The organism is Nocardia sp. NPDC051030, assembly GCF_040683015.1.
Lineage (GTDB): Bacteria > Actinomycetota > Actinomycetes > Mycobacteriales > Mycobacteriaceae > Nocardia.
In genome coordinates this window covers 524,963-755,648 of sequence record NZ_JBFBCD010000001.1, presented here as the reverse complement: position 1 = coordinate 755,648, position 230,686 = coordinate 524,963, and the positions used below count along the sequence as shown (strand labels likewise).

Here is a 230,686-nt window from a genome sequence, read left to right as displayed (position 1 = left end):
TGCACGGCGATCTGGGGGTGGGGCTCGAGGTCGATGATCCAGTACTGGGCGATGCCTGCTGCGGCGTAGTCGTGCAGTTTGTCGACCCGGTCGACGGGTTCGCTGCCGCTGCGGCGGGAAACGACCTCTGCGACCAGCAGGACGTCGTGGCCGTAGAAGGTGCGCATGTTCGCTTCGTGCGCGACTCGGGCGGCGTCTCGATCGATCACGGCGACATCCGGTTTACGGACCCCGGCGGGCGTCGAGATATCCATCGGGGCCTGGATATGGACTTCGGCCTCGGCTGCTCGTGCGGCGGTGCGCAATCGATCTCGCAGGATGTCGGCTGCCATGTCGTGCCTAGGACTCGGCGACAAAGGGATCAGCCACCCGTCGGCAAGCTCGTAGCCCTTGCCCTCGTCCGGTAGCGCGTCCAGGTCGTAGACCGTATATGGCCCGAAAGTGTGGTCGTGAGCGACACTCACGGCGTCCTTCCTTCCTGGCTGACTCGCAGTCATTCCTAAAGTATGCGGGTCAAGCGGTACTTCCCCGACACGGTGTGGTGCGTGGGTACCGGATATTCGGAGCCGCAAGGTGGCCGTATGGCCGCGCGGGCTCGGATCAGTCGACCCAATCCTGCAGGGGAGCCGTGTCGAGGGTTATGTCGAGGGGCTTCGGTAGAGGGACCGGACGTCCGAAGGCGTACCGGGACTCCAGCTGATAGCGATGACTGTCCGGTTCGCTGTACACGATCACTTCGGCGGTAGTTCGATCGATCAGCAGATAGAGGGGAATGCCGGACTGCGCGTACGCGCGTGGTTTGTCCACCCGGTCGCGTTGGTTGGTGTCGGAATCGCGTGAGGTCACCTCGACTGCCATCACCACTGCCTCGGGCGACGCCCATTCTCCGCATCCTACGAATGCCTCCAGCGGGGCTACGACACCATCTGGGCGAGCTCGGCTATCGCGATAGGCGGCCAGCCTCAACCCTTGGCCGAGATGAAGGAACAGGCCCGGGCTGGACGGTACGAGCAGTAACAAGAGCCAGATGAGGATTCGCCCGTGGGTTCCGTCGGGCAAAGCCTTGCGGCTCATTCGACCGGCGATGTACTCGAGCTGCACCCCCTCGGTCTCGCGCTCGACTATGTGCGCGATGGTTTCGAACTCGGTGGTTGTGAGGCCGGGATCCTGGTCGTCGGGTGTCATGGCCTGGCTCCTGCCTCGGTGTGGTGCGCGGCTGGCAGTTATTCGGCGTCCTACGGTGTGCGTATGGCCTCTTTGTCTGATCCGCGCGTGCGCGAGTTTCTGTCCGAAGGCACTCGTACCGGGAAGGTTGCGTTCGTGGCGGCTGATGGGCGGCCGGTCGTGACGCCGGTGTGGTTCATCGTCGAGGGGGATGAGCTGGTGTTCAACACGGGGAAGGGGACGGCCAAGGGGAAGGCGATCGCTCGGGATCCGCGGTTGAGTTTGGTGGTGGATTTGGAGGAGATGCCGTACGCGTCGGTGCAGGTGCAGGGGGTGGCCGAGGTTTCGGAGGATCTTGGGGAGTTGATGCGGACCGCTACCGAGATCGGTGGGCGGTATATGGGGGCTGATCGGGCCGAGGAGTTCGGGAAGCGGAATGGGGTGCCGGGGGAGCTGGTGGTGCGGTTGCGGCCTACGAAGGTGATTTCCTCGTTTGATGCCACCGCCTGAGGGGTGGGGCGGGGCTGCCTAGACTCGCGGCATGACAGTGCACTTCATCGGGGCTGGGCCGGGCGCGGCGGATTTGCTGACCGTGCGGGCCGTGGGGCTCCTGCGGAAGTCCCCTGTCTGTTTGTTCGCGGGGACGTATTTGGATCCCGAGGTGCTGGGGCACTGTGCGCCGGATGCCGAGCTGGTTGATACCCAGGGCCTCGACCTGGACGGGATCATCGAGCACTGTGCTCGGGCGCATGCGGAGGGGAAGGATGTCGCTCGGCTGTGTTCGGGGGATCCCTCCTTATATTCGGCGCTCACCGAGCAGAAGCGGCGGTTGGATGCGCTGGGGATTCCCTGGGACGTGACGCCGGGGGTTCCGGCCTATGCGGCGGCGGCGGCGCTGCTGGGGGCCGAGCTCACCGTGCCGGAGCGGGTGCAGTCGGTTGTGTTGACGCGCACGCAAGCTCGGTCGACCGTGATGCCGGAGTCTGAAGCGCTGGGGAATTTCGCGCGAACTCGGGCCACCCTCATATTGCATCTGGCTATCACCCGGATCAGGGGACTGGCCGAGGAGCTCGTCGCCGACTACGGGGCGGGGTGTCCGGTGGCGGTGGTCTATCGGGCCAGTCAGCCCGAACAGCTTGTGCTGCGGGGGACTCTCGCCGATATCGCCGATCGGGTGGAGTCGGCGAACTTGCGTCAAGCGGCCGTGATTCTGGTGGGGGAGGCCCTCGCGGACTCGGTCGACTGCGCGCAGTCGCACCTATACGATCCGGCTCGGGATAGGTCGCATCTCACTCCCTGAAACCTTTGTGGGGCGGGGTGAAAGCCGCGAAAAGCCATGATAGCTAAAGGCTATGGTGCTTATTGTTTCTGGGTTGCTGGCTGGCGGTAGATTGGACCGAGTGTTCAGCAGCAGGGATCGCAAGATGGCCAGGGTTCGGCCGGTGGGTGTGAGCGCGCCCATGTAACACGGTCGGCAGGCTGGATAGATAGCCAAGAGAACTTCTTTGTCTTATTTACCTGAAGTGAGCCCCGAACATCGGACGCCACGCTAGTCGAGTGTGGCGTCTTGTTCGGGTTTCGGTGGGGAGCGCTGCGGTGTTCCGGAAGCGAGGTTAGGGTTGGACCGGGTGGATTTCGGCAGCAACGGGGCAGCTGGCAGCGAAATCGCACCGGTTTCGGGCGAGCTGTTCCCGCTGTCTCCGGCGCAGCTCGGTATCTGGTACTCCCAGCACCTCGATCCGCAGGTGCCGATCAACATTGCCCAGTACGTCGAATTGCGCGGCGAACTGGACCTGGTGTTGCTCGAGCGCGCGATGGTCGATGGTTCGCTGGAGTTCGGATCGGGCTTCCTGCGCATCGTCGAACGCGACGGTGAACCCATGCAGATGGTGGATCCGACACTGGACCGCACCATCTATCACGCCGACGTCAGCGATGCCGAGGATCCGGTCGCGGCCGCCCGGGAGTGGATGCGCGCCGATTACAGCGCCCCGCTGAACCTGGTCGAGGACCGCCTGATCAAGACCTGCATGGTCAAGCTGGGCGAGGGCCACTACTACTGGTACGCCCGCATCCACCACATCGTGCTGGACGGCTTCGGCGCGATGACCTACATGGGTCGCGTCGCCGAGCTGTACACCGCCTACGTCAAGGGCGTCGAGCCCGCTCCGGCCAAGGTCACCGATCTGCCCACCCTGGTCGAGCAGGAATTCGCCTACCGCGAGACCAGCCGCTTCAAGTCCGACAAGGACTACTGGGCCGAGCGTGTGGCCGGTCTCGAGGACGGCACCAGCCTGGTCGGTCGCTCCGCCCCGCCCGCGGCCATCAACTCGATCGCCGCCGGCGCGCTCACCGCGGACCAGAACACCCTGCTGGATCAGGCCGTGGCACGGCACGATTCGTCGCCCGCCGCACTCCTGATCGCTGGTTTCGCGGCCTACCTGGCCCAGTGGACCGGCAATGAGGACGTCATCCTCTCCCTGCCGGTGACCGCCCGCACCACCGCGGTCATGCGCCGCTCCGGCGGCGCGACATCGAATATCGTCCCGCTGCGCCTGCACGTCGGCCACGACACCACGACGGCCGACCTGCTCAAGCAGGTGACGGCGGCGGTGGCCGGCGCACTCCGGCATCAGCGCTACCGCGCCGAGGACATTCGCCGCGACTCCAGTGGCGAGTTCACCGGCGGCGATATCGGATCGCAGTTCTTCGGCCCGTGGGTCAACATCATGCTGTTCCACAATGAGGTCGTCCTCGGCGATGTCACCGGTGAATTCAGCGTGCTGTCAACGGGTTCCATCGAGGATCTGGGCGTCAACTTCTACCAGTCGGTGAAGGGCACCCGGAACCACATCGACTTCGAGACAAACCCGAACCTCTACTCCGACGACGAGACCCAGCGTCATCACGCGCGGTTCCTGGAGTTCTTCGACCGCTTCCTGGCGGCGGGGGAGACCCAGGTCGCGTGGGGCCTGCCGATCACCACCGAGGCCGAGCGCATCCGCACGCTGCTGGAGTGGAACGAGTCGGGGCACGAGGTCCCGGTCACCACCCTGCCCGCATTGCTCGACGCGCAGATCCCGTTGACCCCCAATAACATCGCGCTCGAGTTCGAGGGCGAAACGCTCACCTACGCCGAGTTCGGCGAGCGGGTCAACCGCCTCGCGCACTTCCTGATCGCCGACGGCGTCGGCCCGGAATCCCTTGTCGCCCTGGGTATGCGGCGCTCCCTGGAGCTGGTCATCGGCATGCACGCCGTGCTGCGGGCCGGTGGCGCGTACGTGCCCATCGACCCGGATCACCCGGCCGATCGCACCGCCTACATCCTGGACTCTGCGGCACCGGTCTGTGTACTGACCACCGCGCGCGATCAGCTGGAACTCCCGGACTCCGTGCGCCGCTTGGAGATCGACAGCCTGGACGTCTCGGGCTTCTCCGCCGAGCCGGTCACCGATGCCGATCGCGTGGCCCCGCTGCGCCCGGACAATACCGCCTACGTCATCTACACCTCGGGTTCCACCGGCCGCCCCAAGGGCGTCGCGGTCACCCACCACGCCATCGTCAACCAAGAGCTGTGGATGCTGGACGAGTACCAGCTCACCGCCGACGATGTGTACCTGCAGAAGACCGCCACCACCTTCGACGTGTCGCTGTGGGGTTACTTCCTGCCGCTCATGGTGGGTGCGAAGCTGCTGGTCGCCACCCCGGACGGCCATCGCGACCCGCTGTATGTCGCGGACATGATCCAGCGCCACGGCGTCACGGTCACCGACTTCGTGCCGTCCATGCTGACGGTCTTCGTCGCGCATGCCACCGCCGCCCAATGCGCCACGCTGAAGCACGTTTTCGTGATCGGCGAGGCGCTGCCGCCGGAGACGGGTGCGGGCTTCCGCGCGATCTCCACGGCCGGTTTGCAGAACCTGTACGGCCCGACCGAGGCCGCGGTCTCGGTCACCTACTGGGAGAACACCGCCGCCGACACCACCACGGTGCCGATCGGTATGCCCGAGTGGAATGTCGAAGTCTACGTTCTGGATTCGCGCCTGCGGCCCGCCGCCATCGGCGCTTCGGGCGAGCTCTACCTGGCCGGACGTCAGCTGGCGCGCGGCTACAAGGGACGCCCGGATCTGACCTCGGATCGCTTCGTCGCGAATCCGCTCTCCACCACCGGCGAGCGCATGTACCGCACCGGTGACCTGGTGCGCTGGAACGATTCCGGCGCGCTGGAGTACATCGGCCGCACCGACTTCCAGGTGAAGTTCCGCGGTCAGCGCATCGAGCTCGGCGAGATCGAGACCGACCTGCTCGCGCATCCGGCCGTCAGCCAGGCCGCCGTGCTGGTCATGGACACCGCCACCGGCCAGCAGCTGGTCGCCTATGTGGTGCCCGCCCCGGGCCAGAGCATCGATCCGGCCGAGCTGACCCGCTTCGTGGCCGAGAAGCTGCCGACCTACATGGTCCCGGCCTCGATCATGGTGCTGGATGCCTTCCCGCTCAACACTTCCGGCAAGCTGGACCGCAAGGGCCTGCCGGATCCGGTGTTCAGCGCGGATGCCGCCGGTTACCGCGCCCCGCGCACCGCCGCCGAGGAAATCGTGGCGGGCGTGTTCGCCGATGTGCTCGGCCATGAGCGAGTCGGCATCGACGACAACTTCTTCGACCTGGGCGGTAACTCGCTGGTCGCCACCCAGGTGGTGGCCCGCATCTCGGCGGCCTTCAGCACCCGCATCGGTGTGCGCGCGCTGTTCGAGACGCCGACCGTCGCCGGTCTGGCCGCGCGCGTGGAAGCCGCGGGCCCGTCCGATGTTTCGCGTCCGCCGCTGGTGGCGCAGCCGCGCCCGGACCGGGTGCCGCTCTCGCTCGCGCAGCAGCGCATGTGGTTCCTCAACCAGTTCGATCCGACCGTCCCGACCTACAACCTGCCGTTCGTGGTGCGGTTGCGCGGGCAGGTCGATATCGAGGCCCTGCAGCTGGCGCTCACCGATGTGGTGGCGCGGCAGGAATCGCTGCGCACCATTTTCCCGGAGTCCGGTGACGGTGGCTTCCAGCGTGTGGTGCCGATCAACGAGGTCGATCTGGGCATCACCACGCAGGAGATCGGTGAAGCCGAATTGCAGTCGGCGCTGGCGCAATTCGCCTCCACCGGCTTCGACGTCTCCACCGAACTGCCGATTCGCGTGCGGCTGTTCCGGGTGGTCGAGTCCGGCCGCCATGCCGCGCACTCCGACGATGTCGATCTCGCGGTCGCGTTCGTGGTGCATCACATTGCGGCGGACGGCTTCTCGTTCGGACCGCTATCTCGCGATATGACCGCCGCCTACCTGGCTCGCGTCGCCGGACAGGAGCCCGCGTGGGCTCCGTTGCCGGTGCAGTACCAGGACTTCGGTATCTGGCAGCGCGAAATGCTGGGCTCCGAAGCCGATACGGATTCCCTGGCCGCACGCGAGATCGCCTACTGGCGTGGCGCTCTGGCCGGACTGCCGGATCAGCTGGACCTGCCCGCGGATCGCCCGCGCCCGCCGGTGCAGAGCTTCCACGGCAGCCGCGTCACCTTCGAGATCCCGACCGAACTGCACACGCAGCTGTCCGGTCTGGCTCGCGCCCAGGGTGTTTCGCTGTTCATGGTCATGCACAGCGCTCTCGCGGTGCTGCTGTCGCGCCTGTCGGGCACCACCGATATCTCCATCGGTACCCCGGTGGCCGGTCGCGGTGAGCAGGCCCTGGACGACCTGATCGGCATGTTCGTCAATACCCTGGTGCTGCGCTCGGAAGTGAATGGGGCCGAGAGCTTCACCGACTTCCTCGCCCGCACCCGGGACGCCGACCTCGCGGCCTTCGCGAATACCGATGTGCCGTTCGAGCGGCTCGTCGAGGTCATCAACCCGACCCGTTCGCAGGCGCGGCACCCGCTGTTCCAGGTCATGCTCTCCTTCCAGGAGATGTCGCACGGCTCCATGGAACTGCCGGGCCTGACCGTCTCCGCGGACGAGCTCGAGGTCGATATCGCCAAGTTCGACCTGCAGTGGACGCTGACCGAACAGCGCGGCATGCAGGGCGAACCGGCCGGACTGTCCGTGGTGCTGTCCTACGCCACCGACCTGTTCGACGATCGCACCGTCGCCGAATTCGGCCACCGCTACCTGCGCGTCCTCGAAACCGCCGTCGCCGCACCGGACACCGTGGTGCGCGATATCGACATCCTCGATGCCGGTGAACGCGACACCGTCCTGCACGAGTGGAACCGCACCGGGCACCCGCTGCCCGCCGTGGTCACCGTGCTGGATCTGTTCGAGGAGCAGGTCCGGATCCGGCCGAACGCCACCGCCCTGATCTTCGATCCGGGCGAGCGCAGCAGCGGAATGTTCGGCCCCGCCGCCGAACTCACCTACGCCGAGTTCTCCAGCCGGGTGAATCGCCTGGCCCGCAAGCTGATCGCCGAGGGTGTCGGCCCGGAATCGCTGGTAGCGGTCGGTATTCGCCGCTCCATCGACATGATGGTCGCCATCTACGCCACCCTGGCGGCGGGCGGCGGCTACGTGCCGGTCGACCCGGATCACCCGGCCGAGCGCACCGATTACGTCCTGGGCAGCTCGAAGCCGGTGGTGCTGCTCACCACCCGTGACGACGATGTGGACAGCCAGGACTGCCCCGTCCTGCACCTGGACACCCTCGATCTGGCCGAGTTCGACGACGCCCCGATCGCCCCGGCCGAACGCCTGGGTGAGCTGCGTCCGGAGAACGCCGCCTACGTGCTCTACACCTCCGGCTCGACCGGCCGCCCCAAGGGCGTGGCCGTGCGGCATTCGGCGGTGCTCAATCAGATCGCCTGGATCACCGGCGAATACGCCATCGACGACACCGATGTGATCCTGCAGAAGACGCCGGTCACCTTCGACGTGTCGGTGTGGGAGCTCTTCGGTTCCCTCGCGGTCGGCGCGCAGTTGGTCATCGCCGCCCCGGACGGGCATCGGGATCCGATGTACCTGTCCGAGGTCATCGGCAATCACCGGGTCACCATGACCTCGTTCGTGCCGTCCATGCTGTCGGTGTTCGCTTCGAGCGCGTCCTCGTCGGAATGCGTGTCGCTGCGTACGGTTCTCGTCGCCGGTGAGGCGCTGCCGCCCGCGACCGTGACGGCCTTCCGCAAGTTCTCCACCGCGGCGGTGCACAACCTGTACGGCCCCACCGAGTTCACCGTGCACGCCACCTACGCGCCCATCGACGCGCCCGTCGTCACCTCGGTGCCGATCGGCCGCCCCGTGTGGAACGCACAGGCCTATCTGCTCGACGGTGGCTTGCGCCCCGTCGCCGCCGGAGTCCCGGGTGAGCTCTACCTGGGTGGCGAGCAGATCGCGCGCGGCTACTACGGCCGCCCCGATCTGAGTGCGGAACGCTTCGTCGCGAACCCGTTCGGCGAGCCCGGCTCGCGACTCTATCGCACCGGTGACCTGGTGCGCTGGAGCCAGACTCAGCCCGGCGTCATCGAATACATCGGCCGCACCGACTTCCAGGTGAAGTTCCGCGGCCAGCGCATCGAGCTCGGCGAGATCGAGACCGCGCTGCTCGATCACCCGGCGGTCAATCAGGCCGTGGTGCTGGTCATCGACACCGTCGCGGGCGATCAGCTGGTCGCCTACATAGTGACCGGCGGCCCCGTCGACCTCGACAGCGTCAAGACCATGCTGCACCGCACGCTGCCCGCGTACATGGTGCCCGGGTCGCTCATGGTGCTGGATGCCTTCCCGCTCAATGCCTCCGGCAAGCTGGATCGCAAGGCGCTGCCCTCGCCGCGCTTCGAGGTGCGCGAATTCCGTGCTCCGACAACGCCGATCGAGGAGATCGTTGCCCAGATCTTCGGCGAGGTGCTCGGCATCGCCCGGGTCGGCGTCGACGACGACTTCTTCGAACTCGGCGGCAACTCGCTGATCGCCACCCAGGTCGCCACCCGACTGGGTACCGCGCTCGATACCCGTGTGCCCGTGCGCATGCTGTTCGAGGCCGCCACCGTGGAGGCCCTGGCCGCCCGCGTGGAATCGCATGCCGGTGACGGTGCGCGCAAGGCGCTCGTCGCCCGCGAACGGCCCACCGAGATCCCGCTTTCGCTTGCGCAGCAGCGCATGTGGTTCCTCAACCGCTTCGACACCGCGTCGGCGGTCAATAACATCCCGGTCGCCATCCGGCTCTCCGGCGAACTCGATGTGGCCGCGCTGCAGGTCGCCGTCATCGACGTCATCGACCGGCACGAATCGCTGCGCACCGTCTTCCCGGAGACCGTGCACGGCCCGGTCCAGCAGGTCCTGGACGCCGCGCAGATCGTGCCCGACCTGACGCCGGTCCCGGTCACCCCGGACAACCTGCTCGATCACCTGATCGAGCTGGCCTCCATGGCCTTCGACGTCACCGACGAAGTGCCCTTGCACGCAGCGCTTTTCGAGATCAGCGAAGCCGAATACGTGCTCGGCATGGTGGTACACCACATCTCCGCCGACGGCTGGTCCATGGGCCCGCTCGCCCGCGACGTCATGGTGGCCTACGCCGCCCGCACCTCGTGGGAAGCGCCCGCCTGGGCCGAATTGCCGGTGCAGTACGCGGATTACGCGCTGTGGCAGCGCGAGGTGCTCGGCGCCGAGGACGATCCGGCCTCGCTCATCGCCAAGCAGATCAAGTACTGGGCCGACAATCTCGCCGACCTGCCGGACGAACTGGTCCTGCCCGCGGACCGGCAGCGGCCCGCCGTCGCCAGCTACCGCGGCGGCACCTACCCGTTCGCCATTTCCGCCGAAACCCAGCAGCACCTGGTCGAATTGGGCCGCAGGCACAATGCCTCGCTGTTCATGGTGCTGCACAGCGCGCTCGCCGTGCTGCTGGCGCGACTGTCCGGCACCGAGGACATCGCCATCGGAACCCCGGTGCACGGCCGCGGTGAGGCCGCCCTGGACGACCTCATCGGCATGTTCGTCAATACCCTGGTGCTGCGCACCGCGGTCGACGCCGACAAGTCCTTCGCCGACCTGCTCGCCCAGTCCCGCGAGAGCGACCTGCACGCCTTCGCGCACGCCGACGTGCCGTTCGAGCGCCTGGTCGAGGTGCTCAACCCGGCCCGCTCGCAGTCCCGGCACCCGCTGTTCCAGGTCATGCTGACCTTCCAGAACACCCGGCAGGCCAGCCTGGAACTGCCCGGGCTCTCGGTCAATGGCATCGACTACGACGCCGGACTGGCCAAGTTCGACCTGCAGCTCACCTTGCAGGAGACCCAGGACGAGCATGGCGAGCATGCGGGCATGTCCGCCGAGTTCTCCTACGCGCTGGACCTTTTCGACGAATCGACGGTCGCGGCCTTCGCGCAGCGCCTGGACCTCATCCTGGCGGCCGTGGTGGCCGATCCGGAGCGGCCCATCGGCGATATCGATCTGCTGGTCGACGGCGAACGCGAACAGGTGATCGACGGGTGGAACTCCACCCAGTTCGACCTGGCTCAGGTGCTGCCCGCACTGCCGGAAGGCGAAGCAGCGACACTGGTTTCGCTCTTCGAGGCCCAGGCTCTGGCCAGCCCCGATGCGCCCGCCGTGGAATTCGACGGGACACCCGAGCGAAGCGAGGCAAGGGCAGAGCTGTCCTACGCCGAGTTCTCCTCGCGTGTGCACCGCTTGGCCCGCAAGCTCATCTCGCAGGGCGTCGGCGCGGAAACCCGTGTGGCCCTGGCCATCCGCCGCTCCCTGGACCTGGTCGTCGCCATGTACGCGGTGCTCGAGGCCGGTGGCGCGTACGTGCCGCTGGACCCCGACCAGCCCGCCGACCGCATCGACTACGTGCTGGATACCGCCCGCCCGGTGGCCATCCTGACCACCGGCCGCGACGACTTCGTCATCGGCCGGAATGTGCCGATGCTCGAGGTCGACGACATTCGCCTCGACGAACTGTCGGACGCCCCGATCACCGATGCCGAACGCGGACAGGCGATCCGGCCCGAGCACACCGCCTACGTCATCTTCACCTCCGGTTCGACCGGCCGCCCCAAGGGCGTCGCCGTCGAGCACGGCGCGATCGTGAACCGCCTGCTGTGGATGCAGCACGAGTACCCGATCGGCCCGGACGACGCGGTACTCCAGAAGACGCCCGCCACCTTCGACGTGTCGGTGTGGGAGTTCTTCTGGCCCTTGCAGACCGGTGCGCGCCTGGTCGTCGCCAAGCCGGACGGCCACCGCGATCCGGTGTACCTGGCGCAGATCATCGCCGATGCGGGCATCACCACGGCGCACTTCGTGCCGTCCATGCTCTCGGTCTTCGTCAGTGGATTGGGCAATGGTCAAGCTGGGGACGGCATACTGCCCGAGGAAGGCGATGGCACCGCGTCCAGCCTGCGGCAGGTCTTCGCCTCCGGTGAGGCGCTGCCCGCGCCGACCGCGCAGAAGCTGCGTGAGCTGACCGGCGCTCGCCTGCACAACCTGTACGGCCCGACCGAGGCCGCCGTCGATGTGACCTATCACGAGGTCGTCGACGCCGACACCGTGTTCGTGCCGATCGGGCGGCCGGTCTGGAACACCCAGACCTATGTCCTCGACGCCCGCCTGAACCCGGTCGCGCCGGGTATCGCGGGTGAGCTCTACCTCGCGGGCGATCAGCTGGCCCGCGGCTACCTCGGCCGCCCGGACCTGTCCTCGGATCGCTTCGTCGCCAACCCGTTCGAGGTCGGTGCGCGCATGTACCGCACCGGTGACCTCGTCACCTGGACCGCCGATGAAGCGCGGGGAGGCGGAGCGGAACTGAACTACTTGGGCCGCACCGACTTCCAGGTGAAGCTGCGTGGTCTGCGCATCGAGCTCGGCGAGATCGAGGCCGCGCTGCTGGCCGAGCCGGGCATCGCCCAGTCGGTCGTGGTGGTGCGCGCGGACGCGCACGCGGGCGATCAGCTGGTCGGCTATGTGGTCCGCGAGCCCGAAGCCGTCATCGACGTCGAGTCGGTCAAGGCCGCGCTCGGCCGCTCGCTGCCGGGCTACATGGTTCCGGCCGCCATCGTCGTGCTCGACGGCTTCCCCGTGAACGCCTCCGGCAAGTTGGACCGCAAGGCCCTCCCCGCTCCGGTGTTCGAGGCCAAGCGTTTCCGCGCCCCGTCGACCCCGATCGAAGAGATCACCGCGCAGATCTTCGCCGACCTGCTCGGCGTGCCGCGCGTGGGCGTGGACGATGACTTCTTCGAGCTCGGCGGCAACTCCCTCGTCGCCACCCAACTCGTGGCCCGCCTCTCGGTCGCGCTCAATGCCGAGATCGGCGTGCGCGTGCTGTTCGAGGCTCCGACCGTCGGCGCGCTTGCCGCGCGCGTGGAGTCGCATGCGGGAACCGGTGTGCGCCAGGCGCTCACCGTGCGCACCCGTCCCGAGTTCCCGCCGCTGTCGCTCGCGCAGCAGCGCATGTGGTTCCTCAACCGCTTCGACACCGAATCGGCCGCCAATAACATCCCGGCCGCCGTAAGGCTCACCGGTGCACTGGATCTCGCCTCCCTGCGCGGTGCCGTCGCCGATGTGGTGGCGCGCCACGAATCGCTGCGCACGATCTACCCGTCGCACGAGGGCGTCGCCTATCAGAAGGTGCTGCCCACCGGCCGCGCCGTGCCGCAGCTCGACGTCCTGGACGTGACCGAGGCGGAGCTCTATGCCGCGGTCTACGACTTCGCCGGGCGCGGATTCGACGTCACCGAGGAACCGCCGGTGCGCCTGCGGGTCTTCCGCCAGGCCGCCGACGATCACGTACTCGTCTTGGTCACGCATCACATTGCGGGCGACGGCTTCTCGATGAACCCCCTCGTCCGCGACCTCATGACCGCCTATGTGGCGCGCAGCAATGGTGAGGCCCCGGGCTGGCCGGAACTACCCGTGCAGTACGCGGATTACGCACTGTGGCAGCGCGAAACCCTCGGCTCCGAGGAAGACGCGCGCTCGCTCATCACCGAGCAGCTCGAGCACTGGCGTACCGCGCTCACCGGGCTGCCGGATGAGCTGCGCCTGTCGAACCGGCCGCGTCCCGCCGTCGCCTCCTATGAGGCGGGTACCCATCGCTTCCAGGTGTCGGCTGAGCTGATCACCGGACTGAACCGGGTCGCGCGGCAGCACGGCACCACCCTGTTCATGGTCGTGCACAGCGCCTTCGCGGCACTGCTGGCGCGACTGAGCGGCACCGACGATATCGCCGTCGGCATCCCGGTCGCGGGCCGTGGCGAGCAGGCCCTGGATGACCTGGTCGGCATGTTCGTCAACACCCTGGTGCTGCGTTCACCGGTCGACACCGGCGAAAGCTTCGCCGATCTGCTGAAGAAGGTCCGCGAGCGCGACTTGCAGGCCTTCGCGCACGCCGACGTCCCGTTCGAGCGCCTGGTGGAGGTGCTCAACCCGGCGCGCTCGCAGGCGCGGCATCCGCTGTTCCAGGTCATGCTGTCGTTCCAGAATCTGGGCCGCACCGCACTGGAACTGCCCGGCCTGTCCGTCTCGCAGCTCGACGTCGACCAGCAGACGGCCAAGTTCGACCTGCAGCTGACGCTGAGCGAAGTCGCTGACACCGCCGCGGTCGCCGAATTCGAGTCCGCGGCAATGGATGCCGAGCTTGTCTTCGCCACCGACCTGTTCGACCCGGCGTTCGCCGAGGTATTCGCGCAGCGATTCGTCCGCATGCTGACCGCCGTGGTCGCCGATCCGTCGGTGACCGTCGGCGATATCGAGCTGCTCGCCGAGTACGAGCGCGCCCGAGTCCTGCGCGGCTGGAACGAAACCGGCTTCGAGCTGGACGCGGCCCTGCCGGTGGTTTCGGAAGGCGCTGCCGCGACCCTGGTTTCGCTCTTCGACGCACAAGTGGCGCTGACTCCCGACGCGATTGCCGTGGCCTTCGAGGGCACGACTCTGTCCTACGCCGAGTTCGCGGGACGCGTGCGCCAGCTCTCCCGCTGGCTCATTGCCGAGGGCGTCGGACCGGAATCGTTTGTGGCGCTGGGTATGCGCCGCTCCATCGACCTGGTTGTGGGCATGTACGCCGTGACCGTTGCCGGTGGCGCGTACGTGCCGCTGGATCCGGATCACCCGGCCGAGCGCATCGAATACATTATCGACACCGCGCAGCCGGTGAAGGTGCTGACCTCCGGTGACAACTTGGAAGGCGTTGCCGCCCAGCAGGTCCGCATTGATCAGCTCGATCTGTCGGCGTTCGCGGATACCGCGATCACCGATGCCGACCGCCGCGCCCCGCTGCGTCCGGAGAACACCGCGTACGTGATCTTCACGTCCGGCTCCACCGGCCGCCCCAAGGGTGTCGCCGTCTCGCACGCCGCGATCGTCAACCGCCTCGTCTGGATGCACGCCCAGTACGGCCTCGCCGCCGACGATGTGGTGTTGCAGAAGACGCCCGCCACCTTCGACGTGTCGGTGTGGGAGTTCTTCTGGCCCTTGCAGGTCGGCGCGACCCTGGTCGTCGCCAAGCCGGACGGTCACCGCGACCCGGCCTACCTGCTGCGCACCATTGCCGCCGAGCAGGTCACCACGGTGCACTTCGTGCCGTCCATGCTGGCGGTCTTCGTGGCCGAGCTGGCGGGGCAGCCGGATACGGCCGCCGCGTCGTCGCTGCGCAATGTCTTCGCCTCCGGTGAGGGCCTGCCCGCGCCGACCGCACAGCAGCTGCGCCAGCTGACCGGTGCGCGCCTGCACAATCTGTACGGCCCGACCGAGGCCGCGGTCGACGTGACCTATCACGAGGTCACCGACGCCGACCTCACCTCGGTGCCGATCGGCGCCCCGGTCTTCAATACCCAGGTCTTCGTGCTGGATTCGCGGCTGCGGCCGGTTCCGGTGGGTGTCGCGGGTGAGCTCTATCTGGCGGGCGATCAGCTCGCCACCGGCTATGTGGCGCGCCAGGATCTCACCTCGGATCGCTTCGTGGCCAACCCGTTCGCGGTCGGCACCCGCATGTACCGCACCGGCGACCTCGTCGTCTGGACCGGCGACGGCGAGCTGGAATACCTGGGCCGCACCGACTTCCAGGTGAAGCTGCGCGGTCTGCGCATCGAGCTCGGCGAGATCGAATCGGCGCTCACCGCGCTGAACGAGGTAGCCCAGGCCGTGGTCGTGGTCCGCCGTGACGAGCGCACCGGTGATCAACTGGTCGCCTACCTGGTCGCCGCGGATGGCCACCTCGACATCGAATCCGTGAAAGACACGGTGGCGCAGCAGCTTCCGGCCTACATGGTTCCGGCCGCCTTCATGGTTCTGGATGCCTTCCCGCTCAATGCCTCCGGCAAGCTGGATCGCAAGGCGCTGCCCGCCCCGGCCTTCGCGGCCAAGGTGTACCGCGCCCCGGCCAGCCCGGTGCAGCAGACCGTCGCGGGCGTCTTCGCCGATGTCATCGGCGTCGAACGGGTCGGCCTGGACGATGACTTCTTCGAGCTCGGCGGCAACTCGCTGATCGCCACCCAGGTGATCGCGCGACTGTCTGCGGCACTCGATGCCGATGTGCCGCTGCGCTCGCTGTTCGAGGCGACCACGGTGGTTGCCCTTGCGGCGCAACTGGAATCGCGTGTCGGCACCGGCGGTCGCACCCCGCTGGTCGCGCAGGAGCGTGGCGAGCTCACCCCGCTCTCGCCCGCGCAGCAGCGCATGTGGTTCCTCAACCGCTTCGACAACCGCACCGCCGTCAATAACATCCCGGTGGCGCTGAAGCTCACCGGCGAGGTCGATACCGAGGCCTTCACCGCCGCGCTGCACGATGTGCTGGCCCGGCACGAGGCCCTGCGCACCATCTACCCCGAGGTCGAGGGCGACGGCTACCAGCGGGTTCTGCCGCTGTCCGATATCGAGTTCGAGCTGCGGGCCGAAATGGTCACCGCCGACGAGCTGCCCGCGCGCATCACCCAGCTCGCGACCGTCTTCTTCGACGTCACCCGTGAGCTGCCGTTCCGCGCCAGCGTGCTCAGCCTCAGCGAGACCGAGCATGTGGTCGTGCTGGTGCTGCATCACATCAGCGCCGACGGTTTCTCGCTGCGCCCGCTGCTGCGTGATGTGGTGGCCGCCTACCTGGACCGCAGCCGCGGCGAGGCCCCGAGCTGGGCTCCGCTGCCGGTGCAGTACGGCGACTACGCGCTGTGGCAGCGCGAGGTGCTCGGCTCCGAGTCCGATCCGGAATCCACGGCCGCACAGCAGATCTCGTACTGGACCGAGCAGCTGCGCGATCTGCCCGAGCAGATCGAGCTGCCGACCGACCGGCCGCGACCGGAGATCGCCACCAATGCCGGTGGCACGTACGACTTCTCGATCGACGCCGACCTGCACCGGGAACTGTCCACGCTCGCCCGCGAGCACGACGTCACCCTGTTCATGGTGCTGCACGCCGCCCTGGCCACCTGGGCCTCGCGCCTGTCCCGCGCCACCGATATCGCGGTCGGCACCCCGATCGCGGGCCGTGGTGAACGCGCACTCGATGACCTGATCGGCATGTTCGTCAACACCCTGGTGCTGCGCACCGAGGTCGCCCCGCATGCCGCCTTCCGCGATCTGCTCGCGCAGGTCCGCCGCACCGACCTGGCCGCCTTCGCCCACGCCGACGTGCCGTTCGAGCGTCTCGTGGACGTGCTCAGCCCGGTCCGCTCGCAGGCGCACCACCCGCTATTCCAGGTGGCGCTGACCTTCGAGGCCGCCGGAGCCAAGGACGCGGGCGCGGTCTCGCTGCCGGGCCTGGATGTCGAGGCCGTCGAATTCGATGCGGGCACAGCCAAGTTCGACATTCAGCTGACCGTGGGCGAGCGCGCCGACGGCTCGCTGAGCCTGTCCTGGAACTACGCCACCGATCTCTTCGATTCGGAGACCGTGGCCGCCTTCGCCGAGCGCCTGGTCCGCATTCTGTGGACCGTCGCCGACGATCCGGCCGTCCTGGTCGGCGATATCGACCTGCTGGGCGAGAGCGAGCGGCACTACGTCGCCGAACGCTGGGTGACCTCGGGCGACGACATCGTGGCGCTGGCCAATGCGGCACGGGCCACCGGCGCTGCCATGCAGATGGCCGCCGCGGCCGGTGTCGGCGGTGCCGCCGCCGGTGAAATCGCCGGTGCCGCCGCCAAGTCCGCCGCTGCCTTCGCCGCCGCCGCCCTCACCAGGGCACCGCTCGGTGCCATGGACGATCTGGCCGCCATGCTGGCCGACCCGTTCGTCGACGCGACCGTCACCCTCTCGGATCTGTTCGATACCGCCGTGGCCGCGCATCCCGAGCGCGTTGCCGTGCGCTTCGGCTTCGAAGAGCTCACCTACGCCGAACTCGACCGTCGCGCGAATGTGCTGGCGCGCACGCTGATCGCCGATGGCGCGGGTCCGGAGTCCCTGGTCGCGGTGCTGCTGCCGCGCTCGGCGGATCTGGTCGTCGCACTGCTCGCGGTCATCAAGACCGGTGCGGGCTATGTGCCGATCGACCCGACCTACCCGGCCGATCGCATCGCGTACGTGCTCGAGGATTCCAAGCCGACCAGCGCGATCCTCGACTCCACCGTGCAGGTGGCGCTGCCCGCCGATCTGCGGACCGTGCTCATGGACGGGTACGCACTCGAGGCCGGAAATATCGAGGACGCGGCCGACGCGCCCGTCACCGATGCGGACCGCCGGGCCGCGCTGCGCCCCGACCACGTCGCCTACGTCATCTACACGTCGGGATCCACCGGCCGCCCCAAGGGCGTGGCCGTGGCGCACCGAAACGTGGTGCGGCTCATGGCGAATACCGATCGCGAATTCGGCTTCAGCCCGAGCGACGTGTGGACGCTGTTCCACTCCTACGCCTTCGACTTCTCGGTGTGGGAGCTGTGGGGACCGCTGCTCTACGGCGGCAAGCTCGTGGTCGTCGACTACTACGTGTCGCGCTCGCCGGAGCAGTTCCTGGAACTGCTGCGCCGCGAACGGGTCACGGTGCTCAACCAGACCCCGTCGGCGTTCTACCAGCTGGCCGAGGCCGAGCGAATCGCCGTCACGGCGGGTGACGATCAGCCGCTGTCACTGCGCTACGTGATCTTCGGCGGTGAGGCCCTCGAGCTGCGCCGCCTGTCGGATTGGGTTGCGCGACACGGCGATTACCGGCCGCAGCTGGTCAATATGTACGGCATCACCGAGACCACGGTGCACGTATCGCACCGGGCCCTCGATCAGCGCACCATTGCCGCCGCCACCGGTTCCGTGGTCGGCCGCGCCATCGCCGGACTCGGCGTGTACGTGCTCGATGAGCGCCTGCACCCGGTGCCGGTCGGCGTCGCCGGTGAAATGTATGTCGCCGGACCGCAATTGGCGCGCGGCTACCTCGGCCGCCCCGACCTCACCGCGGCTCGCTTCGTCGCCAGCCCGTTCGGAGAGCCGGGCACCCGCCTGTACCGCTCGGGTGACGTGGCGCGCTGGAACCGCTTCGGCGAACTCGAATACCTCGGCCGCGCCGATGATCAGGTGAAGGTCCGCGGTTTCCGTATCGAGCTCGGCGAGATCGAGGCCGCCGTGCTGGCGCAGGCGGGCGTGGCTCAGGCCGCGGTCATCGTGCGTGAGGATCAGCCTGGCGATCAGCGGATCGTCGCGTACGTGGTGCCGGAGGACGGCATCGCGCCCGCCCTCGATGCCATTCGCGATGGTGCGGGCGAGCGTCTGCCTTCCTACATGGTCCCGGCCGCCATCGTGGTGCTGGATCGAATCCCCTTGACCGTCAACGGCAAGCTGGACCGTCGTGCGCTGCCCGCCCCGGCGGTGCAGGCTCGGGCCTTCCGCGCGTCGGAGACGCCGACCCAGGAGACCGTCGCCGCCGTCTTCGCGGAGGTTCTGGACCTGCCGCGCGTCGGCCTGGATGACGACTTCTTCGATCTGGGCGGCAACTCGCTCATCGCCACCCGGGTGGTCTCGCGCATCGGCGCGGCCCTGGACACCACGGTCGCGGTGCGCACGCTGTTCGAGGCCACCACGGTCGAGGCCCTCGCGGCCCGCATCGAATCGCATGCCGACGGTGCTTCGCGCGCCAAGCTGGTCGCTCGCCCGCGGCCCGCGGGCGAACTGGTGCCGCTATCGTTCGCGCAGCAGCGCATGTGGTTCCTGAACCAGTACGACACCTCGTCGGCCGCGTACAACCTGCCGCTCGCGATTCGCCTCACCGGCGAACTCGATACCGCCGCACTGGAACTCGCGGTCGCCGATGTCGTGCGTCGCCACGAGTCGCTGCGCACCCGCTACCCCGAGCACGGCGGTACGCCGATGCAGGTGGTCGTTCCGGCCGAGCAGATCGCGCTCGACCTGCGCCCGGTGACCACCACGGCCGCGGACTTGACCGCTGCGGTCACTGCCTTCGCCACCCTCGGCTTCAATGTCGCGGACCAGGTTCCGTTGCGCGCCCGCCTGTTCCGGGTCGGCACAGCGGAAGAGGCCACCGAGCACGTGCTCGTGGTGGTCGTCCACCACATTGCCGGTGACGGCTTCTCCATGGCTCCGCTGACCCGCGATGTCATGGTCGCCTACACGGCCCGCACCCAGGGCGCGGTCCCCGGCTGGGCTCCGCTCGCCATCCAGTACGCGGACTTCGCCATCTGGCAGCGTGAAGTCCTGGGTTCGGAAGAGGATTCGTCCTCGCTCATGGCCCGCCAGGTCGGTTACTGGCAGCGCGCCCTCGAGGGCACGCCGGATGAGCTGGCGCTCCCGACCGACCGCCCGCGCCCGGCCGTGGCCTCGCATCGCGGTGCCACCCTGCATCGGACGCTCTCGCCGGAACTCATCGGCGCGCTGGAAGACGTTGCGCGCCGCCGGGGTTCGTCGCTGTTCATGGTCATGCACAGCGCGCTCGCCGTGCTGCTGGCCCGGCTTTCCGGTGGCGATGACATCGCCGTCGGCACCCCGGTCGCCGGACGCGGTGAGGCCGCGCTGGACGACCTGGTCGGCATGTTCGTCAATACCCTGGTACTGCGGACAGGCATCGATCCGGCCGAGTCCTTCTCGGATCTCCTGGATCGTGCCCGGCATACCGACCTCGACGCCTTCGGCAATGCCGACGTGCCGTTCGAGCGACTCGTGGAACTGCTCGCGCCCGAGCGCTCGCAGGCCCGCAACCCGCTGTTCCAGGTCATGCTCGCCTTCCAGAACCTGGACCGCGCCACCCTCGAACTGCCGGGGCTGACCGTCTCCGCGCTCGACCTCGAAGAGAGCATCTCCCGCTTCGACCTGCAGTTCACGCTGTCGGAGCAGACTGTGTCCGATCAGAGCGCGGGCATGGCGTTGGCGCTCACCTACGCCACCGACCTGTTCGACGAGTCCACCGCCGACAGCTTCGCGCAGCGCTGGCTGCGGGTGCTGGAGGCCGTGGCCGCGAATGCGGACATCGCCGTCGGTGCGATCGACGTGCTGGATCAGGCCGAACGCGCCGATCTGGTCGGTCGTTTCGGTGCCCCCGCCATCGCGGCGCGGACGCTCCCGGAGCTGATCGCCGACGCCGTGGAACTGAACCCGAACGCGACCGCGGTCGTCTTCCAGGGCACAAGTCTCACTTACGGCGAGCTGGATGAGCGCTCGAACCGCTTGGCGCGCTTGCTGATCGAGCGCGGCATCGGCACCGAGAACCTCGTCGCCATTGCCGTGCCGCGTTCCTCGGACTCGTACTTCGCCGAGTGGGCGGTCTCCAAGACCGGTGCCGCCTTCGTGCCGGTCGACCCGAACTACCCGGCCGACCGCATTGCCCACATGGTCACCGACTCCGGTTCGCCGGTCGGCCTGACCGTGGCCTCGGTCCGCGCCGACCTGCCGGAATCGGTGGAGTGGCTGGTCCTGGACGAACTCGACCTGGAGACCTTCGAGACCACCGCGATCGCCGATGCCGACCGGGTCCGCCCGCTGCGTCCGGAGCACCCGGCGTACGTCATCTACACGTCCGGTTCCACCGGCCTGCCCAAGGGCGTCGTGGTCACCCACGCCGGTCTGGCCAACTTCAGTGTTGAGCAGGCCGTCCGCTACCACCTCGACTCCGGTTCGCGCGCACTGCATTTCGCGTCCCCGTCGTTCGACGCGTCCATGCTGGAGTTCCTGCTCGCCATCGGCGCGGGCGGCACCCTGGTCGTGGTCCCGCCGGGCACCTACGGCGGCGAGGAGCTCTCCGAGCTGATCAAGCGCGAGCGGGCCACGCACGCGTTCATCACCCCGGCCGCGCTGTCCACTTTCGGACCGGCGGGGCTGGACAGCCTGCGCGTCCTGGTCGCCGGTGGTGAAGCGGTTCCGGCCGATCTGGTCGAGAAGTGGGCGGTTCCCTTGGCGGACGGCACGATTCGTGCCTTCCACAATGGCTACGGCCCGACCGAGACCACCATCATGACGAACATCAGCGATCCGCTGGTGCCGGGCGATCTGGTCACCATCGGTGGCCCGATCCGGGGCATGCAGTCGCTGATTCTGGACAACCGCCTGCGGCCGGTTCCGGTCGGTGTCGCGGGTGAGCTGTACCTGTCGGGCATTCAGCTGGCGCGCGGCTACCACGCACGTGCGGGCCTGACCGCCGATCGGTTCGTGGCCAACCCGTCCGTTGCGGGTGCGCGCATGTATCGCACCGGTGACGTGGTGCGCTGGACCCCGAACGGTGAGGTCGAGTACGTCGGCCGCTCCGACTTCCAGGTCAAGGTCCGCGGTTTCCGCATCGAACTGGGCGAGATCGACGCCGCACTGGCCTCGCACGAGACGGTCGACTTCGCGGTCACCGTGGGCCACAAGAATGCGGCGGGCGCTGTCTCGCTGGTGTCGTATGTGGTTGCCACGCAGGGCTATTCGATCGATATCGCGGCCGTCACCGCACATGTGGAGCAGCGTCTCCCGGCGTATATGGTGCCGTCCTCGGTCATGATCATCGACCGGGTGCCGCTGACCCCGGTCGGCAAGTTGGACCGTAAGGCACTGCCCGAGCCGGTATTCGCCACCGAGGTCACCTTCCGGGCCCCGCGCAATGCCGTCGAGCACACCGTGGCCGAGGTCTTCGCCGAGGTGCTCGGCCTGGAGCGGGTCGGCATCGACGACTCCTTCTTCGCGCTGGGCGGCGACTCCATCGTCTCCATCCAGCTGGTGTCGCGGGCCAAGGCGCGCGGCATCGTCTTCAGCCCGCGCGATGTGTTCGAACAGCGCACCGTGTCCGGTCTGGCCGCCGTCGCGACGGAAACCCTGGAGGGCCAGGGCGATTCGACACCGCAGCTGAGCGAACTCCCCGGTGGCGGTGTGGGTGTCCTGCCGCTGACGCCGGTGGTCCGGTTCATGGTGGAGCGTCCGGGCGGCTTCGGCCGCTTCAACCAGACCCTCGCCCTGGAACTCCCGATCGGCATCGACCGTGCGGGCATCGCGGCCACCGTCGGCGCGGTCATCGACCGCCACGACATGCTGCGGGCTCGCCTGCGCCGGATGCCGGGTGCGGACTGGATCGTCGAGACCGCCGCGGTCGGTGCGATCGACGTGGACGCCCTCATCGACCGCACCGAGTTCGACCCGAACGTCAGCGATGACGAGCTGGTCGAAATCGCCTCCGCCGCACTCGATGCCACCCTCGACAAGCTGGATCCGGCTGCGGGCGTGGTCATTCGGTTCGTCTGGCTGGAGCCCGCCGATCAGAACCGTGCCGGTCGTCTGATCGTCGCCGCGCACCACCTCGTGGTCGACGGCGTCACCTGGCGCATTCTGGTGCCGGACTTCGTCACCGCCTGGGGTCAGCTGTCCGCCGGACAGACCCCCGAGCTGGTCGCCCCCGCCACCAGCATGCGCACCTGGGCGCACGCCCTCGAGCGCGAGGCGGCCACCCCGGAGCGGGTCGCCGAACTCGATTGGTGGCGTGGCGTTGTCAACGGTCCGGATCCGCTGCTCACCGAGCGGCCCATGGACCCGGCCGTCGATATCACCGCGGTCATCGAGAAGCATCACGTCGAGCTGTCCGCCGAGGCCACCAAGGCGCTGCTCACCACCGTGCCCGCGCTCTTCCACGGCGGCGTCAATGACGGTCTGCTGACCGCGCTGGCCCTCGCGGTCGCCAAGTGGCGCGCCGGTAAGGGCATCGGCGAGAAGTCGACTCTCCTGCGCCTGGAAGGCCACGGCCGCGAGGAAGAGGTCGTGCCCGGCGCCGACCTGTCCCGCACGGTCGGTTGGTTCACCGCCATCTTCCCGGTCCGCTTCGACCTCTCCGAGATCGATGTGGACGGCGCGCTGCTGGGCGGCCCCGCCATGGGCCGCGCCCTCAAGGCCGTCAAGGAGCAGCTGCTCTCGGTGCCGGACAAGGGCATCGGCTACGGGCTGCTGCGCTACCTGAACCAGGCCACCGCCGATCAACTGCCCAAGCAGCTGCCCGGCCAGGTCAGCTTCAACTACCTGGGCCGCGTCAATGAGGGCGATGTGCCCGACGCGCTGCGCGGGTTCGGCTGGATTCCGGCACCGGAGCTCGGCAACCTGGGCGGCGCGTACGACGCCGATATGCCCGCCATGGCACCGATCGATATCAATGCCATTGTGGTCGGCGACAAGCTGACCGCGAATATCGGCTACCCGAGCACGCTGCTCGGCGCGGACGAGATCGCCGAATTCGGCAAGCTGTGGATCTCGGCGCTGGAAGCCGTTGCGCGCCATGCGGAATCCGCCGATGCGGGCGGGCACACCCCGTCCGACTTCGGCCTGGTGAAGATCAACCAGCGCGATATCGATGGCTGGGAGAAGCGCTTCGGCGCACTCGATCAGGTGTGGCCGCTGTCCGCGCTCCAGGCCGGTCTGCTCTTCCACGCGCAGTTGGCCGCCACCTCGGTGGACGTGTACACCGCGCAGGCGGTGCTCACCCTCACCGGGCGCGTGGATGCCGATCGCCTGCGTTCGGCCGCCCAGGCGCTGCTGGATCGTCACGAGATCCTGCGCACCGCTTACGTTTCCGATGCTTCCGGCACTCCCGTACAGGTGGTGCTGGACGGTGTGCGGGTGGCGTTCACCGAACACGACCGCACCGCTACCGGCGACCCAAGCGATGTCATCGACGCGGATCGCTTGCAGCGCTTCGACCTCACCGAACCGCCGCTCATCCGCTTCACCCTGGTGCAGACCGCCGCAGACGCCTGGCAGCTGGCCGTGGCCAACCACCACATCCTGCTCGACGGCTGGTCCATGCCGCTGCTCATGCAGGACCTGCTGGTCCTGTACGCCACGCATTCCGACACCGCCGTGCTGCCGCCCGTGCGGTCCTACCGCTACTTCCTGGAATGGGTTGCGCAGCAGGATCGTTCGGCGTCCATCGCGGCCTGGCAGCGGGCGCTGCACGGCGTCTCCGAGCCGACCCTGCTGACGCGTCCGGACCCGAGCCACGAGATCACCGCACTGTCCGGCGAGTACTTCTTCGACCTGGACGAGACGGCGACCTCGCGCCTCACCGCGCTGGCCGCGGACATCGGCGTCACCCCGAACACGGTGCTGCAGACCGCGTGGGGCATCCTGCTCGGCCGCCTCACCGGCCGCGACGACGTACTCTTCGGCACCACCGTGTCCGGCCGCCCCGCGCAGCTGGCGGGCGTGGAATCCATGGTGGGCCTGTTCATCAATACCGTGCCGGTGCGGGTCTCCTTCGACCCGGCCGAATCGGCGCGCACGCTGCTCACCCGTACCCAGGGCGAGCAGGCCGATCTGCTCGATCACCACTATGTGGGCCTGGCCGACATCCAGTCGGCGGCCAAGGTCGGCGGGCTCTTCGACACCCTCGTGGTGTTCGAGTCCTATCCGGTTGACGCCGAAGGGATTCGGGCGCAGGCCGCCGATATCGACGGTATGGCCGTCATCGGTCTGGACGCCGCGGACGCCACGCACTACCCGCTGACCCTCATCGCTCAGCTGGACACTCGCCTGCGGATTCGCGCCGGATACCTGCGCGACCTGTTCGACGAGGACACCGTCCACCGCATCGCGGACCGCCTGCTGCGCGTCCTCACCGCCATCACCACCGAACCCGGTGCGGCCGTGGGCGATATCGAGCTGGTGGATGCCGCCGAGCGGCAACTCGTGGTCGAGACGTGGAACGACACCGCGTACGACGTGGACACCGCGGTGGCCGTACGTACGGACAACCTGACGTCCGGCGACGCGGCATCGACGCTGGTCGCCATGTTCGAGGCGCAGGCCGCCCGGACTCCCGACGCGATTGCCGTGAGCTTCGAGGGCACAAGCCTGTCCTACGCCGACTTCGCCGACCGGGTGCATCGCCTGTCGCGCTGGCTCATCGAGCGTGGCGTAGGCGCGGAATCGTTTGTGGCGCTGGGCATGCGCCGCTCCATCGACCTGGTTGTCGGCATGTACGCCGTGACCGTGGCCGGTGGCGCGTACGTGCCGCTGGACCCGGATCACCCGGCCGACCGCACCGAATACATCCTGGCCACCGCCGATCCGGTCACCGTGCTGACCTCCGGCGAGGACCTCCCGATCAATACCGCGCAGGTGCGGATCGATCTGCTCGACCTGGCCAGCTACTCCGGTGCGCCGCTCACCGATGCGGATCGCCGTATGCCGCTGCGTGAGTCGAACAATGCGTACGTCATCTTCACCTCCGGTTCGACCGGCCGCCCCAAGGGTGTGGCCGTGCCGCACTCGGCCATTGTCAACCGCCTGGTGTGGATGCAGTCCGAATACGGCCTGACCCCCGAAGACGTTGTGCTCCAGAAGACTCCGGCCACCTTCGACGTGTCCGTCTGGGAGTTCTTCTGGCCGCTCCAGATCGGTGCGCGCCTGCACGTGGCCAAGCCCGACGGCCACCGCGACCCGGTCTACCTCGCGGAACTCATTGCCCGCGAAGGCGTCACGGTCACTCACTTCGTGCCGTCGATGTTGTCGGTCTTCGTGGCCGAACCCGCCGCGGTGCAGTGCACCAGCCTGCGCATGGTCTTTGCTTCCGGTGAGGCGCTCTCGCCCAAGCCCGCGCATCGCCTGCGCGAGCTGACCGGCGGCGAGCTGCACAACCTGTACGGCCCGACCGAGGCCGCGGTCGACGTCACCTACCACCGGGTGGGCGTCGCCGACACCGAGGGCGTGCCGATCGGCCGTCCGGTGTTCAACACCCAGGTGTACGTGCTGGATTCGCGACTGCGTCCGGTTCCGGTGGGTGTCGCGGGTGAGCTCTACCTGGCGGGCGATCAGCTCGCCACCGGGTATGTGGCGCGCCCCGACCTCACCTCGGATCGCTTCGTGGCCAACCCGTTCGGCCAGTCCGAGCGCATGTACCGCACCGGCGACCTCGTCGTCTGGACCGCGGACGAAGCGCGGGGAGGCGGAGCGGAACTCGAGTACATCGGCCGTACCGACTTCCAGGTGAAGTTGCGCGGTCTGCGCATCGAGCTCGGCGAGATCGAAACCGCGCTGACCACAGTCGGTTCCATCGCGCAGTCGGTGGTCGTGGTGCGCGGTGATCAGCACACCGGCGATCAGCTCGTCGCCTATGTCGTCGCCGCTCCGGGCCGGACCGTGGATATCGACGGCGTGCGCGCCGAGCTGCACGACAGCCTGCCCGCGTACATGGTGCCGTCGATCGTCATCGTGCTCGACGAGTTCCCGCTCAATGCCTCCGGCAAGCTGGACCGCCGCGCCCTGCCCGCGCCGGTGTTCGAGGCCGCGGTCTTCCGCGCCCCGGTCACCCCGGTCGAGCAGATCGTGGCCGGTGTCTACGCGGAGATCCTGGGCCTGGCCCGGGTCGGCCTGGACGACGACTTCTTCGCGCTGGGCGGTAACTCGCTCATCGCCACCCAGGTGGCGGCGCGCCTGTCGGCCGCGCTGGACACCCACCTGGGCGTCCGGGAGATCTTCGAATCCTCCAGCGTCGCCGCCCTTGCGGCCCGCGCCGAGGTTCATTCCGGCGCGGGCGCTCGCCAGGCGCTGACCGCGCAGGAGCGTCCGGAGCAGCTGCCGCTGTCCCTGGCGCAGCAGCGCATGTGGTTCCTCAACCGGTTCGATCCCGAATCGGCCGTGGACAATATTCCGGCGGCCGTGCGGCTGTCCGGTCTGGTCGACCGTCAGGCCCTCCAGATCGCCGTCGCCGATGTGCTGGCGCGTCACGAGTCGCTGCGCACCCGCTACCCCGAGGTCGACGGCACCGCGTATCAGGAGATCGTCCCCACCGGCCAGGTCATCCCCGACCTGACCCCGATCGACGTCACCGAAGCCGAACTGCCGCAGGCGCTCTCGGCGCTCGTGCTGACCGGCTTCGACGTCACCGCCGAGGTGCCGTTCCGGGCCCGCCTGTTCGAGATCAGCCCCACCGAGCATGTGCTCGCGCTGGTGGTGCACCACATCTCCGCCGACGGTTTCTCCATGGGCCCGCTCACCCGGGATGTCATGACCGCCTACGGCGCTCGCGTCGAGGGTGGCGAACCGGCCTGGCAGGCACTGCAAGTGCAGTACGCCGACTACGCCCTGTGGCAGCGCGAGGTGCTCGGCGACGAGTCCGACGCGGAATCGGTGATCTCGCAGCAGATCTCGTACTGGAAGCAAGCCCTGGCCGGAGTGCCGGACCAGCTGGACCTGCCGTCCGACCGCCCGCGCCCCGCCGTGGCCTCCGGTCGCGGTGCGACGCATACCTTCGTCATCGAGGCCGAAACCCACGCCAAGCTGGCCGAATTGGCCCGCACCCGGGGTGCCACGCTGTTCATGGTGGCGCACGCCGCGCTCGCGACCCTGCTGTCGCGGATGTCCGGCGAGGCCGATATCGCCATCGGCACGCCGGTCGCCGGTCGTGGTGAACGCGCGCTCGACGACCTGATCGGCATGTTCGTCAACACCCTGGTGTTGCGCACCCCGATCGACGCGGGCAAGGGCTTCACCGAGCTGCTGGAATCGGTGCGCGCCACCGATATTGCCGCCTTCGGCCACGCCGATCTGCCGTTCGAGCGCCTGGTCGAGATCATCAACCCGGTGCGTTCGCAGGCCCGGAACCCGCTGTTCCAGGTCATGCTGTCGTTCCAGAACATGGGACCGGCCGAACTGGAACTGCCGGGCCTCACGGTCAGCGGCGTGGACCTGCCGATCGAGACCGCCAAGGTCGATCTGCAGCTGGTCCTCACCGAGCAGACCGGGGCACATCACGTGTCCGGCAATGGCTTCGGAGGCGCGCCGTCCGGCATGACCGCCGAAATCATCTACGCCACCGACCTGTTCGACGCCGCCACCATGGAGCGGTTCGGCGCGCGGTTCAACCAGCTGCTCGAAGCGATTGCCGCGCAGCCGGAGCGGGCCGTGGGCGATATCGAGCTGCTCGATCGCTCGGAGCGCGACCTCGTGCTCTCGCGGTGGAACGACACCACCATCGATCTCGATGCCGCGGACACGCTGGTCTCGATGTTCAAGGCTCAGGCCCTGATCAAGCCGGGTGCGACCGCACTGACGGGCGAGACCGGGAACCTGACCTACGCCGAGCTCGCGAGCCGGGTGAATCGCCTGGCCCGCAAGCTCATCGAATCCGGCGTCGGCCCGGACACCACGGTGGCGCTCGGCATTCGCCGGTCCATCGACCTGGTTGTGGCCATGTACGCGGTGCTCGAGGCCGGTGGCGCATACGTGCCCCTGGACCTCGACCAGCCCGCGGACCGCATCGACTACGTGCTCGAAATCGCCCGTCCGGCAGTCGTTCTGACTGTCGGCCGCGATGGCTTCGCGACCGCTGCGGCACCGGTGCTGACCATCGACGCGCTCGACCTGAGCGCCTACGACGACGCCTCGGTCATCGACACCGAGCGCAGGCAGCCGCTGCGCCCGTCGAACATCGCCTACGTCATCTTCACCTCGGGCTCGACCGGCCGTCCCAAGGGTGTCGCGGTCTCGCACGCGTCCGCCGTGAACCAGATCCGCTGGATCACCACGGAATACACCCTCACCGCCGATGACGTGGTGTTGTTCAAGACTCCGGCCACCTTCGACGTGTCGGTGTGGGAACTGTTCGGCCCCTTGGCAGTCGGTGCCCGCATGGTCGTCGCCACCGCCGATGGTCACCGCGATCCGCAGTACCTGGCCGAGGTGATCGCCGCCGAGCGGGTCACCATCACCTCGTTCGTGCCGTCGATGCTGAGCGTGTTCGCGGGCAGCGTGGCACCGGAGGCGCTCACCTCGGTGCGGGCGCTGCTCATCGCCGGTGAGGCCTTCACCTCCAATGAGGTCGATGCCTTCCGCCGGGTCAGCCCGGCCGAACTGCACAACCTGTACGGCCCCACCGAATTCACGGTGCACGCCACCTACGCACCGGTCGCCGACCGGGTGTCGGGTGCGGTGCCGATCGGTGCGCCGGTCGCCAATGCCCGGGCCTACGTGCTCGACGCGCGCCTGCACCCCGTCCCGGCGGGTGTCGCCGGTGAGCTGTACCTGACCGGCACGCAGCTGGCTCGCGGCTACCTCGGCCGTGCGGACCTGACGGCGGATCGCTTCGTCGCCAGCCCATTCGGCCAGGGCGAGCGCATGTACCGCACCGGTGACCTGGTGCGCTGGAACGATGAGGGGCAGCTGGTCTACCTCGGCCGCACCGACTTCCAGGTGAAGCTGCGCGGTCTGCGCATCGAGCTCGGCGAGATCGAGGCCGCGCTCACCGCTCACGCGTCGGTCGCCCAGGCGGTCGTGGTCGTGCGTGGCGACAACCTGGTCGGCTATGTGATCCCGGCGGCGGGCACGGTCGATGTGGACGCCCTGCGCGCCCACCTGTCCGCGCAGCTGCCGTCCTACATGGTCCCGGCCGCGTTCGTATCGCTGGAAGCCTTCCCGCTCAGTGCCAATGGCAAGCTCGACCGCCGCGCACTGCCGGATCCGGAATTCGCCGCCCGCGAGTTCCGGGCCGCGGCCACCGCGGCCGAGGAGATCGTCGCGAATGTCTTCGCCGAGGTCCTCGGCCTGTCCGAGCCCGTCGGCGCGGACGACGACTTCTTCGAGCTCGGCGGCAACTCGCTGATCGCCACCCAGGTGGTCGCACGACTGGGCGCGGCCCTGGACACCCGAGTCCCCGTCCGTACCCTGTTCGAGGCGCAGACCGTGGCCGCCCTGGCCGCGCGCCTCGCCGCCCAGACGGGCACCGGCAGCCGCCGCGCCCTGGTGGCCCAGACCCGACCGGCGGAGATCCCGCTGTCCCTGGCCCAGCAGCGCATGTGGTTCCTGAACCGCTTCGACACCGCCTCCGCGGTCAACAACATCCCGATGGCGGTGCGACTCACCGGCGAACTGGATATCGACGCCCTGCTGAACGCGGTCGGCGATGTGATCGACCGGCACGAGGTGCTGCGCACTATCTACCCCGAGAACGCGGAAGGCCGTGGCGTGCAGGTGATCCTGCCCGCCGACCAGGTCATCACCGCCCTGGGCCTGGAGTCGATCGCCGTCACCGAGGCCGAGCTGCGCGAGCGGGTCGCCGGACTGGTGCTCACCGGCTTCGACGTGACCGCGGCGGTTCCGGTGCGCGCCGGGATCTTCCAGGTCAGCGATGCCGAACAGCCCACGCACGTACTGGTATTCGTGGTCCACCACATCTCCGGCGACGGCTGGTCGGTCGGCCCGCTGGCCCGCGACGTCATGCTCGCCTACGCCTCCCGCTCGAATGGCGTTGCGCCGCAGTGGGCTCCGCTGCCGGTGCAGTACGCCGACTTCGCGCTGTGGCAGCGCGAGACCCTCGGCTCCGAGGACGACGCCGACTCGCTGATCTCGCAGCAGGTCGCCTACTGGTCGGACTCCCTCGCGGGTCTGCCGGACCAGATCGACCTGCCGTCGGATCGCCCGCGCCCCGCCGTGGCCTCCAACCGCGGTGGCGTGCACGAGTTCTCGATCGACGCCGACCTGCTCACTGGCATGAACGCGCTCGCCCGTGAGAACGGTGCGAGCCTGTTCATGGTCGTGCACGCGGCCTTCGCGGCACTGCTCGCCCGACTGTCCGGCGGCGAGGACATCGCCATCGGTACCGCGGCGGCCGGTCGTGGTGAAGAGGTCCTGGACGACGCCATCGGCATGTTCGTCAACACCCTGGTGCTGCGCACTGCGGTCGACTCGGCCGCCGAGTTCACCGAACTCCTCGCCCGTACCAAGGACACCGACCTGGCCGCCTTCGGCCATGCCGACCTGCCCTTCGAGCGCCTGGTGGAGATCCTCAACCCGGCTCGCTCGCAGGCGCGGCATCCGCTGTTCCAGGTCATGCTGTCGTTCCAGAACACCGGCGAGACCAGCTTCGAGCTGCCGGGTCTGCAGGTCGCGGGCGTGCCCCTGGACGTGGTCACCGCCAAGTTCGACCTGCACCTGAACCTCACCGAGCGGGCCGACGGCTCTGGCATGGCGGCTGAGTTCGCCTACGCCACGGATATGTTCGATGCGCGCACCGTCGCCGCCTTCTCCGATCGCCTGGTCCGACTGCTGTCCGCGGTCGTCGCCGCGCCGAACGTGGTCGTCGGCGATATCGAGCTGCTCGACGACCTCGAGCGCAAGCGGGTCGTGCGGTCCTGGAACGCCACCGAATACGACGTGAAGCGCGTCGTGCTGGGCGGCAAGAAGATCGATACCGAGGTCACCCTCGCGTCGATGTTCCAGACCCAGGCCGCGCAGACGCCGCGCGAGATCGCGGTGACCTTCGAGGGGATAAGTCTCTCTTACGCCGAGTTCGCCACCCGGGTGAACCAGCTGGCTCGCCACCTCATCGCAGAGGGCGTCGGACCGGATTCCTATGTGGCCCTCGGCATGCGCCGCTCCATCGACCTGGTGGTCGGCATGTACGCCGTCATCGCGGCCGGTGGCGCGTACGTACCGCTGGATCCGGATCACCCGGAAGAGCGCAACGCCTACGTTCTCGAGACCGCGCAGCCGGTGGCCGTACTCACCACGGCCCGTGACGGTTTCGCCGCAGGCACCCTGCTGATCGACGAGCTGGACCTGTCGGCCTACTCCGACGCCCCGATCACCGACGCTGACCGCACCGCCCCGCTGCGTGGCGACCACGCCGCCTACGTGATCTTCACGTCCGGCTCCACCGGCCGCCCCAAGGGCGTGGCCGTCACCCACACGGCCATCGTCAACCGTCTCGTCTGGATGCAGACCGAGTACGGCCTCTACACCGACGATGTCGTGCTCCAGAAGACCCCGGCCACCTTCGACGTCTCCGTCTGGGAGTTCTTCTGGCCCTTGCAGATCGGTGCGCGCCTGGTCGTGGCCAAGCCGGAAGGCCACCGCGATCCGGCGTACTTGGCGGACATCATCGCCGCCGAGGGCGTCACCACCGCGCACTTCGTGCCGTCCATGCTGTCGGTCTTCGTGGCCGCACTGGAATCCGGTGCGAGCGCGGGTGATTCGACGCTGCGGCAGGTGTTCGCCTCCGGTGAGGCGCTGCCCGCCGTCACGGCGCAGAAGCTCCTGGAGCTGACCGACGCCCGACTGCACAACCTGTACGGGCCGACCGAGGCCGCCGTCGACGTCACCTATCACGAGGTCGACCACTTCGACACGCTGTCGGTGCCGATCGGCGCTCCGGTCTTCAATACCCGCGTCTACGTGCTGGATTCGCGCCTGCACCCGGTGCCGGTCGGTGTCCCGGGCGAGCTGTACCTGTCCGGTATCCAGCTGGCCCGCGGCTATGTCGCGCGCCCCGAACTGACGGCGGACCGCTTCGTCGCCGACGTTTTCCACGCCGGTGAGCGCATGTATCGCACCGGCGACCTGGTGAAGTGGACCGAAGCGGGCGAGCTGGAATACCTCGGCCGCACCGACTTCCAGGTCAAGCTGCGCGGTCTGCGCATCGAACTCGGTGAGATCGAGAACGCCCTCACCGCCATCGAATCCATCGCCCAGTCGGTGGTCGTGGTCCGCTCCGATGAGCGCCTCGGCGATCAGCTGGTCGGCTACGTCATCCCCGAGTCCGGCCGCACCCTCGATATCGAGGCCGTGCGCGCCGAGCTGGCCGAGGCGCTGCCGTCCTACATGGTTCCGGCCGCCTTCGTGGCGCTCGAAGCCTTCCCGCTCAATGCCTCCGGCAAGCTGGATCGCAAGGCGCTGCCCGCACCGGTGTTCGAGGCCAAGGTCTTCCGGGCTCCGTCCACCCCGATCGAAGAGATCGTCGCCAATACCTACTCCGACGTCCTCGGTGTCGGCCGGGTCGGCCTCGATGACGACTTCTTCGAACTCGGCGGCAACTCGCTGATCGCCACCCAGGTCACCGCCCGCCTCGGCGCGGCCCTGGACACCCAGCTCGCCGTGCGCGACCTGTTCGAAGCCTCCACCGTCGCGGCCATGGCCGCCCGGGTGGAACGCAATGCCGGATCCGGCCGGGCTCGCCCGCGCCTGGTCGCGGGGGAGCGGCCGGACACGCTGCCGCTGTCCCCGGCGCAGCAGCGGTACTGGTTCCTCAACCAGTTCGACACCACCACTTCGGCGGTCGACAACATCCCGCTCGCGGTGCGGCTCACCGGCGCGCTCGACCTGAACGCTCTCGAGCAGGCCATCGGTGATGTGATCAGCCGCCACGAGGTGCTGCGCACGGTCTACCCGGGCTCGCCGCAGGGCCCGCGTCAGGTGATCCTGCCCGCCGGACAGTCCGACCTCATGCTGGTGCCCGATGCGGTCGCCGAGGATGGTCTGCTCGGCAAGGTCATCGAATTCGCCGCCACCACCTTCGACGTCACCCTCGAGGTGCCGCTCGCGGTGAAGCTGTTCCGCATCACGGACAGCGAGACCGAACAGCACGTGCTGGCCTTCACCGTCCACCACGTGTCCGCCGACGGCTCCTCCATGGGCCCGATGGCGCGCGACGTCATGGTCGCCTACGCGGCCCGTGCCAATGGTGAAGTGCCGCAGTGGGCTCCGCTGTCGGTGCAGTACGCCGACTACGCGCTGTGGCAGCGCGAGGTGCTCGGCGACGAGTCCGACGCGGAATCGCTTGCCGCACAGCAGGTCGCCTACTGGTCCAAGGCCCTCACCGGCCTGCCGGACCAGCTGGAACTGCCCACCGACCGGCCGCGCCCGCCCGCGCAGTCGTTCCACGGCAAGGCGCTGCGCTTCGACATCGACGCCGAGCGGCACGCCCGCCTGCACGAACTGGCGCGCGCCAATAACGCCTCGCTGTTCATGGTCGTGCACAGTGCCCTCGCGGTGCTGCTGGCCCGACTGTCCGGCACCGACGACATCGCCGTCGGCACCCCGATCGCGGGCCGTGGTGAACGCGAACTCGACGACCTGATCGGCATGTTCGTCAACACCCTGGTGTTCCGCACCTCGGTGGACGCGGGCGCGACCTTCGCCGACCTGCTCGCCGAGGTCCGCGAACGCGACCTGGAAGCCTTCGCCAATGCAGAGGTGCCGTTCGAGCGCCTCGTCGAGGTGCTCAACCCGGTCCGCTCCACCGCCCGCAACCCGCTGTTCCAGGTCGGCCTGTCCTTCCAGAACCTGGCCGAGACCGCCTTCGAACTGCCCGGCCTGCACGTCAGCTCGGTCCAGTTCGAATCGCAGCTGGCCAAGACCGACCTGCACGTCACGCTGTACGACCGGTACAACGAGGACGGCAGCCCGGCCGAGATCCTCACCGAATTCGGTTACGCCACCGATCTGTTCGACCCGGACACGATTCGCGCCTTCGCGGACCGGTTCGTCCGGGTGCTGGACGCGATCCTGGCCGACGCCACCATCACGGTCGGCGAGATCGACCTGCTGGACGAGGCCGAGAACGACCGAATCCTGAACCGGTGGAACAACACCGCGCAGGCCGTCGACACCGAGGCCACCCTGGTCTCGCTGCTTGACAATGCGGTCGCCGACGACCCGAAGGCCGTCGCCCTGGTGGCCGACGGCGTGGACGGCGTCGAGAACATCACCTATCGCGAACTCGATGCCCGCGTCAACCGCCTCGCCCGTGAGCTCATCGCCCGCGGCATCGGTGCGGAAGACCATGTCGCACTGGCCATCCCGCGCTCCGTGGACCTGATCGTCGCCATGTACGCCGTGGCCAAGTCGGGTGCGGCCTACGTCCCGGTCGACCCGGATCAGCCCGCCGAGCGCGTCGGCTACATCCTGGAGACGTCCGCCCCGGCGGCCGTACTCACCACCGCCGCAACCGGTTTCAGCACCGAGGTGGCCGAGGTGCTCCGCATCGACGAGCTCGACCTGTCCGGCCACTCGGACAAGCCGATCACCGCCACCGAGCGGGTGCGCGAACTGACCGCCGCGAACACCGCGTACGTCATCTTCACCTCCGGCTCCACCGGCCGCCCGAAGGGTGTGGCCCTGCCGCACGCCGCGGTGGTCAACCAGTTGCTCTGGAAGGTCACCGAATTCGGTCTCGACCCGGCCGATGCCGTGCTGCTCAAGACCGCCGCCACCTTCGACCTCTCGGTGTGGGAGTTCTGGTCCGGCGTGGCCTGCGGTGGCCGCCTGGTCATTGCCGCACCCGACGGGCACAAGGATCCGGCGTACCTGAACGAGCTCATGGCGCGGGAATGGGTGACCACCCTGCACGTGGTGCCGTCGATGCTCGACGCCCTGCTCACCGACGGGCTGCCGGATTCGCTGTGGCGCATCCTCGCCATCGGTGAGGCGCTGCCCGGCCCGCTGGCGCAGCGCGTGCTGCGGGAGCGTCCGCGCACCGAGCTGTTCAACCTGTACGGCCCGACCGAGGCCGCCGTCTCGATCACCAGCCATCGGGTGACCACCGCCGACGAGATCTCGGTGTCCATCGGCTCGCCCGAATGGAACAGCCAGGTCTACGTTCTCGACCAGCGCCTGCGGCCGGTCCCGGTCGGCGTCTCCGGCGAGCTGTACCTCGCGGGTGCCCAGCTGGCGCGCGGATACTTCGGCCGGACGGACCTCACCTCGGATCGCTTTGTCGCGAATCCGTTCGGCGACAATGGCTCCCGCATGTACCGCACGGGCGACCTGGTGGCCTGGAACGCCAAGGGCGAACTGGATTACCGCGGGCGCACCGACTTCCAGGTCAAGATCCGCGGCTTCCGCATCGAGCTCGGCGATATCGAATCCGCCCTGCTGCGCCAGGAATCCGTGACCTCGGCCGCGGTCATCGCGCACACCGATCCGGCGCTCGGCGATCGCCTGGTCGCCTACATTGTCGGCACCGCCGAATTCGACAAGCAGGCACTGCAATCGGCCCTCGCGGCCGAACTGCCGTCCTACATGATCCCGTCGCTGTTCGTGCCGCTCGAGGCGCTGCCGCTGAACGCCAATGGCAAGCTCGACCGCAAGGCGCTGCCGGAACCCACCTTCGAGAAGGCGGTCTTCCGCGCACCCGTCACCCCGATCGAGCAGATCGTCGCCGGTGTGTTCGCCGACGTGCTGCACGTCGAGCACGGCCGCCTCGGCCTGGACGACGACTTCTTCGCCTGGGGCGGCAACTCGCTGCTCGCCACCCAGGTGGCGGCTCGCCTCGGCGAGGCGCTCAATACCCGGGTGCCGGTGCGTCTCATGTTCGAGGCCACCACGGTGTCCGCGCTCGCCTCGCGCGTGGAACAGGATGCCGGTGCGGGTGGCCGCAAGGCGCTCACCGCCGCACCGCGACCGGAGAACGTCCCGCTGTCGCTCGCGCAGCAGCGCATGTGGTTCCTGAACCGCTTCGACACCGAGTCCGCCGCCTACAACGTGCCGGTCGCGGTGCGCCTGTCCGGCGCGCTCGACCTGGACGCCTTGCAGGCTGCCATCGCGGATGTCGTTGCCCGCCACGAGATCCTGCGGACCGTCTACCCGCAGACCGAGGACGGCCCGGTGCAGGTCATCCTGCCGCCGGGACAGGCCGTGCCGGTGCTCGAAGTGCGGACCGTCACCGCCGACGAGGCCCCGGCCGCCGTGCTGGCGCTGACCAACACGGTCTTCGACGTCACCGCCGAGGTGCCGCTGAAGGTCGCGGTCTACCGCATCGAGGGCTCGGAAACCCCCGAATACGTTCTCGCCCTGGTGGTTCATCACATCTCGGCGGACGGTTCCTCGGTGGCCCCGCTGACCCGCGACATCATGACCGCGTACGCCAACCGGGCCATGGGTCAGGAACCGGGTTGGACCCCGCTCTCGGTCCAGTACGCCGACTACTCCATCTGGCAGCGCGAACTGCTTGGCAGCGAAGACGATTCGGAATCGCTCGCCTCGAAGCAGGTCGCCTACTGGAAGCAGGCCCTGGCCGATCTCCCCGATCAGCTGGACCTGCCGTCGGACCGTCCGCGTCCGGCCGTGCAGACCTTCGCCGGTGGCAAGGTCGAGGTGCTCATCGATGCCGAAACCCACCGTGCGCTCATCGATTTGGCGCGCGCCGAGGGTGCGACGCTGTTCATGATGGTGCACACCGCGCTGGCCGTACTGCTCGCGCGACTGTCCGGCACCGACGACATCGCCATCGGCACCCCGATGGCGGGCCGTGGCGAAGCCGCCCTGGACGACCTGATCGGCATGTTCGTCAACACCCTGGTGTTCCGCACCCGGGTCGACGCCGACACCCCCTTCACCCAACTGCTGTCCACGCAGCGTGAGACCGACATCCAGGCCTTCGCCAATGCCGACGTGCCGTTCGAGCGCCTCGTCGAGGTGCTCAACCCGGTTCGTTCGACCGCGCGGCACCCGCTGTTCCAGGTCGGCCTGTCCTTCCAGAACCTGGCCCAGACCAGCCTGGAACTGCCCGGCCTGACCGTGTCCGGCCTGGACTTCGACACCGCGCTGTCGCAGTTCGACCTGCACCTCATCGCGACCGACCGCTACGGCGACGGCGGCGAACCGGCCGGTATCACCGGCTTCTTCACCTACGCCACCGACCTGTTCGATCACGCGACCGTGCAGGGCTTCGCCGACCGCTTCGTGCGTCTGCTCGGCGAGATCATCGCTGCACCGGCCACGGCCGCAGGCGATTTCGAGCTGCTGGCTCCGGCCGAGCGGACCGAACTGCTGGTCGCCCGCAATGCGACCGAGCACGCGACCGACCGTGCCGCGACCCTGGTGTCGCTGCTCGATGCCACCGTGGCGGCCAAGCCGACCGCCGTGGCTCTCATCGGCCCGGACGGCGAGGTCCTCACCTACGCCGAGCTCGGTGCCCGGGTGAACCGCCTTGCCCGCCACCTGATCTCGATGGGTGTCGGCGCGGAGGCCCGCGTCGCGCTGGCGCTGCGCCGCTCGGTGGATCTGGTCGTCGCCATGTACGCCGTCTCCGTCGCCGGTGGCGCGTACGTGCCGGTCGATCCGGATCAGCCTGCCGACCGCACGGGATACATCCTCGAGACAGCCGCACCCGTCTGCGTTCTCACCAACGCCGATGCGGAGTTCAGCACCGATGTCGCGCCGCTGGTGCGGATGGACGAGCTGGACCTGGCCGCGATCGACACCGCACCGGTCACGGATGCGGAACGTGTTGCCCCGCTGCGTGCTTCGAATACCGCGTACGTGATCTTCACGTCCGGCTCGACCGGCCGCCCCAAGGGTGTCGCGCTCCCGCACGCCGCCATTGCCAACCAGTTGCAGTGGAAGCTGGCCGAATTCGGCCTGGGTGCCGATGACGCGGTGCTGCTCAAGACCGCCGCCACCTTCGACCTCTCGGTCTGGGAATTCTGGTCGGCAGCCGTCTCGGGCGGCCGTCTGGTGATCGCCTCGGCGGATGGCCATCGCGATCCGTCGTATCTGAACCAGCTGATGGCGCGTGAGCGGGTCACCACGCTGCATGTGGTGCCGTCCATGCTGGACGCACTGCTGGCCGATACCGTCGGCAACACCGAGGATTCGGGTCTGGGCGGGCTGCGGCGCGTGCTGGCCATCGGTGAAGCCCTGCCGGGCTCGCTCGCGCAGCGGCTCCGGACGACCTTCCCTGAGGTCGACCTGTACAACCTGTACGGCCCGACCGAGGCCGCCGTCTCGATCACCAACCACGCGGTGACCGACGCCGACCAGATCTCGGTGTCCATCGGTGCGCCCGAATGGAATTCGCGGGTGTACGTCCTCGACGCCCGCCTGCATCCGGTGCCGGTCGGTGTCTCGGGTGAGCTGTACCTGTCCGGTGCGCAGCTGGCGCGCGGTTACTTCGGCCGTGCGGATCTGAGCGCGGATCGCTTCGTGGCCAACCCCTTCGAGCCGGGCGAGCGCATGTACCGCACCGGTGACCTGGTGGCCTGGAATGCCAATGGCGAGCTGGAGTACCGGGGCCGCACCGACTTCCAGGTGAAGATCCGCGGCTTCCGTATCGAGCTCGGCGAGATCGAGGCCGCGCTGCTGGCGCTGCCGGAGATCGCGCAGACCGCCGTACTGGCCAGCTCGGATGCCCGCACCGGTGATCGCCTGGTCGCCTACCTCGTGCCCACCAGTGTGGGTGTCGATGTGGCGCAGGTGAAGTCGGCGCTGGCCGAAGCGCTGCCGTCGTACATGGTCCCGGCCGCGTTCGTCGTGCTGGACGCCCTGCCGCTGAACGTCAACGGCAAGCTGGACCGCAAGGCCCTGCCGGAGCCCGAGTTCGAGACCACCGCCTTCCGTGCGCCGTCGACTCCCATCGAGGAGATCGTGGCGGGCGTGTTCACCGACGTGCTCGGTGCCGAACGCGTGGGCGCGGACGACGACTTCTTCGCCCTCGGCGGCAACTCGCTGCTGGCCACCCAGGTGGCCGCCCGCATCGGTGCCGCGCTCGATGCCCGGGTTCCGGTGCGTGCCCTGTTCGAGGCGTCCACGGTCGCCGGACTCGCCGCCAAGGTGGAACAGCATGCGGGACAGGGTGATCGCAAGGCCCTCACTGCCCAGCCGCGTCCCGCCCAGGTCCCGCTGTCGCTCGCACAGCAGCGCATGTGGTTCCTCAACCAGTTCGACACCGCCTCGGCGGCCTACAACATCCCCGTCGCGGTCCGCCTGACCGGCGACCTGGATGTGGCCGCACTGCGGCAGGCCGTCGCCGATGTGATCGGCCGCCACGAGACCCTGCGGACCATCTACCCGCAGGTCGACGGCGCGGCCACACAGCAGATCGTCCCGGCCGCCCAGGCTGTGCCGGAGCTGTCGCCGATCACCGTGTCGGCAGAGGAGATTCGGGATCGGATCGCCGCCGTCATCTCGACCGGCTTCGACGTGACCACCGAGGTGCCGCTGCGCGCCGAGCTGTTCCGCGTCGACACCGGCGAGGCCCCCGAGCAGATCGGCGAGCACGAGGCAGTAGCCCTCGATATCGCCGCCGCGCTCGAGGCCGCCACGCTCCGCGCGGTCGGCGAGCACAACCTGGCCCAGGTCACCGGACGCCGGGCCCCCGCGCCCGCCCCGGTCGAGCATGTCCTCGTGTTCGTCGCTCACCACATCAGCGCCGACGGTTGGTCCATGGGCCCGCTCACCCGCGATGTGATGATCGCTTACGCCGCACGCACTTCCGGCGTCGAACCGGGCTGGGCCCCGCTGCCCGTGCAGTACGCGGACTTCTCGATCTGGCAGCGCGAGGTGCTCGGCGACGAGCGCGATCCGGAAAGCCTCATCTCGGCCCAGGCGGGTTACTGGCGCACCGCGCTGGCGGATCTGCCCGACGAGCTGAACCTGCCCGCCGACCGGCCGCGTCCCAATACGCAGTCCTTCCGCGGCGGCAAGGTGCTCTTCCCGATCGGCGCGGAACTGCATCGCGCACTCCAGAAGATCGGCCGCGAGCAGAACGCGACCATGTTCATGGTCGTGCACGCCGCGCTCGCGGTCTTCCTGGCGCGGCAGTCGGGCACCGAGGACATTGCCATCGGTACCCCGATCGCGGGTCGTGGTGAAGCCGAACTCGACGATGTGATCGGCATGTTCGTCAACACGCTGGTGCTGCGCACCCGGGTCGACGGACAGCTGAGCTTCGCCGAACTGCTGCGCACGGCCAAGGACACCGACCTGCAGGCCTTCGCGCACGCGGACCTGCCGTTCGAGCGTCTGGTCGAGGCCCTCAACCCCGAGCGCTCCACCGCACGGCATCCGCTGTTCCAGGTGGCGCTCTCGTTCGAGAACCTGCCCGACAGCAGCTTCGAACTGCCCGGACTCCGGGTCGCCGCGGTCGAATTCGACGCCGAGACGGCGAAATTCGACCTGTCACTGACCATTCGCGAAGCCGGTGCGGGCATGTACGCCGAATTCGCCTTCGCCCGTGACCTGTTCGACGACGGCACCGTCGAGGTGTTCGCGCAGCGCTTCACCAAGCTGCTCGAGCAGATCGCCGCACAGCCGCAGCAGCCGGTCGGCGATCTCGACCTCCTCGCCGCCGACGAGCGCACCGATCTGCTCACCCGCACGGGTGGCGCGGTGGTGCCCACGCAGACCCTGCCGGAGATCATGGCCGCCGCGGCCGCCGCGAACCCGGCCGGGGAAGCGGTCGTCTTCAACGGCCAGGCCCTCACCTACGCCGAACTCGATGCGGCCTCCTCGCGCCTGGCGCGAGTGCTCATCGAACGCGGTGCCGGACCCGATGTGCGAGTGGCCGTTGCCATTCCGCGCTCCTTCGAATCCGTGCTCGCGGTGTGGGCGGTCGCCAAGTCCGGTGCCGCCTTCGTCCCGGTCGACCCGGCCTACCCGGCCGATCGCATCGCGCACATGGTCCGAGACTCCGGAGCCACCCTGGGCCTGACCGTGACGGCCGAGGCCGCGGCGCTGCCGCCGGTCGCCAGCCTGGCCGGGTGGATCTCCCTGGACGATCCGGTCGTCATTGCCGAGATCGAATCGCATTCGCCCGCAACGATCTCCGATGCGGAACGCTGGGGAGCCATTCGCCCGGCGCATGCGGCGTACGTGATCTACACGTCCGGTTCGACCGGCCTGCCCAAGGGCGTCGTCGTCACCCACGCGGGTCTGGCGAACTTCACTCAGGAGCAGGTCGAGCGGTACCGCCTCGACATCACCTCGCGCGCACTGGCATTCGCGTCGCCGTCGTTCGACGCCTCGGTGCTCGAACTGCTGCTCGCACTCGGTGCGGCCGGAGCCCTCGTGGTCGTGCCCCCGGGCACCTACGGCGGCGAGGAACTCGGCGAGCTGATCGCCCGCGAACGCGTCACCCACGGCCTCATCACGCCGTCGGTGCTGGCCTCGCTGGATCCGAAGCACCTGGCGGCGATGGAAGTCATCATCGCCGGTGGTGAAGCGGTGTCCGCGGATCTGGTCGCCAAGTGGTCGGTCAACCCGGCCGGACCGCGCCGCTTCCACAATGCCTACGGCCCGACCGAAGCCACCATCGCGACGAATATCTCCGACGCGCTCGCGCCCGGCGATACCGTCGTCATCGGCGGATCGGTCCGCGGTATGCGGGCCATGGTTCTGGACGCGCGCCTGCATCCCGTTCCCGAGGGCGTCACCGGTGAGCTGTACGTCGCCGGTGTGCAGTTGGCGCGCGGCTACCACGCCCGCCCGGGTCTGACCTCGGAACGCTTCGTCGCCGATCCGTACGGTGAGCCGGGAGACCGCCTCTACCGCACCGGTGACGTCGTGCGCTGGCGTCGCGACGCGGCGGGCAACTCCGTCGTGGAGTACGTGGGACGCAATGACTTCCAGGTCAAGATCCGTGGCTTCCGTATCGAACTCGGCGAGATCGACGCCGCGCTCACCGCGCACGACGATGTCGACTTCGCGGTCACTCTCGGCCATAAGACCGAAGCCGGGGCCACCATCCTGGCGTCGTACGTGCTGCCGGTCGCCGGTCGCACCATCGACACGGTCGCGCTCACCGAGCATGCCGCGGCACGCCTGCCGGAGTACATGGTGCCGACCGCGATCACGGTCCTGGATGAGATCCCGCTGACCCCGGCGGGCAAGCTCGACCGTCGCGCCCTGCCGGAGCCGGTCCTCGCACCCCGCGAATTCCGTGCCCCCGTCAGCGATATCGAGGCCGAGATCGCCGCGGTCTTCGCCGAGGTGCTCGGCGTCGAGCAGGTCGGTGCGGACGATTCGTTCTTCGCGCTCGGCGGCGACTCGATCCTGTCCATTCAGCTGGTGTCGCGGGCCAAGGCGCGCGGCATCCTGTTCAGCCCGCGCGATGTGTTCGAGCACCGCAGCGTGTCCGGACTGGCCGAGGTCGCCGTATTCGGCGGCGACGAAGAGCAGCAGCGCCTGGCAGAACTGCCCGGCGGCGGAGTCGGCGATATCCCGCTGACCCCGATCATGACGGCAATCCTGGCCAGTGGCTCGACCTACCAGCGGTTCTCGCAGTCCATGGCACTGCGGATGCCCGATGGCATCGACCGCAGCGTTCTGGTCGACACCTTGTCGGCGGTCTTCGACCACCACGACGTGCTCCGGTCCCGCCTGCGCGGAAACGCAACGGACGGTTGGTCCTTCGAGGCCCTCGAGCGCGGCGCGGTCGATATCGACTCGCTCGTTCACCGCGTCGAGCTCCCCGCCGACATCTCCGATGAGGACCTGTCCCGCGCGGCCAGTGCCGAACTCGATGCGGCCCTCGGCCGACTCGATCCGGCCAATGCCGCCATGATGCAGTTCGTCTGGTTCGCCTTCACCCCCGTCGAGGGCGGCACCCGCCGCGATGTGCTCCTGATCGCCGCCCACCACTTCGTGGTCGACGGCGTCTCCTGGCGCATCCTGATTCCGGACTTCGCGGTCGCCTGGTCCCAGCTGGCCTTCGGTCAGCCGGTGGCCCTGCCCGCGAACGGCACCTCCATGCGACGCTGGGCGCACGCCCTGGTCGATGCGGCGGCCTCCCCGGAACGCACTGCGGAGCTGGCCTTCTGGCAGCAGGTCGTGGACACCCCCGATCCGCTGCTCGGCTCGCGCGCCTTCGATCCGGCGATCGACACCTTCGCCACCGTCGAGCGCGTCGAGGTCACCCTGCCCGCCGAGATCACCGACGCGGTGCTCACCGCCATCCCGCGCCGCTACCGCGGTGGCGTGAATGACGGTCTGCTGTCGGCCCTGGCCATGGCGGTCGTGCGCTGGCGCGGCGGCGATGCGGCGCTGATCAAGCTCGAGGGCCACGGCCGTGAAGAGGAAGTCGTTGCGGGCGCGGACCTTTCGCGCACCATCGGCTGGTTCACCAGCGCCTACCCGGTGCGCATGGACCTGGCCGGGATCGACTTCGACAATGCCTTCGAGGGCGGAAAAGCCCTGGGCGACATCGTCAAGTCGGTCAAGGAGCAGCTGCTGTCGGTGCCCGACAAGGGTCTCGGCTTCGGTCTGCTGCGCTACCTCAACCCGGAGACGGGCGCGCAGCTGCGCGATGTCGGCCAGATCAGCTTCAACTACCTGGGCCGCGTGTCCACGGGTGAAGTGCCTGAACAGCTTTCCGAGCTGGGCTGGGCTCCGGTCGCAGACCTGGGCATGCTGGACGCGGACATGGATCTCGACATGCCCGCCAATGCCACCCTCGATATCAATGCCATCGTCACCGACGGCGAGGACGGCCCGCAGCTGGGCGCGGCCTTCGCCTTCCCGACGGGCCTGCTCAGCCGGGAACGGGTGCAGGAGTTCGCCGATCTGTTCGTGGCGGCGCTGACCGCGCTGGCCACGCACGCCAAGCATCCCGACGCGGGTGGCTACACGCCGTCGGATATGCCGCTGGTCAAGGTGACGCAGTCCGATATCGAGGTGTGGGAGAAGGGTTACCCGGCGCTCACCGAGGTGTGGCCGCTCTCGCCGCTGCAGTCCGGTCTGCTGTTCCAGGCGCTGCTCTCGCAGAGCCAGGGCGCGGTCGACGTCTACACCATGCAGGCCGTGCTCGACCTGACCGGCACGGTGGATGCCGAGCGGCTGCACGCGGCCGCCAAGGCCATCGTGGACCGGTACCCGAACCTGCGGACGGCGTTCGTCACCGACAATGACGGCCAGCCGGTGCAGATCGTGCTGGAGCAGGCCGATCCGGTCTGGCGTCAGGTGGATCTCACCGATCTGCCCGAGGCGCAGCGGGTTTCGCGCATGCGCGAAATGATCGAGGACGATCGCACCACGCACTTCGACATGGCGGCCGCGCCGCTCATGCGATTCACCCTGTACCGCACCACGGAAGACCAGTGGCACCTGGTCATCACCACCCACCACATCCTGGTGGACGGCTGGTCCATGCCACTGCTCATGCGCGACCTGCTGGTGCTGTACGCGGTGCGCGGTGACCTGTCCGCATTGCCGCGCGTCACCTCGTACCGGAACTACCTCGGCTGGCTTTCCGGCCGGGACCGGGAAGAGTCGCTGCAGGCCTGGACCAAGGCGCTGTCCGGCGTCTCCGAGCCGACCCAGCTCGCCCCGGCTCCCCGCAAGGAGGAGAAGTTCGAGATCGGTCGCGTCGTGACCGAGATCGACGCCGACCGCACCCGACGCCTCACCGCGCACGCCGGCAAGCTCGGCGTCACGGTGAACACCATGGTGCAGACCGCGTGGGCCATCCTGATCGGACGGCTCACCGGCCGCAGCGATGTGGTGTTCGGCGCAACGGTTTCCGGCCGCCCCGCCGACCTGCCGGGCGTGGAATCCATGGTGGGTCTGTTCATCAATACGGTGCCCGTGCGCATCCGCGTCGATGACCGCCTCACCGTGGACGGACTGCTCGAACGCGTCCAGCGCGATCAGGCCGACCTGCTCGAGCACCACCACATCGGCTTCTCCGACATCCAGCGGGTGGCCGGTGCGGGCGCGCAGTTCGACACGCTCATGGTGTTCGAGTCCTACCCGATCGACTCCGACGCCATCGCCTCCGCCAGCAGCATCGACGGCATGGCGGTCAGCGGTGTCGGCGTCAACGACAACACCCACTACCCGATGACATTGGTGGTCATGGCCGCCGAGACCATCGAGATCAGCATGCGGTACCTGGACAGCCGATTCACCGTCGACGAGGTGGAAACCCTTGCCGCACGGTTGAACCGGGTGATCGACGCACTCCTCGGCGAGACCGAGGGCCTCGTCGGCGATATCGATATCCTCGATGAGACCGAACGCGCCCGCATCCTCGCCGAAAGCGCGGTCACCGCCACCGATTCCGCCGTGGAACCGGCCCGCGTCGGCTCCCGCACGGTGGCCAATGTGCTCGCCGAGGTAGTGGAAGAGGACCCGCAGGCCCCGGCGCTGCTGTCCGACGGCCAGGAAATCGCGTACCACGTCCTGGACCGCCGCAGCTCGCAGCTGGCGCGCCTGCTCATCGATCGCGGCGCGGGCCCCGGCGACATTGTCGCCGTAGCCCTCCCGCGCTCGGTCGACTCGGTCGTCGCCGTCTGGGCCATCCAGAAGGCCGGTGCCGCGGTCCTGTTCGCGGAAGGCCTCTCCTTCGGTGAGATCCTCGCCGCCGGAGCGGGTTTCGGCATCGCACAGGAACCGGCCGCCAGCTCCGTCCGCTGGCTGGTTCCCGCCGACCCGAAGGTCCAAGCCGATCTCGCCGCCCGCCCGGCGCACCCGGTCACCTACACGGACCGCGTGCGCCCCCTGACCGAGGCCGACCCGGCCTTCGTCTACCGCGACGCCACCGGCACCTGGGCCACCCTCACCCAGGCCGAGGCTCTCGACCGCGCCGCCACCCTGCGCACCGAGAACGAGATCGACTACGAGTCGACCACCTACACCACGGCCACGGCAGGCCTCCCGGCCATCGGCGAGTTCCTCACCTCCGCCACCGCCGGCGCGCTCTCGGTCCTCCCGACCGAGGACGTCGCCGCCGACCTGGACGAAGGCGAAGTGACCCACTGGTTCGCCAGCCCGACGGACGCGACCGACGAGGCGGGCGAGGAAACCCGCGTCATCCCCGCCGACTGACCCCGACCCGCCGCGGTATCGAACCGCGGCGGGTCCCGGCACGTATCGTGAGGCAAAAGCATCGGTCGTGCTGAGGAGGGGTTGTGGCGAACGACGGGCTGTTGGCACTCGAGCTGCAAGGGCTGTTCAAGGAGTTCGGCGGACGCTGGGTTGTCGAAGGCGTCGGCCTCGCCGTGCCACCCGGGTCGTTCTTCGGATTGGTGGGGCCGAACGGTGCGGGCAAGACCACCACACTGTCGATGGCGGTCGGACTGCTGCGACCCGATCAGGGCATGGCCAGGATCTTCGGCATCGATGTGTGGGCCGATCCGGTGCGAGCCAAAACCGTTGTCGGAGTGCTGCCAGACGGACTCGCTCTGCCCGAACGCCTCACCGGCCGTGAACTTCTGAACTTCACCGGCCTATTGCGCGGCATGGACAAGGCCACAGTGGTTGAGCGAGCCGATGAGCTGCTCACCGTGCTCGAGCTGACCGAAGCGGAAAACACTGTGGTGGTGGACTATTCGGCCGGTATGCGAAAGAAGATCGGCCTGGCCACCGCACTGCTGCACGCACCCAAGCTGCTGGTTCTGGACGAGCCATTCGAAGCCGTGGATCCGGTGTCCGCCTCCACGATTCGCACGATCCTGCAGCGGTTCGTGGCCGCCGGGGGATCGGTCGTGCTGTCCAGCCATGTGATGACTCTCGTCGAAAACCTCTGTGACCGAGTCGCGGTGATCAGCCACGGCCGGGTCGTGGCGGGCGGCACCCTCGCCGAGGTCCGCGGGGAAGGCACCCTCGAAGAGGCGTTCGTGCGCCTGGTGGGCGGCCGGATCGGCGGCGAGGAGGGGCTGTCGTGGTTGGCGTCCTGATACGAATGCGCTGGCGGATCACCGCCAGAACCATGCGCGAGGGACGCGCGGCACTCAACTTCTGGATCGGCTGCGTGATCGGCGGGATCGCCGCCCTCATCACGGCATTCATCATCGCCGCCGGGCACGACAGCGTGCACGGGGGAGTGACCATCGCCGCGGCGCTGTACGCGGCTTGGACGCTGGGCTGGCTCTGCGGGCCGGTGCTCACGGGAAGCAGCGACGAAACCCTTCAGCCCGAACAGTTCCGGCTGCTGCCACTGACCGATCGGCAGCTGGCCACCGGTCTGGCGGCGGTGGCCTTCGTCGGGCCCGCCGCGGTGATCAACCTGATCGCCTTCGGCGGGCTCGTGCTGCTGGCCGGGTCCATCGGCCTGGGGGCGATGCTGGTTGCCGCCATAGGCGCTGTCCTGCAATTGGTCTTCGTGGTCCTGCTGTCCCGGGTTGTGGTGGCCTGGCTCGGCGCGGCCATGCGATCGCGGCGCGGCAAGGATCTGGGCGTGCTGTTCGCCGGAATCCTCGGCCTGGCGTACTACCCGATCAACCTGCTCGTCACCCATCTCGGCCCGGGGCTGGAGGATGCGCCGAGCGGGCTCGCGAACAGCCTGCGCATCGCGCCCTCGGGCTGGGCCCCGGCTGCCGTGGAAGCCGCCGACCGTGGCGATGTCGTCTGGACCGTCCTGCCGCTACTCGGCCTCGCGGCGCTCTCGGCAGTGCTGTGGCAGGCCTGGGCAGTGCTCCTGCACCGTCGCCTCACCACCCCGCCCGCACCCCAGGACCAGGTACTCGACAGCAGTGCCGGTCTCCTGGACCGGTTCATCCCCGCCACTCCGGTCGGTGCGGTCATGACCAAGGAACTGCGCACCTGGTGGCGCGACAGCCGCCGCCGCGCCGCACTGCTGCCGCTGCTGCTCATCGGTTTCGTGCTGCCGATCTTCCTGAGCATTCAGAACGGCGGCACCGGAACCATCCCGTTCTCAGGCGGTTTCGTGGTGTGGCTGGGCGCCATGGCCGCCAGCAACCTCTACGGATTCGACGGCACCGCCGTCTGGCAAACGATTGTCACGCCCGGCGCGGAAAGCGCGGATCTGCGCGGCCGGGTGTTCGCCTGGCTGCTGCTGGTGAGCCCGGTCGCCCTGATCGCCTCGCTGATCCTGCCCGGCGCGCTCGGACATGCGGACATGTATCCGTGGGTGCTGTCCGTCCTTCCGGTGCTGCTCGGCGTGGGTATCGCGGGCGTGTCCTTCCTGTCCACCTACGCGCCGTATCCCCTTCCGCCGCAACGCGGTAACCCGTTCGCCGGATCCGGTAACCCGGGCTGTTCGAAACTGCTCATGCAGCTGACGGTCGGCATCGGGCAACTGGTGGTTTCGGTGCCGGTGCTGGTGATCCTGATAGTCGGTGCGGCGCTGGACAATCCATTCGTGCAATGGGCCGCACTACCGGTCGGTCTGCTTATGGGGGTGTTTGCTGCAGTGGTCGGAATCCGCCTCGGAGTCAAGCGCCTGACCACCCACGGACCAGAGCTTCTTGCCGCCGTAAAACCGCGCTGAACTGCGACTCGAGCCTTCATCAAAGAAGATTCACGGCTACTCGCACAAGGGGTACGTGCACCCCTGAATTCGGGTAGCCCACTACTGCCGAAATCCACGGCCGGACTGCGCATTCTGGAGTCGTGGATCAAATCTTGTATTGGAATGCGGTGGCGCTGGAGTCAGACCGCATAGCGCACACCGAAATCAAACCCACCGCGGGCTTCGGGCGTGGGGCACGCGGTCCCGTCGGCAGTTCACGCGCATTGGCCATCGTGCACTTGGCCATGCACGACGCGATTTTCAGCATTCTCGGCGCACCGCACGGCACCTGGCTGACCGCGCCCCCGCTGGCCCCCAATGGCGCATCACCCGACGCGGCCATTGCCGTCGCCGCCCACACCACCCTGTCCGCGCTGTATCCGGCGCAGACCGCACGGCTCGACCGGGCGCTGCGGGAATCCGGATTGCACGGCCCCGGCACCGGCCGCGGCAGTACGCAGGGGCAGGCCATCGCCCGCATCATCCTCAAGGCCCGGCGTGGCGATCCGAGCCTGGACGACGTCGACTATGAGCCCGATATCGCCCCGCCCAATCACCGGCCCGACCCGGTCAACCCGAAACAGGGTTACTACGCACCGCATTACGGCGCGCGATCGCACTGCTTCGCGGTGACCAGTCGCTACACCCTGGACGCGCCACCCAAGGGCAATGACCCGCGCTACCTGGCCGCACTGCGAGACGTCCGAGCCAAAGGCATCACCCCGGAGTCTTTTGCCGCGCTGCCGACCGGATTCACCGCCCGCACCGCCGACGAAACCCTGACCGGACTGTTCTGGGCGTACGACGGTGCGAAGCAGATCGGCACGCCGCCGCGCCTGTACAACCACATCACCCGGGAGATCGCCGCCGATCGCGGACTCGACGTGGAGGAGAACGCGCGACTGTTCGCACTGGTCAACGCCGCCATGGCCGACGCCGGAATCCTGTGCTGGGACGACAAATACCGGCACAACCTCTGGCGACCGGTTCTCGGCATCCGCGAGTACGACCCATCCATGGGCCCGGAAGCCATCCCCGGCCACAGCCTCGACCCCGACTGCGATCCCGGCTGGCAGCCACTCGGGGCCCCGCGCAGCAATGAGATCGCGGTCAATGCCACCCCGCCCTTCCCGTCCTACCCCTCCGGCCACGCCACCTTCGGCGCGGCCGCCTTCCAGACCATCCGCCGCTACTTCGCCGTATCCGCCGATGGCCCCGATGATCTCGCGGACGGACTGGGCTTCCGGTCCGACGAACTCGACGGCGAAACCACCGACAATCACGGCGCGGTCCGCACCCGCCACCTCCGCGCATTCCCCGGCGGACTGTGGCAGATGATGGAGGAGAACGGCCGCAGCCGCGTATTACTCGGCGTGCACTGGTCTTTCGACGCCTTCGCCACCGATGCCGGTGGTGCCATGGATCTTTCACAGAACATCGGTGGCGTCCGCCTCGGCCGAGATGTGGCGAACAATCTGTGGACCAACGGATTACGGCAGGCGCAAGCCGCCGGACCCCGATTGCTCTAGCCGAGCGCCCGAGCGAGCACAGTGAGATCCACCGTTCCGGCCATGACGCGATGCCCCGCATCATTGAGATGCAGCCCATCGCCACTGTCGAATTCGGGGCGAATGAAGTCCCGGGCCTGCGGATCCTCCACCGCCGCAGCCACATCGAACACGGCGTCGAAGATATCGCTGCCCCGCAGCCAGTCATTCACGACCAGGCGAATCGGATTGCCTTCGGCCAGACTCAGACCCGGGTAGATAGTGCCCGCGAACGGCCCGATGGTGTTGGCGTAGATCGGCAGACCCGCCTCATGCGCCAGCCGGGCCAGCTCCTTGTATCCGGCGATGAGCTGCTCAGGTGTGGCCGCACCGGTCAGGATCAGATCATTGATCCCGAAGTTGGCCCACACGGCTTTCACCCCCGGCACCGACAGCACATCCCGCTCGAACCGGGCCAGCCCGTGCTCGCCGATCTGATCGGTGAGCAGCCGGGTCCCGCCGATGCCCTGGTTCACGGCCCAGCCGCGAATACCGGCTTCGGCAAGCCGCTCGTTCAGCACATCCACCGACCGGGCATTGCCGCCAAGCGTGGACCCGACCCCCTCGAACCAGGAGTCGCCGAACGCCACCAGCACCGGAGTTTCGGAGTCGACAAGGACGTCGACCCCGGTGAGGAGAAACCGCGAAGTGGTCTCCTCGGCATCGGACAGGGCAGCGTCGCCCGTCCGATCGCCGGACGCGATCCAGCCGGACTCCACCGGAATCTGCGCGAACGCCGGAAATCCCGTCGCCTCCGGCAAATACACGCTCACCAGCACATCGGACCCTGCCGCCACCGCCAACTCGACCGGATCACTGACCAGATCGGCCCCCGCCGCAACCCGCACCCGCTCCGCGCCATCGAACCGCAGCACGGTATCGGTCTCGGCCAGAATCTCACTGCCGTTCTTGCGCCCCGCGATCCGCGCCGCCCCGATCACCAGCTCATCCTTCGAGTACCGATTGGTCAACCGCACCCGAACGTGCGACCCGCCACCGGCCAAGTGCAGCACCTGCCGCAGGGTCTCGTCCCCGAACGCGCGCGGCTCAGCCAGCCGAATCTCCTCGCCCGGATTCACCAGCGCGCCACGAAAACCGGCAACCCAGTGCTGCGTCTGCAGTGTCGTTGACATCGCGAACCCCATTTACTTGCCGTGCGGAATATTGCTCGAGCAAAAACCTACTCCAAATGTTCCGCGTGTCAACTATCCCCACTGCAAGCGTCTGGTTTACGCTGGTCACCGTGGATCCCAAGCATCTCTTCGACGACCCCCGCCTGACCGCCATCGGCCTCCTGTACGAGGCCCACGACGGCCTCGTCGCCCGCCTCGAGCCGACCTGGAAACGCAACGGCCTCTCCGGATTGGACCTCAACGCGCTGCTGAGGCTGAGCCGTTCCCCAGGCCGCAAACTCCGCATGACCGACCTGGCAGTCCAAACCAAACTCTCCACCAGCGGCGTCACCCGCCTGGTAGATCGCCTGGAGCGCAACGGCTTCGTCCGCCGAGAACCGGACCCCACCGACCGCCGCAGCTCGTACGCAGTACTCACCGCGGCTGGCGCCACCCGAGTAGCGCGTGTCCTCCCCGCCTACATCGAAGGCGTAGACCGTTGGTTCACCGGCCTTTTCACCCCCGACCAGCTCGACGACCTCATCGAGGGCCTCCGCACAGTCCGCGACGCCACCAACCCCGAAGCGACCCGGATCACCGACTGATTCGAGCTGATCGTGTCAGCAGTCGTCGATACGCTCCGATCATGGCGCACACCACCCACATAAACCCCGATTCCCTCCCCACCAACCCCGCTTTCACCTGGGCCGTCCGAGTCTCCGCCGCCGCCGACACCATCTACGTCGGCGGTCAAAACGGCATAGACAGCACCGGCCAACTCGTAGGCCCCGACCTGAAATCACAAGCGGTGCAAGCCCTCCGCAACCTGGAAACCTGCCTAACCGCGGCAGGCGCGAGCATCGAGCATGTCGTCAAATGGACGATCCTCGTCGAAGACGGCCAGCCCCTCCAGGACGGCGTAGCCGCCTTCCAAGAAGTCTGGGGATCCCGCCCCAACCCGCCCGCGATCACCGTCGCCCGAGTAGCCGGAGTCGGAATCCCCGGCGCAGTATGCGAAATCGAAGCCATAGCCGCCGTCCCCCCGCATTCGGCGCGGTAGGACTTGCACGGCTCGGCCTTCGGCCATCGCTTTCATTAACCGCACCGGTCAAAACCAGCGTCTCGGGTCGCTCGTGTCCCAAGCGCACGGCAGTACGGATATAGCGTGGTCGCCTCGCCTGCCGTACCCGACGTTGGCTCCCCAGCCCGGAGCCGCCCTCTCTCGTCCCAGCCTGGCTGGAAGGTTGTGGTCCCGTTCCGGGACCAAGAACCAAAGACAAAACACGAAAAGACAAGAGATTCAAGACAAAAGACAAGGACGCCTGGACAAGAAGGGACAAAACAAGAGATACAAGACAAGAACAAACCCCAACGAGCAGCCGTGAAGCCTCCGATGGCCCCGCCGCTGCGCGTCTTAGGGGTAGAACACGTTCAGGAGGGACATGAGGCTGGGGTAAACGGACAAAACCCCGGCTCATGTCCCCTCTCGATGAACGGGCCACCCGCCACGCCGTAACACACCGACACCCGCCCCGGCCCGCCCCGGTCCGTGCGGGTTCATGCCCGGTTTGCTGGATTCCCTTGCCGGGCAAGCCCTCGAGGGGTTTCCCCACCGACCGCCCCAGCGTGTCGCTACCGGGGAGGCACCTCCGATCGCGCATCCCGGGGATGGAACACGTTCAGTGGGACATGAGGCTGGTCGATCCGGACAAAACCCCGGCTCATGTCCCACTCGATGAACCGGCGACCCCGACACCGGCGTGGCGCGGCCCGACACGCCGGGCGGAGGGGTGAGGGAGCTGTGGTGGTGGGGACACGCCGGAAATCCCGCCACCACAGCTCCCTCACCGCCCGCCAGCCGCAACTCGACGCCCGCCACCCGCAGCTCGACGCACCCGCCGGCCCCGTTCGAGACCGAGTCGGTGGAAGCGCAGCGCAGCGACGCCCGGGATGCGAAGTACAGCGCAGCGACGCCTGGATGCGAAGCGCAGCGAGGCCTGGGATGCGAAGTACAGCGCAGCGACGCCTGGATGCGAAGCGCAGCGAGGCCTGGGATGCGAGGCGCAGCGCAGCGACGCCTGGATGCGAAGTGTAGGGAGGTCCGGGACGCGCAGCGCAGCAAGTCAGGGGGAGACCTCCACGGCGCGGGGCGTCTCGAGTTCTTTGAGGTTTGGCCCTTCTTGTCCGGGCGTCTTTGTCTTTTGGTCTTTCAGGTCTTGTTCTTTGGGGTTGGTCCCGGAACGGGACCACAACCTTCCAGCCAGGCTGGGACGAGAGGTGACGGCTCCGGGCTGGGGAGCCAACGTCGGGTACGTCCGGCGACGCAACCACGCTATATCCGTACTGCCGTGCGCTTCGGACACGAGCGGCCGAGACGCTGGTTTTGACCGGTGCGGTTAGTAATAGCGATGGCCGAAGGCCGAGCCGTCCGAGGGTAAGTCGCACTGGATGTTCCGGGCGAACTAGGACTCGGCCTGACCTAGATGAATCCTAGAGTGGTTCGTATGAGCACAGAGATCACTCCCTTCCGGATCGACATTTCGCAGGAGCAGCTCGATGATCTGCGGGCACGGCTGGACAATGCGCGGTTGCCTGCCCCGCTGCCCGGGGACGACTGGGATACCGGTGTGCCGGTGCATTGGCTGCGGGAGATGGTCGACTACTGGCGTGCCGGATACGACTGGCGGGCGGCCGAGGCAGAGTTGAATCGGGTGCCGCAGTTCATGACTGAGATCGATGGGCAGCGGATTCATTTTCTGCATGTGCGGTCGGATGAGCCCGGGGCCACGCCGTTGTTGCTTACGCATGGGTGGCCGGGGTCGATTGTGGAGTTCTTGGATGTGATCGGGCCTTTGACCGATCCTGTTGCGTACGGCGGGGATTCGCGGGATGCATTTCATGTGGTGATTCCGGCGCTGCCGGGATACGGATTCTCCGGGCCCGTCGCCGATTCCGGGTGGGGGACCAAGCGGGTTGCGCGGGCTTGGGTTGAGCTGATGGACCGGCTCGGGTATGAGCGGTATGGGGTGCAGGGTGGGGATATGGGGGCGGGGATCAGCCCTGATGTGGCGCGGCTGGTGCCGGATCGGGTGATCGGTGTGCATGTGAATGGTGGGACGGGAGCTGTTCCGCAGCTGCCGCTTTCGGAGGAGGCGATGGCCTCGCTGACCGATCTCGAGCGGGATCGGGTGCGAAGGATCGAAGCCTTCATGCGGGAGGAGTTCGGGTATATCTCGATCCAGTCCACGCGCCCGCAGACTCTCGCCTACGGACTCGTGGATTCACCGGTCGGGCAATTGGCTTGGATCATGGACAAGTTCCGGGAGTGGACGCACCCGCGAAATGTGTTGCCGGACAAGATCCTCGACCGGGAGCGACTGTTGACCAATGTGATGCTGTACTGGCTGACCGGCACGGCGGGATCGTCCGGGTATGCCGGATACGCGCAGGAGCAGGTGTGGGGTGAGATCCCCGTCAACTCCGGGGTGCCCACCGGCGTCATAGTTTTCGCGCACGATGTCGCGATTCGGCGCTATGTCGAGCAGTCGAACACTGTCACACACTGGGTGGATGTGGATCGCGGCGGCCACTTCGCGGCGCTCGAAGAACCCGAATTGCTGGTCGCTGATATTCGCGAGTTCTTCGGCAGCCTGCGCTGACCGCATCAGCCGATAGCGCCCGCTGCTAGTGCCGCGCGCCAGCCACCGTATTCGCTGATGTCCTTGCCGGTTTCGGCTGCCGCACCCGCGCAGCCGAAACCGGTTCGCCAGGTGCCATCTTCGAGTTCGACGGAACCGAGCTGCATCGGAGCCGGGAGCGCGGCGAGGAAGCGGCCGAGCGCGGCGGGGGAGAGCAGCCAGCGTTCGGCGGCTACGGATACACCTGACTCGCCTTCCGGCAGGCGGGTCACGGCCGGTTTGGGCGGGATGGTGTCCAGGGCGGCCAGGCGGTAGCGCGGCGACGTGCGGACCGGCCCCGCCCAGCGGGCACCGAGGTCGATCAACTGGTGTTCGAGAGGCTGCCCGCGCAGATGCGCGCCGAAGACCACCAGCTCGTGGAACGGTGCGATGGTCAACGGCCAAGCGGACTCCGGGGGTGTCGGAGCTTCCGGGTCCGCGTTGATCAGGGCGGCGACATCGAAAGCGACCGCGTCCTCGAAGGCTCGGGCAATGACGGTCACGCCGAACTGCGCGTCACCCGCCATACCCGCCGGGACCGCGACCGCACACAGGTCGAAAAGATTGCAGAAGTTGGTGTAGGTGCCCAGACGCGAGTTCTCGCCGATCGGGTCTGCCGTTACCTCGGCGATGGTCGGATGGCCCGGGACCGTAGGGGTCAACAGGACGTCCGCGCCCGCAAGGGACGCCATGGCCGTCTCACGGAGTTTCTCCAATGAGGCCAGGTCCGTGACCAATTGGTGAGCAGGAAGGTCACGCGCGGCCTGAATGATCGAACCGACCGTGGGATCGACGGATTCGATATGCGAATCGACGAATTCACCTACAGCCGAGTATCTCTCAGCAACCAGAGCCCCGCCGTACAGCAGCTTCGCGGCAGCCAGGAAGGGTTCCGGATCGACCTCGATGATCTGCGCACCACGCTCGCGGAGCGCGCCAACCGTCCATTCGAAAGCATTGCGCCACACCGGATCCAGATCCGGAAGTTCACTGAAGACGGCTACGACCGGCTTCGGCGGCGCGGCCAGCCGTACATCGGGGGGCCACGGCCGCCCGCCCGCACCCGCCGCCATCACGCCCATCGCCCGACCTGCCAGCTCGAGGTCGGCGGCGAAGATCGTCACGCAGTCGTAGGAGCGGCAGGCGGGCACCACACCGGCCGTCGACACCACGCCCACAGTGGGTTTGATGCCGACAATGCCGTGCAGCGCGGCCGGTACTCGGCCGGAACCCGCCGTATCGGTACCGATGGCAATATCGGCTTCACCCCGAGCGACGGCCACGGCGGAGCCGGAACTCGAACCGCCCGACACATATCCGGGCCGCAGCGCATTCTCGACCGCACCGTACGGCGACCGGGTACCGACCAGGCCCGTGGCGAATTGATCGAGGTTCGTCTTGCCGACGACGGTCGCACCCGCGGACCGCAGCGCAGCCACCACGGCGGCATCCTGTTCGGGGATATAGGCGTAGGCGGGGCAAGCCGCGGTGGTGGGCAAGCCCGCGACATCCACATTGTCCTTGACCGCCAGGCGCACGCCCGCCAATGGCCGGGTGGCAATAGCTGTTTCGGCAGCCACCTCGGAATCGGGGCGGCGGTGGATCCACACGGTCATGCTCGGTCCTCCTCGATGGATTGCGCCGCGAGCTCACCCGCATCGCGCCACGAATTGCGTTCCGCGGTAAAGGCTTCGGCCTGCCGGGCGCGGAATTCAGCAATGGACGAATCGTTGTCGGTCAGGAATCGGCGGTAATCCGCCAGCCGAAATTCCCCGTCCTCGGCTTGCAGCGAGCCGCGACCGGCCGCCGTATCGGCGCGCAAATCCAGCAGTTCCTCGCCACTCACCGGATACCAGCTGATCCGATCGAAATAGCGCAGCAGCCAAGGATCTTCGCCGATACCGCTCGACCGGTGATTCCACACCTGAGTGGTGCGACCCACGAACTGATACCCGCCGGGACCCTCCATGCCGTAGATGCACAGGTACGCGCCGCCGATGCCGACAGCGTTCTCCGGAGTCCAGGTGCGGGCCGGATTGTATTTGGTGGTGACCAGGCGATGCCGAGGGTCGGTGGGAGTGGCGACGGGCGCGCCCAGATAGACATCGCCGAGTCCGAGCACCAGGTACTCGGCGGCAAAGACCGTATCGAAAACCTCGTCCACCGAGCCCATTCCGTTCATGCGCCGGATGAATTCGATATTCCACGGACACCACGGCGCATCGGCGCGCACACCGTGCATGTAGCGGGTGATGGCCTCGCGGGTCGATGGGTCGTCCCAGGACAGCGGAAGCCGCACGCTGCGGCTCGGCACCACCAGCTCATCGGCCGACGGCAGCTCGGCCTCCACCTCGCCCAGCAGGTCGAGCAGCGCGCGCGTCGACAGCCGGTCCGGATCATTGCGCACCTGAAGCGACCGCACGCCCGGCGTGAGCTCGGTGATCCCCGGCACCGAACGCTCCAGCAGCGCCTGATGCAGGGCATGCACGCGAGCGCGCAGCTCCAGATCCAATGTCATATCGCCGTATTCGACGAGCATGCCGTCATTGCCCGCGCGCCGGTAGGTGACGAACGTGTCGTCGCCGTCGCGGCGGGCCAGCACCCCGTCATCGCCATCGCCGCCATCGGACAGCACGATCGGCCACGCCGCACGCCGTCCGACACCCACTTCGCGCAATGACGCCGCCCGATCCGCGCGCACCGGCACAAAACGAACCGCATCGCCGGGTGTGAGTTGCCCTAGCTTCCAGCGATCCGCCGCCACGACGGTCACCGGGCACACGAATCCGCCGAGGCTCGGCCCATCCGGCCCGAGCAGGATCGGCGTATCTCCGGTGAAGTCCAGTGCGCCAACGGAATACGCGGTGTCATGAATGTTCGACGGATGCAGCCCCGCCTCGCCCCCATCGGTCCGAGCCCATTGCGGTTTCGGCCCCACCAACCGCACGCCGGTCCGATCGGAGTTGAAGTGCACCTCGTAATCGGTCCCGATAATGGTGTCGAAATCACTGCGCGTGAAGAACTCCGGCGCACCGTGCGGCCCCTCGGTGACAGCCAGCTCCCACCGCCGTGTCAGCACCGGCTGGTCATCGCCCGGCACGCCCGCCGTCACCCGCCCCGGTGCACCCAGCACGAAGGCATCATCGACCGCGAGCGCCCGCCCCGTCCCGCCCCCGAACTTCCCGAGCGTGAAAGTCGAACGGCTGCCAAGGTATTCGGGCACCTCGATCCCGCCCGCGACCAGGACGTAGCACCGCATCCCCGGCCCACGCACCATGCCGACATCCAGCACCCCGCCCGCCGGAACCAGCACACTCCGCCACTCCCGCACCGGCCGCCCATTCACGGTGACGGGCACCGGAGCACCGGTGACACAAACCCACGTCTCGTCCTCGAACTCGAGCGCAGGCCCGCCGAGCGTGCACTCGAGCCCGGCCGCACCCTCCGGATTCCCCAGCGCCCGATTCCCCAGCCGAAACGACAGATCATCCATCGGCCCCGACGGCGGCACACCCACATGCCAATACCCCACTCGCGCAGGCCAATCCTGCACGGTCGTCTGCATCCCCGGCCGCAGCACCCGCACCGACGCCACCGCCCCGGGCTCCTCGCCGATCGAGGCGGCACAGGTTTGTGTGGACCTGACGCCCACGTCCGGCGTGCCGACTTGCCGGATGGTCGTCCGATCCGGGGTGCCCGCGCGGGCGGGCTCGGGTAGGACCGTGGTCATCGGGTCACCACCATGCGGACCGGGGTGGGGTTGAAGCCATTGCAGGGGTTGTTGATCTGCGGGCAGTTGGAGACCAGGACGAGGGTGTCGATCTCGGCGACCAGGGTGATCTTCTTGCCGGGAGCGGAGAGGCCGTCGACTATGCCGAGGGTGCCGTCGGGTTCGACCGGGACGTTCATGAACCAGTTGATATTGGAGACCAGATCGCGTTTGCCCAGGCCCCATTTCAGGCCCTCGGCGAGGAAGTTCTCCACGCAGGCGTGCTGGTGGCGGGTGTGGTGGCCGTAGCGGAGGGTATTGGATTCCTGGGAGCAGGCACCGGCGACGGTGTCGTGATTGCCGACCTCATCCGCGAGGACGGTCATGAGGGGTGTGCCCGCATCGGTGCGCAGGACGCTGCCGGTGGTGAGGAAGATATTGCGCTGGGCGGTGATGGTGGCCTGGGCGCTGTAGCGGTCGCTGTGGTCGGCGGCCGAGTAGAGCAGGCAGTCGACGGCCTGATTGCCGTGCAGGTCGATGATTTCCAGGCGTTCACCGGCTCGCACCACGGCGGACCAGGGGGCCTGCGCGGGAACCGTCTCGTCCAGGACGACGGTGCGGGCTGTGGTGATCATGCGAATGCCTCCAGAGTGCGGGCGTTCCAATCGCTTTCGGTGTTCTCCACCGCGCGCAGGTATTCCGGATCGGTGTTGTGCCGCCGGATGAGTTCCTCGGGAGCCGACCAGGCCACCAGGTCGAGATCCGTGGTGGGCGCGAGGTCGAGCGGATGCTCGGCATTGGCGAGCAGGAGCGTCACCGGCAGATGGATGAGCAGGTCAACGGCGGTGCCCGGTCCGGCGCTGCCCGTGGGGGTGAGCGCACCATCGTGTTCGACCCGCACACCCCGGAAGAAGGAAATGCTCGGGCCGAGATCGCGCGGCTCGAGGCCGTGCTTCACGCCCGCCAGATGCAGCCGGTCGCGAGCGGCGGGCGATGGGCCGCACAAGGTGTCGTGGTGTCCGGAGGAATCGGCGATGACAGTGGCCAGCACTCGGCCCTGATCCGACAGCAGCGGGTGTCCCGCACCGATATACGCCTGCCACGGAACCTTCACCGTATCGGCCACATTCAGCCGCTCCCACGGGGATTCGGCCCGCAGTAGGAACAGGTGCGCGCAGGCCGCGCCCGCCGGATCCGACAGCCGGACCCGAGTCCCGCGACCGAGCACGACATTGGCGTACCCACCCGAGGGAATCCGTTGAGTGAAGGTGATTTTCGCGGAATCCACATCCGCCGGAAGCGTGGGCCCGCTGGTGGCCGCCGCCGCGGCTTGCGAACGGGCGTGTGCCCGTGCGCTCGTGGTGTCTGCGGTATTCGTCATCGGTACTCCTTTGCGTGGTTCCTGTCGTGCCCGGTCACGGATGCTGCGGCGGCTCAGGCGGGTTGGACGACGGGCTCGGTGGCTATGACGCGGCTCGGCGTGACAATGCGATGCACCACCACGCCGACCACCACGGTCAGCAGCACGAACAGCGGAGCGCCCCAGAGCATCCACCAGCCGCCACCGGCGGGCGTGTAGACCTCGGCGCGCGGCCAGGCCAGGTTGATCGCCATGGCGATGCCCCACCCCACGGCCAGGGCATTGATCGGAATTCCGAAGCGGCCCAGGCCGAAGAGCGGTGCGCCCGATTCGGTGATCGCGTCATCGGCAGGCCACCCCTTGATCCTCCGCACCAGCAGCGGCACGGTGACCAGCAGGTATGCCAGATACAGCGTGACAATGCAGACGCTCGCGAGGGTCGCGAAAATGGCGGCATTGCCCAGATTCAGCACCAGCAGTCCGATACCGAACACCCCGATCACCACGGACGGCCACACCGGCGTACCGAAGCGCGGATGCACGGCGGCCAGTCGCGCCGCGAACGGCAGCCGCCCATCCCGGGCCATCGAGAACATGAGCCGAGAGCCCGCCGTCTGAATAGCCAAGGTGCACACCGTGATCGCGCACGCCACGCAGGCCAGAACCACCTTGCCGGGCGTGGTGTCGAGCTTCGCCTCGATCACATACGCCAGCCCACCGGTCCCGAGCGAACCGTCCGACAGACTCGGCGCCGCCATCAGCGCACCGATCAGGATCAGCCCGCCACCCAACGCCGACACCGACAGCGCCGTCAGAATCGTGCGCGGTGCGACGTGCCGCGGATTGTGTGTCTCCTCGGAAAGCTCACCGGCGGAATCGAATCCGACCATCACATAGGCGGCCATCAGCCCGGAGACCAGGAATGCAGCCCAATACGGTCCCGGCGCAGCCTGATCGGTCTCCATGACCACACCCGGCCCACGGTCGGTATGCGTGAAGAACACCGCGATCACCGCGATCACACCGATGATCTCGATGGTGACGCCCAGCGAGTTGATCCGCGACATCCATTGAATGCCTGCCACATTGATGATCGTGGTGACCACCAGCAGCACGCTGCCCAGGATCACCGCGTTCACCGCACCGTCGTGCGAGGTCAGTGAACTGTCGATGCCGACGAACTGGAAGCCGTCCCAGATCGAGGGCAGCACCACCTGCAAGGCGATGGCTGCCGCCGCGGCGGTGACAATCTGGGCAATGATCATCATCCAGCCCGCGAACCAGCCGACCAGCTCCCCGGCCAGATGTCGCGACCACTGGTAGATACAGCCCGAAATCGGGTAGCGCGCAGCCAATTCCGCGAAATTCAGCGCCACCAGGAACTGTCCGGCGAACACGATCGGCCAGGTCCAGAAGAAGGCGGCGCCGCCGAAGGAATAACCGAGGCCGAAGAATTGGAAAATCGTGGTGAGGATGGAGACGAAGGAGAATCCGGCCGCGAAGGAGGCATAACGGCCGAGCTTGCGACGCAGGACGGGTTGATAACCGAAACGGGCCAGATCGGCACTGTCGGCGCTGGTATCGGAGTTGCTCGGCGGGTGGTCCGGGACTATCGGGTCGGTAGAGGCAACCATGGCGGCGAGTCTTTCGGCGAGCGGGTGAATATCTATCGAGTGATAGCTTTCCGGCCGCGATCGCTCGCCCGATGACATGAATGTATCGGTCCGATTGCCTGCCGTAACATCTATGTTCCCTACGTAGCTATCGAGTGACAGAATACGCACTTCATGGCCGTGACCTGCCGAAAGTTCGCATGATCGGTCGACCGCCGCGCCCCGGTGGCAGGAAAATTCCGGTAGTACACAATGGGCAAGTGACCCAAGTCGGACCTGGACGTCCACGCCTCGAACCCCGCCGCCGGGCCGGGCAAACGCCGCGCGCCGAGATCCTCGACGCCGCCGCGGAGCTGTTCACCGCCAATGGGTACGGCAGCACCTCGACCCGCGGCATCGCCGACGCGGTCGGCATCCGCCAGGCCTCGCTGTATCACCACTTCGCCGCCAAGGACGACATCCTCGACGCGCTGCTCGCCGAAACCATCACCGCACCACTGGAATTGGCCGAACGGCTGGCCACGTCCACGGAACCGGCCGCCGTGCGTCTCTACGCGCTGGCCTGGTTCGACGTGAGCCAATTGTGTGCTGCCCGATGGAATCTGGGCGCGCTGTATCTACTGCCGGAGCTGCGCAGCGAACGCTTCGCCGCCTTCCGGGAACGCCGCGACGAGCTACGCCGCCACTACGAAACCCTCTCGGCGGCCGTCATAGCCGATGCCGGGGACGGTGCGGTACCGGGCGCGGAACTACTGCCATTCCGCCTTGTCGAATCCGTCATCAGCGTCCGCTCGGATGAGGGAGCCGCACCGGAGTACGCGGAAAAGCTGATCCCCGACGCCATCCTGCGACTGCTCGGCTGGCAAGGGGAGTTGGCGCGGACCCGCACCGCCGCAATCGAACTGGCGGGCCCGCACGCTCTCTGACTCAGGACTTGCCCTTCGAGGTGCCCCACTTGAGCTGCCAGTTATAGGACTGATCCACCGCCATCTTGCCCCAGAAGCGGTGCCCGTCCGGCGGGCGCACGAAGACCCCCTCGCGGCGAACCACCAACTCGCCATTGATGTTCTCGATCAGGGCCAGCACCATTTCGCGGGAGTCGTCGACGCAGCCGCTGACTTCCATCTCGATGGGCGGCGAGTTTCGCGGGTAAAGCGTTGCGGTGGCGTGTACGCCGCGGAAGTCCTCCGCGCCCTCGTACAGCGAGGCGAATACCAGGATGCGGCGGAACTGCGCGACATTGTCGAGATTGATGGACAGGTTCTCACCGGAGACGCTCGCACCACTGCGGTCGTCCTGATCGAGCTCGATGAACGGGGCCTTGTGCAGATTGCCCATGGTGTCGAGCGGGCTGATGCAGCCCTTCGAACCGTCGGTCAATTCCCAGAAGCAGCAGAGGTCGAGGTCGAGGCCGCCGTTGCCGCCGCGCTTACGGCCGAACAGGCCGCCCGACGCGCCGGGGACCGACCAGTTCAGATTGACCCGCATGATGCCGCCGGTCGCGCCCTGCTTGGTCAGGGAGACCGCGGGGGCCTCCTTGGTGAGGGAGATCTTGCCCAGGTTCACGCGCGGCTCGGCTCCGGGCGCGGGCGGCTGCTGGAATTGCTGCGGCGGAACCTGATTCGGAGTCTGCTGGAACGGGGGAGGGGTCGGCGCGTACTGACCGGGAGGCGGCGGGAAGCCGCCCGGTGCGGGCGCATGCTGCTGACCGGCGGGCGGTGGGTACTGACCCGGCTGCGGCTGCCCATACTGCGGCTGGCCGTACGGCTGCGGCGGTTGCTGACCATACGGCTGCGGCGGCTGCTGGTTGTAGCCCTGCGGCGGTGCGTAATTCGGCTGCGGCGCGCCCTGCGGCTGCTGCGGCGGCGGCGGGAAGTTCGGGGGCGGAGTCTGCGGTGCCCCGTAGTTCGGCGGCGGAGTCTGTGGCGCTCCATAATTCGGCTGCGGAGGCACCGGCGGTGGCGGCGGCGGCGCATTGAAGGCGGGCTGCGGCGCGGACTGCGGTGCGGACTGGGCCGCGGGCGCATCGTCGACGCTGATCCCGAAATCCGTTGCCAGCCCGGCCAGTCCGGCCGCATAGCCCTGGCCGACCGCGCGGAACTTCCAGGCCCCCTGGCGGCGGTACAGCTCGCCGAGCACGTAGGCGGTCTCCGAGGAGGCGTCGGCCGGATCGAAGCGCGCGATCTCCGCGCCGCTGCTCGCATCCACCAAACGCACATGCAGGCCCCGGAATTGGGCGAAGGTGCCACCGTCCGAGGAGGCCGCGATGACCACGGTCTCGATCTGCGGTTCCACCTGCGCGAGATTCACCGACAGCACATCGGTGACCTGCTGGCCCTGCTGCTTACCCTCGTGGCGGACCGCGCCCGAGGCGTGCACCTTCTGGTTGTAGAAGACGAAATCGCTGTCCGACCGCACCTTGCCCGAGGCCAGCAGCAGGGCCGACGCATCGGCATCCGGAACGCCGGGACCTGATTGCCACCCCAGTTCGATACGTACCGCAGACGCCGCCACCGGAACGTTGGAACCCTTCATCATCGACACCCGTCAAACGGTATCCGATTCGGACATCCCATGTCCCGAGTCGGGGTCTTCGGGCAGCGCCAGGGTCCGAGTGGGACGGTCCCGCGACGGCAAGTCCCCAAGACAAAAGCTAATGACCAGCAATGATCGACGTGGCTAGACTCGATCGGGTTCCGCGTGGCTCGAGCATGTGTCAGCAAATGTGAAGCACCATGGTTCGCACTGGCTGTCCTCGACTGGTTTGGAGCGATTGATGGCGGAAGTGGAGCTGGAAGGCCCGATCCAGGGGCGCACGCGCTGGATCGCCCTCGGTGTGCTGGCACTCGGCCTGTCCATGGTGGTGCTGGACGGCACCATCGTCGCCGTCTCGCTGCCCGTGATCATTGCCGACCTGCAGCTCAACTTCACTCAGGCGCAATGGATCACCAGCATCTACTCGGTCGTGCTGGCCGCCCTGCTCATCACCGCGGGCAGGCTCGGCGACCGGCTGGGCCGCCGCTTGCTCTTCGCCCTCGGCGTCCTCATCTTCCTGGCGGGCAGTCTGCTCGCCGCCGCCGCGACCGGCGCCTGGCCGCTGATCCTGGGCCGCATCGTGCAGGGCATCGGCGGCGCGGCCGTGCTGCCGGGCACGTTGTCCACGGTCAATGCCCTGTTCCGGGGCCGGGACCGGGTGATCGCCTTCGCGGTCTGGGGATCGGTCATCTCGGGTGTCGCCGCCATCGGGCCGCTGGTGGGCGGCTGGCTGACCACCAATTACACCTGGCCGTGGATCTTCCTGGTCAATATCCCGCTCGGCGTGGTGGTGCTCATCGGGCTGCTGCTGTTCGTCCCCGAGACCAAGATGGGCAGCCACGCCCCCGGCCTCGACGTGGACGGGTTCCTTCTCAGCGCGGCCGGATTCGCGCTGCTCGTCTTCGCACTCATCGAAGGCCAAACCTACGGCTGGTGGAAACCGCTGCGGGACTTCCCGATCGCCGGATTCACCTGGTCGCGCGACGCACCCATCTCGCCCATCCCGATCCTTCTCCTACTCGGTGCGCTCGTGCTGTACGCCTTCCTGCGCTGGGAGACCCACCGCAATCTCATTCAGCGTTCGGCGTTGATGAACCCGAAGCTGTTCGCCATCCCCGGCTTCCGATGGGGCAATATCACCGCCTTCTCGGTGGCCCTGGGCGAATTCGGGCTGCTGTTCGTGCTGCCGCTGTTCATGGTGAACGTGCTCGGCCTGTCGACCCTGCGCGCGGGCGTGGTGCTGGCCGCCATGGCCGTGGGCGCGTTCCTGGCCGCGGGCATTGCCGAAGGGCTGGTGCGCACATGGGGCGCGGTGCGGGTGGTGCAGCTCGGCCTGGCCTTCGAAGCCGTCGGCGTGGGCATCGCGGCGCTGGTGGTGACCCCGCACATCTCCGAATGGTGGCTGGCGGTCGTGCTGGTCTGCTACGGCATCGGATTGGGCATGGCCTCGGCGCAGCTGACCGGGACCGTGCTGGCCGATGTGCCGCCCGAGCAGTCGGGCCAGGCCTCCGCCACCCAGAGCACGGTCCGGCAGGTCGGTTCCGCCTTCGGCACCGCCCTGGTCGGTGCGCTGCTGTCGGTATCCCTCGGCCACGACCTGCCTCGGCGACTCGACGCGGTCCACAATCTGGGCGATCAGAACGCCGACACCCTCGCCACCGCCACCCGGGAATCCGCGGGTGGCACCATCCCCGTGGTCCGGGGCCACGACGGTGCCGCAGCCGTATTGGACGCCCTGTGCCGCGGCTTCACCGATGCCACCCGCACCACGTTGCTGGCCGCCGCGCTCTTCCTCCTGCTCGGTCTGGCCGCCGCCACTCGCATTCCGGTGAGCGCCGGTGTCCCCGCCGACGCCGGCCCGGCCGCTCCCCCGGACGAGTCGGAGGCTCAGAGCAGCTGACCGTCGCTGCACAGGCCCGATGACCGGGTAGAGGTCTGCGGTTGCGTGACACCGGGATCGAAGGTCCAGGCATTGACGGATCCCGCCGACTTCCAGAACACGCCGCCGGATCCGGTCGCACTGCTGCCATTCAGGGATAGGCGGGGTGGTTACAACGTCAGGATCAGTCGATCAAGCCGAGGCTTCGCACGTGCTGGAAGACCATCAGGGAACCGGGCGCGACGTGTGGCATGGCCGCGTATTCGGCGAGGGTGAACCAGCGGAGTTCGGCGATCTCGCTGGAGGCCTGGGGCTCGTCGGTGAGTTCACCGAGGAAGCAGGTCATGTGCAGGCGGGTGCCGGGGGCGTGGCCGTAGGCCTCGGCCTCGAAGACGCCGAGCTCGGTGACATCGGTGGTGCCGACGCCGAGCTCCTCGCGAATCTCCCTGTGCAGCGCGGATTCCGGGGTCTCGCCCGGATCGATCTTGCCGCCCGCCATATAGAACACGTCTTTACCGGTCGATCGGGTCTGGAGTAGACGCCGATCCCGGATATGTGCCAATGCCGCGGTCCGAATCACGCGAACCACCCTAGCTACTATCGCGTGGGCGGCGCGATCCGCCAGTGCTCCTGCAGGCCCGCCGCGATCTCCGGCAGGATCGTCACGGGAATGCGCTTGTCCCGCAGGATATTCCGGATCTCATTGACCTGCTCCCGTTTACGATGGTCGTAGGCATTGGTGATCGGCCGCACCACCGGCGGAATCGACAGCAACACCAGCTCCCCGTGCTGCTCCTCCCCGCCATTGAGATCCAGGGCCAGCGACCACCGCGCCTTGTCGTCGAGCGCGAACCGCCCCGCCACCACCCGATCCCACGCCACGGTCGAGGCCGCCCACGGCGTCCGCCGCACGATCGACTCCTCCGACAGGATCAGTCCATCGCGCCCGAACAGCAGGAACAACAACGCCACCCCGGCCGCGATCCCCAGCAGCAGCCCGGTGAATACGCGATTGAGCCCGAATGCCCCCACGATGGCACCGCACACCAGCGCGACCGCCAGGAATCCGCTCAGCCCATACAAGGCCGCACGCCGACCCGGCACCACGCCCGCCCGCACCACCGTCATACCGCCTCCTGCCACCGACTGCCGAAAACCGTACCCGCCGGTGCGCTACGCCTCCACCACTTCCGCACAGCAGTCGGGCCCCGTGCGATTCGCACGGGGCCCGGAAGCTGCGAAGAGGGCCTACGCCTCCAGCGCGACGGCCGCCTCGGCCGTGTACACCAGGAAGGTCAGGCTCTCCTGGAAGTACAGCTGCACCGATTCGGCGTCATGCGACAGGTAGCCGATGGACAGGTCCTGCCCGATCCGCAAATCGAAGTCGCCGCCGCGGGTGGACAGCACGAACGCGCCGTCGATGGCCGGAGCCCAGATGATCTCGCCGTCGATGAGCCGCTCGATATGGGTGCGGATCGGGTGGCCGTGATCGGAGGTCTCGCTGACCGCCGTGTACAGATCCGCAGACAGCAGCACCGAGTACGGGCCGTCCACACCGGCCAGGCGCAGCTTGCTCAGCGCCTGCGCGACGGCCTCCGGGGCCAGGCGCGGGTCGCCGGGCAGCTTGACCGGCTCGCAGACGGTGGTGGAGCGAATGCCCAGAATCCCGGCGGCCGGATAGCCCTCGAAGATGGCGCGGTCCTCGGCGAAGGCGATCTTCTTGGCCGCCTCCTTCACCGGATCCAGATCGGTGTCGCGCGCGCCGCGCTCGACATTGTCGAGTTCGGACCGGGACAGGCTGAACGGCACCCGCAGTTCGACCAGCGGCACCACGACACGCTGGCGGGCCTCCACGCCGTCGCCGGGCGAGGTGATGGAGACATTACGGCCCAGGCCGACCGCGTTGTAGTCGGCGCCGTGCGGTCCGGACAGGTCGACCACGCGGCGACCCGCGATGTGCCGCTTGAAGGTTCGGGTCGCCTCTTCCTCGATCGCCGACCAGGCGGACGAGGTGATCGGCGCTAGTTCGCGGTGGAGGTTGTTCATGCCTTAGCTCCTTTTCAGCGTGCCGATACTCAGGGAACCACTCGTGGAATGAGCGCCGTCGGACACAACGCCATTGCTGCTCGGAGATTCCCGTGCTTCCACAGCGGCCGGGGCGGGTGCGTCCGGCAGCGCGTCGAAGAACCCCGCGGGCGGGGTGAAGAACAAAGTGCCCGTGACGGCGGTGGAGAAATCCAGGATGCGGTCGTAGGCGGCCTCGTCGGTGCCGAGGAACATGCGCTCCAGCATCTTCTCGCTGGTCGCGGGGCTCGCCGAGTAGGCGACGTAGTAGGTGCCGAACTCGCCGTCCCGCACGCTGCCGAACGGCATATTGGCGCGCACGATGGTGCCGAGCTCGTCCTGATCATTCACGGCTACATGGGAATTCGCGGGCTTCTCGGCATCGGAGAGCTCGAAGTCCTCGAGCTTGGTGCGGCCGATCACCCGCTCCTGCTCCTCGACCGAGAGTGCCCGCCAGTCGCCCAGGGTGTGCAGGTACTTCTGCACGATCACGTAACTGCCGTCGGTGAATTCGGGATCCTCCTCGCCGATCAGCGCGGCGCTGAGGGCCTGTGTGCCCTCGGGATTCTCGGTGCCGTCCACGAATCCGAGCAGATCGCGCTGTTCGAAGTAGCGGAAGCCGACGGTCTGATCCACGATGGTCGCCGCCCCGGCGAGCCGGTCGCCGATGGTCATGGCCAATTCGAAGCACGCGTCCTGGGTTTCGCCCTTGATGTGGAAGAGCAGGTCGCCCGGAGTTGCCGGGGCCTGGTGTTTTTCGCCCTGGTAGCCCGGAAATTCGTGCAGCTCAGCGGGTTTCGGCCCGGCGAACAGGCGATCGAATGCGGCGCTTCCGATGCTGGTCACGCAGGTGAGTCCGGCGCCCGGCACCCGGAATCCGATGGATCTACGCAGGCCGGGCAGGTCTGCGAGCAGGTCGCGCACCACCGGCTCGCCGCCCTCGTCGATGGTGACGACGAGGAAAATAGCGGCCGGTGTGAGCGGGTCGAGTATCGGCTGCGGCTCACCCATGCGCTCCAGCCTAGAGGCTGCCGGGGACGGACCGGTCGACCGGTTGTCCGGTTTGCCGCTACTTCGCCACAGTCAGCAGGAAGGCGACATCGTCGATCGCCTTCACGCTGTGCCGGGCATCCGGGATGACCAGCAGATCGCCGGCCGAACCCTTCCACTCATTGGTGCCACTGATCAAAGCCAGCACGCCGCTGAGCACGACCAGCGTCGCCTCGCCCGGATTCTCGTGCTCGGCCAGCGACTGACCGGCCGTCAGCGCGATCACGGTCTGGCGCAGGCTGTGCGCGTGGCCCCCGTAGATGGTCTGCGAGCTGCGTCCGCTCGAGGCGGCGGCGGCCAGCTTGAGCTGCTGGCGCGCCACCGCGGTCAGCGATTTCTTGTCCATGGACTGCCTTTCGCCGGGGTATCCGTGAGTATGCCGGACGCCTTCCGGCCGATCGGGCGTTTCGATGGTTCGTGTACAGGAATTGCCTGACGCGGGATGTCCGCGTTATGAGCTCTACCGCGTATAACGGACGTGCCTGAACTTGAGGCCCTTCGAAGACTCCTGCCAGGGGGCCTGATCGGCGTGCCACTCCGGGCCGATGGGCGGGGCGTAGCAGTCGCCGACAATGTCCGCCGCGACCTCGGTCACCATCAGCTCGGTGGCGAAAGGCAGTGCGGCGCGATAGATTTCGCCGCCACCCGCGATCCACACCATGCCCTCACCGCTCAACGCCAGGGCCTCCTCCAGCGAGCCCGCCCGCTCGGCCCCCTCGGCCGACCAGTCGGCTTGCCGGGTCACGACGATATTGCGACGCCCGGCGAGGGGCCGGAACTTCGGCGGCAGCGAATCCCAGGTGCGCCGCCCCATCACCACGGGATGCCCCCAGGTGACGTCCTTGAAATGCGCCATATCCTCCGGCACCCGCCAGGGAATGGTGTTGTCCAGCCCGATGATTCCGTCCGGTGTTTGCGCCCAGATCAGGCCGATCGAGCGACTCACGCTGTGCCCGCCGGGTGTGAGCGGGGGCCCTGCGTGGTTACGCTCCGCTGCCGCCTCCGGGCCCTGACCGCTCACACCGCCACCGGGGCCTTGATCGCCGGATGATGCTGGTAACCCTCGATTTCCACATCCTCGAAGGCGTAGTCGAACAGCGTCGGCGCGGGCCGAAGATTCAGCTTCGGGAACGGGTACGGCTCCCGGCTCAGCTGCTCGCGCACCTGCTCCAGGTGATTGTCGTAGATGTGCACATCGCCGCCGGTCCAAATGAATTCACCGGGTTCCAGTTCGGTCTGCTGCGCCACCATATGGGTCAGCAGCGCATAACTCGCGATATTGAACGGCACGCCCAGGAACAGGTCCGCGCTGCGCTGATACAGCTGGCAGGACAGCTTGCCGTCGGCCACATAGAACTGGAAGAAGGCGTGGCAGGGCGCGAGCGCCATCTTGTCCAGCTCCGACACATTCCACGCCGAGACGATGATGCGGCGCGAATCCGGATCGGTGCGCAGCGTCTGCAGCACCTGCGAGATCTGATCGATGTGCATGCCGTCCGGCGTCGGCCAGGACCGCCACTGCACGCCGTAGACCGGGCCCAGATCGCCATTCGCGTCGGCCCATTCGTCCCAGATGCTGACCCCGTGCTCCTGCAACCAGTGCACGTTCGAATCGCCGCGCAGGAACCACAGCAACTCGTAGACGATCGACTTCAGATGCACCTTCTTGGTGGTGATCAGCGGGAAGCCCTGCGAAAGGTCATAGCGCAGTTGATGTCCGAAGAGACTGCGGGTCCCCGTGCCGGTCCGGTCCCCCTTGGGGGTGCCGGAATCCAGAACCAGCCGCAGCAGGTCCTCGTACTGGGTGTTTCGGGGGGCCGTGTCCACGCCTGGCAAGCTTACGCACCGTGCGGAAGCTCTTCGTGATCGGAATAGGTGCTGGTGACCCGGACCAGGTGACAGTGCAGGCCATCAAGGCGATGCGCCAGGTGAATGTGTTCTTCTTCATCGGTAAAGGGGCCGAGAAACAAGAACTCGTGGATGTGCGGGCGCGGATCATCGCCGAGCATGTGCACCACCCCTACCAGCTGGTGGAGATCGCCGACCCGCCCCGCGACCGGACCGTGCCGGGCACCGGCGCGGACACCGCGTACCGGGGTGTCGTGCAGGACTGGCATGAGCAGCGCGCCGAGATCCTGGAACGGGCCTTCGCGGAAACCGACGGCGTCGGCGCGATTCTGGTGTGGGGTGATCCGTCGCTGTACGACAGCACGCTGCGGATCGTGGAACGGGTGCTGGAACGCGAACGGATGTTCTTCGACTACGAGGTGATTCCGGGGATCACCAGCGTGCAGGCCCTGGCGGCCTCGCATCGGATGGTGCTGCATGAGATCGGCGAGCCGGTGCACGTCACGACGGGACGGCGGCTCCGCGAGGAAGGCCTGGCGTCCGGCCAGGCCACGGTCGTCATGCTCGACGGCGACTGCTCATTCACCCAAGTGCCGGGCGACGACATCTACATCTGGTGGGGTGCGTACCTGGGCATGCCCGACGAAACCATCGTCGAGGGCCCGCTACGCGTGGTCGAGCAGCGGATCGCCCGCCGCCGCGCCTCCCTGCGAGAGTCCAAGGGCTGGATCATGGACGTCTACCTCCTGCGCCGGGGCCACTGACCACCTCTTGACTTGCTACTGGCGGACCGTCAATAGTCGGTCAACGGTGTAAGTGGAGGTATCGCATGACCGACCCAACTCTCGGGAACTCGCAGGGGCTTCGCCCCCGAACCCCCAACGACGCCCCAATCCGGCGCGCCGAGCAGCTGGCCGCCGAGTACGGCGCGCCCGATGCGAACGCGGCCGGGCTGCTGTGCGATCGGCATCCGGCCGATGCGGTTGCCTTCACGTTCGTGCAGCCGGATCTATCCGGTATCGACGTCACCTTCGGGGAAATCAGGGAGCGCTCCGAGCGGGTCGCGGCGGCGTTGGTGGAAATCGGTGTGCGGGAAGGCGATCGGGTCGCCACGCTGATGGGGAAGTCTCAGGAGCTGGTGGTGGCGCTGCTGGCCATCTGGCGAATCGGGGCGGTGCATGTGCCGCTGTTCACCGCGTTCGCGCCGGGGGCGATCGCCATGCGGGTCAATGGGAACGGGACCAAGCTCGTCATCACCGATGCCGCGCAGCGGGCGAAACTCGCGCCGAGTGACGAGCTTCCGGCGGCACGGGAATGGCGGGTCGTCACCACGGGCGAGGCGACCGGCGACGATATCGCGTTCGCTGATCTGCTCGAAAACACCGGTGCCGCACCGGAGTCGGTGGCCGTCGGCGGGGACGGTGTGCTGGTCGAGCTGTTCACCTCCGGCACCACCGGGACGCCCAAGGCCGTGCCCATGCGGTTGAGCGGCATGGCGGGCGTGGTCATGTACTTCGAGTACGGGATCGACTGCGCCACGGGCGATGTCTTCTGGAATATCGCCGATCCGGGCTGGGCGTATGGCCTGTACATCGCCATCCTCGCGCCCATGGCGTCCGGGCATCGCAGCATTCTGCTGTGTGCGCCCTTCGATCCGGCGCTCACCTGGCAGGTGCTTCGCGAGTACGGCGTCACCAATTTCGCGGCCGCGCCGACGGTCTACCGCGCACTGCGGCACAGCCCGATGCCGGACGGGCTGGTACTGCGGCATCTGTCCTCGGCCGGTGAACCGCTCACACCCGATGTCATCACCTGGTCGAAACAGGCACTGGGCGTGGAGATTCGCGATCACTACGGCCAGACCGAAACCGGGATGACCGTCGTCAATGCCTGGCATCCGGATCTCATAGCCGATATCAAATCCGGCTCGATGGGACAGCCCATGCCCGGCTACACCGTCGAGGTCCTGCGCCTGGATTCCGATGAACCGGCCGCGGTCGGCGAGTCCGGCCGTGTCGCCATTGCCACGGACAGCACGCTGCTCACCTTCCGCGGCTACCGAAATGCGCCCGAGCGCAGTGCGGCCCGCTTCACCGCCGACGGTCGCTGGTATGTCACCGGCGATGTGGCCGCCCGCGATGCCGATGGCTATCTGACGTTCGCCTCCCGTGATGACGATGTGATTCTCATGGCCGGGTACCGGATCGGTCCGTTCGAGGTGGAAAGCGTTCTCACCAGCCATGATTCGGTATCGGAGGTGGCGGTGATCGGGGTGCCGGACGAGTTGCGCGGTGAGGTGCTGATCGCCGTCGCGGTGGCGAGTCCCGGCATCGAGCCCGATGCGGCGCTGGTCGGTGAGCTCCAGCAATTGGTGAAGCGGAAGCTGGCGGCGCATGTGTATCCGCGTCGTATCCACTTCGTTCCGGAGCTCCCGAAAACGCCCAGCGGCAAGGTGCAGCGCTTCCTGCTGCGTCAGCAATTCATCAGCTGAGCACGGCGTCGAACATGCCGGGCTGGTAGGACCCGGCCGGCATCTTCACGATCACGTTCATCCGATTGGCCGCATTGATCAGGGCAACCACCGCGATCAATGCGGCGATCTGATCGTCGTCGTAGTGCTTGCGCACCTGCTCCCAGGTCTCGTCGCTGACGCCGTGGTGATGATCGGCTAGGCGGGTGCCCTCCTCGGCGAACGCGAGCGCCGCCCGCTCGGCCTCGGTGAAGACGGTCGCCTCCCGCCAGGCGGCGACGAGGTTGAGCCGCACCGAGGTTTCCCCGACCGCCTCGAGATCCTTGGTGTGCATATCGGTGCAGAATCCGCAGCCATTGATCTGGCTGGCCCGCAACTGCACCAATTCCTGCGTCGTCTTCGACAGCGTCGACTGGTTCAGCGCCATGGCGATGCCCGCGAACCGCTTGGCGAACTTGCCGCCGAAGTCATTGGCCATCATGTCGAAACGAGGTCCCATTGTTCTTTCCTCTCTCGTGGTGTTTCTCGAACGACCATGAGATGCCGCTGATCTCGCCCCTGTGACAGCCCGGAAATGTGAGGTGGACCACCGACGTCGGGTGTCACAAAGCGGCGGCGGGCGGCGTCTCGTGCCAAAGTCGAGTGTGAACAGACAGGAGCCCTGGATGAGCGAGCAGCTGGACCCGGCCACCGAGGTCTTCGTGACCCACCGCAATCTGCTGTTCACCGTCGCCTACGAGATGCTCGGCTCGGCCGCCGATGCGGAGGACGTGCTCCAGGAAACCTGGATGAAGTGGATGACCGTCGACCTCGACACGGTGCGGGAGCAGCGTGCCTACCTGGTCCGGATCACCACCCGCCAGGCGCTGAGCCGGTTGCGCACGCTCGGTCGCCGCAAGGAGTCCTATGTGGGCGAATGGCTGCCCGAGCCGCTGCTCACCGCGCCCGATGTGGCCGAGGATATTGAACTGGCGGACAGCGTTTCGATGGCCATGATGCTGGTGCTGGAAACCCTCACCCCCACCGAGCGTGCGGTCTTCGTGCTGCGCGAGGTATTCGACCTGGGCTACAACGAGATTGCCGAGGCCGTCGACAAGACCCCCGCCGCGGTCCGCCAGATCGCCCACCGGGCAAAGGAACACGTCGCCGCCCGCCGCCCGCGCGGCGTGGCCACCCCCACCGACACCCGTGAGGCGCTGGAGGCATTTCAGCGCGCGATCAATACGGGCGATATCCAGGGCCTGCTCGATATCCTCGCCCCGGATGTCGTCCTCGTGGGCGATGGCGGCGGAGTCGTGCAGGCGGTGTTGAATCCAGTCGTGGGAGCCGACAAGGTGGCTCGACTATTGGCGGTCGGCGGGTCCAGGTTCACCACGCGGGGCATGTCGCTCGAGACGGTCCAGATGAATGGCAGCCCGGCGCTGCTCGCCCGGCTCGACGGCGTGATCGACGGTGTCGTAGCGGTGCGGATCGATGATGGCCTGGTCACCGGCCTCTACATCGTGCGCAATCCCGAGAAGCTATCGCATGTGGAACGGGAGACCGCCCTGCATCGCTGAGCGGTCACCCTCGTCCACGTCCTACTTGCGGGTCTGGCGCAAGGAGATTCGGTTGCCGTCCGGATCCGAGGCCTCGATCCGGATACCGAACGGATAGTCCTCCGGCTCGGGCTGATCGAAGGTCACCCCGCGCTCGCGAAACACCTCGAAGTCCTTTCGCAGATCATCGGACTCGAGAATGAGCGGACCGGGCGCGGCCTCCGGCTGGGCCGGGTGCCCCACGGCGGCCGCATGCCGCCACAGGATGATCTCGACGGGACTGCCCGGGGTCTTCACGGTGAGGAAGCGTCCCTCCGGACCCGTCGGATAATCGACGTGCTTCTCCAGGCCGAGCGTCTCGGTGTAGAACTTCAGCGCCCGGTCCTGGTCGGCGACATAGATGGTCACGTACATGATGTTTGTCAGCATGCCCGTATGAGCCACGCGGGCTCGTGGATGTGACAGCGGGTTCGTGCCGACACGGTATTCGCGCTGGCCAGGCGATTGTCGGAGGTTATGGGTAGGCTGCGGAGGTGCCCGAGTTACCGGAGATCGTGGCGCTCGAGCAGTTTCTTGCCGAGCATGCGGTAGGCGCGGTTGTGGGGCGGGTCGATGTGGCGGCGCTCAGTGTGCTGAAGTCCTTCGATCCGCCGGTGACCGCGCTGTCCGGGCGTGATGTCACCGGGGTGGGGCATTGGGGCAAGCATCTCGGGCTGAATTGCGATGGGGTGTGGCTGGTTACGCATCTGTCGAGGGCCGGATGGCTGCGGTGGATCGATGAACCCGCGGTGGCGCCGCCCAAGCCGGGCAAGGGCCCGCTCGCGATCCGGGTGCACCTGTTCACGCCGGAAGGACTGACTCCGGCCTTCGATCTCACCGAGGCGGGGACCAAGAAGCGGCTGGCGGTGTGGGTGGTGCACGATCCCTTGACGATTCCGGGGATCGCGCGGCTCGGGCCGGACGCATTGGCGGTCAGCGAGACCGAATTCGGGGAGTTGCTGCACGGCACCTCACAGCGAGTGAAGAACGCGCTGACCGATCAGACCGTGATCGCGGGGATCGGGAATGCGTACTCGGACGAGATCCTGCATACGGCCAAGCTTTCGCCGTTCGCCACGTCCTCGGGGCTGGATTCGGAGCAGTTGGCACGGCTGTTCTCGGCCATGCGGGCCACGCTGTCCGATGCGGTGGAACGATCGGTCGGACAAGATGCCGCGCGATTGAAGGGCGAGAAGCGTTCCGGGATGCGGGTGCATGCCCGCACCGGGCTTCCGTGCCCGGTCTGTGGCGACACGGTCCGCGAAGTCTCGTACGCGGACAAGTCATTCCAGTACTGCGCCACCTGCCAGACCGGCGGCAAGATCCTCGCCGACCGCCGCATGTCCCGTCTGCTCAAATAGCGTCAGACCAGGGCGGGAAGGTGGATGCCCTGCCAGGCAAGGCGTTTGGGCTTGTCCGGGTCGTGCAGGACGCGGGGCGGGGAGTCGATGATCATGGTGGCGCGCTGGTCCTCGGTGTAGGCGGGCCAGGACGGGAGGGGCTCGCCGGTGCGGGCGAAGGACAGCCAATTGTCCTGGAATTGCCTTGTTACGGAACGGAAGCCGCGTGATCCACCGGCCGCGGTAAGTGCGCGGCCGATGGGGGTCGCTGTTACACCGAAGACTGGGATCAGGTCCAGGGCGTGGGTAGCGCCGAATCCGGCCAATTGGACCGCGCGGGGAGCGAAGTCGAAGCGGTACGCATAGGTGGGGGCGTAGCGGCTGTGGGCCTCCATGACCGCCACCGAGGGCCGCCAGAAGGTGAAGTCGCCGCCCATGCGGACCGCCACCCTGGGATCGGGGAAGCCGGGATAGGCGGCGGTGACGCGGGATTCGGCATCATCGCCGGACTGGCGCAGGATCCAGCGCATGCGGTCGGGGGTGGTGGGGAGGGTGTCGTCGAAGCGGATGAAGAGGGTGGCCTCGTCCTGATTGGTGCCGATGATGAGCGGCACGCGGTGCGCGGTGCCCTCGCGGAAGGCCTCGATCGGGGAGCGCGGGAGGAAGTCGCCATCCACCTCGGGGGCGATCGGGAACAGGCCCGGCTGATCGCGCAGCACCTCGGACACGGCGCGGTCGGCGGCGCGTCGAATGTCATTGGGGCGGGCCGTGATCAAGGGGTCAGCTGCGTCATCGGCGGTGACGCCGAGCTTGTCGAGGCAGCGGCGGGCGAAGACCTTGGCGTCGGCCTGGGTCGGGCCCCAATCGGCGGGCGGGCTCTGCGAGATGCCGCGGTGGAAGAGTCCGGCCGAGGCCGGGGTGGCGAACAGGGCGAGCACGGCGTGCGCACCGGCCGACTCCCCGAAGATGGTGACATTGCCCGGGTCGCCGCCGAATTCGGCGATATTGCGCTGCACCCATTCCAGGGCCGCCACCTGATCACGCAAGCCGAGGTTCGAATCGAATTGCTGGGTGGGCGTGGAGAATTCGCCGAAGTTCACATATCCGAACGCGCCCAGCCGGTAATTGATCGACACCACGATGACATCGCCCAGCACCGCCAGCCGCGCACCGGAATACAGGCCCAGCGCGGAGGTGCCGATGACATAGCCGCCACCGTGAATGAACACCATGACCGGGCGCGGTGTGGCCGACGGGGCGTTCGGCTTGGTGATATTCAGTGTCAGGCAGTCCTCGCCCGTGGGCTGCTGGCGGCGCGGGCCGATCCGGGCCCCGCTGCGGTGCTGCATTGCGGCGAAACCGAATTCGGTGGCGTCGCGTACCCCGCGCCACGGCTGGACGGGTTGCGGGGCGCGGAATCTGAGCTTGCCCACCGGAGACGCCGCGTAGGGAATGGAACGCCAGCGGGATACGCGGCGGCCCATGGAACCGCGGACGATGCCGTCGGCGGTCGTGATGTCTATCGTTGCCACCATTCAAAAAGGGTAGCCGCGACCGCCGCCCCACCGGGAGGGTCGAAATTTCCCGGGACGGGGCGGCGAGCCGCTGGATGTACGCCGTGGCGGGCCGCTGCGTGTGCGCAGCGACGAGCCGCCGTTACTGCAGGTAGCCCTCGACCTGCCGGGCGGAATTGGGCTGCGCCTCGTCGGGGTTGCGGCCCTGGTCGAGGCGGGCGCGACGCTGCCGCAGCAGGTCCCAGGCCTGATCCAGCTGGACCTCGAGTTCGGCGAGCTGACGGCGCTCTTCCCCGGGGTCGATACCGCCATTGGTGGCCTTGGACCGGAGTTCATGCTCGCGATCGACCAGATCCTTGATGCGCGCGTGGATGTCCTGTTCGCTCATGCGGACAGCTTACGACCGGTCCGTCGAGTGCCCACCGAATCGAACAACGACCGGCAGGTCATTCGGCCGCGGACAGGCATTCGGCGGCGATTCGGACCGCGGTCGGGAGTCGGTGACTGGGCAGGGCGGCGTAACCGAGGGCGATGCCGAAGGTGTGGCGCTCGCCCAGATAGTGGCGCGACAGGCCGTCCAGGTAGACGCCACCGGCCCGGGCGGCCGCGACGGCCCGATCCTCGGCGGCTGCCGACGAGACGGGGACCACCACGTGCGAGCCCGCATCGTCGCCGATGACCTGGAGGCCGCGCTTGCGGAGTTCGGCCACGACCAGGGCGCGGCGCGGGGGCATATCGCGGCGCAGGCGGCGCAGGTGGCGGGCGAGGTCGCCGTGGCGGGCGAGCTCGGCGGTGACCTGCTGACCGGCGGGGGCGGGGCTGGTGCCGGTGAGATCGCGATACCTCAGCACCGCGTCGGCGATCGCGGGCGCGGCGACCAGCCAGCCGACGCCGAGGGTGGGGGAGAGGATCTTGCTGGTGGTGCCGAGATGCACGACCAGGTCGGGGTCGAGGGTGGCCAGCAGCGGCAAAGGTGCGGTGTCGTAACGCAATTCGCCGTCGTAGTCATCCTCGATGACGAGAGAGCCCGTGCGCCGGGCGAATTCGATGAGTTCGATGCGGCGGGCGGCGGGCATGCGCGCGCCGAGCGGGAATTGATGTGCGGGCGTGCAATACACGGCCTTGGCATTCGCGGGGAGCAGGTCCACGCGCAGACCGTCGGCATCCACGGGAATCGGGACGAGATGCACCCGGGCGGCCCGGAAGGCCCCGGCCGCGCGCTGATAGCCGGGGTCCTCGATGGCCACCACATCACCGGGTTGCAGCAGCGCACCGGCGAGTTCGCCGACGGCGGAACTGGTTCCGGCGGTGGCCAGCACCGTGGTGCCGCTGCCCGGACCCAGCCCCCGATGTCGCAGCAGGTGTTCGGCGACGGCCTCCCGGAAATCCGGGTCACCGGCTCGGTCCTTGCGCACCAAGGGCATTCGATCGGAGGCGGCCCGCCAGGCGCGTCGCCAGGCCGCGCCATCCAGATTCTCGATCGAGGGTGCGCCCGCGCCCAGATCGAGCAGGTTCGACAGGGGGTCCGTGCGCTGTGCCCCGCTCGCCCGTGCGGTGACCGGCGGCGGCGCGGCGGTCAGATACGTGCCGGACCCGTGCCGCCCGGTGAGCCAGCCCTCGGCATGCAATTGGTCGTAGGCGGCGGTGACCACCGTGCGGCTCACCCCGAGCCGGGTGGCCAGCTCACGCGAGGACGGCAGTCGATCGCCACCGCGCAGCGCGCCCGCGGCGGCCGCACCCCGTAAACCATCCGCGACCTGCACCGCAAGCGGCGTCGAGGCCTCCCGATCAATGGCCAATGGCAGATCGTCGACCATGACCGCAGCGCCTTCTCTCACGAGAGTGGCCTTTCCATCGCTGGAATAATGAGCCACTACAGCATGCCACTCCGCTCAGCGGAGCTGTGCGAGCTCGGCTTCGGCAGGCGGATTCTCGAGGACGGTATCGGGGCGCCCGCGCAGGAACTTGTCGAACATGGCCGCCACATAGGTGTGCACCAGGCTCGCGCCGCGATCGGCCGAGATGGGTCCGAGGTATCGCGAGGCGGCCGCCCGCGCCACGCTCGGAACCAGCAGCGGCATATCGGTGAAATCGTAATGAGCCGAATCCCGCAGGGTAACTTGGCGTTTCCAGCCCGTGGAGCGCTGCCAGAACGCCTCGAGCGACGGGTTGGCATCCCCGACCTCCTCGATCTGCTTGCTGGTCATCACCAGCACCGGCCGGTCCTCGCCCTCGGTGACCGTGCGCCCGAAGGCCTCATCCACCCCGAGCTGACCATCGAGATCCACTGCGGCAGAAATCCGATGGTCCTCGTGCATGGATTCGACCGCGACATAGCCGCCGGAAGAATGCCCCACCGTGCCGATGCGGTTCAGGTCGAGTGCGCCGCCCAGCCCGACGGGCAGGGCGCGATGTTCGGCGTCAGGGTTCTCGCCCGACGCCAGTCGGGTGAGCGAGTCGAGCACGAAACCGCTGTCGAGCAGCCGTGTGTCGATGTACTTCGTGCGGAGCTCCGTGGTGAATCCGTCCGGCTGGGGAGCGGGCTGAACGATGCGTCCGCCAGGGAATTCCACTCCCGGCGAGGTCTCATAGGTGGGGTCCATGGTGACCACCACGAAGCCGCGGCTTGCGAGATCCTCGGCCAGTCCGGTCCCGAACAATCGGCTGACCCCCGCACCCGGCGAGTACAGAACCACCGGATAGCTCGCGCCCGCAAGCGCGGGAGCATCGGTATAGGAGTTGGTGAATACGCCCGGCAACTGGACGCCGATGCTCTTGTCCAGGTCGGTCATCAACTGAGTGGACAGATACCGGGCGCGGGGGTGTCGATCGACCTCGGACGCCGGATAGAAGACCGACACCATCAACTCACGGGCGCGATCCGTCTGAAAAGGATCGGTCCGGCCCTGATCCACAAGGTGGAGAGTCGTTGTGCCGACCGGGGATTGGCCGACCGGCCGCGGCAGCACCGTAACGCCGATCGGCGCGGCGTCGGATATACCGGCACCGGCGACGAACATGGCGGCCGTGATCATCGTTGTCGCGGCCATTCTGGCGATCAATGGTCCCCCCACTGTCATGTCGAAATGATATGAAATTACAACGTTTTGGATTGCAGCGCCGACGCTACCGCATACAGTGCGAAAGCGATACCGGCGCTTTGGATTCCGCCGACCAGCATGTGGCGTACGCAGTCGTAGAGGCTGATATCCGACACCGGGTCGGTGCGTGCGACGAGTGCACCGGCGGTCGCCGCGAGAAGTAGCGCGGTCAACACCCAATTACGCTGCGGTGCGGGGGAAACCGGCGCTGTCCGGCGATACCAGCGAGCCGCGTACCAGCCGAGGATGAGCATTCCGGCGGCCGACGAGAGATAGCCGATCACGTTGTACACCCGATGCGGGCCGATTACGGCCAGCCGCAATACTTCCCAATGCCGCACCGCGAAACCGTCTGTGTGGGTGAAGGAATCCCAGAACAGATGCGTCAGCACGCCGACCAGAATCGCCACCGAGGCCCGCCAAATCCCCGGCCAACTCGCCACCGAGGTCCGGCCGATCAATGCCATCGCCGGTCGCCGAGCCACCCGGTCGACTGCCAGCAGCATCGCACCGAGCAGCAGGTCGACCGGCAGCCCGGACAGCGAATGCGTCAGCTCCCCGTCCGGTCCGATCGGAAGGTAATACCCCACATCCGGTGCGATACTGCCCGCGACCAGGCCTGGAAACCACAGCCACCGCCGCAGCGGCAGCGTCACGGCCGGATGGGCGAGCGTGAACGGCACAGCGATATCCCCCAAGTGGTCTACGAATCTTCCGTAGAATTGGCTATTCAGGAAAGCCATTTCTCCGGCAATGCTGGTCCTATGACCGAGCCAGCCCCGACCCGGACCCCATTGTCGCCCACGCCGCACAGCACTCCCACCCGGCTGAAGGACCGCGCATCCACCGACCGCGCCGAACTGGATGCCATTCTCGACGCGGGGATGCTCTGCCACCTCGGGGTGCTGCTCGGCGGCAAACCGGTCGTCATTCCCACCACCTTCGGCCGGGACGGCGACACCCTGTACCTGCACGGTTCCACCGGCGCGGGCAATCTGCGCGCCGCCATGACCGGCGACGTCTCGGTAGCCGTCACGCACCTGGACGGACTCATCTACGCCCGCTCCGCCATGCACTTCTCCATGAACTACCGCTCGGCCGTAATCCACGCCCGCCCAGTGGAACTCACCGATCCGCAAGAGCGCCTGCACGCACTCCGCGTAATCGTCGAACACGTGGCCCCCGGCTCGTGGGATGCCGTGCGTTCCCCGAGCAAGAAGGAACTGGCCGCCACCGTGGTCCTAGCCCTGGACCTCACCGAATCGTCGGTGAAGATCCGCACCGGCGGCCCCCGCGACGACGAGGCGGACATCGCCACGGGCGGTGTCTGGGCAGGCGTCCTCCCCATCCGCCAAATCTTCGAAGACCCGATCTCCTCCGACGATCTCGACCCAGGAATCGAAGTCCCGGAGCACGTTTCGTCCCGCAGTACGGTGCCGCTCGTGGTGCGATAGCTGTCTCAGGATTTGCCTCCTCGCTCACCAACTGGTGGCGGGGAGGCGCAATTCGTCGAGGGTCTGTCGGGCGAGGGCGGTGAGTGCGCTTGCGCTGGGGATGGCTTCGGGGTCGAGGGAGACCAGGGAAAGCGTGTACGCGTCTGCTATTCGGGTGAAGTAGCCGGATAGGCGGGTGCGGGGGATGGCGTCGGGGCGCAGGCCGGGGTGGATGGCTCGGGCTATGACGCCGGTGCAGGGGTGGGGGCCGAGGGAGAGCAGGGAGTCGGGGAGGGTTCCTATGTTGGAGCAGAGGATGTCTCGTTCGCCCGCGCCCTTGGCGAGGGTGTAGGCCCAGCGGTCGGGGATGACCTGGAGGAGTTCCTCGGGGATGCCGCCGGGGCTGGTCATGCGGTGTTCGTAGGCGGTGCGGGCCTTGCGACGGAGGGTGGACGGGGTGTCGTCGCGGGTGATGGCGATTTCCGTCATGGCCATGTCATTGTCGACGCGGGGTTCGTCGCGGGTGTCGACCGGGAGGCTGGCGGCAATGGTGTCCGCGGGGAATCCGGTGTGCCAGAGCATTTTTGCCATGATGTGGACGAAGAGGCTGTTCGCGGTGCCGTCGTGTGCGACGGCGACTCGATTCCATTCGCGTGCGGGGATCTGCAAGGCCGCGCTCTGGGCGATTTTCCCGGTGGTCGGCTGGGTCGTCCGCTTTCCCGGTGGTGTCGGCCGAGCGGGCGGGCCGTGGCGCAGGGCGCGGGCGGTGCCGCCGAGGACGGTCGCCCACATGTGTTTTGCGTCGGCCCAATCCGAGTGGCCCACGATCGGGGCCGCCAAGGGGGTTCCCTCCAGGGCGTGATCGACGGCGAGGGCGACCGCGCGACCATCGGCCAGGGCGTGCGAGCAGGTGAGCGCGAGTGCGTAACCGCCGTCATCCAGTGCGGCGGCGGACATGCGCCAGCCCGGCTCGAATTCGGGGTCGAGGCCGAAGCCCTGTTCGTCGGCCCAATCCAGCACTGCCGCAGCGGGGATGGGTTGCTCGGCGAGAGCGAGCGGGTGCGCCCGCGTATTGGTGACCCAGCGCGGCCGGGCCCCGGGTACGCGCGCCCGCACCACGCGCCGACCCAGCGGACCGGTCCGGAGCGCCTCGTGTATCCGGTGCAGCAGTTCATGTTCGACCGGTTCGGCGGTGCGCCAAAGTCCCTGCAAGGCGATCGGGGTACCCATGCCCCGATGTGCCCGCAGGAAGATCTCGTCCACCACGCTGAGTCGATTCATCGAACGACAAGCGTACCGATCGGTCCGGTGAACCGCTGCCGTCCCGGTGGAGACGTCGGCTCGCGGGTGTTCTCAGGCCCGCGCGCCGTGACGTCCCTCGCCGGAAGCGAAGCGCTGTGCGCCGTCCAAGGCACCGTCCGCGAGCGCCTTCACGCCATGCTGGAGTTCATTGCCGATGGCCACGGCCTCGTCCATGCCGTCCTGTTCGAGCGCGGACATGCGGTCCGAACGCAGGCAGGTCTGCGGGAGGGCGGCGAGTTCGAGGGCGAGTTCCTCGGCGGCGCGGCGGGATTCGCCGGTCGGGACCACGCGGGTGGCCAGGCCGATCTGCAATGCCTCGGCGGCTCCCACGGCGCGACCGGTGAGGATCAGGTCCATGGCGCGGCCGGAGCCGATGATCCGGGGCAGGCGGACTGTGCCGCCGTCGATGAGCGGTACTCCCCAGCGGCGACAGAAGACGCCGAAGGTGCTGTCCTGCTCCGCGATTCGCAGATCGCACCAGAGCGCGAGTTCCAGGCCGCCCGCGACCGCATAGCCGGAGACGGCGGCGATGACGGGCTTGGACAGGCGCATGCGGGTGGGGCCCATGGGGCCGTCGCCCTCCTCGGTGACCTGGTTGGAGCGTTCGGTGCCAAGGGATTTCAGGTCGGCGCCGGCACAGAAGGTGCCGCCTTCGCCCCACAGCACGGCGACCGAGGCGGTGGGGTCGGCGTCGAATTCGCGGAAGGCGTCGGCGAGGGCGGTGGCGGTGGGTCCGTCGACCGCATTGCGGGCTTCGGGGCGGTGCAGGATCACGGTGTAGACGGGGCCATTGCGTTCTACTCGTACGCTCACGGGCTCGACCATACGCCGTAAATCCGACGTCGTGGAGGCCTTGCGCCAAGAAATGAATCAATGGTTCACTTCTTGCGTGGCCTACCGCAGAACCCCCGCTGTACAGGCCCGCCTCGACGCCCAGGCGGGGTCGATCGTGCGGGCCGCCATGACCGTGCTCTCCCGGGACGGGTTCTCCGGACTGTCCGTGGCCGCCGTCGCCGCCGAGGCCGGAGTCGCCACCGGAACGGTCTACAAAAGCTTCAGCGGCAAGGCCGAACTGGTGACCGCAGTCTTCCGCGAGGTCGTCACCCGCGAGGTCGCGGCCGTGGCCGAGGCGGGCAGTGCGACCGTGATGGCCGACGCACCCGATTCACCCTCGGCCCGCGAGCGCGTGACGGCGGCCGTCGAAACCTTCGCGGGCCGCGCGCTCAAGAATCCCAAGCTGGCCTATGTCCTGCTGGCCGAACCGGTGGACACAGCCGTCGACGCCGAACGCCTGCGCTTCCGTCGCGCCTTCGCCGAGACCTTCGAATCCGCGATCGCCGACGGCGTCGCCACCGGTCAGCTGCCGCCGCAGGATCCGCGCACCTCCGCCACCGCCCTGGTCGGCGCGATCGGCGAGGTCCTCGTCGGCCCGCTCGCCGAGCAGCTGGAGAGCGAATCGGTGGTGCCCGAACTCGTCGCCTTCGCACTCCGTGCGCTCGGCGTGCCTTCCGAATAGGAGTTTCCGCAAATGCCCACCCATGAAGTGTTCAATCAGGTGCCGAACCTCGTGCCGTTCGACAACTCCCGCAATCCCGCGCTCCTGGAGGGACTGCACCGGGAGGGCGCGGGCTGGGCCGAGGCCGAAGTGCGCGAACTCGGCGCTCTCGCAGGCGGTTCCGAGGCGCAGGAGTGGGGCCGGGTGGCCAATGAGAACCCGCCCGTCCTGCACACCCACGACCGCTACGGCAATCGCATCGACGAGGTGGAGTTCCACCCGTATTGGCACAACCTGATGGAAGTCGCCGTGGCGCACGGCCTGCACGGTTCACCGTGGCAGGACGACCGCCCGGGCGCGCACACCGCCCGCGCGGCCAAGTTCTACACCTGGGGCATCTCCGACGCCGGGCACATGTGCCCCATCTCCATGACCTACGCCGTGGTGCCCGCACTACGCCACAACCCGGAATTGGCAGCACAATTCGAGCCGCTGCTGGCCTCGCGCGTCTACGACTACGGCCTGCGGGAACCGTCGAGCAAGGCCGGTCTCATCGCGGGCATGTCCATGACCGAGAAGCAGGGTGGTTCGGACGTCCGCGCCAATACCACCACCGCCACACCGCAATCCGATGGCACCTACCGGATCGTCGGCCACAAGTGGTTCACCTCCGCGCCCATGTCGGACATGTTCCTGACCCTCGCCCAGGCTCCGGGCGGCCTGTCCTGCTTCATGCTGCCGCGCGTATTGCCCGACGGCACCCGCAATACCCTTCGCCTGCAACGGCTCAAGGACAAGCTGGGCAATAAGTCCAATGCCTCCTCGGAGATCGAATACGAGAATTCGGTCGGCTGGTTGGTCGGCGCGGAGGGCGCGGGCGTGAAGACCATTATCGAAATGGTCAATATGACCCGACTGGACTGCGTGATCGGCTCGGCCACCGGCATGCGGGCGGGTGTCGTGCACGCGGTACACCACGCCCGGAGTCGGAAAGCCTTCGGGGCCAACCTGATCGATCAACCCGCCATGCGCAATGTGCTGGCGGATCTGGTCGTGGAATCCGAGGCCGCCACCACCATCATGCTGCGGCTGGCCGGAGCCACCGACCGCGCCGCCACCGATCCGGCGGAGGCGGCGCTGCGCCGAATCGCCTTGGCTGTCACCAAGTATTGGGTGTGCAAGCGTGCGCCCTCGCACGCCGCGGAGGCTCTGGAATGCCTGGGCGGCAATGGTTATGTCGAGGAATCCGGCATGCCGCGCCTGTACCGCGAGGCCCCGCTCATGTCCATCTGGGAGGGCTCCGGCAATGTGGCGGCCCTGGATGCCTTGCGCGCCATGGCCCGTCAGCCGGAGAGCGTGGAGGCGTTCTTCAATGAGGTGAACCTCGCGCGCGGCGGCAACCCGCACCTGGATGCGGCCATCGACCGCATCGGCAAGGAACTCACCGACCTGAATGACATCGAATACCGCGCCCGCCGCGTGGTCGAGCTCATGGCCCTGGTCCTGCAGGGCACGCAACTGGTACGTCACGGCAATCCGGCTGTCGCGGAGGCGTTCTGCGCCACCCGCTTCGGTGGCGACTGGGGTATCGCTTTCGGCACCCTGCCCACCGGCATCGACACCGAGGCGATTCTGCGGCGCGCCTACGTGGACTGAGTCGGGGGAGATCGGCGGCGGGATTGTGCAGTCTGCCCACTCGCCGCCCGATCCTTCGTCAATGTAGCTGTGGCACGCCTTTCTGGAACGTGTTCTACTCCTTGGGAATTCGAACAGAGCCAACAGGGGGTCAGGTTGAGTGCCACGAAGGGTCCGCTGGACGGAGTCCGGATCGTCGAATTGGCGAGCATCGGACCGGGACCACATGCGGGAATGATGCTTGCCGATCTGGGCGCGGACGTGGTGTGCGTGCGGCGGCCCGGTAGCGGTCCGGCGTGGGCACAGTTCCGCGGCCGCACCCTCGTCGACGCCGATTTCAAGAATCCGGATGACGTCGAGGCCGTCCTCGAGCTGATCGAGAAGGCCGATGTCCTCATCGAAGGCTTCCGGCCCGGCGTGGCCGAACGGCTCGGCCTCGGCCCCGAGCAAGCGCGGCAACGCAATCCGCGGCTCATCTACGGCCGCATGACGGGCTGGGGTCAGGACGGCCCGCGCGCGCAGCAGGCCGGGCACGACATCAACTACATCGGCCTCACCGGCGCGCTGAACGCCATCGGCCGCAAGGGCGAGCGCCCGCTCCCGCCGATCAACCTGCTCGGCGACTACGGCGGCGGCTCGGTCTTCCTAGTGGTCGGCATTCTCTCCGCGCTGTACGAGCGGGAACGCTCCGGCGAGGGCCAGATCATCGATGCGGCCATGGTCGACGGCGCGCTCACCCTCGCCCATTCGATCTGGATCATGCACAAGAGCGGCATCTGGTCGGACGAGCGCGGCACCAACCTGCTCGACACCGGCCGGGCCTTCTACGACACCTACCAAACCTCCGACGGCAAGTTCATGGCCGTCGGCGCGATCGAACCGCAGTTCTACGCCGAACTCCTGCGCGTCCTCGAGATCGACCCGGAATCCGTTCCCGCCCAGATGGACCCGGCGGGCCAGGACATCCTCCGCAAACTCTTCACCGACCGCTTCATCGCGAAAACACAGGCCGAATGGCGTGCACTCTTCGACGGCGTCGACGCCTGCGTAACCCCCGTGCTCAGCTTCGCGGAGGCGGAGCAGGACGAACACCTCAATGCCCGAGCGACTCTCGTCGACGTAGACGGCATCCGCCAACCCGGCCCCTCCCCACGCTTCTCCCGCACCGCACCACCCACCCCGACGTCGCCTCCGACCGTGGTCACCCCCATCGCCGAGGTCTGGAAATAGCCCCCGACAAGATCAGGGAGCTCTGGTGGTGGGATTTCGATCGATTTCCCGCCACCAGAGCTCCTTGATCTTGATGCGACCTCGCTAGGCGGTGCCAGGGCTTGACCACCGTTCGCCACGATCTTGCCGACCACCTCATCGGCCAGATCCTGCTGGCCGGGATGGTTGATGACCACCCGCACGCCCTGTGCGGCAAGGGTTTCCGCTATCGAGCGGCCGATGCCGGTGGCCGCGCCGGTCACCAGCGCGGTCTTGGCGGAATTGCTCGGCATCAGTCGAACCAGTACTCGAGCCAGACCTGTGCGCCCTCACCGAGATTGGCGCGGAAGCCGCCGGTGCCGCGCAGGCCGGTGAGGTCGCCGGTGCCGGAGCCCGGGACCACGAACCAGTCACCGCTGACAATATCGTCGGCGACAGTGCCATTGTCCTGCAATAGGAATGAGCCGGACTTGCCGTCCACCGATCCTGTCACGCGTTCGATGCCGACGAAGCTGGCACTGCCGTCGGCATTGGCGGACTGGAGGAATTCGACTATGCCGTCGCCCTCGATGCCGCCGCTGAAGCTCTCCTCCACATGGATTCGGCTCAGCACCGGGCCCGCAGCGGGCTCCTCGTAGACGGCCGGTTCGTACTTGTGCACCGTGATGGCGGCATCTACCCGGGTCTTCGCGGTCATGGATTCTTCTCTTTCTCTAGCGTCGGCTTCCGGTCGATCACCGGTAGCCGTACTTCTCCCAATTGACGAGCGCCCGCCAAGGTGTGGCCCACGCGACCTGGCTCAGATCCGTTATATCGATATCGTCCTCCGCCAGCAGGGTTTTGGGAGCCTTCACGCCCGGTTTTCCGGTGAAGACGACCTGCGAGGTCCGCTCGACCAGCTCGTGTGAGGCCAATCCCGTTGTCTCGCCATTACGACCACTGCCTGACCGCAAGATCTTTTGTTTATTCGCTGCCGATCGAGCGCCGATCGGGGCTGGCTAGCGTGAGGGGATGGCTACCATGCCGAACCTGAAATCTCATGCGCTCCTGCGCGTTCCGGCATTGCTGTTCGCGGTGCTGACCATTGCCTACGTGATTGCCAACAAGTCCGCGCCGCGACCGGGGGACAGCGGGCGCGAGGTGCTCGCCAATACGCTCGAGCACGATACGACGATCAAAGTCGGGGCGTTTCTGCTGTTCGATTCCGCTGTGGTGCTGGCGATTCTGGCCGCGGTGGCCTATCACTGGCTGCGGGAGAATGCCTCCACCGCTCCCCGTGGGGCAGTGGTGCTGACGGGTGGCACTCTGGCTGCGGGTGCTTTGCTGCTCAGCGCCGTATTCTGCTGGGCCGGTGGGCGATTGACACCGGCGGCCTCGCCCGACCTGGCGCGTGCCCTCGCCGATGCGGCATTCCTGACCGGTGGTCCGGCGTACGCGGTCATGTTCGCGGTATTCGTGGCGGGTCTGGTTGTCTCCGCGCGGGATCTGTTGCCCGCCGCGCTGAACTGGACCGGCGGGATTATCACGGTGCTGGGCGCGATTTCGACGCTCACGCTGGTGGCGGACGGCTTCGCGTATCTGCTGCCGGTGGTGCGATTCGGCGGCCTACTGTGGTTGCTGGTCACTGTTTTCGCCGTTCGTGTTGATTCGAGTGCGCGAATCGGCAACTAGAAACGACATTTCGGGCATTACGTCATGAGCCCTCAGAAATAGGGGCACGAATCGTCCGATATGAGGCGTGTTCCCTATAGCGAATCATCGGACGACTTCCCTAGTCTCGTGATCATGAACGCACGAACTCTCCTCGGTGCGGCCGTCGCGGCGGTCGCGGTCATGTTCGCGGGGAATGGTGTTGCCGCGGCCGATAGTTGGGTCGATCCCGCCGATTACATGGTGGGGGACACCGTGTACTTCGCGGGATCCATGGGCGGCTGCACGATTCGCCCCAACGGTGACGTCGGCTGCGACCTCAATGGAACCGGCAGCTTCTACGGCATTCCGGCCCCCGACCTCGTCATAGACGTGGCATTCCTGCCCGCCCACCCCACCTTCGGCCTGTTCGGCCGCTACGCCCGCCCTGGCGCGCGAAGCCTCCCCTGGGACAACGAGCCCCCCTATGATCGCGAGATCACCAGCTTGATCAGCTACGCCGGTGCGACCTGCGTCAACATCACCGGCCGCTACGCCTCGATAGCCTGTGATTCCAAGGGCCACTACTTCAAGTACGGCGTAGGCGGCACCCAAGTCCGCTAGCCCACCCCGAGACGCGACCCTGGCCCTACCCGATGAGGGCCAGGGTCGCCTCATGCTGCGGATCACCCAAAAGCTTGGTAACAGCACCGGATTCGACAATCCTTCCCGACTCCAGCACATGCATCTCCGTGCAATAGCGTGTCACCAACGGCATATCGTGGCTGACCACCAGCAACCCCAGCCCCTGCTCCCGCCGCAGCCGATCCAGCAACCCCATGATCGCTTCTGCCGTCGCCCCATCCAACGCTGAAGTGATCTCATCACACACCAACAGCGCCGGATCCGTCGCCAGCGCCCGAGCAAGCGCCACCCGCTGCCGCTGCCCACCCGACAACTCATGCGGATACCGCCGCGCCAACTCAGGACTCAACTCGACGCGACCAAGCAACCCCGCCATATCCCCGGCCCGACGCAGCGCCTGCGCGACCGTCCGGCGCGGGTTCAACGACCCCGAACTGTCCTGCGGCACAAATCCCACCCGGCCTTCGATGTGCACCTTCCCGGCCGCAATCTCCTGCAACCCGACGACCGCCCGCGCCAGCGTCGACTTTCCAGCCCCGGACGGCCCCGCCACCGCGACTGCCTCCCCGGGCCCCACGACACAATCGATCCCCTCGAGCACGGCCCGCCGCCCCCGCACAACCCGCAGCCCCGCCACAGACAGCACGGTTTCGGCTGACTTGCCCCGCACCGCCGGGCCATCGCCCCCAATCGTCAAACCGGTCGTCGCGCCCAATGCCGTCGGATTCCTCACGGCCGCTAGTGAGTTGGCCGTGCCGCCCGGCGATTCCGACCTCTTCGCAGGCTGCGTACCGTCGGCCGGTGTTGCTGCGGAGGCGGTGAGCACATGTCGCGCCGGTCGTTTTCTGGGGTGCGGTGGCCGGGTGTCAGTGGAGAGATGGTCCGGACGGAGGGCAACGGTGTCGTCGGCCAGGTCGGTGAGGATGTCGTGGTGGTGACCGGAGACGACGAGGGTGGTGCCGTGAGTGGTGATGTGGATGCGGAGGACTTCGGCTATGGAGTTTTGGAGGCGGGAATGGAGGCCTGCGAAAGGCTCGTCGAGGAGGAGGACGGGGGTGCGACGGGCTAGGGCGCGGGCCAAGGCCAGGCGGCGTTGTTCGCCGCCGGAGAGTTCGTGGGTGCGGCGGCGGAGGTAGGTGGTGGGGAGTTCTACTGCGGCCAAGGCCTGCTCGGCGTGTTCAAGGGTGGCGTATTCAGTGAGAAGGGCGCGGACGCGCATGGTGGGGTTGAGGGCGGCGGCCGGATCCTGCCCGGTGTAGGTGATGTGGCGGCGGCGGAAGGTTCGCAGTGCCAGGGGATTCAGGGTCAGGGGGTGGTGGTTGCCTACACGGGCCGTGCCGGTGGTGAGCGCGGTGGCGGGGATGCGGCCGAGCAGGGCGTGTAGGAGGGTGGATTTGCCGGAGCCGGAGGGGCCGGTCAGGGCGGTGATGGTGCCGGGGCGGGCGTGTAGTGAGATCGGTGGCAGGAGTGGGGTTCCGGCAGGGGTGGTCACCGCCAGGTCGGTCAGCTCGATCACGCGTGGGCCTTTCGGACGGTGCGGCCGAAGGCGGCGGCGGTGAGATTCACGCCGACCGCCACCACCGCTATGGCGAGGCTCGGGGCGAGCACCGCCCATGGGTTGAGCAGCATGCCGGAGGTGTTCTCGCGCACCATGATCGCCCAATTGGCCGCGCCGAGGCTGCCGGGCAACTGGAGGAAGGCGGCTGCGGAGGCGATATACATGCCCTCCACGAAACGTAGACCCAGTTGAGCGCAACATAGTTCGCGCATATTCGGCAGCATCTCGCGAAACACGATGTGGGCGGTGGATTCCCCACACACCCGTGCCGACTCCACATATCCGGTCGCCGCCACACACGTGGCCGCCGCCGCGAACACTCGTGCGCAGTAGGGGATTCCGAACAGCACCGCCACCGTGATCACGCCCAGCACCCCGGATTCCGGCCAGGACAGCATGACCAGCAGCACGCCCAGTACCGGCGGCAGCAGCACCGCCAGATCCGCGCCCCGCTCCACCAGGGCTCCCGCCCGCGGGCGCAGGGCCGCGACCGAGCCGAGCACGCTCGATGACCCGGTCACGATCACCGCAATCACCCCGGCGAGCAGGATCAGGCCCCATCCGCCGTGCAACAGCTGGGTGAGGACATCCCGCCCCAGCCGATCGGTGCCCAGCCACGCCGCGCCGCTGGGCCCGGTGAAGGGTTTGCCCATCGACTCGTCCACCGACCGCCGCGCCAGCCACGGGCCCAGCAGTGCCGGTGTCACCACCAGGGCGGCGGGCAAGGCGCGCAACCATATTCGTGTCATGACGGGGCCTAGGTCCTCACGGCGGGCGAGGCGCGCATCCACCTGTGTGTCATGACAGGTCTCCGGCGTTCTCGGCGAGGGCTCCGGTTCGCCATGCGAAGCGGCGCGTGCGGACGCGTTCGGTGCGGCCGCGCACCGACCATGCGCGGATGGTGTCGGAGAGCAGTAGGACGAACATGATCATGGTCGCGGTGATCGCCGTGACGGCGGCGGCCACGGTGGTGTCGCGCTGCGAGACCGAGCCTGCCAGGAGTGCGCCCAATCCTGGGTAGTTGAACAGGGTTTCGACCACCAGTGCGCCGCCGAGCAGCATGCCGATGGTGGTGGCGAAGGAAGTCGCGATGGTGGGGAGGGCCGTCGGGAGGATGTGCCGGAGCATGATGCGTGCCGGGGGCAGTCCCGCCAGTTGGGCGTGCTCGACATGGGGTGCGCGGGCCGCATCGGCGAGTGCACCGCGAATCACCCTGGTGTTCCAACCGAATTGGGGGAGAGCCAGGGCCAGCACCGGCAGCACGAGCATGTCCGCGCTGGCCGGATATCCGGAGGAATCGACCACCGTGACCGCGGGGAGCCAGCCGGTGGCCAGGGCGAAGACCGCGATCAGCAGGGCGGCCAGCACGAACTCGGGCAGTGCCACCACGGTCGTGGTGACGGGTTGCAGCGCCCGGGACAGCAGGCCGGATGGTCGTGCAGCCCACCACATTCCGGCGGCTAGTGAGGCAACCACGGTCAGTGCGAAGGCGACCCCGCCGAGTAGCAGCGTGGCGGGCGCGGCGGCGGAGAGCAGGTCATTGACCGAGCGGCCGGTGGCGGTGGACCCGAAATCGCCGGTCGCCACGCCCGTGATCCACTCCCAGAACCGCACCGGCAGCGGCCGATCCAGCCCGAGCTCATGCCGTTTGGCGGCCAGCTGCTCCGGCCCGGCATCGCGGCCCAGCGCGGCGCGGGCCGCATCGCCGGGCAGCAGATTCATGGCGGCGAACACCAGCGCCAGCAGCGTGACCAGCAGGGTGAGCCGCCGCAGCGCGAGTCCCGCGAACCCGATCGCCGCACCGATCCCCGCCGACCTCATCACGCCAGCCAGGCTCGTTCGAGCTGGAGTCGCCCGAAGCCACCGAGGGTAGGCAGGTCTCGCACCCGCTTGGCGGCGATATCGATCCCGTCGCCCATGCCCCACACCAGGTATCCGCCGCGGTCGTACTGAATGCGCTGCACCTTGCGAAGATTCGCGGCCTGATCCGTCTCAGTGCCAGCAGCAAGCCCGGCAGCCGTTGCTGCATCGAATTCGGCGTCGTGGAACGCGGTTTCATTGCGCGCACTCGCCGAATCCATGAGCTTGGACGCATAGAAGAGTGTGGAATCGTTGGTTCCCCAGCTGACCGTATACAGCGGGGCCTTCAACCAAGTCTGGTCGTAGAAGGTATTCGATTCCTGCACAACCACTTCCAGCTGAACCCCCGCCTCACGAACTTGAGTGGCGAACAGCTTGGCCGATTCCACCTCGCCGGGCGCTTCGGCCTTGGTGAACAACTGATAGGTGCGGCCCGTGTCGAAGCGCGCGTCGGCAAGCAAGCTACGCGAGCGTGTCAAATCCCGTCCGCGCTGCGGAATCGTCTTGTCGTACAGCGGATCCCCGGTCCCGAGAATGTCATTCGCGACCGCGCCATACCCCGAATACACCTGCGTCACCATGGCATCCCGATCCACCGCCAGCCGCAGCGCCTCTCGCACCCGCGCATCAGCGAACGGCCCGTCAGAGGTGCGCATCGCGAGCGACAGCGCAATATCATTGGCCCGCCGCACCACCTGAAGATCGCCACGCCCCTCGGCCGTCCGCCCCGCGATCGCCCCCACATTGGACGCCAGATCGATCTGCCCGCCGATCACCGCATTCGACAGCGCATCCACACTCTCGAACAACGTCACCTCGATGGCATCCAGCCTCGGCTTCGCCCCATGCCAGTCGTCATTACGTACCAGCCGCGCATTCCCCTGCCGATAGGACTCCAGCTTGAACGGCCCGGTCCCGACAGCCTTGGTGAAATCGGTGGTCCCCTGCTTGACCGTGAAGGTCATGAGCCGCACCAACACTGGAATCTGAGTATTAGGCGTGGCCAGATTCAGCACGACCCGATTCGCGCCATCCGCGGTAATGTCCTCCGGCTTGGCGACCGGCATCTTCGATTCCCCACCTGCTTCCCGCAGCCGCCGCAGCGACCACACCACATCATCCGCGGTCACCGGACTACCGTCATGGAACCGAGCGCCCGGAGCGACGGTGAACGTCCACCTCCTCCGCTCCGAATCGGATTCCCACGAGGAGGCCAGCCGCGCAACAACATTCGGATCATCGCCAGGCACAGTCAGCGCGTCGTAAACCAACGAGGTAATCAAAAAGTCGCTGTCATTAGGGATATTGGCATGCGGATCCCGCTCCAACTTCGATACCCGCCCCAGCGCCCCAACCCGCAACGTCCCCCCACTCGCGCCCCCCTTGGAGCACGCAGCGAGCAACAGCGCCGCCCCCAACCCCGCACCGGCTCGCAGCACCTGTCGTCTGGTAGCCGTCACAGTCGCACCTCTCGAAGTACTTTCGCCTGGAACTTCCCTTGCGGTGAGCAGAGGCTACCCTAAGTGTGATTCCTTTTCGCCGGACAGGGCAAGCCCAAACGGCCAACAAGCCCCCTATGCAGGTGCCGTGGCTCTCATCCCCGACAGGACCGAACGCCTGCGACCGAGCCCACTCTTCCGGCCGGAGCCCAGCGGTTATAGCGTCAGTACATGCCTCGTACAACGACGTACACCCAGTTCATCGCCCTTCCGCCGCAGCAAATCTGGAGTGTGCTCGGGGATCCGGCACGCTGGCCGGAATGGAATCCCGCCGTGACGGCGGTGAGCTTGCGTGATGCGTCCGGGGTGGGAGTAGGTGGGGACTATCTGCCGCGGGGGCGGGTGAGCGAGGCTATTCACTCTCGGTTGGCGAAGCCGTTCGTCATCGCTACGTTCGTGCCGGATCGGGAGATCAGCATCGAGCAGCCCGAGCCGGTGGGGACCATGCGGATGCGGTGGACGCTTACTCCTCGGGAGGGTGGGACCGAGGTTTCGCAGCAGTTGACCTTCAGTGGGGCCTCGGCTCCGGTTTTTCGGAAGGTGGTCGGCGACAATTTGCAAGCCGACGCTCGGACCGGATTCACCCGGTTGGCGCGGCTTGCGGGGCTGGAGCCTGCGGCGGATGCGCTCACTGTGGTTATTGCGGGTGGCACCGGTGCGCTTGGCCGCAACATTGCTGCCGATCTCACTTGCCGGGGGCATCGGGTCAGCATCATCACCCGGCGTAGTGACCCGGCGCTGCCCTACACCCAGTACGAGTGGGATGGGCGCACCGTCGGGGATTGGGTTGCGGCGCTGAAGAATCCGGGGCGGACGGCGCTGATCAATTTGGCGGGGAAACTGGTGGACTGCCGTCCTACTGAGCGGAATGTCGCGCAATTGCGGAGTAGTCGGGTGGATTCCACTCGGGCGCTGGTCGAGGCGGCTAAGGGGCTGGATCGGCCGATTGATTACTGGGTGCAGGCGAGTACCACGGCTATTTGGGCGGATGCCGGGGAAATTCGGTGCACCGAGAGCACTCCGCTGCCGGTGCCGGGGTTGCCGCAGATGACCGGGGTGGCACAGCCGTGGGAAGAGGCCTTCGAGGGGGCCAATGCTGCGCACTGGACGATTCTGCGTACGTCGATCGTGCTTGATCCGGATGCGCCCGCGTTGAAACGGCTTGCGCAACTGACCAAGGCGGGGCTTGGGGGCAGTGTCGGGAATGGGCGGCAGTGGTTCAGCTGGGTCCATGTCGATGACTGGCTGGCCATCGTGCGCGCGAGCCTCGGACTGGACCCGACAGTGGAACTGCCGAATGGAATTCTGGTGGCCGCCACTGATTTTCCGGTGCGCAATCGGGATTTGATGGCCGCCTTGCGGCGTCAGCTGCGTCGGCCGTGGTCGCCGCCGACTCCGGCCCCGGCACTCACCATCGGCGCGGTTTTGCTTCGCACAGATCCGGCGCTCGGCCTGACCGGGCGTCACGCCACCTCGGATGTCTTGCGCCAGGCGGGATTCCGCTTCCGGTATCCGACTCTCGACGAGGCGCTGAGCGACCTGCTGCCGCGCTGAGAACTCCGCGAATTCTCGCCTGTGGGGATCTGCGCCGGATTACCCTGAAGTGAAGACAGCAATGTCAAATTGCTGCTTCGCGAGGGAGTTTCGACGTGGCGGAATCGTTGACAAGCGCCTTCCAGCATCGAGGCCGATCCGTCGCCTACCAGCGGGTGGGCGGCGGGCCACCAATCGTCTTGCTGCACCATGCGGGCGGGCACCATCGAATCTGGGCGGATCAGGTGCCCGCGCTACAGCGCGACCATGAAGTATTCGTGTTGGATATGCCGGGTTACGGCTTGTCCGACCAACCCGCCGACGGCTACCGGCTCTCCGACTACACGACCATGCTCGCCGCGTTCCTGGATGAACTGCGGCTCACGAATGTCGTCCTGATCGGCAACTGCCTCGGCTCGGCGACCGCGCTGAACTACACGATCCGGCATCCGGAGAGGGTGCGCGGGCTGGTGCTGCTGAACCCGCTGACGCGAAACACAGTGCGCCGGAGCCGTTCCGGTCCGCTCGCTTGGCTCGATGCGCGACTCCCGCTCGAACGCGCGGCACAGGCGATCTCCCTGCCCGATCCGCTGATCCGGCGGATCGTCACCAACCAGCTCGGCCCGCGCGGTCGTTCCCGCGGGCTGCACCGCACCGAGCGGCTCATGGCGCATTGGGGTGATCGCGGCCGCCTCACCGGATTGCACGGTCTGGTTCAGGGCTTCCCGGCTTTCTCCGCCCTCGACATCTTCATTCCGCCCGAGAGTTTCCCGCCGATCTGCACCATCTGGGGTGCCCGGAATCATGTGCTCTCGGCGCGCGCGGGAGCCCGGCTCAACCGAACTCTGCGTCCTCGAACAGCCGAATTCCTGCCCGACTGCGGGCATCTCCCCATGGTGGAGGATCCGGAGCGTGTGAACGGGATCATCCTGGAGTTCCTGATTAGGGGCGATCGTCCGATACCGGCACACCCCGCCTGATAAATACCGTCCAGTCTATGACTGGAACCCGCGCATGAGCATCAACCACCACATCGTTGTGCTGGGGGGCGGATACGCGGGCACCAACTGCACCATTCGACTGGCGCGTCGCCTGCGCGGACGCGAGGACGTGCACATCACGCTGGTCAACCCGTCGCCACGCTTCACCGAACGGCTGCGCCTGCACCAGCTGGCCGCCGGGCACCTGCTGACCGAACACCGGTTCGCCGACCTGCTCGAGGACACCGGCGTCGAATTCGTGTGCGGCGAAGCCACAGCCATCGACACCGAGGCCCGGCAGGTCTCGGCGGACGCGCTCGGACAGCGCCGCACGCTCTCCTACGACACCCTGGTGTACGCGCTGGGCAGCGCCACCGAGACCTATCGGGTGCCCGGCGTCGACCAGCACGCGCACACCATCAACTCGCCGCAGCAGGCGGCGCGGCTGGGGCGGCGGCTCGCGGGACTGGCCGCCGGGAGCGCGGTCGCCGTGTGCGGCGGTGGGCTCACCGGGGTCGAGACGGCCGCGGAGATCGCGGAAGCCTATCCGGCACTGCGGGTTTCGCTGGTTAGCCGGGGTGAGCCAGCAGCCGTGATGGGCGAACGAGCCCGCGCCTACGTGCGCGGCGCTTTCGATCGACTGCGCGTGAGCGTGCACCTCGGAACGATCACCAAGGTGCTGCCGGATGCGATCGAGCTGCGCGGCGGCGAGCTGGTGGCCGCCGACCTCACACTGTGGACCGGCGGCGTGCGGGTGCCCTCCCTCGCCGCCGAATCCGAAATCGATACGGACGCACGCGGTCTCGTCAAGGTCGATCCCACCCTCCGGTCGCTGACCCATCCGGACACCTACGCCATCGGCGACTCCGCCGCCATCCGCCAGGCGTGGGGCCCGCTGCACGGCACCTGCCACACCGCGATGGCGTCCGCCACGCACGCCGCCGACCAGATCGCGCGGCAGCTACGCGGCGCGGAGCCGAAACCGTTCCGATTCGGCTACTTCCGCCAACCGGTCAGCCTCGGCCGGTCGGACGCGATCATCCAATTCACCCACCACGACGACACCCCGCGCCGATTCCTCCTGACCGGCCCGACAGCCGTCCACTACAAGGAGTCCACCACCAGCAGCCCACTGAAGCGCATGGCCAGGACCAAGAGCACCTTCGGACTCCTCGCCCCCACCGGCACATCGAAGGGCGGCCTGGCCACCCGCAAGCCCCACCCCGGCTAGCCGCGCGGCTCAGTCCAGTTCGAGGCGGGCCAGTTCCACCCGGCTCGACACTCCCAGTTTGCGGAAGGCGCGAGAAAGGTGATGGCCCACGGTTTTCGGGCTCAGGAACAGGCGGGCGCCGATCTCCTTATTGGTGGCTCCGGCGGCTGCGGCCCGCACCACCTGCAACTCTTGCGGAGTGAGGAGGGCGGCCAGGCCGGAGCTTGCTTCCGGGACCGCGCCCTCTCCGGCTGCCCGCAACTCGGTGCGCACCAGTGCGGCCCAGGTGTGTGCGCCCAAGCGCTCGAAGGTTTGCAGGGCATCGCGCAATTCGATGCGGGCGTCGGCGAGATTGCGTTGTTTGCGCAGCCACTCGCCGTACAGCAGGCCGGTGCGGGCGCGGTCGAACCAACGGCCCTGCGCCGCATGCAGTTCGAGTGCTCGCGCGAACTTTTCGGGGTCGCCTTCCAGCAGTGCTTCGCCACGCAGCACGAAGGCTCGCGCCCAGGGCGCTTCCAAGGCGTCGGCCCACACCCGCAGCGCCGCCAGCGGAGCCGCCGCCCGCTCGGGCTGATTCAGCCGGAAGGCCGCCTCCACCCGATCCGCGTAGGCCAGCAGCCACCGGGCCTGCCGATGCAGCGGAGTCTTGTCCAGCTCCTCCAGCCGTTCCAGCGCGGCGGCGTAGCGGCCGCACGCCATATCCAATACCGCCAGCGCCCAATCGAATTGGACGCGATGCAGGACGGCGATATCGGGCCGGGCCAGCCCGGCCGTCGCCAGTTTGAGGGTGCGCTGCTCGTCACCGGTGACGGCAGCGACCAGCGCCAGGTTCGCCTCCGCGTGGGTGACCCGCAGCGGGGCCTCGATGCTCTGGCCGATGCGCCGTCCCTCGGTCGAGAGCAGTTCGGCCTCCCGGAATCTTCCGGCCACGAATTCCACATGGCCGAGCCAATTCTCGGTGGTGGCCAGCCAGCGCAGCCGACCCTGTACGCGGGAGAGTTCGGCCATTTCGGCCAGGACCTCCCGGGCGGTATCCACATCGCCCGTCTCCAGAGCCGTTGTGACGAGCACGAATCGCACGTCGGCCTCGCGATTGCGGAACTCCGGCTCGGCGGCGGTGTACGCGCGCAGCAGCGTGATGCCCTCGGTCGGGTCCTCGTCGTACAGCTTCAGGAAGCCGTCGAAGGCGTGCAGGAAGCGATCCCGATCCGGACTCGCGGCAAGCTCGGCCAGCATGTCGCGCGCCTTCCGCATGGCGGCCAGATCCCCGTCCGCCCAGGCCACTCGGCCCGCGCTGAGCAGAATGACGGCGGCCAGGGCGGGGTCGTCGCGGGCCGCCTCGGCCGCGCCGTTCAACATCAGGCGATGCGCGGCGGCCGGTGAACCGTGCTCGAATTCGATGGTCGCCAGCACGGTGGAGATGCGGGCGCATTGCACCGGATCGGTCGGCAGCGTCCTGGTGAACTCGGCCATGCTGCGGGCCCGCGCGAATTGCCCGGCGTCCCCGGCATTCTCGATGGCCTTGACCATGCGGCGCACCTTGTCAACCGGATCGGGGGAGAGCAAGGCCGCACGCTGCCACGCGGTGGCCGCCGTGCCGATACCGGTACGGTCATAGGCCCGGATGGCAGCGGATTCCAGTGCGGCGGCAACGGTTTCGTCCTCACCGGTGGCCGCGGAAGCCAAATGCCAGGCGCGACGGTCCGGATCATCCACCAAGGCCTCGGCGATCGCGGCGTGCACCGCCCGCCGCTGGTCGTCCGGTGCGATCCGATAGGCCGCGGCGCGCAGCAGGGGATGGCGGAAGGTCACCGACTGGCCCGACACGGTGATCATGGTCGTGAGCTCGGCATCGGCCAAGGTGTCGGGCCCGAAACCCAGCGCGTCCAGCACACGCAACACCAGACCGAGCTCGCCGGTCTCATCGGCCGCGGCCACCAGCAATGCCACCCGGGTCGCCGCGGGCAGCGTGGTGATGTGCTCCTGATAGCCCGATTGCAGGCGATCCGACAGCGCCAGCGGCCCGACGGGCATCGAATCCAGGTTCATACCGGGCAATTCCAGCAACGCGAGCGGATTGCCCGCCGACTGCGCCACCACCCGCTCCCGGAGTTCGACCGGCAGATTAGGGCTGCGCTCGGCCAGCAGGGCCCGCGCCTGATCGGGATCGAGCGGGGCCGGATGCAGCTGCGGCAAGCCCGGCGCGTTGAAGTCCGGACGGCCCGCGAAGAGCACGGCCACGCTCTCCGCGCCCAGCCGTCGCGCCGTGAACAGCAGGGCGTCGACGGTCGGCTGGTCCACCCACTGCGCATCGTCGATCAGGCACAGCACCGGCCCCTCCGCCGACAGCTCGGCCAGCAGCGACAGCGTCGCCAAACCCACCAGGAAGCGCTCCGGATGCTCGGCCGTCTCCTCCAGGCCCAAGGCGCAGCACAGGGCGCGATACTGCGGCTCCGGCAGCGCCGCACTGTGATGCAGCGCCGGTCGCAGCAGCTGCTTCAATCCCGAGAACGGCAGTTCCACCGCGGTCTCCACACCCGTGCAGCGCAGAATCCGCCACGAGTCGTCGACCAGCTCCGCCGCGCGCTCCAGGAGCGCCGACTTCCCTTCTCCCGGCCCCGCGATCACCGCCACCGCACCGCTGCGACCCCGCGCCGCCTCGGACAAGAGAGTGCTGATCCGCCGTTCTTCCACCACCCGGCCGTACAGCATCCACCGAACCTATCTGTTCCGTACTGGACAGGACACCACGGTCGGTGTCCCTGTTGTGCCACTACACCGCGTGCGGACGCGATATTCCTCAGCGGATTTCGGCGGGCAGCAGGCGAACCAATTCCACCCGGCTGTGCACGCCCAGTTTGGGGAAGGCGCGATAGAGGTGGTGGCCCACGGTTTTCGGGCTCAGCGACAGTTGGGCGCCGATTTCATTATTGGTCGCGCCCCGTGCGGCGAGGCGAACGACCTGTAGCTCCTGCGGGGTGAGCAATCGCAGCGCTTCCGGGGCGTGGGATGAATCACCACCCGCCGCACCGAGTTCCGCCCGGGCGCGCTCGGCCCACGGGCGCGCACCGAGGCGTTCGAAGGCGATGGCTGCCGCATCCAGGCGCGCCCGCGCCTCCAGCAGGCGGCGTTCGCGGCGCAGCCATTCGCCGTAGAGCAGTTCGGTGCGGGCGTGATCGAAGCAGCGATTCGCCTCCGCATGCTGCGCCAAGGCCAGCTCGAAGGTGTCGCCGTCACCGTCCAGCAGGGCGTGGCAGCGCAGCAGCAGACCTCTCATCCAGTCACTGTCCGTCGCCCGCGTGTAGCGCTCCAGCGCTTCGAGGGGTTCGGCGGCCCGTTCCGGAGCGCGCAGGCGCACCGCGGCCTCCACCCGATCGGCCAGCAGATGCGGCCACTGCCCGAGCAGTCGATGCGGACCGCGCCCGAGCCCCTCGCCGCGATGCACCGCGGCCTCGAAGCGGCCGTGCGCGAGATCCAGTAGCAGCAGCGCCCATTCGCAGTGCGCGGTGTCGATGGTGTTCTCGAGGGGTTGGGACCGGCCGAGCTGCCGATCGGCCAGCTCCCGGCACCGGTCCTCGTCGCCGCGCAGCGCGGCCAGCACCGCGAGAATGGATTCGCCCTGCCGCACCCGATTCGGCTGCCCGGTGGCCTCGGCGAGCCGCACCGCTTCCAGACAAGTGGCCTCCGACTCCGGCAGACGGCCGAGCAGCAGCTGCATGGTGCCTGCCGAGGTGTGCACCGCGGGCAGCCGCCCCACCATGCCCAACCGGCAGTATTCGTCGCCCACCCCGATGAGCAGGTCCAGCGCCTCGTCGATATCGGCGGCCAGGGAGGCCAGCAGCGCCAGGGTGAACCGGGTCGCCGGATCGGTGACCCAGTGCGCGGCCGCCACGCCCCGGCGAATCAGCTCGACCCCGGCATCCAGGTCCATCGAGAACATGCGATTCGGGCCGTCGATCGCCGCCAGCAGCGGGGCCCACGAATCATCCAGCGCCAGTTCACCCATGCGCGCCCGCGCCGACCGCGCGCCCGGCAGATCACCCGCCGTCCACGCCGCCCGCGCGGCATCGATGAGAGCGATCGCGGCCCGATCCGGATGCGGCACGGCCAATTCCGCCGCCGCCTGCGACCACAACTCGTAAGCCTCGGCGAGCGAACCGCTTTCGAAGGCGATATGCGCGCGCCGATCCCGCAGCCATGCCCGTTCGGAGATCCGCATCGCACAGATATCGAGCCGATCGGCCACCGCCAGTGCCTGTTCCGGCCGACCGGCATAGATGAGCGCGTCCACCGCGCGCAGCATCCGGCGGCCGCGCTGGATGCCATCGGGAGTGAGCCGGGCCGCACGCTCCAAAGCGGCCGCGGCGGCGGCGAAGGCGGCGCGCTGCAATGCCCGCTCGGCGGCGGCATCCAGTGCGGCCGCGACCTTCTCGTCCGGATCGACGGTGGCGAAGGCCAGATGCCAGGCCCGCCGATCCGGATCACCGGCGAGGGCCTCGGCAATGGCCGCGTGCACCGCCTGCCGCTGCGTGAACGGCGCGAGCTGATAGGCCGCGGCCCGTCTGAGCGGATGCCGGAACGCCACCCGATCTCCGAAAATCTGGATCATGCGGGAGTTCTCGGCCGCGACCAGCGCCTCCTCGCCATGACCCAGACGGGCCAGCGCGCCGCGCACCACGGTCACATCGCCGGTCTCCTCGGCCGCCGACACCAGCAGCGCGATCCGCGCCGACTCCGGCTGCCGCCCGATGTGCTCCTGATAGCCCGAACGCAGGCGATCCGGCAGCGGCAGCGGACCCACCGGGCGCGAGTCCACCATGCGCGGCAATTCCAGTACGGCCAAGGGGTTTCCGGCCGCCTCGGTGAGCACGCGGTCGCGCACCTCCGCCGTCAGGTCCGGGAATTGGTCGCCCAGCAGCGTGCGGGACTGCGTGTCGTCGAGCGGGGTCAGTCGCAGGGTGGGCACGGCCTGGGTGGTGAACTGCGGCCGACCGGCGATCAGCAGCACCGAGGACTCCGCCCCGAGCCGATGCGCCGCGAACAGCAGGGCATCGGCCGAGGCCCGATCCAGCCATTGCGCATCATCGATGAGGCACAGCACCGGCCCGCTCGCCGACAACTCGGCCAGCAGCGCCACCGCCGCCATCCCCACCGCGAACCGATCCGCGGCCGGTTCCGCGCAGAGCCCGAACGCGGTGCGCAGGGCGTTGCGATGCTGGGCGGGCAGCTCGCCGATCCGGTCCAGCACCGAGCACAGCAGCAATTGCAGCCCGGCGAACGGCAATTCCGATTCGCTCTCCACCCCCGTGCAGCGCAACACCAGCCACGAATCGTCCACGAGATCGGCCGCCCGATCCAGCAGTGCCGACTTGCCCTCGCCCGGATCACCCAGCAGCGCGAGCGCGCCACTGCGCCCGGAACGGGCCGCGCCCAGGAGGTCTCCGATCCGGCGCAGTTCCTCGGACCGGCCGTACAGCATGCGACTCAACGTATTTCGGCCGGAGTCCGGCGGCAGTTCAGTGAGTGTCTGGTGCGCCACATCAAGGCAATCGTCCGATACCAGGTGTCACGTTTCGCCCTTCACGATCGTCCTATGGTCAGCGGGCTCCTGCCCGTCTCCGGATCGACAAGGAGGAAGACCATGATCCGCAACGCGATTCGAGACCACGGCGGTGCGGTATGAGCACCACCGCGGCCAAGCACGCCGACGCGGCAGATGAGCGATACCACCTCGCGGCGGGCGTGAAACGTTCCATCAACAAGGTGTTCCCGACGCACTGGTCATTCCTGCTCGGCGAGATCGCCCTGTACACCTTCATCATCCTGCTGCTGTCCGGGGTGTACCTGACCCTGTTCTTCGACCCGTCCATGAGCGAGGTCGTCTACGACGGCGCGTACCAGCCGCTGCGCGGGGTCCAGATGTCGGCCGCCTACAAGAGCGTCCTCGACATCTCCTTCGAAACCCGCGGCGGACTCTTCGTCCGGCAGGTGCACCACTGGTCCGCGCTCCTATTCGCGGCCTCGATCATCATCCACATGATGCGGGTGTTCTTCACCGGCGCGTTCCGGCGTCCGCGCGAGGCCACCTGGGTGGTCGGCTCGGTCCTGTTGATCCTGGCCATGTTCGAGGGCTACTTCGGCTATTCGCTGCCCGACGATCTGCTCTCGGGCACCGGCCTGCGCGCTCCGCTGGGCGGCATCACCATGAGCGTCCCGATCATCGGCACCTGGACGCACTTCTTCCTGTTCGGCGACGAATTCCCCGGCCACGTACTGATTCCGCGGCTCTACATCACCCATGTGCTGCTGTTCCCCGGAATCATGCTGGCGCTCATCGCCACCCATATCCTGCTGGTCTGGTACCAGAAGCACACCCAGTTCCCCGGACCCGCGCGCACCGAGCGGAATGTGGTGGGCGCGCGCATCATTCCGGTGTTCTCCCTGGATCAGGGCGCGTTCTTCGCCTTCACCCTCGGCACCCTCGCGGTCATGGGCGGGCTGTTCCAGATCAACCCGATCTGGGATCTCGGCCCCTACAACCCCGCACAGGTGTCGGCCGGTTCGCAACCCGACTTCTACATGATGTGGACCGACGGCCTGGCCCGGCTCATGCCCGCCTGGGAGATCTACCTCGGCGGCTACACCATTCCCGCCGCGTTCTGGGTGGCGCTCGTCATGGGCCTGGTCCTGGTGGTGATCCCGATCTATCCGTGGATCGAGAAGCGCCTCACCAAGGACACCGCCCACCACAATCTGCTGCAACGACCCCGAGATGTGCCGGTGCGCACCGGAATCGGAGCCATGGCCCTCGCCTTCTACCTGGTGCTGACCCTGGCCTGCGTGAACGACATCATCGCGCTGCAATTCCACGTCTCGCTCAATGCCACGACCTGGTTCTTCCGCATCGCGCTGCTGCTCGCGCCGCCGCTGGCCTACGCCATCGCCTACCGATTCTGCCTCGGCCTGCAACGCAGCGACCGCGCGGTACTGGAACACGGCATCGAAACCGGCATCATCAAGCGGCTCCCGCACGGCGAATACATCGAAGTGCATCAGTCGCTCGGACCCGTCGACGCACACGGCCACCCGATTCCCCTCGAATACCAGGGCGCGGCCGTGCCGAAGAAGATGAACAAGCTCGGCTCCGCGGGCAAACCCGGTGAGGGCTCGTTCCTGCGCGCCTACCCCGAAGCCGAACGTGACTTGCTGGCGGAACAGCATCATCACGAGGAGCAGGCGCAGCTCGAGATGCTGAAGGCCAAGCAGGACACCGGGAGCCGGTCATGACCGGCCGCTGGATTGCGAATCTATGTCGTCGGGGATTTCTTTGCGATCCGCTGAGCAGCGGGCATAGCGGAAGCCAAGCCACGTCCGCGGCGAGTTGCGTCGGGACGGAAAAAATGCCCGCTGGAAACCCGCGTAAGACCCGCGTGACGCAGGCAACGGGTATCGCCACGGGAAGACCTGCAGCACACGGGCTGCAGGCCAACGCCGTCGGCGCAAGTCGGCGACTCAGAACGCGGCTCTATGCGCGTCCTGAACGGGAGTACGGCCTGCTGGTCCCAGCGGCCACCGTGCTGAACGAGGGTGCCGCCCGCACTGTCCGGCAGATGCTTTATGCCTACGGCGTGCGGGCTACCACGGTGCGGGGCCAAGGTAGGGCGAACTGCTTCAACATCCTGGTGTTCCCGGAGGACGTTTTCCGCGCCTACGACGTGCTCTGCCGCCACACCAGCTGAACTCGTTTGCTGAAGTGCGGCGCGGGACATAGGTTGTCGCATGTGCTGTACGGGCGTTCTCGAGAAATGCAGCAGATCGGAACCCTGCTCGGTGCCGCGCGGAACGGTCGCAGCGCCGCGCTGGCCATCACCGCGGAGCCGGGCGAAGGCAAGTCCGCGCTGCTGAACGCCGCCGCGGAGCAGGCCGATACGGGCTGGCGGATACTCCGATGCTCCGGCGTGGAAACCGAATCCGAGCTGCCCTTCGCGGGACTGCACCTGCTGCTCGGCCCGGCCCTCGACCGCATCGACCAGCTGCCCGAACCCCAGTTCAAGGCGCTCGGCGGCGCGCTCGGACTGTGCCGGGCCGACGGCGCGGACCGCTTCCTGATCGGTGTCGCCACCCTCACACTGCTGGCCGAACTCTCCGCCGAGGGACCGGTGCTCTGCCTCATCGACGACGCACAATGGCTGGACCAGTCCTCCTCCGACGCCCTGCAATTCGCCGCCCGGCGGCTCGGCGCGGAAGGCATCGTCATGCTCTTCGCGGGCCGCCGCGACTTCGAACCGCACGGCCTGCCCGAACTCCGCCTCGGCCCACTCGACGCCAACTCCGCCGCCGCCCTGCTCGGTGAACGCTGGCCCGCGCTCAGCTCGGACCAGCGGGCCCGGGTGCTCGGCGACGCCGCCGGAAACCCCCTGGCGCTCATGGAATTCCCGCGCATGAACCGGGACGCCTCACCCGCCGAACCGCTCCCGCTGCCCCGGCGGCTGCAAACCGGCTACGAACGGCAGATCGACGAACTCGGCGAAGCCGCCCGCATGGCCATGCTGGTGGTCGCCGCCGAGGAGACCGGCGACCTCGACCTGGTGTTGCGGACACTGCACCTGCTCGGCTACTCCGCCGAGGACCTCGCCATCGCCGAGAACGCGAATATGGTGTCGATCACTGGGCAGAACCTGACCTTCCGGCATCCGCTCAAACGTTCCGCCGCCTATCACAGCTCCTCGTTCACCCAGCGCCTCGCGGTGCACGCCGCCATCGCCACCGTGCTCGCCGACAATCCGGTGCGCGCCGCCTGGCATCTCGCCGCCGCCAGCACCGGACCCGACGAAACCGTCGCCGCCGCCCTGGAATCCGCCGCCGAACAGGCGCGCGAACGCACCGGGCACGCCGCGGCCGCCGCCGCCCTGGAACGCGCGGCCCGGCTCACCCCCGATCCGGCCGCACGGGCGCGCCGCCTGGTGCTCGCCGTGGAAACCGCAGGCGAGGCCGGGCACACCGAACGCGCGCTGCGGCTCGCCGCCGCGGCCGAACAGCTGCCGCTGGGCCCCTGCGAGCGGTCCCGGGTGCTCGGCACGCGCGGCCTCATCGAATTCGAGCACGGCTCGCTGCGCCGGGCCAACCTGCTCATGATCGAGGCCGCCGATCAGGTCGCCGAACTCGAACCTGAGCGCGCCGCATGGTATTTGATCGAAGCGGGACGCGTCGCCTTCACCGCGGGCGACGCGGTCGCCTGCCATGTCTCCTACGATCGCCTGCTCGCACTGGACAGCAATGAACTGACGCTGCCGATATCGGCCATTCGCGGCCCGATCATGCTGATCGACGGGCAGATCGCCGAGGGAATCGCGCTCATCCGGGCGAATGTCGAACTCAGCCGCTTCGTGCCGCTCGAAATGATCTCGCTGCGACTGGCTCTGGCCTTGCAGGCCGCCCTGATCGGCGATATGTCCATTGCGCGTGAGCATTTGGTGGAACTCGCCGATATGGTGCGCGACCGCGGCATGATCGGCTGGTACCCGGCGGTCGGCTGCACCCTCGCCACCGCCGAACTGATCATGGGCAGGCTGCGGGAAGCCGAGATCACCGCCGTCCAATCCGCCCGCATAGCAGCCGATATCGGCCAACCCGGCCGAGTCGCCGGAGCCGAGGCGGTGCTCGCCCTGGTCGCCGCTCTGCAAGGCGACGGGGAACGCTGCCGAGAACTCGCCGAACGCAATCTGCGCAGCGCGCCGGGCGATTACAACGCCATCGACAGCACCCACTTCGACTGGGCGCTCGCCCTGCTCGATTTGGGCGCGGGCCGATACGAACACGCACTCACCAGGCTGGAAGCGCTGCACGCCATCGATATGGCCCGAGGCCACTGGATCGACCTGCTGAACGACCTGGTGGAAGCCGCCGTCCGGCTCCGCAAACCCGAACGCGCCGACGCCGCCATGGCCGAAATCGAGGAATGGGCCGCCGCACTCGACACCCCGTGGGCCGAAGGACTCCTGCTCAGCTGCCGGGGCATGCTCCGCGGTGACGGCGAACTACTCGCCGAGGCGATCGCCCTGCACCAAACCGCCGATCGCTGGTACGACTACGCCCGCACCACCCTGTTCTACGGCGGCTGGCTGCGCCGCGAGCGCCGCATGAACGAGGCCCGCACGCACCTGCGCCAAGCCCTCGACACCTTCGACCGCCTCGGGGCCGCCCCCTGGGCCGAACACGCCCGCACCGAACTCCGGGCCGCCGGTGAAGGCACCGTACCCGAACCCACAGACGACGTGGCCGCCGTACTCACACCACAGGAACTCCAGGTGGTCCGCCTGGCCGCCACCGGAGCCACCAACAAGGAAATCGCCGCCCAGCTCTTCCTGAGCCCGAAAACCGTTGGCCACCACCTCTACCGGGCCTTCCCCAAACTCGGCGTCAGCAACCGAGTCGAACTCGCCCGCCTCCGCATCGCCTGAGCCAGCTCCGGCTCCGGCGGCCTATGAGGGGCTGGCCGTGGCCGTGGATGGACGGATTCGGCCCGGGCTTTGGCTGGCTGCCGCGAATCACCCTGCGGTCCTGGCAATTCGATAGGCGCGGCCTGGCGGGGCAGGCCGCGTTCGCACCGGAACGCCGCTCAGCCTCAGCTGCCGCCCGGTGCGAAGCAGCGAAATGACGGGTATGGATGCGCCGGTCAGCGCTTATTGCTGCGGTACCAGCGGATCAGGGCGTCGGTGGACGAATCCGCCTGTGGCTCAGGATCTTCGGCGGCGGTGAGCAGCGGTGCGACCGCGAGCGCCTGCTGCTTGCCCAGTTCGACGCCCCACTGATCGAAGCTGTCGATCCCCCAGATCGCACCCTCGGTGAACACCTGATGCTCGTAAAGGGCGATCAGCTGGCCCAGAACCGACGGGGTCAGCTGCGGCGCGAGAATCGCCGTGGAGGGGCGATTGCCCGGCATCACCTTGTGCGGCACCAGCTTCGGGTCGGTGCCCTCGGCGGCGATCTCCTCGGCTGTCTTGCCGAAGGCCAGCACCTTGGTCTGGGCGAACAGATTGCTCATCAGGATGTCGTGCATGCTGCCGGTGCCGTCGATGGTGGGCAGATCGTCGGTGGGACGGGCGAATCCGATGAAATCGGCGGGCACCAGCACGGTGCCCTGATGCAGCAGCTGATAGAAGGCGTGCTGGCCATTGGTGCCCGGCTCGCCCCAGAAGATCTCACCGGTGGAACTGGCCACCGGGGTGCCGTCCGCGTGCACGGACTTGCCGTTCGACTCCATGGTCAGCTGTTGCAGATACGCCGGAAAACGCGCCAGGTCATTGGAATACGGCAGCACGGCCCGCGACTGCGCGCCGAAGAAGTTCGAATACCAGACACCCAGCAGACCCAGCAGCGCCGGACCGTTCTCGGCCAGCGGCGTGGTGCGGAAATGCTCGTCCACCGTATGCATTCCGGCCAGGAACTCGCCGAACCGCTGCTTGCCGATCACCGCCATCACCGACAGCCCGATGGCCGAATCCACCGAATACCGGCCGCCGACCCAATCCCAGAAGCCGAACATGTTCGCGGTATCGATCCCGAACTCGGCCACCCGCTGCGCATGCGTGGACACCGCCACGAAATGCTTTGCGACAGCGCCCTCCCCGAGCGAGGCCACCAGCCAGCGGCGGGCCGCCGTCGCATTGGTGAGCGTCTCCAGCGTCGAGAAGGTCTTGGACGCCACGATGAATAGTGTCGTCTCCGGGTTCAACCCGTGCAGCTTCGAAACCAGGTCCGCCGGATCGACATTCGAGACGAACCGCGCCGAGATCCCGGCATCGGCGTAATGCCGCAATGCCAGATACACCATGGCCGGACCCAGATCCGAGCCGCCGATGCCGATATTCACCACGGTGGTGATGCGCTCACCCGTCGCACCGCGCCAGTGCCCGGAGCGCACCGCATCGGTGAATTCGCCCATCCGGCGCAGCACCTCGTGCACCTGCGCGCCCGCGTCCTCGCCATCCACCATGACGGTCTGTCCGGCGGGCACGCGCAACGCCACATGCTCGACCGCGCGGTCCTCGGAGGTATTGATGTGGTCGCCCGCGAACATGGCGTCGCGGCGCTGCTCGACTCCGGCCGTATGCGCCAATTCGACCAGCAGATCCAAGGTCTCGCGGGTCACGCGATGCTTGGAGTAGTCGATATGCAGATCGCCCACCTGCACGGTCAGTTCACGCCCGCGCTCGGGGTCCTCGGCGAAGAATTCGCGCAGATGCCGTCCGGCGATCGAGGCATGATGGTCGTGCAGTTTCCGCCAGGCCGCCGATGCGGTGATGTCGCTGCTCACGTACGCCGAGGTTACAACCCCCGGATGCGACCCGCAGGTAACCCCGGTAAGTCGCGGTATTCGGACGACCGATTCAGGGCGGCCGTCGGATTCACCGAGAGCCTCGGCAGCCCCCGTACCTGCGGCCTAGGCTGGCTCACATGGTGACCGAAGCTGAGCTACTCGAGTCCATTCCCACAAAACTCTGGATCGGCGGACCGGTGGACGCCACCGGCGGCGCGACCTTCCCCGTGCACAACCCGGCCACCGGCGAGGTCATCGCGAACGTCGCCGACGCCACCCCCGAGGACGCCGTCCGCGCCCTCGACGCGGCCGCCGCGGCCCAGGCCGACTGGGCCGCCACCCCCGCCCGCCAGCGCGGCGAGATCCTGCGTGCCGTGTTCGAGGCCATCACCGCCCGCGCCGAGGAATTCGCCCTGCTCATGACCCTCGAAATGGGTAAGGCGCTGCCGGAGAGCCGCAATGAGGTCCGCTACGGCGCGGAATTCTTCCGCTGGTTCAGCGAGGAAGCCGTCCGCATCCACGGCCGCTATCAGGCCGCACCCGCCGGCACCGGCCGCATCCTGGTGCACAAGCAGCCGGTCGGGCCGTGCCTGGCCATCACGCCGTGGAACTTCCCGCTCGCCATGGGAACCCGCAAGATCGGACCCGCCCTCGCCGCGGGCTGCACCATGATCGTGAAACCGGCGGGGGAGACGCCGCTGACCATGCTGCTGCTCGCCCAGCTGTGCAGCGAGGCGGGTCTGCCCGACGGCGTGCTGTCGGTCATCACCACCAGTCACTCCGGCGCCGTCACCGCACCGCTGCTGACCGATCCGCGGCTGCGCAAGCTCACCTTCACCGGCTCCACCCCGGTCGGCAAGAAGCTCGTAGAGGCCTCCGCGCACGGCCTGCTGCGCACCTCCATGGAACTCGGCGGCAACGCACCCTTCGTGGTCTTCGACGACGCCGATATCGATGCGGCCGTCCAGGGCGCGGTCCTCGCCAAACTGCGCAATGGCGGTGAGGCCTGCACCGCCGCCAACCGCTTCCACGTGCAGAATCCGGTTCGCCAGGAATTCACCGAAAAGCTGGTCGCGGCCATGGCCGAATACAAACTCGGCCCCGGCACCGATCCGGCGACCACCCTCGGCCCACTCATCAACGAGAACCAGCTCGACATCGTGAGCGAACTCGTCGAGGACGCGGTCGCCGCAGGAGCGAAGGTCGAGCTGGGCGGCAAGGCCCCCGGCGGGTCCGGCTGGTTCTACCCGGCCACCGTGCTCACCGACCTCCCCGCGCAGGCCCGCATCCTGCGCGAGGAAGTGTTCGGCCCGGTAGCCCCCATCGTCGGCTTCGACACCGAGGAAGAGGGCCTCGCCGCCGCCAACAACACCGAATTCGGCCTGGTCGCATACGTTTACACGCGCAACCTGGATCGCGCCCTGCGCGTGGCCGAGGGCCTGGAGACCGGCATGGTCGGCGTCAATCGCGGCGTCATCTCCGACCCGGCCGCACCATTCGGCGGGGTCAAGGAATCCGGCTTCGGTCGCGAGGGCGGCTTCGAAGGCATCGAGGAGTACCTCGACACCAAGTACATCGCCCTGACCTGACCTGGAGAAGTCCCGGAAAAACAGCACCGCCCCGGGGTGAAGGATCACCCGGGGCGGCCTGGGGGCAGCGGCATTCTTGCGAATGCCGCGAGTCTATGGGGTCTGCGTGTTCGGCCTGGTCGAGGCCGAGCAGCGGCAGCGCACCCCTCGTGAATCGTTGCGGGGTGTGCGCGGCGTTACATCTGTCAGTGGCCGAGTCGGCCGCGACCCAGACGTAGCAGGAGCATGGCGAGGGTGTGACCCTCCTGGCCCAGCTCGCTGAATCGCTCGAGTACCTTCATCTCGCGGGAATGCACCAGCTTCGGTCCGCCATTGGCCATTCGGGTGCGGCCGATGATGCGGGAGACCTCGGTCCGGCGTTTGATGGCGGCGAGAATCTCGGCGTCGAGCTTGTCGATCTCTTTGCGCAGCTTGTCGATCTCAGCCTCGGAGGGCAGGGCGGTAGCGGCGTCCGATCCGGTGGCAGGCTCGGATTGTCCCGTCGTCGAGATGCTCATACTTTTACTCCTCGTGGTCCAGAACTTCGATCGGCAGGCGGGCCCGACCCGTTACCGATCGGTTCTTCACCAAGAATCAGACCTGTTCGGTCCTACATTGTCCCCCCGTGGGTGCGCTCAGGTGCATCGTGTTCTCCGAGCGCCGGTCATGTGGCCAGTGTGCCACGCAGTGTGACTCGAGCAAAACGGGTTCATTTGTGAATCTCCTGAGTATTTTGCGAAGCTTTGGAGTCACCGGGGGTTCGCTCGACCGGCATGTTTCGGACACCTGTGCGATCCGACGGGCGGCCTGTCGGTGCCCGCCGGTAGCGTGGATGGGCGATGAACATGACGGTGGCACAGGACGAGAAGAAGACCGAGCAAACCCTGCTCGAGGGGCTCAATCCACAACAGCGCGCCGCGGTGACCCACAGCGGCACTCCGCTGCTGATCGTGGCGGGCGCGGGCTCCGGCAAAACCGCGGTCCTGACGCGCCGCATCGCCTATCTACTCGCCGCCCGCGATGTGCGCCCCGGCGAAATCCTGGCCATCACCTTCACCAATAAGGCCGCCGCCGAGATGCGCGAACGCGTCGCCGGTCTGGTCGGCCCGCGCGCGGCCAGCATGTGGGTGTCCACCTTCCACTCCAGCTGCGTGCGGATTCTGCGTACCCAGGCCTCGCTGGTGGCCGGTCTCAATACCAACTTCTCCATCTATGACGCCGACGATTCGCGCCGCCTGCTGGCCATGATCTCCCGCGATTTCGACATCGACGCCAAGAAGTTCTCGCCGCGACTGCTGTCCACCGCCATCTCGAATCTCAAGAACGAGCTCATCGATGCCGCCCAGGCCGCCGCCGACGCGGAGACCGAGGACAGCGAACTCCCGCGCATCGTCGCCAGGGTCTACGACGAGTACCAGCGGCGGTTGCGCGCGGCCAATGCCCTCGACTTCGACGATCTGATCGGCGAGACCGTCGCACTGCTGCAACGGCATCCGCAGGTGGCCGAGTACTACCGGCGGCGTTTCCGGCACGTCATGGTCGACGAATACCAGGACACCAACCACGCGCAGTACGTCCTCGTGCGCGAGCTGGTCGGCTATCACCTGCCGAAGGACGCCGAGGACCGTGTCCCGCCCAGCGAGCTGTGCGTGGTCGGTGACGCCGATCAGTCCATCTACGCCTTCCGCGGCGCGACCATCCGCAATATCGAGGAGTTCGAGCGCGACTTCCCGGATGCGGAAACCATTCTGCTGGAACAGAACTACCGCTCCACCCAGCACATCCTGGCCGCCGCCAACGCCGTCATCGCGCGCAATGAGAACCGCCGCGACAAGAAGCTGTGGACCGATCAGGGCGACGGCGATCTCATCGTCGGCTACGTCGCCGACAATGAGCACGACGAGGCCTCGTTCGTGGCCCGCGAGATCGACCGCCTGGTCGACAATGCCGACGCCAACTACAACGACGTCGCCGTCTTCTACCGCACCAACAACAACTCCCGGGCGCTGGAAGAAATCTTCATCCGCATGGGCCTGCCCTACAAGGTCGTCGGCGGAGTGCGCTTCTACGAGCGCAAGGAAGTCCGCGACATCGTCGCCTACCTGCGCGTCCTGGAGAATCCGGACGACGCGGTGAGCCTGCGCCGCATCCTCAATACCCCGCGCCGCGGCATCGGCGACCGCGCCGAGGCCTGCGTCGCCGTGCACGCCGAACAACGCAATATCGGCTTCGCACAGGCGCTTCGGGATGCGGCCGACGGCAAGGTGGCGCTGCTCAACACGCGCGCCCAGCGTGCCATCGCCGGTTTCATGGACCTGCTCGGCGAGATCCGCGCGGCGGGTATCCAGGAGGATCTCGACTTCCCCGATGTCGGCGCGACGGTCGAAGCGGTCCTGGATCGCACCGGCTACCGCACCGAACTCGAGATGTCCGACGACCCGCAGGACGGTGCGCGCCTGGACAACCTGAATGAATTGGTCAGCGTCGCCCGCGAATTCAGTTCCGAGGCCCGCAACAATGTGGAGGCCGCCGAGGCCGAGGGCATCATCCCCGAGGCCGCCGAAGGCGAACCCGAGCCCGGCTCCCTCGCCGCCTTCCTGGAACGTGTCTCCCTCGTGGCCGACGCCGACCAGATCCCCGCGGAGGGCAGCGGCGTGGTCACTTTGATGACCCTGCACACCGCCAAGGGCCTCGAATTCCCCGTCGTCTTCGTCACGGGCTGGGAAGACGGCCAATTCCCGCATATGCGCGCCCTGGGCGACCCCACCGAACTCGCCGAGGAACGCCGCCTCGCCTACGTCGGCATCACCCGCGCCCGCAAGCGTCTCTACCTCTCCCGCGCGGTCGTCCGCTCCGGCTGGGGCCAGCCCGTCTCCAACCCGGAATCCCGCTTCCTGCAAGAGATCCCCGGCCACCTCATGGACTGGCGCCGCCTCGAACCCACCTCCTCCCAGGGCGGCCGAGGCATGCGCCGCCGAGGCGAAGACGAAGGCCTGGACCGAGATTGGACCCGCGACAGCTGGTCCTCCGAGCCGCGCCCCGGCGTCCGCGGCGAACGCCGCCCCGCCCCCTCCGCCGCAGGCGGCACCGGCAAACGCAACAACAGCGGCCTCGTCCTAGCGGTAGGCGACCGAGTAAGCGACGACAAATACGGCCTCGGCCGAGTAGTAGCCGCCGAAGGCTTCGGCGCATTAGCCACGGTGACAATAGATTTCGGCACCGCAGGCAAAATCCGCCTGATCCCCTCCTATAGCCGCACCCTCGTCAAGCTCTGACCGAGTTCGCAGGCCTTACCGACAGTTGCAGGCCTTGTAAGGCCTGCAACTGTCGAGTAGGCCTGCGAACTCGGCGGGTCAGTCCAGATCGACTCGGATGGTGAGCAGGTCGGTTCCGAACGTCCGTACGCCCGTGCTGTTTGCGCGCGGCAACCGTTTCAGGCGCGCCACCGGATCATCCTCCGGCATCAGGTGAGCAGTCCCGCTGTACCAGTGACCCCGAATCCGAAGCCGAACCCGATTGTCCGCCAGGATGTTCCGCACATACTGAGACTTCTCCCCGAACTCGGACACGAACCAGAACGCCCCCTCACTCCGCCGCCCCCCGATCGGCGTAATCCGAGGCTCCCCACTCACCCGCCCGATCGTCTCCAGCAGTGTCTGAATCGGCAATCGCCCCAAGATCGGATTCCCGATATTCCGCTGGAACAGAGTCACCCAGCGGTGCTTCACATCCCGGTTCAGCATGCCGTGACGCTAACACGCGGTCCATAATCGGAAGCGGTCCGACCGAATCCAACCGTGAGGTTTCCCATGGATAGCACCGCCGACACCGCACGAGCCCTCGCCGAACGCGCGCTCCACATGATGGCGGTAGGGGAGCGCACCGACTTCGATGAGGTAATTCACCCCGATGCGTTCAACCGGGAAGCGGCCACCGAACCGCCCAGCGCGCGCGGCAAGGGCCCCGAAGCATTCTACGAATCAGCCCGCTGGCTACACGCCGCTTTCGGGGACTTCCACCACACCGTGGAAGCCGCCGCGGTCACCGGAGATCTGGTCGCCCTGCACACGATCATGCACGGCCGCCACATCGGCCCCTTCGTCGTCTACAACGCCGAAGGCGAAGTGGACCAAGTCTTCCCGCCCACCGGAAAAACCTTCGCCGTCACCCAAACTCACTGGCAGCGAATCGCAGACGGAAAAATCATCGAGCACTGGGCGAACCGTGACGACCTGGGCCAAGCCACCCAACTCGGCTGGGTCCCACCCACGCCGATCTATCTGGTGCGGATGGCTCGCGCCAAGCGTGAAGCCCAGCGTGAGAACGGTTCTCGATAGGAGATCTGACGGCTCGGCCTTCGGCCATCGCTTTCATTTACCGCACCGGTCAGAAACACGTCTCGGGAAGCTCGTGCCCAAAGCGCACGGCAGTACGGATATTGCGTGGTGGCGTCGTCTGCCGTACCCGGCGTTGGCTCCCCAGTCAGGACCCGCCTTCTCTCGTCCCGGCCTGGCTGGATGGCTGTGGTCCCGTTCCGGGACCAACAACAAAAGACAAGAGATGAAAAGACAAGGGCGCCTGGACAAGAAGAGAGACAAGAACAAGATCAACTCGGGTAGAACACGTTCAGGAGGGACATTAGGCTGGTCTAAACGGACAAAACCCGGCTCATGTCCCCCCTCGATGAACAGGCCAGGCCGACACGCTGCGACACGCCGATACCCGGTCTCGCCCCGGCTCCTACTGAGTGTTTCGAGTCTTGTTCTCGAGTCTTTTCATCTCTTTCTCGTCCGGGCGCCCTTGTCTTTTGTCTTTCATCTCTTGTCTTTTGGGGTTTGGTCCCGGAACGGGACCACAACCTTTCAGCCAGGCCGGGACGAGAGGTAACGGCTCCCAAAGGGGGAGCTCAAGCCGGGTACGGCACGCGACGCCACCACGCAATATCCGTATTGCCGTGCGCTTCGGTCACGAGCTGCCTGAGTCGGTGTTTTTGACCGGTGCAGTAATTACCGGCGATGGCCGAAGGCCGAGCCGGGCAAGGGGTTAGCGCTGGATTGATGGTCAGTCGCGCTGGATACCGAGCGAGATACCGCGGGAAGCCAGCCAGGGCAACGGGTCGATCTTGTCGACGCCATTGAGCCAGACCTCGAAGTGGCAGTGGGGGCCGGTCGAGAAGCCTCGGTTGCCGACTGTGGCGATCTGGTCTCCGGCGATGACGCGCTGGCCCGCCGAAACGACAGCCGTGTCGATGTGGCCGTAGATGGTGACAGTGCCGTCATCGTGAAGCAGTCGCACCCACATGCCGAAACCTGATGCGGGACCGGCTTCCAAAACCGTGGCGTCGGCGACCGCGTAGATCGGGGTGCCGATAGGGGCCGCCACGTCGACGCCCAGATGCTGGACGCCCCAGCGGATGCCGAAGCCGGAGGTGAAGTTGCCGTTCGCGAACTTGGTCCACAGTGGGCGCAGTTTCGCGGATTCGGCGGCGGCGATATCGGCCGCGTACTTCTGGCCCTTTTGCAGGATGTCGTTGAACTGGTCGATATTCGGTGCGCCGGTCGCGCCCAGGACCTGCGGCGAGCCGGAGCTGTCGAGGGCGATGGTCTCATTGCCCGCGATGTCCTTGACCTGAGCCGCGGCCTGGAAGTCGACATTGTCGGCCGGGGTGGTGCTGGATTCGATACCGGCCTGTCCCGCGGCGACCACGGCACCGGCGGCGACGGCCACCACGGCGGCGCGGCCCTTCAGTGCGGCGGGCGGAGCTGGAAGGCGGTGTGCGCCACCCGAACGGCGACGGCTGCCCGAGCGGGTCGGGCGCGGCGTGTCGGAATCCTTCTCGGGCTCCGGCTGATCGAGGCGTGCCCCGTCACCGGAGAACTGAAGTTTTTCGCCACTGGCGGACCGGAAGCTGTAGACCGGCCGGTAGTCGCCGGAGGGCGACGGGTCGGCGGTGGGATCCCAGTTCACCCGCGACTGGTGCGCCCAGTCGCTCGGGTTGGGGGCGGCCCAGCCATCCGTGTGGGGGCCATTGTCGTTCCAGGAGTCGGCAGGAGCGGAGTTCCACTCGGACTGCGGTTCCCAATTCTGCTGCGGCTGCCATTGATCGCCGTTCCAGGCATTCTCGGCGGGCGCGTCCCATGACTGTCCGGCGTCCCAGGACCGCGCGCCGTCCCAGTCGCCGTGCGACACATTGGAGCGGGTGGTCTGGGGGGCGTCGAAATAGGTGGCGCCACCAGCGTTTTCGGAGTCCTCACGGTAACGGTGGCCGTGGCGGGCGCCGTGGGGCGAGGAGAAGGGATCGTCGCTCATCGGAGCTGACCCTCGGAGTTCTGCAAAGCCGACGCGCCGTTCTCTTCAATACTGAAGCCGGAGCGGCTCTTCACCTGCGGAGCGCTGTGCTGCGTCAAGCCTGCCGTCCTCCTGTCGTGACCGGGTTGTGACATCGACCGCATCGACGGTAACGAAACGATTGCGGGTCAGCAAGCGATGGACCTGGTTCGGCGCAAACGTGTGACATTCATCACCTTGCCGCCAGGAATCTACTCACTGTGCTTGGGGTATCCAAGTGAGCTTTGTCAACGACGTTATGTAGTAGTCGGTATCACTCTCCGGGATTCCTGTGGTCTACCTGGCTCGGCGTCAACAAGCTACTCGCGAGTAGCCTTACGCTGCGGTTTTGGGAGCACGGAGACAGTACCGTGACCTGCGCCACTTAGGCTGTATGCGGCTGATTTCGGCTTCGTGTGACTGATTAGAGTCCGACCCGACCCGCTGGCCTTTTCGAGCGACCTGCACGCAGTCGCTACGGGGCCGACAACGGGCCGCCAACCCAGACGTTGTCACAACAACGCAGACGAGACGGTGAGTACATGGATCTCTTCGAATATCAGGCGAAGGAACTCTTCGTGAAGCACGGAGTGCCTTCGTCGGAGGGCCGCGTCACCGACACGGCAGAGGAAGCGCGAGCGATCGCCGAGGAAATCGGCAAGCCCGTAATGATCAAGTCGCAGGTCAAGGTCGGTGGCCGCGGCAAGGCCGGTGGCGTGAAGTACGCCGCCACCCCGGATGACGCGTTCACCCACGCCCAGAACATCCTGGGCCTGGACATCAAGGGCCACATCACCAAGAAGATCTTGGTCGCCGAGGCGAAGGACATCGCCGAGGAGTACTACATCTCCTTCCTGCTCGATCGCTCCAACCGCACCTACCTGGCCATGTGCTCGGTCGAAGGCGGCATGGAGATCGAGGAGGTCGCGGTCAACTCCCCCGATCGCCTCGCCAAGGTCGCCGTCGACGCCGTCAAGGGTGTCGATCTCGCCTTCGCCCGCTCCATCGCCGAGCAGGGCCACCTGCCCGCCGAGGTGCTCGACGCCGCGGCCGTGACCATCCAGAAGCTGTGGGAGGTGTTCGTCAAGGAGGACGCCACCCTGGTGGAGGTCAACCCGCTGGTTCGCACCCCCAATGACGAGATCCTCGCCCTCGACGGCAAGGTCACCCTGGACGAGAACGCCGAGTTCCGCCACGCCGATCACGCCGCCTTCGCGGACATCGACGCGACCGATCCGCTGGAGCTCAAGGCCAAGGAGAACGACCTCAACTACGTCAAGCTCGACGGCGAGGTCGGCATCATCGGCAATGGCGCCGGTCTGGTCATGTCGACCCTGGACGTCGTCGCCTACGCCGGTGAGAACCACAGCGGCGTCAAGCCCGCCAACTTCCTCGACATCGGTGGCGGCGCTTCGGCTGCCGTCATGGCCGCCGGCCTCGACGTCATCCTGGGCGACGCTCAGGTCAAGTCCGTGTTCGTCAACGTCTTCGGCGGCATCACCGCCTGTGACGCGGTCGCGAACGGCATCGTCGGCGCTCTGCAGACCCTGGGTGCCACGGCCTCCAAGCCGCTGGTCGTCCGTCTCGACGGCAACAAGGTCGAAGAGGGCCGCAAGATCCTCGCCGACTTCAACCACCCGCTGGTGACTCTCGCTCAGACCATGGACGAAGGCGCCGACAAGGCCGCCGAACTGGCCGCCGCCAAGTAAGGGACAGAACCAATATGTCTATCTTCCTGAACAAGGACAACAAGGTCATCGTCCAGGGCATCACCGGCGGCGAGGGCACCAAGCACACCGCACTGATGCTGAAGGCCGGCACCCAGGTCGTCGGCGGCGTCAACGCCCGCAAGGCCGGCACCACCGTGTCGCACGTGGACAAGGACGGCAACACCGTCGAGCTCCCCGTCTTCGCGACCGTCGCCGAGGCCATGGAGAAGACCGGGGCCGACACCTCGATCGCCTTCGTGCCGCCCGCCTTCTCCAAGGACGCCATCCTCGAGGCCATCGACGCGGAGATCCCGCTGCTCGTGGTCATCACCGAGGGCATCCCGGTGCAGGACTCCGCGTACGCGTGGGCCTACAACGTGGAGAAGGGCAACAAGACCCGGATCATCGGCCCGAACTGCCCCGGCATCATCACCCCGGGCGAGTCGCTGGTCGGCATCACCCCGGCGACCATCGCGGGCAAGGGCCCGATCGGCTTGGTCTCCAAGTCCGGCACCCTGACCTACCAGATGATGTTCGAGCTGCGGGACTTCGGTTTCTCCACCGCCATCGGCATCGGCGGCGACCCGATCATCGGCACCACCCACATCGACGCCATCGAGGCGTTCGAGAAGGACCCCGAGACCAAGCTGATCGTCATGATCGGTGAGATCGGTGGCGACGCCGAAGAGCGTGCCGCGGCCTACATCAAGGCCAATGTCACCAAGCCGGTCGTCGGCTACGTCGCGGGCTTCACCGCTCCCGAGGGCAAGACCATGGGCCACGCCGGCGCCATCGTCTCCGACGGTGCGGGCACCGCCCAGGGCAAGAAGGAGGCCCTCGAGGCCGCGGGCGTGAAGGTCGGCAAGACCCCGTCCGAGACCGCCGCCCTGGCGCGCGAAATCCTCGAGAAGGCCAGCATCACCGCCTGATAACAGGTCGCTCACGACGCACGAGCGAGGCGCGCTGCGAGCACAGCGCGACTCGCTCCCCGCGAGCCTTCGAAGGCCGCTTGCCGCATCAGGCAGGCGGCTTTCGCCGTGTATCTGCCAAGGTGACAACTGATTTCGTGAGGTCCGGGTAACTCACCGGGTACGTCTAAAATTGGTGTGGCACCCGACCGCACCATGCGTACCCAACGCCAACGGCTCTCAGCCGTGCACAGAAGTCTCGGGGCGGCGAGCCAGGTATTGCGGTCCGGTGTCGGCGGGTGGTACATGGTGCCACTGGTCGTCAAGTGCAGTAGCGTCGTGGAGAGTTCGTGAACGCTTCGATAGGAGACGACGACATGTCATACCCGACCGGGGGCTCGGGATATAACGCGCCCCAGCCGACGCCTTCCAATGCACCTGGCTACGGCGCGCAGCCTTCGGGCGGTCCCGCTGCCGGTGGGAGTGCGGCGTCGATCGCGGGCAAGGGCCTGCCTTTCTTCCTCACCGTCGGCGTGGCCGCGCTCGGTGTGATCAACTTCCTGCTCGGGTTCACGCCCTTCCTGAAGGAGAGCGGCCGGGGCAGCGAGACGCTGAGCTTCTTCGCCTACATCGGCAGCACCGGTGCGCTCATCACCTTCCTGCTGCTGGGTGGACTCCTGGCCGGACTGTCCCTGCTGCCCAAGCAGAATCTGCTGCCGGTGGCCGCGGCGGTCTCGCTGGCCGGATTCCTCGGCATCATGTTCGTGGCCTTCAGCGTCGACAGCGCGTTCATGACCGGATCCACCCTCGGGTGGGGTTTCTGGATCGTGCTGTTCCTGTCGTTCGTGCAGACTTTGGTCGCGATCGGTGCGGTGCTGTTCGAGGTCGGCATCATCAAGGCCCCGGCTCCGAAACCCGCTGCGCCGCAGGGTGGTTACGGTCAGCCGTTCAGCCAGAGCGGATCGCAGTACCAGCAGCCGTCGTTCGGCCAGCAGGGTGGCTACGGCCAGTCCGGCCAGGCGCCGTCCTTCGGTCAGCCCGCCCAGCAGGGTGGTCAGCCCGCGGGTTACGGCAGCGGTTCGTACCAGCAGCAGCCGTCCTACGGTCAGCAGCAGCAGCCCGCCGGATACGGCACCGGTTCGCAGCCGACCTATGGCCAGCAGCCGTCGCAGCCTTCGCAGCCGTCCTACGGTCAGCAGCCGGGCGGTTTCGGCCAGCAGTCCTACGGCCAGCAGCCGGGTAGCGCGGACGCGACCCAGCACTTCGGCAGCCAGCCCGGGCAGCGTCCGGCCCAGCCGTTCGGTGGCGAGCAGTCCTCCGATCCGGCCGCCGATGCCACGCGCGCCTTCCGCCCCGGACAGGACGACCAGAACAAGTAGTCGTCTCCGGACCTCGGATCGAATATCGAACGGCCCCTGGGAGATCCTCCCGGGGGCCGTTCCATTTCTTTGATTCAACACCGCTGGATTCGACACCGCTTGATTCGGCACCGTTTTGATTCGGCACGGCTTCGTTCTGGGTCCGTCCAGCCCTGTTCACCCCTGCGCGTCGCGGCCGGTCGGTCGGCGCGCCTGACCCCCTGGTTTCGATGATGCTGCCACGCTGGTTGTCCATGAGTGCCCCGAAAACTGCCCTCGCTCGCCTGAGCAACCGGGCCGAGCTCGACCGGGATTCCCGCCCGCGGGCCGAGTCCCGGCGGGGTCGGCCGCGCCGCCCGGTGCGCGGGGACTCCGGGGACGGCGGCGGTTTCGGATCGCTGACTCCCGAGCGCGCCCGGGTGCTGCTGATCGTGGCCGCCCGCGCCTCCTGCATCACGCTGCTGCTGATCTTCGCGATCGTCTACGGCACCCTGTTCGCGGCGGGCAGCGGCATGGTCGGCTCGTCCGGGGCCATTGCCGCGAGCTGGCTTGCGGTGCATCAGATTCCGCTGGTGATCGGCAAGACCGGCATCGGGCTGTGGCCACTGCTGCCGACCGCACTGATGTTGTGGCTGGTGGTGCGGGATTGCGCCCGCGCCGCCGAACCCGAGTGCACGCGAGCCGATCTCGGCTGGATCGCGGGCGCGGCCGTGGGCGGGCCGCTGCTGATCACCGCCGTCTGCCTGGCCGTCGCCGACGACGCCTCGGGCGTGGTGGCGCTGCAACCCCCGAATACCTCCCTGGCCTTCGCCTGGGTGATCGGACTGCACCTACTAGCCGCGGCACTGGGTATCGGTTCGCGGCGCTGGCGCGATTTCACCGACCTGCTGCCGATTCCCCTGCCGCACTGGGTGGTTCCGGGCCTGCGCGCCGGGGTGCGCAGCGTGGGACGACTGCTGGCCGCGGCCGCCGCGCTCACCCTCTTCTCGTTCCTGGCGCATTGGTCGCGAATCGGCGACACCTACCATTCCGCCGGGAACTTCGTCGGCGTCCTGGGTTTGACCTTGCTGTCCCTCGCCTATCTGCCGAATGTGCTGGTGGACGCGGCGAGCGTGCTGCTCGGCGGGCAGACGCACATAGGGCCGGGATCACTGAGCCTGTTCGACATCCAGGGCGCGCCGGTGCCCGCCCTGCCCCTGGCCGCGGCCGTGCCGTCCGGACCCGTGGCGGGCTGGTGGATCGCGCTGCTCATCGTGCCCGCGGCGATCGGCGTGCTCGGCGGCCTGGATTGTGGCCGCACCTCCGGCGACCGGATCACCGCACCCTGGGCGACGTTCACCTCCGCCGCGGTCGCGGCCGTGCTGCTCATGCTGCTGGGCGTGGTGGCCGGGGGAGACCTCGGCACCTTCGGCTGGATCGGCCCGAACATTCTGATCTCCGGCGTGCTGGCGTTCATCTGGTTCGCGGTGGCCGGGTATGTCGGCATGCTGGGCGCGCGGTGGTTCCTGCCCGCGGCAGTCGGCGCGGCGGCCTACGACGACGACGAGTATTACGACGACGACTACGAGACCGCCGAATACGACGATTATGACGGCGAATACGAGGACGACTACTACGAAGACGACGCTGACGACTACTACGACGACGTAGACGACGCCCCGCACCGCACGGTCGAGGTGGACGGCGAACTCCTGGAGGAACAGCCCGCCCTCGCCACCGCGCCACACCGTGAATCAGGCGACGAATCAGAGATCCTCGACGCCGAAGTGGTGGAAGGCGACGACTGATTTCGTGAGGTCCGGGTAACTCATCGGGTACCACCAAAATAGTTTCGGCACCTTGCCGCAGGCACGCATGCAGGACTGCCAACGGCACCTGAGCCGGGCGCTGAAGTCGCGGGGAGGCGGAATGTGCCCTGCCGGAGAGGTAGCAAGGGGACGGTCGCTAGTCTTTAGGCGGTGGTTTCGCCGCCGCCGTCCCCATTCCCGCCCCGAAAACAGGGAGTAGTGCGCTGACGTCCACGCCCGCCCAGCTGCTACCGCCGACCGCGCCCGCGACCATTGTCGTGCTGGCCTCCGGCACCGGCTCGCTGCTGCGTTCACTGCTCGAAGCGACTCGGCAGCCGGGCTATCCGGCGCAGGTCATCGCCCTCGGAGTGGATCGGGAATGCGCCGCCACCCGGCATGCGGAGGCCTTCGACATCTCGACCTTCGAGGTCGCGCTCGGTGATTTCGCGAGCCGCGCCGAATGGGATGTCGCGCTGACCGAAATGGTCGACATGTTCCAGCCCGACTTCGTGGTGTCCGCCGGATTCATGAAGATCCTCGGGCCCGCGTTCATGGATCGCTTCCGCGGCCGCATCATCAATACCCATCCCGCGCTGCTGCCCGCGTTCCCGGGCGCGCACGGGGTGCGGGACGCGCTCGCCTACGGGGTGAAGGTCACCGGTTCCACCGTGCACCTGGTCGACTCCGGCGTCGATACCGGGCCGATCCTCGCGCAGGAGGCGGTCGCGGTGCTGCCCGAGGACGACGAGGACTCGCTGCACGAGCGCATCAAGGTTGTCGAACGCCGGCTGCTGGCGGAGGTCGTCGCGGCCGTCGCCGAGCGAGGCATTGTCTCCGATGGACGAAAGGCTGTAATTCCAGATGAGCGAGTTCTGCGGTGAGTGAGCGCAAGCCGATCAAGAGGGCCCTTGTAAGCGTCTATGACAAGACCGGTCTGATCGAGCTGGCCTCCGGCCTGCACGCCGCCGGGATCGAGCTGGTGTCGACCGGTTCGACCGCCGGGAAGATCGCCGACGCGGGCATCCCGGTCACCAAAGTCGAAGACCTGACCGGTTTCCCGGAGACCCTGGACGGCCGGGTCAAGACGCTGCACCCGCGCGTGCACGCCGGCATCCTCGCCGACACCCGCCGCGAAGAGCATGTCGACCAGCTCGTCGAGCTCGGCGTCGAGGCCTTCCAACTGGTGGTCGTGAACCTCTACCCGTTCACCCAGACCGTGGCCTCCGGCGCGAGCATCGACGAATGCGTCGAGCAGATCGATATCGGCGGCCCGTCCATGGTGCGCGCCGCCGCCAAGAACCACCCGTCCGTCGGCGTTGTCGTCTCCACCGGTGATTACGCCGAGGTGCTCGAGGCCGTGCAGGCCGGTGGTTTCACTCTCGCGCAGCGGACCGCGTTGGCCGCCAAGGCTTTCCAGCACACCGCCACCTACGATGTGGCCGTCGCCAGCTGGATGACCAGCGTCGCCGTCCCGGCCGTCGCCCCTGCCGAAGCCGAAGGCGCGCAGCGCTTCCCGGAGTGGATCGGCGCGACCTGGAACCGTGATTCGGTGCTGCGCTACGGCGAGAACCCGCATCAGGCCGCCGCGCTGTACACCAGCGAGTCCGGTCGTCCGGGCCTGGCGCAGGCGAAGCAGTTGCACGGCAAGGAAATGTCGTACAACAACTACACCGACGCCGATGCCGCCTGGCGTGCCGCCTACGACTTCGACGAGCCCGCGGTCGCGGTGATCAAGCATGCCAACCCGTGCGGCATCGCCGTCGGCGCGGATATCGCCGAGGCACACCGCAAGGCGCATGCCACCGACCCGGTCAGCGCGTACGGCGGCGTGATCGCGGCCAATCGCGAGGTCTCCGTCGAGATGGCCGAGCAGGTCGCCGAGATCTTCACCGAGGTCGTCGTGGCCCCCGGCTACGCCAATGGCGCGGTGGAAGTGTTGCAGCGCAAGAAGAATGTGCGCGTGCTGATCGCCGATCCGGCCCAGCGCAAGGGCCCGGAGCTGCGTCCGGTCAGCGGCGGCGTGCTGCTGCAGGACCGCGACATCCTGGACGCCGAGGGTGACAGCGCGGCCAACTGGACCCTGGCCGCGGGCGAGGCCGCCGACGAGGCGACCCTGCGCGATCTCGAATTCGCCTGGCGTGCTTGCCGTGCCGTGAAGTCCAACGCCATCCTGCTCGCCGATGCGGGCGCGGCGGTGGGTGTCGGCATGGGTCAGGTCAACCGGGTCGACTCCTGCAAGCTGGCGGTCGAGCGCGCCGGTGACCGCGCCAAGGGTTCGGTCGCCGCGTCGGACGCGTTCTTCCCGTTCTCCGACGGCCCGCAGATCCTGGTCGCCGCCGGGGTCCGCGCCATCGTGCATCCGGGTGGTTCCATCCGCGACAAGGACACCATCGACCTGTGCCGCGAGGCCGGTGTCACCCTGTACCTGACGGGTTCGCGCCACTTCGCCCACTGAGTCCGAGCGTCTTGGGGCGCAAGGCATTCGAGTAGAGCCGGGGTGTGATCGCTACTGCGATCGCACCCCGGCTCTGCTTTTTTGAGCTGCTTACGTGAAACTAGCTGGCGCTCACGACTTTCCGGTCGCCCAGCGGCGCTTTGAGCTGGATCTCGAGCGTGCCGAAGACGATGTTCATCGTGCACATCTTGCCGACCGCATCGGCGCGGGTGCCGCCCCGCAATGCGATGGTGACCGTTTTGTCGGTTTCCGTGGTGGTGGCGTCCACGCCGTAGCACTCCGGCGATCCGGTCTGGAAGTTCACCGCGATCTTGTCGGGGCCGACGCGGGTCCAGCTGTCGAACGAAATCGGGTGCGGGCTCACGATGGTCGGGTCGGCGGTGAAGGTGCGGCCGACGCTGCCGCCCGGTGCCTCGGTGGGCTGCGCGGCGGTCGTGGTGGCGGAAGCCGCACTCGTCGTCTTCGCCTGATCGCCGCCATTGTCGGAGTTTCCGCAGGCCGCGAGGGTTACGCTCAGTAGCGCGACGCAGGCGGCTGTGGTCGAGCGAAGTAACCGATTCCCGTGCATGGCGACAACCCTAACGGTCCGACCGGTCGGAGCCGTTGTGACGGTGTGGCGAATATCTAGCGACAGCGAGTCAAATTATCCGGGGACTCGGCGCGTAATCCCTGCGCGTGTCCGGTTCTGGCCAGTAACCTCGATTCAGATGTTGCGAATGAAGTTCCGTGCCATCGGCTTTACCTGATGATCCCCCCTCCGGAAAGGACCCACCGTGGGCGACTCGTTGAAAGTCGGCGAAGAACTCGGTCTGGGAGAGTCGCTCAAGGGCGGCGCTTACTCCCTGACTCTGCAAGATGATGGCAACCTCGTGTTGTCCGAGCCCGACGGCAATGTGGTGTGGTCGACCCTCACCCACGGCCAGGGTGTCAACCGCGCCGTGCTGCAGGACGACGGCAACTTCGTGGTCTACAAGTCCGACGGTGGCGCGGCCTGGTCCACCGAGACCAATGGCAAGGGCGCCGATCGCCTTGTCGTGCAGCCTGACCGCAATGTCGTGCTGTACGCCGGTGACGGCAGCGCCGTCTGGTCCAGCGGCACCCAGACCGACAACCCCCTCGCTGCCCCGGAGGAGCCGGTCACCCAGGCCGCCGCCGTCGAGGACGCACCCCCGCCGCCGCCCGCCGCGCAGACCTACACGGTCGAGCCGGGCGACACCCTATGGGCGATCGCCGAGCGCTTCTACGGCGACGGCAACCGCTACCAGCAGATCGCGGACGCCAATGGAATCCCCGACCCGGATTCCATCAATGCGGGCCAGGTCCTCACGATCCCGTGAGGTGAGGTAGTGGGGGTGCGCCCCCACACTCCTGATAGTAAAAGTGCCCCCGATGCGAAAGCATCGGGGGCACTTTGCTTTTGGTCCCCTCTGGAGACGCGCCGCTACTTGGTGCTCGTGAACGGGAGCAGCGCCATCTCGCGGGCGTTCTTCACCGCGACGGCGACCTGACGCTGCTGCTGCGGGGTCAGACCCGTCACGCGGCGGCTGCGGATCTTGCCGCGGTCGGAGATGAACGTGCGAAGCAGGTTCACGTCCTTGTAGTCGACGGTTTCGACGCCGGCGGAGATGAGGGGATTCTTCTTGGGACGTCGGGCCTGCTCGGCGCGGACCTTCTTCGACGGTGCTCGCTTCACTGCCATGTCAGCGGTTCCTTACTCACGAGATCTGTGGGTTCTTTACCAGCTCGATTTGTGTACACCGGGCAGCTCTCCCCGATGAGCCATCTCACGCACGCGTATTCGTGAGAGGCCGAACTTCCGGAGATGTCCGCGCGGGCGTCCGTCCGCGGCGTCCCGATTGCGCAATCGTACCGGACTGGCATCGCGCGGAAGCCGTGCCAGGGCGGCCTGCGCGGCCTCCCGCGCCTCGTCCGAACTGGAGGGTTTGCGGATGATCTCCTTCAGTTCCGCGCGCCGATCGGCATAGCGGGCGACGATCTTTTTGCGCTCTTCGTTTTTGGCAATCTTCGACTTCTTGGCCACGTCAGCGGTCCTCGCGGAAGTCGACGTGCTTGCGGACGACGGGGTCGTATTTGCGCAGCACCATGCGGTCGGGATCATTGCGCCGGTTCTTGCGGGTGACGTAGGTGTACCCGGTTCCGGCGGTGGACTTCAGCTTGATGATCGGTCGGATATCGGTCGACTTCGATGCCATCGTCAGCTCCTTCAGATCTTGTCGCCGCGAGCGCGAAGCCGGGCGACGACCGCTTCGATGCCGTCGCGGTCGATGGTCTTGATGCCTTTGGCGGAGACCCGCAGCGTGATGCGGCGGTCCTCACTGGGTAGGTAGTAGGTCTTGCGCTGGATATTGGGGTCCCAGCGCCGGTTGGTCCGCTTGTGCGAGTGCGATACGGACTTGCCGAAGCCCGGCTTACGGCCGGTGACCTGGCAGATGGCCGACATGGGGACTCCCTTCCGGTTCTTACTGTTGATGACAATCGTTTTCGACAACGAACTTATTCCAAGGTACAGTCCGTTCTCGGTAAATGAAAATCGTTGTCGAAAGGGGGACCGGTGGAGTCCCAGCTCAGCTCGAACGGGCCTGACCGACGCAAGCCCGTGCTGGTCGTCGCGGGCCTCCCGGGCCGCGCCGCCGACGGGGTCGAACGGGCCGCCCGCCTGCTCTGCGATGAACCGGGCACCGCGGTGGTGCGGCACGATCTCGGCGAACTGCGGCAGGGCGTGGTGCGCCGGACCGTGCGGATCGACGACCGCGAGACCGAGTCCGTGCTCGAGCTCGCGCACGGCTGTGTGTCGTGCACTCTGCGCGCCGACCTACTGCCGTTCCTGTGCCTGCTCGCCGAGCGGGATTCGGTGCGGCGCATCGTGCTCGCGCTCGATCCGGCCTTCGAGGCCGAGGCGGTGTGCCAGGCCATCACTGATGTGGCGGTGTCCGGCGTGGTCGGCCGCGTGGACGGCCCGGCCGGGCGCAGCGTGCGCATCGAGGCCGTGCTCACCTGCCTGGATGGCCGGGATTGGCTGGCCGATGCCACCGGCGACGAGACCCTGGCCGAACGCGGTCACGCCACGGCCGAGGATGAGCGCACCATCGCCCAGCTGGCGGTCGGGCAGGTCGAATTCGCCGATGCCCTGATCGGTTTCGATGCGGGGACCGATCCGGAGGAGCGCATGCGCACCGCCGCGGTGCTGGCCCGGCTCGCCCCGCGCGCACCGATCGCCTGGGCCGATCAGCCCGGCATGCTCGGGGCCGCGGATCTGACCTGGCTGCTGCGCCGGATTCCGGAGGACGCGCGACGGGGCGAGGCGTTCGATCCGCACGTGCCGCTGCTGCGCGGCATGCCGCCGCTGGAATCGGATTGCGGTGTGACGCTGCTGGAATTCGCCACCGATCGCCCGTTCCATCCGGATCGTCTGCATTCGGCGATCGATGTGCTCCTGGACGGCGTGGTGAGCGCGCGCGGCCGGGTCTGGCTGGCCACGCAGCCCGAGGAGGTGGTGTGGCTGGAGTCCGCGGGCGGCGGTATGCGGGTCGGCGGGGCGGGAAAGTGGCTGGCCGCCATGACTCCCGGGGAACTCGAGCAGGCCGATCCGGAGCGCCGGATCATGGCCGAGCTGGGCTGGCATGAGCACTTCGGCGACCGGCACACCTCGCTGGTGGTCCTTGTCCACGAGGCCGATGCGGACGAGATCCGGCATGCCCTGCACTGGGCGCTGGTCGATGCGGACGAGCTGCGTCAGGTGCGGTTCGCGCCGGAGCGGGTGGCGCTGTGGCAGGACCCGTTCGGTGAGCAGCACGAGGAGCCGTGCGACACAACAAGATCAACTACGGCCGGTGACGGAAGTTCCCGCCAGCACGAAAGGTGATGAGATGAAACCAGGAATCCACCCCGATTACCATCCGGTCGTCTTCCGCGATGTGAGTACCGGAAAGCAGTTTCTGACCCGTTCCACCGCGGTCTCCGACCGCACGGTCGAATGGTCGGACGGCAATACCTATCCGCTGCTCGTCGTCGATGTGACTTCCGATTCCCATCCGTTCTGGACCGGTGCGCAGCGCTTGCTGGATACCGCGGGACGAGTGGAGAAGTTCGAACGCCGCTACGGCAAGCGGGCCCGCGGCGGCAACAATTCGGCAGCGCGAGAGGAGAACTGACATGGCGGTTCCGAAGCGGCGGATGTCGCGATCGAATACCCACAGCCGACGTTCGCAATGGAAGGCCACGCCGCCTGACCTGGTACCGGTCACGGTCGGCGGTGTGGTGCACCGGGTTCCGCGCAAACTGGTGCGCGCGGTGCGACTGGGCCTGATCGACCTGGACAAGCTCTGATCTCGCGGGCGGAATGTCGCAGGTTCGAAAAAGTCTTCTCAATGTTGTGAATTCGTGGCCTTGCGCCGGTATCCTCGTGTGTCGAGGGCGGGTTCTTCTGAATACAGAAGAACCCGCTCATCGCCACTTCTGGGGCCGTTCGGATAACGTGTCGATAGCCATTCCCTCGCGTGCAATGCAATTACGGCGGCACCGGAGATAATCCGACAAATCAGCCAATTGGACTGTCTGAGGCCGCAATCCGATCATTTGGACCGGTAACTTGTCCTGTTTGACCGGCTTTCGGCGAATGTCCGTTCGGTCCGTCGCCCCAGCCGGGCAGCGGCAGGTCCGGCAGCAGCTGTTCCAGCTTCGCCAGCTGCTCGGCCACCAGCGTCGCCGGTCCCTCGATGAGTGAGAACGGGAACGGCCAGTGGTGACCCGACAGTCGCGCCACCTCATTGGCGAGTTCGGCGTTCGTGGCCTCCAGTTCGCTGATCTCCGTGCGTAATTCGTCGATCTGGGCGAGCGCGGCGGCGAGCCCGTCCACCACGGTGCGGTGGTGTCCCTGCGTGTCGTCGCCGAGTTGCGGCCACCCCGTCAGGCCGGGGCCGCGCAACTGCGTCTGGATATCGCGCAGTATTTCGTCCTGTTCGGGCGTCAAGTCTGTTTCCTCCCGTTCCACATCCCACTGACCGAAATCGATTCGGTCGGTTTCGTTCACGTCGCATTCCACGCCGTCGACGATCACCTGCCGACCGGTCTGCAGGATGGATCGGCGCGGTTCCAGATTGCCGCCGGACCAGGCCACGGTCTGCCACGCCCAGGTCGCGACGCCCGCGTCCAGGGCTCGGCTGATCGGCCAATAGCCGCCGTAGATACCGACATTCGCGCGACCGAGCACGGTGGCCGCGCCATCCAGGTAGGCATTGATGGCCCCCTGCTGCTGCGGCGTCGCATCGAAATCGGCGGAAAAGTAGATCGGACGATCCGCGCGGCCGCCGCAGCGCAACGCCTGCGCCAGCGCGGCCCGGGCATCGGTGACGCCCGCCCCGAAGCCGTCCAGCATGCGAGCGGCGGTGGTCTCCCAGTTCGACACGATCGAAATATCGTGTGCGCGCAGGTCATCCGCCTCGGCGGGGGTGAGCAGCTTGCCGGGCAAGCTGGGCCCGCCCGCGGAGAGATAACGAACCACGAAGTCGAAACCGGCCGCCCGGATCGCGCTCGCGTCGGGTCGGCCTGCCGCGTAATCCAGCCCGAAACGCATGACTGTCACTGTAATTCGGCGGACACGCCCAGTGGGCCATATCGCGGTGGTTGACTGGTCGGCTATGAGCGAACTCGACAACTGATTCGGCGAGATCGGGGTAACTCGCCGGGTACGTCCGGAGTCGGGTCGGCTCTCAACTCAACCTCGCATGCATGCCTGTCAACGGCTCTCAGCCGGGCGCTGAAGTCGCGGGGAGGCGGGAAAGGATGACGGATGCCTGTACGCAACGAAGCTTGGCCCCCGGGCACACCGTGCTGGGTCGACTGTCAGGTCGACGATCCGGCCAAGGCCGGGGAGTTCTACGCGGAGCTGTTCGGCTGGGACGTGCAAGGCGGCGGGGAGGAGTCCGGGGGATACCTGATGGCATTGCGCGACGGTCAGGCCGTCGCCGGGATCGGACCCAAACCCGAAGCGGGCGTGCCCTCGGTGTGGACCACCTACTTCGCGGTCGCGGACGCGGATGCCACCGCCGGCAAGATCACCGCGGCGGGCGGGCGCATGCTGGTGCCGCCCTTCGATGTCATGGAATTCGGCCGCATGTTCGTGGCCGCCGATGCCGCGGGCGCACCCTTCGCGGTGTGGGAGGCGCGGGCGCACAATGGCGCGGCCGTCCACAACGAGCATGGCGCGTACATCTGGAACGACCTGCACACCGGCGATTTCGCGGCCGCCAAGCAGTTCTACGCCGAGGTGTTCGGCTTCAGCTTCAGCGAACTCGACAGCGAAACCCTGCGCTACGCCTCCTTCACCCCGCCGGGCCTGGCCGACGCGGTCGGCGGCATCAGCGACGACAGCGTGAACGGTGAGGTGCCCGAGCGGCCGTACTGGCTGGCCTGGTTCCAATTCGACGGCATCGACGAGGGCCTCACCCGCGCCGGGGAATTGGGCGCGACCGTGCTCATGCCCGCCGAGGACGGACCGTTCGGCCGGATGGCGATCCTGGCCGCGCCACAGGGTGAGCTGTTCGCCCTGCTCGACCCCGGTAAGGCGCTGCCCGGCCCCGCCGCGAAACAGGTCGACCCGAGTACGAACTAGCGTCACGACGCGGTTCGGGCCGAGTCGCCTGCGCGACCCGGCCCGAGAAGAGCTGTGCTTATGGCGTTTTCAGCGCACCGATTGCACCGGGCGCGTGCCCTGCTGCGCCGCCGCGTTCTGCGAGGCGACGGCCAGTGAGGCGCTGTGCGCGGCTTCGGGATTCGTGATGGCCGGGGCCATGCGCGCCTCGCGACGGTCCGGAGCCACCAGGATGGCGGTGATCGGAATGGCCAGCGACAGCGAGCCGATCACGAAGAACGGCACGAAGAAGTCGAACAGCATCTGCCCCTTCGCCGTGGGCGCGGACGGATCGAGGTGGACCTCGACTCCGGTCAGCCCGGCGTAGTGCATGCCGACCACCATGACCGCGTACGCGATCGACCCGGCCAGCAGCACCGGCACCGATCGCGCGGTCAGGCTGAACCACAGTGTCAGCGCCGAGAGCACCAGAGCGATCACATACACCGCGACGATCGACACCGCACTGCGATCGGTGCTGCCCTGCACCCGGATTCCGGCCAGCAGCAGCAGATGGACGGACCCGATGCCGCCCGCCATGACGAGCGCGCCGACGGCCAGCCGGATCCAGTTCACCTTGCTACCGGCGATCAGCAGCGCCGCCATCACGGTCAGCCCGGACAGCGCCGAGAACAGGGTGGTCATGGTGGTGTCGTAGTGCAGCTGGCCGTTCTTCGCCTCGAACCCGAGCATCGAGATGAACACCGGCATGGCCACGCCGACACCGCCGATGGAGGCCGCCGCGACGAACACCCAGACCAGCCGGAACCGGGCGGTCACCGACTTGGTCGACTGCCGGATACAGGCGAGCCCGCAGGCCGCGCCCGACGCCGACACGATCAGCGCCAGACCGATGACCCAGTAGCCCATCGAGAAGTAGATCACCCAGAACCCCTGCCTTCGTAAACCGCACTCTTGTGGATCGGCCGTGCCGAATCGCTAGGTGCGGCGCGCCGTTTCGCGCTGCGCCGTCATCAGCCGTTCGATCGCGTATTCGGTGACCGCCGCCAGCGCCCGCCGTACCTCGATCGGATCACGGGCGTCGATGTCCACGATCGGCACCCCCTCGCGGACGCTGAGCGCCTCGCGGAGTTCCGCCACCGGGAAGCGCGGGGCGTCCGGGAAGCGGTTGACCGCGACCAGGAACGGCAGCGATTTGGCCTCGAAGAAGTCCACGGCCGCGAAGCTGTCCTCGATGCGGCGGGTGTCCACCAGCACCACCGCGCCGATGGCGCCCTTGATGAGGTCGTCCCACATGAACCAGAACCGTCGCTGCCCGGGCGTGCCGAACAGGTACAGCACCATATTGCCGGGCAGGATGATGCGGCCGAAATCCATGGCCACGGTGGTGGTTTCCTTGCCGGGCGTGGCGGCGAGATCGTCGACCCCGTCCGACATGCCGGTCACCATGGCCTCGGTGCGCAGCGGCACGATCTCGGTGACCGCGCCGACGAAGGTGGTCTTGCCCGCGCCGAAGCCGCCCGCCACCACGATCTTTGTCGAGGCGACCCGGATCTCTTCGCCCGGGCGGGGCGGATACTGCGGTGCGGCGCCTTGCGGGGGACCTCCCGGCCCCTGCACGGCTCCACCCGGATTCGGCTGTGTCAGGCCCTGATTCGGATACTGCGGGCCCTGGTACCGAGCGCCGCCATTCGGATACTGCGGCGCACCGCTGTAGCCTCCGCCGTCAAAGGGCGCGGAGTCCATGCAGGGTCCTCTCCATCAAGGAACGGCGCTCGTCGAGGGTCGCCTGGTCGCTAAGAGTCGAATGCACGCGCAGGGTTCCGGCGACGACGAGATCACCGATGACGACCCGGATCATGCCCAGCGGCCGCTGCATGTGGGCCGCGATCTCCGCGACCGACAAACGGGCCGTACCCATCCGCAGGATCTCGGTGCGGATGTCACCGGCGGGCCAGTCGAAATGGGCGGTGTAGGACAGGGTCTCGACGACGGCCTCGAGCGGCAGTTCGACTGCCGGTTCGGTGCGGCCGGACGTCAGCGCGTAGGGACGGACACGGGTCGGTGGCCGGTTGCCGGATCCACCGTTCGGAATGGTCATCGGCGGCTCATCAGGCAGTGCGGGCGGTGGCCTGGACCACGGACCCGACCCGGTCGACCAGTAGCGCCATCTCGTACCCGATGCGGCCGATGTCGTGCTGCTTATTGGCCAGCACCGCCAGGTGCGAACCATTGCCGACGGTCATGACCAGCAGGTAGCCGCGCTGCATCTCCACGATGGACTGCATCACCTTGCCGCCCTCGAAGAGCTGGGCGGCACCCGTGGCCAGGCTCGCCAGACCGGCCGTCACCGCTGCCAGCTGCTCACCCCGATCAGCCGGCAGATGCGGGCTGGTGGCCTGCAACAGCCCGTCGGCGGAGACCAGGACGGCGTGCGAGACGCCCGGCACCTCCCGGGTGAATCGAGTGACCAACCAGTTCAGGTTCTCATTCGTGGTGCTCTGGGTGTCGGTCATTCATGCCCTCCGTCGTTGTACTGGGAGTCGGCTCGCCCGGAGCGAACGCCGCTGAGGTGCCTGGTCAGGCTGTTGCGGATCTCGTCAGGATTTCGGGCGGCGTCCTCGTCGTTCTGCACCACCGCGCCGGGCACGAGTTGTGCGCCCGGTCGTCGGATCGGCAGCCCACCCTGGGTGCGGTCATTGGTGTCCGGATTGGCGGCCTCCGCGGCGGCGGCCCAGCCCGCATCCGAGGAGGAAGACCAGGCCGCACCGGACTGATCGGTGCCGGCGGCCGGCTCAACCAGCCACTCCGAGACCATCCGCTGATAGATCGGAGTCGGTGCCTCGCCGACCGGACGCAGCCCGGTCTGCGTGGCGGCCGGACGCTGCGCGGCGGGCGCGGCCGCAACGGGATTGCCACCGTTCCAGGCATTGCCATTGGCGCCGTTGCCACTGCCGTTGCCGCTGTTGTTACTACCGTTGCCGCTGTCGTTATTGCCGCCGAAGGAGCGGCTCGGTGCGGCGTCATTGCCGAAGCTGGTGTATCCGCCGGTATTGCCGTTGTCACCGGCATTGCCGTAGCCATACCCGCCGGTGCCATTGCCGCCGTTACCCATTGGTGCGGCGGGTTCGGGCTCCGGTTCCGCATTGCCGCCGTCGCCCCAGAAGTCGACCTGCGGCTGTGCCTGCGGCGCGGCCGGTTCCGGTCGCTGCGGGGTGAGGCCGTAGGCGCTCGCATCGCCGGGTTCGGCGAAGGCGTCGGTGAATCCGTCGGAGAAGCGATCGACCGGCTGCTCCTCGCCGAATCCGGAGATCACCGGCTGCTCACCGGTGTCCATGCCCGGCGTCCTGCGCTGCGGCAGTCCGGAACTGGTGACGCCGAAGCGCCCGGTGTTCGGACCATTGGCCGGTTCCGGCGGGTTCGGCACCGGTGTGAGCCGCGGCGGCGCGATGACCGGCTGCGGCGCCGAGATCGGCGACTGCGGAATTCCCGCGGCATTCGGCGCGACCGGCAGTGCGGCCGTCACCGGGAACTGCCCGGTCGGATCGCCGCTGCGCTCGGGTGCGGGCGAGACCAGCGTGCCCGGTAGGTGCACGCTGGCGGTGATGCCGGGCTGCTGCACCATGGCCGAGGTGCGGCGCAGGCTGACCGTGATGTGGTGCCGGTGCGCCAGGCGGCCGACGACGAAAAGACCCATGCGGCGGGCGGTCTCGACATTGACCTCACCACCGGAGGCGAGCCGGTCGTTGATGGATTGCAGGTCTTCGGCATTCATGCCCAGACCGCGGTCGGTGATCTCGATGAGATAGCCGCCGTCCACCGCGCGCGCCACCGAGACCGCCACCGGAGTGGAGGGCGGTGAGTAGCGCAGTGCGTTGTCGATCAGTTCGGCCAGCAGGTGTTCGATATCGACCGCGGGCTCACCGGCGACGATGCCGTCGGGCACGGTGCCGATCTCGACGCGCTGGTAGTCCTCCACCTGCGAGACCGAGGACCACAGCATGTCGGACAGCGGCACCGGGGCGAGATGGCCACGGCGCAATGCGGTTCCGGCCAGCACCAGCAGGTTGTCGCCGTTTCGGCGCATGCGGGTGGCGAGGTGGTCGAGGCGGAACAGGCTCTGCAGGCGTTCGGAGTCGTCCTCGTCGCGTTCCAGCTCCTCGATCAGCGTCAGCTGCTGCTCGACGAGCGATTGGCTACGGCGGGAAAGGGTCTCGAACATATTGCCGATCTGCAGGCGCAGACGCGCCTGGTCGGCGGCGAGGTGCAGCGCCTGCGCGTGGATATCGTCGACGGCTCGGGCGAGCTGTCCGATCTCCTCGGTGGTGTGCACATCGACCGGCGTGATCTCGGGGGTGACGCCACCGGCGCGCACCACCTCGAGTTCCTGCGGCAGGTCGATGTGCGCGACCTGCAAGGCATCCCGTCGCAGGCGGCGGACCGGGACGACCAGCGAGCGGGCCACCACGAGGGCGATGGCCAGACCGGCCAGCAGCATGCCGATAACGATCGAGGTATCGCGGAGAACGTTATTGCGCGCCTCGGTGGTCAGCCCGGCCAGCTGGGTGTCCATGTTCGACGCGACGTCGGTGATCTGCTTGCGATAGCCGTCGGCGCTGGCGCGCAGCGAATCCTGCATGACCGGAAGCACGCCCGGGTCGGGCACGTTCTGCATGAGGATGCCGATGCGGGCCGAGGCGGCGTCCTTGAGCGCGTCGGCGCTGGTCGCCTGGGTCGGGAGCAGACCGCGGAACACCTCGATCATGGTGAGCTCGGCGCCGATGGTGGTCAGCAGCTTGGTGTGCAGGGCGGGGTTCTTGCCGCCGTCCGGCACCGCCAGCATGATGCGTTCCTGGGTGAGGATGCGGCTCGCGGTCAGGGCCGAACCGAATTGCAGGAACGGCTGCTGCACGCGCAGATCCGATACCGAGGACGAATAGGCGAGCGCGCCCTGAACCTGGGTCGAGACCGCTTCGGCTTGATCGCCGAGGGTCTGCGGATTGCTGGAGCGCAGATTATTGCGCATGGTCCGAGCCGACGCGATGGCCTGCGTCATCTCCTTGCTGATGGCCGGTTCCACATTGGAAACGCGCAACTGGGTTTCCAGCACGGTCGCGGCCTGATCGAACTTCGCGGCGGCGGCGTCGAGCGCCGGGTCGGCGTCCTGACTGCCCCAACCGGCGATCGCGGTGATCGCGAGTTCGTCCGTGGTGGATATGAAATTCACTGTTGGCCTGAATACTTCGGCCTGTTCGGTGGCCGCACCGAGCTTCGAGATGATCTGCAACTCAGAGTTGATTCGCAGAACCGCGAAGGTCGCGGCAAGGAGTACCGGCAGCACGAGCACGATGCCGACCTTGCGGGTTACGGGCCAGTTGGACAGGCTGAATTGCCAAGACCGAGGGGCAGCTTCCATCCCGCTTCCGTCGCCTCCGCTTTCAAGAAGTGACCCCCGGGTCTTATGCGGTTGTACGGCTTTGGGGCAGATACCCGCGCGGAACCAACTAGAGGTCTTTTTGTACGGCCTGCAACATACCGCGTGGGCTGAGTAACGGCAATTCGGACAACTCGCTGTATGAGACTCCGAATGCTGCCTTGCCACAACATCTTTCGAATAGGAATAGGTGCGCGGTCGATGACCCTTCACGTACTTTTCGTGAAACGTGCAGGTCACCCGCCCAGGATGCCCGGCGTGTCGAAGGCACCCTTCTCAGTCACCTCTCAGTCGCTGTGGGCAGACTGGAGGCCATGCGCATTCTGGTAGTCGACGACGACCGGGCGGTTCGTGAATCGCTACGTCGCTCGCTGACCTTCAACGGGTACACCGTGGAACTCGCCGTCGACGGTCTGGATGCCCTCGAGAAGACCGCCAGCCAGCGACCCGACGCCCTCGTGCTCGATGTGATGATGCCCCGCCTGGACGGCCTCGAGGTATGCCGCCGCCTCCGCAGCACCGGCGACGATCTGCCGATTCTGGTACTCACCGCACGGGATTCGGTATCCGAGCGGGTGGCCGGTCTGGACGCCGGTGCCGACGACTACCTGCCCAAGCCCTTCGCGCTCGAGGAGCTGCTGGCCCGGCTGCGCGCGCTGCTGCGCCGCACCACCTCCGACGCCTCCGAATCCTCGGAGACCATGACCTTCGCCGATCTCTCACTGGACCCGGTCACCCGGGAAGTGCTGCGCGGCGAACGCCAGATCAGCCTCACCCGCACCGAGTTCTCGCTGCTGGAAATGCTGATGGCCAATCCGCGCCGGGTGCTGACCCGCAGCCGCATTCTGGAGGAGGTGTGGGGCTACGACTTTCCCACCTCCGGCAATGCGCTCGAGGTCTACATCGGATACCTGCGCCGCAAGACCGAGGCCGAGGGTGAGCTGCGGCTCATCCACACCGTGCGCGGCGTCGGTTATGTGCTGCGCGAGACGCCGCCGTAGGGGCCGGGTAAGTGGGTAGGACAGTTCCCCGGCGGCCCGTGGTCGCCGGCCTCTCGCAACGGACCGAGCAGGTCGAGCTCCGGCCGCCCATGCCGCTCACCCGCTCGGTGTCGCTGCGCTGGCGGGTCACGCTGCTGGCCGCCTCGGTGGTGGCCGTGGCGGTCGCCTTCACCTCCATCGCCGCCTATGCGATGGTGGCGCGTTCGCTGTACGCGGATGTGGATTCGCAACTGCGCGCGCGGGCTTCGCTGATGATCGACAATAACTTCGACAGCCTCGGCTTCCAGTCGATCGTGCTGGCCGGGTTGTACTCCAATGACGTCGGCGTGGCGTTGATCTTCCCGGACCTGTCGCCCTACGTGCCGCCGCAGACCACCAATCCGCCGGTGGGCAAGCAGGAGTTGGAGGTGGCGCGCGGGGAGATCGGCTTCTCGCTGCACACCGCAGACAACCAGCGGGTGCTGGCCCGGCGCACCCATTCCGGTTCCACCCTGGTGGTTTCGCAGCGGCTGCAGCCCACCCGCGAAGTACTGGACCGGCTGGCCTGGCTGCTGTTCGTGGTCGGCGGCTGTGGGGTCATGCTGGCCGCCGCCGCGGGAACCGCCGTGGGCCGCACCGGTTTGCGGCCCATCGCCCGGCTCACCGCGGCCACCGAACGCGTCGCCCGCACCGACGACCTGACCCCCATCCCGGTGACCGGCGACGACGAACTCGCCCGGCTCACCGAGAGTTTCAACACCATGCTGCGCGCCCTCACCGAATCCCGGGAGCGGCAGCGGCGATTGGTCTCGGACGCGGGCCATGAACTCAAGACCCCGCTCACCTCGCTGCGCACCAATATGGAATTGCTGATCGCCTCCTCGCGGCCGGGCGCACCGCGCATTCCCGACGAGGACATGGCCGAACTGCGCACCGATGTGATGGCGCAGATCGAGGAATTGTCCACGCTGGTCGGCGATCTGGTGGACCTGGCGCGCGAGGACGCACCGGACACGATCTACGAGCAGATCGATATCGGGGAGGTGGTCGAGCGTGCCCTGGAGCGGGCACGCCGACGCCGCACCGGCGTCGAATTCGAGGCCCAATTGCGGCCCTGGTTCGTCTACGGCCATGAGGCCGGGCTGGAACGCGCCATGCTCAATGTCCTCGACAATGCGGCCAAATGGAGTCCGTCCGGGGACAAGGTGTTCGTCTCCATGCGCGAGAACGGGCGCGGTCTGCTGGAGTTCACCGTCGACGATGCCGGGCCCGGCATCCCGCCCGCAGAACGCGAGCTGGTGTTCGAGCGCTTCTACCGGACCACCGCCTCGCGCTCCATGCCCGGCTCCGGCCTCGGCCTGGCCATCGTGAAGCAGGTGGTGACCAAGCACGGCGGCACCATCAGCATCGACACCTCCGAGCGCGGCGGGGCGCTGATCCGTATCGTTCTGCCTGGAGAAGGCGCACCGCCCATCGCGGAGACATGAGGACCGCGGGAGCAAAAAAGCTCGGGGAAAAGCAAGCACGGTCTCAGTCCACTCTCAGTCGTCACCGCCAGGCTTGGCCAAGAGACTCGAGGAGAAAACGAGAACATGACCGAGGATTCGAAGGACCGGGGCACCGAACCCGAAGCCACCACCGGAGCAGGCACTCCTGCCGGGTCCACCGCGCAGCCTGAGACCGGCGCCGCCGCGGCCGTCCAGCCGTCCAGCCCGCTCCAGCCGGATGCTCCGGCGGCCCCGCGGACTCCGGCCGCCCAGGGCGACACCGCGCTGCCCGCCCAGGGCGAAGCCTCGCTGCCGTCGCGCGCCGTGACTCAGCCGGAGTCGCCCAATGTCACCGCCGAGGCCGCGCAGCCGTTCGACGGTTTCGCCAATGCGGCTGGACAACAGCCACACCCGGCCGAGAACCACGGCTGGGCGCGACCTCAGCCCCACGGTGCGGTCCCGGCCGGTTACTCGGGCGGGCCTGCCACCGAACAGCTTCCGGCGGGCACCGCGCAGTTCCCCACCGGCACAGGACAGTTCCCGCCGTACGGCCAGGCGTATTCGGCGTCGGGGGCCGGGTACGCCCAGGGCGGGCATCAGCCGACCGAGCCGATCTTCGGTGGTCCCGGCGGCCCGGGTCAGCCGGGCGGGCCGGACCTCGCGTACTCCGGTGCGCCCGCGCCGAAGCGGCCGGTCCGCACCGGTCTGATCGCGGGCGCGGTGGCGCTGGCGCTGGTGAGCGGCGGCATCGGCGGCACGGTCGGTGCGCTGGCCACCCGCTCCGACAATGGCAGCTCGGTCACCAATGCGCTCAATGCCCCCGTTCAGGGCAAGACGGTCGCCAACGCGCCGGAGGGTTCGGTGCAGGCGGTGGCGCAGAAGGTGCTGCCGAGCGTGGTCATGATCCAGGTCGCGGGCAGTAAGGCCGAGGGCGAGGGCTCCGGCGTGGTGCTGTCCTCGGACGGCCTGATCCTCACCAATAATCACGTGGCCAATGGCGCGGGACCGAACGCGAAGATGCAGGTGGCCTTCAGTGACGGCTCGACCGCCTCGGCCACCCTGATCGGCGCGGACCCGGTCTCGGATATCGCGGTCATCAAGGTCGCCGGCAAGTCCGGCCTGACCCCGATCGACCTCGGTTCGTCCGCGAACCTTCAGGTCGGCGAGTCGGTGGTCGCGGTCGGTTCGCCGCTCGGCCTGGCCGGCACGGTCACCACCGGCATCGTCTCCTCGCTCAACCGCCCGGTGTCGACCAGTGGTGAGTCGGGTTCACAGGGCGCGGTGATCTCCGCGATCCAGACCGACGCGGCCATCAATCCGGGTAATTCCGGTGGCGCGCTGGTGGATATGAGCGGCAAGCTGATCGGCATCAATACCGCCATCGCCACCCTCGGCACCCAGGAGGCCGCGGGCTCGCAGAGCGGTTCCATCGGCCTCGGGTTCGCCATTCCGGTGGATCAGGCGCGCCGGGTGGCCGATCAGCTGATCAAGAACGGCAAGGCCACCTACGCCCAGATCGGCGTGAAGGTTCGCGCCCAGGACGACGTGAACGGCGCGCGAGTGCTGGAGGTGACCCCGGACGGTCCGGCCGCCAAGGCGGGCATTCCGAACAATGCGATTGTCACGAAACTCGATGACCAGGTCGTGGATTCGGGCAATGCGCTGATCGCCGCGGTGCGCTCGCACCAGCCCGGCGACAAGGTCAAGCTGACCTACACCGACGAGCAGGGCAAGAACGCAAAGACTGTCGAGGTCACCCTCGGCGAGGCAGCAGCGGAGGGCGGCCGATGATGCAGGTGCCAATTATCAAGCAGCAGGAAAGTACCCGCGAGCCGGTACCCGCGATCCGCGTCACGTCCGACGGGGGCTGGGAGCTGTTGTCGGACAATGGCGCTACGGTGAGCACCATGGAAATCGATGCCGCTGTGGCGGGCCGTGCTCTTGTCGTGGTCGTCGACGATCGAACCGCCCATGGCGGTCAGGATCAGCTGGGTCCGCTGGTCACCGAACTACTCACCGAGGCCGGCTTCCTGGTGGACGCGTCGGTCTCCGTCCAGGCCGATGAGGTCGAGATCCGCAATGCCCTGAACACCGCCGTGATCGGCGGCGTCGATCTGGTCATCTCGGTCGGCGGCACCGGCATGTCGCCGCGCGATGTGACGCCCGAGGCCACCGAGGACGTCCTGGACCGGGTGCTCCCCGGCATCAGCGAGGCCTTGCGGTCCTCCGGCCTGGCGTCGGGTTCCCTGGACGCGGGCCTGTCCCGCGGTCTGGCCGGTGTCTCGGGCAGCACGCTCGTGGTGAACCTGCCGGGTTCGCGCGCCGCGATCCGCGATGGCATGGCCACCCTCGGCCCGCTTGCCAGCCGGGTCATCGATGAATTGTCCGGTCTGGCGGAATGACCTCCGAGAACGACCGATCTTCCGACGAACCCCGTCCGGCCGAGCGCCGGGCGGGGTCCCGTCGTTTGACCCCGGAGGAGCGGGCCCGCCTGGCCCGCATCTTCGGTGATGAATTGCCGTCCACGACCAAGGACGAGCGCACTCCCGAACCCGATTCCGGACAGTCCGGAGACGACTGGCTTCGCTCTCAAGTCCCTCCCCATCACGGCTGAGGGCACTCATCTATTTCGGCTCAGGCCATTCACTTTTCCGGCGCGGTGACCATTCCCCGCCGTCCGAGCCCGCTTGGCGGGACTGATCACACTCATTGCGAATCATTGCCTGTTTCGCATGTGCCACCCGGTGTTGCCATCTGATTGCTGTTGTGGTTAAGGTCTCGATCAGGTCAAGAAACCTACGGGTCTATAAGGTTTGAGTAGAACGCTCGAGTTTTGCTCGAGGGGGAAATCTGTGTCGTAGCGACCTCTTTCGGCTCCGGTGGTCGGAGCCGTACGCACTAACCTGATGAGGGATCGAATGAGGGAGAACCGCACCAGCGGTCTGCGTCGCGCTGCTCGTATTGCGAGTGCCGGTGCCGCTGTGTCCGTGGCCTTTGGCCTGATGTCGACCGGCGCCGCCAATGCCGACACCTTCGTACCGTTGCCGGACGGTTCGAAGTCGAGTCCGGCGGGCGTCACCATTACCCGCAATGGCGAACACGCCACCATCTCGGCGTCCATGTCGGCCAACGGCGCAGGCCGTACCGCATGGGTTTCGGGCCGGGTCTTCGCCGATGTCGCGAACACCCCCGAAGGTACGGCCGGCCCCTGGAACGGCGCGGCCAACGGCCCCGGCACCAATAACTCCTCCACCCATGGCACCTCGCGCCTGACCACCGGCTACATCGTCGGTTGCCAGGTGAGCCTCGCCGACAACTCCATCTCGGCCGGTGTGTCCGGCGGCGTGAGTCTGTCCGGCGGCAGCCTCGGCGGTTCGATCGGCCTCAACCTGGGCCCCGGTGACGTCAAGTTCGTCGCCATCAATGGCAAGGACATCCTGAAGGCCGGTAACTACTCGGTCGAGTACCAGGACACCCCCATCGAGATCCAGGGTTGCGCGGGTTACGCCCAGGCGCGTGCGTTCACCGTCGTCGAGATCATCGGTGACAACTACTCGAAGACCACCCTCTACGGGCAGCCGTTCAGCCTCGGCTGACGTTTGGTCAACCCCAATTCATTGCTCGCGTAAGCGAATTCGACCCTAGAGGGAAAGAATCATGAACATCCGAAAGACCGTGGCGCGGGCCGCGGGTACCGGCCTCGCCGCTACCGCCGCCCTGGGCCTGTTCTCCACCGGTGCGGCCAATGCCGACACCTTCATTCCGCTACCCGGCGGCGAGATCACCCAGACCCTGTCCGACGGCACTGTGGTGACCGTTCGCCTGGTCGGCGAGTCTGCCAACATCAACCCGTCCATGGGTTCGACTCCGGTGCACCGAAATGCGTGGGCTTCCGGCAGCGCGCAGGTTCACATCTCCGGCACCAACGGCAATGTCGGCGGCAAGATCGTGCCCGGCTATGTCGTCGGCTGCCAGGTCAACATCTCCGGCGGCGGCGCGAATGGCGGTGCCACCTACGGTGTGGATACGCAGGGTGCGGTCAAGCCTGACGCCACCGGTGCCACCAGCGGCGCGAACCTCACGCTCGGCCCCGGCCAGTCCAAGGCGTTCTACGTCCTGGATCAGGAAGCCGCCGATGACTTCGGCAGCGAAGCGCACTACGCCCGCAACAAGTTCAAGGGTTCGGACGGCTCGGTCACTTGGGCCGACGAAACCATCGGCCTGACCGGTTGTGGCGGCTACGCCCAGGCTCGGGCTTTCGTCACCGTTCAGGTCGAAACCGACAATGTGATGAGCAACGTGACCCTGTGGGGACAGCCCTTCAGCCTCGGCTGACAGCTTCCACTCAGCGGAACCCGAAGGGGCCCGGCGCGATTAGCGCCGGGCCCCTTTTGCTATCGATAGCATTCTCGACTTACCAGCGGTTTGTTGTTCGGAGAGAACGATCCCGTTTGCTCTCGCCTCATAGATCACACTTGTGATGTAAAGTGCCCCACGTCGCTACACATTAAGAAATTGTTAGCAGTAACACAGCGGCAACAATGTGGCGACACACTTACCTGGGCCTCGGAGAGCTTGCTTGACAAGGCCCATTTCAGCTCCGGTGGTCGGGGCTGACAGCAAGAAACCTGATGAGGGGAAGTATGAGCGAGAACCGTACCCACGGTCTGCGTCGCGGTGCCCGTTTTGCGGGCGTCGGCGCCGCCGCGGCTGTGGCCATCGGCCTTTTTTCCACTGGTGCCGCGAATGCCGATACCTTCGTACCGTTGCCGGACGGTCAGAAGGCTGCTCCGAGTGGAACCGTAACTATCACTCGCACTGGCGAACACGCGCTGATCTCGTCGTCCATGGCGGCGAATGGTGCGGGTCGTGTCGTGTGGGTCAGCGGCAATGCCGTTGCCGATATCACCGAAACTCCGGAAGGCACTGCGGGCCCGAACAATGGCGCCGCCAACGGCCGCGGCTCCAACAACTCGTCCACCCATGGCACCTCGCAGCTGAACACGGGCTACATCATCGGCTGCCAGATCTCCATCGGTGAGGACGCCATCTCCGCCGGTATCTCCGGCGGCGTCTCGCTGAGCAGCGCGTCGATCGGCGGATCCCTGGGCGTCAACCTCGGCCCGGGCGAGGTCAAGTTCGTTCAGATCGACAGCAAGGACATCACGAAGGCGGGTGTCTACTCGGTCGAGTACCAGGACGCCGAGATCCAGATCCAGGGTTGCGCGGGCTACGCCCAGGCGCGTGCGTACACGGTCGTCGAGGTCATTGGCGATCACTACTCGAAGACCACTCTGTACGGCCAGCCGTTCAGCATCGGCTGATAGTGGTCCGACTCGCCAAATCGTTTCTCGCGCAAGCGAACTCAACCCTGAGGGAAAAACTGAAATGAACATCCGTAAGACCGTGGCGCGGGTGGCCGGTGTCGGTGCAGTCGCTACTGCCGCCCTTGGCCTGCTCTCCACCGGCGCCGCCAACGCCGATACCTTCGTGCCGCTGCCGGGCGGCGAAATCTCCAAGACCCTGTCCGATGGCACCGTGGTGACCATCAAGCTCGTGGGCGAATCCGCCAACATCAGCCCGTCGATGGGTGCCACCCCCGTGCACCGCAACGCCTGGGTGTCCGCGTCCGCGCAGGTCTCGATCTCCGGTGACACCACTGCCACCGGCGGCAAGATCTTCCCGGGTTACGTGGTCGGCTGCCAGGTCACCATCGATGGCGGCGGCGCCAGCGGTGGCGTCACCGGCGGTGCCGAGTGGGACAGCTCCGGCAACGGCAAGCCGACGGCCAGTGCCACCGGTGGCGGCAACCTGACCCTCGGCCCCGGCCAGGCGAAGTCGTTCTACGTCCTCGACCTGGAAATGGCCGATGACTTCGGCAACGAGGTCCACAAGGTCCGCAACAAGTTCACGGGCAACAGCGGCTCGGTCACTTGGGCGGACGAGACCATCGGCCTCAACGGCTGTGGCGGTTACGCCCAGGCGCGCTCCTTCGTGAGCGTCGAGGTCGAGACCGACAATGTGGTCTCCTGGGTCACCCTGTGGGGCCAGCCCTTCAGCCTCGGCTGATAGGTCACGCACCGTAAGACCAACGGGCCCGGCGCTTTTCGTGCCGGGCCCGTTTGCATTCGCGGCTTCAGTGTTGGGCGGCTTCAGCGTTGGGCGGCTTCAGCGTTGGGCGGCTTCAGCTTTCGTGCTTGCCGCCGCCGGTGCGCTCGGCGAGCAGGTCCCGGATCTGGTGCAGGAGTTCGTTATCCGTGGCGCCGTCCGCGGTGGTCCAGCGGGTCATGGCCCGCTTGGCCGGTGCGACCACGACGACGTACAGCAGCGTGGCGATGATGAGGAAGTCGAGCAGGGCGGTGATGATCGGGCCGACGGCTATGTAGGTCGCCGGTTTGTCGGCGACCAGCTGGAAGCCGAGGCCCAGTTCATTGCTGCCGCCGAACACGGCCAGCAGGGGATTGATCACGCCATTGCTGAAGGCGGTGACGACGGCCACGAATGCGGTGCCCATGACGACGGCCACTGCCAGATCGATGACGTTCCCGCGAAGCAGAAAATCCTTGAAACCCTTGAGCATTGCCGAAATCTCCTCTGCGTAAAGACGTGCGCGAGCACGCCGGATAGCGAGTGTCGGACGGCTGGTCCGGGTGGATCTGTGAAGTTGTCCTCGTCCTGGGGATGGTAGTTCACACCGCCCTTCAGGTGTGGAACCCTGGCGGCTCAGTGGAACACGACGGTGAGCGCGGTGCGCAGGGAAGCGGCCGCGATGGCGGTGGCTCGCCGGGAATCCAGCGCCACCAGCACCACTCGCTCGCCCTTCTCGTGGGGTCCCGCGGAACCCGACACCAGCACCACGGCGGCGTCGGAGGCGAGCAGTCGCGCGGGACGGCCGCCCGATTCCTCCCCGGCCACCACGTCGACTCGATCGCCCGCACGCAGAATGTCGGCAACGGCATTGTCCGCCAAGCGAATCGGCACGATCCGCGCATCGGGCGCACCGGCCGCGACGGTGGCCAATCGCGGGCTGATCACCCGTAATTCGGTGAGAATCTCACCCGCGGCAACCCCGCCGGTCAGTGTGGCTCCGCGCAGCGGATCGCCGTCCCTGATCGCCCCGGCGGGCAGTGTGGCGGTCTCCCGGGGTGAGGTCAGCACGTCGTCGGCCGCCAGCACATGCCCGGGTGGCAGGTCTCGCGCGGCCACCAGCACCCCGGTATGCCGATCGGACGGATTGCCGCGCACCGCCGAGACCGCGGCGATCACCAGCAATAGCGCGGCCACGGCCCGGCGCAGCAATACGGCGTCCGCCCATGCCGGGCGTAACCGGGTAATGAATTCGATGCGGGAGCCATTCCCCAGCTCGGCTTCCCCGCCGTCAGTGCCGCGCATTCGAATCATGCATGCAGCCTATGACCGCACGACGGTCAGCCGGCCTCGAAAAAGGCCCGCTGTGGATAAACAAATGCGATGTGGATATCGCCTGTTTTCAGGCGGCGGAAGTGCTGGAGCTGCTGCTCGTGCTGGAGGCGGTGGAAGAAGAACTCGCCGGGGCGCTGGGAGCGGTGCTCGAGGAGCTGCTCTCGGAAGCGGACGAGGACTTGGCCGGCTCGGACGAGGTGGTCCCATTGCGGCTGTCGGTGCGGTAGAAGCCGCTGCCCTTGAAGACGATGCCGACCGAATTGAACAGCTTGCGCAGCTTGCCGTTGCAGCGATCGCAGACTGTCAGCGTGTCATCGGAGAAGGACTGCACGATGTCGAACTTGTTGTCGCACTCGGTGCAGGCATACGAGTAAGTAGGCATCGGGATCCTCCACGGTCATCGTTCGGTTTAGCACTCTACAGCCGACAGTGCCAACACTGCCAATCGGGTGTCAATTCCCGGCTTGTTCTTCCAGCTTCCGCAATCCGCCCGCCGGTGTCAGCGCCCACCCCATTCGATGGTCGTGCGCCTCCTCCGGCAAATGGTCCACGAGTTCATCGTCGCGTACGACCGCGACCAACCGGGCATCGGCCCGGCAGGCGCTCAAACTCCGGTCGTAATAACCCGCTCCGCGCCCCAATCGCACGCCGCGCCGGTCCACCGCCAAGGCCGGAACCAGAATCACCTCGGCGTCGGCGAGGGCGTCCGGCAGTGCGGGCCCGTCCGGCTCGCGCAGCCCGAACCGCCCGCGCCGCAAGCCCTCCGGGCCCACGTACTCGGCCCACTCCAGCGGCCCCGGCTCCCCGGTCACCGGGAGCAACACCCGCGCGCCGTTAGAGCGCAGCGCGTCCAGCATGGCGAGCGATCCGGGCTCGCCGCCCACCGGCACGTATCCGCACACCACCTTCGCGTCGATGGTTGCCGCGGCCGCCGCCAGCGCGGTTGCCTCCCGTTCGCGCACCTCGGCGGGCACGGCCTTGCGACGCGCGAGGATCTCCTCGCGCCACGCCCGCTTATCCCGCTGACCACCGTCGACCACGTCCCCACGATATTCGGTGCGCGCCCGGTTCCGGCCATGACCCTCGTCGCGTCCCGCCATCTTGCTGTGGCGCTGCACACGGTTTGCGGGGGAGTGAAGTGGATATGTCGTGATGGTGCGCAAGGTGTGTCGCTCCGCACCCTCCGGTGTGCCCTGTGTGATGGCTTGTCCCGGGTGCGGAGCGGGGCCGGGGGTGCGAAGTTGAGGGGGTGACGGGGCGTTCGGTGCGCTCACAGTGGCCGGGAGCCTTAGGCTCTCGGGGATGTCGGGACGGCGTGAGGGCCGCTTCGATAGGTATCACGAATGGATAGGGTGAGTTCATGACAGCTAATGGCGGCGGAGCCGCGTCGTGCTTCCGCACCGCGGTCGTACCCGCGGCGGGACTCGGGACGAGGTTCCTACCCGCGACCAAGACGGTGCCCAAGGAGTTGCTGCCGGTGGTCGATACCCCCGGCATCGAACTGGTCGCCGCCGAGGCCGCGGAATCCGGCGCCAATCGGCTGGTGATCGTGACCTCGCCCGGAAAAGACGGTGTGGTCGCGCATTTCGTCGAGGATCTGGTGCTGGAGAGCACCCTCGAGGAGCGCGGCAAGTTCCTTCTGCTGGAGAAGGTGCGCAAGGCGCCCGGCCTGCTGGATGTGACCGCGGTCGTGCAGGAGGAGCCGCTCGGGCTCGGACATGCGGTGGCGCAGGCGGAATCGGTCCTGGATGAGGACGAGACCGCGATCGCGGTGCTGCTGCCGGACGATCTGGTGCTGCCCAGCGGTGTGCTCGGTGTGATGGCCAAGGTGCGCGACACCTACGGCGGTTCGGTGCTGTGCGCCATCGACGTGCCGAAGGAACAGGTCAGCGCCTACGGCGTTTTCGACGTCGAGGTGCTGCCGGGCGCGGCCGCTGATGTGCTGAAGGTCAATGGCATGGTGGAGAAGCCGTCCCTCGAGGACGCGCCGTCCACCTTCGCGGCGGCGGGTCGATACCTGTTGGACCGCGCCATCTTCGACGCGCTGCGCCGGATCACGCCGGGTGCGGGCGGCGAACTCCAGCTGACCGACGCCATCGCGCTGCTGATCGCCGAGGGACATCCGGTGCACGTGGTGGTGCATCGCGGGTCGCGCCACGATCTGGGCAACCCGGGCGGATATCTTCGTGCTGCCGTCGATTTCGCTTTGGAACGAGAGGAATACGGCCCCGCCCTGCGCGAGTGGCTCGAGCAGCGGCTCGGTCCGGGCTGGAATCCGCAGCTCACCTCGTACGAATAACGAAAGCCGGGACGGGGTTTGTAGCAGTGCGCGAGACCAGGGAAGGGCGGAATGCGCTCGGTTGAGGATCAGCAGATCAAGGTGACCGCGGCGGCAGTCGCACCGCGACCCGTCCGGGTCGCGATCTCGGAAGCCCAGGGACTGCTGTGTGCCGAGGACGTGGTGACCGAACGCCCATTGCCGGGCTTCGATCAGGCGGCCATCGATGGTTATGCCGTGCGCAGCGTGGACGTGACCGGGGCCGGCGCGGACATTCGCGGCGAGGATGGCGAGACCGTGGACCTGACCCTGCCGGTGGTGGGTGAGGTGACGGCCGGATCCCGGCAGCCGATTCGCTTGCAGCCCAGGCAGACCGTGCGGGTGGATACCGGTGCGCCGCTGCCGACGCTCGCGGATGCCGTACTGCCGCTGGACTTCACCGACGGCGGGCGCGCCCGGGTGAAGGTGTACGAGCCGGTGCGCTCCGGGGATTACGTGCGCCGCATAGGCGATGACGTGCAGCCGGGGGATCTGGCCGTGCGGGCGGGCACCATCATCGGCCCGGCGCAGGTCGGGTTGCTGGCGGCGGTCGGCCGGGACAAGGTGCTGGTGCATCCGCGGCCGCGGCTGTCGGTGCTGTCGGTGGGCGGTGAGCTGGTCGATATCGACCGCACCCCCGGACCGGGCCAGGTGTACGACGTGAACTCCTATGCGCTGGCGGCCGCCGCGCGCGATGCGGGCGCGGATGTGAACCGGGTCGGCATTGTCAGCGGCGATCCCAAGCGGCTGCGAGATGTGGTGGAGGGCCAGCTGGTTCGCTCCGAGGTCGTGGTGATCGCGGGCGCGGTCGGCGGCTGGGCGTCCGAGCAGGTGCGCGAGGCCCTGGAGGGTCTCGGCGAGCTGGAGATCACCAGGGTCGCCATGCATCCGGGGTCGGTGCAGGGTTTCGGTCTGCTCGGCCGGGACGAGGTGCCGACCTTCCTGCTGCCGTCGAATCCGGTTGGCGCGCTGGTGGTTTTCGAGGTGATGGTGCGGCCGCTGATTCGGATCGCGCTGGGCCGCCGCCATCCCATGCGCCGCGTGGTGCGGGCGCGCACGATTCTGCCGATCGCCTCGATTCCGGGGCGGCGCGGGTATCTGCGCGCGCAGCTCATGCGCGACGAGCAGACCGGCGACTATCTGGTGCAGCCGCTGGGCGGGCCGAACGGCGCGTCGTCGCATCTGCTCGCCACCATGGCGGAGGCCAATAGCCTCATCGTGATCGACCCGGATGTCACCGAGGTGCGCACCGGTGACGAGGTTCGGGTCGCCTTCCTCGCGCAGCGTGGGTGAGTGTGGAGATGAATGTGTTCCGGGTCGCCCAGCATCCGGGCTGGCCCGCGCATCTGGGACCGGTGCGGGTGGCGGCCGGTGAGGTGACGCTGCGGCCGATCCGCCTGCGGGACGCGGGGGCGTGGAGCCGGATTCGCACCCAGGACCGGGATTATCTGGAGCTGTGGGAGCCGACCGGGCGGGGGGCCTGGGAGGCGCGCAATCACGCCTCGAATTGGCCGTCGCTGTGGTCCTCGTTGAAGGCCGAAGCGCGGCGGGGCGCGATGATTCCGATGGTCATCGAGGTCGATGGCAGTTTCGCGGGGCAGATCACGGTCGGCAATATCGTGCGCGGTGCGCTGCGGTCGGCGTGGATCGGCTACTGGGTGGCCAAGGAATTGAGCGGGCAGGGCGTGGCGACGGCCGCGCTGGCCTTGGGGCTGGATCACTGCTTCGGTGAAGTCGGGTTGCACCGGGTCGAGGCCACGGTGCGGCCGGAAAACCTTGCCAGCCAGGCGGTTCTGCGCAATGTGGGGTTCCGTGAAGAGGGCTTGCTGAAGCGTTATCTGGACGTGGACGGGGCCTGGCGGGACCATTTGCTGGTGGGCATGACCGTCGAAGAGGTGTCGGGGACCGTGGTGGACAAGTTGATTCGCACGGGCCGCGCCACTCAGTAGTCCGATACAGCGTAATTCCTGTGACTACTGTGGCAGGTGTTGTCGGCGCGCCTGCGGGATATCCCTGAGGTGTGAAACTAGCCTACGGACGTCGGTGGTGCGTCCGTGTATCTACCGGAAAGGGTTTCGGGCAGGCGGGGACGGAGGTGTATGGGCAATGCCGAATTCGATCTTGTGGATCGGCCTTGTAGTCCTCTGGGTCTTCGTACTGTTCCCGATGCTCACCTCGCGGCATCCGCGCATCCGCCAGCACACCGACGCCGCGCTGTCGACACGGGTGTTGCATCGCGGGGATGCCGAGCGACGCACCAGGACAGGTCCGGCATCCGGACACGACACCGACCCGGACTACGTGCCGGTTCGCAGGAAACATCACCACAGCGATGATCCGGAGGATCGGATGACCAGATCGGACGACAGCACTGCTGAATCGGACGACGAGGATTTCGAGACCGCCCGCGAACGTGCCACGGACACCGAGACTCATGTGGAGAACACAGCGGTGGAGACGACAGCCGTGGAGACAGCAGCCGAGGTGAGAGCCGAACCCGCCGACGCGGTCGAGCCGGGGGAGCCGTCCGAGGCGGACGATATCGAGGAGTTCGAGCGCCCACGGCGCGCGCCCATCCCGCGTGATCGTGACGATGATGAATCCGACCCGGATGAGGATTTCGTTCCTTCCCGCCGGGGACGGGGCGGGTATGACCCGGAGGCCGATGCCATCGCGCGGGCGGCCCGATACACCTTCCGGCAGCGCGCGGTTCTGGGGCTGGTGCTGAGCACCCTCATGTTCGCCGGGGCCGGGCTGGCGCTGTCTTCGGCACTCTGGTCGTTGTGTGCGATCTCGGGCACGATTCTGGTGGCCTATATGGCGTACCTGCGTCGTCAGGTGCATCTGGAAGAGGACATTCGCCGCCGTCGAGCTGCTCGGCTGGCTCGCAAGCAGAGTGATGACGAAGCGGAAGAAGATCAGCGGACGCCGGAGCGGGAGCAGCTCGACAAGGAGGCGACTCGCACTCAACTGCGCCGCGCGGTCCTGGTCGAACCCGATGACGAGGATCCGGCCTTCGACCATCTGGAACTCTTCGACGCGGCCACGGCCCGGGCCACTCGGCAGCGTGCGACCGGCGGCCGGGACCGTCGCGCAGTAGGCGAATAGCGGTATCGCGGAACGAGAACGGGCACCCGATGATCGGGTGCCCGTTTCTTTATGTCTTCATTTGTCGCCACAAACCACAGTGGAAGGTCGGTCAGGTGGTGCGGAGCGGGAGCTGGCGTTCGATGAGTTCGGCGAGGGTGCGCATCTTGGCGGCGAACTCGCGGGCCGCGGCGGGGTCGTCACCGGAGCCCTTGACCACCTTCTGAGTCAGAGCCGTCAGGCGGGACTCGGCATTGCTGAACACGTCCGCGGCACGCGGGGTTCCGGCCGAGGGGGACGGATCCTCGAGCAGGTCGCCGCGCATCCAGGCGTGCAGGCGTTCGATCACTTCGCCTTCGTCGTAGTCGGTGGGCAGGACCGCCAGGGCCTCACGGAGTTTGGTGGCGGTGACCTTCACATCGGCCGCGAGGGTGGTGTAGACGGTGACGGCCGCGTCCTCGCCGTGGGCCGCCGCGATGGGGAGGAGCTCGCGGATCTGGCCCTCATTGATGGAGGGAGCCAGGGGGTGTAGCCGGGCGGCCAGGGGCCAGGCCCGGATCAGCTTGTGGGCGTAGGAGCGTTGCATATCCCAGCGCTTCTCGACGTAGTCGTCGAAGGTGGCGTGGTCGGCTCGGTAGAGGCGGGCGTCGCGGACGATCTGGAGGGCTCGTCCGGCCGTCCAGAAGGCCACGCGCAGCGCGTCGATGGACGACTCGCATAGTTCGAGCTGTTCCTGCTCCCTCGTGTCGAGGGGGCCGTCGCCGTGCGTGGTGGGGAGGGGGACCGACAGGATGTCGAGGCTCGTATCCGTGCGCGGTGCGGGGACGATCTCCGGTTCCGTCGCCGCGGTCTCGACCGGCCCGGTGCCGTGCCATTCGGCGTCTCGCAGCGGGGATACCGGGGGAGTGTGGTCGGCCTCGTCGGAGAGGGGATTGTGTGCGGGCGGAGTGGATCCGCCGATGGAGCTCTTGCGGCGTTGTGGAGGCATCAGGCGGGCACCTCCACCGGGATACGCGCTACCGCAGGCTTTGTCGCGGTCGTGGCGAAGTAGGTGCTGAGGAGTTCGTCGCCGACCTGGCGGTATTCACCGAGATCCTCGATCGGGTTCTCCGCACCGTCGCCGACTTCGCCGTCGGCGGCCTCGCGGTACCACTTCCAGGCGCTCACATAGGATTCCAGCACGTCGTATCCGGCGTCTTCGAGATTGCGCCGCTGCGTGCGGTATTCGGTGGAGACGTTCACGCCGTTCTTCATGGTGACCGGGACCTTGGTCATGAGCACGCGCACGCTGATGGCGCGCGAGCTGTCGGCGGCGGCCTCCTCGGCGGCCCGGTAGGTACTGGGGACGCGTTTGACCTCGGACGGGCTCACGCTGGTGACCAGGATCAACTCATCGCTCACCGGGACGGCGGCCTTGAAGATATCGGCGGATTCACCGCCCGCGTCGACCACGATGACGTCGTAGTTCGCGGCATTGTCGGTAATGCAGTCATTGACGTGCCGGGAGGGGAAGGCGATCAGTTCGAAGGGAATCGCGATGTCCGCCTTCTGTAGTCGCCGGAACCACGAGTAGCCGGTCTGGCTGAGCGGGTCGGCGTCGATCACCAGCACGCGGAGCTCGTGCACGGTGGCGAAGTACGAGGCGAGGAAGAAGGCGGAGGTCGTTTTTCCGACGCCGCCCTTGAGGTTTCCGAGCGTGACCACGAGGGGCTTGGGAAGGTTCGGTGAGACAAGGGACTTACCCATGGACATCCTCCTTGATGATTTTGGGAGGGCTGAGTTTCCAAGCGTAGATTCGCGTTTCAGTCTCACACGCAAGGCGTTTCGCACCCCGGATTGCGCGGGCGTTTCCGCCCCGAACTTCCGGAAATCGACCGAAATCTCGCTGTGTCCAATTGGACACAGCCCCATATGTTTACAATTCTGTTATGAATAACACGCGTGTCATTCATTGCGCCCTTTGCGGATCCGGCGAACTATGCAATCTCGGAACTACTGCAATACCGAGATGTTCGTGTGTGATGAACGGAAGAACCGGATAGCCCATGCGCTTGATCGGAGGACCGCATCATGGAAAGTATCGGTGATAGACAGTCGGTTCGATTCCTTCCCGGCGTGAGCTGGAGGGGCTTGGTGACAGGTGTGCTGGGTGCAGCCGCCGTCGGCGCCGCCCTCCTCTTCACCGCAGGTGAGGCCGAGGCAACACCGGTGAACGTGCCCGGTATCGGAGCCATCGAGATCCCGGATCAGATCGCGGCACAGTTCGGCATCGCCGCACCGGCAATGGAATTCGCACCCCGGGAAATTCCGGTGACAGAACTCGCGGCCGGGGAAGGCCTCGAATTCCGTCCCGTGACGATTCCCGGTGTGGGTGACGCCGAGGCATCCCGAATGGTTTCGGTAATGCCGGAAGCGATTCCGGCTCCCGCCGAGTCGGCCACCCCCGCGCAATCCGCCGCCCCCGCTCCCACGGTCTCGCCGGAATTCCGTTCGGTGGTCGTCACCGGTCTCGGAGAATTCTTCGTGCCGAAAAGCATTCCGACGCTGACCGGAATTCCGGGTCTGACGGATGCCGCGGCCGTGCCCGCCCCGATGCCCGTCGTCACGCTGAACAAGACGACCGGACAGCGCGCGGTGGAGGCGGCCCGCTCCAAGCTCGGCGCGTACTACAGCTCGGGCGCGGTCGGCCCGGATGCCTTCGACTGCTCCGGCTTCGTGCAGTGGTCCTACCGCCAGGCGGGTGTCGAATTGCCGCGCACCAGTTATTCGCAGCTGGCCGCCGGGACTCCGGTGCCACTGGACCAATTGGAGCCGGGCGATCTGGTCTCGTTCTACGGCGGCGGGCACTCCGCGATGTATGTCGGCGACGGACAGGTCATCCACGCCACCACCTACGGACAGGGTGTGCAGATCTCGCCCATCGACAATATGCCGGTGAGCGGAGCGCGACGCTTCTGACCGGATCGGGTGTCCGGCCGCTGAGAAGTCTGCGGGCGTCCGGCCTCCAGGAAGCCACGACTGGACGTAGCGAGAAAATTACCGGCCCGGCAATTGAACCTGTGATGACCTTGATCCGTCATACGATTATCGAACGCTTCACCCTGCACGAACCCGAGGTGCGATATGAGCACGAGGAAATCAGCGGCGATCGCTCTGGCGAGCCTCACCTTCGCCGCCCTTTCGACCTTCGCGGCCGGTCCCGCGAATGCCGCGCCGATCTGCCCGGGAGCCGGTCAGCCCACCTTCGTGGTGGCCTCCGTGCCGGGCGCGGCACTGGAAGGGATCACCGTCGATCCCGCCGGGCGCGCCTTCGTCACCGACCTGGTGAGCGGGCAGGTATTCCGGATCGACGCCCCCGGCGCACCGGCGGTACCCATTGCCCGGGTGCCCAGCGGGGGTGCGGGCGCACTGGCCTGGCTGCCCGATGGGCGGCTGCTGGTCGGCTATGGGGCCGATGCCGGGGTGGTGCTCGGCGATTCGCTGCGGCAGGCCGGGATCGTGACGGTCGATCCGGACACCGGGGCCATGGCTCCCTTCGCCTCCGGTTTGAGCGCGGCCGACGGCATGGCCGTCGCGCATGACGGAACCGTCTATGCCACCAATGATTTCGCCAATCTGATCGGCCGGGTGTATCCGAACGGCGTCGTGCAGGCCGATTGGGCGAGCTTCCCCACCGCCAATGGCGCGGTGCTGGATCAGGGCAATGGCTTCCTGTATGTCTCGCGGACCTTCGTGAATCCCGGCGTGAGCCGGATTCCCACCGCCGCCCCGTGGGCCCCGCAGTCGCTGCTGGATCTGGGTGGCGGGGATGTGCTGGCCGCGCCGGACGGTTTGACGCTGGATTCAGCGGAGCGCCCGGTGCTGCCGTTCAATGTCTCCGGTCAGGTGGTGCGGATCGATGCGCCCGGTCAGTACTGCGTGCTCGGCTTCGGCAATCAGATGACCAGCGAGGTGCAGTACGGGCGTAGCGGCCAGGGCTTCTCGTCCGGTCGGCTGTTCGGCATCACCTTCACCGGTCTCGTGTACGAGGTTCCCGGCGGATTCGATCCGAACGCACAGACCGCGACCCCCTAGTCGGTGGTGACCGGTTCGGTGAGGAGACCGACGAGCATGGCGAGGATATTGTCCTGCACCGTGATTCGATCGGTCTCGCCGCCGAATTCCTGCCGTTCGTAGTCCGCGAGCAGGGCGAACATGACCGTGCTCATGGCCTGCAGGCGATACCTCTTGATAGCGGGCGAGCCGTACGGCATGGCCTTGAAGAGCCGCGCGACCAGCACTCGCGTGGCGTGCCAGCGCTTTTCGTGCAGATCCGGCCCGCCGACGGCGGGGTGGGCGCGGGCCTGCTCCAGGAATCGGGCGTAGTGGGTGGAGCCCTCGGTGTAGGGGACGTCGAACATGGGCCGCACCAGGATTGCGATGAGCGCGGCCACGGTATCGGCTGCGCCGGAGGCTTCGTGATCGGCGAGCAGGGCGGTGCGCCTATTCTCCAGGGCGGGCTGGTGGCGTTCGATGATGGCGACGATGAGTCCGTCGCGGGAGCCGAAGTGGTAGTGCACGGCCGAGTTATTACGCTGTCCGGCGGCCACCGCGATATCGCGCAGGGCTACGTCGGGTCCGCGTTCGGCAATGGTCCGCTCACCGGCGAGCAGGATCAGTTGCCGGGCATCAGGGCTGGTCACGGGGATACTATAGCGGTTCCCGAACCAGATTTAATCGAACCACCTTTGTAAGTTAAGCGAATTTGCTTAAACGCTCCCAAATGGCTTGTGGCCCAACGTTCGACGGAGGGCGAACGCTACGTTGCGTTCAGTGCCAACTCTCTCGTCTTGTGTTGCAATAAGTTTGGGTGGATGCTCGACGCCACTGCAGCGGCCCTGTGAATGCAGGAGGTGTGTTCGATGCCCGGAGGAAGACTCACCTCGGACGATCGACGGCGTATCGCAACGGGTTTGGGCCAGGGGCTCGGGTACGCGGCAATCGCCCGCCAACTGGGCCGCCCGACCTCCACGGTGAGTCGCGAAGTGACCCGCAATGGCGGCCCCGGCCGCTATCGCGCCGACCTGGCGCACGCCGCCACCGTGGTGCGCTCGCGCCGCCGCGTGCCACGCCCCAAGCCCGTCGAAAAGCCCACGGGGGCCGACGAATACGGCCGTGACCCCGGGATTGTTGCCGACTTCGGCGCGCGGTTCGCCGAACTCTTCGCCCGGACCGGCCTTCCCAAAATGTCGGCCGCGGTCCTGGCCTGCCTCTATGCGTCCGACTCCGGCAGTGTCACCGCCGCCGACCTGGTACGTCATCTCCGCGTAAGCCCCGCAACGGTTTCCGCCGCCGTCGGCCATCTGGAGGGTCGGGAATTCATCCATCGGGAACGTGATTCCGGCACCCGCCGTGACCGCTACTTCATCGACGAGACCGCTTGGTATCGAGCCACTCTCGCCGGAGCGCAGGCCAATGCACTGCTCGCCGTCAAGGCTCGCGAGGGTGCCGTCACCCTCGGCTCGGCCACGCCCGCCGGTACTCGACTGCTCGGCATGGGCGAATACCTGGAAAAAGTAGGGCTCGACATGATCGCCTCCGCCGAGCGCTGGCGAGACCGACTCGACCGCTGACCCATTCGACCATGGACATACATACGGTATGTATGTAAAGCTGTCTCTATCACCAGCATTGGAGGCACGATGGCTATCAGCACATCACTCGGCCGGGCTCATGAGGTGGATCTGCCGGGCGGCCGGATCAGGTATTACGACTCGGGGGAGGGGGCGCCGATCGTTTTCGTGCACGGCCTCCTCGTCAATGCGGATCTCTGGCGGAAGGTCGTTCCGGGCCTGGTCGCGGCGGGCTATCGCTGCGTTGCCCCGGAGTGGCCGCTCGGATCGCATGAAATTCCGGTTCCTACAGCCGATCTCACTCCGACCGGCGTGGCGGACTTGATCGCCGCGTTCCTGGAACGTCTCGATCTGCGCGACGTCACCCTCGTCGCCAATGACACCGGCGGTGCGATCACCCAGGTGTTGCTGGCCCGCAACCGTTCTCGCGTCGGCCGGGTCGTGCTCGCCTCGGTCGACAGCTACGAGAGCTTCCTGCCGGGCCCGCTCAAGGGGCTGCCGTGGATTGCCCGTATCCCGGGTTCCGTTCGCGCGACCATCGAACCCATGCGCATCCGCGCCCTGCAACGGCTGCCGATCGGTTTCGGCTGGGTCGCCAAACGCCCGATACCGCCGGACATCGCCGACTCGTATCTGTTGCCCAGCCGCAATTCCGCCGCCATCCGCAAGGATCTGCGACGACTGCTGAAGACCCTGAAGAGCCGCTACACCCTGGACGCCGCGAAACACTTCGGCAAGATCGACATTCCGGTGCTCGTGGCCTGGGCGAGTGAGGACAAGTTCTTCCCGGTCTCCTTCGCCGAACGTTTGGCCAAGGATTTCCCCAAAGCCACCCTCACCCTGATCGACGATTCGTACACCTTCCTCCCGGAGGACCAGCCCGAGTTGCTCACCAGTGCGATCCTGGAGTTCACTCGGCTGCATGCCACGCCGTAGCCAGGAGGACCGCTCGCGCACCACCAAGACCGCGCTCGAGGAGGCCGGCCGCCGACTGTTCACCGAGCGCGGCTTCGCCGGCACCTCGGCCGAGGATCTGGTGGCCGCGGCCGGTGTCACGCGCGGCGCACTGCACCACCATTACGGCGATAAGCGCGGCCTGTTCCTGGCCGTGCTTGAGCAGATCGAGGTCGAGGCCACGGTGGAGATCGAAAACGCAATTGCCGCGGTCGATCCCGATGATGTGCTGGCCGGTATGGCGGCCGGATTGAACATCTTCCTGGAGATCTGCCGCCGCCCCGAGATGCTGCGCATCGGCATGACCGACGCCCCCGCGGTCCTCGGCTGGCAGGCCTGGCGGGAGTTCGAAACCGATCACGGCCTGGGCATGATGATCGCCCAGCTGGAGGGCGCCCGCGCCGCGGGCCTGATCGCCGAAGCCCCCATCCCGGTCCTCGCGCAACTCCTGCTCAGCGCGATCAATGAGGCCGCCATGATCGTCGCCCACGCCGCCGACCCGGAAAAAGCCCAAGCCGAAGCCCAGCAAGCACTCATACTCCTCATCGCGGGATTGGTCCGCACTCCCTGAACTTCCCTCCTTCAAGATCAGGGAGCTCTGGTGGCGGATTTCGGCAGCGGATTCCGCCGTGGTAGCTCCCTGATCTTGGTGGGAACTGTCGAGTCGGCGAATTCTGGTGGGTGGCAGAGTAATCCGGCTCACGGCCGGTCACATTTGTGGTGCGAGGCCCGTCATAGTGGCATGTCCCTTCGCAATCTTGTTGCCTCCACTACGTTCGCCGCCGCCGTAGTCGCGACCGCCGTCGGTGTTTCCGCGGGCACCGCGTATGCCGCGCCCGAGGCCGCGGTCGGCTATACCGCCACCGCCACCGAGAATTCCACCGCTATCACCACCGATAGCGGTTCGCTGGCCGTCGAGAACAATGTCTTCGAGGTGAAGTCGGCCGATGGGCAGATGCTCGCGGGCGCCGAATTGTCTTTCCGCGTGGATGATTTCGTCTTCCCGATCGCGGCCGAGATCAAGGACCGCACCGCCACCCTGACCCCGCAGTTCGATACCGCGCATGCCGTCTATCAGCCGATCGCGCTGCCCTTCGAGGATCAGGCGGGGTGGCGCAGCCCGTATGAGCGGGAGGTGGCCGCCTGGCAGCGCATGTCCACCACGATTGCCATGGGTGCGAGCATCGGCACCCTGGTGGGCGGTATCGGCGGTGCGGCGGCCGGTTGCGTCGGCGGCGCGATCGCGGGTGCGGCGCTGACCGGTCCGCTGCTGGGCATGTTCGGCGCGGGCCCGCTCGGGGGGTGCATTGCCGGTGCGGCCGCGGTCGGCTTCCTGGGCACGCTGGCGGGTCAGGTGTTCATTACCGCGCCGGTCGCCATTCTGGCTGCGGCGCAGTACTTCACCACGATCAATGCGCCGATGCCCGTGGCGCCAGCCAAATAGGCCACAGCGCCAGCCAAATAGACCACAGCGCCAGCCAAATAGGCCACAGCGCCTGCCGAATAGGTTGGGGCGCTACAGGGCCGGGGCTCCCGGCGGGTTGCCGCGGAACGGATGTGCCACGGCAATTCCCGGGAATCTGCGATGAATCCGATCGACATACTTGCGCAGTGTCGAGAGTTCGCCGGCGATCGATTGCCTGGCTTCGGGGGTGAGCGCGGTCTGCAACCGGCGGGTCAGCTTGGCGGCATGGGCTTCCAACTCATCCAGAAATATTCGGGCCTGGGCTAACTCGGGATCCTCGCTGGGCTCGGGATTCTCGAAACCCCTGTACTGCATATCGCGGAAGTATTCCACGCGGGCATGCTCCCCGCCGCGCAAATCGATGGCGTCTACTCCGAATCGGCGGCATGCAGGAATGCGTGCGCCGCATTGAAAACCCCGGCCGGATCCTCGAGTTGCGGCCAGTGCCCGATCTTGTCGAGGAAGACGATGTCGGGGTCGGGCACGAGTTCGCGGTAGCGGGCGGCCATATGTGCGCCCGAGTTCGGGTCGAGCGGACCATTGATCAGGCGCATGGGCATGGCCGGATTCTCGAGCGGTTCGACCCAGCGGTCCCGGAAGGTCTTGCGCTCCAGCGTGAACCGACCGACCAGATGCGAAGTGAAGCGGCCGTGATCGTGATAGAGCACCTCCAGCAGCAGCTTCATCTCGTCGTCGGTCGGCTTGGTGTCCGGGCCGAACATCTCGCGGGTCGCGGCCGTCACGATGGTGTCGTTCATGAGCGGGCCGAGCACATGCCCGAGGGGCGAGGACAGCAGTTTCTGCACCAGGCGCGGGCGGTAGGTCTCGTAGAACAGTCCACCATTGAGGAACACCACCTTCTCGATCTCAGGTAGGTCGCTGCGCTCGCGCCGCCGCGCCAGCAGCTCCTGCGCCACGGTGACGCCGAGGTCGTGGGCGAGCAGTTTGGTCTTGCCGATGCCGAGGTGGGCGAGCAGCGCATCGTGCATATCGGCGTGCTCGAAGATGCTGTAGTGATGCCGGATGGGCTTGTCGGAGAATCCCATTCCGAGCATGTCCGGCGCGATGACGTCGTAATGGGCGGTCAGGTCGGGCCAGATGCGATGCCAGTCGAATGAGTTGTACGGGTAGCCGTGGATGAGCAGCAGGGGCGGGCCGCTGCCCTCGCGAATGTAGAAGATTCGGCGGCCGTCGTGTTCGAAGTGGGTGCCGCGGTTGATCCAGTCGGTGAGTTCCGGCCGCATTTTCGATCTCCTACCACTGAATTCGACAAATCGGACATATCGATACTGCCCCATCCACCACCCGACGGCAGCCGCGCGAAGGATCGAGTAGCCTCGCCATTCGAACAGCCCCCATCGGTGTGGGAGGTTCGAACCGCACCGCACTCCGACAGGAATTCGCATGGCAATCACCTACCTGGAATCCGTCGTCGTCGGAGCATTGCAAGGGGTGAGCGAGCTCTTCCCGGTCTCCAGCCTCGGTCACAGCATCCTGCTGCCGGCCTGGGTCGGGGGCAAGTGGGGTGACGACCTCAGTATGTCCGCCAAGGACTCCCCGTATCTGGCGTTGCTGGTGGCCATGCACGTCGCCACCGCGATCGCGCTGGTCATCTACTTCTGGCGGGACTGGGTGCACATCCTCACCGGGCTGTTCGATGTGGTGCGAACCCGCGAGATCCGCACGCCGGAAGCCCGGCTGGGAGTATTGCTGATCATCGCGACCATCCCCGTCGGAGTGGCCGGGTTGCTGCTGGAGAAGATCGTCCGCAATTATCTGGGCACGCCGATACCGACCTCGGCCTTCCTGGCACTCAATGGTTTCGTGCTGCTGTCGGCCGAACTCATGCGCAAGCGCGGCGGGGTGCATGATCGCGATTTGGCGGTGACCAGCCCGACCGGCCGCGCCGGAGACCTCTCCTCCCAGGACACCGTGTTGCTGCCCACCACCGATCCCGAATGGGCGTCGGATGTGCGGCTCTCGCGGCTGACCATCAAGGATGTGCTGATTATCGGATCAGCCCAGATCGCAGCGCTTTTCCCGGGTATCAGCCGCTCCGGCAGCACGATTGTGGCGGGACTGCTCAAGGGCATGCGGCACGAGGACGCCGCGCGCTTCGCCTTCATGCTCGCGACGCCGGTCATTCTGGCCGCGGGTGTGCTGAAGACTCCGGAGCTGCTCAAGCCCGAGAACCATGAGATTCTCGGGCCCGCGCTGGCTGGCAGTGTGGTCGCGGGCGTCCTGTCCTACTTCTCGGTCAAGTTCCTCACCGGATACTTCGAGACCAAGACGCTGACGCCGTTCGCCATCTACTGCATGCTGGCCGGTATCGGCAGCCTGGTGTATTTCACCGTCACCGGATAAGCGGCTGTGCCTTCGATTCGCTCGATTCGCTCGCTCACGCGCCGATCGGCTTGCCGAAGAAGGAAGCCAGGGTCTCACCGACCAGCGATTGCAGCAGTTGGGTTTCGCCGGGGGTGCCCAGCATCGACGGGCTGTCGGTGATGGAGCAACCCGATTGTGCCGGAACACCATCGAGCCGGTCCTTCAACCACAGGATGGCCGCCGGGCCGCCCGTGATCTCGGCGATGATGTGCTCGCTGGCCCCGTCGCGGGTGTACTGCACCTGCGCCTTCGGGTCCTGGCAGTAGGTGTTCACGAGCTGGTTGGTGGAGTACAGCGGCAGGATCTCGTCCCACTGCGAATGCCACAGGAACATCGGCATATCGGGGAGCGACTTGCCGAGGCGGGTGTCTTCGAGCATGGCCGCGATCGCCGGTTCCCGCGTCGGGTCCGGGCTGTTGATCAGGCCCTTGATATTCAGGAACGGGAACAGATCCGACTGGTACTGCACGCACAGCGGCGTCTTGACGGCCTTGAGCAATTGGCCGAGCGGATTGAGCTTCTGGTCCAGCAGCGCCTCGACATCCGGGTATTCGCGCGCCAGGCCCAGGACCGCGGCCAGGACCAGGCCCGCCGTCGCCTGATTGTTCGCCATCTCCAGCGCGGCACCGAGATCAGCGCCCACGCCACCGGCGGCCGCACCCACGATATTCAGTTCGGGCGCATAGGTTTTGCGGAGTTCCGCGGCGTGCGCGGTGGGAATGGATCCGCCCGAGTAGCCGTACATGCCGATCGGTGCGCCGTGGCCCACCTCCAGTGGAGCGAAGTCCGTGGCGGCGCGAATGCCATCGAGGGTGATGCGGGCGGCCAGTGGTCCGGCCGCGTAGGCGGAGTTCGGGCCCTCGTGATCCGGGATCACCACGGCCCAGCCCTGCTGCAATGCGGACTGCGCGAACAGGAATTCGGCGGGCGCGACGATCTGGCCTACGAAGGGCGATACCGAGAACTGTTGCAGCGCATAGGAGGGACTGCAGTACCCGGCGGTCGAGTCCTCGGCGATCTGTACCGACAGCAGCTTGCGCGGGGTGGGTGAGACGCCGCGCGGCTTGATCAGCGTCGCCACCGCCGGGATCGCCTCGTCGCGGGAGTTGTTCGACCGGTACGACACCTGCCAGGCGTCCACGTTCAGCGGAATCAGCCCGAAGTTGGCGACATTGACCTGCCGCACTTTGAGGATCTCGCCGGGCGCGGCAGCGGCCACGATGTCCGCGGGCGGGTTGTAGAAGCCGGGGTCGAGCTCCGGCGGCAGCGGAATGATGCTGGCGGGAAGCACGGGCGGAGTCACCGGGTCTGCCTGTGCCGGGGCCGCGACGGCCGCTGCCGCCAGTAGCGCGCTGATCGATACGGCGCAGAACCGCGCCATCCTCTCGGCGCTGGAACGCTTCAAGAACCGCCTGGTCGTCATCGACCCCATCCTTAATCCGATCCCCATTCTGAGACCAGTGAGTCTCAGTATTGAGGCGCAACTATGCCACGACTGTGACCCGGATCGCAATCAGGGGTTACGGCGTGGCGTAGTACCGCAGCAGCGCGGTGAGATGGCGTTGGGCGTCGTCCATCGGCCGCACCGACTTGAGCGCGCGGGCCTGAATGATCGCGCCCTCGATGGCGGTGAGGATGAACCCGGCCAGCGAATGCGCTTCGTCATCCGAAAAGCCCGCCCTGGACAGCGATTTCGCGATCTGCCCGGTCCATTCGGTGAAGGCCTGGCCCGCGACGGCCTGCACATTCGGGTCCGCCTCCGCGAGTGCGGCGGCCATCATGAACGAGCCCTCGCGGTACTCGCTGGATTCGAGCGGGGCCCGCCAGAAGCGAATGAGCTCGGCGAGCCAGGATTCGAGGCTGCCGGTGGCGCGCATTGTCTCGTCGGCGCGGACGATATGCGAATTCACGATCCTTGACACGATCCTGGCCGCGTTCTCGACCAGTTCGCTCTTACCCGCGGGGAAGTGCTGGTACAGCGAGTTTCTGGAGGCATTGCTGCGTTTGAGCAGCTCGGCGAGTCCGGCCGCGTGCACGCCCTGCTCCTGCACCACCGCGATGGTGCTGGCGATCAGCCGTGTGCGTGGACCCGCCGTCATGTGTTTCCTCTCGCACCCTTGCCTGAACCGATCGGTCCATGATAGTCATATCCCCGTGTGAACCAATCGGTCCACACCGAGGGAGGAATCGTCTCAATGACTGCTCGAATCGCCACGGCCACCGCCGTCCCACATGCCCGCATCATGGGCCTGGGGGCCTACCGGCCGCGCCGGGTCGTCCCCAATGCCGAGATCATCGAGGCGATCGACTCCAGCGACGAGTGGATCCAGACCCGCTCGGGCATCAAGGCCCGCGGCTTCGCCAGCGATGACGAGACCATCGTCGGCATGAGCGTGGCCGCCTCCCGCAAGGCCCTGGAAGCGGCCGGAATCGGCGCGGACGAAATCGACTGCGTGGTCCTGGCGACCTCATCGCTGATGGTCCTGGGCCCGTCCGCCGGAGCCGTGGTCGCCACCGAACTCGGCATGACCGACTGCGCCGCCTTCGACGTCTCCGCAGGCTGCGCGGGCTTCTGCTACGCCCTCGCCAATGCCGCCGACCTGGTGCGCTCCGGTTCCGCCAAATACGTCCTGGTCATCGGCGTCGAACGCCTCAGCGACCTCCTGGACCCCACCGACCGCACCTGCGCCTTCATCTTCGCCGACGGCGCGGGCGCGGCGATCGTAGGCCCGTCCGACGTCGAAGGCATCGGCCCCGTCGCCTGGGGTTCCGACGGTGCCCAGACCGATGCGATCAAGCAAGACAAGGACTTCCAGCAATACTTCGCCGAAGTGGCCGCCGCCGAAGCCGCCGGCACCACCACGGTCCGCCCCTACATCCGCATGCAGGGCACCGCCGTATTCCGCTGGGCCGTCACATTCTTGGAGAAGGCCTGCCGCGACGCAGTCGCCCGCGCCGGCATCGAAATGTCCGACCTCGACGTCTTCGTCCCCCACCAAGCCAACATCCGCATCACCGAAGCCCTCACCCGAGTCCTCAAAATGCCCGAGAACACGGTAATCGCCAAAGACATCCAAGAATCCGGCAACACCAGCGCCGCCTCCATCCCCATGGCCATGGAACAACTCCTCCGCACCGGCGAAGCCAAGCCCGGCCAAACCGCCCTACTGATGGGCTTCGGCGCGGGCCTGGCTTACGCGGGCCAGGTGGTGACCCTCCCCCCGATCGCCGACTGAGGCTGAGGCCCATCGAGAGCGGCTCCCCACCAGGAGAATTGGTGGGGAGCCGTTTTTGCTGGGGGTCAGAAGCCTGCGCTGCCGGTGTTTGCGCTGCCGGAGCCGAACATGCTTGCCAGGCCGGGGGAGGGCTGGGGTGCTTCCGGCTCGAGCTCCGGTTCCGCGGTCTCTAGTTCGACGGGCGCGGGTTCGGCGGTTGCCACGTCGGAATCGACGTACCAGGTGAGGTCCTGGGGTTCGAGGGTCGGATCGATGTAGTCGTCCGGGATTCCGCCCTGTTCCTGGAGCCAGGCCATGAAGCCGGGGTTCGTCTCGGCGTACGGGTCGCGGCCGTTCGCGGGCGGGATCAGGCCGGGGATGAAGGTGGGCTTGCCGTTGGGGCCGTAGATGAAGCCGGGCGGCAGGGCCGGTTCGTGCGGGTTGTAGGTCAGGCTGCCGTCGGGGTTTTGCAGAACGAGCTCGCCATTGGGGCCGACCAGGAAATTGGGGTCGGTGGCGGGGGCAATGGGGAGCGGGTCGTGGGTGACGGTGAATTCGGTGGTGCCGGTTGCAATGACCTCATCGGACGAGGCGATGCCGGTACCGGTCAAAAGTGCGGCGATCGACAATAAGAAGGTCATGGAAAGGTTCCTGCGCATGATTCATGCCTTTCGGGATAGAGGAATGGTTTCGGTGACCGGGCGAGTCAGTCCTCGCGCCGGTCGAGAATTCGATTCGCGATCTCGCGCACCAGATCGGTCAGCTCCGCGGAGTGCAGCGCGCCGACCGTTTCGTGCCGGCGAGCGTGGCGGGCGGTCAGATGGCCGGAGGCGATGAGCCCATCAATGGGGTTGACCTGGTACGCATCACTGATTGCGAGCACGGTCTCGGCCGTGGGAGTGGCCAGTCGACGGCTGATCGTGGAGTTCGACAGGCCGGTCTTTCGCGCGATATCCCGGATGGTCGCGCCGTTCGTGACGGTGTGCGCCCAGCCTTTGAAGTAGTCGGAGTGATCACGGGTACTGTTGTGGCTCATAGTATTTCACCTCCTGTCCGTAGATTGGACTGCTGAATTGTCGTGATCGAGAGTAGATGGCAGTGCGTCAGATAAGCAAGTCTCTGCATCGAATGTGACGCGATAGTGTGCGCACAGTGTGGTGCCCCGGGTGACTCGCATCGCATCAAATCTGTTGGATAATGTGATCATGAGTGAAGCGTTCCGGGACTGGAAAAAGGCCATTACCCGAGGTCACAGCACTAAAGAGGTCGCGCGTCGGCTCGGCATGTCCGACGTGACCCTGGCTCGCCACCTGGACCGCGACGACGATCTGCCCGAACCCCGCACGGTCATCGCCCTCTGCCGCGCCTACGGCGTCAACCCGATCTCCGGCCTTATCGCCGCCGGTTACCTCACCGACGAAGACGCCGACCAGGGTTCCGCCGAAGGATCGCTCCGGCATGTCACACTGAGCCAAATCGCGGAAGAGCTGGTCAGGCGCGATCCCGAGCGCAAACAGGACGATGAAGGCACCGGACGCAAGCGTTCCCGCAGGGAAGGCTTAGGGAAAGGATTCCTGACTTCATGAGCGTAGGCGCAGCCCTCTACGTAGCGATCTGCATCGCCTCCGTCGCAGTTATAGGGCTGCGCCTCACCCAATGGAAGAACCACCCCAGAACCCGGCCCCTCACCTCCGCCCTGATCCTCCTGCTCGGTGGCCTGCTGCTCCGCCGTCCGGAGATCCTCGACGACCAGTGGCTCGACACTCACACCGACAGGACCCTGCACCTCGCGAACTGGTCGAACGTCCTCAGCGACCTGCTCCTCGCCGGCGCGGCGGCCTACATCTGCGTACAAGTCGCCCGCGTCTGGGGTAACCACCACTGGCAGAAGCCGATCGCCGTGGCCTTCGTCGTAGACGCCATCGCCTTGATCGTGCTCTGGCAAGTGTCCGACGCCAGCCGTGTCCCCACCCGCTTCATCGCCTCGCTGGGCGGTCTCTCCGGCGTCTACTCGGCCGTCAGCGCGGCGACCATCCTCGTCGCGAATCTCGCCGTACTGATCTCGCTCGCCCTGGCAAAAGGTGTCCCGACCAGGGCAAAAATCGCCCTTGCGCCGATGGCCCTCGGCGGCCTCGTCGGAGTCGTGAACGGCGGCCTGCGCATTGCGTGCGCCATCGACCCCGACCGATTCCTCTCGACACGGAACCACTGGGCCTGGTCACTAGCCGAGGTCGGCGTCGCCCTCTACATCCTCTCCGGCTTCGTCAGCTACCTGGCGCAATCCCGCCTCCCCGAGCTGGTCGAGGCCGACTGACTCAACGCGTCAATATCGACGCGTGAGCGAGCGCACATCAGCGGGAAAAACACGCCGTGTACTGGGAATTTGTCGACTACCCAGAGCTGTTGCCGCGTCAAATTAGACGCACTTGCTTGCGTATTTGAAGCGCACCAGTCATATTTGGTTGCAGCAGGAAGTCACCACCTCAACCAACCAAAACTTTCGATCAGCAAAGGAAGAAGAAATGGCCACAATTGCCACGGTCGTAACCATCTGCGCCGCTCTTGTCGGAATGGGCACCGGAATTATCGGAGCCTCCGCCGCAGTCATGAGCATCCTGACCGTTACGGGCCCCGCGCTGATGAACATGATCTCCTGAGCGAACCCAAATTCCCACAGTCATAAAACTGAATATCACCCGTCAAACCCCAAGAACGAAAAGGAATAACCCCACCATGAAGAAGTACATCGCCGCCGCCATCGCCCCGCTGGGTGCCCTCGCCATCGCCGCCGGCAACGCCAACGCCGATATCGACACTGCGACCTCGCCGACCATCGGCTTCGATGTTCCCGGCCCCGTCGCCCCCTCGACTGTTGAGCAGACCTTCGAGTTCGAGACCGGTCCCCTCATGGTGGATGGCACCGACACCATTATCGTGGTGCCGGGCGCGGATGCCCCGATGCCGTCCAATGAGGAGTTCCTTGCCGAGTTGAGCACCGGCAACTACCCCGACCTGGTGAACGAGGGCCTGCAGGATCCGGACGTCCAGCAGGCGCTGCAGAACGGTGAACTTCCCGAGCTGGAGCAGCTCATCGACAACCACCCGGATATCGACAGCCCGTTCGTCGACTCGGCGGATGCCACCACTTCCACCACCGCACCCGCGACCCCCTTCTTCGACAACGTCCTCGGTGTCGTCGCCGACGTGTTCGGTTGGATCGGCGATGCGCTGACCACCGTCTTCCACACCGTGACCTTCGGTTACTTCCAGTCCTGATTCTGGAGTGCGGAAAAGCCCTCGCCCTTTCGGGCGGGGGCTTTCTCGTGCGTGAAAGTCAGTTGGACCAGCTGGATGGCGGGGGAGTTGCTGGTCTACGCCACGCGCCGGATGTTCGGCGACCGCGTCTGAGCTCATCGGGCGGGCGGCGTGCTCAGGTCAGGGCGGGTGCCGCGAAGATACGGGTTATGAAGGCGCTGAGGGCGTCTCGCATCTGGTGGTCGAGTTGGGTGTGGCGGTTGACGCCTACGACGGTTTGGAAGTCGATGGCGTTGGCGGTCAGTTGGGCTGCCAGCGTGGCGTGGAAGGGGGAGGGGACAACCAGGTCGGTGGCGTTGAGTAGCAGGAGGATTGGGGCGTTGTAGCCGGTGGTGGGGACTGCCATGTAGTGGGTGAGGGTGCTGTCGAAGGTGCTGTCGGCGAGGGGGCGGGAGAGTAGGTCGCCGATGGATACGCCTTCGACCAGCGGGAAGATGTCGGGGAAGCAGAGGCGGCTGATGGTGGCGATTAGTTCGCGGCCGTGGGGGCTGAGGTAGCTGTCGACATTCAGTTCGGGATGGGCGGCGTTCAGGCCGGTGAGCATTCCCGCGATCAGTCCGGTGGCCTCCCACTTATCGAGGGGGGTCGGTGTCGAGGGGGCGGCGATGGGGAGGACTTTTTCGAGATCGGATTCGGGGTCGACGGCTATGGTGCCCCGGAAGTCGAGTTCGGGGGCGTAGGACGCCTGGAGGTTTCCGGCCCCGAGTGCGGCCTGGCCGCCCTGCGAGCCGCCGAAAACCGCCCAGGTGCGGGACAATTCGGGGCGTGCGGCGCGGGCGGCGCGAACCAGGTCGATGGTGGCCGTCGCTTCGGTGTGAATGCCGAGGTAGGGGTGCGGGCCGGTGTCGAAGCGGCCCAGGCCCAGATAGTCGGGGGCGACCACCGCGAATCCCTGTGCCACCCAATCACTCATGACGCCACGCACCGGTGGGGCGTCGGCGGTGGTCTCCTCACCGCAGCCCGGTCCGAGTCCACTGGTTCCGTGGTCGTAGGCGATGATCGGCCAACCGGCCGGTGGCGGGGGACCGGCCGGAACGAACAGCGCTCCACTGGCCGGTTGGAGTTCGCCGTGGATGCCGGTCATCCAGTAGTCGATGACCGTCCCGTCATTCATCCCGCGCCAACCCGCGGGCTGGGGTATCGCGGTGATCACTGTCCCTGGCGTGGATTCGGCGGCACTGGCGGGTCCGGTCGGCGATCCGAGCGTGGCAGCTGTCACCAGAGCACAGCAAACCATCCGCACAATGCTGGTCATCGGCAGATCGTCGCATGTAATTGCGGTGGGATAGTGGACCTCATATTGCGTTCAGCGAGTCACTGGCTAACTTGCCGGGCCTGCCATTCGGGTCAGTCGCAACAGTCGCAATCGTGCGCGGTGGCAGTGGATCCGAGTGCGGCGGGCGATGGGCAGCAGGTGTCGCCCTTCCAGGCGTTGATGCCTTCCTTCACCGCGATGACGGCGATGATGAGAGCGGCGATCGGGTCGGCCCAGGACCAGCCGAACAGGGTGTTGAGCAGCAGGCCGACCAGCAGTACGGCCGACAGGTAGGTGCACAGCAGTGTCTGCTTGGAATCGGCGACCGCGGACAGTGAGCCGAGTTCACGCCCGGCGTTGCGCTGCGCGTAGGACAGTACCGGCATGACCGCCAGACTGACTGCGGCCAAACCGATTCCGATCGGCGAGTGAGCGGCCTCGCCCACGCCGAGCAGGGAGCGGATCGCATCCACCGTCACGTATAGCGCGAGTCCGAAGAACGAGAACGCGATGATCCGCAGCGCGAGTTTTTCGCGCGCCTCCGGGTTGCGTCCGGCGAATTGCCAGGCCACCGCCGCGGCCGAGGACACTTCGATCACCGAGTCCAGGCCGAATCCGATCAATGCCGTCGAGGAAACGCGTGCGCCCTCACTCAGCGCGATGATCGCCTCGAGCACGTTGTAGGTGATCGTCGCGGCGACGAAGTATCGAATTCGGCGCGACAGGACGGCCTTGCGCTCGGCCGATGGCTTCGAAACCGCAACCGTCGCAGGCAATGACGGCATTCCGAGTGGCGCGGACATCAGCAGCATCCCTCGCTGTCGGCATCCGGGCAGCAGGCCGGGTCCACGGCGAGCGCCAGCCCGGCGAGATCCTCCAGTGCCCGCCCGATCCGCTCATCGGCGAGCTCGTACCGGCTGCGCCGCCCCTCGGCCACGGCCACCACCAGTCCGCAACCTCGCAGGCACGCAAGGTGATTCGACAGAATCTGCCGTGAGACGCCGATCGCCTCCGCCAACTCGGACGGATAGCTGGGCCCGGTGCGCAGCTTCAGCAGGATCTGGGTGCGCGTCGAATCCGAGAGGGCATAGCCGAACCGGGTCAGCGCATCGCGATGCAGCAGGGTGTCCACACTCGTATAGTACAGAGAATTCTGTATTCAGAAAATCCTGTACCTGACCGGCCCGTGCCGCATACTGACACGATGACCCAGGATGGACAGCGCTACCGCGGAGCGCGATGGACCGCCTGGTTGTACGAGCGGCATTCCGAGGCTGAACTACAGGGCTGGATTCAGCGCCTGCGCTGGTTCCGTTACTGCCGGGCAGTCGGCGGGCACGCCAATGATTGTGACGAGCTGCGCTTGGCGCTGCGCGCGGAGACCGAACACGAGCTGCTCGCTCTCTTTGTGGCCCTGGGGATTACCCCGGAATGGATTCCCGACGACGCTCCCCAACCGGTCCCCGGTGTCGCCTACACCCCCGGCGAATACGCCCGCTTCCCCTCTCGCATCCCCGAGTTCCCCGGCCTCGCGCAGCCCGGCCACCTCGCCATCACTGGCGAAAAAGCCTTCGCCTGGGCGTCTTCCGGGCGCCTGGCACTGTCTCTCTCCGATCCCGACACTGTCTATGAGGTCACCGAGCGGGCCGTAGCGGCGGCGGTCGCCATCGAATCGGCCTTGGCCGACCTGTCCGCCGCGATCATCGACCCGCCCCTGGATGACCCGCACTGCCTCTGCCCGAAGTACTACCCGCATCTCTGGCCCGCGCCCTAGGGGAATCGGGGCACGAATTTCGGGGGCACGGGGGATCGGGGCACCGGTTTTGCCGGATATGCCTGGAGTCATCGTCACCATAACGTTCTCGCCCGCAAGGAAAGTGGCTGCGAGGACTGTGGAGGGGGCGACGTGGTGGCACAGTTGGCGGCCGAAGTCGATGCTCAGGAAGAAGACTCGACCGAGGCCGAGAGATGGCATCCGCTGGTGCGGGTGGCATTCCGGTTCGGGCTCGTCTCGCTGGGGATCGGGATGGCGGGGGTGTGGCTGGCGCAGGCGGTGCTTCGCTCGGTCGGGGTGCCGCAGCAGACGGTGGTCGACGTGTCGAAGTGGCTCGCGCTGCATCCGCTCACCGATTGGGTGGGGGATCACCTCTTCGATACTCGGATCGATTACACGCGCACCGGCAGTGGCGATACTGCGGCGCAATGGGTTTCGGTCTTCGCCGTACTGATGGTCTCCGTGCTGGTCACCGCCGTGTGGTCGGTGCTGGATCGGCGTCGGCCCAACTATGCGCGGCTGTACCAGTCGTTCCGGCTGCTGCTACGCATGTCCCTGGTGAGCGCCTTCCTGCTGTACGGGATGGTCAAACTGCTGCCCTCGCAGATGACCTTCAGCCTGGAGAAGCTGGTCGAACCGTTCGGCGATATGAGCCCGATGACGGTGTTGTGGACGCAGACCGCGCTGTCGGAGCCGTATGAGATCGCCTTGGGCGCAGCCGAACTCACCGCCGCGCTATTGCTGGTGCTTCCGTTCACGGCGGGGCTGGGGTCGATCCTCGCCGTCATCGTGGCGCTGCAGGTGTTCCTGCTGAACCTCACCTTCGACGTGCCGGTGAAGCTGTTCGCCTTGCAGTTGCTCGTGTACGCACTGGTGCTGGCCGCACCCGATATCCTGCGCATCGTCAAGGCGCTGATCGGCCGTGCGGTTCCGGTCCGCGCATCGATGCCGCTCGTCTCGACACCGCGCGGGAACCGAATCCTCTTGGTGGCGCAGGTGTTGTTCGGTGCGCTGCTGTTGTTCACCGCGGTCTCCGAAGGGCATGACGCCTGGAGCACCTACGGCAATGGCAGGCCGCAATCCCCGCTGTACGGCATTTGGAATGTCACCCAGTACACCGTCGCGGGCCAGGATGTCCCGGCACTGGTCGATTACAGCGAGTCGCCGCACAATGCCCAGGCTCTCAGTGCGAATGACCGCTTCCGGCGCATCATCTTCGATATCCCGAACGGTGTCACCGCCCAGCGCATGGACGATTCGCTGGTGTCCTTCCCGGCCGAGATCGACACCGATCGTCAGACCCTCTCGCTCTCCAAAGATCTTGCCCACCAATGGAAGATCGCAATCCTCGGATATCAGCAGCCGCAGACCGATCAGTTGATTCTGACCGGCCAGATCGGTGGCCGCCCGGTGCGCATGCAATTGGATCGAGTGGACCTCGACCGCTACCCCGCCGTCTCCCGCGGCTTCCACTGGGTGCAGCCCGCCCCCTACTACCGGTAGGGTGCACCGGCACAGCCTGTTGTGTGCCGGGGAGGATCGTCGTGGGCTTGGAGCCGGGGGCCGTATTTGCCGGGTTCGCCATCGAGCGACTGCTCGGTGCGGGCGGTATGGGTTCGGTGTATCTCGCGGGGCATCCGCGATTGCAGCGCCGGGTGGCATTGAAGGTGCTCGCCGAGACGTTCACGGTGGATCCGAAAACGCGCGCCGCCTTCGATCGGGAGGCGACTCTCGCTGCGACACTGGAGCATCCGAATATCGTCCCGGTGTATGACCGCAGCGCCGCCGACGATGTTTCGTTGTGGCTGGCCATGCGCTACATCGACGGTGGTGACGCGGCCGTCCTGTTGAATGATCACCCGAGCGGGCTGGCCCCGCAACGTGCCGTGCGGCTGGTCGCCGATGCGGCGCACGCACTGGATTACGCCCACGCGCAAGGCGTTTTGCACCGGGATGTGAAACCGGCGAACCTGCTCATCGAGAACAATCGCCGCACGGGCGAGCACGCGGTGCTCACCGATTTCGGCATTGCCCGCACTCTCGACGACACCGTCACCCTGTCCGGCATCGCCGCCACCTTCGCCTATGCCGCGCCGGAGCGTTTCTCCGACGTGCCCGCCGACCACCGCGCCGACATCTACTCCCTGGGCTGCACCCTCTTCCAACTCCTGACCGGTCAGCCCCCCTTCGCCCGCAAGGACCAGGCCGCCGTCATCGGCGCACACCTGACCGCGCCACCCCCCTCACCGCGCGCCCTGCGCCCCGATCTCCCCGCCGAACTCGACGAGGTGATCGCCACCGCCCTGGCCAAATCACCACAGGACCGGTACCCCAGCTGCACCGCCCTCGCCGAGGCCGCCGCGCGCACCCTGCCACCCGCGGTGATCATCCGTCCGGAAGCGACACGGCCGGTGGTGGTCTCGGTCGGCAAGATGCCTCGCCGGACGGCCGGGCCGACGGTCATTCGTGATGCGGTGCCACCCGGGGATACGCCGGTCCCGGGTGATCCGGCCGCGCCGACGGTCATTCGCGAGCCGGTGCCGCCCGGAGATGTGGCGGCCCAGCATGATCCGGCCGGGCCGATCATTGTTCGCGAGCCGGTGCCGTCGGTCGACGTGGCGGTCCTGGATGAGGCCGCGGTACCGACCGCGGTTCGCGCCTCGGTCGCGCCGGTGCCGCGCCTGACATTGCCGCCGGAGCGCATCCCCGAGCCCGCCGTCGAGGCGGGTGATTCGTCTCGCCGCCGCCGGTTCGCGGTGGCGTCGGGGCTATTCCTGACCGGTGTCGGCGTGGTGGTCGGCGCGGCCTTCGCAATGCGCGGCAACTCCGAATCGTCGGGCACTTCATCCGGCCCGGTGAGTTCCTCCGCCAGTGTGTCGCAACAAGTTACGCCGACGACCACACGTGCTCCGAGCAGTGTGCCGCCGACTTCCGCGCCACCGTCCTCCGAGGCCCCGCCGCCGGTCGAAACCCCGCCGCCGGTTATCTATGAGCCGCCCGCCCAGCAATCGCTGCCCACGGTCCCCGCCACCCGGCAGTCGAATCCGACCGCCGAAGCGCCGGTGATCGTGCCCCAGACCCGGACGCACCAGTGGCCCGGGGCGGACCAGAACTGAGGCGCGATGCCCGCGCTGGGCGGCGGCGCGGATTCTTACATTGTTTTGTCATTGGCTTGGAAGCGCTTTGACGTTTGCCGCACAAGATCGCTGTCAACACCCGGTATCCGCCGGGCTCGGCACGATCGAAGTGGAGTTTCGGCATGCGCAGCATGGTGCGTTCAGGGATCGGTCTGGCATTGGCCGCCGCGGTCATCGCGGGAGTGGTCACGGGGTGCGGTGATGGGCCGTCGAGCAGTCCGGCGCGCGCCGACTGGTGCCCGACGGTGGAGGGGCATCAGGTGGATTGCGGTGTGGTGGAACGCAAGCTGGTGGCGGACAAGCCGGAACTCGGTAATGTGGAGGTGAGTTACGCGCTGGTGCGGCGCAGCCGCGTCGACGCACCGTCTGCCGGGACGATCACCCCCAATCCGGGCGGGCCGGGCGTCCCGACCATCGCGCATGCCGCCGAGGCCGTGCAGATTTCGCAGGCCTTGCTCGACGATCATGATCTGCTGCTGATCGACCCGCGCGGGACCGGCCTGTCGAGCCCGATGAACTGTGGTGTGGACACCGAGACGTACCCATTCGAAACCCGCGAACAGCAATTGCGGGACGTGGCGCGATGCGGTGAGCAGCTCGGTCCGCGTGCGGCGGGCTACACCTCGGTGGCCACGGTCGATGACTTCGATGCGGTCCGCGACCGGCTCGGCATTCCGAAGCTGGTCCTGTACGGCATCTCCTATGGAACCTACCTGTTGCCGATCTACGCCCAGCGGTACCCCGACCACGTGCAGTCGATCGTGCTCTCGGGCGCGTACCCGCCCGACTTCGACCGCACTCAGCGCCCCAATGCCGAAGCGGTATCCCTTGCCCTGCAACGCATCTGCGAACGCAGCCGAGTCTGCGACGGCGATACCGCGGTCTCCGACCTGCGTACGGTCGCCGATCGACTGCGGACCCAGCCGATCCCCGTCGAAGGCCCGAACCCGGTGCTGCTCACCGAGGGTCTGCTCGGAAACCTGATCTTCGAAGTCGGCTCCACCAATGTGGGCGCGCATCCGGAGGAACTCACCCCATTCGGAATGCTCCCCGCCGCACTGCATTCCGCAGTCCGCGGTGACGACGGCCCGCTGCGCGAGTTCGTCACCCGCAGCACCGCCGAGCCGGGCTACGAGAACATCAATGCCTACCTCGCGGTCGCCTGCAATGACTATCAGACGCTCTGGTCCCTCGATGCCACACTCCCGCAACGGGAACAGCAGTACCGCGACGCCCTCGCCAAGCTCGCACCGACCGGACTCGGCGCGTTCAGTGCGGAGGGCTTCGGCGCGGCCCAGCGCGACGGTGGTGAATCCTGCATTCGCTGGCCCGGACTCGAGGATCATCAGCGACCCGATCAGATGCGCGATGCGCTGCCGGATGTGCCGGTGCTGGTGCTCTCCGGTGATCTGGACGCGATCACTCCCGACGTCAATGGCAAGCTGGCCGCCGCTCGCTTCCCGCACGCCACCTTCATTTCCGTCCCCAATACGGGGCATGTGCCGGATCTGGAGCCCAGCGGCTGCATCGCGGGCATCGTGGATCGCTTCATCCGCACCGGCGAGGCCGGATCGACCGCCTGCGTGGCGGCCATCCCGCCGATCGCGGTGACCCCGGTCACGAACTGAGCGGCCGCCCACCATGACGACATCTACCACTGACCACAATGGCCCGATGGCGGTTTCGAACTCGGCAGTCCCCTCGGTGCTCGTCGTCGAGGACGATCCGAATGTGCGCAGCACCCTGGACCAGCTCCTGCGCTTCGAGGGCTATGAGGTGCGGCTCGCCTCCGACGGCCAGGAGGCCCTGGAACTGCTGGAACAGCAGCGCCCGGACCTGGCGGTGGTGGATGTGGTCATGCCGCGGCTGGACGGGCTGTCGCTGTGCCGGTTGCTGCGCCGCCGCGGTGACCGCTTGCCGATCCTGGTGCTCACCGCACGCCATCAGGTCGGTGACCGGGTCGCCGGGCTCGACGCGGGCGCGGACGACTACCTGCCCAAACCCTTCGATATCGAGGAACTCCTCGCCCGCCTGCGCGCCCTGCTGCGGCGCAGCGCACCCGAGGCCGAGGATATTCTCACCATCGCCGACCTGACCTTGAACCCGTCGACCCGCGAGGTGCGACGCGACGGCCGGGAGATCGAGCTGACCCGCACCGAATTCGATGTGCTGGAGCTGCTCATCCGCAACCAGCGGGTCGTGCTCTCCAAAGGTCAGATCTATGAACACATCTGGGGCTTCGACTTCGATACCGAATCCCGGTCGCTGGATGTCTATATCGGCTACCTGCGCCGCAAAACCGAGCAGTACGGCGGACCCCGTCTGATCCACACCGTCCGCAATGTCGGCTACACCGTGCGAGCGGTGTAATGCTGCGCGCCAGAATCACTTTCGTCGCCGTGACGGCCGTGGTCGCCGCCATTCTGGTGACGGTGGTGTCGGCCTATCGCATGGTGACGCCGCTCATCGCAGACCAGATCGACCGCGGCCTGGCCGATCGCGTCGACACCGTGCTGGCCATCCTCGGCACGACGTCGCCGCTACCGGTGCGACCGGATATGACCGAGCAGCTGCTGACTCCCGACTGCACCGTCACGCCGCTGATTCCGGGCCGAGATCCCTTGCCGGTGAGCGACGCCGACTGCGCGGTGGCTCGAACCGGTTCGGGCACAGCCGAAACCGATGTGGTCGTCGGCGGCAAGAATTACGGCGTCCTCACCAAGGCCCGCCCAGGCGGTGGCGCGGTCATGGTGAGTCAGAATTATGCGGAGGTCAATCGCGTCGACAGCGAATTCCAATGGCACGCAACCTGGGTCACCGCGCTCGCGGTCGCCGTGGCGGCCCTGTTCAGCTGGTTCGCGATCGGGCGCATTCTGCGGCCCATTCGTCGGCTGGCCGATACCAGCGCCCGCATCACCACGACCGGCGATCTCACCGCGCGACTGCCCGACGCGGGTAGCGGCGAGGTCGGCGACCTCACCCGAAGTTTCAACAGCATGCTTGCCGCACTACGGGTTTCGCGTGCCCAGCAGCATCGGTTGGTCGAGGATGCCAGTCATGAACTGCGCACCCCGCTGACCTCGGTGCGCGGCAGCGCCGAACTGCTGCAACGGGCCCGAGGCCGACTCACCCCCGAGGACGAGACGAAGGTACTGGCTACTCTCGTGCAGGAGGCCAAGGCCCTGGATGCTCTGGTCGGCGAACTGGTCGACCTCGCCACCGATCGGCACACCACCGAACCGGTGAGTGTTCTCGCACTGCCCGATCTGGCCGAGGACTGCGCGCAACGATTCCGGCGTCGCAGTGGCCGCACCATCACGGTGATCGCCGACGATCCGGCCGAAGTGTCCGCCCGCCCACAGGCTTTGGCCCGGTGCGTGGACAACCTCCTGGATAACGCCATCAAATACAGCCCGGCCGACATCCCGGTCGAAATCCGCGTGCACGGGACTCGGCTGTCGGTTCGCGACCATGGCCCCGGGATCGCCCCGGACGATCTGCAAGCCGTCTTCGATCGGTTCTATCGCGCCGAGGGCACTCGCTCCACCCCTGGCTCGGGCCTCGGCTTGGCCATTGTCCACGACATTATTTCCACCCACGGCGGTACCGTGTCCGCCGTCAACCACCCTGACGGCGGAGCCGAAGTCGGATTCCAACTCCCGCAATCGAAGTGACCCCGGCTCAGTTCTGCGGCCACAGCACCGGATCCTGCTGGCACAGGCTCGCGGAGTTGGTCGACGGCACCCGCCCGGTCCCGGAATCGAAGGTCCACTGCGAAATCGGCCCTGCCGCCTTCCAGAACAGCGTCCCGTCCCCGTCGGCCACCACCTCGTACTGCGACTCGCTCCCGTCGATGAGCTGCGAGCCCACGCAATAGTCGGTGTATTCGGTACCCGGTTGCACCGCACCGGCACTGAACACGCCCGCCGGTCGCATGGCCGCCCCCGGATTCGCCACGGTGCTCGCCCGGTTCACCGCCGCGCCGTGAACCCAGCGCGGCGCACCGCCCTGATCCGTACAGGTGTATCCGGAACCCCCGGCGACGACCGTCGACCCCGCCGCGAAACCGCCTCCGTTCCAGAGACATTCGGCGGTGGCTGGGCCGGGCGTCGCCCCCGCGACCGCCGCGCCGACAAAACTCACGGCGGCGACCGCCGCCACGGCGCAGGCCATACCCCGCACCCAGACCGGCCTCGCACCGGCTGATGACCGCCGATGCTTCGGCGAGGCGGTGCGAACAGTGGAATCAGATTCGATGGTGAGCATGTCATCGACGCTAGAAATCCCCGGCCCGCTCACACCTCCCGCTACGGAGCTGTTCCGGCGTAATACCGCGGTGTGACAGGGTATTCACCTAGGTATTTCGCCCGGCCAGTAGCTGATCGAACACCGCGCCGTCTCCCGTTGGCGCTGCGAAGCCGCCAGCAGCAAGCATGATGGTGGGATGGCTGAGCGGGTGAGCGCATGCGCGCGTTATTGATACTGATCGTTGTGCTGGCGATCGCGGTCGTCGTGGGAGATCGGGTCGCGGTGGTGGTGGCGCAGGATGAGATCGGGCGCACCATTGCCAAGGAGTACAACCTGCCGGAGCGGCCGAAGGTCGAGATCGGGGGGATTCCGTTCTTGACGCAGGCCATCGGCGGGAACTATCGGGATATCGATATCCGGGTCGGTGAGTGGAGTGGGCAGGGCATTACTGTTCGCGACCTCGAGGTGTCGCTGAGCGATGTGTCCGCGCCGCTGAGTGATCTGCTCAATAGCCGCACCGAGAACTTGGTCGCGGGGACTGCCACGGCTACGGCGGTGGTCCCCTATGACACTGTGCGGGGGTACGCGCCCGAAGGTGTGGAGTCGATCTCCAATGGGCCGAACGGGCTTCGGGTTACCGGGACGTTCTCGGTGGAGGGGCTGCGGGTACCCGCGACGGTTGTCGTCACCGTCGCGCCGACCGACGACGGGATCGAAGTGACTCCCGTGTCGGTGCAGTCCGCGTCGGGCGGGCCGACGATTCCCCTGGCCTTGCTGCGCAGCAGCCTCACCTTCACCGTGCCCTTGCAGAAGCTGCCGCTCGGGGCACGGCTGACGGCCATCCGGCCGGACACGGATGGACTACATGTGACCGCTGTAGCCCACTCCGTGCGGTTCTCGGACCTGCCGTGAATCCCTGCATCAGTGGCGGGCGGGACCGCTGCCCGCGCCGGAAACCGTGATCGCGATGGCGATCTCCTCGAGGTCGGCGGGCGTCAACTCCAGCGACGCCGCGTCGATCCAGCCGTCCACCTGAGAGGTCTTGCGCGCGCCCACGATCGCACCGGGTCAGGCAGTGCCTGCGTTTGCCTAGGCACGCCATGACCAGACACACGATCTTGCTCACCCCTCGGCGGCGGTCTGCAGGTTGGCCAGCCAGGCTTCGAGACCCGCGCCGAGGAAGCTGGTGGAGGTCGGGACATCGGCTTCGACCTGGGTGCCCTTCCAGTTTTCCTCGGTGCGCACCAGGACGCCGCCATCGACCGGGGTGAAGGTCCAGACATGGGTGCCGCCTTCGATATTCAATCCGTCACCGAGCGCCGGTCCGGTCCAGCGCAGGCACCGCTCGTACTGCATCTGATGGACGGTGGACGTGATGGTCAGCGTGGTCGCGGGCGTCCTGTCGGTGGCGGGAACCGGAGTGGTCCAACGGAACTGCGAATCCGCCTGCAGTGGACCGGAATCCAAGCGCTTCATGCTGGTGACCGGCTGCTGCCAGGACGGCCAGCGTTCCACATCGGTTTGCAGGTTCCAGATCGTGTCGAGCGGTGCGTTGATCAGCGCCTCGGTCCGGTAGTGGATCGGGGCGGCGGGATCGATGCCCTGTCCCTCGCAGGTGAGCGGGGCCGAATCCGCCGCGGGGCCGTCGGCGAGCGCGGGTGTGGCGGTGGCGCTGAGGACTCCGGCAGTCAGTGCGATGCCGAGCAGGATGGTCCGTCCGCTGCGTCGAGTGATGTTCATTGTCTTCCTCCTGGTTCCCGGCCGATCCGAGGATCGGTTACGGCTTGTCGCGTTAGTTAGAAGCTATAACGCACAAGCGATTAGAGTCAATAGTAAAAGTGATACCTTCTAACCAAACGTCGTCGACCAGCGAGAAGGAGTGCCAGATGACAAGCGGCGGTGCGAAGAGTCCGCGGGAGCGCTATCGCGAACAGATGCGCGCGGAGATCAAACAGCACGCCTGGGAGCAGATCGCCACCTCGGGCGCGTCCGCGCTGTCACTCAATGCGATCGCCAAACAGGTGGGCATGAGCGGCCCGGCCCTCTACCGCTACTTCTCTAGCCGCGACGAGTTGATCACCGAACTCATTCGCGACGCGTACCGCAGCCTCGCCGATACCGTCCGGGCCGCCTTCGACTCCGGAGCCGACGTGGCCGGGCTCGCCTACGCCATACGCGAATGGGCGCAGCATGATCCGCAGCGTTACTTCCTGATCTACGGAACACCCATCCCCGGCTATCACGCGCCCGCCGACACCACGGCGATCTCGGACGAGATCATGACCGTGCTGCTCGAGGCCTTCCGGCGACTCCTCGAAAACCACACGCCAGCAACCGAATCAATGAACCCTCAACGGCGAGCGCTGTCCTTCTGGACCCGCGTGCACGGTGAGGTATCCCTGGAACTCGCCGGACACTTCACCGGCATGGACTTCGATCCGGCCCAGCTGTTCGCCGACGAGATCGACCAACTGTCCACCCCGTGATCGCCGCTGACACGATTCGGTAAGCGAGGAGGCGGGCGCGACGATCAGCAGGACCATGCGGAGCGCCATCAATCCGCCGATTGCATCCATGCCACATGCCAGCGGGCGAAAGATCTTGCTCTGCGGCACGATTGCCGCGATGATCTCCGGGTTACATTGCGGCTGAATTTCAGGGGTCATCACATGTCATTGTCGGGAAAGGCCGCGCTGGCCATGGTCGCTCCGGCAGTGGCGGCGCTGCTCGCCACCGGAAGCGGGACCGCGCATGCGGCCGGGGACCTCTACGGTGCGATCGCCGTCTATTACACGCAGCAATCGCATGCCACGGGTGTCGGTGTGGCGGCGGACTTTCCCACACAGAATGCTGCCGATGAGGCTGCCAAGAATGCGTGCAATGCCGACAAGTGCGTCGTCATGGCGCAGATCCACAATGAGTGCGGTTCGGTGACCGAATACGACGCCTGGGCGGCATGGACGAATACCGTCGAACCGGTCTACACCACGGGGAAAGGTGCGACAGCCGCTGCTGCGCAACAGGCCGCTATGGACCGGGGCAATTACGGAATGTCCTTTCCCAGCACCGCCGCACTCTTCGCGGTGGGCGCGGCCCGAGTGGTGAAGCCGTTGTTCCTCCTGGACACCATCTGCACCTCCAACGCCGGTTGATACCAGGCCTATTCGGCTTCATCCACCTTGTGAACCCGGGTGGTCGCCGCGGTGGCGTGCTTGCCCGCGCGGGTTTCGGCTCGTAGCTGGGCGACGGGCTTGCCGTCGCCGTCCACGAGGGTCGAGTGCGGCTCATCGCCGGTGAAGGCGTGGCGTTCTCCCCACTGCCGCAACGCCACGATGGCGGTGAAGAGATCCGCTCCGGCGGGGGTGAGTTCGTAGCTGTGCCGCTTGCCGCCCGGGGCGGTGCTGGTGGTCAGGATGCCGTGCTCGACGAGCTTGCGCAGTCGGTCGGTGAGGATGTTCTTGGCGATCCCGAGCCGCTGCTGGAACTCGGTGAAGGTCGTCGCACCGTCCATGGCGTCACGCACGATCAGCAGACTCCACCGGTCGCCCACCAGATCTACGGTGCGCGCGACGGGGCAGAACGGATCGGTCCACTGACGGTCGGAGCCGAGTGTCGTTGTCATGGAGCCTTCCTCGCGATCGGTTGCGATTTGAAACCATTATGCCTTACGGTCGAATGGTTGCGTTTTGCTACTGATTGGGAGGTCTGGTGCAGACAGGAATCACACGGTCGCAACGATTCGTCCTGGCCTCGGTGTGCGCGGTGGCCGTCTCCGCGATCTACGCGATCCAGCCGGTATTGGAGGCGGCTGGCCGCGAGCTCGGGCTGGCATCGGGATCGCTGGGTCGCTTGGTCGCGGCCGGGCAGATCGGCTACTTCCTCGGATTGGTGCTGCTGGTTCCGCTCGGCGACGTGGTGAATCGACGTCGGCTCATCGGTGTGCTGCTGAGTCTTACCGCGATCGGGGCCATGATCACGGCCCTCGCCCCGAACGGTCCCGTCGCGGTGACGGGGCTGGCGGTCGCGGGGTTGTTCGCGGTCGTGGTGCAGGTGACGGTCGCCTACGTCGCGGCCGCCTCCGCGGCCAGCGAGCGGGGACGCAATATCGGTGCGGTCACCTCGGGTGTGGTGATCGGGATTCTCGGCGTCCGCGTCCTCGCGGGCGTACTGGGCGACACGATCGGCTGGCGTGCCGTGTACGCGCTGATCGCCGTGCTCTGCGTCGTTTTGGCAGGCACAGTCCGCGTGACGCTCGAACCTGACCGCAGAACCCCGGGCACGCAATACGCGCAGGTGCTGGCATCGATGGGACGCCTCGTCCGCACGGATCGCCTGTTCCTGAGCCGGGGCCTGATCACGTTCTTCGTCTTCGCGTCCTTCGGAACCCTGTGGAGCGGACTGGCTCTCACGCTCAGCGCCCCACCGTGGAACTTCGGCACCACCCAGATCGGCCTGTTCGGAGTGGCGGGCCTGGCCGGAGCGCTCGGCGCGGGCCGCGCGGGGCGATGGGCCGATTCCGGTCGCGCACAGGCGATCACGGGCTCCGCCCTGGTAGTGCTCACCGCCTCGTGGCTGCCGATCGCCCGGACCGAAGCGACCCTGTGGCTGCTCATCGCCGGGATCATCCTGCTCGACTTCGCCGTCCAGGCAGTGCATGTCAGCAGCCAGCACCTGCTGACGACCGCACACCCCGACCGCGCCGGGAGCGTCATCGGCGCGTACATGGCGTTCTATTCCCTCGGATCCGCCCTCGGCGCGATCACGACCACCTGGGCGTACACCTCATGGGGATGGTCGGCGTCCTGCTGGACCGGCGCGGCCTATGCCCTGGCTGCCCTCACGGTGTGGGGACTGACACGGAGGATCGGCCGAGCCGGATTCCAGATCAAGCCTGGGCGAGACCGACGACGTTTCCCTGCGCATCCTTGACGATCGCGACCAGCTTCCCGCCGCCGACGTCGTGGACGTCTTCCGTCACGCTGCCACCGGCCTCCACCAACGCTTTGACCTGGCCATTGATGTCATCCACGGTCCAGAACGGGGTCGCCCCGATCATGCCGCGCTGTTCCCCATTCGGGACCAGCCCCACGGCGACCCCGTCAGCCGTCTCGAAGTGCACGTAATACGGCTGGTCCATGACCGGCTGAACCCCGAGCAACGCCGTGAACTGGGCCTTCGCCGCCGCGATATCGCTGACCGGGTACAGGATCGCATCGATCTTCTTCGTCATCGGAGTGCTCCTTCTCTGTTCTGAACTCCGTCGACCCAAACGTTATGGCGGTACCCCCACCCGCTGCTTCTTGATTCCTGATCGTTTCAAGAGCGAGTGAAAGTGTCGCTATTGGTCAGCACGGCATGCGCCCAGGGGAGGGTGACAAGTTCGGGCGGAGCGCCCGGCCGAGGCGGTTTGACGGCCTGATCGGCCACCAGATGCCAGGCGGCGTGAAGATTCCCCTCCCGCAGCAACCCGGTGAACGAGCAGATAGCAGGGATATCGCCCGCCGCGACGAAGGAGAACTGCGCGCAGGGACCGACATGCAGTCCCATGATGGGGACTTCGGTCCCTGCGAAAGCGCTATCACTCAGCGCGGTTTCGAAGGTGCCGCTCAGAGCACCTCCGCTGTCATCCGTAATGGTGAGGCGCGACCCGTATTCGTTGCGCCATATGCCTTTCCAATTCGTATCGGCCATGCTGTAGCTGTACCCACGACGGCCGGTGCGACACAGAACCGGCCTATTCATGCACAATCACCCCTCAAAATGCGGGAACCTGACGCTCGAGGGCGATTAGTGCATGAAAAAGCCGGATTGGCTTGATCGATGTCTGTCTGTGCCTAGGGGTTATAGATCTCGACGTAGGCGTTGGTGGCCACGGCGAGGATGCCCGGACCCACGCCGGTGCATCCCACGGAGGTGCGCTGGCCCGACGGGGTGAAGGGGTAGCTGAGCACCTTGTAGGAGCCGATGGTCATCAGCGGGAACGGCCCATTGCCGTAGAGGCCGACGCAGTCGAGGTGGAGCACATAGTTCGATCCGCCGTCGGGCGCGCACACCGCGGATGCGTCGAATATCCCCTTCGTCACGGTGCAGTCCTGCGGCGCAGCCTGCGCGCTACCCGAACCAATGACAGCGGCGAAGCCCAAACCTGTAATGCTCACGGCCGCAATCCGTGTAGCGATCCCCAATGTCCTTCTCATGAAAGCCCTTCAACTCGAGTCGCGGGTGTATCTAGATCAGATGCACCCCACACTACGAACCCGAGTATTCGAAAGGTATCGGGCGAATGCCCCAACTTGCCGGGGGTTACCGCCCGCGTCTACTGGCACCCCGCCCCAGACAATCTACTGATCTTCGACCGCGGCCCAGGTTTCGCCTGTACGGTCAACCTCGGCGCCGAACCGGCCGCCGTCCCCACACCCGGTCACCCACTCCTGTCAAGCACCGCCGAGATCGAAATCCACGGCAGCGCAGCGTATCTCCCCGGCAACGGCACCACATGGTGGAGTGCCGAGTAGGACCCCGCTTAACCATGGTCGGCGGATGGCAAGGCTCGGAGCGGTGGCATCGGACGCCGGGCGTAGGTCTGCTCGGGGCTCGGTATCACACCGCAGTCCGATTCCCTGTCATACCAAGGGATTACATGGGTTGAGAATCTGGTCGATAGTTTCGGTGTATCGAAATCGTCACCCGTCCCGATGCACCGAGCTCTCAGGAAGATCTATGACGACACCGGCCTTGATCCCAGAGCCAATCCCTCGGTCACCGCGGCGCGGCGGCGCCGACGGCGATTACGCCCGCCTATTGCACCGGATCTCCGACGCGGGCCTGATGAACCGGCGTCCCATCTACTACGCCGTCCGATTCACCCTCGTCGGCATTGCGTTCGTGGCCGGGTGGGCGGCGTTCATCCTCGTCGGCGATTCGTGGTGGACGCTCGTGGTCGCCGCGTGCATGGCCGTGACATTCGCTCAGGTCGCACTGCTCATGCACGACGTCGCGCACCGCCAAGTCTTCCGGCTGAGGCGGCCGACAGAACTCATGGGCCGGCTCGTAGGCAACGCCGGTATAGGCCTGGCATACGGCTGGTGGCAAGACAAACACACCCGCCATCACGCTAATCCGAACCACGAGGAACTCGACCCCGACGTCTCTCCCGACATCCTGGTCTGGTCACAACGGCAAGCACGAGCCAGCCGCGGTCCGGCCCGTCTCATCGGAAGAGCGCAGGCGTTCCTGTTCTTCCCCCTGCTGATGTTGGAGGGCCTGAACCTCCACGTGGCCGGCGTCCGTGCGCTCAAAAACCGATCGATCAAACACCGCAGATCAGAGGGCGTCCTCCTCTTCGCCCACTTCGCCGCCTACCTGGCCGCACTATTCGCGTTTCTCCCTGCCGACAAGGCCTTCGCATTCCTCGCCGTCCACCAGGCGCTGTTCGGCCTCTACATGGGCTGCATCTTCGCCCCGAACCACAAGGGCATGCCAACCCTGACCGGCAACGACCGCCCCGACTACCTCCGCCGCCAGGTACTGACCTCCCGCAACGTGCGCGGCGGCGCGCTGACCGACCTAGCCCTCGGCGGCCTCAACTACCAGATCGAACACCACTTGTTCCCAAGCATGCCAACCCCGAATCTGCGTCACGCCCGGGTAATCGTCCGCGACTACTGCGCCGAAATCGCTGTGCCCTACCACGAGACCGGACTGATCTCCTCATACAGCGAGGCACTGAAGCACCTGCACCACGTCGGCGCTCCCCTCCGCACCCCCGACCGACACCCGGACGCCAGCTGAAAACGACCTCGGGGCCGGTACCGCAGAATCTGCGATACCGGCCCCGAGGGGTTCGGTCTGTGCAATAACCGATTTGGTGGAGCTAAGGGGAATCGAACCCCTGACCTTCTCGATGCGAACGAGACGCGCTACCAACTGCGCTATAGCCCCAGCCGCTGACCGTTTCCGGCCTGCGGTGGAAAACTTTAGCAGGTGGGGCGGGTGGGCGCCGAATCGGCTGGTTGGAGCCGGTTTTTTGGGATGCGGCGGGGTGGGCAAGTTCCGGGACGAGAGCATTCGCGGCGTATGCGACGCGCTGGCCCGGATCGACGGTTAGGCGATCGACTCGCTGTAGGACTCCACTACGCGCAGAAACAGTTCGGTGCGATGCGCGCGGACAGCCGGATTGTCCGGTTCCAGCAGGCATTGGGTGAGGGTGCCGTCGTGGACGGCGATCAGCGCGCGGCCCAGCGCCGCCGGATCCGGAACGCGGCGGCCGGACCGCTCCAGCAAGGTCACCACCACCGGCGTGAGCGCCCCGCTGATCGCCTCCTCGCGCGCGACCATGATTCGCCGCAACGCCGGATTTCGCAGGGCGTGCGCGGTGAATTCGGCGGTGATGCGAAACCATTTGTCGTCCAGGGGAACCGCGCTCAGCACCTGTTCCATCGTCGATTGGGCGTGACGGCCGTCGAATCGGTGGTCGCGGACCCGGATATCGCTATCGAGCACCTCGGTGACCTGCGCCAGCATGTGCGCCGAGCGTTGCTCCCACATGGCGAGGAACAATTCCTCCAGCGAGGTGAAGTTGGAGTAGAAGGCTCCGCGCGTGAATCCGGCCCGCTCGCAGATCTGCTCGACGGTGGTGCGGCCGAACCCGTCGTCGGCGAAGGCGTCGAAGGCGGCATTCAGGAGGCGCTGGCGGGTTTCGGAACGTCGGCGCTTGGCCCGCACCGGTGCGGCGTCGGCGGAATCCGCGGCGACCTCGGGGCCGACGCTGCCGTTGGTGGAGTTGTCGGCCCTGCTCACGCACCGAATACTAGCGAATTCGCCTGTTCAGCGGCGCGGGTGCAGTCCGGCGGCGGTCGCGGCGTCGGAGAGGACGGATTCGAGCATGGCGGGGGTGAGCCTGCCGGTGAAGGTGTTCTGCTGACTCACGTGATAACTGCCGAACAGATGCAGCGGCGCCCGATCGGATCCGGCGGGCGCGAGCAGGATGTGCGCGCCGTGACCGAAGCGGGGCTTGGGTTTCGGTATCGCCCAACCGGATTCGGCCAGTGCGGGCAGCAGCGCCTGCCAACCCCACGCGCCCAGGACGACAATCGCGCGCACGGTCGGCGCGAGCAGCCCCAATTCCTTTTCCAGCCAGCCCCGGCAGGTATCGCGTTCGGTGGGCGTGGGCTTATTGTCGGGCGGCGCGCAGTGCACGGGCGCGGTCACGCGGGTCCCGATCAGCCGCAGCCCGTCACCCTGGGCCACGCTCGTAGCCTGATTACTCAGCCCCACCGCGTGCATGGCGGCGAAGAGCACGTCCCCGCTGCGATCCCCGGTGAACATCCGCCCGGTGCGATTGCCGCCGTGCGCGGCCGGGGCGAGCCCGACCAGCAGCAGCCGCGCATCGTCCGGGCCGAGCCCCGGAACCGGCCTGCCCCAGTAATTTTCGTCACGAAAGGCGGCGCGCTTGTCGTGCGCGACCTGCTCCCGCCATTCGACCAGGCGCGGGCAGGCGCGACACTCGATGAGCTGGGCATCAAGCTCGGCAATTGTGCGGCACACGAACTGATTCAACCTCATCCGGCAAGGATCCGGCCCATGACGGTGACTCTGGAGGCCCACAGAGTCCGACATACCCGGCCGGGCATACTGTTCACCGATAGCCGGGAGTTTGCGATCGTGAAGGGAACCACCCCTGAATGAGTAATCTCGTCGAGCTCGGCAGCGCTGTCGACGCGGCGCAGCAGGTGGGAAATATGGTGGGCGTGTTCGCATTCGGCGCGTCCGGCGCGCTGCTCGCCGTGCGGCGGCGATTCGATATGGTCGGCATCGCCGTGCTGGCGGTCTGCACGGCCACGGGCGGCGGCATTCTGCGCGACCTCATTATCGGCGCGACACCACCGGCGGCATTCGTGCACCTGAGCTATGCGACGGTCGCCCTGCTCTCGGCAGTCCTCATCTTCTTCTGGCATCCACCCACCCGCGTCACCCGCACGCCGCTCAACGTCGCGGATGCCATCGGCCTCGGCATCTTCTGCGTGACCGGCACGGTAACCGCCTTCCAGCACGGACTTTCGGCGACCTCCTCGGCCGCGCTGGGCCTGGTGACCGCGGTCGGCGGCGGCGTCATCCGCGATGTGCTGGCGGGTGTGACCCCCAGCGTGCTCAGCGACGGCGAGCTGTACGCGGTGCCCGCTCTGCTCGGCTCCGCCGCGACGGCCGCGCTGCTGCATCATGGCCAATACACCTTCTGGACTGGCGGTTTGGCGGGATTGGGTGCCGTGGCCCTGCGCCTGATCGCACTGTGGCGGCATTGGCACGCGCCGCGCGCCCGCCCGCATCGCCGCCGGAATCCGGAATAGTCCGAACCGAAATGGGGGTCCTGGACCGATGGCTAGTTTGCTAGCCCAAAAGGCGCGGAGAGGCGGAGCCGCAGTCGTGTCTGCCGGAACGGTCGATCGTGGTTGATAGCATGGCGAAGGTTGGCCGATGGGCTGTGCAAAACACCTCCGGAGAGAGTTCCTTCCCATGCAGTTCGAGATCGTAGAGCGGGACGAGACGTGGGTCGCCGGGCTGCCGGTACGCAGCCCCAAACGTGCCCTCGGAGAGCTGCGCGACCACGATCTGGAAGTCGCCTGGGCCGCCGTCCTGCATCAGGAATTGGGCGGCCCGCTGGCCTCGGCCTACACCGACTACGCGGCCGAACTGGGCACCTACAACACCCAGATCGTCGGCTATCAATGCGCCTCCTTCGACCGGGTCACGCGCGGGCACGTGGTGGCCCGCCTACCGCGCGGCACCTACGCCAAGTTCTCCTCGGTCGGCGCCTTCCCGCAGGTGATGACGGACCTGTGGACCCAGATCGCCTATGCCGAGGAGCACAAGCACATCAAGCGCACCCACACCGGCGATTTCGAGTGCTACCCGCACGCCTACAAGATCGATCTGTATCTGGCGGTCGAACCCTCATGACCTATTCGATCGTGGTGCGCCCGGGCGGCGTCTATGGCGGTCTGGTGGTGCCGCGGGTGCGGCCCAGCTTCAAGGTGAGCAATAGCGAGCTCATCGAATTCCTGCGAGATCGCCTGCGCGACCGCAAGGACGCGGACGAGCGCCCGCTGGTCACGGTCTATGTTCCGGACCCGGCAGGCAACTACAACGTGCTGGTCGCCTACGAGTACCCGACGGCGGAGGCCGCGCCGGTCGGCGATGTGCTGATCCGCGTCCCCAAGGGCATCTATGCCTGCTTCCGCCCGAACGGCGACTATCACGATCCGGCCGAGGATGTCTGGGCTCAGGTGGATGACGCGACCGCTTCGGCGGAGATCACCCGCGCCTACCGCGAGGAGATCGAGATCTGGTCGGGGCCGTCCGAACTGGAACTCTTCATCGCCATCCTGGCCTGATTGCCAACTGTTAGCTAACCGAGAACCAACTGGTCTTGTCGCTGAGTTTCATGACTGATAGCAATGGTTTGACCAGGGTGAATTTCCGGGCGTGTGATTGGGTTTCGGGTGATTTGCCGGACGCCTGGACAATTTTAGGTGGCTGGCGGATACTCCCCTAGGTGCCTGCGCCATGCAAGTTGATACAAGACCGTATCGACCGCAAGCGTTCGGCATCCGCGCGGCAGATGGTGCAGTGATGGAGTGGGAACTTTATGGCAGTCGATCCGATCATATTCGACCCGCCGGTAGGTCCTGGTGGTGACATGCTCCGACTTCGGGACGCACAGTCCGGTTGTACGTTCCTGTTCGGGCCGCCGCAGGCCGATCCGGTGCTGTGGCGTCGCTACCTGGACGGTGCGCTGCGGGCCTACCGACATTACGGGGCCGGGAACGCTGTCGACTATGACGCGTGGATCGATGGTTCATCGACTGCACTGTTCGCCGTAGCGCTCGATTCGGACGGCCAGGTCGTCGCGGGAGTGCGTGCCGAGGGGCCATTCAAACATGTCGACGAGGTGCCCTCCGTTGCGGGCTGGGCCGGTCTGCCTGGCGAGAATGCCTTCCGGAAGATGGTCGCCGACCAGATCCCAGACGGTGTCTACGAGTGCAGGACCGGTTGGGTCAAGCCGGGAATCGAGCAACACTCCGCATTGGCCGACTGGGTCGCACGGGCCATCATTCATTTCATCCCGATGCTGGGGGCCAGGTTCTCGGTCGGTGCGGCCGCCGAGCACGCGCTCGCTCTGTATCGCCGGGGTGGCGCGAGGACGGCGTGGTGGATTCCGGCGTCGTCGTATCCGGATGACCGCTACCGCACCGTGCCGCTGTGGTGGGATATGCGGACCTTCCGCTTGCTCGCGGCGGACTCGCAGGTTCGGGCGATCGATGCGGAATGGGCCGCGCTGAGCGCCGACGGACCCGTTCCTCCGGCCTCCTGGTTGAGTGACGAGGGCCGAGCTCAAGCATGACGCACAGTGACTTCACGGAAGGCGGGCACCGGCCGCTGCCACTCGACGAGCGCAATCCGGAAGATGCGGCTCGAATCCGAAGATTTCGGGCTGAAGGTCGCGTCGAATTCATCGACAAGCGGGATTTGCTGCGCACGGAATTCGCGAGTCTTGTTGCGCCACCCGAATTGTCCGAAGGGCCCGAGGCTGATCGGTGGGTTTATTACCCGTGGCGCCGCGCCGTGGTTGCTCTGCCCGGTCCGCAGTTGTTGCGCGCGCTCCGGCTCGACCGGAATCGCAACATACTCACCGGCCCGGAACAGGAATTGCTTGCCGGACAGGTGATCGGGGTGGTCGGGCAGAGTGTCGGGCATGCTGTCGCACACACACTCGCGTTGGAAGGCATCTGCGGGCGGCTCCGGCTGGCGGATTTCGACGGTATGGAACTCACGAACCTGAACCGAGTGCCGGGCACCCTGTTCGACCTGGGCGTGAACAAGGCCGTGGTCGCTGCTCGGCGGATCGCCGAACTGGATCCGTATCTGCCGGTGGAGGTGTTCGAGAAAGGGCTCGACGACGAGAACATCGATACCTTTCTGGAGGGTTTGTCGATCGTTGTCGAAGAGTGCGATTCACTCGACATCAAACTCGCGGTTCGTGAAGGCGCGCGCCGACACCGAGTGCCGCTGCTCATGCAGTCCAACGACCGAGGGCTGTTGGATGTGGAGCGCTTCGATCTGGAACCTGGGCGCGAGCCGTTTCACGGTTTGCTCGGCGACACCCGTGCCGCGGATCTGCGCGGCCTTTCGACTCGGGACAAGGCGCCACACGTCATCCGAATTCTCGACGGCCGCAATCTGTCCGACAAGCTCGCGGCCAGCATGGTGGAAATCGGGCAGACGCTGAACAGCTGGCCGCAGCTCGGTGGCGATGTCCAGCTCGGCGGCGCAGCCGTCGCCGCGGCCGTGCGCCGGATCGGGCTTGGGCAGAAGCTGCCGTCCGGGCGCACCAGGATAGATATGGAACGGTGCCTCGACGATATTGCCGAGCCGCCCCCGGCCGTCGAATCGACCTGGCCGGAACAGCGACCGGAGGAGTCCGCTCCACCGGCCGGAATAACGGCAGTACTGCATGCCGCCCAATGTGCGCCCTCGGGCGGCAATGCACAGCCGTGGACGCTGCGGGCCGATTCCGGCCGCATGACGATTTCCCTTGCGCCCGAACGATCTTCATCCATGGATATCGGCTATCGCGGCAGTGCGCTGGCAGTCGGAGCGGCCCTGTACAACGCGCGCGCCGCGGCCGCCGCAGAGGGCTTGCTGGGCGAGAGCGAACTGCACTCCGATGGACCGGCTCGGCTCACCGGTGTCCTGAGGTTGGGCGGTGGCTCCGATCCGGGGCTGGTTCGCGACTATCCGGCTCTCCTCGCTCGCCACACCAACCGGTCCGACGGGACCGGCGCACCCGTGCCCGCGGCGGTCCTGCAAGCCCTCGCGACGACCGCGACCGCGGCGGGCGGACGGCTGCGCTGGGTTGCCGATCGATCCGAGATGGACAGTGCCGGAGAACTGCTCGCGGAATCGGACCGGGTGCGGTACCTGACACCGCGTCTGCACGAGGAGATGTTCGCAGAACTGCGCGGACCCGGTGAGGATCTGCGTAGCGGGCTGGATCTGCGCACGCTGGGGCTGCCTCCCGATGAGCTGGTCAAACTCGAGATCGCCGGTCGCGCCGACGTGGTGGCGCAGCTTCGCGCATGGTCGGGCGGTACGGCTCTGGGGGATGCCACCCGCGACAAGATCCGGTCGAGCTCGGCCGTCGCGGTGGTCACCTATCCGGCGCCGGCACCGGACGACCTGGCCGAGCTGGTCACCTATGCGAAGGCCGGTGAGACACTGCAACGGGTATGGATCGAGGCCGAGCGACAGGGGCTGGCGGTACAACCGGTATCCCCGGTCTTCCTGTTCGCACGACGTTTCGACGAACTGTTCGCTGTTTCCCCGGAGTTCGCCGATACACTAGCGTCACTTCAGGGTCGTTTCCTGGACTTGTTGGGTGTTCCACAGAGCGAGTTGATGGGTTTGGTGTTGCGGTTGAGCTACGCGGCGGACGTCAAGCTCCGAAGCCGCCGCCTCCCCGTACCGCAAGCGGACCTTTTCAGCTAGTGCGATCGGAGACAGAGTGCCTCGGCAAACGCTCGACTCGCTGGTGACGCAGGTTGCCTCCGAGCTGATGAGTGTCGACGCCCACACGATGGTGGCGTCGAGTGAGCGAGTGTTGTCATGGCTGGTCTCGCACTTCGATGTGGATTTCAGCTACCTGAGGCATACGGACCGGGAGAACCGGCTGTCGATTCTGATCGCCGAATGGCCACCCCGAGCCGTCATTCCGGACCCCGATCCGCTGAGAGTCGCGCGGTTCGACGAGTCGGATGCGGTATTCGCCAGCCTCGAGTTCGCGACGGAGCCGTTCCTCGTTCGCCCGACCCCCGAGTTCGAGGACTATCAGCGCGTCATCCGGGTTTCGTCGGGTTTGTCGGAGGTATCGGTAGCGTCGGTACCGCTGGTGTCCCGCGGAGAACCGACCGGGGTGCTCGGTTTTGTCAAAGAGGGTGACCGCGAGTGGAGCACGCGGGAACTCAATGTGCTCAAGGCGATTGCCGCGCTGTTCGCGCAGTTACAGGCGCGCGTGGTGGCCGAGGAGCGGCTGCGCTATATCGCCATGCACGACGATCTGACCGGTCTCGCCAATCGGCGGGCGCTGCTCGAGCACATGGAGGAGCGCCTGCTCCCCGGGGGTCCTGGACCGGTCGCCGCCTTCTTCCTCGATCTGGACCGGTTGAAGGCGCTCAACGATTTTCTCGGCCACACCGCCGGTGACAATTTCATCCGCAAACTGGCGACCCGCCTGCGGGAGCACTTGGACCCGGCCGACATGATCGCCCGGCTCGGCGGCGACGAGTTCGTCATCGTCCCGGCCAAGCCGATGGATGCCAGTGCCGCCGATGTGGAGGCCGCCCGGATTCAGCAGCTCATCGCCCGCCGCGTCACGGTCGGCGGGGAGACGGTGAGTCGCGGCGCGAGCGTCGGTGTGGCGCTCGGCATTCCGGGGGAGACCACGGTCGCCGATGTGCTGCGCCGTGCGGATCATGCCCTGCTGTCGGCGAAGTCGAGCGGCGGCAATGGGGTCGCGGTGTTCACCGATGCCATGCGCGCGCAGTTCGAGTTGCAGGACGATGTGGAGTTGAACCTGCGCGGGGCGGTGTCGGACGGCTCGTTGTTGCTGCACTATCAGCCCGAGGTGGATTTGCGGACCGGGCGGGTGGTGGCGCTCGAGGCGCTGGTGCGCTGGCAGCATCCGACCCGGGGCCTATTACCGCCGGGCGCGTTCGTCGGCGTCGCGGAGGCCACCAATCTCGCTGGTGAGCTGGGGCGCTGGGTGATTCGCTCGGCCTGTGAGCAGTTCGCGAAGTGGCGGCGGCGCGGGCTGGCCTCGAATGTGGTGATCCGGATCAATGTGTCGCCGGTGCAGCTGGTGAGTCTGGACTTCGTGGAGACCATGGAGGGGATTCTGCGGCGCTTCGGCATCGACGGGTCCTCGGTGTGCTTGGAGATCACCGAGCATGTGGTGGTGCAGGATCTGGCGCGCACCCAGGTGACGCTGCGCGGACTCAAGCGGATGGGCGTGCAGATCGCCATCGACGACTTCGGCACCGGGTATTCCTCGCTGTCGCATCTCAAGGCGCTGCCGGTGGACGCGGTGAAGATCGACCGCGGGTTCGTGCAGCGGCTCGGGGCCAGTGCGGACGATCTCGCCATTGTGAAATCGATTGTCGGACTGGCGGGTTCGTTCGGTCTCGGGGTGGTGGGCGAGGGTGTGGAAACCACTGTCGCGGCCCGTACCCTGGTGGCGCTGGGCTGCTATCGGGCGCAGGGCTTCCTGATCGCGCGGCCGATGCCCGCCCATGAGGTGGAGGAGCATCTGGCCGCCGGGCGGATCGCCTTGGACCTGGATCTACCCGGCACCGGCGGTCGGCCCGCCGCACCTTAGGTGCTGGTCCGGCACTCGTGAATCCCCGGAAAATTGGGGCGTAATCGTGAGTCCGGCAACTCGCGAACAGTAATGTTCGCGTAGTAGCGTTCGTCTGACAATGCTGTCAATTCGAGGATGGATCGGCGTGGGCGATCGAAGCCTGAACGGCAAGAAAACTTTGATAACCGGGGCGGCCAGCGGCATCGGCCGGGCAACCGCCATGGCAGCAGCGGCCAGGGGGGCGCGACTGGTACTGACCGATGTGAATGCCGACGGCCTGGACGACACCGTCGAATCCGCGCGCGCCGCAGGCGGAGTCGTCGAGTTCGCGCAGGCGCTCGATATCAGCGACTACGACGCCGTCACCGACTTCGCCAAGCAGGTGCACGAGCAGCTCGGCTCGCTCGATGTGGTCATGAATATCGCGGGCGTCTCGGTCTGGGGCACCGTCGAGAATCTCGAGCACCGGCACTGGAAGCAAATGGTGGACGTGAACCTCATGGGTCCCATCCACGTGATCGAGAACTTCGTTCCGCCCATGATCGAGGCCAAGCGCGGCGGGGCGCTGGTGAACGTGTCCTCGGCGGCCGGACTGATGGCCTTCCCGTGGCATGCCGCCTACAGCGCCAGCAAGTTCGGCCTGCGCGGGGTGTCGGAGGTGCTGCGGTTCGATCTGGAGCGGCACGACATCACCGTGCATCTGGTGGTGCCTGGCGCGGTGGACACGCCGCTGGTGCAGACCGTGGGCGTGGTTGGCGTGGATCGCGACGATCCGCGGATTCAGGCCTGGATCAAGCGTTTCCGCAAGCACGCGAAATCCGCGGACGAGGTGGCCGAGTCGATCCTGAAGGGTGTCGAGAAGGGCACCTACCTGATCCACACCCAGTTCGATATTCGCTTCGGCTACTGGTGGGCGCGCAAGTTCGCCTGGCCGTACGAATTCGTCATGCGCCGGGCCAACTCGCTGTTCACGACGTTTCTGCCGAGGCAATAGCGCAGGCTTGCTCCGGCTGGTGGCAGGCCTCGACCGGGTGCACGTCCAGCACGCGCGCGCCGGGGCCCTGATCGCCGAGGTGGTCGTGGGCGTTGACGAGCTTGCAGGTGCCCAGTGACAGACAACCGCAGCCGATGCAGCCGGTCAGGTTGTCGCGCAGGCGAATCAGCTGTTCGATGCGCTCGTCGAGGTCGGCCTGCCAGGCGGTGGACAGGGCCTCCCAGTCGCGGCGAGTGGGGGTGCGGCCGTCGGGCAGGTTGTCCAGGGCGTGCCGGATTTCGGCGAGCGGAATCCCGACACGCTGCGAGATGCGAATGAAGGCCACCCGGCGCAGGGTTTCCCGGGGGTAGCGGCGTTGATTGCCGCTGGTTCGGCGGGCTGTGATCAAGCCCTCACGTTCGTAGAAATGCAAGGCGGACACCGAAACTCCGGCGCGCTGTGCCAGCTGGCCGGGGGTGAGCTCCTTCGCTTGCCAGGTCGCTGTCTGCATACCTGAACGATACTCGAGGTTTTTCCCGCGTGCGAATTGCATGCCATCTTTGCTGCGGGGAACTACCGTCAGGTTATGGGAACCCAGGCTGCGCCCACGGCGCGACCGTTTTCCGTGACCTCGGAGGTCGGCAACCTGCGCACGGTGCTCTTGCACCGGCCCGGTGACGAGCTGCGCCGGCTCACTCCGCGCAATAACGATCAGCTGCTCTTCGACGCCATTCCCTGGGTCGAACGCGCGCAGCAGGAGCACGACATCTTCGCCGATGTGTTGCGCGGGCGCGGGGTCGAAGTGTTGCTGCTCGCCGATCTGCTGACCGAGACCATCAGCGTCAGCGGGGCCGCACGGATTCAGGGCATTTCGGGTGCGGTGGATGCGCGGCGGCTCGGGTACGGGCTCGCCGACGAGCTCGCCGCCCACCTGCGCACGGTGCCCGCGCCGGAGCTGGCGCAGATCCTCATGTCCGGCATGACCTTCGACGAACTGCCCTTCGGCCCGGATGCGTCGTCAACGAGCCCCGCCTCCGCGAGCACCGCGTCACTGGTGCGGCGCATGCATCACGGGCACGACTTCGTCATCGATCCCCTCGCGAATCTGCTGTTCACCCGCGATTCCTCGTTCTGGGTGGGGCCGCGGGTGGCGATCACCTCCCTCGCCTTGCCCGCGCGCATGCGGGAGACCTCGCTGACCGATCTGATCTACGCCTTCCACCCGCGCTTCCTGGGCGTGCGACGGGCCTACGAATCGCATACCGCGCCGATCGAGGGCGGGGATGTGCTGCTGCTCGCGAAGGGCGTGGTCGCGGTCGGGGTGGGGGAGCGGACCACTCCGGCCGGGGCGGAAGCCTTGGCGCGCAGTCTCTTCGAGGACGATCTGGCGCACACCGTGCTGGTGGTGCCGATCGCGCAGACCCGCGCCACCATGCATCTGGACACGGTCTGCACCATGGTCGACACCGATGCGGTGGTGATGTATCCGGCGATTCAGGATTCGCTGTGCGCGTTCACCATTCACAAGGAGGACGACGGCACCGTCAGCATGAACGGCCCGGACCCGTTCCTGCCCGCCGCGGCCGAGGCCATGGGGATCGGCAAATTGCGGGTCATCGACACCGGACTCGACGGAGTTACCGCCGAGCGCGAACAATGGGACGACGGCAACAACACCCTCGCTCTCGCTCCCGGCGTCGTCGTCGCCTACGAACGCAACGAGATGACCAATGCGCGGCTCGTCGACTCCGGCATCGAGGTGCTGCCCATACCCGGTTCCGAACTGGGTTCCGGGCGCGGCGGTCCGCGCTGCCTGTCCTGCCCGTTGTCGCGTGACGAGGTGTGAAAAGCCATGCTGGACATCCCGGTTGACCACCACTCCACGGTTCCCCCGTATGAGCAGCTGCGGCAGGGCATCATCGCCCGGGTCCGCTCCGGTGAGCTGGCCGCCGGGACCAAGATCCCCACGGTGCGCGCCCTCGCCGCCGAACTGAAGCTCGCGCCCAATACGGTGGCGCGGGCCTATCGGGAGCTGGAACAGGACGGCGTACTCGAAACCCGGGGCAGGCTGGGTTCTTTTATCGCCTCCTCCGGCGATCCCACCCGGGATCTGGCCGGGCGGGCCGCCACGGACTACGTGGCGATCATCCGCCGTCTAGGTCTCGATGACGAAGCGGCGCAACGCTATCTACGCGCCGCCCTCGGCGAATCCCATGGGGGTTTGGGGGCGTAGCCCCACCTACTTCCAGCTCGGCAGCCAGAGGTGATCGTGCCAGCTGCCGGGAGTGATCGGCATGGCCGTGAGAATCGGCCACAGCCAGATGAAGTTCGCGATCACCAGCGCGAGATAGACGCAGACCAGGAGTAATCCCAGCCCCTGTCGTTCGCTCGGCGGCGTGAGATGTTGCCAATCCGGGGCCCCGGTCAACTTGCGGCCGCTCGGTGGCGCATGCCCGAGGATATCGCCGAGCACCAGCGCCATGCCCATCACCAGGAACGGCGCGAGCGGTACGGCGTAGAAGAAGTACATTTGCCGATCGAGTTCCAGGAACCAGGGCAGGATGCCCGCGCCGTAGCCGACCAGGACGGCCGCGTACCGCCAGTCCCGGCGGACGATGCTGCGCCACATGGCCCAGGCAAGCATGGGGAAGGCCAGCCACCAGATGGCCGGGGTGCCGATCGCCATGACGGCCTTCACGCATTGGGCTTGGCCGCAGCCGGTGACGCCATTGTCGGCGTAGTAGTAGAGCATCGGCCGCAGGCCCATCGGCCAAGTCCACGGCTTGGATTCCCACGGATGGTGATTGCCCGCCGAATTGGTGAGTTCGCGGTGGAAGGTGAGGACTTCGCCGCCGTAGAACCATAGGGAGCGCAGCGCGTCCGGCACCCAGGAGAAGAAGCCGCCACGGCCGACCCGCACCCCGACCGCGTACCGGTCGTAGCTGGTCTCCCCGGCGAACCAGGCCCAGTAGCTGGCGAGGTAGACGAGTACGGGGATGACCACGAGCGAGTAGACGGTCGGTCCCAGATCGCGGATCGCCACACCCTGCCACGGCCGCTGTACGCGATAGCCCCGGCGGGCGGCCAAGTCGAAGGCCAGGCTCAGCGCCGCGAAGCCGACTATCCAGTACGCGCCGGACCATTTGGTACCGCAGGCGAGGCCGAGCAGCAGGCCCGCGCCGAAACGCCACCAGCGCACGCCGAATCGAGGTCCGTACGGACTGTCGTCGAGGCGGCCCTCGGCATCCACCAGGGCGATGCGCATGCGCATCTCATCGCGGTCCACGACCAGGCAGCCGAAGGCCGCCGTCACGAACAGCGCCTGGAAGATATCGAGCATGCCGAGCCGGGAGGACACGAAGGTGAGGCCGTCGGCGATCAGCAGAATGCCCGCGAACGCGCCGATCAGCGTGGAACGCGACATGCGCCGCACAATACGAATCACCAAGAGCACCAGGATGGTTCCCGACACCGCCGCCGTGAACCGCCACCCCCACCCGGTGTAACCGAAGATCGCCTCGCCGATCGCGATCATCTGCTTGCCGACCGGCGGATGCACCACCAGGCCGTACGCCGGATTGTCCTCGATCCCGCCGCCCTGAAGCACCTGCCAGCCCTGCGGCGCGTAATGCTTCTCGTCGAAGACGGGCGTCTTCGCATCGGTCGGATACCCCAGCATGATGAATCGCGTGAGCGCCGCCACCGCCGTCAAAAACAGCGTGACAACCCACCCCCGTGCCCAATCGGTGGGCCCGAAATCGGGCGAGGGCCGCAATGGCGCCGGGCTGGACAGCGCCACCCCCGCCTCCATTGCTGCGGGTCGCACGTCGGTCACCTGGGTCACGCCGTCGATCGTATGCGGTCGCGCCCGTCAGGTCCCGTCCCGGTAAGCGGCTCGTCGCCCCACCCACGCGCCCCGAGCCGGGTTCGGACGCCCGTATGCTGCGGTGGGGCGAAATTCATCGATGCGAGCATCGTTGCGACGAAACGGAGTGGAATGAGCGAGGAGCCGATCACGGCCGGACGGCTGGTGCTCGCGGCAACCCCCATGGGCGATATCGGTGACGCCTCCCAGCGCCTGCGCGACGCCCTCGCCACCGCCGACATAGTCGCCGCCGAGGACACCCGCCGCACCCGCTCCCTCGCCAAGGCCCTCGAGGTAGAGATCACCGGCCGCGTGGTCAGCTTCTACGACCACGTGGAAACCGCCCGCATCCCCATGCTTCTCAACGAGATCGAGTCCGGCCGCACCGTCCTGCTGGTCACCGACGCAGGCATGCCCTCGGTCAGCGATCCGGGCTACCGCATGGTCGCCGCCTGCGTGGACCGCAACCTCCGCATCACCTGCCTCCCCGGCCCCAGCGCGGTAACCACCGCCCTCGCGCTCTCGGGTCTCCCGGTAGAACGCTTCTGCTTCGACGGCTTCGCCCCCCGCAAGTCCGGCCAACGCAAGGAATGGCTCCGCACCCTGACCTCCGAGCCTCGCGCGGTCGCCTTCTTCGAGGCCCCCCACCGCCTGGCAGACTGCCTGGCCGACGCCGTAGAAATCCTGGGCCCCACCCGCCGAGCCGCGGTCTGCCGGGAACTCACCAAAACCTACGAGGAAGTAATCCGAGGCCCCCTCTCGGAACTCGCCGCCTGGGCCATCGAGGGTGCCCGAGGCGAGATCACCGTGGTCCTCGAAGGCGCACAAAAGGTTTCAGAAGACCCAGCCGACCTGGTCAGCCAGGTCGAAACACTCGCCGCAGGCGGCCTCCGCCTCAAAGACGCCTGCGCAGAAGTCTCCGCCGCCACCGGCGCCTCCCGCCGCGAGCTCTACGACGCGGTGTTGGCCGCTCGCTCCGCCGAGTAGAGACAAAGACGAAAAGACGAGAGATACAAGAACAAAAGACAAAAGACGCCTGGACAAGAAGAGACAAAACAAGAGACACAAGACAAGAACAAAGACCAACGAGCAGCCGTGGAGGCCCCAAATGTCCCCCACCGCTGCGCATCTCGGGGTAGAACACGTTCAGTGGGACATGAGGCTGGTCTAACCGGACAAAACCCCGGCTCATGTCCCCCTCGATGAACAGACCGGGCCGACACGCCGCGACACGCTGATACTAGGCCTTGGCCCGTGACCACCGGCCCCGGCTGGAGTGTCTCGAGTCTTGCTTCTCGAGTCTTTTCTTCTCTTTCTCGTCCAGGCGCTCGTGTCTTTTGTTCTTGTCTCTCTTGTTCTTTGGTTGTTGGTCCCGGAACGGGACCACAACCTTCCAGCCAGGCCGGGACGAGAGGTGACGGCTCCGGGCTGGGGAGCCAACGTCGGGTACGGCAGGCGAGGTTCCCACGCGATATCCGTACTGCCGTGCGCTGGGGACACGAGCGGCCGAGACGCTGGTTTTGACCGGTGCGGTAAATGACAGCGATGGCCGCAGGCCGAGCCGACCCAGCACACACCAACGCCCGTGCCGCCGACAGGAGGTGTCGGCGTCACGGGCGGTGACGTTCCTCAGGCGGTGGTGCGTTGCCCGAGCCATTGGCGGTGGCACAGCGCCGCGCGTTCATTACGCGCACGGATCCGCGATTGCGCCTGGGCGAGCAACTCTTTCGCGTGGTGCCGATGGTTCACTCGGGGCGTACCGGTCGGATCGATATGCGCCGGGGCGATCCACCCCGTACGACCCGGGAACTCCGAGTCCTCGCCCAGCTTCACCGTCTTCCAGCCACCCGGCCCGTCGTTGACCAAGGCATGGCAGTGATCGCACGCGAGGGTGAGATTGTCGATGTCGGTCGCGCCGCCCTCGGCCCACTCGGTGATGTGGTGCACGGCGGTGAGTGTGGCGGGGGCGTTGCAGCCGGGGCGGGTGCACCCGCGCTCGGCGGCGATCAAGGCCAGGCGCTGTGCCGGGTTGGCCAGGCGCTGTCCGCGTCCCAGGTGCAGGGGCATCCCGGTGTGATCGAACAACGCCAGGAACGGCATCGCCCGCTCCGCAAGCTGCAACGCCTGCGGAATCGACACCGTGCCCCCGGACGCCGTGGTGACCACACCCGCGGCCTGCTCCAACTCGGCCACACTCATCGTGAACACCGCCGATACCGGAAGACCGCGATGCGAACCGAGTGCGCTCGGGCCCATCTCGGGACGCAGGAACGCCAGCAGCGCATCGTGATTGCGCTGCGCGGCACTGCGACTATCGCGGGCGGCGGCCTCCTCGACCTGCTCGCGCGTCACCGAATCATCAGCGGTCCACGGGCTTTGCGGGTCGTCGGGGTTGCACATGCCCGGGCGGGCCAGCTTGGCCAGCACCGGATCGAGCAAGGCTCGCAGGGTCGGGGTGATTTCGCCCTTGATCGGGGACATGCCATCGGCGCGCTGGCGCCCGAGCACCAGCCCACGCATCCGCGCGCGATCGGTGTCGTCGGTGAGCGTCCCGTCCGGGTCCAGATGCGCGATGACCCGCTCACCGACCTTCGACACATCATCCGGGGTCGCGGACCGCGCCAACTCGACCAGGATCTGCTCGGCCGCCTCCCGATCCTCGCGCGATACCCCGCGCGGGATCCGGTCGGTGATCTTCCCGATCGCGCGCGCGTGGTCAGCGGAGATCTCCCCGGCGGCTTGGGCTTTCGCCGTGTGCGCCAGCATCGCCTCCAATGCCTGACCACCGACGTCGTGCCAGGTGCCCAGCGCCTTGGCGGCCTTTACCCGCGCCACCGCGTCCGCGTGTGAGAGTCGCAGGGTTTCCTCCAGATATCGCACCGGCGAGCCCGCGCCGACCCGTTGCGGGATCGACCGCTCGCAGGCTTCGACGATCAGGCGGTGCCCGACGGCCGCCAACTGGCGTGTGCTGGTTTCGATCTCGCGCAGCAGCGCGGTGATCCCGGATTCGGGCACGGCGGTGAGGGAGGTTTCGAGCAGGGCGTTCACCGCGGCGGCCAGGTCACTGGCCGCCGGTGTGGTGAATGCTTCGCTGCTCGAACTCATGTGCTAATTCTACCGCGAATGATCAACGCAGAGAAGGGAAAACGCTATCTGAACTGCAGATATTCAGACAATCTCATTGTTCGCATTCCTCCCAGAATCACTTCTGCGGGGTGCAGTCGTAGCGGGCCGGGCCGGTGTTGTTCTGGCTGAACCAGTCTGGACGGAGGATGGCCTGGATGAGGGTGGCTCGGTCGGGGATGGTTACGCAAAGGCTGGGGCCGGAGGGGCCTTGGGGGGAGTATTCGGTGGCGAAAGCCCTGGAGAGGCCGGGGAGCGGGGAAGACAGTGCCTCGCAGGCAGATTGGTCGGCGTCGGCTCGGCCGTAGCATTGGAACCAGTTGACTGCGTAGGTGGTCGAGAGGGCTGGGGAGAGGATGTTGCGGGGGACGGCGGGCCAGTTGATGGAGTCGCCGTGGCTGCCGCCCTCGTAGGTGATGAATTGCAGTGGGGCGGTGCGGGATTTGTCTCGACGCATGATGTCGTAGCGCTCTTTGGTGCCGATCGGCCCGTCGGTGGCATCGATGTAGCCATTGGGCTGGGAGGTGATGCCGTATGCGCCCAAGGCCGGAATGTCGAAGTCGGCGGTCTGGAATTGGATGGGGATCGAGGCGGGCGAGTCGGAGAAGCCGGAGAGGGCGACCACGGAACTCACCTTGGGCAGCGGTTGCCCGTCGATGCCGAAACCCTTGTCCTGCCAATAGGGATAGGAAGTGACGCCGACCGAACCGTAGGACTGGCCCCACAGGTTGACGTGGTCCAGGTCCATGAGGTCGATCCACGGGTTGGTGATGTTGTCGCCCGCCGGGGCGTAGTCGGGATTCTGGCGGACCAGGCGCGGGACGATGCCATTGAGGGCATTGCCGATTTCATTGTTCGGATCGGCGATGGGGGTGATTGGGGCGTTGTTCACCCAGCGAACCACGTCCTGGACATCGCGGCAGCCGCCCGGGGTTTGGCAGTGCGGGACGGCGAGCAGCGGCAGGAACATGTCGAGAATGCTGCCCTCGCCATTGCCGTTTCCGGCCTCTTCGAAGGTGATGCCTACGAAGCCCTTTCGGACCGCCGACTGGGTGTACATGGCGACGTCGATCTGTTTCTCGGTCGCACCGGGAGCCATGACCGTGACCGGGTATTTCGTACCGGACTCGGCCGCGCCTTCGGGGAGCCAGACCTTGGCTATGAGGGGAATGCCTCGGTTGTTGACAATGGTGAATTTGCTGACGGTGCCGAGTTTGAATGTGGTGGGTGTGTTGCCGGGAACGCAGTCGCCGTCGGTGGTTTCGTAGAAGACGCTGCCGTCCGAATTGATACAGGGGTAGCGGAATTTCGCGTCTCGCACATTCGGGTCGGTGTAGTTGTCGTCCAACACCGCATCGTTCACGTCATTGAAGAAGTTGCCGTCGTGATTCCAGTCGGGCAGATAGTCCGGATGGGGTGGGAGGCCCGCGCCGAATGGCTGATTGTGTACCAGTGCGTCCCAGATCTTTTGGGCCACCATGAGTTGGCGCTGCTGGGCATCCGGGCCGATCCAGGTTTGCGGATTCGTCAGATCCTCGAATGGCCGGGCGATCTGGGTCGCATTGACCGCGATTCCGGCTTGGAGCAGGTATTGCAGCATGCCGGGGGCGGTGAGGTCGCGGACGGTTCCGGTCAATAGCTGCCCTACCTCGGTGAACGGATAGGTCGGGTCGGGCGGTTGGGGGTCGGTGTAGGGAACCCCGGCGGCCGGAGTGGACGATCCGACGAGTACTGAAACAGCGAGTGCCGCAACCACACTCAGTGCGATGCGGGCGGATCGACGAATCACTTTGCCTCCAGCCGCGCGGTGACGAAATCGGTGAGGGCCGCACCGACCGGGTCCGTGTCCGAAGTTCCGGCCACCACGTCCTGGTGGGTGTAGCCGGGAATGTAGACGGTGTCGGCGGGCAGCAGGCCGAGCTTCGGGTACAGGTCCATTTGCATGCTGGCTGTGCCGATCACAGTGAGCCTTGGCTGGTTTCGCACTTCCGCTTCGTATTTCAGGAAACCGAAGTCGGCGTCGGGTGCGCGGTCGCCGCCGAAGGCTCCGAGCAGGTCAAGGAAGAAGCGGGTGGTGTAGTACGGGTTCACATAGCCGAGTACGCCACTGACACTTGATAATTGACCTGCGAGGGTGTGCAGATCGACGTTCTCCATGCTGACCTTGAAGAGGGGAAGTTGTGTGCTGTTGAGTCCGGCGATCGGCAGGAGGGTTATTGCTTCGGAGCCGATGGCGGGCATACCCGCGAAGATGGTGGGCAGCACGCCATTACGCATCTGCTGGACCGCCGCGAGGTAGCCTCTGCTCCCGACCAGGCTGGTGACCTTCTGGAACAGCGGATTCGCGCCGAGTCCCAGCCAGTCGGTATTGATCAGACCATCCAGCCCGAAGAATCCGGCACACAGCGAATAGCCCGGCGTGCCCTCGAAATCCCAGGCGGCGAATGCCGCGGTGGCCAGCGCCCCATCGGCATGCCCGCCGCAGAACACTCGCTCGGAACGAAACCGCGCCGACGGCAACTGCCTGGTCAGCACCGTGTACTCGTCGTGCGCCATCTGCCGTAATCCGATGTCGGCCAGGAATGTGCCGGGCCGGAAGCCGTCGAAGCGCTTGCCGTCCACGACCCCGCCGTCGAAGTAGTAGTCGAACGCCTGCGTCGCGTCGCCCGATGCGAGCCCGGTGTTATCGAAGGCGCACCCGCTGCGTTGCGGCAGCGACCACCATTCGCCCCGGGTCCCCTTGGACCGCAGTTGATTCAGGCTGTTCCGGGCGATCTGATCGAGCGAGAACGCGCCCATGAACGCGGCGGGCTGGGCGAGCAGCACGGTATCGGCCCGCTGCGGATCGTCCGGGCCATCGCTGAACCGGTAGCGCAGGTAGTCGATGCTGTCGCAGGCGGCGGGATGCGATCCGACCGAATCGGGAAGCGGATCGTAGAGCCGCACCTGACGAACCTCGATGCCGTCCGACACCGACACTGTCGTTTCGGTATCCGTACCAATCGGATTCGCCGATACCGGCCCCGTCCACCCCGCGAGCAGCGAGCCGACGAGCAAGGGCAAGAGAACTTTTCGCACGCCTACTTCCCGATCGTGCGCTGGATGAAATCGACGGTCTGCCACATGACCGGATCGGGCTTGCCGTCGTTCTGCACCGCGGTGGCATTGATCATGTCGGAGTGGCTGTAGTGCTCGATGAAGCGCGCGTCCGGTTCGATGAAGCCCGGAATCCACCGGAACTTGCCCCACAGCTGCGCACTGACCAGCTGTATCCCCGGCACCCGCGACCGGAAATCCTCGAATCGAATGAACCGGAAGTCGCCGCTGCGGTCGCCGAGCAGCATGAAGATCTCGTCGGTGTATTGCTTGGCCGAGACATACGGCTCGAGATAGCCGAGCCGCCCGGTGCCGCCGAACGCCCGCGCGATTTCCGCTGCGTCGGAATGCTCTTCGAAGGACGCGTTGAGCGGCCCGCCGGTGGAGGTCAGCTGCGGGTATTCGAACGGTTCGTCCATGCGGTTGTAATTGCGCCAGGTGTACAGATGCTGGGTGCTGGTGGGCGTGAATCGCGGCTGCCAGGTGAGGAAGCTGGTCGCCCAGCCGATCAGCGGGACGCCATTGAAGTCGGGGCCGATCGGGAACTTCCGTTCGGCGACCGGGCCGCCATCCAGGGTGCCGAAGTTGGGTGCGGCCAGTGCGAATGGCAGCCCCTGCCCGTCGAAGATGGCTCCCAGGACCGCGGCATTGGTCATGCGGAAGTCACGGAAGCTGGACTGCTGGGTGACCGTATTGACCACATCGCCGCCGAGGAAGACACGGCCGAGCACCTCCCACACGAACGTATGGGGAAACCGCCGCGGAAAGACGCTCTCCGCATCGGGCTCGAATCGTGCCGCCAGACCGAAGATGGCGGCCATGGTTTCGATCTCCGCGAGCGGAGCCAGCACCTGCCCTTGGGGGAACAGGCCATCGAAAATACTGGGCAATGCCATGGTGCGCGGCAGCACCCCCAGGCGCAGCCCCTCGTTCACCACGCTGATCGGCAATTGCCCGATCGGACTGTCCCAGCCCATGCGCAGCGCCTCGGAGAATCCCGGCACATGATCGGGCAGGATGCGCAGCTGTAGCGGCCCATCGAAGCTGACGTATCCGGCCATCTGCCCGCAGCCCGCCTCGTCGGCATTGCCGTGATCCCCGAAATCCCAGGCGGCATAGAGTGCGGTGATCTGCCCGCCGTAGGAATGCCCGCCCACGAACAGGTTTCGCTTCCGTACGGCCGGATCGGGGATCTCGTGCGAGTGGATGAAATGCCAGTCCTCGATCACCCGGCGTAATCCTATGTCGGCCAGCACATTCGAGCGATCTCCGGTGACGCCGAAGCCGTCGAAGCGCCGCCCGTTCAGGGTCGCGTTCTCGAAGTAGTAGCCGAGCGCGACCTGATAATCCTCGGCCGCGACGGCCGCCTCCAGCCCGGTGTGGTCCCAGACCTGATTGTCGCGGCGATCCATCGCCCAGAACTCGGCGGCAATACCGCGGTGGCCCAGCTCCCGAACGATATTGCGCGCCAGCGGATCCATCGAGCACGGCCCCTCGGCCGCACCCGCCTGCGCCGAGAGCACCGCATCGGCGGCGGCCGGATCCTCCGGCCCGCCCGCCCAGCGGAATCGCAGGAAACTCAAGTAATCCGTCTCTGGCGGATGCGGCAGCGACCCGGCGGGCATCGGCGCGTACCAGGTCACCTCGCTGACCACGACCCCGTCATCGGTCTCCAGCACCACCTCGGAGCGAAGCTGCTCCGGTTCGGCGGCAGCGCGCCCGCCCGCGGCGAGCAGACCGCCGGCCACGGCGGACGCGGTCACCAGAAACGAGCGACGGTCGATCCTCATCGATACCCCTAGCCTGCGCAGACATCCGTTCGAGAACTGAATACAACAGAGTCGTTCGTTGCTGCGAAGGCACTCGGCCGAGCCTGGCCGCCACGGTCAAGCTGCTGGCCGATCATGTCGTGGGCGGGCGTGAACGCGGCCGATAGGTTCCGGAGTATCCGCGCGCGTCCCGAGGAGGACCATGGCGTCGAGCTTCCTGCGTTCCGCGATCACCTGCTCCGTGATCCTGCTGGCGACGACCCTCTTCGGCACGGCCGCCCGTGCCGAACCCGCTCTCGAAGACCCGGCGGCGAGCGTCACCCAGATCCCCGTCGGCTTCGGAGTGTTCGCGGAGCGGTTCACTCCGGGCCCGGACGGCGGGCTCTGGTTCACCCTGCCGCCCACGGACATCGCCCGGCTCGATACCGAAACGCTTCGGCTGGAACGATTTCCGGCCGGAGGGCTCCTACCCGGCACCACCGGCATCACCACCGGACCCGATGGGGCGATTTGGTTCAGCACCCTGGTCGGCGGCTATCTCGGTCGGATCGACCCGGCGACCCGGGAGATCACCCGCTATCAGCTGCCGCATCCGCTGGCCGGTGGGCATGAACTCGTGGTCGGTTCCGATGGAGCGCTCTGGTATCCCGAGTTCGTCACCAACCGGGTGGGCCGATTCGACCCGGCGACCGGCGCATCGTCCGAATTCGAACTGCCCTATACCTTTCCGAGCGCGAACCCGATCATGGCCGCCGGTCCCGATGGCGAATTGTGGGTGACCGTGCCCGCGCCGCCCTCCCGGATCGTGAAGATCACCACGCAGGGCCGGGTCACCGAGATGAACGTGCCCGTGCAGAGCGTGCCCTTCGGCCTGGCCGATGGTCCGGACGGGAATATGTGGGCCACTCTCGGCGCGGGCCAGTACGGGCGCGGTCAGCTCATCGCGATCGAGCCGGAGACCATGCGGGTCGTCAAGCGCTTTGAAGTCGACTTGGCCGCAGGGCCTTCCGGCCTCACCACCGGTCCGGACTGTGCGCTGTGGTTCCCGCAGATCGTCTCCGGCACGGTCGGGCGGCTCGATCCCGAAACCGGCGACTTCACCCAGTACCCGATGAACGCGCTCGGCGGCGCGCTGCCGATCACGTTCGGATCCTTTCCCGCGTACATCAATACGGGCCCGGACGGAAACATCTGGGTCACCTCGCACCTGTTCGGCTGGATCGCCCGCATCACCCCGCCGGGCGGTGCGGTTCCCGGCCGCACCTGTCGATGAAAGGCTCTGCTCGATGAAAGGCACCGCCATGGCCGACTTTCCCGGATGGATCAACTACCAGATCGCGCAACTTCTTTCGCTGCCAGGACTGATTCTGGGGACGGGCTCCGCGCCGCCCGGCTGGCGCCCGGTGTCCACCAGTTGGCCGGGCCCATGAGTTTTACCAGCGCCGGAACCAGCAACATGCGGACCAGGGTGGCGTCGATGATCAAGGCGATCACCATGCCCAGGCCCAGGAAACGCATGGGGGTCAGTGGGGACAGCGTGAACGCGCCGGTGATCAGGACGAGAAGGGTTGCGGCGGCGGTGATTACGCGTGCCGTTTGGACGGTGCCGGTGCGGACGGATTCCTCGGTGTCGGCACCGGCGTTGTGCGCCTCCACCATTCGGGAGAGCAGGAAGACCTCGTAGTCGGTGGAGAGGCCGAAGACGACAGCCATGATGAGAACCATCATCCCGGCGGACAGTGGACCGACGCTGATACTGAACACCCCCGCCAGATGACCTTCGTCGAAGATCCAGGTCAGCACGCCGAAAGTCGCTGCGAGACTGAGGAATGCCATGAGCACCGCCTTGAGGGGCAGGACCACGGAGCGGAAGGCCAGGGCCAGCATGAGCAGGGTCGCGGCCACCATGACCACGACCATCAGGGGCAGTTTGCCGAGGATGGTGGTGACACTGTCTGTGGTGGCGGCGCTTTCGCCGCCTACGCGCAGTTCCAGGCCATCCAATCGCAGGTCGCGAATGCGCTGGACGGTGTCCTGGGCATCGGGGGAGCGGTCGGGGGCGGCGAGGGCGGCGTGAATGATCGCCGTATTGTCCCGGGTTTCCAGGTGCAGCGCCTGGCGGACGCCCTGCACCGCGCCGAGCTCGCGCAGGGCGGTGCTGACGGCGGATTGCGGTGGTGCCGAGCCATCGGATTCGCGGAGCAGGATGGTCGCGCCGCTCTTGGCTCCGGGGAAGCGGGCGGACAATTCCTCCACGGCCGTGCGGGTTTCGCTGCCCGCGGGGAGCGCGGTGTGGTCGATATCGCCGAGGCGGACGCCGGTGAGCGGGGCGGCCAGGACTAGCAGGATCGCGCCGACGGCGATGGCGATCGCGCCGGGGTGACGCATGACACCGGTGACCACGCGGCCCCAGAAGCGCTGGGCGCGCATTTCGGCGCGTTCGAAAGCGTCCGCGCGCCAACTCCATTTGCCGATTCGCGGGCCGAGCAGGGTGAGGGCGGCGGGCAGCGCGGTCACCGAGAGCAGGGCGGCCAAGCCGACCGCCGCCATCGCGCCGAAGCCGAGGGAACGCAGCACGGCCTGCGGGAACACCAGGGTGCCCGCGAAGGCGCACATGAGCAGCAGCGCCGAGAACAGGACGGTGCGGCCCGCGGTGTGCAGGGTGCGGGTGATCGCCGCGGCAACCGATTGTCCCGCACCGAGTTCCTCGCGGAATCGACTGACCATGAAAAGCCCGTAGTCGATGGCCAATCCGAGCCCGAGCAGCGAGACCACGTTCATGGCGAAAATGCTGACCTCGGTGAACTCGGCGATGAGGCCGACCGCACCCAGCGCACCGACCACCGCCAGGGTGCCGACCAGCACCGGCAGTGAGGCGGCGACCACGCCGCCGAACACCAGCACCAGCACGAGAGCGGTGAGCGGAATCGAAATCGATTCGGCCACGATCAGGTCATGCCGGGACTGCGTGCTGATGGCGTCGGCGAGGGCGCTGTACCCGGTCAGCTTGGTGTCGACGCCCGGCACCCGCAGGGCGTCCTCCATCTTCGGGAAGGCCGCGATGCGCGCATTGTCGTCACCGGCGGCGAACACCACCGCGACCGCCTGCCGCCCATCGGGAGAACGCAGCAGCGACGATCGCGCACTGTTCCAATAGGTTTCGATCGGCCGATTCAGCAATGCCGGATCGACCTTCTCGAGTGAGGCCTGCACGCGTGGCCCGATATCGGCCAGCGACTGCCCCTCGGGCGCGGCGTAGATCGCGATCACGTCCGGGTTCTGCGGGCCGAGCCGCTCCTTCACCCACGCGTCCACGACAGCGGATTCGCTTCCGGGATCGGTGAATCCGGCCGCACTCACCTTCTGCGCCAGCCCGGTCCCGAACAACCCGCACGCCAAGGCGAACAGCACCGCGGCGATGAGGACGGTCTTGGGCCGCGCGATGACAATCCGCGCCCACGCAGTCATGACTTGGCCGAACCCGTTGGCGTGAGCTCCTTTTCGAGCGTCCGCGCAATGCGATCGAGCAGTGCCTCGAGCCGCTCCGGAATGCCATCGCCACTGCGCGCGGACACGGTCAGCTCGGTGCGCCCGCCGCATTCGGTCATGCCGAACAGCAGCGGCATGGCGACACTGTGCTGCGGCAGTACGCGCACCGCCGTGAAGGTGAATCCGGGCACCGAGAGTTCGTCCAGGTCATACCGGCCCATATGAGACACGGTGGCGGAGGCCAGATTCCGGCCGTACCGCGAACCCAGCCAGTTGAGCGTGCTCAGCAGTCCCCGGCCCACGGCGGGCGGCATCCTGGTGAGCCCGCCATTGTCCATCTGATTGAGTTCGCGACCCTCCGCCAGCCCGGCCTTCTTGAGCTCGTTGAGCTGCTTCCAGTCCATGCCCGGGCGGGCGTCGAGGAACAGCGGCAGCGCGAGATTGCCGGTCGAACGCACCGCCGGATCGTGGCGGCGGATATCGACCGGAATCATGATGCGCGACTTCGGCCCGCCCTCCTCGGCGAGCAGCGCGGCGACCCGCATGAGCGCGCCCGGCCCGGCCGCGTCGATGGTGCGGACCCGCAGCAGATGGCGGTGCTCACCCGGAAGCTGGCGGCCGTGGCCGGTGGCGGCACGGTAGAACGGCAGCATAGGAGTAGGTCGCCCGGGCGCACCGACCTTGCGAACCAGTTCGGCATCCGCGATGGGATCGGGTGCGCCGAGCGGCTCCTCGCCGCGCAGGACGCGCAGCACATCGGTCGCCCACATGACCATGCCCATGCCGTCCATGACGCCGTGGAAGACCCGGAAGATGATGGTGGTCGGGTCACCGGTGAGCAGCAGCACCTCACAGGTGGATTCCGGATGCGGTCCGATCGGGCTGGTGAGCACCGGATCCGCTTCCAGCGCGGCGTATTGCAGCACGTGGGGCACCACCCGCAGGGCGGGCGTCACGCCGGAATCCACCCAGAACTTGCCGTCCCGCACCAGCCGCGCACCCGGATTCGCTTCGGCGGCAATGGCGATCGCGCGCCGCAGGTCCTCCGGGTCCAGCGCGCCGACGCCCTCGTAGGCCATCTGCATGAGGAAGGGCGGGGCCATATCCCGCATCGGGAAGTAGATGAGTTCGGTGGGGGAGATGGGTCGCCGGAAGGTACTCATGCTGTGTCCTTTCGGCGTGAACAGGGGCCCTGCGTGGTGACGCAAGCTGCCGCCTCCGGGCCCTGACTGTTCACGCCTGCCTCTATTGCTGCGCGGTGATCGCTCTTGCTGCGCGGTGATCGGTGGTGCGATCAGCGAATGTTCTTGGTCAATTCGACGACGCCGCCCTGGGTTTCGAGCCAGGCCCGGAACTCGGTGAGGCCCTTGGTCCGGTCCACGACCGCCTTGTAACCGAAATCCCTTGCGGCCGCACCGGTGTCGTAGGTGGCGGTGCGGGTCATGAGCGCCACCACATAGCGGGACAGCGGCGGTGACCAGCGGGTGGCGATGAACGGAATACGCCAGATCGTGTCGAGCACCGCGACGGCGGCATGCACGACGCGCGGATTCGGCTGCCGGGTCGGGCGCTCGTAGCCGAGGCTCTCGGCGACCTCACCGAGGAAGCCCCACACATCGGTCTGCTCGGCATCGGCCACGAAATACGCTTTGCCGCCGATGTTTTCGGAACCGGCCGCCTTGACGCAGGCCTCGACAATATTGTCGACATGGCACAGCGAGGCGTACACCTGCCTGCCGAACGAGAGGTCCGGCAGGGTGCCCGCGGCGGCGCGGCTGAGCAGTCGCACGATCGGGCCGGAGCGGTCGCCCGCACCCCAGATCGCGCGCGGACGCAGCGCGCAGGTGGCGAAGTCCGGCGCGTTCGCCGCGAGCACGGTGCGCTCGGCGGCGGCCTTGGTCTCCGAATAGAGGTTCAGGTAGTGCGCCGGATACGGGATCGACTCGTCGACATTCACCTGATCGCCGCCATCGCGGTCCATCATGGCGCTGGGGCTGGAGATGAAGATGAATTTTCCCGCGCCATTGCGGCGGGCCGAGCGCAGCAGATTCTCGGTGGCCGTGAGGTTCTCGGCCACGAACTGCGCGCGGGTGCCGCGCTCGTCGACGCGGGCGGCACTGTGGAACACCACGTCCACGCCCTTGGTGGCGCGTTCCAGGGAGACCTCATCGGTCAGATCGCCGTGGATCACCTCCACGCGGTCGATCACCTCGGCGAGGTCGCGCAGATTGCTGGTGGGACGGGCCAGGATCGCCACGTCGTAGTCGCCGTCGCGGACCAGGCGGCGCACCAAAGCCCCGCCGAGGAATCCGGACGCGCCGGTTACCAGTGCCTTCACGCTGTTTCCTTTCGGCATGAGCGGGGGCTCTGCGTGGTTACGCAGGCAAGCGTTGGGAGGTGGAGCGACGCCTCCGAGCCCTGACCGTTCATGCCGCCTCCTGAGTCTTCCACCACGTAAGTCCGAAAATCTGGGTGAGCACAGCGGTCTCGACCGGCGAACGACCCGAATCCTTCGCCGTCCGGAGTGCGGCCGGAATCTGCGCGGCATGCACCACGACGCTCAGGAAGACATCGATCCAGAAGACCGCGCGCAGCAGCCGATTCGCCGGAACATTATTCGTCAGCGCGGCAAGGATCCCGGCGGCCACATATAGCCAGCCGAGAATCGGAACCGCCCGCAGCACAGTGACTTTCATCGTTTCGAATCCTCTCCGAGCTGTGCCGCGGCCCAGATCGCCAGCTGCTCGCGGCCGATCTTGGCATTGTGCCGGATGTCCACCGGGAACTTCGGATGGAAGAGGAACCGGGTGACGCCCGCGGTGACCTCGAATTCGGCGGCCCGCTCGCGCAGTTTCGCCGCCAGCGCGGTGGTGTTCGCACCGGCCTCGGCCTCCACACACAGCACGGGCTCCTGCGCGCCCTTCACGCCGACACCGACCAACGCGGTCCGGGCGACACCGGGCAGGGTATTGAAGACCTGCTCCACCTGCACGCTGAACATGGGCCCGCCCGCTGCGTGCACGCGCTGACTCTTGCGCCCGCAGAACCAGATCCGGCCCTCCTCGTCGATCCAGGCCAGGTCGCCGGTGCGATGCCACACCGTCTCGCCGTCATGGATCTTGCCCGCGAGATTGGCCTCCTGCGGCCAGTAGTACCGGGTGCTCACATTCGGCCCCGCGACCACCAGCTCACCGATGCCGCGCGTGGCGACCAGCTCGGCCTCCCGCGCCGCCGCCTGTTCCCAGGTCGGAATCGGATCATCGGTAATGGCGACGAGCCGCGCCCGCACACCCTCGGCGGGCCGCCCGATGCAGGTGCCCTCACCGCGATGCGCTCGCTCGACCAATCCGCCCAGCAGCTCCCGGGATTCGATGGTCGACATGGGCAGCGCCTCGGTCGACCCGTACCCCGCGTGCACCTCGGCATCCTCGGCCAGCACCTCACGCAGCCGCGCGATGCACCAGTCCGGGACCGGCGCGCCACCGGAGTAAATGCTGTGCAGCGTAGGCACTCTCGCGCCGGTCTGCTCCATGTGATGCAGCAGCGGAATCAAAACGGCGGGCGAGGCGAACATGGTCCGCACCCCGAACCGATTGATCGCGTCCACCACATGTGCCGGATCGGTCGACCCGACCTGGCTCGGGATCAGCGGCGGCAACACACACCGCGCCCCCAGCAACATATCCAGGATTCCCACCAGCGGCAGCGTGATCAGCGAGGTGCCGGGCGCAACCCGATTCCGCGCCGCATCAACCTGATCCACCATCGAACTGAGATTTCCGTGCGTCATCTCCACGGCTTTGGCCGGACCCGTGCTACCGGTCGTGTAACCGATCATCAGCACTTCGCTCGCGGGCGCGGGCACCCGTTCCAGCAGCGACGCAGGATCGAGCGGAGCCGATGAGCCGCCGCGCTCGGCATTCGAACGACCCAGGGCGGCAAACAATTTCCCGGGCGCATCGCCCGTCGTGCGCTTCCGGCCCGCCGCGCCGACACCACTCGACAGCGTGGCCAGCAGTTCGTCGAGGCGTGCTGCGACAGCCGCGCCGGATGTGGGGCCGTGGCCGGTTGGTGCACCGGCGCGCTGCTGAAGCGCAGAGCGAAGCTGATCTATTCGCGCGCTTGCCTTTTCGGCCGCAGACGGCTGGACGGCGGCCTCGGGGGCGCCCCAGCTCTGGAGCGTCTCGCCACCCCAGAACCAGCGCGGCCCCACGGTGATCGGGACGCGGACATCGCGGAAGTACTTGCGGAACAGGATGCGGGCGGCGTGCGCCTGCGGGATGCCGATGAAGGCTTCGGCATTGGCGGCGCGCAGGCAGTTGAGCATCTTGCGCAGGCCCATGCCCGGGTCGATGACGACCGGGATCGCACCGATCTTCAACAGCCCCAGCATGATCGCGTACAGGCCGGGGCTGGGCAGCACCAGGACGATGGTGCGGGTGCCGCGGCCGACACCGGAGGCGGACAGGTGCAGCGCGATGGTGTCGGACCACTCGTCCAGCTCACGGTAGGTGAGGTGGCGGTAGTCCGGGAGCCCGGAGGCGGTGCTTCCGTGCGGGAAGATCACCGCCTCCCGGTCCGGGTCGGCGGCCACGACCGCGCGGAAGCGATCGATGGCCTGCCAGTAGGTAGCGGTCGTCACGCCGCGGCTCCGGCCGTCGCGGGGAGCCGGTAGACCACCGCGGCGGCCGAGGGACCGGCACCGGCGGCGACGAACAGCACATGCGAGTACGCGGCGAGCAGATCACTCTGGATCGCGGCGTCGTACGCGAGCGGCAGCGCCGCGGTGTGCGGATCACCCTGCGACAGATCGGGAGCGAAGAGGGAATCGGTGGCAATGCCCAGCTCGCCCGCCAGCCGCGCCCCGAAGCCCGGGGTCGGGGTGGAGGAGATCAGCGCCGTATTCGCCAGATCGAACTCGCCCTCGGCGAGCGCCTTGCGCGCCGCGGTGGTGGCCACGGTCAGCAGACGGTCCTCGAAATCGGCGTCCCGGTCCACGGTCATGAGTTCGCGACCGCGATTGCCCATGGTGGCGGAGTCGACATAGGACTCGACCACCGGCGTGCCCTGACCGGCGACGGTGTGCACCCGTCCGAAGCCCTCGTCCTCATCGGTCAGTTCCAGCAGCAGCGCGGCACCCGAAGTGGCGTACGGGAATTCGCCGTCACCCGCGGACCGCTTCAGGGACGGGTGGGTGTCGCCGGAGACGATGAGCACATGCTCGGTGCTGCCGGTGGCGAGCACCGCCTGTGCCACCTGCACGGCATTGAGCACGCCGGAACCGGCGTTCATGAGATCGAAGGAGAACGACCGCGGGTCCTCCTTGACGTAATCCAGGCCAATGCCCGCGGCCTTCTGGATGAGCGCCGAGACGGCAGGCTCGACGGTGTTGTTGTCGCGGAAGATGCCAGCGTTGATCAGCACACCGACCTGACCCGGCTCGACCCCGCCCTGCTCCATGGCCCGCCTCGCGGCCCGGCCGCTGAGCTCCACAATGCTGAAAGTGTCGGTGTCCCGGCTGATTCCGGTGGATTTGATGCGCACGCCCATGTCGGACCTCAGACCTTCAGCGAAGAGATGGTGGTGGACAGGAAGCCGCCGACGACGCCGGAGGCGGCCGGGATCATCAGCACCTTGGACCCGGTCGGAATGCTCTGCTGACTGAGTTGGTCGTGCAGCACGATGAAGTGCGAAGTGCTGGAGGTGTTTCCGTACTTCTCGATGACATTCAGGTCCGGCGGCATGGGGTGGCCGAATTCGCGCTCGGCAATGGCGTTCATATACGGAATCGCGGCCGCGCCGAACTGGTGATGAATGATGTAGTCGAAGCCCTCGTCCTTGAAGGTCAGGCCCTGCTCCTCCATGAAGTTGCGCTGGGTATCGGTCCAGAGCAGGAACCGCGCCTCGTTGTGCATCTTCCGGTTGTCGGTGTAGAGCGCGACGCCCGCGGTCTTATCGCTGGGCATGCCCAGGCACAGGTGCGAGAATTCGGACGCGGTGGTCAATTCGATGTAGTGAATCCGGTCCGACTCGTCGACCGACTCGTCCAGCACGACGGCCGCACCCGAATCGCCGACCGTCAGGGACGCGAATTGCAGATCATATTTACTGGAAATTTCATTGACGGCGGTTTCCGCAATCGGAGTGATGGCCTCGCCGCTGACCACGATTCCACGCTTCACCGCACCAGAGCGGATCATGCGATCGAGAATGTAGACGCCACTCATCATGCCCGCGCAGGCATTCGAGAGATCGAATGAAATAGTGTCCTCGCGAGCGCCGAGGGTGCGAGCGATGGCACCGGCGAACGATGGCTCCATATACATTTTGGTGCGATCTTTACTGCGCGTGATCGAGCACGAGATGATCACGTCCAGATCCTCGGCCGCATACTGCGACCTGGACAGACAGTCCTGCACGGCCTTCAATGCCAGCGCGAAGGAATCCTCGCCGTTCTCCGGGGTGGTATCGCGGAATCGCCGTTCCTTGACGCCTGTGATGCGTTCGAGATCGAATTCCGGGGTCTCCTGCAATTGGGAGACAAGCTCTTCGGTGGTAACGCGTTTCGACGGCAGATAGGCGCCTATCGACTCGAATCGAGAATGCGACACAGGGACTCCTGAAAGTGCGAAGAATTGCAATCTGAAACGGTGACGATTGATGAGGCTACCGGACGGTAACTAGGCATGCGACCTGGCAGAACGCATTAAATTGTCTGAGACATGCTGCTCCGAACTGGTTTTCGCCGGTGAGAGCCTCGATGCATGAGTCCCCGCTGTGAGGGACTTCACCTCGCCTGGTGGGTGCAGTAGTTGTAACTCTTGGTTATAGAAATAAGATTACGAAACTGTCTGGGCGACAGTCGATTTCGACGTTCGCACACGGTCGGCCCTGTGGCGAAACCCATCCTTGCCGTGTCCACGGGTGTGGCTGTGCACAGTGCGGACGGCCGCCCTGATTGACTGTTCGTAGTCCGTTTCGGTGGACCTTCACCAGAAAGACACAGCTCGGAGGCAGGCGAACCCAGTGATCGGCACGAACGACCTCATCCCGGAGCAGCCGGTGCTCGCCATGTACATGCGGCACCGACGCGAAACCCTGGGACTGACCCAGGAAGATGTGGCACGGCGAATGTTCGTCAGCCTGTCGATGTACCGCAAGCTGGAGAGCGGGGAACGCCCGCTCACAGCGAACCGGCTGGAGGACTGGTGCGCGGCGATGAACGCGCCCGTCTGGTTGCTGGAAAAGATGGTGTCGCTGGCGCTGCCCAAGCTGGCGAGCGTCGCGCGGGGCGTCTGGCCGCCCGCCTTGCGGCAGGAGGACCTCGAGCACCTCGAGTCCTTCCCGTTCCCGGCGTACTTTCACCGATTTCCGGAATTCGAGGTCCTTGCGGCAAATGCGACCGCGCGCGGGGCGTTCACCTGGTTGCTGCCTGCCCCGCCGGATGCCGAGCGGCCGACGAATCTCCTCGAGCAGATGATGACTTCCCCGGAGGCCCAGGAGGTGCTGATCAATTGGGAAACCATCGTCCACCGGCTGCTGTTCGCTGTGCGGGTACTCGCGCCTGGAATCGTCGCGCCGGAACGGCTCGCCCAGATCGTCGAAACCTGTAGCGCGAATCCGGAATTCGAGCGCCTTTGGCAGACCGACATGGATGAGGCTCTGTTCAACGACTCGCTTGTGCTCGCTCGAGACCCTGCGACGGGTGCGCGGATGAGTTTCACCATCCGCACATACAACGTGTATCACCCGGAGAACTGCGCCTATCAGCTGTTCACACTGACACCGCGGGGGAACGACACCCCCAGCGTCGATCCCCATTGGAGCCGGGGAACCGAATGAGCGGCCCGGCCGGACTCATTCGGGAGCAGCCATTGCTCGCGCTGTATTTGAGGTATCGACGGGAAGCCCTGGGCCTGACCCAGGAGGAAGCGGCACGGCGCATGTTCGTCAGCCTGTCGCTGTATCGGAAGTTCGAGACCGGTGAGCGCCCGATGTCACCGAGCCGGCTCGAAGACTGGTGTGCGGCAGTGGATGTGCCGGTCTGGATGTTGCAGAAGATGGTGTCGCTGGCGGTCCCGAAGCTGTCACGGGTTGCGGTCGGTACCTGGCCGCCGACATTGCGGGAGGAAGATCTGGATCATCTCGAGTCTCTCGCGGTCCCGGCCTTCTTCCATCGTTTCCCCGAATACGAGATCCTGGCCGCCAATCAGGCCGCCCGTGAGGCGTTTCCGTGGCTCCTGCCCGCCGAGCCGGGAGCGAAGCGGCCCGTGAACGTCATCGAGCAGATGATGACCGTCGACATCGCTCGCGAGGTTCTCGTCAACTGGGAGGAGATCGTGCACCGGCTGCTGACCATCCTGCGGGTGATGTCACCGGGGATAGTCGCGCCGGAGCGGATTGCCGAGATCGTCGAAACCTGCCGGGTGAATCCGGAATTCGAGCGGTTGTGGACAACCGATATCAGCGAGGCGCAATTCAACAACTCGCTCGTGACGGTTCGGGATCCGGCGACGGGCGGGACGTTCGACGTCACCATGCGCTCCTACAACGCCTGGCACCCGGACAACTGCGACTACCAGCTGTTCATCCTGACGCCGCGCCGCCCGGGCCTCTGATACCCCAGCGAGGCTCGCGCCCGATACCCGGCGAAGGTGCCCCAAATAGTGTGACCGTTTCAGGTTGACCTGCGGCGGAAACGGACTGGATGCTGTTATCCGCGAGGTTCGGCTGTAGCGCGCCGACGGTATCGAGGTGGAGTTCGGCGGGGAATCTCCACCGGGTGCGGTGTACCCGGTACGGGATGCGGCCTCGACCGGCTCCTGCACTCACCGTCGCGTGTGGGTCTCCGGTGCTGGACGGCCTGGGCCGTGCAGCACCGGAGGAGCGGGCACCGGCTAGTTCTTCGGCTCCACGTACTTCGGGAACACGACCTCCGGCTCGGGCAGCGCGAGGCCCGGCTGGATCGGAGTCGCCAGATCGCTGAAATTGCGGCCGGTCTGGCCGAGCAGATCCAGGATCTTTCCCGAAGCCGCCGGAATCACCGGCTGCACCAGCAGCGCGACCGTCCGGACCACTTCCATCGTCACATAGAGGATGGTGCCCTCGCGGGCCACATCCTCCGGCGTACCGGACTTTGCCAGCGTCCACGGGGCCTGCGCGGAGAAGTAGCGGTTGGTCTCACCGAGGGTGAGCCACAGCTGCTCCAGGCCGAGATGGATCTGCTGCTGATCGAATTCGGCGCGCACCTTCTCCAGCAGGCCATTGGCGCGGTCCAGCAGGGCCTTGTCGTCCTCGGTGAACGCACCCGGAGCCGGGACCACACTGCCGAAGTCGCGCGCCACCATCTTCAGGCAGCGCTGCGCCAGATTGCCGAACTCATTGGCCAGATCGGAGTTGATCCGCCCGACGATGCCCTCGTGGCTGTAGGAGCCGTCCTGGCCGTAGGAGATCTCCCGCAGCAGGAAGAACCGCACGGCATCGAGGCCGTAGGTGTCCACGAGCTCCATCGGATCGACCACATTGCCGGTCGACTTCGACATCTTCTCGCCCTTGTTGTACAGGAACCCGTGCACGAACACGCGTTTCGGCAATTCGATGCCCGCCGACATCAGGAACGCCGGCCAGTACACGGTGTGGAACCGCGTGATGTCCTTGCCGATGATGTGCAGATCGGCGGGCCAGAACTTCCGGAACGAGGCCGAATCCGTATTCGGGAAGCCCGCACCGGTCAGGTAGTTGGTGAGCGCGTCCACCCACACGTACATGACGTGCGCCGGATCGCCCGGCACCGGAACACCCCAGTCGAAGGTGGTGCGGGAGATGGACAGATCCTTCAGCCCGGCCTTCACATACGAGACGATCTCATTGCGCCGGGTCGCGGGCGCGATGAATTCCGGCTTGGTCTCATAGTGTTCGAGCAGCCGGTCCTGGTACTTGGACAGGCGGAAGAAGTAGTTCGACTCCTCGGTCCACTCCACCGGCGTCTTGGTCTCGGTGGAGATGCGGGTGCCGTCCTCCTGGAGGGTGGTCTCCTCCGCGGTGTAGAACGCCTCGTCGCGCACCGAGTACCAGCCCGCGTAGGTGTCCAGGTAGATGTCGCCCGCGGCGGCCATCTTCTCCCAGAGCGCGACCGACGCCGCGTGATGATCCTCATCGGTGGTGCGGATGAACCGGTCGAAGGAGACGTCGAGGGCCTTGTCCATGCGCTCGAACACATCGGAGTTGCGGGCGGCGTACTCCTGCTCCGGAACACCCGCGGCCTTCGCGGCCTGCTGCACCTTCTGGCCGTGCTCGTCGGTGCCCGTCATATAGAAGACGTCGAACCCGTCGAGCCGCTTGAAGCGGGCCAGGGCATCGGACGAGATGTACTCGTAGGCGTGCCCGATGTGCGGCGCACCGTTCGGATACGCAATGGCCGTGGTGAGGTAAAAGGCGGGGCGGTCGGATGCGCTCATGGTGGTGTCTACTCTATCTGCGTGCCCTTTGACGCTCGCGTGAATATCCCCGTGGACGGTATCGCCCATGAGTGACCGCCGACCCGCACCCGCACCACCCGAGCCGCTGTTCCCGCTCATCGACGCGCATACCCACCTCGATGCCTGCGGGGCGACCGACGCCGAATCGGTTGCGGCCCTGCTGGACCGGGCCGAGGCGGTCGGGGTGCGCGAGGTGGTGACCGTCGCCGATGATCTCGATGCCGCGCGCTTCACGGTCCGGGCCGCGCACTGGGATCGGCGCGTCTACGCGGCCGTCGCGCTGCACCCGACCCGCGCCAATGTCCTCGACGAGGCCGCCAAGGCCGAGCTGGAACAGCTGGCCGCCGACCCGCGCGTGGTCGCCGTCGGCGAGACCGGGCTCGACTACTACTGGCCCGGCAAGCTGGAAGGCTGCGCCGGAATCGAGGATCAGGTCGAGGGCTTCCGCTGGCATATCGACCTCGCCAAGCGGCTGCGCAAACCGCTCATGATCCACAATCGCGAGGCCGATCACGACCTCCTGGCCGTGCTGCTGGACGAGGGCGCGCCGGAAACCGTGATCTTCCACTGCTTCTCCTCCGACTCCAATATGGCGCTCGCCTGCGTGGAGGAGGGCTATGTGCTGAGTTTCTCCGGCACCGTGAGTTTCAAGAATGCCCATGAATTGCGGGAGGCCGCGAAACTCGTTCCGAACGAGCAGATTCTGGTCGAAACGGACGCGCCATTCCTGACCCCGCATCCGTTCCGGGGTGCGCCGAACGAGTCGTACATGCTGCCGTACACCTTGCGGGCGCTGGCGGAACTTCGCGAACAGGATCCTCTGGAGCTGGCCAAGATCACCACCGCCAATGCGCGGCGGGTCTACGGAATCTGACTGCCACCCGCAATCCTTTTGCGGCACATTCGATCTTGCTAAAGGATCGAGGTCCCCGGACTTGCGGGTGTGTTCTGGCTCACTATGATGAGTCCCGATCGTGATCCACCTGCGGAGCGATATCGGCCCGTGATATTCGTATCCGCAAGTCCGCGTGGATCGGTTGTCAATTCCCGACCCCCTCGTTATCGTACTGTGACCATGCCGGGATTTTCGATGAACGCTTTGGCGAAGATCAACTCGTCGCGCTCGCCGTTGCTGTACGGCGCTATCGCGGCGATGCTCGTCACGCTCATTGCCGGTGCGGGACTGGCCATCCTGAACAAGAAGACCGTCACCGTGGTCGTCGATGGCCAGAAGCTGGTGGCCGACACCATGCGCGGCAATGTGCGCGGCATCCTGCGCGACGCCGGGTACGCATTGACCGACCGCGACGACGTATCCCCTTCCGCCGCCGCGAAAGTCCCGGACGGGGCCACCATCACGCTGAACCGGGCCCGCGAGGTCTCGCTCATCGTGGACGGCAAACCCTCCAAGGCGTGGACCACGGCGCTCACGGTCGCCGAGGCCATCGTCAAACTCAATCTCCCCGGTGACGTCTACACCTCGCCCGCGCGACCCAGCCCGCTCCCGCTCGAGGGCGCGGCGATGCTGATCACCAACCCGCGCACCATCGAATTCTCCGACAATGGCGACCCGCTATCCCTGGTCCGCCTGGCCGCGCCGACCGTCGGCCAGCTGCTCGAGGTGACGGGCCTGAAGCTGGCCAATCAGGACTTCGTCGAACCCAAGGCCGATACGCCGCTCACCGATGGCATGAAGGTCACCATCACCCGCAAGATCGTGGAGAACCACGTCGAGCGAATTCCGCTGGATCCCACGGAGAACGTGATCGAAGACCCGACGATGAACATGAGCCGCACCATTGTGGAGAACCCCGGCGTTCCGGGCGTGCAGGACGTCACCTTCGCGGTCTCCACGGTGAATGGCCGTGAGGCGGGCAAGGATCCGGTGAAGTCGACCGTGATCGTCCCCGCCGCACCCAAGACCATCCGCAAGGGCGCCAAGCCCGGCACCGAGGTGCCCGAGGTCCGTGACGGCAGGATCTGGGACGCTCTCGCCAATTGCGAATCCACCGGCAACTGGGCCATCAATACCGGCAATGGCTACTACGGCGGCGTCCAATTCGACCAGAGCACCTGGGAACGGCAGGGCGGCACGCGCTATGCGCCCCGCGCCGACCTGGCCACTCGCGAAGAGCAGATCGCCATCGCCGAGGTCACGCGCGCCCGGCAGGGCTGGGGTGCCTGGCCCACCTGCACCGGCCGCCTCGGGCTGAGCTGAGCCGACCCGGAAAGGGATCGGCCCAGCATCGAACACCTACATGAGCGCTCCGCCGTCGACGCGGAGTTCGGTGCCGGTCATATAGCGGCCCTCATCCGACGCCACCATGGCGACGACACCGGCGATGTCCTCGGGCTTGCCGAGCGCGCCGCCCTCGATCCAGCCGGGTAGCCGGGCGATCAGCGACCAGTCGGCGTCGGCGGGGAGATCCAGGCCGGAGGTGATGCCGGTGCTGATCCCGCCGGGCACGATATTCACCGCGCGCAGGCCCTTCTTCACGTATTCGAGGGCGATGGCATGGGTGAACGCATTGATGCCCGCCTTCGACGCGGCATAGGCCGCCATGTACGGCACCGAGCCGAAAGCCGATGTGGAGGAGAAGTTCACGACCACGCCGTGCTGGGTTTCGAGCAGGTGGGGGAGGGCGGCCTGGGTCGTGAGGAAGGTGCCGGTGAGGTTGACCGCGATCACCTGATTCCAGACTTCCAGGGGCAGCTCGTGCGTGTGCCCGGCGCGCATGATGCCCGCGCCGTTCACGAGAACGTCCAGACCGCCGAGGAATTCGACGGCCTCGGCGACCGCGGCGGTCACCGATTGCGGGTCGGCTACATCCAGGCGAACCGTGCGCAGCCGCTCGCGCTGATCGGCGGGGGCGGCCTCGAGGGTGGCGGCCAGGCCGTTCTCATTGATATCCGCGGCTACCAGGTGGGCTCCCTCGGCGAGCAAGCGGAGGGCGATGCCCTGAGCGATGCCCGACCCGGCTCCGGTGACGAGTACGCGACGTCCTTCATATCTTGCCAACATGGCGAGAAATTAGAACAAGTTACAGCGGGCGTCAATGGGTGGCCGGTCAGCTAATTGCCAGAGTGTTCTCATACTGGACCGTCGTTCAGTTCATTAGGCTCGAGCCCGCACACAAATTCGTTCCGGGGCGGGGACTGATGGAGGATTCATGCGGTTGTTCGGTTGGCGGACGCGAGTATTCGGCGCGGCCGTAGTTTCGGCGGGTGCGCTGCTCGTATTGCCGGGAATCCCGGCACAGGCGGACGCCCCCGGCACGGTGATCACCGCGACCGCGCAACCCGACGGCTGGCGGGGCGTGTCGAACGGCTATTCCGTCGACTACTGGACCACCCGATCCAGTGGCGAACAGGTCAAGGCCAGTGGGGCGCTCATCGTCCCGCCCGGACCGGCCCCGGAGGGCGGCTGGCCGATCATGGCCTACGACCACGGCACCTCGGGCATGGGCCCGGGCTGCGGCGGGCAGTCCGCCGACAGCCGGTTCAGCCGGCCGAAGGAAGACCAGATCCTGCAGTACTTCGTGAAGAAGGGCTTCGCGGTCGTCGCCCCGGACTACCTCGGACTCGGCAAGTTCGACACCGGGCCGCACCCGTACCTGGAGACCCGCACCGAGGCGACCGCCACCATCGACCTGGTGAAGGCGGCTCGCGAAGCGCGCCCGGATCTTTCGCGCACCTGGGCCGTGACCGGTTTCTCGCAGGGCGGGCATGCGGCTCTGGGCGCGGCCAACGTGCAGGTCACCGAGGCCCCCGACCTCGACTTCCGCGGCACCATCGCGGTCGACCCGGCCTCCGATATCGAGAAGGTCGCACCCGTCGTCGGCCCGTACATCCCCGAGATCCAGGGTCAGGCCGGAACCGCCGTCAATGGCTTCGTGGTCAGCATCCTCGCCGGTCTGCGGGCCACCCATCCCGAGGCCGACCTCGACAGCTACCTGACCCCGCTCGGCCGGGAGACCCTGGACCGGACCTCGACCATGTGCTTCAACGACATCATGAAGGCCGTCGACGGCATCGGTATCGGCGATCTGCTCTCGCGGCCCTTGAGCGACGACCGCATGCGCGCCGCGATCAACACCTATATGACCGTGCCGACCAGCGGCTACAACGCACCGATTCTCTTGCTGCTCAATACCCGCGACGTCACCGTGCCCTCCCCGCTGCACGCCGCGCTGGCCGCGCAGTTCGCCGCCAATGGCGTCGACTTCCAGACCATTGTCGGCAATGGCGAGCACACCGAGGTGAGCCCGCAGATGTGGGACGGGATCGGCGCGTTCAGCGATCGCATCCTCGCCACGCCCACCAAGTCCTGAGCCTCCGGCCCCGTCACGCTCGCGCCCCTGACCGGGGTGTCGGCGTGACGGGGCCGCGGCGGTTGATAGGTTTCCCAGAGTGTCTGAATCCGAGGTAGCCGGTCGAGGTAAAGCCGCTCTGCTGGGTCCCGCCGAAGTGCGGGCGCTCGCCGAGCGCTTCGGCGTACGCCCGACCAAGCAGCTCGGACAGAACTTCGTGCACGACGCCAACACCATGCGGCGCATCGTGGCCACCGCGGGCGTCACCCGCGATGACGTGGTCCTGGAGGTCGGGCCCGGTCTCGGGTCACTGACCCTGGCCGCACTCGATGTGGCGGACCGTGTGATCGCGATCGAAATCGATCCGGTCCTGGCCAAGCATCTGCCGGAAACCGTCCAGGACAGGGCTCCCGAACTGGCCGACCGGCTC

182 protein-coding genes, 1 tRNA gene and 2 pseudogenes (2 of these 185 cut by a window edge) are annotated in these 230,686 nt (G+C 67.0%); 95 read left to right on the top strand and 90 right to left on the bottom strand.

The genetic code is table 11. From position 1 onward, the window contains the following. Both AB0N05_RS03285 and AB0N05_RS03280 read right to left on the bottom strand, forming a co-directional pair. Positions 1-464: the 5' portion of a Uma2 family endonuclease gene (locus tag AB0N05_RS03285; protein ID WP_364686952.1), read on the bottom strand. It extends 127 nt beyond the left edge of the window; only the first 464 of its 591 coding nucleotides appear in the window; it begins with the start codon at positions 462-464; the stop codon falls past the left edge of the window. Positions 465-600: 136 nt separating this feature from the next. Further along, a complete protein-coding gene (locus tag AB0N05_RS03280; protein WP_364686950.1) occupies positions 601-1,185 on the bottom strand; it encodes a Uma2 family endonuclease in 585 nt (194 codons plus the stop codon). A gap of 63 nt (positions 1,186-1,248) precedes the next feature. On the opposite strand from AB0N05_RS03280, the gene AB0N05_RS03275 reads away from it, so the two are divergent. The 6 genes from AB0N05_RS03275 (at position 1,249) to AB0N05_RS03250 (ending at position 50,759) form a co-directional block, all read left to right on the top strand. Further along, a complete protein-coding gene (locus tag AB0N05_RS03275; RefSeq protein WP_364686948.1) occupies positions 1,249-1,674 on the top strand; it encodes a PPOX class F420-dependent oxidoreductase in 426 nt (141 codons plus the stop codon). A gap of 31 nt (positions 1,675-1,705) precedes the next feature. Then, the gene (gene cobM, locus AB0N05_RS03270; RefSeq protein WP_364686946.1) at positions 1,706-2,464 is read left to right on the top strand and encodes a precorrin-4 C(11)-methyltransferase; all 759 of its coding nucleotides are present in this window, start codon (positions 1,706-1,708) and stop codon (positions 2,462-2,464) included. A 319-nt stretch (positions 2,465-2,783) separates the two neighbouring features. After that, the gene (locus tag AB0N05_RS03265; RefSeq protein WP_364686944.1) at positions 2,784-46,805 is read left to right on the top strand and encodes a non-ribosomal peptide synthase/polyketide synthase; all 44,022 of its coding nucleotides are present in this window, start codon (positions 2,784-2,786) and stop codon (positions 46,803-46,805) included. Positions 46,806-46,888: 83 nt separating this feature from the next. Beyond that, positions 46,889-47,656: an ABC transporter ATP-binding protein gene (locus AB0N05_RS03260; protein ID WP_364686942.1), complete on the top strand. Its 768-nt coding sequence runs from the start codon at positions 46,889-46,891 to the stop codon at positions 47,654-47,656. Further along, positions 47,641-49,209, top strand: coding sequence for a hypothetical protein (locus tag AB0N05_RS03255; protein WP_364686940.1), 1,569 nt, complete (start codon positions 47,641-47,643; stop codon positions 49,207-49,209). The genes AB0N05_RS03260 and AB0N05_RS03255 overlap by 16 nt, the downstream gene beginning before the upstream one ends. Positions 49,210-49,331: 122 nt before the next feature. Continuing rightward, positions 49,332-50,759, top strand: a complete 1,428-nt coding sequence (locus AB0N05_RS03250; RefSeq protein ID WP_364686938.1) for a hypothetical protein — start codon at positions 49,332-49,334, stop codon at positions 50,757-50,759. Here the strand turns inward: AB0N05_RS03250 and AB0N05_RS03245 are convergent. Continuing rightward, a complete protein-coding gene (locus AB0N05_RS03245; RefSeq protein ID WP_364686936.1) occupies positions 50,756-51,910 on the bottom strand; it encodes a GDSL-type esterase/lipase family protein in 1,155 nt (384 codons plus the stop codon). The two genes, AB0N05_RS03250 and AB0N05_RS03245, sit on opposite strands and share 4 nt — an antisense overlap. Positions 51,911-52,020: 110 nt before the next feature. On the opposite strand from AB0N05_RS03245, the gene AB0N05_RS03240 reads away from it, so the two are divergent. The 3 genes from AB0N05_RS03240 to AB0N05_RS03230 all read left to right on the top strand — a co-directional run bounded on the left by AB0N05_RS03240 (position 52,021) and on the right by AB0N05_RS03230 (position 55,548). Continuing rightward, complete coding sequence (locus tag AB0N05_RS03240) at positions 52,021-52,494, top strand: MarR family transcriptional regulator (protein ID WP_364686934.1); 474 nt, start codon at positions 52,021-52,023, stop codon at positions 52,492-52,494. Between the two features lie 41 nt (positions 52,495-52,535). After that, positions 52,536-52,949 (top strand): RidA family protein, encoded by a 414-nt coding sequence (locus tag AB0N05_RS03235; RefSeq protein ID WP_364686932.1) that lies wholly within the window; start codon positions 52,536-52,538, stop codon positions 52,947-52,949. Positions 52,950-54,393: 1,444 nt separating this feature from the next. Then, on the top strand, positions 54,394-55,548 hold the full coding sequence (locus tag AB0N05_RS03230; RefSeq protein WP_364686930.1) for an epoxide hydrolase family protein: 1,155 nt from the start codon (positions 54,394-54,396) through the stop codon (positions 55,546-55,548). A gap of 5 nt (positions 55,549-55,553) precedes the next feature. Here AB0N05_RS03230 and atzF read toward each other — a convergent pair whose 3' ends face one another. The 5 genes from atzF to AB0N05_RS03205 are packed head-to-tail and all read right to left on the bottom strand — an operon-like array spanning position 55,554 to position 62,269. Then, the gene (gene atzF / locus AB0N05_RS03225) at positions 55,554-57,182 is read right to left on the bottom strand and encodes an allophanate hydrolase (RefSeq protein ID WP_364686928.1); all 1,629 of its coding nucleotides are present in this window, start codon (positions 57,180-57,182) and stop codon (positions 55,554-55,556) included. Beyond that, complete coding sequence (locus tag AB0N05_RS03220; RefSeq protein WP_364686926.1) at positions 57,179-59,296, bottom strand: 5-oxoprolinase/urea amidolyase family protein; 2,118 nt, start codon at positions 59,294-59,296, stop codon at positions 57,179-57,181. Before AB0N05_RS03220 ends, atzF begins: the two co-directional genes overlap by 4 nt. Then, the gene (locus AB0N05_RS03215) at positions 59,293-59,910 is read right to left on the bottom strand and encodes an urea amidolyase associated protein UAAP2 (RefSeq protein WP_364686924.1); all 618 of its coding nucleotides are present in this window, start codon (positions 59,908-59,910) and stop codon (positions 59,293-59,295) included. Before AB0N05_RS03215 ends, AB0N05_RS03220 begins: the two co-directional genes overlap by 4 nt. Next, on the bottom strand, positions 59,907-60,656 hold the full coding sequence (locus tag AB0N05_RS03210) for a DUF1989 domain-containing protein (protein WP_364686922.1): 750 nt from the start codon (positions 60,654-60,656) through the stop codon (positions 59,907-59,909). Before AB0N05_RS03210 ends, AB0N05_RS03215 begins: the two co-directional genes overlap by 4 nt. A 53-nt stretch (positions 60,657-60,709) precedes the next feature. Continuing rightward, the gene (locus AB0N05_RS03205) at positions 60,710-62,269 is read right to left on the bottom strand and encodes an amino acid permease (protein ID WP_364686920.1); all 1,560 of its coding nucleotides are present in this window, start codon (positions 62,267-62,269) and stop codon (positions 60,710-60,712) included. Between the two features lie 239 nt (positions 62,270-62,508). On the opposite strand from AB0N05_RS03205, the gene AB0N05_RS03200 reads away from it, so the two are divergent. Continuing rightward, positions 62,509-63,174, top strand: a complete 666-nt coding sequence (locus AB0N05_RS03200) for a TetR/AcrR family transcriptional regulator (RefSeq protein ID WP_364686918.1) — start codon at positions 62,509-62,511, stop codon at positions 63,172-63,174. A 1-nt stretch (position 63,175) separates the two neighbouring features. Here AB0N05_RS03200 and AB0N05_RS03195 read toward each other — a convergent pair whose 3' ends face one another. After that, positions 63,176-64,786 carry a TerD family protein gene (locus AB0N05_RS03195; RefSeq protein ID WP_364687459.1) on the bottom strand — a complete coding sequence of 537 codons (1,611 nt, stop codon included), beginning with the start codon at positions 64,784-64,786 and terminating at the stop codon, positions 63,176-63,178. Between the two features lie 238 nt (positions 64,787-65,024). Here AB0N05_RS03195 and AB0N05_RS03190 point away from each other — a divergent pair, with 238 nt between their 5' ends. Beyond that, positions 65,025-66,683, top strand: a complete 1,659-nt coding sequence (locus AB0N05_RS03190; protein WP_364686916.1) for an MFS transporter — start codon at positions 65,025-65,027, stop codon at positions 66,681-66,683. A 163-nt stretch (positions 66,684-66,846) separates the two neighbouring features. On the opposite strand, the gene AB0N05_RS03185 is transcribed toward AB0N05_RS03190, so the two are convergent. From AB0N05_RS03185 to AB0N05_RS03155, 7 genes are all read right to left on the bottom strand, one after another. Next, positions 66,847-67,251: an NUDIX domain-containing protein gene (locus AB0N05_RS03185; protein WP_364686914.1), complete on the bottom strand. Its 405-nt coding sequence runs from the start codon at positions 67,249-67,251 to the stop codon at positions 66,847-66,849. Positions 67,252-67,259: 8 nt separating this feature from the next. Continuing rightward, the gene (locus tag AB0N05_RS03180) at positions 67,260-67,790 is read right to left on the bottom strand and encodes a hypothetical protein (RefSeq protein WP_364686912.1); all 531 of its coding nucleotides are present in this window, start codon (positions 67,788-67,790) and stop codon (positions 67,260-67,262) included. Between the two features lie 120 nt (positions 67,791-67,910). Then, complete coding sequence (locus AB0N05_RS03175) at positions 67,911-68,708, bottom strand: family 1 encapsulin nanocompartment shell protein (RefSeq protein ID WP_364686910.1); 798 nt, start codon at positions 68,706-68,708, stop codon at positions 67,911-67,913. A 3-nt stretch (positions 68,709-68,711) separates the two neighbouring features. Further along, positions 68,712-69,737 (bottom strand): Dyp-type peroxidase, encoded by a 1,026-nt coding sequence (locus AB0N05_RS03170; protein WP_364686908.1) that lies wholly within the window; start codon positions 69,735-69,737, stop codon positions 68,712-68,714. Positions 69,738-69,795: 58 nt separating this feature from the next. Further along, on the bottom strand, positions 69,796-70,122 hold the full coding sequence (locus AB0N05_RS03165) for a cupin domain-containing protein (protein ID WP_364686906.1): 327 nt from the start codon (positions 70,120-70,122) through the stop codon (positions 69,796-69,798). Positions 70,123-70,236: 114 nt separating this feature from the next. Beyond that, the gene (locus AB0N05_RS03160) at positions 70,237-70,722 is read right to left on the bottom strand and encodes a dihydrofolate reductase (RefSeq protein ID WP_364686904.1); all 486 of its coding nucleotides are present in this window, start codon (positions 70,720-70,722) and stop codon (positions 70,237-70,239) included. Between the two features lie 71 nt (positions 70,723-70,793). Continuing rightward, positions 70,794-71,603 carry a thymidylate synthase gene (locus AB0N05_RS03155; protein ID WP_364686902.1) on the bottom strand — a complete coding sequence of 270 codons (810 nt, stop codon included), beginning with the start codon at positions 71,601-71,603 and terminating at the stop codon, positions 70,794-70,796. A 20-nt stretch (positions 71,604-71,623) separates the two neighbouring features. Between AB0N05_RS03155 and cobF the strand changes: the two genes are divergently transcribed. Beyond that, entirely contained in the window at positions 71,624-72,388 is a 765-nt protein-coding gene (cobF, locus tag AB0N05_RS03150; protein WP_364686900.1) for a precorrin-6A synthase (deacetylating), read from the top strand. Positions 72,389-72,453: 65 nt separating this feature from the next. Then, positions 72,454-74,115, top strand: a complete 1,662-nt coding sequence (locus tag AB0N05_RS03145; RefSeq protein ID WP_364686898.1) for an AMP-binding protein — start codon at positions 72,454-72,456, stop codon at positions 74,113-74,115. Here the strand turns inward: AB0N05_RS03145 and AB0N05_RS03140 are convergent. Next, entirely contained in the window at positions 74,108-74,593 is a 486-nt protein-coding gene (locus AB0N05_RS03140) for a carboxymuconolactone decarboxylase family protein (protein WP_364686896.1), read from the bottom strand. The genes AB0N05_RS03145 and AB0N05_RS03140 overlap by 8 nt on opposite strands. A 166-nt stretch (positions 74,594-74,759) precedes the next feature. Here AB0N05_RS03140 and AB0N05_RS03135 point away from each other — a divergent pair, with 166 nt between their 5' ends. Then, the gene (locus tag AB0N05_RS03135) at positions 74,760-75,653 is read left to right on the top strand and encodes an RNA polymerase sigma-70 factor (RefSeq protein ID WP_364686894.1); all 894 of its coding nucleotides are present in this window, start codon (positions 74,760-74,762) and stop codon (positions 75,651-75,653) included. Positions 75,654-75,674: 21 nt separating this feature from the next. Here the strand turns inward: AB0N05_RS03135 and AB0N05_RS03130 are convergent, their stop codons facing one another. Further along, on the bottom strand, positions 75,675-76,061 hold the full coding sequence (locus tag AB0N05_RS03130; protein WP_364686892.1) for a VOC family protein: 387 nt from the start codon (positions 76,059-76,061) through the stop codon (positions 75,675-75,677). Positions 76,062-76,165: 104 nt separating this feature from the next. On the opposite strand from AB0N05_RS03130, the gene AB0N05_RS03125 reads away from it, so the two are divergent. Beyond that, the gene (locus AB0N05_RS03125) at positions 76,166-77,032 is read left to right on the top strand and encodes a DNA-formamidopyrimidine glycosylase family protein (RefSeq protein ID WP_364686890.1); all 867 of its coding nucleotides are present in this window, start codon (positions 76,166-76,168) and stop codon (positions 77,030-77,032) included. A gap of 2 nt (positions 77,033-77,034) precedes the next feature. On the opposite strand, the gene AB0N05_RS03120 is transcribed toward AB0N05_RS03125, so the two are convergent. From AB0N05_RS03120 to AB0N05_RS03100, 5 genes are all read right to left on the bottom strand, one after another. After that, a complete protein-coding gene (locus AB0N05_RS03120; RefSeq protein WP_364686888.1) occupies positions 77,035-78,546 on the bottom strand; it encodes a carboxylesterase/lipase family protein in 1,512 nt (503 codons plus the stop codon). 121 nt (positions 78,547-78,667) lie between these two features. Next, positions 78,668-78,913, bottom strand: a complete 246-nt coding sequence (locus AB0N05_RS03115; protein WP_364686886.1) for a DUF2630 family protein — start codon at positions 78,911-78,913, stop codon at positions 78,668-78,670. A gap of 58 nt (positions 78,914-78,971) precedes the next feature. Beyond that, a complete protein-coding gene (locus AB0N05_RS03110; RefSeq protein ID WP_364686884.1) occupies positions 78,972-80,363 on the bottom strand; it encodes a PLP-dependent aminotransferase family protein in 1,392 nt (463 codons plus the stop codon). A 54-nt stretch (positions 80,364-80,417) separates the two neighbouring features. Then, positions 80,418-81,605, bottom strand: a complete 1,188-nt coding sequence (locus AB0N05_RS03105) for a hypothetical protein (protein ID WP_364686882.1) — start codon at positions 81,603-81,605, stop codon at positions 80,418-80,420. A 17-nt stretch (positions 81,606-81,622) separates the two neighbouring features. Further along, entirely contained in the window at positions 81,623-82,369 is a 747-nt protein-coding gene (locus tag AB0N05_RS03100) for a DUF4184 family protein (RefSeq protein ID WP_364686880.1), read from the bottom strand. Between the two features lie 21 nt (positions 82,370-82,390). Between AB0N05_RS03100 and AB0N05_RS03095 the strand changes: the two genes are divergently transcribed. Then, positions 82,391-83,080, top strand: coding sequence for a pyridoxamine 5'-phosphate oxidase family protein (locus tag AB0N05_RS03095; protein ID WP_364686878.1), 690 nt, complete (start codon positions 82,391-82,393; stop codon positions 83,078-83,080). 24 nt (positions 83,081-83,104) lie between these two features. Here AB0N05_RS03095 and AB0N05_RS03090 read toward each other — a convergent pair whose 3' ends face one another. Further along, positions 83,105-84,340, bottom strand: a complete 1,236-nt coding sequence (locus tag AB0N05_RS03090; protein ID WP_364686876.1) for a hypothetical protein — start codon at positions 84,338-84,340, stop codon at positions 83,105-83,107. A 72-nt stretch (positions 84,341-84,412) separates the two neighbouring features. Continuing rightward, the gene (locus AB0N05_RS03085; RefSeq protein WP_364686874.1) at positions 84,413-85,186 is read right to left on the bottom strand and encodes a crotonase/enoyl-CoA hydratase family protein; all 774 of its coding nucleotides are present in this window, start codon (positions 85,184-85,186) and stop codon (positions 84,413-84,415) included. 64 nt (positions 85,187-85,250) lie between these two features. Here AB0N05_RS03085 and AB0N05_RS03080 point away from each other — a divergent pair, with 64 nt between their 5' ends. The 3 genes from AB0N05_RS03080 (at position 85,251) to AB0N05_RS03070 (ending at position 88,721) form a co-directional block, all read left to right on the top strand. Further along, positions 85,251-85,877 carry a TetR/AcrR family transcriptional regulator gene (locus AB0N05_RS03080; RefSeq protein ID WP_364686872.1) on the top strand — a complete coding sequence of 209 codons (627 nt, stop codon included), beginning with the start codon at positions 85,251-85,253 and terminating at the stop codon, positions 85,875-85,877. Between the two features lie 12 nt (positions 85,878-85,889). Further along, entirely contained in the window at positions 85,890-87,512 is a 1,623-nt protein-coding gene (locus AB0N05_RS03075; RefSeq protein ID WP_364686870.1) for an acyl-CoA dehydrogenase family protein, read from the top strand. Between the two features lie 135 nt (positions 87,513-87,647). Next, positions 87,648-88,721: a CaiB/BaiF CoA-transferase family protein gene (locus AB0N05_RS03070; protein ID WP_364686868.1), complete on the top strand. Its 1,074-nt coding sequence runs from the start codon at positions 87,648-87,650 to the stop codon at positions 88,719-88,721. 77 nt (positions 88,722-88,798) lie between these two features. Here the strand turns inward: AB0N05_RS03070 and AB0N05_RS03065 are convergent. The 3 genes and pseudogenes from AB0N05_RS03065 to AB0N05_RS03055 all read right to left on the bottom strand — a co-directional run. After that, positions 88,799-88,993 (bottom strand): annotated as a pseudogene (locus AB0N05_RS03065) (SDR family NAD(P)-dependent oxidoreductase); the annotation flags it as partial. Beyond that, positions 88,993-89,397: a DUF3224 domain-containing protein gene (locus AB0N05_RS03060; RefSeq protein WP_364686866.1), complete on the bottom strand. Its 405-nt coding sequence runs from the start codon at positions 89,395-89,397 to the stop codon at positions 88,993-88,995. The pseudogene AB0N05_RS03065 and the gene AB0N05_RS03060, both read right to left, overlap by 1 nt. A 37-nt stretch (positions 89,398-89,434) precedes the next feature. Further along, positions 89,435-89,653: a hypothetical protein gene (locus AB0N05_RS03055; RefSeq protein ID WP_364686863.1), complete on the bottom strand. Its 219-nt coding sequence runs from the start codon at positions 89,651-89,653 to the stop codon at positions 89,435-89,437. Between the two features lie 58 nt (positions 89,654-89,711). Between AB0N05_RS03055 and AB0N05_RS03050 the strand changes: the two genes are divergently transcribed. Next, positions 89,712-90,371, top strand: a complete 660-nt coding sequence (locus AB0N05_RS03050) for a DUF4386 domain-containing protein (protein WP_364686860.1) — start codon at positions 89,712-89,714, stop codon at positions 90,369-90,371. A 114-nt stretch (positions 90,372-90,485) separates the two neighbouring features. Continuing rightward, positions 90,486-90,953 (top strand): hypothetical protein, encoded by a 468-nt coding sequence (locus AB0N05_RS03045; protein ID WP_364686857.1) that lies wholly within the window; start codon positions 90,486-90,488, stop codon positions 90,951-90,953. Between the two features lie 25 nt (positions 90,954-90,978). Here the strand turns inward: AB0N05_RS03045 and AB0N05_RS03040 are convergent, their stop codons facing one another. The 4 genes from AB0N05_RS03040 to AB0N05_RS03025 are packed head-to-tail and all read right to left on the bottom strand — an operon-like array spanning position 90,979 to position 95,795. Continuing rightward, entirely contained in the window at positions 90,979-92,490 is a 1,512-nt protein-coding gene (locus AB0N05_RS03040) for an ATP-binding cassette domain-containing protein (RefSeq protein WP_364686854.1), read from the bottom strand. Beyond that, positions 92,487-93,281, bottom strand: coding sequence for an ABC transporter permease subunit (locus AB0N05_RS03035; RefSeq protein WP_364686851.1), 795 nt, complete (start codon positions 93,279-93,281; stop codon positions 92,487-92,489). The genes AB0N05_RS03040 and AB0N05_RS03035 overlap by 4 nt, the downstream gene beginning before the upstream one ends. 49 nt (positions 93,282-93,330) lie before the next feature. Continuing rightward, positions 93,331-94,353, bottom strand: a complete 1,023-nt coding sequence (locus AB0N05_RS03030) for an ABC transporter permease (protein ID WP_364687457.1) — start codon at positions 94,351-94,353, stop codon at positions 93,331-93,333. Continuing rightward, the gene (locus tag AB0N05_RS03025; RefSeq protein ID WP_364687455.1) at positions 94,353-95,795 is read right to left on the bottom strand and encodes an ABC transporter substrate-binding protein; all 1,443 of its coding nucleotides are present in this window, start codon (positions 95,793-95,795) and stop codon (positions 94,353-94,355) included. The genes AB0N05_RS03030 and AB0N05_RS03025 overlap by 1 nt, the downstream gene beginning before the upstream one ends. A gap of 267 nt (positions 95,796-96,062) precedes the next feature. Here AB0N05_RS03025 and AB0N05_RS03020 point away from each other — a divergent pair, with 267 nt between their 5' ends. The 3 genes from AB0N05_RS03020 (at position 96,063) to AB0N05_RS03010 (ending at position 99,635) form a co-directional block, all read left to right on the top strand. Next, complete coding sequence (locus AB0N05_RS03020) at positions 96,063-97,445, top strand: DUF1731 domain-containing protein (protein ID WP_364686848.1); 1,383 nt, start codon at positions 96,063-96,065, stop codon at positions 97,443-97,445. Positions 97,446-97,540: 95 nt separating this feature from the next. Next, positions 97,541-98,404, top strand: a complete 864-nt coding sequence (locus AB0N05_RS03015) for an alpha/beta hydrolase (protein WP_364686845.1) — start codon at positions 97,541-97,543, stop codon at positions 98,402-98,404. A 34-nt stretch (positions 98,405-98,438) separates the two neighbouring features. Next, positions 98,439-99,635 carry an FAD-dependent oxidoreductase gene (locus tag AB0N05_RS03010; protein ID WP_364686842.1) on the top strand — a complete coding sequence of 399 codons (1,197 nt, stop codon included), beginning with the start codon at positions 98,439-98,441 and terminating at the stop codon, positions 99,633-99,635. A 9-nt stretch (positions 99,636-99,644) separates the two neighbouring features. On the opposite strand, the gene AB0N05_RS03005 is transcribed toward AB0N05_RS03010, so the two are convergent. Then, on the bottom strand, positions 99,645-102,326 hold the full coding sequence (locus tag AB0N05_RS03005) for a LuxR C-terminal-related transcriptional regulator (protein ID WP_364686839.1): 2,682 nt from the start codon (positions 102,324-102,326) through the stop codon (positions 99,645-99,647). 88 nt (positions 102,327-102,414) lie between these two features. Beyond that, positions 102,415-105,093 (bottom strand): AAA family ATPase, encoded by a 2,679-nt coding sequence (locus tag AB0N05_RS03000; protein ID WP_364686836.1) that lies wholly within the window; start codon positions 105,091-105,093, stop codon positions 102,415-102,417. Positions 105,094-105,293: 200 nt separating this feature from the next. Between AB0N05_RS03000 and AB0N05_RS02995 the strand changes: the two genes are divergently transcribed. The 3 genes from AB0N05_RS02995 to AB0N05_RS02985 are packed head-to-tail and all read left to right on the top strand — an operon-like array spanning position 105,294 to position 110,074. After that, positions 105,294-106,901 carry a cytochrome bc complex cytochrome b subunit gene (locus tag AB0N05_RS02995; RefSeq protein WP_364686833.1) on the top strand — a complete coding sequence of 536 codons (1,608 nt, stop codon included), beginning with the start codon at positions 105,294-105,296 and terminating at the stop codon, positions 106,899-106,901. After that, positions 106,898-107,353 carry a hypothetical protein gene (locus AB0N05_RS02990; RefSeq protein WP_364686830.1) on the top strand — a complete coding sequence of 152 codons (456 nt, stop codon included), beginning with the start codon at positions 106,898-106,900 and terminating at the stop codon, positions 107,351-107,353. Before AB0N05_RS02995 ends, AB0N05_RS02990 begins: the two co-directional genes overlap by 4 nt. 42 nt (positions 107,354-107,395) lie before the next feature. Continuing rightward, positions 107,396-110,074, top strand: a complete 2,679-nt coding sequence (locus AB0N05_RS02985) for a LuxR C-terminal-related transcriptional regulator (protein WP_364686827.1) — start codon at positions 107,396-107,398, stop codon at positions 110,072-110,074. 215 nt (positions 110,075-110,289) lie between these two features. Here AB0N05_RS02985 and pgi read toward each other — a convergent pair whose 3' ends face one another. Then, positions 110,290-111,930, bottom strand: a complete 1,641-nt coding sequence (gene pgi, locus AB0N05_RS02980; RefSeq protein ID WP_364686824.1) for a glucose-6-phosphate isomerase — start codon at positions 111,928-111,930, stop codon at positions 110,290-110,292. A gap of 140 nt (positions 111,931-112,070) precedes the next feature. Here pgi and AB0N05_RS02975 point away from each other — a divergent pair, with 140 nt between their 5' ends. After that, positions 112,071-113,522 carry an NAD-dependent succinate-semialdehyde dehydrogenase gene (locus AB0N05_RS02975; RefSeq protein ID WP_364686821.1) on the top strand — a complete coding sequence of 484 codons (1,452 nt, stop codon included), beginning with the start codon at positions 112,071-112,073 and terminating at the stop codon, positions 113,520-113,522. A gap of 185 nt (positions 113,523-113,707) precedes the next feature. Here the strand turns inward: AB0N05_RS02975 and AB0N05_RS02970 are convergent, their stop codons facing one another. Continuing rightward, positions 113,708-114,019: a chorismate mutase gene (locus AB0N05_RS02970; RefSeq protein WP_364686818.1), complete on the bottom strand. Its 312-nt coding sequence runs from the start codon at positions 114,017-114,019 to the stop codon at positions 113,708-113,710. Between the two features lie 321 nt (positions 114,020-114,340). On the opposite strand from AB0N05_RS02970, the gene pcrA reads away from it, so the two are divergent. Next, positions 114,341-116,776 (top strand): DNA helicase PcrA, encoded by a 2,436-nt coding sequence (pcrA, locus tag AB0N05_RS02965; protein WP_364686814.1) that lies wholly within the window; start codon positions 114,341-114,343, stop codon positions 116,774-116,776. A gap of 78 nt (positions 116,777-116,854) precedes the next feature. On the opposite strand, the gene AB0N05_RS02960 is transcribed toward pcrA, so the two are convergent. Beyond that, complete coding sequence (locus AB0N05_RS02960; protein WP_364686811.1) at positions 116,855-117,244, bottom strand: nitroreductase/quinone reductase family protein; 390 nt, start codon at positions 117,242-117,244, stop codon at positions 116,855-116,857. Between the two features lie 66 nt (positions 117,245-117,310). Between AB0N05_RS02960 and AB0N05_RS02955 the strand changes: the two genes are divergently transcribed. Next, positions 117,311-117,838 (top strand): ester cyclase, encoded by a 528-nt coding sequence (locus AB0N05_RS02955; protein ID WP_364686808.1) that lies wholly within the window; start codon positions 117,311-117,313, stop codon positions 117,836-117,838. A 724-nt stretch (positions 117,839-118,562) separates the two neighbouring features. Here AB0N05_RS02955 and AB0N05_RS02950 read toward each other — a convergent pair. Then, complete coding sequence (locus AB0N05_RS02950; RefSeq protein WP_364686805.1) at positions 118,563-119,810, bottom strand: M23 family metallopeptidase; 1,248 nt, start codon at positions 119,808-119,810, stop codon at positions 118,563-118,565. A 560-nt stretch (positions 119,811-120,370) separates the two neighbouring features. On the opposite strand from AB0N05_RS02950, the gene sucC reads away from it, so the two are divergent. From sucC to purH, 6 genes are all read left to right on the top strand, one after another. Further along, positions 120,371-121,537, top strand: a complete 1,167-nt coding sequence (sucC, locus tag AB0N05_RS02945) for an ADP-forming succinate--CoA ligase subunit beta (RefSeq protein WP_364686802.1) — start codon at positions 120,371-120,373, stop codon at positions 121,535-121,537. Between the two features lie 14 nt (positions 121,538-121,551). Beyond that, a complete protein-coding gene (gene sucD / locus AB0N05_RS02940; RefSeq protein WP_364686799.1) occupies positions 121,552-122,466 on the top strand; it encodes a succinate--CoA ligase subunit alpha in 915 nt (304 codons plus the stop codon). 356 nt (positions 122,467-122,822) lie between these two features. Further along, entirely contained in the window at positions 122,823-123,824 is a 1,002-nt protein-coding gene (locus AB0N05_RS02935) for a DUF5336 domain-containing protein (RefSeq protein WP_364686796.1), read from the top strand. A 233-nt stretch (positions 123,825-124,057) separates the two neighbouring features. After that, complete coding sequence (locus tag AB0N05_RS02930) at positions 124,058-125,590, top strand: DUF6350 family protein (protein ID WP_364686793.1); 1,533 nt, start codon at positions 124,058-124,060, stop codon at positions 125,588-125,590. A gap of 224 nt (positions 125,591-125,814) precedes the next feature. Next, on the top strand, positions 125,815-126,471 hold the full coding sequence (purN, locus tag AB0N05_RS02925) for a phosphoribosylglycinamide formyltransferase (protein ID WP_364687453.1): 657 nt from the start codon (positions 125,815-125,817) through the stop codon (positions 126,469-126,471). Then, a complete protein-coding gene (gene purH, locus AB0N05_RS02920) occupies positions 126,468-128,045 on the top strand; it encodes a bifunctional phosphoribosylaminoimidazolecarboxamide formyltransferase/IMP cyclohydrolase (RefSeq protein ID WP_364686790.1) in 1,578 nt (525 codons plus the stop codon). Before purN ends, purH begins: the two co-directional genes overlap by 4 nt. A 100-nt stretch (positions 128,046-128,145) precedes the next feature. On the opposite strand, the gene AB0N05_RS02915 is transcribed toward purH, so the two are convergent. Beyond that, positions 128,146-128,613: a hypothetical protein gene (locus AB0N05_RS02915; RefSeq protein ID WP_364686787.1), complete on the bottom strand. Its 468-nt coding sequence runs from the start codon at positions 128,611-128,613 to the stop codon at positions 128,146-128,148. Positions 128,614-128,818: 205 nt separating this feature from the next. On the opposite strand from AB0N05_RS02915, the gene AB0N05_RS02910 reads away from it, so the two are divergent. Then, positions 128,819-129,382, top strand: a complete 564-nt coding sequence (locus tag AB0N05_RS02910) for a LysM peptidoglycan-binding domain-containing protein (RefSeq protein ID WP_364686784.1) — start codon at positions 128,819-128,821, stop codon at positions 129,380-129,382. A 104-nt stretch (positions 129,383-129,486) separates the two neighbouring features. Here the strand turns inward: AB0N05_RS02910 and rpsR are convergent, their stop codons facing one another. Genes rpsR through rpmB form a run of 4 tightly spaced genes read right to left on the bottom strand, consistent with a single transcriptional unit; the run spans position 129,487 to position 130,506 of the window. Next, positions 129,487-129,744: a 30S ribosomal protein S18 gene (rpsR, locus tag AB0N05_RS02905; RefSeq protein WP_364686782.1), complete on the bottom strand. Its 258-nt coding sequence runs from the start codon at positions 129,742-129,744 to the stop codon at positions 129,487-129,489. 36 nt (positions 129,745-129,780) lie between these two features. After that, a complete protein-coding gene (rpsN, locus tag AB0N05_RS02900; RefSeq protein WP_364686779.1) occupies positions 129,781-130,086 on the bottom strand; it encodes a 30S ribosomal protein S14 in 306 nt (101 codons plus the stop codon). A 1-nt stretch (position 130,087) separates the two neighbouring features. Next, complete coding sequence (rpmG, locus tag AB0N05_RS02895) at positions 130,088-130,258, bottom strand: 50S ribosomal protein L33 (RefSeq protein WP_067533445.1); 171 nt, start codon at positions 130,256-130,258, stop codon at positions 130,088-130,090. An 11-nt stretch (positions 130,259-130,269) separates the two neighbouring features. Continuing rightward, positions 130,270-130,506 carry a 50S ribosomal protein L28 gene (gene rpmB / locus AB0N05_RS02890; RefSeq protein ID WP_364686775.1) on the bottom strand — a complete coding sequence of 79 codons (237 nt, stop codon included), beginning with the start codon at positions 130,504-130,506 and terminating at the stop codon, positions 130,270-130,272. Between the two features lie 111 nt (positions 130,507-130,617). Here rpmB and AB0N05_RS02885 point away from each other — a divergent pair, with 111 nt between their 5' ends. Genes AB0N05_RS02885 through rpmF form a run of 3 tightly spaced genes read left to right on the top strand, consistent with a single transcriptional unit; the run spans position 130,618 to position 132,392 of the window. Continuing rightward, positions 130,618-131,928 (top strand): GTP-binding protein, encoded by a 1,311-nt coding sequence (locus AB0N05_RS02885; RefSeq protein ID WP_364686772.1) that lies wholly within the window; start codon positions 130,618-130,620, stop codon positions 131,926-131,928. Between the two features lie 4 nt (positions 131,929-131,932). Further along, positions 131,933-132,217, top strand: a complete 285-nt coding sequence (locus AB0N05_RS02880; RefSeq protein ID WP_364686769.1) for a type B 50S ribosomal protein L31 — start codon at positions 131,933-131,935, stop codon at positions 132,215-132,217. Between the two features lies 1 nt (position 132,218). Then, positions 132,219-132,392 carry a 50S ribosomal protein L32 gene (gene rpmF, locus AB0N05_RS02875; protein WP_364686766.1) on the top strand — a complete coding sequence of 58 codons (174 nt, stop codon included), beginning with the start codon at positions 132,219-132,221 and terminating at the stop codon, positions 132,390-132,392. Between the two features lie 211 nt (positions 132,393-132,603). Here the strand turns inward: rpmF and AB0N05_RS02870 are convergent, their stop codons facing one another. Continuing rightward, the gene (locus AB0N05_RS02870) at positions 132,604-133,638 is read right to left on the bottom strand and encodes a DUF1906 domain-containing protein (protein ID WP_364686763.1); all 1,035 of its coding nucleotides are present in this window, start codon (positions 133,636-133,638) and stop codon (positions 132,604-132,606) included. A gap of 216 nt (positions 133,639-133,854) precedes the next feature. Between AB0N05_RS02870 and AB0N05_RS02865 the strand changes: the two genes are divergently transcribed. Further along, a complete protein-coding gene (locus tag AB0N05_RS02865; RefSeq protein ID WP_364686760.1) occupies positions 133,855-134,676 on the top strand; it encodes a VOC family protein in 822 nt (273 codons plus the stop codon). A 69-nt stretch (positions 134,677-134,745) separates the two neighbouring features. Here the strand turns inward: AB0N05_RS02865 and AB0N05_RS02860 are convergent, their stop codons facing one another. From AB0N05_RS02860 to AB0N05_RS02840, 5 genes are all read right to left on the bottom strand, one after another. Then, positions 134,746-135,579 (bottom strand): hypothetical protein, encoded by an 834-nt coding sequence (locus AB0N05_RS02860; RefSeq protein WP_364686757.1) that lies wholly within the window; start codon positions 135,577-135,579, stop codon positions 134,746-134,748. 54 nt (positions 135,580-135,633) lie between these two features. Continuing rightward, positions 135,634-136,209, bottom strand: coding sequence for an ATP/GTP-binding protein (locus tag AB0N05_RS02855; RefSeq protein ID WP_364687451.1), 576 nt, complete (start codon positions 136,207-136,209; stop codon positions 135,634-135,636). A gap of 172 nt (positions 136,210-136,381) precedes the next feature. Beyond that, positions 136,382-136,756 carry a DUF742 domain-containing protein gene (locus AB0N05_RS02850; RefSeq protein WP_364686754.1) on the bottom strand — a complete coding sequence of 125 codons (375 nt, stop codon included), beginning with the start codon at positions 136,754-136,756 and terminating at the stop codon, positions 136,382-136,384. A gap of 10 nt (positions 136,757-136,766) precedes the next feature. Continuing rightward, positions 136,767-137,171 (bottom strand): roadblock/LC7 domain-containing protein, encoded by a 405-nt coding sequence (locus AB0N05_RS02845; protein WP_364686751.1) that lies wholly within the window; start codon positions 137,169-137,171, stop codon positions 136,767-136,769. Further along, the gene (locus AB0N05_RS02840) at positions 137,168-140,071 is read right to left on the bottom strand and encodes an ATP-binding protein (protein WP_364686748.1); all 2,904 of its coding nucleotides are present in this window, start codon (positions 140,069-140,071) and stop codon (positions 137,168-137,170) included. Before AB0N05_RS02840 ends, AB0N05_RS02845 begins: the two co-directional genes overlap by 4 nt. 332 nt (positions 140,072-140,403) lie before the next feature. On the opposite strand from AB0N05_RS02840, the gene AB0N05_RS02835 reads away from it, so the two are divergent. The 9 genes from AB0N05_RS02835 (at position 140,404) to AB0N05_RS02795 (ending at position 148,625) form a co-directional block, all read left to right on the top strand. Beyond that, entirely contained in the window at positions 140,404-141,090 is a 687-nt protein-coding gene (locus AB0N05_RS02835; RefSeq protein ID WP_364686745.1) for a response regulator transcription factor, read from the top strand. Between the two features lie 89 nt (positions 141,091-141,179). Further along, positions 141,180-142,556, top strand: coding sequence for a HAMP domain-containing sensor histidine kinase (locus AB0N05_RS02830; protein WP_364687449.1), 1,377 nt, complete (start codon positions 141,180-141,182; stop codon positions 142,554-142,556). 105 nt (positions 142,557-142,661) lie between these two features. Further along, positions 142,662-144,347, top strand: coding sequence for a trypsin-like peptidase domain-containing protein (locus AB0N05_RS02825; RefSeq protein WP_364686742.1), 1,686 nt, complete (start codon positions 142,662-142,664; stop codon positions 144,345-144,347). Positions 144,348-144,463: 116 nt separating this feature from the next. Next, entirely contained in the window at positions 144,464-144,958 is a 495-nt protein-coding gene (locus AB0N05_RS02820; protein WP_364687447.1) for a MogA/MoaB family molybdenum cofactor biosynthesis protein, read from the top strand. Continuing rightward, the gene (locus AB0N05_RS02815; RefSeq protein ID WP_364686739.1) at positions 144,955-145,170 is read left to right on the top strand and encodes a hypothetical protein; all 216 of its coding nucleotides are present in this window, start codon (positions 144,955-144,957) and stop codon (positions 145,168-145,170) included. The genes AB0N05_RS02820 and AB0N05_RS02815 overlap by 4 nt, the downstream gene beginning before the upstream one ends. Positions 145,171-145,474: 304 nt before the next feature. Further along, positions 145,475-146,152, top strand: a complete 678-nt coding sequence (locus tag AB0N05_RS02810) for an MspA family porin (protein WP_364686736.1) — start codon at positions 145,475-145,477, stop codon at positions 146,150-146,152. Between the two features lie 61 nt (positions 146,153-146,213). Continuing rightward, positions 146,214-146,891, top strand: coding sequence for an MspA family porin (locus tag AB0N05_RS02805; RefSeq protein ID WP_364686733.1), 678 nt, complete (start codon positions 146,214-146,216; stop codon positions 146,889-146,891). A gap of 308 nt (positions 146,892-147,199) precedes the next feature. Continuing rightward, a complete protein-coding gene (locus tag AB0N05_RS02800) occupies positions 147,200-147,880 on the top strand; it encodes an MspA family porin (protein WP_364686730.1) in 681 nt (226 codons plus the stop codon). A gap of 64 nt (positions 147,881-147,944) precedes the next feature. Beyond that, the gene (locus AB0N05_RS02795) at positions 147,945-148,625 is read left to right on the top strand and encodes an MspA family porin (RefSeq protein WP_364686727.1); all 681 of its coding nucleotides are present in this window, start codon (positions 147,945-147,947) and stop codon (positions 148,623-148,625) included. 115 nt (positions 148,626-148,740) lie between these two features. Here AB0N05_RS02795 and mscL read toward each other — a convergent pair whose 3' ends face one another. The 4 genes from mscL to AB0N05_RS02775 all read right to left on the bottom strand — a co-directional run bounded on the left by mscL (position 148,741) and on the right by AB0N05_RS02775 (position 151,018). Beyond that, on the bottom strand, positions 148,741-149,136 hold the full coding sequence (gene mscL / locus AB0N05_RS02790; protein WP_364686724.1) for a large conductance mechanosensitive channel protein MscL: 396 nt from the start codon (positions 149,134-149,136) through the stop codon (positions 148,741-148,743). 143 nt (positions 149,137-149,279) lie between these two features. Continuing rightward, a complete protein-coding gene (locus AB0N05_RS02785; RefSeq protein WP_364686721.1) occupies positions 149,280-149,957 on the bottom strand; it encodes an SAF domain-containing protein in 678 nt (225 codons plus the stop codon). Positions 149,958-150,045: 88 nt separating this feature from the next. Continuing rightward, positions 150,046-150,360 carry an FmdB family zinc ribbon protein gene (locus AB0N05_RS02780; RefSeq protein WP_364686718.1) on the bottom strand — a complete coding sequence of 105 codons (315 nt, stop codon included), beginning with the start codon at positions 150,358-150,360 and terminating at the stop codon, positions 150,046-150,048. A gap of 70 nt (positions 150,361-150,430) precedes the next feature. Beyond that, the gene (locus AB0N05_RS02775) at positions 150,431-151,018 is read right to left on the bottom strand and encodes a 5-formyltetrahydrofolate cyclo-ligase (RefSeq protein ID WP_364686715.1); all 588 of its coding nucleotides are present in this window, start codon (positions 151,016-151,018) and stop codon (positions 150,431-150,433) included. Between the two features lie 320 nt (positions 151,019-151,338). On the opposite strand from AB0N05_RS02775, the gene AB0N05_RS02770 reads away from it, so the two are divergent. The 4 genes from AB0N05_RS02770 to glpR all read left to right on the top strand — a co-directional run bounded on the left by AB0N05_RS02770 (position 151,339) and on the right by glpR (position 155,403). Next, positions 151,339-152,277: a UTP--glucose-1-phosphate uridylyltransferase gene (locus AB0N05_RS02770; protein ID WP_364686712.1), complete on the top strand. Its 939-nt coding sequence runs from the start codon at positions 151,339-151,341 to the stop codon at positions 152,275-152,277. A gap of 51 nt (positions 152,278-152,328) precedes the next feature. Next, the gene (gene glp, locus AB0N05_RS02765; RefSeq protein ID WP_364686709.1) at positions 152,329-153,588 is read left to right on the top strand and encodes a gephyrin-like molybdotransferase Glp; all 1,260 of its coding nucleotides are present in this window, start codon (positions 152,329-152,331) and stop codon (positions 153,586-153,588) included. 8 nt (positions 153,589-153,596) lie between these two features. After that, positions 153,597-154,244, top strand: a complete 648-nt coding sequence (locus AB0N05_RS02760; protein ID WP_364687445.1) for a GNAT family protein — start codon at positions 153,597-153,599, stop codon at positions 154,242-154,244. A 157-nt stretch (positions 154,245-154,401) separates the two neighbouring features. Further along, the gene (gene glpR / locus AB0N05_RS02755) at positions 154,402-155,403 is read left to right on the top strand and encodes a gephyrin-like molybdotransferase receptor GlpR (RefSeq protein ID WP_364686706.1); all 1,002 of its coding nucleotides are present in this window, start codon (positions 154,402-154,404) and stop codon (positions 155,401-155,403) included. Between the two features lie 91 nt (positions 155,404-155,494). On the opposite strand, the gene AB0N05_RS02750 is transcribed toward glpR, so the two are convergent. Continuing rightward, a complete protein-coding gene (locus tag AB0N05_RS02750; protein ID WP_364686702.1) occupies positions 155,495-156,370 on the bottom strand; it encodes a hypothetical protein in 876 nt (291 codons plus the stop codon). Then, the gene (locus AB0N05_RS02745) at positions 156,370-157,128 is read right to left on the bottom strand and encodes a ParA family protein (RefSeq protein ID WP_364686699.1); all 759 of its coding nucleotides are present in this window, start codon (positions 157,126-157,128) and stop codon (positions 156,370-156,372) included. Before AB0N05_RS02745 ends, AB0N05_RS02750 begins: the two co-directional genes overlap by 1 nt. Before the next feature lie 387 nt (positions 157,129-157,515). Between AB0N05_RS02745 and AB0N05_RS02740 the strand changes: the two genes are divergently transcribed. Both AB0N05_RS02740 and AB0N05_RS02735 read left to right on the top strand, forming a co-directional pair. Continuing rightward, positions 157,516-158,340 carry an NlpC/P60 family protein gene (locus tag AB0N05_RS02740; protein ID WP_364686696.1) on the top strand — a complete coding sequence of 275 codons (825 nt, stop codon included), beginning with the start codon at positions 157,516-157,518 and terminating at the stop codon, positions 158,338-158,340. Between the two features lie 165 nt (positions 158,341-158,505). Next, positions 158,506-159,456 (top strand): hypothetical protein, encoded by a 951-nt coding sequence (locus tag AB0N05_RS02735; RefSeq protein ID WP_364686692.1) that lies wholly within the window; start codon positions 158,506-158,508, stop codon positions 159,454-159,456. Here AB0N05_RS02735 and AB0N05_RS02730 read toward each other — a convergent pair. Further along, on the bottom strand, positions 159,453-160,064 hold the full coding sequence (locus AB0N05_RS02730) for a TetR family transcriptional regulator (protein WP_364686689.1): 612 nt from the start codon (positions 160,062-160,064) through the stop codon (positions 159,453-159,455). The two genes, AB0N05_RS02735 and AB0N05_RS02730, sit on opposite strands and share 4 nt — an antisense overlap. 219 nt (positions 160,065-160,283) lie before the next feature. Between AB0N05_RS02730 and AB0N05_RS02725 the strand changes: the two are divergent. The 5 genes and pseudogenes from AB0N05_RS02725 to AB0N05_RS02705 form a co-directional block, all read left to right on the top strand. After that, a pseudogene (locus AB0N05_RS02725) lies at positions 160,284-160,463 on the top strand (helix-turn-helix domain-containing protein); the annotation flags it as partial. Between the two features lie 144 nt (positions 160,464-160,607). Next, entirely contained in the window at positions 160,608-160,994 is a 387-nt protein-coding gene (locus AB0N05_RS02720; protein WP_364687443.1) for a MarR family transcriptional regulator, read from the top strand. Between the two features lie 69 nt (positions 160,995-161,063). Continuing rightward, the gene (locus AB0N05_RS02715; RefSeq protein ID WP_364686686.1) at positions 161,064-161,930 is read left to right on the top strand and encodes an alpha/beta hydrolase; all 867 of its coding nucleotides are present in this window, start codon (positions 161,064-161,066) and stop codon (positions 161,928-161,930) included. Further along, a complete protein-coding gene (locus AB0N05_RS02710; protein ID WP_364686683.1) occupies positions 161,917-162,519 on the top strand; it encodes a TetR/AcrR family transcriptional regulator in 603 nt (200 codons plus the stop codon). The genes AB0N05_RS02715 and AB0N05_RS02710 overlap by 14 nt, the downstream gene beginning before the upstream one ends. 171 nt (positions 162,520-162,690) lie before the next feature. Continuing rightward, positions 162,691-163,392 carry a hypothetical protein gene (locus AB0N05_RS02705; RefSeq protein ID WP_364686680.1) on the top strand — a complete coding sequence of 234 codons (702 nt, stop codon included), beginning with the start codon at positions 162,691-162,693 and terminating at the stop codon, positions 163,390-163,392. A 72-nt stretch (positions 163,393-163,464) separates the two neighbouring features. On the opposite strand, the gene AB0N05_RS02700 is transcribed toward AB0N05_RS02705, so the two are convergent. Together AB0N05_RS02700 and AB0N05_RS02695 are read right to left on the bottom strand one after the other, a co-directional pair. Next, entirely contained in the window at positions 163,465-163,728 is a 264-nt protein-coding gene (locus AB0N05_RS02700) for a hypothetical protein (RefSeq protein ID WP_364686677.1), read from the bottom strand. Positions 163,729-163,781: 53 nt separating this feature from the next. Continuing rightward, positions 163,782-164,657, bottom strand: coding sequence for an alpha/beta hydrolase (locus tag AB0N05_RS02695; protein ID WP_364686674.1), 876 nt, complete (start codon positions 164,655-164,657; stop codon positions 163,782-163,784). 154 nt (positions 164,658-164,811) lie between these two features. On the opposite strand from AB0N05_RS02695, the gene AB0N05_RS02690 reads away from it, so the two are divergent. Beyond that, complete coding sequence (locus AB0N05_RS02690; protein WP_364687441.1) at positions 164,812-165,777, top strand: undecaprenyl-diphosphate phosphatase; 966 nt, start codon at positions 164,812-164,814, stop codon at positions 165,775-165,777. Positions 165,778-165,811: 34 nt separating this feature from the next. On the opposite strand, the gene AB0N05_RS02685 is transcribed toward AB0N05_RS02690, so the two are convergent. Beyond that, entirely contained in the window at positions 165,812-167,221 is a 1,410-nt protein-coding gene (locus AB0N05_RS02685) for a lipase family protein (protein ID WP_364686671.1), read from the bottom strand. 97 nt (positions 167,222-167,318) lie between these two features. After that, the gene (locus tag AB0N05_RS02680; protein ID WP_364686668.1) at positions 167,319-167,897 is read right to left on the bottom strand and encodes a TetR/AcrR family transcriptional regulator; all 579 of its coding nucleotides are present in this window, start codon (positions 167,895-167,897) and stop codon (positions 167,319-167,321) included. A gap of 96 nt (positions 167,898-167,993) precedes the next feature. Between AB0N05_RS02680 and AB0N05_RS02675 the strand changes: the two genes are divergently transcribed. After that, positions 167,994-169,034 carry a beta-ketoacyl-ACP synthase III gene (locus AB0N05_RS02675; protein ID WP_364686665.1) on the top strand — a complete coding sequence of 347 codons (1,041 nt, stop codon included), beginning with the start codon at positions 167,994-167,996 and terminating at the stop codon, positions 169,032-169,034. Positions 169,035-169,099: 65 nt separating this feature from the next. Here the strand turns inward: AB0N05_RS02675 and AB0N05_RS02670 are convergent, their stop codons facing one another. Both AB0N05_RS02670 and AB0N05_RS02665 read right to left on the bottom strand, forming a co-directional pair. Beyond that, positions 169,100-169,654 carry a hypothetical protein gene (locus tag AB0N05_RS02670; protein WP_364686662.1) on the bottom strand — a complete coding sequence of 185 codons (555 nt, stop codon included), beginning with the start codon at positions 169,652-169,654 and terminating at the stop codon, positions 169,100-169,102. A 65-nt stretch (positions 169,655-169,719) separates the two neighbouring features. Beyond that, on the bottom strand, positions 169,720-170,049 hold the full coding sequence (locus AB0N05_RS02665; RefSeq protein ID WP_364686659.1) for a helix-turn-helix transcriptional regulator: 330 nt from the start codon (positions 170,047-170,049) through the stop codon (positions 169,720-169,722). A gap of 169 nt (positions 170,050-170,218) precedes the next feature. Between AB0N05_RS02665 and AB0N05_RS02660 the strand changes: the two genes are divergently transcribed. The 4 genes from AB0N05_RS02660 (at position 170,219) to AB0N05_RS02645 (ending at position 172,289) form a co-directional block, all read left to right on the top strand. Beyond that, entirely contained in the window at positions 170,219-170,599 is a 381-nt protein-coding gene (locus tag AB0N05_RS02660) for a helix-turn-helix transcriptional regulator (RefSeq protein ID WP_364686656.1), read from the top strand. Then, positions 170,596-171,327 carry a hypothetical protein gene (locus tag AB0N05_RS02655; protein ID WP_364686653.1) on the top strand — a complete coding sequence of 244 codons (732 nt, stop codon included), beginning with the start codon at positions 170,596-170,598 and terminating at the stop codon, positions 171,325-171,327. The genes AB0N05_RS02660 and AB0N05_RS02655 overlap by 4 nt, the downstream gene beginning before the upstream one ends. Positions 171,328-171,535: 208 nt before the next feature. Next, the gene (locus AB0N05_RS02650) at positions 171,536-171,670 is read left to right on the top strand and encodes a hypothetical protein (RefSeq protein ID WP_364686651.1); all 135 of its coding nucleotides are present in this window, start codon (positions 171,536-171,538) and stop codon (positions 171,668-171,670) included. A 76-nt stretch (positions 171,671-171,746) separates the two neighbouring features. After that, entirely contained in the window at positions 171,747-172,289 is a 543-nt protein-coding gene (locus tag AB0N05_RS02645) for a hypothetical protein (protein ID WP_364686648.1), read from the top strand. A 154-nt stretch (positions 172,290-172,443) separates the two neighbouring features. Here AB0N05_RS02645 and AB0N05_RS02640 read toward each other — a convergent pair whose 3' ends face one another. The 3 genes from AB0N05_RS02640 to AB0N05_RS02630 form a co-directional block, all read right to left on the bottom strand. Further along, on the bottom strand, positions 172,444-173,583 hold the full coding sequence (locus AB0N05_RS02640) for a lipase family protein (protein WP_364686645.1): 1,140 nt from the start codon (positions 173,581-173,583) through the stop codon (positions 172,444-172,446). A gap of 92 nt (positions 173,584-173,675) precedes the next feature. Then, positions 173,676-174,386: a cation transporter gene (locus tag AB0N05_RS02635; protein WP_364686642.1), complete on the bottom strand. Its 711-nt coding sequence runs from the start codon at positions 174,384-174,386 to the stop codon at positions 173,676-173,678. Further along, on the bottom strand, positions 174,386-174,715 hold the full coding sequence (locus tag AB0N05_RS02630; protein WP_364686639.1) for a metalloregulator ArsR/SmtB family transcription factor: 330 nt from the start codon (positions 174,713-174,715) through the stop codon (positions 174,386-174,388). The genes AB0N05_RS02635 and AB0N05_RS02630 overlap by 1 nt, the downstream gene beginning before the upstream one ends. 72 nt (positions 174,716-174,787) lie before the next feature. Between AB0N05_RS02630 and AB0N05_RS02625 the strand changes: the two genes are divergently transcribed. The 6 genes from AB0N05_RS02625 to AB0N05_RS02600 all read left to right on the top strand — a co-directional run bounded on the left by AB0N05_RS02625 (position 174,788) and on the right by AB0N05_RS02600 (position 182,168). Continuing rightward, the gene (locus tag AB0N05_RS02625) at positions 174,788-175,357 is read left to right on the top strand and encodes a hypothetical protein (protein ID WP_364686636.1); all 570 of its coding nucleotides are present in this window, start codon (positions 174,788-174,790) and stop codon (positions 175,355-175,357) included. 132 nt (positions 175,358-175,489) lie between these two features. Continuing rightward, entirely contained in the window at positions 175,490-176,860 is a 1,371-nt protein-coding gene (locus tag AB0N05_RS02620) for a DoxX family protein (RefSeq protein WP_364686634.1), read from the top strand. Positions 176,861-176,901: 41 nt separating this feature from the next. Further along, entirely contained in the window at positions 176,902-178,473 is a 1,572-nt protein-coding gene (locus tag AB0N05_RS02615; RefSeq protein WP_364686631.1) for a protein kinase, read from the top strand. Positions 178,474-178,616: 143 nt separating this feature from the next. After that, positions 178,617-180,122, top strand: coding sequence for an alpha/beta fold hydrolase (locus tag AB0N05_RS02610; protein WP_364686628.1), 1,506 nt, complete (start codon positions 178,617-178,619; stop codon positions 180,120-180,122). A 46-nt stretch (positions 180,123-180,168) separates the two neighbouring features. After that, positions 180,169-180,864, top strand: coding sequence for a response regulator transcription factor (locus AB0N05_RS02605; RefSeq protein WP_364686625.1), 696 nt, complete (start codon positions 180,169-180,171; stop codon positions 180,862-180,864). Continuing rightward, entirely contained in the window at positions 180,864-182,168 is a 1,305-nt protein-coding gene (locus tag AB0N05_RS02600; RefSeq protein WP_364686622.1) for a HAMP domain-containing sensor histidine kinase, read from the top strand. Before AB0N05_RS02605 ends, AB0N05_RS02600 begins: the two co-directional genes overlap by 1 nt. A 7-nt stretch (positions 182,169-182,175) precedes the next feature. Here the strand turns inward: AB0N05_RS02600 and AB0N05_RS02595 are convergent, their stop codons facing one another. Continuing rightward, the gene (locus AB0N05_RS02595) at positions 182,176-182,760 is read right to left on the bottom strand and encodes a hypothetical protein (RefSeq protein WP_364686619.1); all 585 of its coding nucleotides are present in this window, start codon (positions 182,758-182,760) and stop codon (positions 182,176-182,178) included. A 198-nt stretch (positions 182,761-182,958) separates the two neighbouring features. Between AB0N05_RS02595 and AB0N05_RS02590 the strand changes: the two genes are divergently transcribed. After that, positions 182,959-183,654 carry a DUF2993 domain-containing protein gene (locus AB0N05_RS02590; protein ID WP_364686616.1) on the top strand — a complete coding sequence of 232 codons (696 nt, stop codon included), beginning with the start codon at positions 182,959-182,961 and terminating at the stop codon, positions 183,652-183,654. Positions 183,655-183,663: 9 nt separating this feature from the next. Here AB0N05_RS02590 and AB0N05_RS02585 read toward each other — a convergent pair whose 3' ends face one another. Beyond that, positions 183,664-183,798, bottom strand: coding sequence for a hypothetical protein (locus tag AB0N05_RS02585; RefSeq protein ID WP_364686613.1), 135 nt, complete (start codon positions 183,796-183,798; stop codon positions 183,664-183,666). A gap of 66 nt (positions 183,799-183,864) precedes the next feature. After that, positions 183,865-184,482 carry an SRPBCC family protein gene (locus AB0N05_RS02580; RefSeq protein ID WP_364686610.1) on the bottom strand — a complete coding sequence of 206 codons (618 nt, stop codon included), beginning with the start codon at positions 184,480-184,482 and terminating at the stop codon, positions 183,865-183,867. 146 nt (positions 184,483-184,628) lie between these two features. On the opposite strand from AB0N05_RS02580, the gene AB0N05_RS02575 reads away from it, so the two are divergent. Continuing rightward, positions 184,629-185,228, top strand: a complete 600-nt coding sequence (locus AB0N05_RS02575) for a TetR/AcrR family transcriptional regulator (RefSeq protein ID WP_364686607.1) — start codon at positions 184,629-184,631, stop codon at positions 185,226-185,228. 183 nt (positions 185,229-185,411) lie between these two features. Further along, a complete protein-coding gene (locus tag AB0N05_RS02570) occupies positions 185,412-185,894 on the top strand; it encodes a DUF4189 domain-containing protein (protein ID WP_364686604.1) in 483 nt (160 codons plus the stop codon). 8 nt (positions 185,895-185,902) lie between these two features. Here the strand turns inward: AB0N05_RS02570 and AB0N05_RS02565 are convergent, their stop codons facing one another. After that, positions 185,903-186,364, bottom strand: coding sequence for a helix-turn-helix domain-containing protein (locus AB0N05_RS02565; RefSeq protein ID WP_364686601.1), 462 nt, complete (start codon positions 186,362-186,364; stop codon positions 185,903-185,905). Positions 186,365-186,450: 86 nt separating this feature from the next. Here AB0N05_RS02565 and AB0N05_RS02560 point away from each other — a divergent pair, with 86 nt between their 5' ends. Next, entirely contained in the window at positions 186,451-187,671 is a 1,221-nt protein-coding gene (locus tag AB0N05_RS02560; protein WP_364686598.1) for an MFS transporter, read from the top strand. On the opposite strand, the gene AB0N05_RS02555 is transcribed toward AB0N05_RS02560, so the two are convergent. The 3 genes from AB0N05_RS02555 to AB0N05_RS02545 form a co-directional block, all read right to left on the bottom strand. Continuing rightward, on the bottom strand, positions 187,628-187,972 hold the full coding sequence (locus AB0N05_RS02555; RefSeq protein WP_364686595.1) for a VOC family protein: 345 nt from the start codon (positions 187,970-187,972) through the stop codon (positions 187,628-187,630). The genes AB0N05_RS02560 and AB0N05_RS02555 overlap by 44 nt on opposite strands. An 86-nt stretch (positions 187,973-188,058) precedes the next feature. Beyond that, complete coding sequence (locus AB0N05_RS02550) at positions 188,059-188,433, bottom strand: avidin/streptavidin family protein (RefSeq protein ID WP_364686592.1); 375 nt, start codon at positions 188,431-188,433, stop codon at positions 188,059-188,061. A 143-nt stretch (positions 188,434-188,576) separates the two neighbouring features. Further along, a complete protein-coding gene (locus tag AB0N05_RS02545) occupies positions 188,577-188,900 on the bottom strand; it encodes a hypothetical protein (RefSeq protein WP_364686589.1) in 324 nt (107 codons plus the stop codon). Between the two features lie 562 nt (positions 188,901-189,462). On the opposite strand from AB0N05_RS02545, the gene AB0N05_RS02540 reads away from it, so the two are divergent. Continuing rightward, positions 189,463-190,533, top strand: a complete 1,071-nt coding sequence (locus AB0N05_RS02540) for an acyl-CoA desaturase (protein WP_364686586.1) — start codon at positions 189,463-189,465, stop codon at positions 190,531-190,533. Between the two features lie 74 nt (positions 190,534-190,607). Here AB0N05_RS02540 and AB0N05_RS02535 read toward each other — a convergent pair. The 3 genes from AB0N05_RS02535 to AB0N05_RS02525 all read right to left on the bottom strand — a co-directional run bounded on the left by AB0N05_RS02535 (position 190,608) and on the right by AB0N05_RS02525 (position 192,306). Next, a tRNA-Ala gene (locus tag AB0N05_RS02535) sits at positions 190,608-190,683 on the bottom strand. A 162-nt stretch (positions 190,684-190,845) separates the two neighbouring features. Next, positions 190,846-191,466 carry a TetR family transcriptional regulator gene (locus AB0N05_RS02530; RefSeq protein WP_364687439.1) on the bottom strand — a complete coding sequence of 207 codons (621 nt, stop codon included), beginning with the start codon at positions 191,464-191,466 and terminating at the stop codon, positions 190,846-190,848. A 102-nt stretch (positions 191,467-191,568) separates the two neighbouring features. Next, positions 191,569-192,306, bottom strand: coding sequence for a uracil-DNA glycosylase (locus AB0N05_RS02525; RefSeq protein ID WP_364686583.1), 738 nt, complete (start codon positions 192,304-192,306; stop codon positions 191,569-191,571). Between the two features lie 119 nt (positions 192,307-192,425). Here AB0N05_RS02525 and AB0N05_RS02520 point away from each other — a divergent pair, with 119 nt between their 5' ends. From AB0N05_RS02520 to AB0N05_RS02490, 7 genes are all read left to right on the top strand, one after another. Continuing rightward, on the top strand, positions 192,426-193,088 hold the full coding sequence (locus AB0N05_RS02520; RefSeq protein WP_364686580.1) for a trimeric intracellular cation channel family protein: 663 nt from the start codon (positions 192,426-192,428) through the stop codon (positions 193,086-193,088). Between the two features lie 166 nt (positions 193,089-193,254). Continuing rightward, positions 193,255-193,698 (top strand): GyrI-like domain-containing protein, encoded by a 444-nt coding sequence (locus AB0N05_RS02515; RefSeq protein WP_364686577.1) that lies wholly within the window; start codon positions 193,255-193,257, stop codon positions 193,696-193,698. Next, positions 193,695-194,132, top strand: a complete 438-nt coding sequence (locus AB0N05_RS02510) for a GyrI-like domain-containing protein (RefSeq protein ID WP_364686574.1) — start codon at positions 193,695-193,697, stop codon at positions 194,130-194,132. Before AB0N05_RS02515 ends, AB0N05_RS02510 begins: the two co-directional genes overlap by 4 nt. A 305-nt stretch (positions 194,133-194,437) precedes the next feature. After that, positions 194,438-195,142: a hypothetical protein gene (locus AB0N05_RS02505; RefSeq protein ID WP_364686571.1), complete on the top strand. Its 705-nt coding sequence runs from the start codon at positions 194,438-194,440 to the stop codon at positions 195,140-195,142. Next, positions 195,139-197,286, top strand: coding sequence for an Rv1355c family protein (locus AB0N05_RS02500; protein WP_364686568.1), 2,148 nt, complete (start codon positions 195,139-195,141; stop codon positions 197,284-197,286). The genes AB0N05_RS02505 and AB0N05_RS02500 overlap by 4 nt, the downstream gene beginning before the upstream one ends. A 67-nt stretch (positions 197,287-197,353) precedes the next feature. Next, on the top strand, positions 197,354-199,171 hold the full coding sequence (locus tag AB0N05_RS02495; protein ID WP_364687437.1) for an EAL domain-containing protein: 1,818 nt from the start codon (positions 197,354-197,356) through the stop codon (positions 199,169-199,171). Between the two features lie 127 nt (positions 199,172-199,298). Continuing rightward, the gene (locus AB0N05_RS02490; protein WP_364686565.1) at positions 199,299-200,147 is read left to right on the top strand and encodes an SDR family oxidoreductase; all 849 of its coding nucleotides are present in this window, start codon (positions 199,299-199,301) and stop codon (positions 200,145-200,147) included. On the opposite strand, the gene soxR is transcribed toward AB0N05_RS02490, so the two are convergent. Beyond that, the gene (soxR, locus tag AB0N05_RS02485) at positions 200,122-200,637 is read right to left on the bottom strand and encodes a redox-sensitive transcriptional activator SoxR (RefSeq protein ID WP_364686562.1); all 516 of its coding nucleotides are present in this window, start codon (positions 200,635-200,637) and stop codon (positions 200,122-200,124) included. The two genes, AB0N05_RS02490 and soxR, sit on opposite strands and share 26 nt — an antisense overlap. 75 nt (positions 200,638-200,712) lie before the next feature. On the opposite strand from soxR, the gene AB0N05_RS02480 reads away from it, so the two are divergent. Both AB0N05_RS02480 and AB0N05_RS02475 read left to right on the top strand, forming a co-directional pair. Next, positions 200,713-201,972, top strand: coding sequence for an arginine deiminase (locus tag AB0N05_RS02480; RefSeq protein ID WP_364686559.1), 1,260 nt, complete (start codon positions 200,713-200,715; stop codon positions 201,970-201,972). 6 nt (positions 201,973-201,978) lie between these two features. Then, complete coding sequence (locus AB0N05_RS02475) at positions 201,979-202,359, top strand: GntR family transcriptional regulator (protein WP_364686555.1); 381 nt, start codon at positions 201,979-201,981, stop codon at positions 202,357-202,359. Positions 202,360-202,365: 6 nt separating this feature from the next. Here the strand turns inward: AB0N05_RS02475 and AB0N05_RS02470 are convergent, their stop codons facing one another. Beyond that, positions 202,366-203,937 carry a phospholipid carrier-dependent glycosyltransferase gene (locus AB0N05_RS02470; protein ID WP_364687435.1) on the bottom strand — a complete coding sequence of 524 codons (1,572 nt, stop codon included), beginning with the start codon at positions 203,935-203,937 and terminating at the stop codon, positions 202,366-202,368. A gap of 186 nt (positions 203,938-204,123) precedes the next feature. Between AB0N05_RS02470 and rsmI the strand changes: the two genes are divergently transcribed. After that, positions 204,124-204,978, top strand: coding sequence for a 16S rRNA (cytidine(1402)-2'-O)-methyltransferase (gene rsmI, locus AB0N05_RS02465; protein ID WP_364686552.1), 855 nt, complete (start codon positions 204,124-204,126; stop codon positions 204,976-204,978). 642 nt (positions 204,979-205,620) lie between these two features. Here rsmI and AB0N05_RS02460 read toward each other — a convergent pair. From AB0N05_RS02460 to AB0N05_RS02445, 4 genes are all read right to left on the bottom strand, one after another. Further along, complete coding sequence (locus tag AB0N05_RS02460; protein WP_364686549.1) at positions 205,621-207,096, bottom strand: DUF222 domain-containing protein; 1,476 nt, start codon at positions 207,094-207,096, stop codon at positions 205,621-205,623. A 97-nt stretch (positions 207,097-207,193) separates the two neighbouring features. Further along, entirely contained in the window at positions 207,194-208,903 is a 1,710-nt protein-coding gene (locus AB0N05_RS02455) for a hypothetical protein (protein WP_364686546.1), read from the bottom strand. Continuing rightward, a complete protein-coding gene (locus tag AB0N05_RS02450) occupies positions 208,900-210,192 on the bottom strand; it encodes a hypothetical protein (protein WP_364686543.1) in 1,293 nt (430 codons plus the stop codon). The genes AB0N05_RS02455 and AB0N05_RS02450 overlap by 4 nt, the downstream gene beginning before the upstream one ends. Before the next feature lie 2 nt (positions 210,193-210,194). After that, a complete protein-coding gene (locus AB0N05_RS02445; protein ID WP_364686540.1) occupies positions 210,195-212,000 on the bottom strand; it encodes a hypothetical protein in 1,806 nt (601 codons plus the stop codon). A 181-nt stretch (positions 212,001-212,181) separates the two neighbouring features. Here AB0N05_RS02445 and AB0N05_RS02440 point away from each other — a divergent pair, with 181 nt between their 5' ends. Next, positions 212,182-213,252 (top strand): hypothetical protein, encoded by a 1,071-nt coding sequence (locus tag AB0N05_RS02440; RefSeq protein WP_364686537.1) that lies wholly within the window; start codon positions 212,182-212,184, stop codon positions 213,250-213,252. Positions 213,253-213,302: 50 nt separating this feature from the next. On the opposite strand, the gene AB0N05_RS02435 is transcribed toward AB0N05_RS02440, so the two are convergent. From AB0N05_RS02435 to AB0N05_RS02405, 7 genes are all read right to left on the bottom strand, one after another. Next, positions 213,303-215,447, bottom strand: a complete 2,145-nt coding sequence (locus tag AB0N05_RS02435; protein WP_364686535.1) for an MMPL family transporter — start codon at positions 215,445-215,447, stop codon at positions 213,303-213,305. After that, positions 215,444-216,631: a peptide synthetase gene (locus AB0N05_RS02430; RefSeq protein WP_364686532.1), complete on the bottom strand. Its 1,188-nt coding sequence runs from the start codon at positions 216,629-216,631 to the stop codon at positions 215,444-215,446. Before AB0N05_RS02430 ends, AB0N05_RS02435 begins: the two co-directional genes overlap by 4 nt. 131 nt (positions 216,632-216,762) lie before the next feature. Further along, a complete protein-coding gene (locus AB0N05_RS02425) occupies positions 216,763-217,806 on the bottom strand; it encodes an SDR family NAD(P)-dependent oxidoreductase (RefSeq protein WP_364686529.1) in 1,044 nt (347 codons plus the stop codon). Positions 217,807-217,894: 88 nt separating this feature from the next. Then, entirely contained in the window at positions 217,895-218,164 is a 270-nt protein-coding gene (locus AB0N05_RS02420; protein WP_364686526.1) for a hypothetical protein, read from the bottom strand. Then, positions 218,161-220,110 (bottom strand): AMP-binding protein, encoded by a 1,950-nt coding sequence (locus AB0N05_RS02415; RefSeq protein WP_364686523.1) that lies wholly within the window; start codon positions 220,108-220,110, stop codon positions 218,161-218,163. The genes AB0N05_RS02420 and AB0N05_RS02415 overlap by 4 nt, the downstream gene beginning before the upstream one ends. Beyond that, entirely contained in the window at positions 220,107-221,018 is a 912-nt protein-coding gene (locus AB0N05_RS02410; RefSeq protein ID WP_364686520.1) for a hypothetical protein, read from the bottom strand. The genes AB0N05_RS02415 and AB0N05_RS02410 overlap by 4 nt, the downstream gene beginning before the upstream one ends. 8 nt (positions 221,019-221,026) lie before the next feature. Next, positions 221,027-222,079, bottom strand: coding sequence for a 3-oxoacyl-[acyl-carrier-protein] synthase III C-terminal domain-containing protein (locus tag AB0N05_RS02405; protein ID WP_364686517.1), 1,053 nt, complete (start codon positions 222,077-222,079; stop codon positions 221,027-221,029). Between the two features lie 415 nt (positions 222,080-222,494). Here AB0N05_RS02405 and AB0N05_RS02400 point away from each other — a divergent pair, with 415 nt between their 5' ends. Together AB0N05_RS02400 and AB0N05_RS02395 are read left to right on the top strand one after the other, a co-directional pair. Further along, a complete protein-coding gene (locus AB0N05_RS02400; protein ID WP_364686514.1) occupies positions 222,495-223,310 on the top strand; it encodes a helix-turn-helix domain-containing protein in 816 nt (271 codons plus the stop codon). Then, a complete protein-coding gene (locus AB0N05_RS02395) occupies positions 223,307-224,086 on the top strand; it encodes a helix-turn-helix domain-containing protein (protein WP_364686511.1) in 780 nt (259 codons plus the stop codon). Before AB0N05_RS02400 ends, AB0N05_RS02395 begins: the two co-directional genes overlap by 4 nt. 279 nt (positions 224,087-224,365) lie before the next feature. Here AB0N05_RS02395 and metG read toward each other — a convergent pair whose 3' ends face one another. Beyond that, the gene (gene metG, locus AB0N05_RS02390) at positions 224,366-225,925 is read right to left on the bottom strand and encodes a methionine--tRNA ligase (RefSeq protein WP_364686508.1); all 1,560 of its coding nucleotides are present in this window, start codon (positions 225,923-225,925) and stop codon (positions 224,366-224,368) included. Between the two features lie 67 nt (positions 225,926-225,992). On the opposite strand from metG, the gene AB0N05_RS02385 reads away from it, so the two are divergent. After that, complete coding sequence (locus tag AB0N05_RS02385; RefSeq protein WP_364686505.1) at positions 225,993-226,820, top strand: TatD family hydrolase; 828 nt, start codon at positions 225,993-225,995, stop codon at positions 226,818-226,820. 216 nt (positions 226,821-227,036) lie between these two features. Then, positions 227,037-228,164, top strand: coding sequence for a transglycosylase family protein (locus AB0N05_RS02380; RefSeq protein WP_364686502.1), 1,128 nt, complete (start codon positions 227,037-227,039; stop codon positions 228,162-228,164). 36 nt (positions 228,165-228,200) lie between these two features. On the opposite strand, the gene AB0N05_RS02375 is transcribed toward AB0N05_RS02380, so the two are convergent. Next, on the bottom strand, positions 228,201-228,965 hold the full coding sequence (locus AB0N05_RS02375; RefSeq protein WP_364687433.1) for an SDR family NAD(P)-dependent oxidoreductase: 765 nt from the start codon (positions 228,963-228,965) through the stop codon (positions 228,201-228,203). Between the two features lie 151 nt (positions 228,966-229,116). On the opposite strand from AB0N05_RS02375, the gene AB0N05_RS02370 reads away from it, so the two are divergent. Both AB0N05_RS02370 and rsmA read left to right on the top strand, forming a co-directional pair. Continuing rightward, positions 229,117-230,277: an alpha/beta fold hydrolase gene (locus AB0N05_RS02370; protein WP_364686499.1), complete on the top strand. Its 1,161-nt coding sequence runs from the start codon at positions 229,117-229,119 to the stop codon at positions 230,275-230,277. Between the two features lie 79 nt (positions 230,278-230,356). Further along, positions 230,357-230,686, top strand: the start of a protein-coding gene (rsmA, locus tag AB0N05_RS02365) for a 16S rRNA (adenine(1518)-N(6)/adenine(1519)-N(6))-dimethyltransferase RsmA (RefSeq protein WP_364686496.1). 558 nt of this gene lie beyond the right edge of the window; 330 of the gene's 888 nt are visible here — the first part of the coding sequence; its start codon is at positions 230,357-230,359; its stop codon lies beyond the right edge, outside the window.

What these genes read in the sequence shown, in the direction of transcription:
- rpmG (WP_067533445.1), bottom strand. Translation starts at nt 130,258, where the DNA reads ATGGCATCGAAGTCGACCGATATCCGACCGATCATCAAGCTGAAGTCC.
- AB0N05_RS03190 (WP_364686916.1), top strand. Translation starts at nt 65,025, where the DNA reads ATGGCGGAAGTGGAGCTGGAAGGCCCGATCCAGGGGCGCACGCGCTGG.
- pcrA (WP_364686814.1), top strand. Translation starts at nt 114,341, where the DNA reads ATGAACATGACGGTGGCACAGGACGAGAAGAAGACCGAGCAAACCCTG.
- rpmF (WP_364686766.1), top strand. Translation starts at nt 132,219, where the DNA reads ATGGCGGTTCCGAAGCGGCGGATGTCGCGATCGAATACCCACAGCCGA.
- AB0N05_RS03140 (WP_364686896.1), bottom strand. Translation starts at nt 74,593, where the DNA reads ATGGGACCTCGTTTCGACATGATGGCCAATGACTTCGGCGGCAAGTTC.
- AB0N05_RS02970 (WP_364686818.1), bottom strand. Translation starts at nt 114,019, where the DNA reads ATGAGCATCTCGACGACGGGACAATCCGAGCCTGCCACCGGATCGGAC.
- AB0N05_RS02370 (WP_364686499.1), top strand. Translation starts at nt 229,117, where the DNA reads ATGCGGTTGTTCGGTTGGCGGACGCGAGTATTCGGCGCGGCCGTAGTT.
- AB0N05_RS03170 (WP_364686908.1), bottom strand. Translation starts at nt 69,737, where the DNA reads ATGGGTGAGCCGCAGCCGATACTCGACCCGCTCACACCGGCCGCTATT.
- AB0N05_RS03280 (WP_364686950.1), bottom strand. Translation starts at nt 1,185, where the DNA reads ATGACACCCGACGACCAGGATCCCGGCCTCACAACCACCGAGTTCGAA.
- AB0N05_RS02625 (WP_364686636.1), top strand. Translation starts at nt 174,788, where the DNA reads ATGACCCAGGATGGACAGCGCTACCGCGGAGCGCGATGGACCGCCTGG.
- AB0N05_RS02570 (WP_364686604.1), top strand. Translation starts at nt 185,412, where the DNA reads ATGTCATTGTCGGGAAAGGCCGCGCTGGCCATGGTCGCTCCGGCAGTG.
- AB0N05_RS02670 (WP_364686662.1), bottom strand. Translation starts at nt 169,654, where the DNA reads ATGACCTTCTTATTGTCGATCGCCGCACTTTTGACCGGTACCGGCATC.
- AB0N05_RS02685 (WP_364686671.1), bottom strand. Translation starts at nt 167,221, where the DNA reads ATGACGACCAGGCGGTTCTTGAAGCGTTCCAGCGCCGAGAGGATGGCG.
- AB0N05_RS02555 (WP_364686595.1), bottom strand. Translation starts at nt 187,972, where the DNA reads ATGACGAAGAAGATCGATGCGATCCTGTACCCGGTCAGCGATATCGCG.
- AB0N05_RS02720 (WP_364687443.1), top strand. Translation starts at nt 160,608, where the DNA reads ATGTCGGCCGCGGTCCTGGCCTGCCTCTATGCGTCCGACTCCGGCAGT.
- AB0N05_RS02590 (WP_364686616.1), top strand. Translation starts at nt 182,959, where the DNA reads ATGCGCGCGTTATTGATACTGATCGTTGTGCTGGCGATCGCGGTCGTC.
- AB0N05_RS02800 (WP_364686730.1), top strand. Translation starts at nt 147,200, where the DNA reads ATGAGCGAGAACCGTACCCACGGTCTGCGTCGCGGTGCCCGTTTTGCG.
- AB0N05_RS02835 (WP_364686745.1), top strand. Translation starts at nt 140,404, where the DNA reads ATGCGCATTCTGGTAGTCGACGACGACCGGGCGGTTCGTGAATCGCTA.
- AB0N05_RS02715 (WP_364686686.1), top strand. Translation starts at nt 161,064, where the DNA reads ATGGCTATCAGCACATCACTCGGCCGGGCTCATGAGGTGGATCTGCCG.
- atzF (WP_364686928.1), bottom strand. Translation starts at nt 57,182, where the DNA reads ATGACCGTGTGGATCCACCGCCGCCCCGATTCCGAGGTGGCTGCCGAA.
- AB0N05_RS02550 (WP_364686592.1), bottom strand. Translation starts at nt 188,433, where the DNA reads ATGGCCGATACGAATTGGAAAGGCATATGGCGCAACGAATACGGGTCG.
- AB0N05_RS02695 (WP_364686674.1), bottom strand. Translation starts at nt 164,657, where the DNA reads ATGCGGCCGGAACTCACCGACTGGATCAACCGCGGCACCCACTTCGAA.
- AB0N05_RS03095 (WP_364686878.1), top strand. Translation starts at nt 82,391, where the DNA reads ATGACCGAGCCAGCCCCGACCCGGACCCCATTGTCGCCCACGCCGCAC.
- AB0N05_RS02880 (WP_364686769.1), top strand. Translation starts at nt 131,933, where the DNA reads ATGAAACCAGGAATCCACCCCGATTACCATCCGGTCGTCTTCCGCGAT.
- AB0N05_RS02770 (WP_364686712.1), top strand. Translation starts at nt 151,339, where the DNA reads ATGACAGCTAATGGCGGCGGAGCCGCGTCGTGCTTCCGCACCGCGGTC.
- AB0N05_RS03115 (WP_364686886.1), bottom strand. Translation starts at nt 78,913, where the DNA reads ATGAGCGAACAGGACATCCACGCGCGCATCAAGGATCTGGTCGATCGC.
- AB0N05_RS02760 (WP_364687445.1), top strand. Translation starts at nt 153,597, where the DNA reads ATGAATGTGTTCCGGGTCGCCCAGCATCCGGGCTGGCCCGCGCATCTG.
- AB0N05_RS03135 (WP_364686894.1), top strand. Translation starts at nt 74,760, where the DNA reads ATGAGCGAGCAGCTGGACCCGGCCACCGAGGTCTTCGTGACCCACCGC.
- AB0N05_RS02595 (WP_364686619.1), bottom strand. Translation starts at nt 182,760, where the DNA reads ATGCTCACCATCGAATCTGATTCCACTGTTCGCACCGCCTCGCCGAAG.
- AB0N05_RS03045 (WP_364686857.1), top strand. Translation starts at nt 90,486, where the DNA reads ATGAACGCACGAACTCTCCTCGGTGCGGCCGTCGCGGCGGTCGCGGTC.
- AB0N05_RS03010 (WP_364686842.1), top strand. Translation starts at nt 98,439, where the DNA reads ATGAGCATCAACCACCACATCGTTGTGCTGGGGGGCGGATACGCGGGC.
- AB0N05_RS03000 (WP_364686836.1), bottom strand. Translation starts at nt 105,093, where the DNA reads ATGCTGTACGGCCGGTCCGAGGAACTGCGCCGGATCGGAGACCTCCTG.
- AB0N05_RS02525 (WP_364686583.1), bottom strand. Translation starts at nt 192,306, where the DNA reads ATGAGGTTGAATCAGTTCGTGTGCCGCACAATTGCCGAGCTTGATGCC.
- AB0N05_RS02995 (WP_364686833.1), top strand. Translation starts at nt 105,294, where the DNA reads ATGAGCACCACCGCGGCCAAGCACGCCGACGCGGCAGATGAGCGATAC.
- AB0N05_RS03060 (WP_364686866.1), bottom strand. Translation starts at nt 89,397, where the DNA reads ATGACCGCGAAGACCCGGGTAGATGCCGCCATCACGGTGCACAAGTAC.
- AB0N05_RS03195 (WP_364687459.1), bottom strand. Translation starts at nt 64,786, where the DNA reads ATGATGAAGGGTTCCAACGTTCCGGTGGCGGCGTCTGCGGTACGTATC.
- AB0N05_RS03090 (WP_364686876.1), bottom strand. Translation starts at nt 84,340, where the DNA reads ATGAATCGACTCAGCGTGGTGGACGAGATCTTCCTGCGGGCACATCGG.
- AB0N05_RS02540 (WP_364686586.1), top strand. Translation starts at nt 189,463, where the DNA reads ATGACGACACCGGCCTTGATCCCAGAGCCAATCCCTCGGTCACCGCGG.
- sucD (WP_364686799.1), top strand. Translation starts at nt 121,552, where the DNA reads ATGTCTATCTTCCTGAACAAGGACAACAAGGTCATCGTCCAGGGCATC.
- sucC (WP_364686802.1), top strand. Translation starts at nt 120,371, where the DNA reads ATGGATCTCTTCGAATATCAGGCGAAGGAACTCTTCGTGAAGCACGGA.
- AB0N05_RS03245 (WP_364686936.1), bottom strand. Translation starts at nt 51,910, where the DNA reads ATGTCAACGACACTGCAGACGCAGCACTGGGTTGCCGGTTTTCGTGGC.
- AB0N05_RS02915 (WP_364686787.1), bottom strand. Translation starts at nt 128,613, where the DNA reads ATGCACGGGAATCGGTTACTTCGCTCGACCACAGCCGCCTGCGTCGCG.
- AB0N05_RS02745 (WP_364686699.1), bottom strand. Translation starts at nt 157,128, where the DNA reads ATGGGTAAGTCCCTTGTCTCACCGAACCTTCCCAAGCCCCTCGTGGTC.
- rpsR (WP_364686782.1), bottom strand. Translation starts at nt 129,744, where the DNA reads ATGGCAGTGAAGCGAGCACCGTCGAAGAAGGTCCGCGCCGAGCAGGCC.
- AB0N05_RS02785 (WP_364686721.1), bottom strand. Translation starts at nt 149,957, where the DNA reads ATGATTCGAATGCGCGGCACTGACGGCGGGGAAGCCGAGCTGGGGAAT.
- AB0N05_RS02850 (WP_364686754.1), bottom strand. Translation starts at nt 136,756, where the DNA reads ATGACCATTCCGAACGGTGGATCCGGCAACCGGCCACCGACCCGTGTC.
- AB0N05_RS02575 (WP_364686607.1), top strand. Translation starts at nt 184,629, where the DNA reads ATGACAAGCGGCGGTGCGAAGAGTCCGCGGGAGCGCTATCGCGAACAG.
- AB0N05_RS03210 (WP_364686922.1), bottom strand. Translation starts at nt 60,656, where the DNA reads ATGACGAATACCGCAGACACCACGAGCGCACGGGCACACGCCCGTTCG.
- AB0N05_RS03020 (WP_364686848.1), top strand. Translation starts at nt 96,063, where the DNA reads ATGCCTCGTACAACGACGTACACCCAGTTCATCGCCCTTCCGCCGCAG.
- AB0N05_RS02705 (WP_364686680.1), top strand. Translation starts at nt 162,691, where the DNA reads ATGTCCCTTCGCAATCTTGTTGCCTCCACTACGTTCGCCGCCGCCGTA.
- AB0N05_RS02820 (WP_364687447.1), top strand. Translation starts at nt 144,464, where the DNA reads ATGGAAATCGATGCCGCTGTGGCGGGCCGTGCTCTTGTCGTGGTCGTC.
- AB0N05_RS02565 (WP_364686601.1), bottom strand. Translation starts at nt 186,364, where the DNA reads ATGACAACGACACTCGGCTCCGACCGTCAGTGGACCGATCCGTTCTGC.
- AB0N05_RS02640 (WP_364686645.1), bottom strand. Translation starts at nt 173,583, where the DNA reads ATGACCAGCATTGTGCGGATGGTTTGCTGTGCTCTGGTGACAGCTGCC.
- AB0N05_RS02380 (WP_364686502.1), top strand. Translation starts at nt 227,037, where the DNA reads ATGAACGCTTTGGCGAAGATCAACTCGTCGCGCTCGCCGTTGCTGTAC.
- AB0N05_RS03205 (WP_364686920.1), bottom strand. Translation starts at nt 62,269, where the DNA reads ATGGTTGCCTCTACCGACCCGATAGTCCCGGACCACCCGCCGAGCAAC.
- AB0N05_RS02500 (WP_364686568.1), top strand. Translation starts at nt 195,139, where the DNA reads ATGACGCACAGTGACTTCACGGAAGGCGGGCACCGGCCGCTGCCACTC.
- AB0N05_RS02655 (WP_364686653.1), top strand. Translation starts at nt 170,596, where the DNA reads ATGAGCGTAGGCGCAGCCCTCTACGTAGCGATCTGCATCGCCTCCGTC.
- AB0N05_RS03050 (WP_364686860.1), top strand. Translation starts at nt 89,712, where the DNA reads ATGGCTACCATGCCGAACCTGAAATCTCATGCGCTCCTGCGCGTTCCG.
- AB0N05_RS02475 (WP_364686555.1), top strand. Translation starts at nt 201,979, where the DNA reads ATGCTGGACATCCCGGTTGACCACCACTCCACGGTTCCCCCGTATGAG.
- AB0N05_RS02680 (WP_364686668.1), bottom strand. Translation starts at nt 167,897, where the DNA reads ATGACGGCGGGTCCACGCACACGGCTGATCGCCAGCACCATCGCGGTG.
- AB0N05_RS03005 (WP_364686839.1), bottom strand. Translation starts at nt 102,326, where the DNA reads ATGCTGTACGGCCGGGTGGTGGAAGAACGGCGGATCAGCACTCTCTTG.
- AB0N05_RS03275 (WP_364686948.1), top strand. Translation starts at nt 1,249, where the DNA reads ATGGCCTCTTTGTCTGATCCGCGCGTGCGCGAGTTTCTGTCCGAAGGC.
- AB0N05_RS02825 (WP_364686742.1), top strand. Translation starts at nt 142,662, where the DNA reads ATGACCGAGGATTCGAAGGACCGGGGCACCGAACCCGAAGCCACCACC.
- AB0N05_RS02700 (WP_364686677.1), bottom strand. Translation starts at nt 163,728, where the DNA reads ATGCAGTACAGGGGTTTCGAGAATCCCGAGCCCAGCGAGGATCCCGAG.
- AB0N05_RS02675 (WP_364686665.1), top strand. Translation starts at nt 167,994, where the DNA reads ATGACTGCTCGAATCGCCACGGCCACCGCCGTCCCACATGCCCGCATC.
- AB0N05_RS03235 (WP_364686932.1), top strand. Translation starts at nt 52,536, where the DNA reads ATGGCGCACACCACCCACATAAACCCCGATTCCCTCCCCACCAACCCC.
- AB0N05_RS03175 (WP_364686910.1), bottom strand. Translation starts at nt 68,708, where the DNA reads ATGAACAACCTCCACCGCGAACTAGCGCCGATCACCTCGTCCGCCTGG.
- AB0N05_RS02780 (WP_364686718.1), bottom strand. Translation starts at nt 150,360, where the DNA reads ATGCCTACTTACTCGTATGCCTGCACCGAGTGCGACAACAAGTTCGAC.
- AB0N05_RS02610 (WP_364686628.1), top strand. Translation starts at nt 178,617, where the DNA reads ATGCGCAGCATGGTGCGTTCAGGGATCGGTCTGGCATTGGCCGCCGCG.
- AB0N05_RS02960 (WP_364686811.1), bottom strand. Translation starts at nt 117,244, where the DNA reads ATGCTGAACCGGGATGTGAAGCACCGCTGGGTGACTCTGTTCCAGCGG.
- AB0N05_RS02990 (WP_364686830.1), top strand. Translation starts at nt 106,898, where the DNA reads ATGACCGGCCGCTGGATTGCGAATCTATGTCGTCGGGGATTTCTTTGC.
- AB0N05_RS02830 (WP_364687449.1), top strand. Translation starts at nt 141,180, where the DNA reads ATGCCGCTCACCCGCTCGGTGTCGCTGCGCTGGCGGGTCACGCTGCTG.
- AB0N05_RS02840 (WP_364686748.1), bottom strand. Translation starts at nt 140,071, where the DNA reads ATGGAAGCTGCCCCTCGGTCTTGGCAATTCAGCCTGTCCAACTGGCCC.
- AB0N05_RS02750 (WP_364686702.1), bottom strand. Translation starts at nt 156,370, where the DNA reads ATGCCTCCACAACGCCGCAAGAGCTCCATCGGCGGATCCACTCCGCCC.
- AB0N05_RS02660 (WP_364686656.1), top strand. Translation starts at nt 170,219, where the DNA reads ATGAGTGAAGCGTTCCGGGACTGGAAAAAGGCCATTACCCGAGGTCAC.
- AB0N05_RS03030 (WP_364687457.1), bottom strand. Translation starts at nt 94,353, where the DNA reads ATGAGGTCGGCGGGGATCGGTGCGGCGATCGGGTTCGCGGGACTCGCG.
- AB0N05_RS02520 (WP_364686580.1), top strand. Translation starts at nt 192,426, where the DNA reads ATGAGTAATCTCGTCGAGCTCGGCAGCGCTGTCGACGCGGCGCAGCAG.
- AB0N05_RS03230 (WP_364686930.1), top strand. Translation starts at nt 54,394, where the DNA reads ATGAGCACAGAGATCACTCCCTTCCGGATCGACATTTCGCAGGAGCAG.
- AB0N05_RS03105 (WP_364686882.1), bottom strand. Translation starts at nt 81,605, where the DNA reads ATGACAGTGGGGGGACCATTGATCGCCAGAATGGCCGCGACAACGATG.
- AB0N05_RS02420 (WP_364686526.1), bottom strand. Translation starts at nt 218,164, where the DNA reads ATGAAAGTCACTGTGCTGCGGGCGGTTCCGATTCTCGGCTGGCTATAT.
- AB0N05_RS02470 (WP_364687435.1), bottom strand. Translation starts at nt 203,937, where the DNA reads ATGGAGGCGGGGGTGGCGCTGTCCAGCCCGGCGCCATTGCGGCCCTCG.
- AB0N05_RS02735 (WP_364686692.1), top strand. Translation starts at nt 158,506, where the DNA reads ATGAGCACGAGGAAATCAGCGGCGATCGCTCTGGCGAGCCTCACCTTC.
- AB0N05_RS03215 (WP_364686924.1), bottom strand. Translation starts at nt 59,910, where the DNA reads ATGATCACCACAGCCCGCACCGTCGTCCTGGACGAGACGGTTCCCGCG.
- AB0N05_RS02460 (WP_364686549.1), bottom strand. Translation starts at nt 207,096, where the DNA reads ATGAGTTCGAGCAGCGAAGCATTCACCACACCGGCGGCCAGTGACCTG.
- AB0N05_RS02795 (WP_364686727.1), top strand. Translation starts at nt 147,945, where the DNA reads ATGAACATCCGTAAGACCGTGGCGCGGGTGGCCGGTGTCGGTGCAGTC.
- AB0N05_RS02950 (WP_364686805.1), bottom strand. Translation starts at nt 119,810, where the DNA reads ATGAGCGACGATCCCTTCTCCTCGCCCCACGGCGCCCGCCACGGCCAC.
- AB0N05_RS02810 (WP_364686736.1), top strand. Translation starts at nt 145,475, where the DNA reads ATGAGGGAGAACCGCACCAGCGGTCTGCGTCGCGCTGCTCGTATTGCG.
- AB0N05_RS02645 (WP_364686648.1), top strand. Translation starts at nt 171,747, where the DNA reads ATGAAGAAGTACATCGCCGCCGCCATCGCCCCGCTGGGTGCCCTCGCC.
- AB0N05_RS02495 (WP_364687437.1), top strand. Translation starts at nt 197,354, where the DNA reads ATGAGTGTCGACGCCCACACGATGGTGGCGTCGAGTGAGCGAGTGTTG.
- AB0N05_RS03100 (WP_364686880.1), bottom strand. Translation starts at nt 82,369, where the DNA reads ATGGCTTTCCTGAATAGCCAATTCTACGGAAGATTCGTAGACCACTTG.
- AB0N05_RS02440 (WP_364686537.1), top strand. Translation starts at nt 212,182, where the DNA reads ATGGCGTCGAGCTTCCTGCGTTCCGCGATCACCTGCTCCGTGATCCTG.
- AB0N05_RS02480 (WP_364686559.1), top strand. Translation starts at nt 200,713, where the DNA reads ATGGGAACCCAGGCTGCGCCCACGGCGCGACCGTTTTCCGTGACCTCG.
- AB0N05_RS02665 (WP_364686659.1), bottom strand. Translation starts at nt 170,049, where the DNA reads ATGAGCCACAACAGTACCCGTGATCACTCCGACTACTTCAAAGGCTGG.
- glpR (WP_364686706.1), top strand. Translation starts at nt 154,402, where the DNA reads ATGCCGAATTCGATCTTGTGGATCGGCCTTGTAGTCCTCTGGGTCTTC.
- AB0N05_RS02580 (WP_364686610.1), bottom strand. Translation starts at nt 184,482, where the DNA reads ATGAACATCACTCGACGCAGCGGACGGACCATCCTGCTCGGCATCGCA.
- AB0N05_RS02870 (WP_364686763.1), bottom strand. Translation starts at nt 133,638, where the DNA reads ATGCGTTTCGGGCTGGATTACGCGGCAGGCCGACCCGACGCGAGCGCG.
- AB0N05_RS02650 (WP_364686651.1), top strand. Translation starts at nt 171,536, where the DNA reads ATGGCCACAATTGCCACGGTCGTAACCATCTGCGCCGCTCTTGTCGGA.
- AB0N05_RS03130 (WP_364686892.1), bottom strand. Translation starts at nt 76,061, where the DNA reads ATGCTGACAAACATCATGTACGTGACCATCTATGTCGCCGACCAGGAC.
- AB0N05_RS03085 (WP_364686874.1), bottom strand. Translation starts at nt 85,186, where the DNA reads ATGGTCGAGCCCGTGAGCGTACGAGTAGAACGCAATGGCCCCGTCTAC.
- rsmI (WP_364686552.1), top strand. Translation starts at nt 204,124, where the DNA reads ATGAGCGAGGAGCCGATCACGGCCGGACGGCTGGTGCTCGCGGCAACC.
- AB0N05_RS03165 (WP_364686906.1), bottom strand. Translation starts at nt 70,122, where the DNA reads ATGGACAAGAAATCGCTGACCGCGGTGGCGCGCCAGCAGCTCAAGCTG.
- AB0N05_RS02445 (WP_364686540.1), bottom strand. Translation starts at nt 212,000, where the DNA reads ATGAGGATCGACCGTCGCTCGTTTCTGGTGACCGCGTCCGCCGTGGCC.
- AB0N05_RS02435 (WP_364686535.1), bottom strand. Translation starts at nt 215,447, where the DNA reads ATGACTGCGTGGGCGCGGATTGTCATCGCGCGGCCCAAGACCGTCCTC.
- metG (WP_364686508.1), bottom strand. Translation starts at nt 225,925, where the DNA reads ATGAGCGCATCCGACCGCCCCGCCTTTTACCTCACCACGGCCATTGCG.
- AB0N05_RS03180 (WP_364686912.1), bottom strand. Translation starts at nt 67,790, where the DNA reads ATGACGGTGGTGCGGGCGGGCGTGGTGCCGGGTCGGCGTGCGGCCTTG.
- AB0N05_RS02510 (WP_364686574.1), top strand. Translation starts at nt 193,695, where the DNA reads ATGACCTATTCGATCGTGGTGCGCCCGGGCGGCGTCTATGGCGGTCTG.
- AB0N05_RS02385 (WP_364686505.1), top strand. Translation starts at nt 225,993, where the DNA reads ATGAGTGACCGCCGACCCGCACCCGCACCACCCGAGCCGCTGTTCCCG.
- AB0N05_RS02430 (WP_364686532.1), bottom strand. Translation starts at nt 216,631, where the DNA reads ATGAGTACCTTCCGGCGACCCATCTCCCCCACCGAACTCATCTACTTC.
- AB0N05_RS02410 (WP_364686520.1), bottom strand. Translation starts at nt 221,018, where the DNA reads ATGGGCGTGCGCATCAAATCCACCGGAATCAGCCGGGACACCGACACT.
- cobM (WP_364686946.1), top strand. Translation starts at nt 1,706, where the DNA reads ATGACAGTGCACTTCATCGGGGCTGGGCCGGGCGCGGCGGATTTGCTG.
- AB0N05_RS03035 (WP_364686851.1), bottom strand. Translation starts at nt 93,281, where the DNA reads ATGACACGAATATGGTTGCGCGCCTTGCCCGCCGCCCTGGTGGTGACA.
- rpmB (WP_364686775.1), bottom strand. Translation starts at nt 130,506, where the DNA reads ATGTCGGCCATCTGCCAGGTCACCGGCCGTAAGCCGGGCTTCGGCAAG.
- AB0N05_RS02805 (WP_364686733.1), top strand. Translation starts at nt 146,214, where the DNA reads ATGAACATCCGAAAGACCGTGGCGCGGGCCGCGGGTACCGGCCTCGCC.
- AB0N05_RS02935 (WP_364686796.1), top strand. Translation starts at nt 122,823, where the DNA reads ATGTCATACCCGACCGGGGGCTCGGGATATAACGCGCCCCAGCCGACG.
- glp (WP_364686709.1), top strand. Translation starts at nt 152,329, where the DNA reads ATGCGCTCGGTTGAGGATCAGCAGATCAAGGTGACCGCGGCGGCAGTC.
- AB0N05_RS02635 (WP_364686642.1), bottom strand. Translation starts at nt 174,386, where the DNA reads ATGTCCGCGCCACTCGGAATGCCGTCATTGCCTGCGACGGTTGCGGTT.
- AB0N05_RS02395 (WP_364686511.1), top strand. Translation starts at nt 223,307, where the DNA reads ATGAGCGGCCCGGCCGGACTCATTCGGGAGCAGCCATTGCTCGCGCTG.
- AB0N05_RS03120 (WP_364686888.1), bottom strand. Translation starts at nt 78,546, where the DNA reads ATGGTGGCAACGATAGACATCACGACCGCCGACGGCATCGTCCGCGGT.
- AB0N05_RS03075 (WP_364686870.1), top strand. Translation starts at nt 85,890, where the DNA reads ATGCCCACCCATGAAGTGTTCAATCAGGTGCCGAACCTCGTGCCGTTC.
- AB0N05_RS02605 (WP_364686625.1), top strand. Translation starts at nt 180,169, where the DNA reads ATGGCGGTTTCGAACTCGGCAGTCCCCTCGGTGCTCGTCGTCGAGGAC.
- AB0N05_RS02505 (WP_364686571.1), top strand. Translation starts at nt 194,438, where the DNA reads ATGCTCCGACTTCGGGACGCACAGTCCGGTTGTACGTTCCTGTTCGGG.
- soxR (WP_364686562.1), bottom strand. Translation starts at nt 200,637, where the DNA reads ATGCAGACAGCGACCTGGCAAGCGAAGGAGCTCACCCCCGGCCAGCTG.
- AB0N05_RS02845 (WP_364686751.1), bottom strand. Translation starts at nt 137,171, where the DNA reads ATGACCGACACCCAGAGCACCACGAATGAGAACCTGAACTGGTTGGTC.
- AB0N05_RS03145 (WP_364686898.1), top strand. Translation starts at nt 72,454, where the DNA reads ATGACCGACCCAACTCTCGGGAACTCGCAGGGGCTTCGCCCCCGAACC.
- AB0N05_RS02710 (WP_364686683.1), top strand. Translation starts at nt 161,917, where the DNA reads ATGCCACGCCGTAGCCAGGAGGACCGCTCGCGCACCACCAAGACCGCG.
- mscL (WP_364686724.1), bottom strand. Translation starts at nt 149,136, where the DNA reads ATGCTCAAGGGTTTCAAGGATTTTCTGCTTCGCGGGAACGTCATCGAT.
- AB0N05_RS02975 (WP_364686821.1), top strand. Translation starts at nt 112,071, where the DNA reads ATGGTGACCGAAGCTGAGCTACTCGAGTCCATTCCCACAAAACTCTGG.
- AB0N05_RS02815 (WP_364686739.1), top strand. Translation starts at nt 144,955, where the DNA reads ATGACCTCCGAGAACGACCGATCTTCCGACGAACCCCGTCCGGCCGAG.
- AB0N05_RS02865 (WP_364686760.1), top strand. Translation starts at nt 133,855, where the DNA reads ATGCCTGTACGCAACGAAGCTTGGCCCCCGGGCACACCGTGCTGGGTC.
- AB0N05_RS03220 (WP_364686926.1), bottom strand. Translation starts at nt 59,296, where the DNA reads ATGACCACGGTCCTACCCGAGCCCGCCCGCGCGGGCACCCCGGATCGG.
- AB0N05_RS02930 (WP_364686793.1), top strand. Translation starts at nt 124,058, where the DNA reads ATGAGTGCCCCGAAAACTGCCCTCGCTCGCCTGAGCAACCGGGCCGAG.
- AB0N05_RS02515 (WP_364686577.1), top strand. Translation starts at nt 193,255, where the DNA reads ATGCAGTTCGAGATCGTAGAGCGGGACGAGACGTGGGTCGCCGGGCTG.
- AB0N05_RS02955 (WP_364686808.1), top strand. Translation starts at nt 117,311, where the DNA reads ATGGATAGCACCGCCGACACCGCACGAGCCCTCGCCGAACGCGCGCTC.
- AB0N05_RS02600 (WP_364686622.1), top strand. Translation starts at nt 180,864, where the DNA reads ATGCTGCGCGCCAGAATCACTTTCGTCGCCGTGACGGCCGTGGTCGCC.